Source organism: Tunturibacter psychrotolerans (assembly GCF_040359615.1).
GTDB lineage: Bacteria > Acidobacteriota > Terriglobia > Terriglobales > Acidobacteriaceae > Edaphobacter > Edaphobacter psychrotolerans.
The window spans coordinates 3,340,398-3,571,083 of record NZ_CP132942.1 but is presented as its reverse complement, the minus strand read 5'-3'; the positions used below and the strand labels follow the sequence as shown (position 1 = coordinate 3,571,083).

Below are 230,686 nucleotides of genomic sequence, written 5' to 3'. Positions count from 1 at the left end.
CGCAAAAGGCGGTATCGTCACTCGAAGATTTTTCGACGCCCGCATGGCCCAGCCCTTCTTGTTTCTCATCGCGATCAACGCCTTCGGAATCCTCTGCGCCATCCCCCGGTTCATCGAATTTCCCGGTGCAGGAACACCCTCGCCGTTGCATTTCATCGCCGACATGTACGACGGCGGCCATCCCGGCACCATCCTGATGAACCTCCTCTGGGCCTCGTTCAACATGGTGATTCTCGGCGTCGCCACCTCCGTAGCCTGGGAGAGCCGCCAGCGCCGTCAGGCCGTCCGTCTCCCCATGTCGGTTCCCGCCGACGTCGAACTTGCCAACGGGGCCGTCGTCCGCGGCGTCACCAGCGACATGTCCAGCGGCGGTCTTATGGTCCGCATCGAGCGTGCTTTCACCGCCACGACTGGCGACTCCGTCAAACTCACCCTTCCGGTTCTCGACGGCAAAGCAACTCTGCCTGCCACGCTCGTCGGCATCGAAGGCAATACACTCCGCGCTCAGTTCGACCCGCTGACCCTCCAGGAAGAAGAGGCTCTCACCATGGTCCTCTACTCTCGCGCCGATACCTGGCTTGGCTGGGGAGAGGCCCGCGAGGCGGACCAGCCACTCACCAGCCTCCGCCGCATCGTTCAACTCGCCGGCCAGGGATTTCTCCGAACCTTTCGCAGCGGATCGAAATCGAAGGAGATATCTCCCAACGGAAAGTTAACTACAAGCGTCGTGCCGCTTCTCGCATTGGCTGTCCTGTTCTGCTCTCCCGCTCTCTCGGCACAGATCCATCCGCTTCACTCCACACACTTGCTGATACAGAACGACGCTACTACCCCGCCTCCCGCCCAGGCCGCCCCTCCAGCTCAGGCTCCGACACCAGCTCCTGCCGCGACGCCAACCCCCAGCACTCCAGCAACCCAGAATGCAACTTCGGCCGAGAACCCGCAGCCACCTCAAACCCCGCCTGCAGTGAAGCCATTCCTCTCCTACAAGGCATATGCCGCTCGACTCGCCGCTGCACAAGCTGCCGCCGCCCTGCCACCCGACACATTCGACAACGTCATCCACCTCTCCGACCTTGGCGCGCCCCGAACCATCATCATGCAAGGTGTCGATGCCTTCAATACGCTTCACTTCTCCCTACCCCAGACGCAAGTCGCCAAGACCGCAACCCTGCATCTCCGCTACCACTTCTCTCCTGGCCTCATCCCATCGCAAAGTCATCTCAAGCTGAGCCTGAACGGAACTTACTTCGCAACGCTCTCAGCGGTGACCCACGACATCCCCCAGACACCCACATCAGCCAAGCCGGTGCCTGATCCCGGCAACGACCTCCTCGAATCAACCGTAACCCTCCCCGTCGATGCGCTCACCCGCGATAATAAGCTCACCATCGAGTTCGTAGGACACTACGCCGCGCAATGCGAAGACCCATCCCACTCCACCCTCTGGGCGCATATCGATAACGACTCGACCCTCGAGGTCGCGGGATCGCTGACTCCTCTGCACGATGATCTCAAGCTCCTCCCCGCGCCCTTCTACGAGCCTCAGATCAACCATTCCGTCATTCCCATCGTCTTCCTTGGCCAGCCTTCGCAGAAAGCTCTTCAAGCAGCCGGCATCGTAGCCTCATGGTTCGGCATCCTCGCAGACTCACGCCCCATACGCTTCCCAATCTCAATCGGCACTATCCCTTCCGGCAACGCCATCGTCATCGGTCAAAGTGGAGCTTCATTTCCCGCCGCCCTTCAGATCAACTCCATCGCCGGCCCCACCATCGTCATGCGAACCAACCCGTCGGATCCCTACTCGAAGGTTCTCGTCCTGACAGGCGAAACCGACGCCGACGTCCTCAATGCAGCCCTGGCACTCGTTCTCCAACGCAATCTCCTCACCGGTGATCGCGTTCGCATACCCGAAATCAAACTACCCGCCGCTCGCGAAGCCGATGACGCGCCACGTTGGCTCAGCACCGACAGGAACATCCCGATCGGCGACCTCCTCCAAACCGCAAATCTTCAGACCGACGGCACCGATCCCATCGCCCTCTACCTTCGCCTGCCGCCCGACCTCTTCTACGGTACCCGGCAGAACCTGGGATTTCACGTCGCCTACCGCTACAACGGCGTTCCACTCTCCGACGACAGCTCTCTTCAGGTCTACCTCAACGACGCCTACGTCAACTCAACCCCTCTCTCGCACAACGACAAGCCCACTCCCGAGCGCATCGTCCCGTTCCCGGTCTCTGACCTGCGTCCCTTCTCGAACTCCGTTCTGTTGCGCTTTTTCTTCCAACTCGTCAGAAAGCCCGACTGCCCCGAAGTCGGCCTCACCAACCTTCAGGGTTCCATCCTCAAAGACTCCTACCTCGACCTCAAGGACATCCCTCACTTAGCCGTCCTGCCGAACCTCGAGATCTTTGCCAACGCCGGCTATCCCTTCACCCGCAAGGCCGACCTCTCCGACACCGCAGTCGTGCTGCCCGACACTCCGAGCACCGATGAAATCGAACTCTTCCTCACCCTGATGTCTCACTTCGGAGCGCAAACCGGCTATCCCGTCCTCAACGTCACCGTCACCAACCCCGAAGGCATGAAGCCCGACGCCCATAAGGACTACCTTGTCCTCGGCACGGTCGACGACCAGAACGCCATCAACCGTCTCAACCCCTCGCTCCCCGTCAGCGTCGATGGCAGCGGCCTTCACATCCAGGACACCCAGGACTTCTTCACACAACTCCAGCACGCCTGGTGGAAGGTCCGCAGCTCCGACCACGTCCAGTCCGGCCAGCTCGAAACCGCAGGCGGCATCCCCGACGCGCTCATCGAAGGAGTCGAGTGGCCCAGCGGATCCAAGCAGTCGGTCGTCGTCATCGCGCTCCGCGACAAGAGCGTCGTTCCGAACTTCCTCTCCACCTTCCTACAGACCTCGCAGTCCTCCGACATCTCGCAATCCGTAAGTGTCCTCCACGGCTCGCACTTCTCCTCTTATCGCATTGGCAACGACGTCTACCGCGTCGGCTCGCTCTCACTCTGGCTCCAACTCAACATGCTCTTCTCCGACTACCAGTGGCTCATGGTGATCTCCACCCTGGTCGTCTGTTTCCTTCTCGCCGTCATTCTTCGTTCTGCTCTTCGCCGACGCGCACGCGCCCGACTACAGGGAACCAGTTACACCCACTCCGCCTGACCCCTCATACTCCACGACCCCAATGCGACAGCGGGAATATCCCCCATTCGACGTACCGTGCCCACCACTGAATTCCCTTGAACTGCCCGTCGCCCCCACGTATAACTCTCAAACGTACACAAATCCTGTCACGCAGCCCGGCGTCTGTTCTTCGACGGTGGGGCCGATAGTGTATCGAAGACCATGAACCTACGAACGAACCCGCAAGCCGAGCAAGTGCGCAAATCATCCCTGTATCTCTCAGTCACCCTTCTCCTGATCAGCGCTCTACCCGCACTCGCCTCCAAACCCGACAGTGTTCCCGACTGGGTCCGCACTGCCGCGCAGCAGAAACTTCCACAGTACCCGCCCAACACCAACGCAGTAGTCCTTCTCGAAGACACTACCTACACCGTGGCTCCCGATGGCAGCGCCACCGAGCACTTCCGCAGCGTCGTCAAAATCCTGCGCCCGCAAGGCCGTGACGAGGGCATCATCGGCGTCCCCTTCGACAAGGACACCAAGATTCTCTCGATGCATGTCTGGAGCATCGGCCCCGATGGACACGAGTACGCCGTCAAAGACAACGAGATGGTCGAGCTCGGCTACCCGAACCAGGGCAGTCTCTTCGAAGACCTCAAAATCAAGGCAGCCAACGCACCCGCCCGTGACCCCGGCGGCGTCGTAGCCTACGAGTACGAGCAGCGCACCCATCCTTACCTCACCGAAAAGACCTGGTTCTTCCAAAGCGAGCTCCCTCGACTCAATCAGAGCTTCACCCTCGAACTGCCTCCCGGCTTCACTCACGGCACGGTCTGGGCTCATAGCAAAGAGACCGCAGCCATCGACCTCGAACATCAGCGCTGGCGTTGGGAGATGAAAGACACTCCCCCCATTGATCTCGAACAAGTCGAACTGCGCCCATCGGAGTTCTCTCTCGAGGGCCGTATGACAGTCCACTATGCCGGACCAACTCTCCCCGCGCCCACTGAGGGCACCTGGCAGAGCATCGGCGAGTGGTATCAGACCCTGGCAAAAGACCGCCTCACCGCCACACCCGAGATCGCGACCAAAGCGAAGGAACTTGCGGGCGACAAAACCGATTTCTACGACAAGACGGAAGCTATCGCCGAGTTCGTTCAGAAACAGGTCCGCTACTTCGTCATCGAGATGGGCATCGGTGGTTACCAACCGCACTACGCCGCCGACATCTTCCGCAACCGCTACGGCGACTGCAAAGACAAAGCCACCCTGCTCGTCTCGATGCTCTCTACGATAGGGGTCCACGGCGCTCTCGTCATGGTCGACGACCGCCGCGGAGTCGTCGATCCCGACGCCCCTTCAATCGTCGGCGACCACATGATCTCCGCTATCGAAATCCCGAAGGACTACAACTCGCCGAAGCTTCGCAGCGTAGTTACCTCAAAGTCCGGTCGCCGTTATCTCATCTTCGACCCCACCTGGGACAAGACCGCCTTCGGTCAACTTGAGAACAACCTTCAGGGTGGCTACGGAGTCCTGATGGAGGGCCACGACAGCCAGATCATCGGCTTTCCTGTTCTTCCTCCCGATCTCAACACAGTCCGCCGTACCGCCGTCTTCCAGTTGCAACCTGACGGCTCGCTCAAAGGCACTGTCATCGAGAAGCGCTTCGGCGACCTCTCTGAACACCGCCGCGACCTGTATACCAGCGGAGATGCCAAAGAGCAGACGAAGTACCTCGACCATCTTCTCGGCCAGGACTTCACCACCTTCAGCGTCTCCGACTTCAAGGTCCAGAACGCCGAGGCTCTCAACAAAGACCTCACAACCTCCTACTCCCTCACCGTCGACCGCTTCGGAAAACCCATGGGCCCTCTGATCATGGTCCGTCCCCGCGTCCTCGGCAGCGATCAGCTCTACGCCGATCGCAAAGAACGAAACAACATCCCCATCAACCTCAACGAAACGATGCAAGAGCAGGACGACTACACCATCGAACTCCCCACAGGATACGTCGTCGACGAGATACCCGATCCCATCAAGCTCGACCTCGGCTTTGCCTCTTACGAAAGCTCTAGCGTTGTTAAAGACCACACTCTCCACTACACCCGCACCTACACCGTCCGCGAGGTCACTCTGCCCGCTGACAAATATCCCGATGTCCAGCAACTCTCCGGCGTCATAGCAGCCGACGAACAAAGCAAAGCGGTTCTCAAAAAGCAGTAAATCCAGTTCAACAAAAACCAACAAAGAAAACATTAGCTCCGGTACAAGAAGCAAAACGAACAAGGAATAAACCATGAACGAAACTTCACGCTGTCGTCTATGCTGCTTTTCTCTTTTCTCTGCCTTGGCTCTCTTCGCTACACCCCTCACCCACGCTCAATGGACCGTCCCCACCCCTGAAGAGCTCTCGATGACCTCTCAGCCTGAGGTGCCTGGTGCCCCAGCGGTCTATCTCTTCCGCGAAGAGACTACCGAAGATAAGCTGCATATGTTCAGCACCTACGTCCGGCTCAAGGTCCTCACCGAACGCGGCAAAGAGAATGCCAACGTCGAGCTCAATTACATGCACTATAGCGAAGGCAGCTCCATCGTCATCGACAACATCGAAGGCAGAACCATCCACTCCGACGGAACCATCATCCCCTTCACCGGCAAACCCTACGACAAACTCGTCCAAAAGACCCAAGGTCTGCGGGTGATGTCCAAGGTCTTCACCCTGCCTGACGTCGAGGTGGGCAGCATCATCGAATACCGCTACAAGCTTCGGCTCGACGACAACTGGTTCATGGCGCCGAAGTGGTTCATCCAGTCCTCCCTCTACACCCGCAAGGCCCACTACGCCTGGAGACCCACCGACCAGCAGTTGATCTCGGACGAAGACGGTGCACCCTCCACCTCCATCTCCTGGACCAAAATCCTTCCTGCCGGCGCGCAACTGAAACAGACCCAACTTCCCGCAACGGGCCTCTCAAATGGCCAGTACATCTTCGATCTCGACGTGCATGATGTCCCCCCCGCTCCCGAGGAGGACTACATGCCACCCACCTCCAGCTTTACCTACCGCGTCCTCTTCTACTACTCCGCTTATCGCTCCCCGGATGATTTTTGGAAGAACGCAGGCAAGCATTGGGCGAAGCTGCAGGACAAGTTCATCGGGCCTTGCCCTGCAGTCTCCGCCGCCGTTCGCGACCTCGTCCTCCCGACGGACACGCAGGATCAGAAGCTTCGCAAGATCTACGCTGCTGTGATGAGGCTCGAAAACACCAACTACACACGCGAACACTCCACCGCAGAAGAGAAGTCGCAGGGCCTCAAAGAAGTTCGCAACACAGACGATATCTGGACTCGCAAGCGCGGCAACAACGACCAGATCACCGCTCTGTTCGTCGCCATGGCGCGCGCAGCCGGCATGAAGGCATATGTCGGCGTCGTCACCAATCGTGACCGAAGCCTCTTCTACCGCGCCTACCTCAGCATGTCGCAGCTCAACGACGACATTGCCATCGTCAACGTAGACGGCAAAGACGAGTTCTTCGACCCAGGCTCCCGCTACTGCCCCTACCAGCATCTCGAGTGGAAGCACAGCCAGACCAGCGGGCTTCGTCAGGTCGACGGCGGATCCGGTTCGCTCGAGACTCCCGGCGAGCCCTACACCTATTCAAAGATCCTTCGCGTGGCCGACCTGAGCATGGACGAGCACGGCGAAGTCTCCGGCATCGTAAAGATGACTTATATAGGCTCTCCAGCTGTTTATTGGCGACAGCGCGGCCTCGTCGGCGACGACGAAAGTCTGAAACGCGAACTCCGCACCCTCGTCGAAAGCCTCATGCCTGCCGGAGCCGACGTCAAGGTCACCTCCATCGACAAGCTCCAGGACTATGACCAGCCCCTCGTCGTGAACTTTCAGTTCAAAGGCGCGATCGGCTCCGCAACCGGCAAGCGCCTGCTCGTTCCTGCAGACGTCTTCGAAACCAATACCAAACCCACCTTCCCGCATGAGAAACGAGATATCCCTGTCTACTTTTCCTACGCCCTCATCAATCAGGATGCTGTCCGCATCAAGTTCCCACCCAACTTCTCCGTAGAATCTCTTCCCACGAGCGACAAGATGACCTTTCAGAAGTTTGCTGTCTATTCTCTGAACTCCGAGTCCACTCCGAACAGCTTCACCATCCGTCGCGACTACTTCCTGGGAGAGATCTACTACAAGACCGAGGAGTATCCCGAGCTTCGCGGCTTCTACTCAAAAATGGAGACCAAAGATCAGGAGACCGTCATCCTCACCACCACACCCGCCGCCAACAAACCAACCCCGGCAGGGAACTGAAGCCAGTGGCCGCCTGTCCCTCAAGGTAGGCGGCACACCTTAACCGCATCATTTTCGTAAGCGCAACCAAACCCCGTCGCAGCCTTTCGCTCCAAAACGACCCACGTCGCGCCAATCGATTTCAACGCAGCAAATCGTCCGGCATCTGACTCCCTCCCAAGCCCTGTCTGCAGTGAAATCCCCTGCGACCACTCCTCCGTGAGTGCGGGCTTGTTCGAAGCGGTTCCACCATCCTTCGAGTAATCCGGAAGAGAACTCCGTTCCGCAATCGCGCGAAAGCCCTGTGCATCTTCGCCGTCAATAACCGAGTAGTTCGCGTCCATCGCAAACACCGCATCCTTCGGGGTGTTCTTTCTGATCCAGAGAAACGCCGTCTCCCAGCGATTCCCTCCGTCGCCTGCGTTCCAGGTCAACGAGTCCGGAAGTTCAAGATGCTTCGAAGCAGGGAATGTCGCACGGTTGATCAGCAGCGTCACAACCGCCAACATAGAAAACGCTGCCACCCAACGCCACGCCGGTCGTCGCAACACTCGTTCCCCCAACGCCGCTCCCACAAACAGAATCATCACCACATAGACCAGTTGAAAGTTCCGTAAAGGCTGCAGCCGTGCCACCTGGTGCACCGCGGCGCCTTCCCGTGCAAACAGCGTCGCCACCACAATCGCCGTCACTCCGGACACCATCGCAACACGTGCCAGGCCAACCCGTGCCGCGTCGACGCCACGCCCTCGTCCCCGGGCCACAACCCCAAGAATCATCAGGGGTGCCACCAACCCAACCAACTCGTACCAATGCCATTGGCTAAGAAACCAGTAACTCCGCGTCAGCATCACCCTCTGATACTCCGCGCTCTCCACTGGCGACGCCAACTGGACCCCCGCCGCCGCCGCCACTGCAGTCAACCCGAGCCCCACGGTCCACCACACACGCACCAGCCGGTTCGTCGATAGAACCGCGCACAGCAGCAACACCGATCCCACCGCATAAGCACCCATTAGAGGATGCATAAGCCCTGCCCCAACCAACGCTCCGCAACAAAGAGCTAACCCTCGCCGCCGCTCTCCCGGCTCTCCTTCCATCTCAGAACGCGGCAACAAAAACTGCAACGCACCCACCAGCGCCAACAGCGCACAAGGAGTCGAAATACTTCGCGCCGTCACATATGGATCCATCAGCATCAGCGACGTTCCCGCAATTGGAATCGTCAACCACACCGCCAGCAGTGCCACCGCCCCGCCTCTCGCCTCTCGCGACGTATAGCAACGGGCCGCCAGCAACCACGCAGCAAACAACGTCACCCAGAAGCTTGCCAAATGGACCAGCAGCAGTACCACCTCCAGGTTCAAACGCGATTCGCGGACCAGTCCGGCCATCAGCGACGCAAACACGGAGTACCGCAGGTGCCCCACCACAAACTCTGCCCCAAACGAATACAGCCCTGGATCGAGTAGCCGCTTTATTTCAGGAAGATAAATGCCGCCATCTTCGGCATAGGGATGGTAGCCATGGATCAGGAACGCAAAAAACGTCAGCGCAGTCACCAGCGCAGCCGCAAAACCTCGCTCCCGTCGGTACTGCTCAAGTTCCAGCTCTACCAAAGAGAGCTGTGATCCTATTGATGTAGCCAAATACCTGTTACTCCCGACGCGGGTTTATCTCCGCCGCATGCTTTCCGTCTTGAGTGCCTGCAAATCTAAACACATACAAGCGCACTTTGTTTCGAGGTTAAATGCCACACGACTTCCGAACTTGGAATAGCACGCAGATTTAGACGTCCAAATACCCAATGAGCCTACATCCTGCTCTAAATTAAAAGAAAAAATCGTACGAGCCCGCATTCTAAGAGCGCTCTCATCTCATTGTGCCGTGAGTTGGTACTCCGATTGCCCTACAAGGGCACAGTTGGTCAAACGAAACGAAGGGAACAATTCAAGGAGAGAGCGCGCGTTATGCACATTCACGGCAACCCAGTCAGCCAGCCTGCCCCTGCTGCGACCCAATCCACCTTACAGGCAATCGAGGCCAGAAAAGCCGCCGCCGAAGTGCGTCGAAAGCTCACCAGTTTTGCCGCCACCGACGACGGTGATGTAGTCTCCCGTGTCGAAACTCAAGCTGAAGCCGACCCTCAAAGCAGAAAAAATCCGCAGCAGGACGAGGAGGCCTTCCGCAGCGTCTTCTTGTCCGTCTCCGCTTAGCCTGTCAGTCCAGCCACCCTGCGAGATGCTTGCAACGATGTAAGAGACCGGCAACATACAGACGATACAATCGAAGCTGCATGCTTCATCGTCCCTTACATTTCCTGGTCTCTCGCGAAACGACACATCGCCCGCTGTCCACCCGGTTGCCCGCATGAGCGCCGCCGCCAATAGCCGCAACCTGCTGAAGACCATTCCTGGCCTGCTCATCAGCGCCTTCTTCCTCTGGTACACCTTCCACAACATCCATCTTGACGAGTTCCGTGCTCTCCGCGCAGCTCATCCTGTATGGATCCTCGGAGTCCTCGGCTTCACTATCGCCAGCTACACCCTGCGTTGCGTTCGCTGGAGCCAGATGATGCCGCGCAACGGTCGTTCCCTCCGCGACCACTTCGCCGTCTGCGCCCGAGTCCTCATGACTTCGCTCGCCGCCAACAATATCCTGCCTCTTCGGATTGGCGACATCATGCGCATCTTCACCTACGCCGACGACCTCGGCACCTCTCCCTCCATCATCCTCAGCACCGTCATCCTCGAAAAGCTCCTCGACATCTTCGTCCTCGTGCTCATGTTCGTCGCAACTGTAGGCAACATCGCTACGCCGCACCTCCGCCTCATTGCAAACATCTCGCTCGCCGTCTCAGGCATCGGCCTGCTCATCCTTCTCGTAGCGGCACGCAGCCTGCAGGCTCCGGTTCAACGCCTCTTCGCCCGTTTCCCCGCCGGGCCGCTGTTGAAAAAAATCGAACACTGGATCACGCTCGCGCTCGATGCTACAGGCCGCCTGGGTGTCACCGGGTCCCTCCTGCTGCTTCTTCAGTCGGTCATCATCTGGACCTGCGAGGGAATGATCTTCCTCTCCGCTCTCCGTCTCCTCGGCCTATCGGTCGACGACATCGCTGCATGGCTCTCGGTCTCCTTCGCCAACCTCTCCTACCTCATCCCCAGCTCTCCCGGAGCCATCGGCCCCTTCGAGCTCGCCGTTAAAACCTCACTCGTAAATCACGGTGCTTCCATCTCTCAAGCTGCAGTGTTTGGCCTGGCCATTCACGTTTGGATGCTCCTCGCGGTTACCGGAGCGGGTGGCGTTATCTTCCTCACTCACCGCATCCGTATCCACAACCACAAGCCCCTGCTCGAAGAGATTGAAGATCTACCGGTCGAAATGCCATAGCAGACGAGAGATCAAATAAAAGCCGAGCAACGCGAGGCCCCTCGCCAATCGTGCCACTCCGACCGGTACACACGCCACGAAGTTGCCGCCCCACGCGCAGTGGACCCGTCCGGCAGGACACATCTTCCCCAAGCCTCTAGTAAACTGAACCCATCTTCCAGAGTGGTGACCCCTAAGCATGTATCGCACAATCCAGCAGTCTTTGTTGGCCCAAATCCAGGCCATCCTTCTAGCGAAGTACGACGTCACCCTGACCAATCTCGTGGTCGAGCAGCCGCCCAGCATCGCCCTCGGCGAACTCGCCCTCCCCGTCGCCTTCGAACTCGCCAAGCGCCTCCGCAAAGCCCCCCGCGCCATCGCCACCGAACTCGCAGCCGAGCTCACCGCGGCCCTTCCATCGCTCGAAGGCATCGCGAGCGTAGAAGTAGCCGGCGCAGGCTACCTCAACATCCGTCTCGACCGCGCCGCCACCGTCCGCCGCATTGCCGCCGACCAGCACGCCGACATCGGCGGCCCCGGCTTCCGCCTCGTCGAGCACACCAGCATCAACCCCAACAAAGCCGCCCACATCGGCCACCTCCGCAACGCCATCCTCGGCGACACCTTCCAGCGCCTCCTCCGCCCCGACCGCTTCAAAACCGGCTACGAAGTAGGCGTTCAGAACTACATCGACAACACCGGCGTCCAGGTCGCAGACGTAGTCGTAGGCCTCGTCTACCTCGAAGGCAAAACCCTCTCCAGTACCCGCGAACTCCTCACCGAACTTATCGAAACCAACCAGCGCATCGACTTCTACTGCTGGGACCTCTACGCCCGCGTCTCCCAGTGGTACACCGCCGACGCCGATCATCTCGACGCCCGCAAGCAGATCCGTCTCGACACCCTCCACGCGCTCGAGATGGGAAAAAACGACACCGCCGACATAGCCGACCTCATCTCCACCGCCGTCCTTCGCCGCCATCTCGAAACCATGCAGCGCCTCAACATCGAATACGACTTCCTCCCCCGCGAAAGCGAGATCCTCTCCCTCCACTTCTGGGACGCGGCCCGCACGCTCATGCTCGAAAAAGGTGTCCTCTATCTCGAAACCGCCGGCAAAAACAAAGGTTGTTACGTCATGCGCCGGGCAGGTTCCGCTGAAGAAATCGCAACCGAAGACTCCAGCCTCCCCGACGAAGACGCCAAGGTCATCGTCCGCTCCAACGGCACCGTCACTTATGTCGGCAAGGACATCGCCTACCACCTCTGGAAGTTCGGCCTCCTCTCCGGCAAGGACTTCGGCCATCTAAAATTCAATCAGTATCCCGATCGCTGCTGCTGGATCTCCGCAGTCCACGGCGAAACCCCACACCCAAGCTTCGGCCACGCCGACGCCATCTACAACGTCATCGACTCCCGCCAGAACGACCCCCAGAACAACGTTATCGCGGCGCTCCGCGGCATGGGCTACACCGAAGCCGCCGACCGCTACACCCACTTCAGCTACGAGATGGTCGCCCTTACCCCCCGCTGCGCCGTCGAACTCGGCTACGCCATCAGCGAAGAAGATCAGAAAAAATCCTACATCGAAGTCAGCGGCCGCAAAGGCTTCGGCGTCAAAGCCGACGACCTCCTCGACCGCCTCATCGCCGCCGCAAAATCCGAAGTCGATACCCGCCACCCCGAGATCGAACCAGCCGAGCGCCTCACCATCGCGACCCAAATCGCAGTAGGCGCTCTCCGCTACTTCATGCTCCGCTTCACCCGCAACACCGTCATCGCCTTCGACTTCAAAGACGCCCTCAGCTTCGAAGGCGAAACCGGCCCCTACGTCCAGTACGCCATCGTTCGCGCGGCCAACATCTTCCGCAAAGCGAACACGACCGCAGCCGCATCCCTCGCAGTCATTGCCACACTAGACCTCTCCAACATCCTCGACACCGAAGAGGGAAGCAGCCTCTGGGAGACCTGGCTCCTCGCCTCAAAACTTACCCTGCTAATCGAGCAGTGCATCGCCACTGCCGAGCCAGCCTATCTCGCCAAGTACGCCTTCCAGTTGGCCCAACAGTTCAACAACTTCTACCACCGCCACCACGTCCTCAACGAGACCGACCCCACCCGCAAATCCCTCCTCCTGGCCACTGCCGCAGTAGCCCAACGCGAGATGACCCGCGCCCTCGACTACCTAGGCATCGAAGCCCCCCCAGTTATGTAACCAAACCGCGCACGTACTTCGCGGTCAATCAGCGGCTGAGCGCAGACTCTTTCGAAGAAATACCGTCGCCTGCGGATTATCGTTGTACCGCGCGCACGGTTGATAGCCTCTCCGGACGTAAATCCGAAGAGCATCTTTCAGATCATCCTTACTATCCAGATACACCCAATTGGCAGCCTTCTCGAGTGCGTACTCCTCCATCGCATCCAGCAAGGCTTCTGCGATCCCGCGTCCCCTAAATTGCGGTCGAACATAAAGCCGCTTGCACTCCGTCGCTGCCTCGATCGTCGGTAGCGGCCGAAGCACAACGCAGCCTGCAGGCAACTCATTCACGAATGCGATCCAAAGCCCCGAGGATTCATCCGACAGATAGCCGGCAATCGCCGCAGGCGTATCTCTCTTCATCACGTCCACAGCTTCGTAGTATTCATTCAGCAAAAGCTCCGCCTCGATCCTCTGAGACGGAGTTGCACGAATGATCTTCATTGAAGGGTCCGCCAAGGCTAAGCCGCGTAAGCCCGCACCCACTCCAGAATCGACCGCACCGCAATCCCACTCGGCCCATTCGCAAGCCAGGGCTTATTCTCATCATTCCAGGCACATCCAGCGATATCCAGATGCACCCACGGCGTCTCACCCACAAACTCCTTCAAGAACATCGCCGCCGAGATCGCCCCACCCCAACGATTCGCGCCCGTATTCCTCATATCCGCGATATGGCTCTTGATCTGATCCTTGTAGTCATCGGTGCAGGGAAGTCTCCAGAACTTCTCGCCCGAGATCTTCGCGGCGTCCGTAAACTTCTGCCATGTCGCTTCATCATTCGAGAACAACCCAACATTCACGATTCCCAAAGCCACAACACAAGCTCCCGTCAACGTCGCCGCATCGATCAGATGCGTACAACCCAGCGTCTTCGCGTAATGCAACCCATCCGCCAGCACCAGCCTGCCCTCAGCGTCGGTGTTAATTACCTCAATCGTCTTACCCGACATCGCCGTAACCACATCGCCGGGCCGATATGCCTTTCCATCCGGCATATTTTCCGCCGAGCACACAATGCCGATCACCTTCACCTTCGGCTTCAACTGTGCAATCGCCCGCATCGCGCCGATCATCGCCGCCGCCCCAGCCATGTCGTACTTCATCTTCTCCATGCCGTCGCCAGGCTTGATCGAGATCCCACCCGTATCGAACGTGATTCCTTTGCCCACCAGCCCAAGCACCGGCGAGTCCGCACCAAACGACTCGCCCTTACCCAGCTTCGGCTCATACGTCATGACAATCAATGCCGGCGGCTGTTCCGAGCCCTGCGCCACCGCGGCAAATGCACCCATCTTCAGCTCCTGCAGCTTCGCGGTCGAGTGCACCTCGCACTTCAAGCCCACCTCTGCACACATCGCCGCGGCGCGCTTGCCCAGCTCTGTCGGAGTCAAAACATTTCCCGGCTCATTCACCAGCGTTCGCGTAAAGTTCTGCGCCGCTGCAACAATCAAGCCTGCATCAAAGCCTTCCTGTATCTCTGCCCTCGTAGACTTCTCCGCTTCCTTCGCGATCACAGAAAGCGCTCGTACCGATCGGTCTTTCCGTTCACTCCGGTACGTATCCCAGTCCAGCTCCGCCACCTCCGCGCCTTCCACCAGCACACGCGATAGCAGCATGCAGGGCAGCGTCTCCAGATGTTCGTCATCCAACGCATGGTCTTCAGGAAACGCAATCGCCAGCTCTCTTACTCCAAGAGGTTTGGCCGCACGCACCGCGGTCCCGGCACCCTTCCGAACTTCATCGACTGACAGCCCCTTCGCCTTCCCCAGCCCGACCACCAGCAACCGCTCCGTCTTCAACCCGTTCGGAGCATGCAATAGCAACGTCTCGCCTGCCGCCGCCTTGAACTCGCCAGACGCCAACACCTTCGCCGCAGCACCCGCCACCGCATCCGAGGTCGTCAGCAAAGCCACCACAGGCTCGGCATCTTTGCCTACAGCAATATCCACGGCAAACACAGCCAGCATTGGCGTCTGAAAACTGGCAGCATCCTGAAAAAGTAGCTTCGTGTCCATGCATCTATCGTAACCCGACTGCATGTTGATCACTTTGCAACTAGAACTACAACGAAAGTAGAGCTACCCTCGTTGGCTCCTCGCTACCGCTGCTTTCGCCTCGTTATCGGCCTCGCGCTTGCGTTCGGTTGCGCGCTTGTCGTACTCCTGCTTGCCCTTGGCCAACGCAATCTCGCACTTCACACGCCCATTGCGAAAATAAAGCCGTGTCGGGATCAGCGTAAATCCCTTCTGCTTCGTCATACCTTCCAGCTTCCGCACCTCGTTCTTATGCAGCAGCAGCTTCCGAGTACGCAGCGAATCATGGTTCATCGCATTCCCATGAGAGAACGGTCCGATGTGCGCGTTCAGCAGAAAACATTCGCCGTCCTTCAGCAGCCCATAGGCGTCCTTCAGATTGGCTTTACCCTCGCGGATCGATTTCACCTCGGTCCCACGCAACGCCACCCCGGCTTCAAACTTATCGGTCAAAAAATAGTTAAAACTCGCCGACCGGTTGAACGCAGCGTCTCTCTTACCCGCCGCCACCGGGTCGCGGTCTTTCTCCTTCACCACCGGCTTTGGCTGGTGGGCGGCTGTCGTGTTGGACATAGAGCGTGGCATGCAATCTCTTACTTTAACATGCCTGCAACTTTCGTTTCACCGGGCGGACGCGAAACGCGTCTAACCACAACCCTGGTTCGTCAGTCATACCTGACGTCATGAGTCACTAAAATCTCTGCCACCGTGAGCCGTGCTTTCAAAACGACCGTAGACATTCACGGTTCCTACAAACTTTTTTGACGAGGTCGACTTTGGAGCGAATGCTATACTCACCCGAGCGCGACAGCCTGGCAGGCACGGCCCCCACAGGCAGCGCCGAAGCCGGAAAAATCTTCCCGGCGGGCGTTATCTCCGGCAAACGCCACAATCTTTACGGTGTAAAGGACGAAAACGGAAGCAGCATGGGTCGCCTGTACAAATCAATCAGCAAACTATCGACATCGCTTCGTCGCGTCCTCCCTGCTTTGCTCCTTTGCGGCATCGCGGGCCTAAGCACAGCGCGTGCCCACGCCCAGTCAGCTTCCACATGGGACAAGCGCGGTCAGGACGCTGAGGCGCGCCAGGACTTTGACGCCGCCTACGAGGACTATCACAACGCCGTCCTCAAAAAGCCCAAAGACCTTCGCTTCAGAGAGCACTTCGATCACATGCGGTTTCAAGCCGCCGTCTCTCACGTCGATCGCGGTCGCGTCCTTCGCCAAAGCGGTGATCTCAACGGCGCACTCACGCAGTTCACCCGAGCCCAACAGATCGATCCCGGCAACCAGGCAGCCGCGCAGGAGATCGATGCGATCCAGAAACAGCAGCAGATCGATCGCGACAATACTCCTCAAGCCAAAGAGCAGATGTCGCAACAGAACGAGACCCTCAGCACTATCGGATCCATCTCCGGCCCCGTAGAACTCAAGCCCGTCTCGAACGATCCCATCACGCTTCACATGGTCGAAGACGTCAAGGTTATCTATGAGGCCATCGGCAAAGCAGCCGGCCTCAACGTCCTCTTCGATCCCGACTACAGCTCCAAGCGCATCCCCGTCGACCTCACCAACGTCACCCTCTCAGACGCCCTCCGCATCGTCGGCACCATCTCCGGCACCTTCTACAAGGCCATCACGCCGAACACCATCTTCGTCGCTACCAACTCGCGCACCAAGCGCACCGACCTCGACGAGCAGGCCGTCCAAACCTTCTATCTCACTAACGCGAGCCAGCAGAACGACGCGAATGAAGTCGTCATCGCCATCCGCAACCTGCTTGATCCGAGCGTCAAGATCTATCTCGTTCCCAGTCAGAACGCCATCGTCATGCGCGCCACGCCCGATCAGCTTCTCCTGGCGCAGAAACTGCTGAACGATCTCGACCGCGCCCGTCCCGAAGTCGTCGTCGACGTCGCCGTCCTCGAAGTCAACAAGAACGTCGAGCACAACCTCGGCATCACTCTCCCCCAATCCATCACTCTCACCCCACAAGCCAATCCGAACTCCACTACGAGCAGCAGCAGTAGTACGGGCACCAGTACAGGCTCCACCACCACCTCCGACTTCACCCTCAACACCCTCGCCCACCTCAACGCGAACAACTTCGCCGTAAGCATCGGCGGTGGCACCCTCAACGCGCTGCTCAGTGACGCCGACACCCGTGTCCTCCAGAACCCCAGCATCCGCGCCACCGACGGTCAGCGCGCGACCATGAAGATTGGATCGAAGATCCCCGTCGCCACCGGCTCCTACAACGCCGGCGTCTCCACCGGTGTCGCCAGCATCGGCGTGCAGACCCAGTTCACCTACATCGACATCGGCGTCAATATCGACATGACCCCCACGGTCCACTACGACCGCGAGGTCACCCTCAAGATGAAGATCGAGGTGCTCTCCCAGATCAACACCGTGACCATCAGCGGAGTCTCCGAACCCGTCATCGGTCAGCGCACCTCGGAGCAGGTCATCACCCTCAAGGATGGCGAGCCCAGCCTCCTCGCCGGCATCATCACCAAATCCGACTCCCTCAACATCAACGGCACTCCCGGCGTCGGCGAGATTCCCATCCTCAAGTACTTCTTCACCTCTCGCGACAAGATCAACGACAAGACTGAAATCGTCTTCATCATCATCCCCCACATCGTTCGCGAATCGGTCCTGACGCGCGTCAACGTTCGCCCCATCGACACCGGCACCGGCCAGTCGATCGAGCTGCGTCGTGATGTCTCTGCCAACGACCACAACTCCGAGCCGGTATACGCTAATGGACCGCGCTCCGCCAGCAGTCCAACCAGCGCCGCCAACGCTGCCAGCGCCATGGTCCAGCAGCTTAGCCAACAGGCCCAGCCCGCCGGTCCGCCAGCCTCCTACGTCCCCGGTGCGCAGACTCCAGAGACACCGCCCGCAAGCCAGCCTCCTGCCAACCAGACTCCCGCTCCAGCAGCAGTCCCAGGCGCCGGCCCGCCCATTAGCTTCACGGTCGTCCCGCCCGACTCCACCCAGGCCGTCGGAAGCACCTTCCAGGTCGCCGTCATGCTCGGCAACGGACACGACGTGTTCTCCGTTCCGCTCCAGCTTCAGTTCAACCCTGCACTCCTGCAGCTCGTCAACGTCGACGCCGGAACCTTCCTCGGCAAGGACGGGCAGGCAGTCTCGCTCGTTCACCGCGAAGACAAAGGGCTAGTCGCTATCTCTTCCATCCGTCCGCCCAACACCGCCGGAGTCAGCGGAACAGGCAGCCTCTGCACCCTCACCTTCAAGGCCATAGCTGCCGGCGACTCCTCACTCTCACTCGTCAAAGTCGGCGCTCTCAACAGCGCGCAGGCCAATCTTCCGGCCGTCGGTTCGCAGGCCGTGGTGCATGTCAAGTGACGCTTTGTACCAACCCGTGTGCCTCACGGCCCACCGAGAGCTTGCAGAAGGATTCAAGCTCACGGGCGCGGGGCACGCGGCCGATTCGTTCGCAACCACTTAGCCCCGAGTCCGGCCTCACCCTCGTTGAACTCATTATCTGCGTCGCCATCGTCGCTTTATTGGCCTCCGCAGCCATCCCCATCGCCCGCTTCCAGGTCAAACGTACCAAGGAGCGCGAACTCCGCCGCGACTTATGGCAGATGCGCGACGCCATCGACCACTACAAGGACGCCGCCGACAAGGGAGCCTTCCAGATCAAGGCCGACTCCCTCGGCTACCCGCCCGACCTCCAAACCCTCGTCGACGGAGTCGAGGTCACCGCAGCTCAGGGGAAAAAGGTAAAATTTCTACGAAAGATCCCCGTCGACCCCTTCACCAACAACACCGATTGGGGCCTGCGCTCCAACCAGGACGACACGGACTCCGACTCCTTCGGCGGCCAGAACGTCTTTGACGTCCACAGCAAGAGCACCGGAACCGCACTCGACGGAACGAAGTACAACACATGGTAGCCACCCCCAAAATCCGCTCCAGCCACTCTTCCCGGCTCCCATCCCGTTCGTCATGGGCCCGCATTTGGTTGTCATTCCGTAGCGCAGCGGAGGAATCTGCTTCTCTTCCACAGAGCTCCACCCGGACAGCCGAGCAAGGCTTCACCCTGCTCGAACTCATGATCGTGATGGTCGTCATCGGCCTGCTCGCCGCCATCGCCATCCCCGCCTACACCAGCAACATCCGCAACGCCAAAGAGGCTGTCCTCAAAGAAGATCTTCACACCATGCGCCAGGCCATCGACTCCTACACCGTCGACAAAGCCAAGGCCCCCCAGTCCCTCGACGACCTCGTCCAGGCCGGCTACCTCAAAGCTATGCCGGTCGACCCCTTCACCCATCGCTCCGACACCTGGATGCCCGTCCAGGACGACACCCTCTCCAGCATCGACCAGACTGACTCCGGCATCGACGACGTCCACAGCGGCGCCCAGCAAACCGCCTCCGACGGCACCTCCTACTCCACCTGGTAGTTCGCTGAACCCCAGTCTCAAAAGAATGAAGCACGCGCTATCATCGCCTCGTGCCCAACTCCTCCGCGCCAGCTCTCAACCTATGGAAGCGCCATCTCGGTGTCGTCCCAGACTACGTCTGGCAGCAGACTGACCTCGAGACCCTGATCCTCGCCGACAACGAGCTCTCCGAAATCTCCCCAAAAATCGGAAACCTCAAAAACCTTCGCACCCTCGACCTCGGCCACAATCAACTCACAAACCTCCCCGACATCCTCGGCGACCTAGTCAACCTCACCGACTTCCTCTACCTCCACGACAACCACCTGACCTCCTTACCGCCTTCCGTCGGAAAACTCAAAAACCTCCGCTACCTCAACCTGAGCGAAAATGCCTTCCCGCTCCTCCCCGACTGCCTCTCCTGCCTATCCAGCCTGGTCGAACTCCGCTCGACTGACAACCTCCTCACCGAACTCCCCGACTCCATCGGCAGCCTCTCCAATCTCCGCGAGCTACATCTCAGAAACAACCACCTCACAACCCTCACCGCCTCAATCGCCAACCTCAGCGAACTCCGCCAGCTCGATCTGCGAGGCAATCCCCTCGAAACCCTCCCCGAATCCCTGGCCCATCTGCCAAAACTTGAAAAACTAGACCTCCGCTGGGTCACAACCCTCACCCCACCAACCTGGTTCAAAGATCTCGAAGCCCGAGGCTGTCTCGTGTACCTCTAACCGTCGCTTCCGCTCACGAAAAGGCGCATACTATGGTCTAAGACACGTCGAGCTGCGTCCGTCCAGCAGGGAAGCGGCCCACCAGGAGACCTCACATGCGTTCCGTCACGCAAATTGGCCTAACCGCCTTCCTCACACTCTCCGTTGCGGCGTACTCCCAGACTCCGACGAATTCCCCCAGCAGTTCCCAAACCACCCCACCGGCGCAAACGCCCTCCACCACCACGCCCCAAAACGATCCCCAGGCGACCACCCCCGTCAACGCCACCATCCCCTCCGACGTCCCCGTCGAGAAGCCCATCCCCGGCCACCCCACCGCCACGCCAAAAGAGAGCAAAGACGCCGCCGCCACCGTCAAGGCCGAAAACAAAACCGACCGCCTCCCGTCCCCCGGCGAGGACATGAAGACCAACATCAAGCCCGGCAGCGAAGACGACGTCAACGCCGTAGGCACCCGCAACATCGGCGGCCGCGGCATGGGCAACTGGTACTCCACCGACTGGGAGATCCGCACCGGCAAGCAGTACTCCATGGAGATTGAAAAATCCGCTCACATGGTCAACGACCCCGTCATCGTCGAGTACGTCAACCGCGTCGGCCAGAACATCGTCAAGAACTCCGACTGCAAGGTCCCCTTCACCATCAAGGTCATCGACTCTGACGAGATCAACGCCATGGCCCTTCCCGGCGGATTCTTCTACGTCAACTCCGGCCTCATCCTAGCCGCCGACGAAGAAGCAGAGCTCGCCGGCGTCATGGCCCACGAGACCGCCCACGTTTGCGCCCACCACGCCGCCCGACAGATGACCAAGATGAACTACGCGCAGATCGGTTCGATCCCGCTCATCATCTTCACCCAGGGTAGCTGGACCGGCTACGGCATCTACGAGGCCGTTCAGCTCGCCGTCCCTCTCAGCTTCCTGCAGTTCTCCCGCATGGATGAGGCTGAAGCCGACTGGCTCGGCGTCCAGTACATGTACAAGTCCGGCTACGATCCCCAGGCCTTCATCCAATTCTTCGAAAAGCTCGACGCCCTCGAAAAGCACAAACCCGGCACTCTGGCCAAGGTCTTCGCCGACCACCCCCAAACCCCCGACCGGATCCTTCACTCTGAGGAAGAGATCGCCACCATCCTGCCCTCCCGCCCTGACTACATGGTCACCACGTCCGAGTTCGACGACGTCAAGGCCCGCCTCGCGCGGCTCGAGAACAAGCGCAAGATTAACGACGGCAAGGGTGGCAACAAGCCCACGCTCCGCCGAACCGCCAGCGGCAACGGCAACAACGACCCCAACAACCCGAACAACCCATCCACCAGCACCGACGACCGTCCAACCCTGGGCCGCAGAGATTAGCACAAGCGGCAGACACAGACGCGACCAACGGGAGCGAAGAAGGATATACCCGCCACGAAGTGGTCGCGCTCCGCGCAGGAGGCCCGTCCGGCAGGACTGCACGCGCACCAACAACAGCGCGCAAGAAATAACCTACGGTAATCTCACCATTTAGAATTGCCCAACACACGCGGCAAGCAATTAACCCCAGTTTGGTGAGGTAGTTGATGAAGCTCTCAAGAAGACAGTTCACCCAGGCGATCGGTGCGGTCGCAGCTACAGCCGCCTGCTCACGCAAGAGCTTCGGCTTTGCAGAAAACGGACCCAAGCTCGGACTGAACACCTGGAGCCTGCGAGCTCTCTCCCAACAGGAAGCAATCCCCATCATCATCCAAACGATGAAGCAGGCGAGACTGCAAGACGCTCAGATCCTGTTCACCCACATAGAACCCGCGAAGTTCAACCCCGTCTTTCCCGTCGGCGTCTTCAACCCTCCAAAATCATCTCCAACGCCGCAGCAACAGGAACAACAGAAGGCGACCGAGGCCGCGCTGACGCAATGGCGCCTCTCGGTTCCCATGAGCTACTTCGAAAACATCCGGTCTACTTTTGGAAAACAGGGCCTCAGAATAAAAGCCTATTCGATCAGATTCGGCAGCTCTGACGCAGAGATCGACCGCCAGTTCCTGATGGCAAAAGCTCTGGGAGCGGACTCAATCGTCACCCGCCTCCCCGCAGCCTCCACCGGCGTCGTCGCAGCCGCAACGGACAAGCATCAAATGATCGTCAGCCTTCAAGTCGCCGATCTGGACGAGGTGAAGAAACAGCTCGCCGCCTCTCAATACTTCCGCATGGACCCCGACATAGGCGACCTGACGAAAGCAAAGATCGACGCCTTGCAGTTTGTCGAAACCAACTACACGTCCATGTCTGCGTTCGACCTCAAGGACGCGATGCCCGGAGGTCCAAGTGTTCCGCTTGGCGAAGGCGAGGCTCGCGTGAAAGCAGTCCTGCAGTTCTTCAAGGATAAGCAGGTTCCGATCACAGCATACGTAGACTGCGACTACGCCGGAACCGGTCGATCGCCAGAAGAAGTAGAGAAGTGTGCGTCCTATGCCAGAGGCATCATCGGCCAGGTATAGCGGTGGCCGCCGAATCGGGGCCCACAAACAAGTCTTCGTTTGTGCAGGAGGACCGCATCACGCAAGCGAACATCATGCCCGTCGGTCCTGAAACTCAGACGTCGCAGCATCTCAAAACGTCGACACAACGCTAAACCGTCAACACAATCTTCCCCTGCGCATGTCCTTCCGCCAGGTAGCTGAGAGCTTCCGCCGCCTCGCTCAACCGATAACGTCTATCAATCACCGGAACAACTTTGCCGCTCTCCAGAAGTTCCTTCAGAAAGTCCAGGTCCTTCCGAGTCACCTTCGCCAGAAAAAACACCATCTTCTTCCGCCCCATTCGCGACAGCACTGGCCCCAGCGTAAACGTCTCGAAAATCTGGACCAGACCACCACCCGCCGCGACATAAACTCCATCCGCGACGAGCAAACGCCTGTAGTCAAAGATCGAATGATGACCATTCGCAGCCAGGATCAGATCGTATCGTTGGCCACTCCGAGTGAAATCCTCTTTGCTGTAATCGATGACGCAATCCGCACCCATCGACCACGCCTGATGCACATTCCTCGTACTGCACACGGCGGTCACTTCAGCCCCAAACGCTTTCGCGATCTGCACCGCAAACGTGCCCACGCCGCCGGAAGCCCCTTCCACCAGAACCTTCTGCCCTGGCCGAATCCTTCCCTTATCGCGAAGCCCCTGCAACGCTGTAATCGCCGCAACTGGCACAGCCGCCGCTTGCTCAAACGTCAGGTTCACCGGCTTCGGCGCCAATCTCTCCTCAGCGACACAGACATATTCGGCAAATCCGTTCCCTTTGAAACCCGTAACCCCGAACACCTCGTCCCCAGCCCGAAACTGCGTTACCTCTCTGCCCACAGCCTCCACGCGGCCCGCAACATCGCAGCCGAGCACCATCGGCTTTGGCTTCTTCATCCCCGGAATCCGATCCCACGGCGCACCTTTCATCAAATACAGGTCCAGCGGATTCACCGACGCCGCACCAAGCCTGATCATCACCTCATTGCCCGCAGGCACAGGTGTCGCGACCTCCGCAAACTGCAACAACTCTGGTGGCCCGTACTGTGTGCGCACAATCGCCTTCATCGGGCCCTTCCAACAGCTTCCCCCGCACCTGCGGCTGCAACCGCCAAGCGGTTTAGCGGAAGTATAGGACTAACTGCGGCTACATCGGTAGAAATCTCCCCTTTGTCTCTCTAGGCATCTGTGATCCTCAGGCTTCTTCATCGCGATAGAATTCAGATTTGCCAAACATCGGCAACATCTCTTAAGGAGACTCGACATGAGCAATCTCGACGATCTGTTACAACGCAACAAAGACTATGCTGCTAAGCAGTCTGCAGCGGGCACACTCATGCCCTCGCTTCCTCGAGCGACGCCGAATCTAAAGGCAACCATCATCGGTTGCGCTGATATGCGGGTTGACCCCGCTCATCTGCTTGGACTTAAACCAGGCGAAGCCCTCGTGATACGTAACATTGGGGGTCGAATTACCCCACCAGTGTTGGAGGAGTTGGGCCTTCTCGGACGAATCGGCGAGGTTGCCAGAGTAGTCCCCGCTGGCGGAGGGGAGTTTCACCTCATCGTGCTTCAGCACACCGACTGCGGAATCACTCGCCTCGCAGGCGATCCCGATAAGCTGGCGCACTACTTTCAAATACCGGAAGGGGAAGTCAAATCAAAATCCGTAACCGATCCCCGCGCCGCGGTTGCCGGCGATGTTGCGTTTCTCAAAACGATTCCCGCGCTGCCCGCCCAGTGGTTCATCTCGGGCCTCGTCTACGACGTAGCGACGGGACTCGTTGAGGTCGTAGTACCACCAGCGCCGATTCGTTCTGCTTAAATTGTCAGGCCAGCTGCATCGCCACGCCTCATGTGAGGTGCAGTAAAGCCATCCACTAGTACCGGGAAAACAAAAGATCTACCTCACTTAATTGGAAGGCCGTCCCAACGCCGACTCACGCTCAGTCAACCACCCAAACCCCAACCCCAGCGTCCCCCAAAGCACCGCCTGAATCTCGAGCGCCGCCACGCGAAACTTCCACATCAGCGTCACCGGAAACCCAGCCGGAACCTCATCCACCACCGGCAAAAAGTGCGCCACCGCACACACGACCACCACAAACGAAGCCGCCGCCAGCAGGGAACCGTTCCACTCTCCAAACCTCTTCGCAAACCCGCGTCTCATTTGAAGCGACAACACCATCGCCGCAATCGAAACCGCAATAAGCAAAAAGTATGCCCCAGTCCGCGCTCCAATCGTATCGGGACTCCCCACCGCCGGAGGGTTCGCCGGATACTTCAAATTCGGCACCAGCACCACGGCCACATATCCCAGCACGCCGAGCACAGCCGCCAGAGCCCGCGGCCCCAACTCCCCAATCCGCCCATAAGCAAACGCGAACACCAGCCCGAACAATCCACCGATTGCCGCGCCATACACAACGGTGCCAGTCAGCAGGCCAACACTCTTCTGCACACGACGGCTCACCATCTCCGGCTCAGGAGCCTCGCCCCGCGCCTGAGCCGCGGCGGTCTCAAACGCAATCGCGCGCTCTACCTGCGGCTCGCCGATCCATCGTGCAAACGCGAAGACGAGCAGGCCCGCAACAACGCCCACCAGCATCCCGCGAAGGAGCAGAGTTCGAGTCATCAAAATTTTCTACTTAGTGGCAGGGAAAGCCGAGAAGATGCCGGCCGTCGTGCAAAAACTCATGCACCATCGTCCCGCGAAACATCGAGGTAGCGCCCTGCTCCGCGCCGACAAAATAAATCGCCAGCAGCAACAGCAGCCCACCGAAAATCGCATACGGCAGAATCTCACGCACCGGAACAACAGGAATTGAAACCGGCTGTGCAACAGAACTAAAAGCGGATTGAGCCATCGTAAAACCTCCAGGGATCATGCGTCCCACGCATTGCTATTCGAACAAGGAAAGAACGTCTGGCTCTCAACCCGAACTACAGGTCAATCACAGTGGCGCGACCGCACCGGACTCTCACCGGCTTCTTCCATCCTCATCAAAATCTATCTCAACCCTATGTCCCACAATCATCAAAGTCAAGCTCCCGAGTAATTTGGCGGTGCGTCAACTTCGAGTCGAACCTTTCTGGCGAGAGCGGGACCGCCTTTACTCTTTTTTGCCAATCAAACCCTCCAGGTGAGGAAAGTCGGTGACAATTGGGTGGGACTTTGCCACAACGGAGGATTCATGAAGAAGTCGGTCAAGATCGTTCTGGCTGCAGCTATAGCACTACCAGTAGTCGTAGCTGCAGCCATCCCCTTCTTCGTGAACGCCAACACGTTTCGCCCTAAGATCGAGAGCCGACTCAGCACAGCCCTCTCCCGCAAGGTCACCCTCGGCAATTTGAGTCTCTCCCTCACGAAGGGCAGACTGGAGGCGGACGATCTCACCATCGCCGAAGATCCTAAGTTCGGTCAGACTCCATTCTTCACGGCGAAACTACTGCACATCGGCGTTCAGATGAAGCCTCTGATCTTCCACCACGAACTCCTTATTCGAAGTTTCGAGGTCGATGCTCCCCAAATCCATCTGATCCGCGCCGAGGATGGAACCTGGAACTTCTCCACCCTGAGTCACGGCACCGACCGTCTGGACACCACCCGACCGACCTCGTTACCTGATCTCCCGGTCGACCGAATCATCATCAAAGATGGCAACGCAACGATCGAAACTCTGCCCTCGCAGAAAAACCCCCAGGTCTACGACCATCTCAACGTCACAGTGGAGCACTTCTCCTTAGCCCAACCCTTTCCCTTTAGGGTGAGTGCCTCACTTCCCGGCGACGGCAAGGTAGATGTCTCCGGAACCGTCGGGCCTATCAATCCTCAAGACGCCGCCTCCACCGCCTTCGACACACAGGTCAAAATTCAACACCTCGACCCTGTCACCGCCGGCTACGTTGACCCAGCCGCCGGAGTCTCAACGATCGCGGGCCTCGATGCGCACTTCGTCTCAGACGGCACGAATGTCACCAGTAACGGCAAAGTCCACGCTGAGCATCTCATCATCCTCAAAGGAGGAAAGGCTGCTCCGCTCCCTCTTGATCTCAGCTATCAGATCGTCCACTCCCTCAAAAGCAACAGTGGCCAGGTCTCCGATCTCGTCTTTCAAACCGGCGCCATCGCAATTCACATCAAGGGCAACTATCAACTCACCGCAAACGTTCCAGTCTTAGACCTCAAGCTGCTGGCTCAAAGTGTCCCCCTCAACGACCTGCAGGCCCTCATGCCAGCCGTCGGCGTAAAGCTCCCCAACAATGCCACGCTCAAGGGCGGAACGCTGTCCGCCGACTTCACCATCAAAGGCTCGCCAACAGACAACGTCATCGTCGGCTCCTACGAAATCAAAAATACAACGTTGGTAGGCTACGACATCGGCTCCAAAATCGCTGGTATCGCCGCTTTGGGCGGCATCAAAACTGGCGATACCGCTGTCATCGATGTCTCCCGGGCCAACGTGCGCATTACCAAATCAGGCAGCGAAAGCACGAAGATCTATTCAGTCCTGCCTGCACTTGGTGTGTCTACCGGCAGCGGCACTGTGTCGCCCTCCGGACAGCTCAACTTCCACTTGATCTCCAAGGTCACGAACGCGAAAGGTCTAAATAAGGTCGGGATAAACCTTCTCACAAAGATGAACAGCACCTCTGACGCCGCCAAACCTTCGAATGCCAGCGGTATCCCCATCACCATCACCGGCACAGCAGAAGAACCTGTCATCACCGCTGATGTCAACGGCCTGATGAAAGGCAACGCCGCAACAATAAAGAAGAAACTTTCTAAACTCTTTGGCAAGAAAGAATAGTTCTGCATAACTAACCCGACAAAAGCGTTGAATAGTTTCACCCAGGTTTTTGAGGACTAACTTGCTGCAAAATCGACTCTTCGACAATTGATCAAAAACCCGAACGCGCCCTTACCCACACGTCACGGAGAATCGACAAACGTGCCAACCCGCCTCACTCTCATCAGCCACGCCTCCACCTCCGCGCAACGCCTCTCCGCCTTTCCCGCAGACGAACCCATCGAAGAATCCGCCCTCACCAAACTAGCCGCAATCAACTGGCAATCACCACGCGCCCAACACATCCTCACCGCCCCGGAACTCCGCACCCAACAAACCGCCGAAGCCCTCAACCTCACCGCAACCCCAACCAACGAACTCCGAGACATCGCATACGGCATCTGGCAAGGCCGCACGCTCAACGACCTCTATGCTGAAGACCCCGCACCCATCGCCCAATGGCTCTCCGACCCCAACTCCACCCCACACAACGGCGAATCCATCGCCCACCTAATCACCCGCGTGACGAACTGGCTGGCGACACTCCCACCCGAGACACCAGACACGCACTCCCACACCATAGCCATCACTCACCCCGCCGTCATCCGCGCCGCTATCCTTCACACCCTCAACGCCCCACCCCAATCCTTCTGGCGTATCGACATAGCCCCCCTCACCCTGACCGACCTCCGCCACAACGGCCGCACCTGGACCCTCCGTTCCACGGCCCTTCCACTCTCCCCTTCGTACCAGGAACCGTGATCTGCTCTCCCTCCTAAACTTTTCATCCTGAGCGAAGCCTCTTGCAGCTTCATCGCAGAGGCGTAGTCGAAGGACCTGCATTGATCTCACAGTGCTACTAATCTCTCCTGCTTTCAGGCACAGCCTCGTCTCAGGACTACATTCAGTAGCAAACGTTCTCGCGCTGCCCGCATCATCGCAAGAAAACAAAAAGGGTTAGCATAGGTGAACCGTCCCACCCAGGCCCAAACCCAACAAAACCCGCGCCAAACAAGCTAAAATAGACGTATGAGCACCGCAGTCCTTCCAAACCCGCACACCACCGGCTACACCGACGACCACGCCAAAGCCGGCCTCGACGTCACCTTCCCCGCCATCGAAACCTGGCAGAACCAGTTCAAGGCCTACGAGATCCTCGTCGACGATCCCGAGTTCACCAGCGTCTGCCCCAAGACGGGCCTACCCGATTTCGGCCGCCTCACCATCCGCTACATGCCCCGCGAGAGCTGCCTCGAGCTCAAGTCCCTCAAGGAATACCTCTTCACCTACCGCAACCTCGGCATCTTCCAGGAAAACATCGTCAACCAGGTCCTCGACGACGTAGTCAAAGCCTGCAATCCAGTCTGGGCAGTCATCGTAGGCGACTTCCGCCCCCGAGGCGGCATCTCCACCGTCGTAACCGCCACCTACCCCCGCACGGAAACGCCCCCGCAAAAATAAATCTCAAAAAACTGGCGCATTTTTCATCCCCGAAAAAGCGCCAGCCAAAACGCCACGTCGACCACACAAACCACCACGTTCTCACCACCAAAACACCACAACAAAACAATCAAAAATCTCAATATCCCCAAACAAAACCACCCTCCCACCACCCCAATAAAAAAAACCCAAACCCCACCTGCTATCCTTCCATCGAGATGGCCTCCTCGACCACGCAGAAGCCCAAACCCACAGCCTCCGTCGCCGGAGCCACCACCGCCCTCGTCCTCCTCACCGCCCTCAACTTCGTCAACTACATCGACCGCTACATCCTCCCCGGCGTCCAGGAGCAGGTAAAAGCTGAGTTCCACCTCTCCGACGAACACATCGGCACCCTAACCTTCTGGTTCATGATCGCCTACATGTTCACCTCGCCCATCACCGGGTGGCTAGGCGACCGCTTTCCCCGCAAGCCCATGATCGTCATCGCCGCCCTCTTCTGGGCCGCGATCAACTTCCTCACCGCCACCGTTCACTCCTACGACTCGCTCAACATCCGCCACGCCGCACTAGGCGTAGGCGAAGCCAGCTTCGGCATCTTCGCCCCCTCTCTCCTCGCAGATTATTACGAGCCAGACCAGCGCAACCGCGTCCTCACCATCTTCAACGTAGCCATCCCCGTAGGCGCTGCCCTCGGCTACCTCGTCGGTGGCACCGTAGGCGAACACTACGGCTGGCGTATGTCCTTCATCGTCTCCGCCATCCCCGCCGCGCTCCTCGCCATCCTCATAGCCATCTTCATGAAGGAGCCCGCACGCGGCGCAAGCCAGCACGAAAAAGCAAAAGTAGAGAAGGGAACCATCCTCTCCCTCATCAAAAACCCCGCCTACCTCTGCTCTATCCTCGGTTACGCAGCCGTCACCTTTTCGCTCGGCGGCATCTCCTGGTGGATGCCCTCGTTCCTCCAACGCATCGACGGTCGCAGCCAATCCTCCGCCGCCTACATCATGGGCGCAATCACCGTAGTCGCCGGCCTCGGTGGCACTATCACCGGCGGCACCATCGCGCAGAAGTGGTCCCGCACCAACTCCAAAGCCCTCTACCTAGTCCCCGCCATCAGCGCCGCCATCGCCGTTCCACCCGCGCTCCTATGTTTCTTCGGCCCACACAACCTCACCCTCTACGGCCTCGGCGTCGCCATCTTCCTCATCTTCCTCGGCACCGGCCCTGTCAACGCCGCCACCCTCAACGCCGTCCGCCCCGAGATCCGCGCCACCGCCATGGCTGGCCAGCTCTTCATCATCCACGCCCTCGGCGACGCCATCTCCCCCCGCATCATCGGAGCCGTCAGCGACCGCTCCACCCTCAACCTCGGCCTCGGCTCCACTCTCATCACCATGCTTCTCGCAGCCGTCATCTTCTTCATCGGCTCCCGCTACGCCCCGCCCCTCCACGCCGATCAACCCGACATCGCCTGACCGCCCATCTCATCCGAAAAGGATCAGCCCATGCCCACCAGCTTCCCCGGAGAATCCCCCGAATATCGCGCCGCCCGCAATCACCTCCTCGAGCAAGAGATCAGCCTCCGTCGCGCCATGGAATCCGTAGCCGCCGCCCGCCGCAGCCTGCCACCCGGCGGCCTCATCCCCGAGGACTACGTCTTCGACACCATCGGCCCCAACGGCAAGCACATAAAGGTGAAGCTCTCCCAACTCTTCACCCCTGAACAAAACTCCCTGGTCATCTACAACTTCATGTTCCCGCGCTGGAGCAAAGACAGTCGCCCCGGCCCGGTCAGAGGCGCAACCTCCGAGCTGAAGCTAGAAGACTCACCCTGCCCCTCCTGCACCGCCTTACTCGACGCGCTCGACCCCACCGCTATCCACTTCGCCTCTTCCGGCCTAAACTTCGTCGTCGTAGCCAAAGCCCCCATCGAACGCATCTCCACGTACGCACGCGAGCGCGGCTGGAAAAACCTACGTCTCCTCTCCTCCGCCAACAACAACTTCAAACGAGACTACCAAGCCGAAGACCCCAACGGCGATCAGCTTCCTCTCATGACCGTCTTCCATCGCGACGGAGACCAGATCCGCCACTTCTGGAGCTCCGAGCTGATGTTCACTCCCACCGACCCCGGCCAGGATCCACGCCATCTCGGCACCATCGACACTATCTGGAACATCTTCGACATGACCCCCGAAGGTCGTCCAGCGACCTGGAACGAGCAGATCGACTACGACTGCTGCCATCCCAACAACCATTGATCCCGCTGTCTATTATCATGAGGATTTATTGCACTCTGCCGTTCATTTCATTCTCACTTTGCTTGCGTGGCTCATCGCCCTGGCCTGGCTCTGGAAAGCAATCACCGCCGCCGCCTTCCTCCGCCGCGTTCCCGATCTCACCTCACCAGCGCACAATCTAACCCCACCCAACAACCCATCCCTCACGGTCATCATCCCCGCACGCAACGAAGCCGCCCACATCGCCGCCTGCCTCCAATCTCTTCTCAACCAGCAACACCCCAACCTCCACCTCATCGCCATCGACGATCGCTCCATTGACTCGACCGGTGCGATTATGGACGCTCTCGCCGCGCAGCACTCAGACAAACTCACCGCACTCCACATCACCGAACTCCCCACCGGCTGGCTCGGTAAAACCCATGCCATGGCCTTCGCCGCGCGCCACGCCATCTCTCTCCACCGCCCCGACTATCTCCTCTTCACCGACGCCGACATCTACTTCCACCCCGACGCTCTCCGCCTCTCCCTGGCCCACACCGTCGCCACCGAAGCCGATCACTTCGTCATCCTCCCTACCGCCCTCGTTCGCACCATAGGTGAAGGCATGCTCCTCAGCTATCTCCAGATCATGGGCCTCTGGGCCGTCCGTCCCTGGCGCATCTCCGACCCCAAGGCTCTCCGCGACGCCGTCGGCGTAGGCGCCTTCAACCTCCTCCGCACCTCCGCCTATCAGCAGATCGGCGGCTACGAAGCTCTTCGCATGGAGATCGTCGAAGACCTCGCCCTCGGCAGGCGCATCAAGAGAGCCCACCTCCGCCAACGCATCGCCACCGGTCCCGACCTCGTCAGCGTTCACTGGGCCAGCGGCGTCAACGGAATCCTCAACGGCCTCATGAAAAACCTCTTCGCCATCTTCCGCTACAACCCAATCGTCGCTCTACTCTCCTGCGTCTGGTTCACGCTCTTCTGCATCGTCCCCGTGGCCTTTCTCGCGCTCCCGCAGACTCGCACACCGGCAATCCTCACCTTCGCCTCCGTCGCCTTCCTCTACATCCTCTCGAGCCGACAAAGCAAAGTCTCACCCTGGTATGCGGTCATCTTTCCCCTCAGCGCCACCCTCATCGTCTATTCCATCGTCCGCTCGATGATCACAACGCTGAAGAACGGCGGCGTCACCTGGCGAGGCACCTTCTACCCACTATCTGAACTACGCAAGAAGCCGAACCCGAGCTAATCTACACGGTTCTGTTTGGTGTACTGGCAGCTCAGGCAAACCAGAAACTACCCCATCGTGAAAACCACTCGTGGTTTACCGGGAGCATCATCCCAGGTGGACTCAATCTCCGAAAGCGGCACAGTCTTTATCGCAATCTTGAGATTCGCTGTAGCGACAGCGTCAAACACATTCCTGATCGCATCCTTTAATGCCGACATAGGAACACTCTTCAGCCCACTCCCCATTAACGTAATTGCCGACGAACGCAGCGCTGCTCCCGGCAGTTCGATATTCTCCTCACGACTAGCTCCGCCCACATGAACAAAGCGAACTGGCGTCGCGTCGTCCACAGCCTTCGCAATGGCGACGATTATCGTCTTCGCACTCTCTCCCCACAGATAATCGATGACGACATCGATGCCATTTGCGAACTCCTTCACAAGCGCTTCCTCATATTTTTTCGTTCCCATCGGATGCAAAGCGCCCAGCGAGAAGGGAATCACACTGTCCGCTCCGAGCGTCTTTACCTCCTCAAGGTCCACCGCGTTGCGACCAGTCACAATCACTTTGCCCGCCCCAAGATGCTTCGCAAGCTGTACGGCAAGCCTCCCCGCCGTCCCCGTTGCACCGTTCACCAAGACAGTCTCTCCGGGCTGCAGACGAGCACGTTCGACAAGCGCAGCCCACGCCGACATCCCAGGATTCGCAATCGCCGCTGCAGTGATGTCGTCGAGCACATCCGGAATCGGCACGCATCGTTCAGACCGCACGAGGGACTTCTCAGCCAAGGCTCCATACGGTGCCTCCGGTGCAACGAAGTAGACACGCCGGCCATCGGCCGTACGTCCAACACCCTCAGCTCCAGCGGCTGCAGGAAAAACTCCCTCCGAACTGTAGTGTGAGCCTGACGAACGCGACTTGCTGAACTGACTCAGCGCGGATGCGCTAGGACACGCGCTCACCGGATGGTTCACCCTGGACGTGTATGGCGGTCAACCTGAATGGGGTCGGAATCTTGAGGCTGCGCAGCAAGTCGGTGCGGAGCTTGAGAGAGCCGTCAACGAAGCCGTAGCAAAGCTGAAAGAAGAAGAGAATGCAGATGTTGTTGTCGGCTTGTCTCCTATCAAAGAAAAAGGCTCGGGAGTCGACATCTCCTAAGCCTTTGAATATCAGTAAGTTCTTTGGTTGCGGGGGTAGGATTTGAACCTACGACCTTTGGGTTATGAGCCCAACGAGCTACCGGGCTGCTCCACCCCGCTCTTTGAATATAACGTTACTTTCGGCTAAGGTCAATCAACTCCGGAACAGAGGCACGAGCACCTTTCTTGCCTGTGTTGAGTCGGGGCGAGCGTAACTTTTTTCTGAAAACCGAGTCTGCATCCATAGAGTATTAGCGTGGCGGATGGAGTGCCACGTCAGAGGGGGAGCGGAGGGGTGTATGTACCGAAGGTGGAAGTGCATGTCTTTTTCGAAGTTTGCGGTTGCGACATTTTTGATGACATGTCTGGTGTTGGCGGGCGGTGCAGGGCTTGCGCAGTCCAAGCCAGCAACCATGCCCGACGCCCAGATTGAAGCGAGTGTTTTGAAGGCTTTGGCTGGTGCCCCGGAGTTGGCCGATCAGGCGATCACCTCCACTACCGTGTATGGTGTGGTGACGCTGAGTGGGACTGTGCGGGATGAGCCGTTGCGTGATCTGGCGGATCACCTGGTTTCGAATACCGCTGGGGTTGTGAAGGTTGTTGATCAATTGGTCGTCGGCTCTGTGCCGCCTGTCACCAACAACGAACCTTCGCAACAGCAGGACGCAACGCAAGGGACGAATCCGAATCTTCAATCTGATGGTTCGATTGCTCCTCCTCAAACTCAGAATCCAGCCGCGCCAAATAGCGCCCCGAGTATTCCGTCCGCGACAAATACACCGCAGGGGGCCGGCGGTCAGTACCCGCCTCCGTATCAGGGGCAGCAGGCTGGGCAGTATCCGCCAGCCTATGGGACTCCTCAGCAAGGTGGCCAATATCCGCCGCCTTATCAGGGGCAGCAGCAGGGACAGTATCCGGCGTATGGTCAGCCTTACCCGCCACAGTATCCTCCGCCTCGGCCTTATGTGGCGCAGAAGGGTGGAGACGCTGTGGTTGTGCCGGTTGGAACGAACCTTCGGGTTCGTATCAACCAGGGGATGAACAGCAAGAGCACCACGGTTGGGACCGCGTTCGACGGAGTGGTTCTGAATGACGTGGTTGCTGGTGGTGCGATCGCGATTCCTCGAGGTGCTTCCATTCAGGGAACCGTGGTTGCGGTGCATACTGCAGGCGAGTTGAAGGGCAAAGGGGAGTTAAAGTTGCAACTAAATTCTGTTTCGCTAGCTGGCAGGGTTTATCCGATTGCTACTGATTTCTGGTGGCACCAGGGGGCCGATAAGACTGGGAGTACGGTCGCGAACACGGTTGGTTTGGGTGCAGTTGGCGCTTTGATTGGCGGTGTGGCTGGCGGCGGTGTTGGCGCCGCGGTTGGAGCTGGTATCGGCGGCGTCGCCGGTTTGGGTGTGTCCGCCGCCTCCGGTCGTGGCGAAGCTTCGTTACCTCCTGAAGCGATCCTGGTGTTCCATCTGACTCAGTCGGCGGATATAACCACTGTGTCGCAGGCTGAGTTGAACCGGTTGGGCGCGGGCGTTCCGGTGGGAGCGGATCCGCAGTTCCGTCGCAGGTATCCTCCTCCTCCGCCACCCGGTTATTACTACGGTCCGGGCTACTACCGGCCTTACTAAGTTGTCGTTGGGGAGAGGGCTGAGGTATGGCTCTCTCCTTTTTTGTCCGGATTCAATAGCGCCCGTGAAGCAGCTTCGGCTGGTTTACGGGCGTCTTTTGCTTGCGGTCATTTGTGGTGAATATGTGGTGTGAAGCGTGGTTGTTGTGGTGCATTGCGTGGCTCCTTGGGGTTATTTTGGAATGATTTTGGCGTGAGTTCGTTATTCTGGGCGGAAACTTGCGTCGGCAAGTCTCTCGCAAATTCGTCTTCCTGAGCAAGGAAACGGCCCAGGAAAAGCTCGAGGAAAGCGGCACCTAAAGGTGCGAAAGCAGCGCGTGTAGTTCGGGTGCCGAAGAGCAACAGGGTAGAAAGGTCCAGGCAATGATTTACTTCTCAAAATGACAACCTTTTTACTTGAACGGACGAGTGATTTGCGCGCAACACCTGCGCAACTACCGGAAAGTCTGATTCTAGGTAGTTATGGCGACATGTTGCGCACATAAGCTATTGATAAAGAACGACATCAACCTTTATTCATGAGATGGCGGCTTTTGTTGCATCGATTTTGCCACTGTCACGCAACACCCACCCCGCGCGAGTCGATGATTTTGCGTGAATCATCCGACAGCTAGATAGCTAGGAGCCAGTCAATTTCTCGATAGGCTTGAAGTGATTCGAGCTCCAATGAGGGACCGCTTCGTCCCATAGTCTGGATCCCAGTCGGCCTTCATCGTAAGTGTGTGGTCTGGGCCGTTCTTATGAAGGGTGTCAGAGTTACTCTGTTTGCACGATTCTCAACTCGGCAGGCGAGCGCTCCGATGGAGCAACTTCTGGTCCGCGACCCGTTGCAACAGCCGCAGGATCGAGAAGGTTCTCAGGTGGACGCCGATATGGGCGCTTACTATACGTGGATCAATCAATTGCGGCTCGTCGGAGCAGAGCAGTCTCGTTTTCTCGTCTGGTTTGAGGGCCATCGGATCGCGCGCGCAATTGCTTCCACTCTGCCGAGAGGAACGGCGGTGCGGTCGAAGTGCCCGCTGGCTCCGAAACGCTGCCCACACGTCGAACCGGCGTGCATTAGTCATGCAGGATGTCAATATACATAATATGTGTTATCAGACCTTCCGGTACTTTTTGCCTTGTTGCTTTGAGGTAGGATTAAGTGCCATTAGGACTGCAACACCGCCTTGTCCTTGTCTTCAGCTTTGTGTAAATGACTAGTAGTCGTCGGGGCTGGGGGAAAGTGGGAATCCCGCGCACTATGCGGGATTTCCAAGTTTGGTGGGAAAGTCCGTCTTTGCACCTTGGACTTTTCCACCAAATGTCTTTTCCACAGCCCCCACGCCGGCGCATGGCGTCAAACGCTGTGTTCAAACCTTCGCCAACGTCTTTGTTGGGAGCGTTCGGGAACTTATTGATTAGACGAACCAGGCTTCCGTTTCTAGCGAATCGTTCATCGAGGATGTTTTCGACTGTAATGTGAGCAGGAAGAGTTCCTGGGCTTTGCACCTCTACACGGTTGTCGAAAATTCTGACGTGGACGTCATCTGCAATGCTGTAATCACGATGCAAGACCGCGTTTGTAATGATTTCGTGCAGTGCTTCGTGTGGATAAGCTGTAGTTTCAAGCCCGACGGCTCCAAGCGTGCTAATGCCTTCAATGACTTCGACCGTGCGTTGGACCGCGTCATGGATCTGATCGTACGCACTTCCGTCTATCGTAATAGGGTCAAACGCGAGAGTGTCCCGCGTTCCTGCGGCATCTTTGGTCTTGTACCGGTAGATTTTTATTCCACAACGTTTGGGTAAAACGGCCTGTGGTTCGTCACAGAATAGAATCAGACCTGCCACGGTCGGCTTGTCGTTTAGGATTAGCCGTTGTTTGCGGAGCCATTGGCTTGGATCGGCAGTCGGTACAATCTCGAGCATAAATTTTATTACGGTCACTGAATTCATGATGAGGTCCAGTTCTGCTTGAACCAACTCATTCTCAAACGACGCAATTCCTTTATTGAATCGCAGTCTCGACAACTCCTCTTCTGTAATCAGCGGCAAGTTCTGGGCGCCTCGTCTCACATAGACTCTTCCTCCACTCGCGGCCTTGATTTGTGTGGTTTTGTGGACGACAACTTGAAGGACCACGCCGGGATTGTCTCGCGCGGCCAAGAAGGTGTACTCAAAATCGGACCCGAGCGGAAACAAGCTCTCGAGCGCTTGGATGTGTCCATTTGCTTCTTCAGCTGAAGCAAATCCCCGCCAAAGGCGACGGCCTTCCGTTTTTATCTCATCGACGCCGACATATAGTTCGCCTCCGTCAGCATTGGCAAAAGCAGCCATCGTTTTCGTTAGCTTCGCTGGTTGAATATCCTTAGACTTTAGGTCTGCGAAATGGCCTTCAGTCGTGTTAAGGATTTTTAGCACCTGTAAATCGCTGATTGGTCGGAGGTCTATCGGCATTGCAATCATTCTAGATCAGCAAGTTACGAGAGGAATACCTGGGTCAACAGAACGGCTTTGCCTCTTGAGGATCTAATTTTGCAAGCCTACTTAGATCCTGGGGTCGCCGGCGAGGTTTCACAAGTCATTCCGAACCGCCGTCGGGGAGCGAATGTGCAAACCATTTGAAGAGCAGGGTGGCTGCGAAAGCCCCCGCGACTTGGGCCGCGATGAATCCGGTTTTATCAGCGGGCCTGATTCCTGCGAAGGTATTTGACATGGATCGGGCAAGCGTCACGGCGGGGCTAGCGAATGACATGGACGCCGTGAACCAATACGCACCGGTGATGTAGGCACCCACGGCAAAGGGGACTGCGGATGGGCGGCTTCGGACACATCCCCAGATGACAGCGAGGAGTCCGAATGTGGCCACGAACTCGCTGAAGAGTTGCGCCGGGCCACTGCGGACGTGGGTTGAGGCTGAGACAGTGGAGAGGCTGAACATGAAATGGGCTGCGATCACCCCGGCGAATGCCCCTGCGATCTGAGCGAGGATGTAAGCCCGGGTCTCGCGCCACGCGATCCCACCTGCCATGCATCAGCAAGCGTTACAGCGGGGTTAAGGTGCGCCCCTGAGATGGGGCCAAAGGCGAGGATAATCGCGACCAACGCAGCGCCGGTTGCGATAGTGTTCGCAAGTAGCGCGAGAGCGACGTTGCCCGCTGCTAACTTCTCTCCCATAATCCCAGAACCTACAACGGCTGCGAGTAAGAGAAGCGTACCGGTGAACTCAGCAACGATGCGACGTGAGAGTGTGGGCTTCATTGCTTGCCGATGCTGTCGAGTTCTCTTTGAATTGCAAGGTTCTCCAGTGTAGAGAGTGGCAGGGATAGAAAGAGACTGATTCGGCGGTCTAAGACTGTGAAGGCGTCACAGAATGCGCGTGCCTTCTCTTCGGGCGTACCCTGTACGGCTGCCGGATCAGTAATACCCCAGTGAGCGGTCATCGGATGGCCCGGCCAAACGGGGCAGACCTCGTTCGCCGCGTTATCGCAAACGGTGAAGATGAAATTTATATGCGGCGCGTTGGGCACGGCAAACTCATCCCACGACTTGCTACGCAGCCCTTCAGTAGATAGACCGGCGGCTTCGATCTGCTGTAACGCCTCTGGCCGGATTGCCCCAGACGGATGACTACCCGCGCTATACGAAGAGAACGCGCCTTTTCCCTTTTGCTTCAAAATGGCCTCAGCCATAATCGAGCGGGCCGAGTTGCCAGTGCATAGAAAAAGAACGTTATAAGGAGCTGTCATACGATATTCCGGGCACTAGCTACAGGTTCACGGCCTCCTGGAGCGGCTGGCTTCGTTGCGCGAATGAACGCACTGAGGAATTTGCCCTCGACTTTTGGGGCGATCTCGTCCACAGCGATACCTGCCTCAGTGAGAAACACGCGGGCGTCTTCGATTTCATACATGCGGGTTGGCTCAAAGTCCACGTTCTCGAATCCGGCGTCTTTCAGCTTCGCTCGATAGTCCGCCTCTTCCAACGCCCCGGCGATGCAACCAACCCAAAGCAACATGCTTTTACGAACCGCATCCGGCACCTCGCCCCGCACTAAAACGTCAGACACAGCGAAACGCCCGCCTGGACGGAGTACGCGAAAGGCTTCCTTGAGGACACGGGATTTGTCAGCGGAGAGGTTGATTACGCAGTTTGAGATGATGACATCGACGGAGCTATCAGGGAGCGGAATGTTTTCTATCTCACCCTTCAGAAACTCTACGTTGGTGGCTCCGGCCTGACGCTGATTTTCTCGTGCAAGTGTAAGCATGTCATCCGTCATATCGAGACCGTAGGCTTTGCCGGCCGACCCTACACGCTTCGCCGACAGTAATACGTCGATACCGCCACCTGAGCCAAGGTCAAGCACTGTTTCCCCAGCCTTCAGTTCTGTGAGAGCGCTTGGATTTCCGCATCCGAGAGAGGCGAGGACGGCCTTTTCTGGTAAGCCCTCCGTCTCCAGAGCGCCATACAGGTCTTTGGTGATTGGATCGCAGCATCGCATTGCAGGATCGCAGCAAGCGGTCGCACCGGTGTCTAAGACGTTTCTGGCGATAGCGCCGTACTTGTTGCGAATGTCGGTTTGGGTTGCCATAGTCGGACGTCCTCGTATACGCCAAGACGAATGTATGTTGTGGTGAACATATCTGTCAAGGCGTATGCTTTAGTTTATGGGACGCACTGCTAAATCTGATCTGGTTACATTGTTCGCGGCTCTCACAGACCCGACACGTTTACGCTTGCTGAATCTGATGGATGGACGTGAGGTGTGCGTTTGCTACTTTGTGGAGATTTTGAAGCAAGGACAGCCGAAGATATCCCGTCATCTCGCGTATCTACGGCGTGCGGGAATTGTTGAGGCCCGGCGCGATGGGAAGTGGATGCATTATCGAATCGAGCGGCCCGATGATCCGAAGGTGGCTTCAATTTTGGATGCGACGTTGCACTCGTTCAAAGGTGACAGGGATATGCAAGCTGATCTTGCAAGGTTGGAAAAAGCATGTTGCGAACCTCAGCGGTTCGTCACCCTGCAAGGCGTACCAATGCCTTTGACCGTCTAGTTCGCACTGAGACGATAGAGTTCATTGGTGTTCAAAGCACTTCGCCAAGTCAAAGGGTAACGCTGCGGTAACGATAGAACCGAAAACAGTTGCAAACCGAGCCAAAGAGAGCCGCGCGAAAGGACATTACAAAGCCGCGCCAGTCATGGACGAATGCACGTTTTGGATAATCTAAGCAAACACTGACAAAGAGCCTGAAACGCCCTTTCACGGCGATAACATGAGTTCGAATCTCATTGGGCCCACCAAACTGGACGAATCGCTGCTAATTGCTTCTAAGCCCATGAACAGTAGCCCAGTTAATCAAGCTGCTCTCGCACTCGTTGCATACGCAATGGATGATCCTCAATCTTTTCGGCTTGATGAAATCGGCTTATACGCTGAGGCTGAACGGGTGGAAACGGCATCACCGCACAGTCGAGTTCTGCTCGAGTCATTGCGAGACCGAATGCGCTCCTTCGCCGGGACGCCGCGATTAACGCCACCTGACTTGGCGCGGCAGATGGGAAGAGATTGCGTCGGTGTGCAGAGTGACCTCGGGCTTCGACTAAACGCCTTTAGCAAGCGACCTGAAGAAGAACGAGTCGATCACTACGCGCTTCAAGAGTTGCAGTTCTTGATGGCAAACTGCACGGTCAGTGGGGAAACCCTCACTCAAATTGCAGCGTACGGGGTTTCGACCCGTAGTCTGAGCAGTCGCTATTCAGCAGTTAAAATCCTTAACCATTCGATCGGAACTTCACTTGACCCGTACCAATCAAAACCACTTGAGGACTGGATCAAAACTCAGAAGACGGCTAACTAATCTTCCTGATCCTACTTTCGACTCGCATGTTTATTTCACTTCGTTCAACCGCGCCCGGAGTACATCCCCGATAGCTATCTTTCGCAACCACGACTCCGTAAGCAAGCCGTTGACCACGCTACTCGCGTGATGGTCTTGCCCTGTAGCTTCAAGAAAAATTCTAATCATCTCGTGTGCGTCGTAAAACTGCACCAATGGCTTTGGGCCACCTAACCGAAGTATTTGTTTTAATGCCCACCGCATGCCGTTTTCCGGCTTCGTTAGTATGTTCTGGAACTCCTTGACCAGTTCATACGCGAAGAGGTCAGCCGCCTGAAGCGGGAGACAACTCTTGGGTGAATCGGTCGAGAACCTTCCCATCCATTGACCATAAACCGTCAACTTTTTCATTGCAGACCACAATTCATTTGCCGCACCCTTCTTGAGGTTCGGCTTGGAATCTCTTGGCTTGGTCGCTCCGAACTCGCGCTGTTCAGCGTAGACCATCGAAACGGTCTCGAGCTTCGGCGGCCACTCCTTAGGCAATGCTTGCAATGATGCTCCCCTCGTTACGTGTTGAAACGCCATGAAATAGGGTTCTTTGTAGAACTTCTGTAATAGCTCAGGCGCAGCATTGTAGTCATCTAACGACACTACGCATCCGACCGGGATCGCCTTCGCATTTACGATGGCATCGATCAGTCTAGCCATCAATTCCCGTCGCTTCAACTCCGTCCAACCTTGGAATGGACCTCGACTGTGAGCAAAATGGCGCATGTGTAGCTCGCCGTCATGAATCCCGGCATCGGCGAGAGCACTCGACCAATCTGATGTGAATCTCTCCCAATCAGCTGAGTCTGCTATCAGCCCACCCATGCCAGCGAAATGGGACTTGGGATCGCGAGAATGGCCGGACTCGTCGATGTATGCAATTAACATGGCCCCTCACAAGCAATTTAGCTGATGCCCTGAGGCAGGTTACACCGTAGGGATCACCAGACCCTTAGAGATCGGTGGCAACAGCAATCCGCACTCAAGTGAGCATAGTGTGCTTTTGGATGTCTGGCACACTGTTACCAGTAAAGCCCTAGTTCTATACCTAGTAGGGATATACAAAGAGATGACCTAAATGGGCCGAATGTGCCTCAAAGGCAGAGGCAGTCACGAATATGTATAAAGTTTCCGCAGTGATTCAAGGGTTTTAAGGCAGTCGAGGACTTGGTTCCAAATCGGCATGGCTTGGGACGCCAAGAAATTCGCGGTTTTGGAATCCCCGTCATAGAGACCTATGGCGACCAAGTGAATTTCGTTCGTGATCCTCGAGAAGGTCCACAAGTACTTTCGCACCGCTGTCGGGGAGCGAAGGTGTCAACCATTTGAAGAGCAGGGTGGCTGCGAAAGCGCCCGCGACTTTGGATACGATGACTCCGGTCGTATCAGCGGGCCTAATCCTGCGAAGGTATTCATAAAGAAAATTGTCTACTGCATGGGCTTATGACCTACCGTAGGAAACGAGGCATCCCAAGTTGATTGGTCGTCAGGAAGAGTTTGATAAAGGCCCTGGGTAATCTCTTCTTCTGCTTGAGAATCATACAGATCCACCAGCGAGGATCCTTCTACGGCGAGCACATGCTTCGGTGGCGTAGGGGTCTGTAATTGAGTCCCTTTTGGAGATTCATGGATATCGATAACGCCCTTGAAGAACGCGTCCTCCTCAATACATATCCGGCTAGCACTCACCTCTCCGATAAGACTTCCACCATTCCGAAGGTCAACTTTATTCGACACATCAACATTGCCAACCACGCTCCCGTGTATCACTAATGTCTCTGCTTTGATGGTTGCATTCGCCGTACCGCCGTACAAGATAACTAATGTGCCGCCGCATCGGATCGAACCTTCGACTAAGCCACCTATTGCCAGATCGGCATCTGCAAACGCATCGCCGCGCAGGGTAATGCCTGGCGCGATGGTGGACGGCGCGTCGGAATATCGTGCTCGAGTCATAGACAATAAATTCGCCACGCATTAATGTCGAATGGGAACAATCATACGCTTTCGTCGGCCGACAGGATGATTGCCGAATACAGGCCAATGAACACGTTAAAGTCGGTTCGAGCCTCGCCAGAACTGACCAGCTCTATTGACCGCCTCCAATTTTGCCTATGCCGATTCCAATTAGGTAAGTTACGAGACCTTCAACAGCGCCAACAATCGTCATTTCAAGACCGCTACTCCACCAGGAGCGAATGGTAATCAGAGACTTCGCGGCCCCTACGGCGAAATGTGCGATCAGTGACACGATCGCGGCAACAATCACTGCCGGGATCCCTGCCATGAAGAAGAATGGAACAATCGGAATCAACGCTCCTACTGCAGTGGAGAGCGCTCCTGAGACAGCAGAGACCAGCGGTTTGCTGAGTCCTTCTTCGGTTGTATTCAGACGCTCACGCGCAAGCGCCTTGATGAGTTGCTCCTTGTTCTTCGCTAAATGCTCGACAAAGCGTTCTGCATCTTCTTCCGGGAGTCCCCGAATTTGATAGTTGAGAGAAAGCACCTCGCGAGCCTCCGCTTCGTTGTCCTCAACGGCCTCCCGCTCTCTTGCAAACTCTGCTTCGAAGATCTCCCGCTCGCTCTTCGCGGCAAGGTACGCGCCAGATCCCATGGAGAGCGCACTAGCCACCATTCCGGCCAAGCCGGCAATTAGAACAAAGTGGCTGTTACCAAGTGTCGCTCCGGAGACGCCGGAGACGATCCCGAAGATAGAGCCAAGCCCATCGTTCACGCCGTAGATGGCATCGCCAACCCAGCCTGCCGCTTGCGGATGGCCTTCTTTCCGGGCGTTGAGGAGACTATCGAGCTCTTCCTGCGCCTGCTCAGGAGACATTGCAGGCAGAGGGCGTCGTGAGCGGATGAGATTTCCCAAGGTTTGATAGTGCTCTCGTTCATCGGCGATCACTTCCTTGAGAATCGCGATGCTTGGTTCGTCGCCGAGCGCCTTCAGCTGCTTTCCATACTTGGCAATATCACGACCCTCGTCGATCTCCAGGCGGCGCAAGGCGAGATCCGCTCCACCTATCCGCGTTGCCAACGATTCGGCCTGTCCAGATGCACTCCCCGTGTACTGGGGCACTTGTCCACCGAGTTCCAGAATCCGTCCAGCCCAAAGGCCGCCATGATGCTTTTCTGCAGAGGCCAGACCTCGTAAAGCGTTCCGCCGCTGTGGATCAGTCTCTCCTTTGGCCAGCGCCGAATAGGTGTAGTGGCCTTCCATCTCCGCCTGCCAGTTGGCCTCCAGTGCTGCGAGTAGTCTCTTATTGTCCGAATCGGTCATCGTCTCTCCTTCGGGCCTGAGCAAATATCAATATTTAACTACCTATTCGATCGCTGATTTTCTTCCCCAATCGAAACGTCTGCCGAGGATCCCCTTCACAATGAGATGGTCGGTACTTGCGGTGGATCCGACTCCTACCCCGATGTTTATCTCCCACTTCGGCGAAGTATTCAGGTCGGTGACAACGAAGATTTGCTGTTGCTGATAATGCAATGAGTCGAATGCTCCGAGGCGTCCATAGTCGGCGTAGTATTCAACGCCGCAGCTCACTACTCGTGTGAAGTCATAGCTCACCTTTGCGGCCGGAGAAAAGCCGAGCCCTTGATTCACGTCGGGGCCGTGCAAGGTGCGTTCCAGTGCCGGATTCACTGCGAAATACCACCGTCCCGCGGTCTTATCAATGATGGGCCGTATCTCCCATGTCCATGTGTCCGGGGAATAGACGGCGCGCTGGTAACCGATTTCGGTAGATAGACTAAGACCCACCGGAAGATGCCAGCTATCGGGTGCGCGGACGCGCGGGCGTATGTGATCGCCAACCCACTGCACACCGTGACCATCCTGTTCGCTGGTGAAGACATAGAAGCCGATCTCCGACCAGTTCGTAATGCCTTCTGTAAGTTCGAGCGTTTCATGCTGCTGATGATTGGTCGGAATGACGCCATTGATGTAGTACTTCTGACCTTCCGGGGTGAAGTTGGAGTGCAATTCAGTCATCAATGTCTTCGGGGCAACGGTGTCTGCCCCGTAAACCTGGATCTCATAGTTTCCTTGTGCCACACCAGATCGCTCGCAGCAGATGAGCGAGATCGCGAGGACCGCGAAGGCAGCCAGCTTGATGGGTGAGCTACGCATAGTCGAACACCATCATGAATCCTCGGTCCATGTGATCTTGCTGGTGGCAGTGAAAAAGTGTCTTGCCCGGATTGTCGGCCACAAACTCTACCCCGACGGTTCCACCGGCGCGCACCAGCACCACATCCTTTCTCACACCCGCGATCTCAGGGCTGTCCTCGATACGGCGCACCTCAAACGTGTGCCGGTGTAGATGCATGGGATGGTCGTCCATGCTTTTGTTCTTCATGACCAGACGGTATCGCTGTCCGGTCTGCAGAATGGGTGAGTTGGCAGGTGTCGAGTTCTGAGGATAGCCAAGACCGTCAATACGCCAGAGCTCTTCGTTACCGTGGCCCTGGAACTTGGAATCAAAAACCAGCTCGATCTGTTTTGCGTCTTGATGTTGTGCGGCATCGCCCGCCGCTGCGAACTGGCGATAGTTCCACACAAGACCCTCCGGTTGCGTCCACACGGGCTTGCCGGAAGAGTTGGCGTATTCGATGACAACGCCCATTCCGCTGGCTTGAACATGCTTACGGACTTCACCCAGGACCCATACGCCAGGATTGTTCATCTCCACTATGGCAGAGACGCGCTCCGCGGGCGCGAGCCGAAGCACGGAAACTGTCTGAGCCTGGGCTACCGGATTTCCATCCAGCGCCACCACCTTGAAGCTGTGCCCCGAGAACGAAATCCAGTGAACCTCGGTCGGGCTGCTATTAAGGATGTGCATCATGACGCGCTCGCCTTGTTTTACCTTTACTGGATCTCCAGAGCCGAGCATCTTACCGTTGATCGTTGCCACGTCGTAGACCGGGTTCATATAACCGTCGTCACTGCTCAGAAATTGCCCATTCCAGTCATGGAGTCCAAGGAAGATCTCTCGATCATAGGCAGCAGGGTTGTCACGCGGTTCGATCAGCAGGAAACCGTGCAGTCCACCGTATTGCGCCTTGGTGAGGTTCTTCCCCGCGAACGTGTGCGTGTGATACCAGCGGAAACCTGCTGGCCTGGGCGTCATCGTATAGCGCGTAGAGGCACCAGGCGCAATCATCGGCGTGCCCTCCTCCATTGCTCCGTCGATATCCGGCGGCAAGTAAAGGCCGTGCCAGTGAACAACCTCCGAATCTTTCGTCAGGTTCCGAATCTCAACAGACTGCGCTTCTCCCTCACGCATCCGGAACAACGGTCCGGGAATCTGGCTGTTGTAAGCCACGGTCCGGATGTGATGCTTCGGCGAAGCTTCCAGGGTGTACGGAGCAATCTCAAGCGTCACGTCTGGCGCCTCCGCGGCGCGGGCCGAGGCTGACAATGCGAGTGAGCCGACCGCCATCCCAGAAAGTTGAGTAAAACGTCTGCGTGTCAGCATAGGGCGACACCCGGAATTGGGCACAGTTCTTTGTAGCTCCGATTGTTTCAATGAAAAGCGAGTGCAGTTAGGACAAATGGTCCTATTGCAGCGTGCAAACAGCATGGTTAGTTAGAAACCTGGCCAACGAGATTGAGATCAATCGCAACGTCATTCTCAGCTTTCCAGAACATGAAGCTTGGGTTCTTGAGACCCCACTGAACATAGGGAACGACGAATTGAGCCCTCACCGTTGCCTTCGATCCATCTATGTGAATCTGCATTGGAGTCGTCAGGTCGTGGGGAGTACCAAGTAAGGTGAATACTCCGCTCACCTGAATGGTTGAGTCGCCAGAGGGTGCGATTTTCCCGGTGTAGGTTTTGGGCGCAAAGGAGACGGTTGTGTACTGATCTACTTTGAGAATGTCCTTATTCATCTTCTTATCGCGGCTGTCGTTACCGGTCTTTCCGCTGCCGGCCAGTACGGCCACCGATCCCGACATCTTAGGAGCGCTGCGGTCAAACTCAATCGATCCGGATTGAATGTGAAATGTGCCGTTGACGACCTCGTGAGTCGTGTTCAGCTTCATCTTGACCTCGCTGCTATCGGGGTTGACTGCGAACGACTGATGCTGGGCGAGTGCGGCTGGAGCGAATATGAGCGCGAGGGCTACGACTGCGACGGATTTCATGCTTCATCTCCCCCTAAAAGGTTTAACCGCCGAGAGTTGTTTTGGCGTGGCTCGATTTCAGTTGGCGAAAGCCTCTGGAGCAACAGCAGCGGGCTGGGTGACACGCGTGAGTCTAGCTGTTACGCGCATCGCGCCGGGCCAGACCCTGAGGCAAAACGGCAGTACAGCGCGCGCGAGTGCGTTGTTCAAGCCGTCGGCGGCGACCTCGGCAAGACGCATCTGGGGCAGCAGTGCGGAGCGCAGTTTTGGCTGAAAGACGGGCGCCGGCTCCGCAGCAAGATAGGCAGCGGCGGCACGGCGGGCAGTGTGCAGGGCGATGGATATGCCATCACCGGTAAACGAGGGGATTACGGCTGCCTGATCGCCGATACAGTAGAGCCCATCCTCGGTTGCGCGGCGGATGTAACCGTAGGGGATATGAGTGATGGTAATCGGTTTGTCGAGCAGTGGCTCCGCACCGTCAAGCCGCATCGCGAGGTGGGGACAGTCCTGCTGCATCTTCGCAAGGAGGCCTTCCCAGCGAAGACCCGCACGTGCAAAATACTGCCGTTGCACCACACAGCAGAAATTCGTAATGCCGTCTTCCACCGGTTGGATGCCACCGTAACCTCCGGAATAGAGCGTCAACTCGGAGGCGTCCGCCAGGTCAGCGGTCTGCGCGGCGGACAGTCGGTAATACATCTTGAAGGCGACCCATTGGTGAGGGTCCTTTGGGCGACCGTGGCCGCGCAGATCACGCTTTCCCGTGGCGAGAAAGGCGGTTGGAGCTTCGTAGGTGGTGCCGTCGTCGAGTGTAGCCTGCCAGAGGTTGGCGGTTGCGCGGCTGAGCGATTGCACACTGCAACCACGCTTAACGCGGACTCCCGCAGCGATGGCTGCGGCGATGAGCGCTGTATCCAGCGCTTTGCGCGTGAGCGAGGCCGCGGGAAAAGGCAACGGAGCCTCCGCGGCGCGTCTGGAGGCGGCAAGGCGAACGTAATAGATGGGCACAGCGCCAAGCGAGGCCACGTCGATGCCGAGCGCGTGCAGGTCCTCAAGGGCCTCACCGCTTAGAAACTCACCGCAGACCTTATGGCGCGGTGTGGGCTCGCGTTCAATCAGCGTGACGCTTCGTCCCCTTCGAGCGAGCGCGATCGAAGCCGCACAGCCTGCTACTCCACCACCGAGGATCAGTACTTCGTCTTGCAAACATTCCCTCCTAATTCACTGGATGTTCAATCAATTTGAGGCGGGATTCCATCTTTCTAGTAGACGTCCAAAAAACAGTTCGGCACTTCATTCTGTACAAATCGTCATTTTGAAGCCGGGAGAGCGCCGGCTGGACGGATGCACATGTCGAAGTGAAATGGTGCCGGGTTCGCGGGGTATCGGAAGGCGTCTAAGGTGTTAGGACGAGGTATTGATGAGGCGAAACGATTTCCTGGTAGCCGCTTTTTGGGCGATAACGATGGGCACCGCAGCGCCGGCTGAACCAATTTCAGTAAGACATATTCAACGCCCGATGCATCGGTTTATGGTGGCGCGCTCCGAGGCTGGAAAAATCATCGCCAGTGGTGAGTTTTCGCAGGTCGTGCAGGGTGATGAAGTGACGATGCGCCTGAGCTATCACTTTGTGGATGGATCGATTGACGACGAGACGACGACGTACAGGCAGCAGGGCACATTTCGGTTAGTACGCAACCATCACATTCAGAATGGGCCGTTCTTTGTGAAGCCGGTCGACTTTACAGTAGAAGCTGCTACCGGCATAGCAACCAGCCGCACGGAGGACAAGAGTGGGAAGATACACATCGAGAGCCACCACATCGACATGCCGGATGATCTGGCGAATGGATTCGTTGGAACCTTACTGCTGAATCTGCCACAAAATGCGGCGCCGTTTCGCGTGGGGATGCTGGCGCCAGTCGCCGGAGGGCGGTTGATTCAGCTCCTCATCTCTTCGGAGGGCGAGCAGCCGTTTCACACGACAGGACAAACACTCAAGGCGGCCGTGTTTCGCATCCATCCCGAGTTGGGCGGTATCGTGGGCGTGATCGCGCGGCTGATCGGCCTGCAGCCCAAAGATGTGATGGTATGGGTTTTGGAAGGCCAGGAGCCTGCCGTAATGAGGATAGTCGGACAACTAGGTGGTTACGGCCCTCCGGTCAGCTCGGATCTTGAAGGAATCAGCTTCGAGAAATAGGACATCTGCAAACCCAGTTCACGAGGGCCAGATGCGGATCGCTTGGCTTAATGACATTGCTAGATCCCATGGCCTCCTGGCCAACGATCAGTCACGTCGGGTGGTGAGTTCATGCCAGTTGAGCCCGAGGTCCATGATCAGCAGCGAGGCAAGTGTGAAGGCAATCACGCCGACTGCGGATAAGACGTCGCCCAAGTGACTCCAGTAACGCGGCCAGAGGTTGAGCACGCGACTGGAGACGAAGGTAAAGGTAACAGCATAGGAGCGCGCCATCCATTGGCGGTGCTGTGTGATTTGGCGGTTGCGCGCGGTGATGAAGGCCGCGGTGGTGCAGACCATCCAGGCGGCGGCTTGCATGGAAGTTCCGGGGAAACCCGGCCGGCCAGCTGCGAGTGCGATTCCCGTGAAGGAACCAACAAACACGGAGATGACGTAGATGCGGCCGAGGATGCGATGGAGTTGAAGGTGACGCTGGCGGATCCGGGAGGAGAAGTTGATGGGGCCGATCAGAAGAGCGAAGATTCCGGCGAGTGTATGCGGGATGAGGAGATGGCGGTCCGCAATGACCTGCAGACGGTAGGCGTGGTACATCGGATAGTCGGTGACGAGGAGAACTTCTGAGGTAATGAAGACGAAGAGTACGGTGAGACCAAGCGAGACCCAGAGAATCGTCTTGAATCTGGAACCGGCGGAGCTTGGCGCTAGCACAGTGGAAGTTGGCATTATTCGCCTCTCAGATGGTTAGACGTGATGAGGTGCGCCATGAGGGCGACGGAGGCGAGAGGCTTCATATCTCTTAGTTTCACGTGACGTTTTAGAATCACCGACCTCACTTCCACCGCCCCACGCACAACCGTCCCGGACGCCACTTCTCCACCGTCGCCGCCTCTCGCGGGACCTCAGCGACAGCCAGCAGCCGTACCCAATCCTCCTTCCGGAAAGCCCTCCGGAACGACACCGGTCCATCATGCCGCACAAGCCAGTGCCAACGCACCCACCCAAACATCCGACTACTCCACTCCGCCCGCTCCAAATCATTGATAAACCAACCCACCTGCACCGTCGCTTCCATCCACCTCAGCAGCGCGACGATCTCCTCGTCCTCCAGATGATGTGCCAGCAGCGAGCTCACGACGATATCGACCGGCTTCTTCGGTCGATACTCCAGAGCATCGCCGGTCACCCATTCGATTCCGAACTCCTTTGGCGTTGACTCCGCTGCTGCACGTGCCGCATAAGGATTCAAGTCGATCCCCGTTAACTGCACAGCAATGCCCCGTCTCCGTGACCAGCCTGCAATCTGCCGCAGTAGATCGCCGCCGCCACTGCCCACATCGACGATGTGTACCGGATCATGCAATCCATATGGCAACTGCTCCAGCCAAGCCAGTGTCGGCCGATAACCCAGCAGCCAGCGATTGACTGTTTCCAGACTGCGCAGGCAGTCACGGAAATCCTCATAACAACAGTCACCATCCATCAGCTCCGGCAATTCACGTGGAGAGACCCGCCGACTGAAGTCGATCTGTGCACTAGACCCCATGGAAGCGCATCGTCTCCGCCGTTAACCCCGGCCCAAAAGACATCGCACACCCACGCTGCCCCCGGCGTGCTTGCTGCATTATTCGCTGCAGCACAAACATCACCGTCGCCGACGACATGTTGCCGAAGCACGATAGCACTTCGCGCGACGCTGCCAGCGCATCCGTCGGCAGTTCCAGTCCCTTCTCCACCGCATCCAGAATCGACCGTCCGCCGGGATGCACCGCCCACAGGTCGATGCCGTCGCGCTCCGCCATCAGTTCGCCCTCATGCAGCGCGCGGCCCAGCTCTCCCGGCACCTGTCCTGAGAGCAGCATGTCAAACCCAAGATCGCGGATCTTCCAGGTAATCAGCCCACGTGTCTCCGGCACCATCACCGCCTTGAAGCTGTCCAACGCGAGACCCTGTTCGCGAGCAGTAATCAGGCTCGCCGCCGCACCATCGGCAAAGACCAGGAAAGAGAGCACCTGCTCCAGTTCCTGCGTCTCCTGGAAGTGCAGCGTACACAGCTCCAGGTTGACCATCAGAACACCCGCTTTCGGATCTGAGCGCACAATGTGCCGCGCCAGCTTCAGCGCATTGATCGCGGCATAGCATCCCATGAATCCAACCATCGTGCGCTCCACATCCGCCGAAAGCCCGAGGTGGTCGACGATCTCAAAGTCCAGCCCCGGCGCATAGAGCCCCGTGCAGCAGGTCACCAGTACATGCGTAATACCGGAGCGTTCCATCTCATTGAGCGCAAGCCGATCTACGGCCTTCTTCATCAGCACAGGAGCGCTCTGCTCAAACAGTTCCATACGCCGCGTCGTGTTGGGAAAGTTACCTAGCCGATAAAACTCATTCGCGTCATGCGGCGAGAATTGGCCGGAACCTTTCTGCGGATCGAGGAACGAATAGCGATGGGCGATGTCGGCGCGACTCACCATGCGGCGGAAGACCACACGTAGCCGAGGGTCGGCGAGCATCTTCTCTGCAAAGACGACGAAGGTGTCATGCACATCGTGCTCTGGTACGGCAGTAGCGATGCGGTTCAGGTAAGCCGTAGTCAAGCGGAATATGTCCTCAGCCCGGATAATCGAGATTAATGTCGCGTTTGTGTAGTGGGGAAGCTGGACCACGAAGAGACGACAACCCGGCGACGGTCGACTACTTGAGAGAACAGGCTCCGTATTCTCAATACAACGGCTACTCGTTGAGACGAGACCTTTATTCTTTTGATAGCACTTTGCAGGAAGGGATAGGATGACGATTTGTTCATAGAGGCCGCAATCACCGTAGCGCCCCCTGAAATTCGTCCGTCCACATGTAAAGTTGCGAAAGAGCAAGGCAAGATGCACGACCACGAGTGTTCTTCGGAATCGGCATTGGGCGCTCTGCCAGAGCTTTCAAATTGAGAGGTCGATACTCCGAAATGACATTTGCAGCATCGCTCCAATCCATCGCCTCATGCATCGATTCTTTGCCGCCACAGCACTTGCACTTGCGGTATCAACGCGCACGGACCTCATAACGGGTTGGAAGTGTGCGCGCCGGAAATCGATCGTCCTGGTCACCTTTACGTCAGGGTCGTTATTCCGACTATCCTGTTCTTTGTCTAGCCTTTCTCGATTCGTCCATCGATGAGTGGACGTAGATGACCGAATCGTCATCTTGCAGCCTCCTGAAGTGTGCGAATCGTGAATCAAAATGGCTTACCATCACTCCATGCAACTCCTGCTCGTGGAGGACGAACTCGAGATTCAGCGTTTCCTCAAGCAGTCGCTCACTGATGCGGGTTACGAGGTGGATGCCGCCAAAGATGGGCGAGCCGCCGCTCAACTTGCGTCTGGAAAGAAGTATGACGTTCTGATCGTCGACCTTGGCCTTCCGGATCAAGATGGCATTGACCTGATTCTTCAGCTTCGACAATCTGGCGTAAGCAGCCCTGTATTGATACTTTCGGCCAGAAGATCAGTCGACGACAGAGTCAAGGGACTGGAACTAGGTGGCGACGACTACCTGACCAAACCCTTTGCTCTCGCCGAATTGCTGGCTCGGCTGCGCAACCTCTTGAGACGAAACCTGGCTGCGAGCGAAGAAGCCTCACGTTTGCGTGTACTCGACCTGGAACTGGACTTCATCAGGCGTAGAGCCTCCCGTGGGGGCGAAGTCCTGAATCTAAGCCCACAGGAGTTTGTTCTCCTGGAATACCTTTGCCGCCATGCCGGGAGAGTTGTCACTCGATCCATGCTTCTCTCCGAGGTATGGGGAATGCGAATTCAGCCGGACACTAACGTTGTCGACGTCCATATCTACCGGTTGCGCGGCAAGGTGGATATTGAAGGCCGCGAGCCGCTGATCAAGACTTTACGAGGTATTGGTTATGTCCTCAAAGACCGCTAATCCGATCATGCGCAGTGCCGCATGGCGTATCTCCCTCTGGGCAACCCTAGTCTTTGCCATTGGAACAATGCTGGTTTTTGCGATGGTCCATCGCTTCGTAGCGAACGACATTCAACGCCGGAGCGACGCGTGGCTCACTGGAGAGGTGGCAGTACTCGGTGATGTAGCCGGGCGAACGCCAAAGGACCGCCTCTACAGTCGGGTAGTGAGAGAAGTCGCGGAACTTGCAAGTAGAGAAGTGCCAAACAAACTGCGCTCGAATGGCAATGAGAACGACTCGGTCTTCTTTCTTCAAGCCGGAGACGACGGTGATCTGAAACTTTGGGTTGGTGTCGGTGACGGGACACCGCACTTAACTGCCATTCGCGCACTCAAAATGGTTACCGATGTGCCTTACGACTTGAATGTCAAGGGATTCAAGCACCCCTTTCGAGTGGCGTCGGTGCGCATGGAGGATGGGAGCCACATCTATCTTGGCCTTTCGGAACGAGACGAATTGCGCGTACTCAGGAACCTCCGATTCCGCTTCCTCTGCCTTTGGCTACTCATCGTCTTGTTTGGCTTTGCGATCGTCTTCTACGCTACCCGACGCATGCTCAACTATGTCAGCGAGATCACTGAGGCCGCATCCAGAATTGGACAATCTGACTTGAGCAGTAGAGTTCCAACCAACAAGCGCAACGACGAAGTAGGGCATCTGGCGTTAACGCTCAACCACATGCTGGACCGGATAGAAAGTTCAATGCACCAGCTGCACACTATTACGGAGTCCCTCGCCCACGATCTTCGTAGCCCGTTGACGGCGATTCGGGGGAAACTGGAGATCGTTCTGTCGAGCGATCTAAAAGTCGAGCAGAGTGAGCCAATCGTCTCGGCCATCGATGAACTAGATCGACTAACGGAATTCCTGAATACTTCGCTCGATGTTGCGGAAGCAAGAGCTGATGCGCTGAGGTTGTCGCGCACGGAAGTCGATCTAGATGAACTGCTTCGAGTCATGCTCAATCTGTATGAGCCATGTATGTCGGAAAAAGGACTTCGGGTGGATCTGCGTAGCGCCGGTCCTGTCACGGTCCTGGCAGACGCTGCCCTTCTTCATCGAGTAATCGCAAACCTGCTCGATAACGAATGCAATCACTTGCCCGCCGCATGCACTGTTTCCATACGACTTGGAGCAAGTGAGAACACGGTGATCTTGACTGTCGAGGATGATGGCCCGGGATTTGCCTCGGAGATCGGCCTCCAGATGTTCGAGCAGCGGGTGAAAGGAAGAGATTCGAAGGGTCGTGGGTTGGGGCTTGCATTCGTTGAAGCGGTGGTGCGCGCTCATGGAGGAAGTGTAACGGCGTCGAATCCTCCACAGGGAGGGGCTCTGCTGACAATAAACTGGCCTCGCGCTGCAGGAGAGACGGTTAATGCTCCGCACTCTCTGACATTGGTCAACAGGTAGGTGCATGCGAGTTTGGCATAAGATATGGCTCTAGATGATCAAGTGGGAGCATTCGATCTTCGCGCCGCGCTTCGCTCTCACCGCCGCGATGTTGGCAGCCTGATGCTGACCTCACGTCTATCAGCCTTTCTGGATTGTTGTTAGAAGAACCTAACACGATGAGTTACCGACCTTCCGATATAAATTGTTCATTGAAGGATTCTTGTGTAGCTGAATCCTCGACAAGGCAAGCGGCCTAGGTTGTGAGTAGTTTCCAGAAACGCTTTTTTCCGTTGCACAATGACACCGAGAGCTGGCAATTACCAATACTGAAGGAAACCCTAAAAGTTAAGGGGGCTTCATGAGACGGCTAAGATCGATAGCACTAGTGGCGGCCTGTGTAACGATCGCTATCGCCATGTTAATCTTCGCTCACATCGTGCGCGGACAAAGCGAAGGAAGTGCAGTCGGGTCGGCAGCGACTTACAACCCGTACCCGCCGGGCATTCTACCGACTGATTTGAACTCCGAAATAACTCGCGTCCAACGAGAGGTGGACTTGGTTGAAAGCCGCGCGCTCGCGCGCTGGAAAGCCTTAGGCCATCCCGTTCTGACAGGTCAGCCGCCGGTGCTTCAGAATATCGGGACTGAAGCGATAGAAACGCTCGGTGAACTTATGCTCTACGACAGTACAATCTCGCCGCGCAAGAACCAGGCATGCGCGTCCTGCCACATGCCATATGCCGGCTTCAGCGGACCGATTCCCTCGGTCAACCTGACAATGATCGCGTTTCCGGGAGCGGTTCACTTTCGGGCCGGCAAGCGGACACCGCAACGACACCCATATTCACCGTTCTTCCCTGTTCTCCAATACAACCAGGAACAGGGTCTGTTCTTTGGCGGAAACTTCTGGGATTCGCGAGCAACTGGATATAAGCTGCGGATTCCCGACGCCGAACAGGCACAGGGACCTCCAGTCGATACTCAGGAAATGGGTTTCCCCGATACAGCTTGCATCGCGTTTCGGCTTTCCCAGGCGGCCTACAGGCCTCTGTTCGAAGAGGTATGGGGCGAAGGTTCATTCGATATCAAGTTCCCACGCGAGACTGCGCGCATCTGCGCAACCCCGGGAGGAGCCGCTGTGTTTGGCGGGAACACGACGCCGCTGCCTCTTAGTGCAGGCGATCGAACCCGCGCAAATATAGTTTATGACCGCTGGGCGCAGTCCATCGACTCATTCGAGCAGTCCGTGCAGGTGAGCCCATTCTCGTCGAAATTCGATGCCTTCTTAGCCGCCAAATACACGCTTACTTCAGATGAGATGTCTGGTTTCAAACTATTCAACGGCAAGGGCAACTGCAATTCGTGTCACCTCGACGGACGGGGCACCAGTCTGAAATCAGATCAGGCTGACACGAGCGCGGTCGCCATGGTGAACCCTCTGTTCACCTGTTTCGGCTCAGCGAATGAGGGGGTGCCGCTAAATCCCGGGAATGCCTTCTACTACCAGACCAAACCGGATTCCTACGGGTTCATTGCCAACCCTTACGGCTTCGGCTACAGGGATTTGGGACTCGGAAGCTTTCTCAGAAGTGCGTTCGGTTCTGGCCCAAACCCGAACTTGAAGTGGAAGCAGTACGCGCCCACTGTGGACGGCCAAATGCAGGTGTCCAGCGTTCGTGATGTTGCCTCGACACCGCCACAATGTCCCACCAGTGAAGCTCCCGGCCCCTATTTCCAGAAAGCGTTCTTTCACAATGGTTACTTCAAAAGCCTAAAGCAGGTTGTGCATTTCTACAATACGCGCGACAAGTATGCGTACCCGGTGACCTCCGGCCATTGCCCCAAGGGAACGACTGAAAAGGTAGACTGCTGGCCCCTGCCAGAGGTGCGGAACAATATTGACATGACTTCCGGTAATCTTGGCCTGACAGATGAGGAAGAGAACCAGCTCGTCGCCTTCCTGCAAACACTATCGGATGGTTTTACGAGGCCTTACCTCAACAGCGACATTTATACGGGTGCATGCATGAAAGGTGGTTCGGCTGCGACCCAAGGCAATGAGCACTTGATCGCAACTCCTCCCCTCCCGCCGTGCGCATCCGCGATCTGTAGCGTTGCGCCCGCCCCTAGCCCTTCTATTCCGTAGCGGACCGCTGAAAGGCCGAAATGCAGGACTATGATCTGTCTGTGGGTGAGGTGAGCATGAGCAGAGCCTTTGCCATATTAGCGATCTCGATTTTGAGCGGCAACCTCTTCGCTCAGGTAAGTCCCACCACTCCAGAAGCCTCGCAGGTGCGAATCATCGAGGGACCCAGGATTGAGTTGGTCAAGGAATATCTGACGATTATCAGCTGGACAACCAATAATCCCGGCGGATCCCCGGTGCATTTTGGAGTCGTGCACTATGGCGCCGATCCAAATCGCCTGATCGAGACTGCAAAATCTCCTATCCGGTTGAATCCGGATCATCCATCTACGATCTTCCGAGTACGTCTCGATAACCTCAAGCCGCAGACGACCTACTACTACACAGTCGACTCGATACAGGCCAGCGGCAAGAGCGATGGGGTGAAGAGTTCGGTGAACCACTTCACGACACCATAGAAAACATCCGTGGGGATGTCGTCAGCGAGGGGAGAATTTTGTTGCCCGCTCAAGCCTATCTGGCCGGATCCAGATCTCAAGAGGCCAAAGATGATGGCTCTGTTGACGCTGCCGCAAGCGGATCAGATCGCCTATCTTCTCTGCCGCCATTGCTCACGTTGCCAGAATCGCGATTCGCGATTTGGGAAGCTTCGGAGGCTGACTCTAAATCGTGTGGATGCCGTTATATCAACGGCGTAGCTTATACGTATGTGGCAAGGTGATTAGGTGGGCCCACCTCCTGAGCTCGAAGGCTTAAGAGCCGGGTCTAGATAGCGGCTGTGGCGGTGATGAGGTCTTCGACGCGGACGGGTAGATCGCGTACGCGGACTCCGGTGGCATGGTAGACGGCGGCCGTGATGGCTGGGGCCATTCCGGCGAGACCAATCTCGCCGATGCCACGGGCACCGTACTCTCCGATCATGGGGTCGGGGATGTCGAGAAAGGTCACGTCGATTTCCGGATGGTCGGCAGAGGTGGGGACGACGTAGTCGGCGAAGTTGTCATTGATGGGGTGACCGTTGCGGGGATCGTAGGTGGTGGACTCGAGCAGGCCCATACCGATGCCCATGACGACGGCTCCTGCCATTTGATTCCGGGCGGTCTTGTCGTTGATGATGCGGCCCGCATCGACGACACTGACGACGCGGCTGACGCGGAGGTGGCATATCCCTGGATCCCACTCGACCTCTACGAACTGCGCTCCGAAGGAGTGGCTGGAGAAGTTCTTGCCGTCGGTGTCGGAGCCGTAGCCTCCGGTCTTCCCTTCTCCGTTGGCGCTGGCGATGTTGGCTAGTTTGAGAATCTCCTGAAAGGGAACGCCGGACGCGGGTGTCTGGTCTTTGAGGTGAACGCGGCCTGAGGACATGGCAAGGTCGGTGGGCTGTTTGCCAAAGAAGGGTGAGCCCTTGGCAGAGCCTGCGCTGGTGAGGACGACTTTGATAGCGTTGACGGCAGCTTCGGCGACGGCGGGAATGATGGTGGCGGTGGCGGTTGAACCTCCAGAGGTAGGTCCGGGTGGAAGTGAGCTACTGCCGAGGACGGATTGTATGCGGCTGACGGAGATGCCGGTCTTGTCACTGACGATCTGAGCGATGACGGTGTAGGTGCCGGTGCCGGGGTCCTGGCTGCCGGAGCTGACGCGGGCTGAGCCGTCGACGTTGAGACGGACGGATGCTTCGGAGATGCCGCGACCGGCAGACCAAGAAGCGGCGGCGACACCCCATCCGAGGATGAGATCGCCTTTGCGCATGGAGCCTACGGCTGGGGTGCGCTTTTCCCAACCGAATTTCTTGGAGCCCACTTCGAGACACTCTTTGAGGTGACGGGATGAAAAGGGTTTGTTCTTCTCCTCGTCGGTGAGCGTGTCGAGAGAAAGGCGGAGCTGGACGGGATCTTTTTGAAGCATAATGGCTAGCTCGTCCATGGCTGATTCGAGAGCGAAGAGGCCGGGTACTGCTCCCGGGCCGCGCATGGGCGTGGGAGTGCCGATGTTGCGACGGACGAGAGCGGAGGATACTTGCAGGTTGGCGGTGCTGTAGAGGAATGGGGTGGCTTCGCCGCAGTTTTCGCGGATGTCGTCGTTGATGGAGGTGTGGTTGCGATAGTCCTGGCTGAGTGAGAGAAGCTTGCCGTCAGGAGTCGCGCCGAGACGCATGCGCTGTTGCGTGCGTGGACGATGACCGACGTTGGCAAACATCATCTTGCGTGAGAGCGTGAGCTTGACGGGTCGGTTGAGGCGGCGAGCGGCGACCGCTGCGAGTGCAGAGTGCGGCCAGGGGAAGAGCTTACCGCCGAAGCCAGAGCCGATAAAGCGGGAGATCACCTCGACATTTTCTTTGGGGACACCGAGGACCTGGCTCATGACGTTGAGGTGGTTCATCACGCCCTGGGAGCTTTCGTAGAGGGTGAACTTTTTGCCGTCGAAGACCGCGACGGTGGCGTGCATCTCCATTGGATTGTGGGTCTCGGCCGGTGTGGTGTAGGTGTAGTCGATCTTCACTGGCGCTGAGGCGAAGACGGCTTCGGGGTCACCGCGGTGGCTCAGTATCTTTGGGCCTCCGGGTTCGCCGATGGCGGGCATGGGGTCGCTGAGGTCGGTGGCGACGCTGAATGTGTCCGGCGTGTAGACGATTTTGACGGCGGCTGCGGCTGCTTGCGCCTGCGCGAAGGTTTCGGCTACAGCGAGTGCGACGTATTGGCCCCAGTAGTAGACAGAGTCATCTTCGAAGGGAGGGCGCTGCTCGCTGTTGCGTCCGCCGGAGGCGTTACGATAGACGTGGTCGAAGTTGCTTGGGTGAAGAATCGTGAGGACGCCAGGCATCTTCTCGGCGGCGGAGGTGTCGATGCTGCTTATCTTGCCCGAGGCGACGGTGGCTCCAATGGGGACGGCGTAGACCATTCCGGGAAAGTTGTAGTCTGATGCGTAGCGGGCTGAGCCAGTGGTCTTCAACGGGCCGTCGACGCGAGAGAGCGAAGCGCCGATCACTGCAGTGGGCTCGGCAGTGGAGGCCTGGATGTGGCCATTGGGACCGGCCTTGTCGGCTTGGATGAACTCGAGGAATTCACTGAATAGCATTGAGATTCTCCTGCGGTTGCGCAAACGGCTATTGCTTATGCGGACTTAGTAGACATGGTGAGGGCACGGACGATGCAGCGACGCGATAGCTCTACCTTGAACGCATTTTCGCTGGCGGGCTTGGCGTCTCTTAAAGCGGCGTCCGCTGCTTTTACGAACGTGGCACGATCCGGAGCATGGCCTTCGAGCACCTTTTCTGCTTCGAAGGAACGCCAGGGTTTTGTACCTACGCCTCCCAACGCGACGCGGATGTGTCGTATCTTTCCACCCGAGACCTGCATGACAATGGCGGCGGATGCTAGGGCGAACTCGTAGGCAGCGCGGTCGCGAAGCTTGAGGTAGGTGAAGTTAGCACCAGCTATCGGCGAAGGCAGCGTGACGCTGGTGATGATCTCACCAGGCTCTAAAACATTCTCGCGATTGGGCGTAGAGCCAGGAACCAGGTAAAAGTCGTGGATAGGAATGCTCCGCTTGTCCTTGGGACCCTGAATCTGGATGGTGGCTTTCAGCGCGGTGAGCGCGACGTTCTGGTCGGAGGGGTTGGTTGCGATGCAGTCCTTGCTAGTGCCGAGGATCGCAAGCATGCGGTTGTGGCCGCCGATGGCTGAACAACCAGTGCCGGGCTCTCGCTTATTGCAGGCATGGGCTGTGTCGCGGAAGTAGACGCAACGTGTACGTTGAAGAAGATTGCCGCCGGTAGTGGCCATGTTGCGCAACTGCGGCGAAGCGCCGGACAACAGGGCTTGCGAGAGAACCGGGTAGTCGCGAAGAACTGTCGGATGATGAGCGACATCGGAGTTGCGGGCGAGTGCGCCAATGATCAGACCGCCTTCGGGGCTGGACTCGACGCGATCGAGAGGAAGAATATTAATGTCAACAATCTCGCGTGGGCGCTCGACGTTGAGCTTCATGAGATCGACGAGCGTAGTACCTCCGGCGATGAAGCGGATCTGAGCGCCCTGTTGGGCTGTCACCGATTTGGCGGCAGCCTGTACAGCTTGATCGACGGTGGTGGGTTGCGTAAAGGTGAAGCTATCCATGGTTCGACTCCGGGTGGGTCCTACTGCGAGGCTTAGGAGCTATGGCGGACCTGTTGGACCGCGGCGACGATGTTCGAGTAGGCGCCGCAACGACAGATGTTGCCGTACATCGCCTGCTTGACGTCCGCATCCGTGGGTCCGACGTTCTCCTTGAGCACCGCGACTGCGGACATGATCTGGCCTGAGGTACAGTAGCCACACTGGTAGCCGTCATGCTCGATGAAGGCTACCTGCATGGGATGGAGATGATCGGGCTGACCAATACCTTCGATCGTTGTGATCTCGTCGTTCCGATGCATGACGGCGAAGGAGAGACAGGAGTTGACTCGGCGACCGTTAACGTGGACCGTGCATGCTCCGCATTGACCGTGGTCGCAGCCTTTCTTGGTGCCGGACAGCGCAAGGTTCTCGCGGAGGCAGTCGAGCAAAGTTGTACGGGGGTCAAGTTGGAGAGCGTGGGAATGCCCGTTCACCCTGAGATTGATGGCTACCGTGCCTTCAGTGAGAGCTTCTTCCGTCGCGACGGCAGGAGGAACTGTCGCAGTCGATGCTGATGCGAGCACTGGAGGCGCCGCAGCAGCTAGACCTGCGGCGCCAAGGTGTGAAAGGAAAGAACGTCGGCTGAGACGGTTGTTTGGAGTGGCCTCGGGGGTCGGAGCTACAGTAGCTGAATCGGGATAAGACTCCGAATCGACTGCTGACGGTACCTCAATTTCTGAATCGGTGGGACGCTTTGCCATAGGGCCTCTGAGAGGTCGAGAGTGAGATGCGGAGACTGTTGCTCTTCTAATGGACGGTTTGGGCTGGCATCAAGTTGCACATTTGCACCGGCGGCCCCTACGATGACGTTCAAAACCTATCGGAGAATCACTTCATGCCGGAGGTCGTTGTAACAAACTCATGTCAAAAACCTGCAACCCCGGAATTCGGTCTTGACCTCCAGCTCTTACGACCTTCCTAACTACGTTTCGAGGGTTGCTGCTGAAAGCTGAAATAGGGCGGAAGGTCTTCAGGCTAATCGCAAAGAACGTTCCCGAGAATGAGGTCGACGGAGGCGCCAGCCAAGCGCTTTAGCTCGGCGTCATTTACCTGCTTACCGACTCCCGCTAACAGACGGTATAAGATATCTCCCGTCAACGAGTCGTGAAGGATCACGGCGATCCGGTCAATTGGAATCGCCGTCTTCCGCAGCTCTTTGCGTCGACTTTCCAACAGAGATCGTATAAATGAGGCGGTTCTGGCGGGACCATGTGTGTACCATGCGTCACCTACTTCGGGACAGTTCGCGGCTTCGCCAATGGCGAGACGGTGAAGGTCTACGGACTGCTTTGCAGTGATGAGCTTCAGAATGTGAAAGGAGAGTTTCTTCAGACTCTCTTCAAGGTTCAATCCTGTGTAGTCAATCTTCGCTAGCGGCTCATTCGACTCGCGGCACAGGTTTTCGATACTGCTGATGAACAACCCACACTTCCCGCCGAATTCGCTATACACCGTACTCTTCGAACCGCCTGCCACCTCGACGATCTTGTCGATAGTGACGCCCTCATAGCCGCGTTTTAGAAACAGGTCTGCTGCTACTTTTTGAAGTTTTCCGTTTCGGATCTCTCCGCGCGACCGTTTGCTAGGCATTCATCTCTCCCATCTCTCAAGTCCTGAGTCCATCCAAAAACATGTAATGCAATCTCCAGCTTGAATCCCCTGTACTAGCACTATTTTATGCGACCTCCTACTTCAGACCACTCTGGCTGGCGAGTCTTATATGGGGTCGCAGACTATAATTATAGTGTAACGTAATGTACAGTACGGTAATTCATAATAAATAACAAGATTATTGGAGGATTCCTCATTGGATCGTCGCAGTTTTCTTTCTAGCTCTCTCGCTGCTTCAGCCCTCTCGCTTGCTACTGCTGGTAATTTACTTGCTCAGGCAGGCTCTACTGCGGACAACTCTGCGCCGGAGTACATGGATCTGCGCCGATATCATCTGGCGAGTGGACCAGGCGTAAAGATCACTAATGATTTTTTTGCGGATCCTTTAATTCCGGCACTGAACCGGCTTGGCATTGGTCCAGTCGGTGCGTTCTCTGTTTATTTCGGACCAGATAGTCCGTCCTATTACCTGCTGATGCCAAGCTCGAAGCTGGAGACACTAGTTACCGCTGACCTTGAGCTGGCGAAAGACGTTGTCTTCATGAAGGCGGCTGCGTCGTTCTGGGATGCTCCCGCCGCCACACCGCCTTACATTCGCATAGAGAGTTCCCTATTGAGGACGTTCCCGGGATATCCCAAGGTCACTCCGCCAGTCTCCGCTGCAACTAAGGGAAAACGCATCTATCACCTTCGTCAGTATCAGTCGCCGACAAACATGGATCACGTCCGAAAGGTGGAGATGTTTCACAACGGCGAGTTCGGCATTTTCGCTAAAGCTGGCGCTACGGGAGTTTTCTACGCCGATACACTGGTCGGGCCGAACCTCCCGAATCTTACCTATATGCTCAGCTTTCCTGATATGACTTCGCTTGAGGCCGATTGGGAGAAATTTTCCGCCGATCCCGATTGGAAGAAGCTCTCTGCCGACTCGCGGTTTAACTTAGATCCACCTACGGTATCAAATGTGACAAGCCTTGTGCTGCGTCCTCTAGCCTGTTCGCAAGTCTAGTGCGATTGCAGTAAACGACAAAAGAGTCCTCCTTCAACAGGAGGGCGCTTGAATGCACCTGCGCGGCCGCCGGCTACCTCGACAATCTTGTTAGTGGTGATGCCCTCGTAAACGTGGTTCAGAAATGAGCTTCGTCCGATTTTTCGAATTAATGGTGCGACGAAGTTGTTGCTGAGTGCATCTTATCTGTAATGTACTGTACAGTACCTTAGCTCGCCTAGGCAAGACCATGCCACCTGGAGACCACATGGGAAGCAAACTCAACGATTCGCTCACTTGCCCGATAACTGACCCGCTTGCTATGCAGAGGGGAGTCGCTATTCGGATGGGATCTCAGCCGAGATCAAATCCGATGATCAGCGTTGTGCACCCCGCTGGACTGAGCAGCGAAACACAGCAGACGCCAGGATCGGTGAGGATGTCCGCCATTGCAGCAATGAATGGCATTGTCTCCTCGCTTTGGGCAGGCATATTTGTGGTCGAGCCTTCGGGTAAGACAGACATCCACCACCACGGCGAACAGGACACCGTCGTTTACGTGCTTGAGGGAGAGGCCTGTGTGCGCTGGGGAGACACTGGGGAATACTCATTAACTGTTGGTGCGGGCGATTTTCTGCATGTGCCGAGTTGGTTGCCACATCAGGAACTCAATCCTTCGAAGGAACGTCCGTTTCGATGGGTGGTTGTGCGAAGTACGCCGGAGCCGATCGTTGTCAATTTGCCTGACGATTTCTGGACGTCTACTGACCCGACACCGCTAGAGAGGAAACGCCAATGAATACGAGAAGAGATTTCTTGAGCCGCAGCGTCAAAGGATCGGCCATGGTGGCTGCAGCAGCCATTTTAGGCTCTGCCTCAAGCGCATCGCAGTTGTTTGAAGTTGACAGCCTGGAGCAGGCTTTCAACAGCGACGATGATGGGCACTATAAGCCGGCCTTCAGGTTCGGGATCGGAGGTGTTCCGCTCGGGAATGAGTTTGCCGTTGTTACCGACGATGATGCGTATGCAACGATTGAGGCCGCGTGGAGCGCCGGGGTTCGCTACTACGACATGGCTCCGTGGTACGGACTCGGTTTGGCGGAGCGCAGATTCGGAAACTTTCTTCACAACAAGAGTCGAAAAGAATTTGTCGTTTCCTCGAAAGTTGGCAAACTGCTCAAAGCGTCGAAGACCGCGAAGAAAAACGGATATTTCCCCTTTTCCCCCTCCCCGAACGATGTGACTTACGATTACACGGCGTCTGGCGTGCGGCGTTCGATCGAGGACAGCCTGCAAAGGCTCGGGATTGACAGCCTGGATATTGCCTTCGTACATGACCTCTCGTCGGATAACAAATATCTTCCGACTCCGTGGCAGGAGCAGTTCGAAATCGCGCGAAAGGGTGCATTTCCTGAACTCACTCGTATGCGGGAAGAAGGTTTGATCAAAGGCTGGGGAATTGGCGTCAACACACCTGAGCCGATAATGCGACTCCTCGAAGTTGCAGATCCGGATGTATGTCTTTTGGCCTCGCAGTATTCTCTGATCGACCACAAGAACGCACTGGATCAATTGTTTCCAGCAGCCAAAGCTAAGAATGTGTCTTTCGTGATTGGGTCATCACTCAATGCAGGGTTTATATCGGGAAGTCCCCGTTACAACTATGGGAAAGAGTCATACCGGATTCCGTCGGCGTTTCTTGAAAAACGCACGAAGCTTCGCGATGTTGCTAGTAACCATGGAGTCGACCTCCGGACTGCCGCGCTTCAATTCTCTGCAGCGCCTGACATTGCTGCCGCCCTGGTTGTAGGCGCCAGCAGCGAGCAACAGATTCTTGCGGATTACACCTCCATGCAAACGAAGGTTCCTGCCGAGTTCTGGGCTGATCTAAAGGCTAAGAATCTGATCGAACAAAATGCGCCTGTGCCCGCCTGAGTGCAGGCATCAGGGCTTTCCAACCATTTCAAAGTCTCAACATAAAAGGAGCATTCATTATGAATAACCAACAGACCCTCACAGCCGCAGCAGCAGGCACGTTCACAATCGGTGGTGATCTTACGGTCAATCGGATGGGATATGGGGCGATGCGGATCACAGGAGCAGGCGTGTGGGGACCTCCCGTGGATAAGGCTGATGCGGTTGCGACCCTTCGGCGGGCGATTGAACTCGGAGTAGACCTGATCGACACGGCCGACTCCTACGGGCCTGGCACATCCGAAGAGTTGATCGCAGAAGCACTCTACCCATATTCAAATGGTTTGGTGATTGCAACCAAGGGTGGATGGGAGCGCCCCGGACCTGGCCAATGGACGCATAACGCCAGTCCAAAACATCTCACCGAGGCACTTGAGGGCAGTCTGAAGCGGCTGCGACTGGACCGGATCGACGTCTATCAACTGCACGCTCCCGATAATGCCGTGTCCTTCGAGGCGTCGATAGAAGCACTGGCCAGACTGCGCGAGCAAGGTAAGATTCGCCACGTTGCGCTCTCGAATGTGACGCGCGAACATGTAGAGAGAGCCCGCGTGATCGTACCGATTGTCTCTGTGCAGAATCGCTATAGCTTCGCTGATCGGGAGTCGGACTTTATTGTTGACTATTGCGAGCAGAACAAGATCGCTTTTCTTCCGTGGGCTCCGCTCGGTCAAGCGAAGGAGGCACATGACGCAATCAAGAAAGTTGCAAAGGATCTTGATGCAACTCCTTTGCAGATCGCATTGGCCTGGCTACTCAAACGGACGAAAGTGATCCTGCCGATCCCCGGAACCTCCTCGGTCAAGCATCTGGAAGAGAATATTGCTGCTGCTGGTGTTGAACTTCCTCAGGCCGCGTATGACAAGTTGGCTGCTGTAAGCCATCCTCCCGCGAGTCTACGTGGTTAGGGTGGTCCCAAGAGCGTTAGGGGCGACTTGCTAAACCGCTGCATGATCGACTGTAGCCAAAATACGGATCTGGAGATGAGAATTATGAGACCTTCACGCTTCGCAAAGTTCCACGCATTAGCCCCTATCGCCTTCACCGCCCTACTTCCTTCTGCGCTCCATGCCCAGCAGACGATCACCGGTCAGGCCGCGTTTGCCGACTACACGCAGCAGAAGCCAGGCATCCGGCGAAAGATCACAGTGGCGGACCTGCCAGAGCCGAAGCCGTCTGAGTCTGTAGACAACGGTCCCACTCTCGTTCAAAGGCCAGATGGCGCGTGGCCCATCGCCCCAACCGGTTTTACGGTCCAGCTGTATGCGGGCGGCGACGCAGCCACACCTATGCAGCGGTCCGAAAACAAGAAAGAGATACACTCGCCTACCTCTGGCACCTTCGTGATGCCTCGCATCATCCACGCTGCACCCAATGGCGATCTCTTCGTAGCGGACTCGCAGGCCGGCTCTGTTCTGGTGCTGCGCGGCGTTACGGAGGCAGGTAAGGCAGCCACTATCAGCACCTACGCTACGGGTCTCGATCATCCCTTTGGCATTGCGTTTTATCCCGCGGGCGCGAATCCCCAATGGATCTACATAGGAAACGCAACGACCGTGGTTCGATTCTCCTACAAGTCCGGCGATCTTAAGGCCGCCCACGCGCCCGAGACAATCGTGCCTGATCTTCCTGGCTACGCTCAACTTCGTGGTGGCGGCCATTGGACGCGAGACGTCGTCTTCTCTGCCGACGGAAAGCATATGCTGGTGTCTGTGGGAAGTGGATCGAATGCAGACGATCCCGACACCCATCCTGGAGAGTTCCATCGGGCGGATGTCCTTGAGTACACCCCTGAGGGAAAATTTGTCGAGGTGTACGCCTACGGTATTCGTAACTGTGTCGGTGAGGCGGTCAACTCTATTACGGGTCAGCTCTGGTGTTCGACAAATGAACGTGACGCCCTGGGGAACAATCTTGTTCCAGACTATGTGACTTCAGTCAAAGAAGGCGGCTTCTATGGCTGGCCCTGGTTCTATATGGGAGGGCATCAGGACCCACGACTTATGGGCACTCATCCTGAACTCAAATCCAAAGTCATTACGCCAGATGTACTGGTTCAACCTCATATGGCATCGCTAGGAATGACGTTTTACCCTACCAGTCAATCCATGTTCCCATCCCAATACGACGGTGACGGATTCGCATCTGAACACGGGTCGTGGAATCGTGCGAATCGCGGAGGCTACGAGGTGATCCGGATTCCCATGAAGGACGGCAGAGCCACCGGCGAATACGAGGATTTTCTTACCGGCTTTGTCACTGCGGATGGGCAGGTCTGGGGCCGGCCGGTGGGAGTCGCCGTGGGGCATGATGGCGCTCTCTACGTTACAGATGACGGCTCTCGCAGCGTTTGGCGCGTGTCTTATACCGGCAAATAGCGAGACCATGCTGAGTTTAGAACAGGCAATCCAGAGGGAGATGACCGACATGATTTCTAAATACCGCACCATTGGAATTACTGCCGTCACCATAGCATCGCTGACGGCCGTACTCGCTCAAACCGGCGCGAATAGTGTTGCAAGCGGTAAACGCGAGATCCTATTGCAAACGACCGAATCATGGAACGGCAAGCCGTACACACACTACCCGACGGGTCAGCCACAACTCACGACGATCAAGCTAACCATAGCACCACACACTGCCCTGCCATGGCACACGCATCCATTCCCAAATGTCGTTTACGTGCTTTCAGGCACGCTTACGCTGCATGACAAGGCGACCGGCAAGACGCTGGTTGTTCATCAGGGACAAGCGGTAGGCGAGTCAGTGGACGATGTGCATCGGGGCGAGTCGGGTGACGAACCCACCATTCTCCTCATCACCTATGCGGGCACCCCAGGCGTTCCAACCTCAGTCCCTGCAAAGGGCGAGAAGGCCGAATACTGAACAAGGGATCAGTCTTCGAGATAGAACTGGATGTCCAGGGTGCGCAGGTAGGAATGCAAACCGGCATCCTGGATTGGCATCACATAGGCGTCGGCACCAGACTCGTTGACGTGCTCATGCCAGTAGCCGGCTGGTGTTACGAACGCAGCACCCTTCACCCAGTCCACGCGGATAGCGTCTTTGATAGAGCCGTCCGGATTCAGTTCTGGTCCGATCAGGGTGTATACGCCGGGCTTGGCTTCTACCGCGAAATCGAGCGCAACGGACTGATGACGGTGCGGGAGCTGCCGCGTACCTGGAGGCACAATGCCGAACATGGACCATAACGTATGTGTGATGGTGAGCGTCTGGCCGAAGTTTTTGTTTGCCAGCAGCACGCTGACACGGCTGCGCTTGCCTGCGTTTGGATCGTTCTTGGCCCTCTCCAACTCGGTCATGATCATGACACGCGTGTACAGCGTCGGCTGGAAGCGGTTCCTTGACTTTTCCACACCAAGATACGCGAGCAGAGGAGAGTCGTTGACCATGTAGAAAGCAGTGTCCGCGTCAGCATGGTGCACTGCAGCAGCTACGCCGGGCAACGCAAAGATGTCGCCTTCGTTCCACTCGATGGCGCCCTGCTGGATTTCGGTATGGCCCTTGCCTTTGATGACGTAGAAGAACTCGCTGGTGGCATCAGCTGAAGTGGTGATCGACTCGCCAGACTTGATGCGAACGAAGCTTGCCAGCACACTAGGGCCCGTCACAGGATAGTCGGTCTTCAACTCTTCGCTCAGATCGAGTGGAACAACACGTGTCTCGCCGGAAGCATACAGTTCAGGCGAGAACGTCTTGACTGGGATGCGCGGCGTCGCTCCAGAAGAGATTGGGTCAGCTGCTTTACTGTACTCAAAGATCTCGGCACCCTCCGTGAGAGCAATAGTCGGGATCACCTTTTCGGTAGTTGCGTTGTTCATGTGTTCTCCTTTTGCACGAGGTGCAGTCGTTGATTACATCGGGCAATCTCAGATATAGTCTGGCTGCCGCCGAGTGATCCTGTATCTTTGATTTCCACGGGTCTTTTGGATTCTTTAGACTGGGATCATCCGGCGGGTTAGGAGCCGATCGAACGCGTGACACAGTTATCGCAGGAACGAATGATTCTGGTTGGAGCGAACGAACCGCTCCCCGAGGATCATTTTTGGTTTGATGGAGACGGCTTTAGCGTTTACGCGGCCAAACAGCCGCGCAGTACGTGGCAGGAGCATGTGCACGACTGCTTGCAGGTAACCGTAGGCCTTGAGCCTGCGCATATGCATGCGGAGTGGCGTGCAACGGGGATGCTTCGCCAAAGCAAGGAATTTATCGGGAACGCAGTCAGCGTGATCCCCGCGCGTATTCCGCACAAGACACTCTGGCAGCGGCGGGCAACGTTGATTCACATCTACATTCGTGAGGAGTTTCTGCTACGTCTTGCCTCAGATGTCTTGCAGCAGGACTCTTTGGAGCTTCAGCCTACCTATCTGGTCCGAGATTTGTTGATTGAGGAACTCGCTCGTTCGCTTTATCTCGAGTCAGTCGATGGTCATCTAAATGCTGCGGTGGCGAGCGCAGCAGTCACGACGCTCTGCGTGCGGATACTCCGTGCCTACAGCGTACGAGAGGGCGAGGCGGCTTATGCGACAGGAGGTTTGGGGCCCGCCCGCGAACATCGCGTGCGGGAGTACATCGAAGCGGACCTAGAACGCGATCTCTCCATTCAGTCGCTTGCAGACGTAGCTGGATTGAGCCCGCAACACTTCGCGGTCCTATTTCGCGAGTCCACCGGATTCACACCGCATCAATACGTCAATCATCGCCGCATCGCCTGCGCACAGGAACTTCTGAAGAAAGGTGATGTACCGCTCATTGAGGTATCGATGCAATGTGGCTTCTCAAGCCAGAGCCAGTTCATCACGACGTTTCGCAAGCTGGTAGGCATGACGCCAGGGCGCTTCCGGTCATCACTCACCGCTTCTCACTCGTAGTTCTTATACGCGGCCATCGTCCGTGGGAAGCGTTGCAAGTACACCTCAAGAATCCAGAATTACGCGCTTTTCGAGAAAGCTAAGCAGTCTCTGCTCGTCCAAACTGTTAATGAAGAACAGTGGAGGCGCTTATGCAATCAGATGAAAAACAAGGGTCGGTTAAGGCAAACGTATCTCGCAGATTTTTTCTGGCAGGCGGGTCAGCAGCGCTGAGCGCGGTTTCACTAACAGGAAATATGGAGGGGCAGATGGCACAGGCGAAGACAGAGCCTTGGGGACGCATTCTCAATGGCAGAGTGGCTGTAGTGACTGGAGCGGCACGCGGGATTGGACGCGCTGCGGCGGTAGCCTTGGCGCATAGCGGAGCTAACGTGGTTGGAATCGATATCTGTGCCGTTGTCGATCCGCGTTCGGGAGTGGAGCCAGCAAGTCGTGCTGAACTCGATCAGACTGGTGAAATGGTTAGGAGCGAAGGAGTTCAGTGGAGGAGCTTTGTGCTGGACCAGCGCGACCTTCCCGCACTGCGCATAGCCGCAGACAAGATCAACGCTGAGTTTGGCCACATTGACATCTTGTTCGCCAATGCTGGTATCCAGGCGTTCCGTCCGTTACTTCTGATGGAAGACGCCGATTGGCACATCCAGATCGATGTCAATCTGACGGGCACAGCCAATGCTCTTCGTGCCTTTGCGCCGTATATGGTGCAGCAGGCACACGGCCGGATCATCATGACTACATCAACTCAGGGGCGACATGGCACGTTGAACGGTTCCGCTTATTCGGCATCGAAATGGGGCATCATTGGCTTGATGAAGTCTGCAGCGATGGAACTGGGGCCGCATGGCGTCACCGTGAACTGCCTTGTGCCAGGACTCATCGATACGCCGCTCACGCGCCATGAGGAACGATATGAGCAAGCTTTGCAGGTGGCGGGGCGCACGCCATCGGGCGACAAAGCCTTGGATGAAGAAGCGGCTCGTAAGGTGCTGCAGAGCAAATCAATTCTGGGTGTGCCGTGGATCGATCCGTCAGAGATGGCCCCAGTCGTCGTGTTCCTTGCGTCTGACGCGGCGCGAATGGTTTCAGGCGCAACCTACGATGTAACCGGCGGTGACAGTGCCAACAACGTCTAGTCTCAGGCAGTTGACCGATAGAGTTGCATCCTGGCAATATGCCAATTTAGCCGGGCGTCCTCCGAGTGGCTGGCTTGCCGGGAACTACTTCATTCTTGGATTGCGCCGACAAACAGATTAGTTGAACCTCGCACTCGTAAGCCTCTAAAAATCGCGATTGTCTCGATATTTTATTGGTGCCCATTCATCGGCAATTTGGAAGATTGCCTTGTCCGAAGAACGCAATAGAGGCCGCTATCCTGCGGATCGGCGACACCACCGCAGCCGAGGCCAGCCAACACAGAACGCCCGTGGCACCGAGCACCAGAAAATAGTACGGTAGAAACGTCCAAATCTGCAGACGGCTAGGCTGGCCCACTGCTGCAAACCAATACCGGCCGTCCTCGGATCGTTGCGCTGCGATCGAATGGCCATTGGTCCGGATGCGCCATTTGGACGCTGGATAAGGCGGCAGCAGCTCTGCCTTACTACCGCCGCCTACGAGATCGATACCTATCTAATTAGTCTCTGCTTCTTAGAGCAAGCAGAGACACCCAATAAGCAAAAATTCAAGTAGGAATGGCCAGTCATGTTTCTTCATGTCATGATTTCTCGTCAGTCGGCTAAGTATGCTTTTTCTCGCTAACTACAGAATTTGTTCTGGAGATCAAAGTGTGAGTAGTCGGAGCCTTGGAGCTGTGAGCGTCTTCAGAGGCGCGTAGCTGCTCATTCGTAAGTAGCAGATCGGCAATGATGAGTTGCAGAGCTTCGGATTTCTGCCGCCAGAATGTGGTATCCGCTTCAGGCTCTGGAATTGCTGGGGGCTCGTGGGAGAGGACCTCCTGGTTGTGCGTTGCCAATTCAGCCGTCGCCAATTCAGCTGTTGCGCACGTCGATACAGAGGCAGTTGCTGAAGGTGAGGGATTGCGCTTCAGAAAGCGGTCTGCTGAAACATAGCCAGTACTCATCGCTACGATCAGGAGAGCACCCATGATCGCTTGAGGGGCCAGAGATGGAACTCCGGTCCACCTCGAAGCTGCACCGATAACGAATGCGACAATGAACGCGATCAGGATTCTCATCTACTCCTCCTCGAAGCACTACGTTTCGTTCAGAAAACCTTCTCCACCCTCAGTACGATCTTGTTCCCCTCAGGCCGATTCTTCACGTCGAACTCGTGATAACCGTTCGCATAGAAGGACCATCTACCTGAATTCCAGACCATGCCCGGGCCTATCGCCCCTACTTGCTCCGGAGAGTTTCGAAGCGAGACGCCATTATCACGGCCATCCGTGATCTGTCGGAGGTAGTAGGCGTTTGGTCCGATCCAGAGGTGTTTGCCAAAGTTGTACGCAGTCGTGGCATTGAAATGGATCGCCTGTCCTGCCTGTGTCGATTGAGCACCTGTTGCGAATGGTGGGCTGTCATTCGTCGAATTCCATAGATAGTGAACTCGCCAGCTAGTCTCGACACGCTTAGCTGGGAATGCGGTAATCGCGTAATACGGATGAACGGTGAATGTATTAGCGCCGATATTCACAGCGGAAGATTGTGTGTAAGCGCCGGTGGGTAGATCAAAGTCGAAGACGACCCGCTGATCGATAGGAATATTGCCGATCTTTTGCTCACTCCATTGAAGGATGAACGGAGAGACCGTGAACGCTCCCAAACCACCGGACTGTCCCGCGCTGCCGGCGTTAACGTGTGCGGCAGCCGCCACTACTTCGGTCCCGTACCAACCGCCCAGAATCGTCTTATGAGTAAGCCATGCAATGTGAGTCAGTTCGCTGATGTTGTTAACAGTGCCAGTTCCCGAAATCGGATTTCCGGAGCCGTCTACGATTGTTCCTTCATGTGCTCCGTCTCCAATCTCTTCAATGACCACACCCGGTCCGGCGACCCCGTCGAGGAAACTGGTATCACCCAGATTCACAGCCGGTTCAGCAACGTGCGTCTGTGCGACGAGCGAAGTTGAAGAGAGGAGGATCAATGAAAGAGCGCGTTGGAGCGGCTTGAGCATGATTTTTTCTTATGCGTAAACGAGACGACGACTCAGAATTTCTTCACGAAGCCTATCGAGCGAGCGCAGCATGAAGGCCAGCCCGTTCTCGTCCTGATACACATCCTCAGCGAGCATCGCGTGCACACCACCGACAACGACCTCTGGTCCCATCACGAGGTGCGCATGCATGGAGATCAGCGCCTCTCGCAGCTGGTACTGGGCCCGGACGCCACCCGTGAATGCCTTGGACGAACTAATGATCGAAACGGGCTTGTTCTTGAAGCACGACTCGAAGACCGGACGTGAGGCCCAGTCAAGTGCATTCTTCAGAACACCGGGCACGCCGTGGTTATATTCAGGCGTTGCGATCAGGACGCCGTCGTTCTCCGCGATGACTTTCTTGAACGCGGCAACCGAGGGAATCTCGGGATTCTGATCAAGATCCTCGTTATAGAGAGGAATGTCTTCCAAAGTCACCACTCGAATATCGATGGAAGGCGCTGCCCTCTTCGCCAGTATCTTCAGCAATGACGTGCTGAAAGATGCTTTGCGGAGGCTTCCCGAAATACCAACAACTCGAACTGTTTCTTCCGTGCTGACCATGTCGTTCTCCTCATCTGTGGTCGCATCAAAGCGCCCACATTTACGAGGCTAGGCCTCTTTTTTTCATGTGTGTAACGAAAGATTCGCATAACATATATCTTCGATTATGATGAATTGACGGAGATCATAATGGAGATACGACACCTGCGACACTTCATTGCTTTGGCGGAAGAAGGTAAGTTTACGTCTGCCGCTCAGCGCATGAACATTGTTCAATCGGGGCTGTCCGTCTCCATTAAAGAGCTCGAACAGGAACTCGGAAGCCAACTGTTTACGCGCACGACTCGCAAAGTCTCATTGACAGCAGCTGGGGAACTCTTTCTAGAGCATGCGCGTGGTTGTCTCGCTTTGCTGAATGATGGAGTCCAGGCAGTTCGGTCGCAGGATGGTGTCGTCAGAGGCCGTCTGCATCTCGGCATTCTGCAAAGTCTGACACCTTACGTGCCGCTTGCCACGTTGCTGCAACGATTCCACTCGTCGTTCCCACAAGTCGAATTCGGAGTTCGCGCTCTCTCTACAGAGACAGCTCCTGCCCTGGTGCGTTCAGCGTATGTCGATCTGAGTTTCCAGGCGATCATCGGCAAAGAGCGATGGCCCGGAGTCCAGGTCATTCCTTACGCGCAAGACTCGCTCGTTGCGATCTGCTCGAGCAAGCATGTGTTAGCAAAGAGTAGCAGCGTTCGACTCGAAATGCTCCGCCATGAGAGCTTCGTGGATCTCACGCCCGAGAGGGCTCTGCGGAAGCTGGTTGACCAGGTTTTCACCCAGCACCATTTAATGAGATCGAGCGTATATCAAGTAAGCGACATTGAGACGCAACTTCATTTCGTTGCGCATGGTCTTGGCGTCGCAATAGTACCGTCAGCACTTGCTCGTTCAGCCACTGCATCACATCATCTTCATACGCTGCGAATCCTGAGTCCGACTCCAAAACTTCCTAAATGGCGAATCGCGATTTTGACACGGCCAAAGCGGAACGACTTTCCTCGGAAGACAACGGTTGAACTCTTTCTGGATACCCTTGCAGAACTTTCACGGATGCCGAAGCCCACTGACGATACATAAGGGTTGTGTCAACCGAATTGAGCGGGCGAGGATACGTGAGATGCCAGGCAAGAGCATCGACGGCAAGCTTGGCTTCGATTCGCGAGCGGTGTTGCGGTCCAGTGAAAAATCGACGCAACAACAACCGCCATTTCAGCGACGCAACACTTATCTCGATAATAAGACACTCTGGTAATTTTGGCTTTGTTGCTTTTGGGCGGGATTGTCGGAAACCGAAGCCATTGAGAATACACAGGAAGCGCTGCGAAGTGGTCCGACGCAAACTTGCTAAAAAAGACGACATTTCGGGCGATGAGGCAGGCGGGGCGACCACCACCAATAATAGCTTCGGTGTCTTCAAGGACTTTGATTCCACTCCGAGGACGTGTTCGAATCCCCCCATGCCGCCCCCTAGTGAAACCGAGAGCAATATGTGGGCGCAAGAACAGAAAGACCACGACCGCGCAATGCGTAAGCATAACGACGCCATGATGCGTCGGTTCACATTCTTCGGTCTCATCTTAACCGGTCTCACCATCACCATCTCAATATGGGCCGTTGTGGACAGTGGAAAGAACGCAGAGAAAACAATTGCCGCTCAGGTTCAGGCCATGCAGCTTGATGAACGCCCTTACATCCGCACCGAATTTGATGGCATGGGAGAGGAAACTCTCCGTCAAAACGGGACCTCAAGTCAGTCCGGTCGATGGGTTTATCGACGTCACTCCGCATGTCCGTCTTAAACCATTTGGCCGCTCACCTGCCGTTAGTATCGACGTCGTCGTGAAGTGCGTTATTGATTCCATGCCGCCACCGCTACCCGCCCCGTCCGATGATGATGTCCGGCTCGCATTTTTGACGGCAGGAGATGACGCTTTTGTCTATTGCAGAGGCCATTTGCTCGATGATGGCGCCAATCACATAATTTCGATTACCGGCTTGATTATCTACCACGACTACGCAAAGAACGAGTACCGTCCTCCGTTTTGCTACTACTACAGTTACGACCCGCGCGCTAAGGAAGCCTTTGAGAAGAAGCGAGTAGGTGGTTGCCCTTTGAGAGCCGATTTCAAATAGCCTTGAGAACTCATCCCAAAACAAGAACAATTCGTTTCGTTCCTGCAAAACGGGGTTTTGAGCAGTTCGAAAATCCGCATCACGCGTGATGCGACGATCAGCTCTAAGAACCAGGAAAGGCGCTAGACGGTAGTGACGCCCTTGAGCAACAAACGAAAGTGCGGCAACGCGAGACTTATGTCCCCCTCGTCCAGAACGATGCTCAAATCATGTGCTGCGATGCAGTTCCCGCTCTGTGTCGAGAGCATGTGGATTGAACAATGTTCTCCCCGATCCGTGTCCTACCCTCCCCAACCTTCGCCCGAAGGTTTCCTCCCTTGTTCGGCTGGTTCACAGGTACTACGGCACAGTCCGACTTCTCCAGCACGTGCATGTCCGCCGTTCAGTTTATGGCCATCCTTCATGACCTCCGCCGAACTGCCGCACTGAACCTCCGCCGTGCCGGAATCTCCGAAACAGTAATTATGAAAATCGGCGACTGGCGCACTCGGAGCGTATTGGAGCGCTATGCAATCGTGAGCCGGGGTGACATCGTAGACGCCATGCAGGAACTTCAAATCAACCAGCAAGAATCACAGATAAGACACGAAATTGGTTACGCTGCCCAAGCGAATCACATTGACACCGCACCCAAGAGCATCAATTAAACTAGTGGTTTCTATGGTGCCAGAAGTGGGACGTAACCCCCACGTCCGATTAAGGTCTGCGGATTTCAATTCCCGCTTCAACCGATTGGCATGGAAACGCAATGCGAAGCGCCGCGGCCTAGGATGAACGCATCCAGGAGACCTCGAAAGCGAAATTTCGCGGCGCGGTTTCGTTCCGGTGGCGACAGAACGAGCCGAAAGCAGGTAGCTCGGCCTCACGAGCATCTGTGGGGCCGACCACACATGAACGTCTCCGCCACCGCGATGAATCTTAAGAATTCTTAAGGAAATTGTCTGGCTTGTCTCGCGGCGGGTACTATGGCTGTCTATGAAACCCCACCCCACTGTCGCAAAGTCTTCCCCGACGCTGCATGGACGAAATCGAGGCGCGTTTCAGCGCAAGCTGCTGGCCGGTTGCACAACAATCAGTATGATCTTTCCGTCTACAATTCTGCAGCGGGGCTTCGCTCAGGAGGCGAAAAACACGAAGCCTTCGGTCCAGGATGCGGCGGTGAGACAACGTGCGGATGCTCTGCTTCAACAGATGACTCCAGAGGAGAAAGCTGGCCAGTTGAGTCAACTATTTCTCTTCACGAAGCCTGACGCGACGATGGAGAGCCGGATCGCAAAGGGTCAAGTCGGTTCCCTGCTGTTTGTGACAGACCCGAGTGTGATCAATCATCTGCAGCACGTTGCAGTGGAGCAGAGCCGTCTTCATATTCCTTTGATCTTCGGCTTCGATGTCATTCATGGCCTCCAAACTATTTTTCCCGTCCCGATCGCTATGGCAGCGTCGTGGGATCCGGACACCATAGAACGGGCGCAGGCTGCAGCGGCAAAGGAAGCGCGCGCTGTGGGGATTGACTGGGCGTTCGCACCGATGGTGGACATAGCGCGAGATCCGAGATGGGGTCGCATTGTCGAGGGCGCGGGAGCGGATCCTTACCTGGGGAGCGCCGTCGCTGCGGCTCAAGTTCGGGGCTTTCAGGGAGCGTACATCGGAGCCCCGGACCACATCGTGGCTTGCGCAAAGCATTTTGCGGGGTATGGGGCTGCAGAGGGAGGCCGCGACTACGACTCTGTTGACCTTTCCGACGCACAGCTTCGCAATGTCTATCTGCCCCCCTTTAAGAGCGCCGTGGACGCCGGTGTCGGCACGATCATGAGCGCTTACATGGACCTGAACGGCGTTCCGGCAACTGGAAATCGCTGGCTACTGCACGACGTTCTACGGGACGAATGGAAGTTTGGCGGCTTCGTCGTAAGTGACGCGGACGCGGTGAACAACTTACAGACCCATGGGTTTGCTGCAGACAAAGCAGATGCCGCAATGCGTGCATTCACGGCAGGCGTAAATATGGAGATGGCGTTGAACAAGGACGCCTATGACAATCTGCCAGCGGCGTACAAGGCAGGCAAGATCAACAGCGAACAACTAGACGCCGCTGTCCGCCCCATTCTCGAAACGAAGATCCGTCTTGGCTTGTTCGAAAACCCCTACGTAGATGAGGCCAGGGCCGCGCAGGTTCTCGGTGCCACGGAGCAAAAACAAGAGTCGCTTCGGGCGGCTGAACGTTCTGCCGTTCTTTTGCGAAACGAGCACGCGCTCTTGCCGTTGCAGGGTTCCGGTAACAGAAATATCGCCGTCATAGGTCCACTGGCTGACTCAAAGCGGGATATCACCGGCCCATGGGTGTTCGTGAACAAGGAACAGGAGAGTGTTTCAGTCCTGGAAGGTCTGAAGCAGATCGCTCCACAGGGGACGCAGTTCACCTATTCCCAAGGTGTGCAGATTTCGCGCAAGTTCCCTTCCATGTTTGATGCGATCTTTGGTGGAGATAAGACCCCAGTATGGACAGAAGCTGAGCAGAAGCAGGAGTTCGACAAAGCAGTTCAAACGGCGCGCAGCGCTGACGTAGTGGTGATGGTTCTGGGTGAGAGGCAGAACATGGATGGTGAAGCGGCCTCTCGCTCATCGCTCGAACTACCGGGGCGTCAGCAGGAGCTACTGGAAGCGGTCGCTGCCACGGGTAAGCCGGTCGTGTTGGTTATGATGAGCGCACGTCCTCTGGAACTGAGGTGGGCGAGCAAGAATATTCCTGCCATCCTTGACGTATGGTATCCCGGAACGGAGGGTGGCATTGCGATCGCCAATCTACTGTATGGCAAGGCTGTTCCGGCTGGGAAGCTGCCATACGATTGGCCGCGCGATGTCGGGCAGGTGCCCATCTTCTATTCGCATGACGTCACTCATCAACCAGAGAAACAAGGCACTCGGTACTGGAATGAGGAAAGCACACCACTGTTCCCCTTCGGCTATGGGCTGAGCTATACGAACTTCCAGTTCTCTAACCTGCATATCAACCATGACCAAATTCACAGAGGCGAGGGTCTGGACGTTGCGGTCGATGTACGGAACAGCGGTACTGTCACGGCCGATGAGGTTGCACAGTTGTACTTACATCAGCAATCAGGAACCAGTTCCCGCCCAGTCCGTGAGCTGAAGGGCTTCCATCGGGTCACGGTTGCTCCGGGAGAGACACAGACCGTGCACTTCAACTTAGACACAGCCGACCTTACATACTGGAGCGCCGCCACTCGTTCGTGGGTGCAGGACGATACCCGCTTTGACCTATGGGTGGGAGATGACTCTAACGCATCGTTACATAGCGGTTTCACCGTGGCTCCGTAGATTGGCCACAGCTACAAGGGCCGGCATGCCTTCACTCCATTTGGTTGATGAGAGATGCACCGACGCACTCCGTGCACCTCTCATCTAAATGGCTCCGCAAACAGGAGAGTATTTCAGATTTGTCTGCTCGGGGAATCCATATTGAAAGCCGGGCCGTGAAGAGCCTTAGCTGAACGATTAATTGCTTTGCCGCCTCTCTCAGGCATCACCAAAGGCTGGAAAGGGTTCCGATGTATTTGTTTAATCTCAAGTTCGCAGCGATATTGCTCTATTTTGGCTGTACAACCGTTCAAAGTGTTTACGGCCAAACAAGCACTCCCGCTGATGCGCAAGTGCAAGCAAGAGCGAACTCGCTCCTGCAACAGATGTCACTGGACGAGAAGCTTCAGTTCATCGCGTCGAAGTACCCTTCAAACGCGAGTCCTGGCGGCGGTGCCGGATTTATACCCGGTATCCCAAGGCTCGGCATTCCAGACCTGAACATGGTTGATTCGGCAACGGGCTCCGGAAGCACCACACAGGCGAGTTCAACGTTTCCCGCAACGATCGCCCTTGCCGCGAGCTGGGAACCACAACTCTCTTACGACTACGGCGTTCAGGTCGCCAAACAGCTACGTGCTCAAGGGTTTGGAATGGGCCTTGGCGGCGGGGTCAATCTTACGCGTGAACCCAGGGCCGGTCGGACTTTTGAATATCTCGGAGAGGATCCCATCCTTGCTGGTGAACTGCTCGCTGCGCGGACGAACGGCACACAGAGCCAAAGGGTGATCGCGACAGCTAAGCACTTCGCCGGCAACGAACAAGAAACCAACCGAATGGGAGGCAACAGTCAGATTGATGAACGCACTCTGCGAGAACTCTACCTGTTGCCCTTCGAAATCGCGCTGGAGAAAAGCCACCCTCTCAGCTTCATGTGTGCTTATACCCGCCTGAACGGCGACTACGCTTGCGAGAACAAATTTATTCTCACCTCCGTCCTCAAAAACGAGTGGAAGTTCCAGGGAGAGGTCCAATCCGATTGGGGTGCCACGCATAGCACAGTAAAGGCGATTAATGCTGGCTTGGATGAGGAAGAAGGCAGCGACGCTGGCCCGGCTTTCCTTGCCCCTGTCCCGGTGAGATCCGTCTTGGTCAGCCGCGCCGTGTCGCAGGATCGTCTAGACGACATGGTCCGTCGGAAGCTCTATGTGCTGATCGCATCCGGAGTCATGGATGACGCTCCGAAAGGTGGAGGAACGATCGACTTTGTGGGAGCGAACTCCTTCGCACAATCAGTTGAGGAACAGTCAATTGTCTTGCTTCGTAATCAGAGCAACCAGCTTCCACTAAAGATCAACGCCCCGAAGCGGATTGCCGTAATTGGCGCGCATGCAGATGCCGCTGTAATGACTGGTGGCGGCTCGGCGGATACATTCCACCCTGTCACCGGCGCCTTTGCCGGTTGCGGTGGTCTTCGTTTCGCAAAGACAGATGGATGCGGCTGGTGGCGTAGTCCTTGGCTGAAGGTGGACGCTCCTTTGACCAAAGCGCTTCAGCAACTGTCACCGGCCTCGATTGTTTCCTTTGCGGGAAACAGAGATGAGAACGTGCCTTTTCGTGATTACACGCCAGACGAGATACGCGATGCGGTCACCCTCGCGCGTAACGCAGATGTTGCCATCGTTGTCGTGGCGCAACCAGCCGGAGAGGATTTCGGAGATCTCCAAAGTCTTAACCTTGCAAATCCATCGAATCAAAACCAGCTAGTAGAGGCAGTCGCGGATGTAAATCCGCACACAGTCGTTGTGATCGAAAGCGGCAACCCTGTTCTGATGCCTTGGAAGGAAAAGGTATCGGCTATTGTCGAAGCCTGGTATCCAGGCGAAGCTGGCGGCAAGGCGATTGCGAACGTGCTCTTTGGCAAGGTGAACCCGTCCGGCAAGCTCCCTATTAGCTTTCCAACGCATGATCAGAATTCGCCCACATGGGGCACAGATGGAGCCTTCGCCACTGACCCAATCTATACAGAGAAACTCGACATCGGCTACCGCTGGTACGACGTCCACAATATCAAGCCACTGTACGAGTTCGGTTATGGGCTCTCATACACACACTTTAGCTATTCCAATCTGTCCGTTGAGAAGACTGACGGACATGACATGGTAGCAAGGTTCTCAGTGAGCAATGACGGGCATGTCGCTGGAGCGGAAGTTGCTCAGGTCTACCTCGACATTAGCAGTCCGGGTGAACCGCCACGACGACTGGCGGGATGGTCAAAGGTCAGTCTGACACCAGGCGAAAAAAGAGAGGTGCGGGTTGTTATTCCGCCAAAGGCTTTGCGGGTCTGGAGCCTTGATGGCGACCGATGGGAGTTCGTAGTGCCCAGCAAAGTTGAGGTGGGTTCCTCTTCGCGTGACATCCGGCTTTCGTCTCAATAGCTCCGCAACAAACGACTAACGCTCTAAACAAAGTGAGAGGCCCTATGAAACAGTTCCCCATCTCAATCGTCCGCTTTCTCGGCAAAAGCGGCGCAACCCTGATGTTAGTGGGACTGCTGCTTGCCCGATTCGTGGCGCATGGACAGCAACTCATATCCCCTGACCACAGTCTGGCACTGACCTTCAGTCTCACGAGTCAGGGCGCGCCTATGTACGCTCTCACTTACAAGAGCAAAACTGTTCTGAAACCAAGCCTCATGGGCTTCGAGTTGGTGCAGGAAAAGCCACTCAATTCAGGGTTCTCGCTTCTGAAAGAGGACACCCGGAGCTTCGACGAAACCTGGACGCCTGTTTGGGCCGACGTCAGCCACATCCGTAACAACTATAACGAGTTCACCGTCACGTTACACCAGGCGGACACAGACCGCACGATGCTCATTCGGTTTAGGCTCTTCAACGATGGTCTCGGCTTTCGGTACGAGTTCCCAGAGCAGGCAAACCTGAAATACTTCGTCCTCAAGGACGAGGACACACAGTTTGCACTTGCAGGAGATCACAAAGCTTTCTGGTTGCCTGGTGATCTCGATACGGAAGAATACAGCACCGTCACTTCGAATTTATCGGAGGTCCGCGGCAAGATGAAGGAGGCGATCACGCCAAATGCCTCCCAGCATCCGATTGGACCGACAGCTCTTCAGACTCCGCTGATGATGAAGTCCAAAGACGGACTCTACATCAACATCCACGAGGCAGCACTGATCAACTACGCGGCGATGAGCGTCGTTTTGGACGACTCTAACTTCGTTTTGACCACCTATCTTACTCCGGACGCCCAAGGCAACAAGGGCCATCTACAGGTGCCGACGCAGACACCGTGGCGCACCATTCTCGTCAGTGACAAGGCTGGAGACATCCTCCTCTCGCACACCATTCTCAATCTGAACGACCCCACAAAGTTTCAGGACACAAGCTGGATCAAGCCGACCAAGTTTGTTGGGGTCTGGTGGGAAATGATCACTGGCAAGAGCACCTGGGCCTACTCCGACACAGACAACGTCCAACTCGGCGTGACCGACTACACCAAGTTGAAGCCCAATGGCCGGCATGGTGCAAATACTCAGAATGTTAAAAGATACATCGACTTCGCCGCTGCGAACGGGATTGGTGCCGTCCTGGCCGAAGGCTGGAACGTGGGCTGGGAAGACTGGTTTGGACATGAAAAAGACTATGTTTTCGATTTCCTCACGCCCTATCCGGATTTCGACGTGAAAGGCTTGCACGAGTACGCGGCATCAAAGGGCGTGAAGCTCATCATGCATCACGAGACCTCCGGTTCCACCCGGAACTACGAACGCTTCATGAATCCGGCATATCAGTTCATGGTCGATAACGGCTACGACACGGTGAAGAGCGGCTATGTGGGGAACATTCTGCCGCGAGGCGAGTTTCACTACGGACAGTGGACGGTAAATCATTTCCTCTATGCTGTGTCTACCGCCGCCAAGTATCACATCATGGTGGATGCTCACGAGTCAGTCCACATGACTGGTCTGTCTCGTACGTTTCCAAACCTGATGGCAGAGGAAGCGGCGCGAGGCACAGAGTACGAGGCCTTCGGAGGAAATAACCCAGACCACACGACAATACTTCCTTTTACGCGCTTGATGGGTGGTCCGATGGACTACACACCCGGCATCTTCGAGATGAAGGTCGAGAAGATAAATCCTAAGAATCACTCTTACGTTCACAGCACGCTGGCGAGGCAACTCGCTCTTTACGTGACAATGTACAGCCCGTTGCAGATGGTCGCCGATCTTCCCGAGAACTATGAGAAGCACATAGATGCTTTCCAGTTCATCAAGGATGTTCCGGTGCAATGGGATGACACGAAGGTCCTTGAAGCAGAGCCCGGTGATTACATCACCTACGCCCGCAAGGCAAAAGGGAGCGACAACTGGTTCGTCGGGAGGACCAACGATGAACTTGCTCGCGAATCGAGAATTTCTTTCGATTTCCTGGATCCTGGGAGGAAGTACATTGCAACCATATATGCAGATGCACCGGACGCAAACTACGAAACTAACCCTCAGGCGTACGTGATTCGCAAGTTGAACGTTACGAACACATCAACGCTAACTCAGAAATGCGCACCGGGTGGAGGTTACGCAATCAGCGTTGTCGCACAATAGCCAGTCGCGGGAGCAAGGCAAATTCTTGCTTTCGCGCCTTATTCGTAGCGCAACAAAACCCGCTAAAAGAGAGGGGGCAGAACTGTTTCAGGTTTCTCCGCCCATAACTACATTTAGAATTATGCGCATAACGTAACGCAAACATCCGGGAGCACCCACAATCAAACTTGTGGGCTCTTTGAGTTGTTGCATCGAACTCACTATCACAGGAACCATCGCAAAGATCAGGAGACTCCCATCGAAGCCAGGAACGTCGGTGCATCAGAAACGATGGAGTACCTTCCGCTCCGCGCGGCCGACGAGTGCCGGTGGGATCTTCTCTCTCTCGGTGAGGTCATGCTCCGCTTCGATCCCGGCGAAGGTCGCATCGTTGGCGCAAGAAGCTTTCGCGTCTGGGAGGGCGGCGGCGAATACAACGTGGCTCGCGGTTTGCGTCGCTGCTTTGGCATGCGCACTACCGTCGCCACCGCGCTTGTCGATAACCCCATCGGCCGTCTCGTCGAAGACCTGATCTTTCAAGGGGGCGTCGACACCTCCCATATCCGTTGGGACGCCTTCGACGGCGTCGGCTCCGCGTCGCGCAACGGCATTTACTTCCTTGAGCGCGGCTTTGGGGTTCGCCCGGGCACCGGCGTCATGGACCGGGGCCACACGGCCGTCTCCCAGCTACGGCCTGGACAGATCGACTGGGATGCCATCTTCGGCCACGAAGGTGTGCGCTGGTTTCACACCGGTGGCATCATGGCCGCGCTTAGCGAATCGTCCACCGAGGTTGTACGCGAAGCCATGGTTGCAGCCCGCCGGCACCACACCATCGTCAGCTTCGACGGCAACTACCGTCCGTCCCTCTGGAGATCGCGCGGCGGCCGCCAGGCTTCGATCGATGTGAATCGCTCTCTCCTCCCCCTGGTTGACGTCCTCTTCGGCCACGAGGGCGACATCGCCTCAGCCGTCGAAGAACACGCCCACCGTCCGGCATGGCACACCGTTGAAAGTTTTTATGCAATGTCCCAGCGCATCATCGCTGAGTTCCCTACCCTGAGGGTTGTCGCCACCACCGTCCGACACACCACCTCTGCAAACCGCAACGGGTGGAGCGCCTTCGCCTTCGCCCAAGATCACGTCGACCATGGATTGCGCTTCGATGACCTCGAGATACTGGACCGCGTCGGTGGAGGAGACTCCTTCGCTGCGGGCTTCATCTACGGCCTCCTCCAGCGCAAGAGCCTCACCTGGTCACTGAACTGCGGTATCGCTCACGGCGCCATTGCCATGACCACTCCCGGAGACTCCTCCATGTCCACACTTTCCGAGGTCGAAGCTCTGATGAGCGGAAAGCTCAAAGGCACGATCCGCTAGTATCGTCACGGAGCCCGCTATGTCACGAACCAAATTTCAGGTGCTTCAACTGATGCGTGCCGGCGGCCTCATCCCCGTCTTGCGCGCCTCCTCTGCAGAAGACGCCTTCGAGCTCTCGCTTGCCATCGCGGATGCCGGCATTCACGTTCTGGAGATAACCATGACCGTTCCCAACGCGCTCTTGGTCATCAGCCGCCTCAAAAAGGAGCGGCCCGAGCTTCTCGTCGGCGCGGGCACTGTACTCGACGCAGACACCGCGCAGAGTTCCATCGATAGCGGCGCCGAGTTCATCGTGAGTCCCGCGCTCGATCTCCCCACGATCTCCCTCTGCAGACGCCTCTCTATCGCCGTCCTGCCCGGCGCCCTCACCCCCACCGAGATCCTTACGGCCTGGAGCGCCGGCGCTGACGTCGTCAAAGTCTTTCCCGCCGATTCCATGGGCGGCGCCAAATATCTTCGCAGTCTCAAAGCTCCGCTTCCCCATATAGACATGATCCCCACCGGCGGCGTCTCTCATGCCACCGCGCGGGATTTCCTAGAATCCGGTGCATTCGCCCTTGGCGTCGGTGCAGACCTTGTCGATACCCACGCTATACGCGAGGGCCGTCGCAAAGAGATCACTCACAAAGCTGCCGAATATCTTCGCATCGTCCGGGGTTTCCAGCAAGACGCGGCTGTTAAGGCTTCGCAGACTGATTAGAAGAAGGTATGAATGATGTCGACAACCTGATACTTGGCATCCAGAACCGGTAACAGACGCCATTTATCAAAAGTTAGGCAAGGGTGCGAGATATCGAAGCCGATCATGTCGCCTACGCGAAGATCATCCTGCCCGGTGATTTGCAGGTATGCGTGCTGATCCATCATTTTGGTAAGTGACCAGTGGGCGGGAGCCATTTTAGGTGCTGTATCCCCTGGCCTGAAGTGTAATGCAGGCGTTGGAAGACCGGCATCAAAGGCGGCATCGCGCTTCCCCATACCGATGATCGCCATCTCGGCCTCTGGTATCGACTGCACGTAGGCCCACACCTGAAGTGCGGGCAAAAGGCTTGAACCCATCCGGTGCGCAATAGGATTGCGTTGGTCGATCTTCGCTTGCGCCTTGCGATACGCACCTACGTCGTGTGTGAGATAGCAACCCGGGCGCAGAACGATCTCGATGCTGTCTCCAAACCCTGCAGCAGAGAATTCTTCGGCGACCACATCGTACCAGGCAGAGCCGGCGCCTGAGAGCAGGATGGGTGATTGCTGAAAACGTCTCTGGCCAGCAAGCGTGCTCGTAATGTTGACCGCCCTTTGAAGAAATGCGCGTATGGAAGCCTCTTCCTCCAGAACGCCTTCATAGATCTCGACGCCGCTGAGAGCGATGGAACCGCTCCAACGGGAAAGAGCCTCTAGCACGGCCTGTAACTGCTGTTCGTCGCGGACGCCAGATCGACCTCCCATCACTCCTAACTCTAGCAATACGTTGAGACGCTGCTTCCCTTTCGAGAAAAACGCACCTAGCTGTTCGACCTGGGCCGCCGAATCGATCAGGCAGTAGTAAATAAAGTCCGGGTCCTCGAGCAGCCGTGCGACGATGGCCATATTTTCTTTGCCGATCAGTTGATTCGCCATGAGAACACGACGCACTCCGTGCCTGTGGGCGACCAACGTCTGGTGTGCGGTTGCAAGTGTGATTCCCCAGGCGCCACCCTGTAATTGCAACTCAAATAGTCTGGGAGCCATGGTGGTCTTGCCGTGGGGGGCAAGTTGGACACCATAGTGGTTTATGAACTGCTGCATCCAGTTCAGGTTGTGCAATATCCTGTCTTCATACAAAACGGCTGTGGGAAGGCTGAGATCTTCTCGCAGCAGGTTCCAGTCGAGTTTTGCAATCTCTTCGTGTTCGACCGCTCGCTCAAGAAAGCCCATCCCTTTGTTTAGGGGGGCAATCGCGGAAGGAGTGTATATGTGCGTCGAGCTTCGATTTTTCAACGAATGGATGTCCATAACAAAGAGTGCGGGACTGAAGGCCCGGATGAATATAGCCTATATCTTGAAGGAGCCAGGATGCCACGTTGCGACACGCTGATCCGTAATGCTCGGGTTCTGGACGGCACTGGTACGGAGTCTGACTCCCTGGATGTCGCTATTCGCGACGGCAGAATCTGCGAAATCGGCGCGTCAATTGATTACGATGCGCGAGAGTCGATGGATGCCGATGGTCTGGTGCTGGCACCCGGTTTCATTGATGTCCATACCCATGACGACACCGCCGTGATTCGCACACCAGCGATGCTGCCGAAGATTTCGCAGGGTGTTACCACGGTGATCGTTGGCAACTGCGGTATCAGCGCCACTCCAGTCGTGTTGCGCGGCGAGCCGCCTGACCCCATGAACCTGCTTGGCGAAGCGGAGGATTTTCGCTATCCAACCTTTGATTCGTATCTCAACGCCATCCGAGATGCGCAACCCGCTGTGAACGTTGGCGTGCTGATCGGTCACACGGCACTGCGGAATAACCATATGGACCGGCTTGATCGTGCTGCAACGGAGGCTGAAGTTGAAGCGATGCGAGAGCAATTGCAGGAAGCACTCGACGGCGGAGCACTAGGTCTGAGTTCTGGCCTGGCCTATCTCTCCGCTCACGCGGCGTCTACCGAAGAAGTGTTAGCGTTGGCAAAGCCGCTGGAGGCGGCAGGCGCGGTATACACAACGCACATGCGAACTGAGACAGACGACATCCTCGATGCGATGCGCGAGGCCTTCGAAGTCGGTCGTCTCAGCCATGTGCCGGTTATCGTCTCTCATTTGAAGTGTGCCGGCATCGCTAACTGGGGCCGCGGTGGTGAGGTGCTACATACGCTGGACGTAGCGCGAACGTCTCAAGCTGCTGGCTGCGATTGCTATCCCTATGCGGCCGGTTCAAGCACGCTCGATCTTCGCCAGGTGGATGAGCGGGTTCACATCACGATTACCTGGAGCACGCCACATCCGGAGGTGGCCGGGCAATCCCTGAGGCAGATTGCAGAGCACTGGCAGACAAGCCATTTGAAGGCGGCACAACAACTGCAACCGGCTGGCGCGATCTATCACAGCATCTCCGAAGACGACATGCGCCAGATCTTGCGCCACTCGGCGACTATGATCGGCTCCGACGGCCTGCCGAACGACCCGAGACCGCATCCTCGCCTCTGGGGCACTTTTCCGCGTGTTCTGGGACGATATAGTCGCGACGAAGGATTGTTCTCGCTCCCAGAGGCCGTCCACAAGATGACCGGACTACCGGCGCAAAGGTTCGGGCTAGCCAGGCGTGGAATGATACGCAAGGACTATCATGCCGATTTGGTGCTCTTCGATCCGGAGACGATCATTGACACGGCAACGTTTTCTGATCCGATACGTCCAGCCCAGGGCATCGCGGCTGTATGGGTGAACGGCGTTCTCTCCTATACCGCCGACGGAGCTACGGGAGCTCGCGGGGGGTGCTTTCTGCCTCGTGGCGACAGTTCATGGATTCAATGATTCAGTCAGTAGTTGAATAAATGATTTGGTATTTCAATCTTAAGGAGTTCGGGATGAGCATCAAGCGATACGGGGTAGAAGGCGGAAAGGGTACAGGTGGTCAGCACCTCCCCTTTGCGAGAGCGGTCGAAGCAGACGGATGGCTGTATGTATCAGGCCAGGTTCCGATGGTTCAAGGTGAGGTCATCGCGGGCAACATCGTTGCCCAGTCGCAACAGGCAATTCGCAACCTGCTATCGATTCTGAACGAAGCCGGGTATGGCCCGGAGCATGTGGTGCGCTGTGGAGTCTGGCTTGAAGATCCGCGCGACTTTTCCTCATTCAATGCCGTCTTCAAAGAACACTTCGGCGAAAATCCCCCAGCGCGCGCGTGCGTCGTATCGAGCATGGTTGTCGACTGCAAGGTGGAGATCGATTGCGTGGCCTACAAGGCTCGGGGGAATTGATCCACCGATGATCGATCACCACAGTATCTTTTTGCTGATCTCCGCGTTCGCATCGGTGATTTGCCTGATTCTGCTGATTGCAGTAGTAAAACTCAATCCAGTCATCACGCTCATTGTCGTTGCCTTATCTCTTGCCGTGGTTGCAGGAATGCCACTTGCGACGGTGATCCATTCTTTTGAGATGGGTGTCGGCTCGACGCTTGGGCACATCGCGATCGTGGTGGCTTTGGGCACAATGCTGGGGAAGATGATGGCAGAATCTGGTGGCGCAGACCAGATCGCCTATACCCTCATCCGGCTGTTTGGCGAAAAGAATATCCCGTGGGCCATGGTGGTCATCGGGTTCCTGGTAGGACTGCCTGCTTTCTTCGAGGTAGGCTTCGTTCTGTTGATTCCGATCGTGTTTACAGTGGTTCGGCGGACAGGAACTTCGCTTATCCTGGTCGGCTTGCCCATGCTGGCTGGGCTTTCCGTGGTCCACGGATTGGTGCCGCCACACCCTGCGGCGCTTCTGGCGGTAACAATTTACAAGGCGGATGTGGGTCGCACGATTCTCTATGCATTGATCGTTGGCGTTCCGACGGCGGTGGTCGCGGGGCCGGTTTTCGCCAAGCTGATTGCGCCGCATGTGCAGCTTGGGACAGAGAATCCGATCGCGAAGGATTTCGCTGATCACGATAAAGAACGGAGCCTACCAAGCTTCGGGCTCACCTTATTCAGCATCCTGCTGCCGGTCTTTCTGATGCTGATCGGGAGTTGGGCCGACGCTATTTCCGTGCGTGGAAGCGCTCTGAATGGTGGATTGCACCTGATCGGCAATGACGATCTGGCTCTCCTCATCGGTGTACTGTTCAGCTTTGTGACACTAGGCACGATGAGGGGTTTCTCACGAGAAACGATCCTCCGCTTCAGCAATGAATGCCTGGCCCCCACCGCAACTATTACCCTCCTGGTTGGCGCGGGCGGCGGCTTCGGGCGGATACTGCAGGATAGCGGTGTATCCAACGCGATTATTGTCCTCGCGATGCATAGTCACGTTCCTCTGCTCCTGCTAGCCTGGATTCTCGCCGCGCTGCTCCGCCTCGCAACCGGATCGGCGACCGTAGCCATGACGACAGCCGCCGGCATTGTGGCTCCAATCGCTTTGAATAGCCCAGGAGTTCATCCCGAATTGCTCGCCATCGCCACGGGCGCGGGTTCGCTAATCTTCTCTCATGTCAATGACGGCGGCTTCTGGCTGGTGAAGGAGTATTTCGGGATGAGCGTCATTCAAACTATCAAGACCTGGTCCGTTTGTGAAACGATCATCTCGGTGATGGCGCTAATTCTCACGATCGGTCTATCGCTCGTAGTCTAAAAGACGCAACCCGCGGATACTGCTGATCGAAGCAGCCATTTGCCACGCAACTCTCGGCGATTGCGGGGTAAAGGTAACGCATCATCTCGTCTTTTTCGTAATTGCGGCTGCCGCAGTGTCGTATGTTCAGGACGAGTGTGCCTCGACGTTGCCCTTCTACTACACTTTCCGCTGCTAATTCGCATAACTCCGTCCAATCAAAAATTGGGTCCCTGCTCCGCAAAACGACTTCACGATCACGCTGGCGGGGGTTCAATCAGCGCCCCTCGCCTCAGACACGCCTGCTGTCGCACGTCTGAACCGATGCCTGACTACGGTTCGGATGTTCTAGTTAGATCTCGAGAATTCTGAACTGCCCCTACACTAGAGTCGTGATGCGCGAGGCAGACGGGACAGCATTGGTGAACGTCATGCGAATTCCGTGCTTCGGCCGCAGGATCACCATCGGGCGAGCTTCGATCGTTTGACCGGGAGCCAGCTGGAAGTCGTATTTTCTGAGCAGATCGCTCAAGATCATGAGGATCTGCAGCATCGCATAATTTCCGCCGATACAACCTCGAGGGCCACCGCCGAAGGGAAGGTAAGTAAAAGGCGTACGCAGCTTATCGTTCGCTTTGACGAAACGCGCAGTGTCGAAAACCTCAGGATCTTGCCAGTGGCGCGGAGCATGGTGCGCACCGTACACATACACAATGACCATCGATCCGCGGGGTATGGCGACGTCGCCAACGCGGTCGTCTGCAACAGCCATGCGGTCAATCATCCAAAACGGCGGATAGAGGCGGAGTGCCTCCTGAATGACCTGAGTCGCAAACTCGAACTTTGGAACATGGCCATGGCTCAGGGGCTCTTCGCCGAGCACTGAATCAAACTCCTGCCGCACCTTTTCAAGACAATCCGGACGCGAGCTCAAAAGATAAAGAAGCCACGATAACGCATTCGACGATGTTTCATGGCCGGCAACCAGAAGTTGCATGCTCTCGCTCAGAATGAGCTCGTCTGGCATACCTTCGCCATCAGTGTAACGGGCATCCATCAGAGTCTGCAGCAGGTCGGGTCGGGGCGGTTCCTTGCGGCGCTTTTTGATGTATTCCATCAGGACGGCGTCGGCACGCGTCCGCATCTCTTCGTGCCGGCGCAGTTCGCCCGAGGCGGCGAACCATGGATTCAGGTAGGGCTGAAGGGTTTGGCGAACGATGAATTCCTGAACAGTGCAGATGGTGTGGCTGACCAGATCGATGTCTTCGTCCTTCAAGGACGCGCCAAACAATGATCTGGCGACCATCGCGAAGGTAATCTTCATTAGCTGGGGGTAGATGTCGACAGGGCCGTCCTGGATTTGTCTATCAAAATCACGGAGTGACTCCGCCAAGGAGTCTTGCATGATCGAGGACAGCGCATCGAGTTGCTTCCGATCAAAGCCCTTCTGGATGAGACGCCGCTGGGTACGCCAGGGCTCTCCGTGGGTCGTGAGAAGACCTTTCCCAAGGAAGTGGCCCATCCGTTTTACTTGAATTTCAGATTTTTGATAGTTCTCCGCATTGGTCTTCAACACATGCTGAATGATGGCGGGATCGATGGTAACGATCGCCTCCTTGAGACCACCCAAGTAAAACCGAAAGGTGTCGCCATAGGTTTCGTTGTATTTGGCCAAAACCGGCACAGGATTGCGAGCCATTGCGACAGAATCAGCAAAGCTGCGAAATCGGGAAACGGCTGGGATAAGCGTTGATGTCGTCATACCTGGCCTCCCTGGTACCTGCCTTGAATCGCGGGGAAATTCACGTCACTTGTAGGAAGGAATAGCGAGGCCATAGGTAAAAGATAAAACAGAATCAGTTTTCGTTCCCCAGTTGCTTCAAAAGTATTAGATGATGTCGGATTGCCCGGGTCATAGTGGGGTGCTGCCGATAGGGGACCCCGAACTCTTCGGCGGTCTGCTTCACGATCCTGGTCAGCGGAGCGTAGTGGGTATGGCAGACGAAAGGGCACAGGTGGTGGATGATGTGATGGTTGAGCCCTCCGGCGAGCCAACCGACGACCGGGTTTTCCGTTGCATAGTCAGCTGTTGTCGCGAAAATGTGATACACCCCGTTTTCGAACTCGCCACGATCCGCGGGAAAGTAAGTGCTGTCAATTGTGTGTGTCGTCTGGAATACTAGGGTCACGGACAGACCGACGACTAAATGGACCAGAAGGAACGCGCCGACGACCAGGAGAGGCGATTTTCCCAGCACCAGCACCGGCAGGATGAGCATGTACGTGAGGTAAAAGGCCTTGCCTGCGAAGAGGGTAACGTACTCGCGCATGGGGTGTTTGGCGCGTTTCAGGTATCCGTGGGTCGGGAGGAAAAAGTGCTGGAAGTCTCTGACGAACACATAGTCCAGAGAGAACATCGCGTACAGGAACAGCGCATAGATGTGCTGGAATCGGTGCCAGGGAGCCCGGGGCTCGTGGGGCGTAAAGCGAAGGATGCCGCGTCCTGAGAGCGCATCATCTTCGCCATGGAGATTGATGCAGGAGTGATGACCTCGATGATGAAGGAAACGCCACATGTACGAGCTGATTCCACACAGATCGAAGATATAGTTCAGGGATTTGTTGACGAGCGGCCGGGACGAGACGGCGTTGTGATTGCTGTCATGAGCGATGTTCAACAAAAGGAATGTCTGTGCGAAGCCGCCTAAAAGATAGAGAGCAACGAACTTCCAGGAACCGGGTCTGAACGTATACAGGGCGATCCAGGCACCAGCCAGGACTGCCAGGCCCACAGCGATCTTGACCCACATCATGGGGTCTGCTTTGGGAGAGATTTTCTGGTCGGCGAAAAAACTATCCAGTCGGCGGCGCAGAACCTTCGGAAAGGAGGATGAATTAGCCGGTTCGTTTGTTGGCGATGCTGAGGTTTCCGATTGTACGAGATCCACTGTATCCGGCTCTTGATCGATTACCGTATCGGATTCCAACCTCATCGGCGCCCCCGCGATCATGGTGATTCGGCCAGACGCGATTCCACGTCTGTGACCGTGACCCGCAGCGAAATTGCCACGCCGTCTACTCTTAGAACTATTCTAGTGCGAGCCATTAAGGACAATCAAGGAAATTCGGGAATGGACATGATCTGGGTGCCACTTCCCATACGTGGAAAATGATGACACTGGTATTGTTGCAATCCTTTGCTAACATATAACCACCAATGAACCGTAACGAACGGGACCTCAGCATAAGCACCAATGAAGTTTGGCGGTGCTCCGCATGTCTCTTTCGCGCCCTTTGCGGTAAGGAGGGGAACAGCCGTTCTCCAGCGAGTCGAGCGACGCTTATGCCGAGAAAAATTACGGGTATATTCTCACAGCCGGCTCCTATTTCAAGTTCGCGCTTCAAAGTTCAACCGTATTTCACCTGGTTCACTGGTAAGAGTTTTTTCGTTTACCGACTTTCGCCCTATTCAACTTTGGAGGATCGCTGATTGATGTTGGCTTCAATTTTAGACAACCTGGATAGGCTGGCGGATGAGCATCCGGACAAACTCCTCTATTCGTATCTCGATGTAAACGGCGATCCAATCGAAAGCTACACCTACGCGTCGTTCCTCCAACGAGCGCAGGCGATAGCCGGACATCTGCGGAAAGATGGCCGTTTTGCGGCTGGCGATCGGCTTCTGCTCGCGTACCCACCTGGACTTGAGATGATCTGCGCGTTCTTTGGTTGCGTGCGCGCCGGATTAATTCCGGTTCCGGTCTATCCCCCAAGTTCGCGCGGGTTCCAGAGCGCGCTCTACAAGATGGTCCACATCGCTAAGGATTGCCAGGCGGCTGGGATCTTGACGAGCAAGGACTACCACGCTTCCCTGAAGACGAATCTCGCCAGAAGCGGAGTCTCTGCGTCCGGCGTTGACGTGGATTACATCTCCAGCCTTCCATGGATCCCCACAGAGGATTTCGTGCATACCACTTCGGGCTGGGCGAATGCCGATCGTTCGAAGATCCTGTTTCTTCAGTACACCTCGGGCTCGACGATGGAGCCCAAGGGCGTGATCGTAACGCACGAAAACATCTTAAACACCTATTCGCTCGTGATCGACCATCCCTCTCCGGTCGTCGTTTCCTGGCTTCCGCAGTATCACGATATGGGACTGATCGGGTGCTACCTCTATCCAGCGCTGAAAGGCGGCACGACCTACGGGTTCGCGCCAATGGACTTTATTCAGCGGCCGATTCTGTGGTTCGATGCGATCACCACCTACCGTGCCACCGCGACCGCTGCCCCCAACTTCGCCTACGACTATTGCCTCCGCGCCGGGAGGCTTTCCAAGGACAGCTTGGAAGCTTGTGATCTCAGCTCGCTTCGCGTATTGATGTGCGCCGCCGAACCTGTAAAGGCGGATACCTACACCCGGTTTCTAGAGGCGTTTCAGTCTTATGGACTCAAGTCCGAGAGTTTCTACGTCGCCTATGGGCTGGCTGAGAATACTCTGGCGGTCACCCTCGGCGGTCGCAACATCGTCTCCGTCAACAAGCGTGCCCTTGCGCTGGGGAAGGCCCGCATGACGACCGAGGTCTCTGAAATTGACGGAGCCACACAAATTGTCAGTTGTGGAACCCCGCTCGCGGGTCTCGACGTGAAGATCGTGGATCCGGAGGGTCACTTCGCCCTTAAGCCGGACCGCATCGGCGAAATTTGGGTCGCCGGAAGCGGCAAGTGCCTGGGATATTGGAATAATCCGGAATTGACTCTGAAGCAGTTTCGAGCACGGCTTGTTGACGATACTCCCTACGACGACGGCTACCTCCGTACGGGGGACATAGGATTCTTCCACGATGGCGAGCTCTACGTCTGCAGCCGCATCAAGGACATGATCATTCTCCGCGGACAGAACTATTACCCGCATGACATTGAGAACGTCGTGGAGAAATCATCCGGTCTGATCCGGCACAACTGCGTCGCCGCCTTCCAGATTCAGGAAGACAGCGAGCCTGCGCTGGCAATCGTCGCCGAAGTCAAAAATCCCAGGTCCCTTCCTGAAGCACGAAAGATTGCCGCCGCGGTTCGGAACTACCTCAACGTAGAAGTGGCCGTCATCTCCCTCATCGCGCCACGCGCGATCCCGAGAACGAGTTCGGGTAAGATCATGCGCCACAAGACCAAGCAGATGTGGTTGCAAGGTGAGTTCACCGTTCTCTCCGACTTTTCGCGGGAGAAGGATGCCGGAAACTGCTCGTCCGAAACTTACGCAAACTCCTCTTTCGCCGAATTGAAGGCCAGGTACAACCTGACAGGTCAGGAATCGTACAACCTCGTCGAAGCCGGCCTCGATTCCCTGGATCTTGTTGTGTTCATGCATGAGCTCAAGGAGCTGCTGAAAGATAAAGGCGCCGAGATGCTGGCGCGGCAAGTAGATATCGGTGTCATTCAACGTGTCAGCGTAGCCGAGCTCTTTGGTCTGGCCGAGATGCTGGAGAACGCTCCCGAAGAGGCCATCGTTCATCTGCGTCATTCCCTTGCGGCCTTCCGCGAAGAGCAGAGCGCCGCCGAGAAGGAGATGATGACCAACGACCGTAAGCTCGTCTTCGAGCCTCCGGTGCCTGCGCCCGTGCCGGACACACCAATGCCGGGTCACGTGTTGCTCACGGGCGGGACCGGCTTCATTGGGCCATTCCTTATGAAGAGTCTGCTGGAACAGACACGGGCGAAGATCCATGTTCTTGTCCGGTCTTCCGACGAAAATCAGGGCAGGCAAAGGCTGAGAGCTGCGATGGAGTCAATGGGCCCATGCGAAGCAGAGCTTATGGAGATGTTCGAGGAACGCGTGATCCCCGTCTGCGGCGATCTCGGGCAGCCAAGTCTGGGCCTCACCCAGGACGTGTGGGATCTCCTCGCGAGTGAGATTGACACGGTGTTCCATAACGGTGCAACCGTAAACTACCTGTTTAACTACGACCTGATGCGCGACGCAAACGTGCTGGGAACCAATGAGGTCGTAAGATTGGCCTTCGAGGGACGCCCCAAAGAGTTCAATTACGTCTCGACTACCTTTGTATTCGGCTGGGCGGTCAAATCGGTCCTCTATGAAACCGACCATAACGAAGACATGGAGCTTCTCGATTTCGGCTACAGCCAATCGAAATGGGTAGCGGAACAGGTGGTCTTCGACGCCCGCAGACGGGGACTTTCTGCGCGTGTCTTCCGACCGGCTCTCGTCAGCCCCTCGGTCACAGGAGGAGGCAACAACTTCGATATCGCTGTTCGGTTGGTTGCTTTTATGGTCAACCACGGCATTGGCGTCGATACACTCAATCAGGTCAGCTTTGTTCCGGCCGACATCGTGGCGAACAACATCGTTGCGATCTCCACCACACCCGGCACAGCGAACAAGACATACCACATCGTGCGCGACGACTATTCCAACATGATGGATATCACTGGGCTGATTACCCAGGCGACTGGCCGGCAATTCGAAGCATACAGCCTTCCCGATTTCGTTCCCGAACTAATCCGGAGATGCCGCAAGGAAGATCTTCTCTTCCCGCTACTGGATTTTCTGGTCGGCTCTGTCGACAACATCTCAGCGATGGAGTTCAAACGCTATGACAACTCTTCTTATCAGATGGCCCGGGATGCCTCCGTGTGGGGCAAAGCGGATCCGTCGCTGGAAGATACGGTCAACGGCATTTTGAAATTCATGCATCGCAAGGGGATCATCTCGATCGCTCCTCGCGAGGCAGACGAGGTGCCACGGGGCAATCCAATTCTGGACTGCTCCGAAGCGTTACCAGATGCATTATCCGCTACTGCTTCTTAAACAAGAGCTTCTCAGTTACCCGCTGGCCCGTTTCTAACGTGCCAGCGGTGGATAGTGTCATCTGCTGCCCGTCTGCGGAAATTACCCACCTGTCCTTTTGAGTGACTTGGTTGTCCCGTCGGTAGATCGCGTCCACCGTGTGCGGATCGATAAGTTCAAGGGTCACGGTATCGTTGCGCGAGTTCTTCAGGTCGTATTGCTTTCCGTCAAAGCGGGCGGTATAGCTGAAATCGCCCAGAAAACGGATCCCGCCGCTTCCGTCCGGCTCGATTTTCAGCGCCGAACCCTGCCGCAAACGGGTCTTACTGAGATCTTGCGTCCACTCGCCTGCGAAGAGGTTATTGGCGACCTTCGCGCCTCCGCTTCGCGTCCACACCGTGATCTGATCGGCTTTGCCCGTAGCCGAAGTCGTGGTCGTTAGCTCATTTCCATCATTCGAGATTTTTTCCCGAACCGTCGCAACAGTAGTCCCATCTTTTTTTTCTTTGACCTCCGCCTGCCTCTTATCAATCCTGCGCAGCCCAATTTGATTGAACCCGAGATTGCCCGGTGCGGACGATTCGTGTCCATTCCAATTCGCAGTGAAATCGAGATGGGTTTCGCCAGACATGACTACATGCGCCCCGTCTTTGAGAGGTGTAATGGACAGCCGATTCGGAGGATCCAGACTGGACTGCGCGGAGATGAGCGTCCAGGAGCCAACGCGAGGGTCTGCCCCTCCAGGCTGGATACCGACAAGAAGTGCAAGCAACAGTAGGGTACGAATTGATCCTCCTAAGCTGACGGGGAAGAGTTTAGCAAATTCAGAAAGCTATCTTAGGCCCGTCCTGCGCAAGTGTATACAAACGATACCCGGAGCTTCAGTGACAACGATCTTGTATGACATGATCAATGCTATGCATGTGCGCCGTTTTTGGGTGTCGGGGATCGTTTTGGCAGCAGCCATTGCACTTCTTCCCTTCTCTTTTCACGCAGAGCGCCACCTGGAGACCGCAACCCGTGTCGAAGGGAGCCAGGCTGAGACGGTCCGGCAGGAGCTGGCCGATCGTTTTCGGTCGCCATTTGTGGACCGTGTGGTCCTGGTGATCCAGGGACTTCCACCAGCGGACACAGATGCAGGCGGGAAAGCGTTAGATGTCATCGCGGCAGGACTGAAAGATCAACCCGGCGTTTCAGGAGTAGTGTCCTACCTCGACCTGCGAGATCCGATCTTTCTGGGCCGGGGAGGGGGAACGTTTGTTCTGGTGGGCCTCACCTCGTCCGACGGCCCGGTGGAGTCGCTTGTCCCGAAACTTCACCAGCTGGCGAGCTCTCTAGAAAATCAACTGCGCGGCCGTTATCCGGCGGTGAAGCTCGAGCTTACAGGCGAAATTCCGCTGAATTTTGACATCCGCAAAGCCAGCGCCGCCGACGTGCAACGGGGCGAAAGGCTGGTGATCCCCGCGACGCTCGCACTTCTTCTATTGGCTTTTGGAAGCCTGATGGCCGCCTTCATTCCATTGGCGGTCGGCCAGCTTGCGATTGCGACCACACTGGCGATTACGGGTTTGCTGGCCCAGCGTTGGCACTTGTCCATTCTGGTTCAGAATTTAGCCACCATGCTTGGCCTGGGCCTGGGAATCGACTACGCGCTCCTCATGGTCAGCCGCTTTCGCGAAGCGATCTCCGCCGGGCACAGCGGACCCGAGGCATCGGTCATCGCGGCACGTCAGGCAGGTCACACGCTATTGATTTCAGCATCAACGGTAGCCATTGGATTTCTAGCCCTCCTGACGGTTCCGATCAGCGAAATCCGTTCCATCGGTATCGCGGGATTCCTGGTGGCAGGAATGAGTGTGTTGCTTACGAATACCCTCGTTCCGGCGGTCTTGGCCTTACTCGGTACCCGGATCAACCTTGGCCGATTACCCTTTACTCCAAAGCTGGATGCCGATCGGGCCGCGCGTACGGGAGACCGCTGGCGCCGCTGGGGGAAAGTGATCGTCGCGCATCCTTGGATTGCCCTCCTGGTGGCAGGAACTCCTTTGCTTTTGCTCGCCTGGCAGGCCAGACACCTGGATACCAGTCTCCCCAGAGGGGATTGGCTTCCGAAGACAGCGGAATCAGTCCATGCGCTCAACACCCTCGAACAGATGGATCGAGACGGCGTTGTTGAATCGCTGCGCGTCATCGTCGAACTTCCAACGGATTCCATCGCTCAAACCGACGCGGGGTGGAATGTGCTCGATCGTCTCACAAAGCGGCTCGCAAGCGACCCTCGCTGTGACCGGGTGATTTCTATCACTACGCTTGCGGAGGGCAACCAGTCTTCCCTTAATGGCCTCTCACGAGAGACGCGTCGAACGTTTCTGAGTAGTGACGGACGGGCGGCGCTGCTTGAGCTGATACCCAAGGGTTCGGTCTCCCTACGTGACCAGGTGACTTGGGTGCGGGAGCTTCGGAAGACCGGCGCGCCAGCTCTCACAGGCGTGCCTGGAGCGACCCTTCTCGTCGGGGGCATCCCGGCACTCAACGCCGATTATGAAACGATCATCAAAGACCGCTTTCCGTCGGTAACGGCGCTGGTAGTAGGGGGAACGCTCCTTGCATTGCTCTGTGGCTTTCGATCAATCTTCGCAGCCCTAAAGGCCATTGCACTCAACCTGCTGTCGGTCGCGGCCTCCTTCGGAGCATTAGTTTTCGTCTTCCAAGACGGACACGGAAGCAGGTTCCTGGGAGTTCCTGGGGGAACCGGTAGCGTGTTTCCACTTGTTCCGATCGTCGCCTTTGCCATCGTCTTCGGATTAAGCATGGACTATGAGGTATTTCTGGTCGCACGCGTTCTCGAAGCCAGAAGGAGCGGGCTCAGTGAAATGGATGCGATTCCAGAGGGCATGGCTAGAACCGCAGGCCTAATTACGAGCGCCGCCGCAATCATGATCGTGGTCTTTGCGGCCTTCACCATTGGAGATTTCCTGGTGGTCAAGATGATCGGATTTACGTTGGCGATTGCCGTGTTCATCGACGCGACACTTGTACGTATCGTGATAGGTCCCGCGCTCCTTCGTATCGCAGGCGATTGGAACTGGTGGCCGGGCGGCCTCGCCACGGCACGGAGAGAGCCCGTAACGACGAGTCGCGAATGATAGTTTCTAGGAAGCGGAGTGTCGTAGTTTCATTGCTAACCACGATGGAGGCGGCCCTAGCGGCCCGAAATCTCGAAGTCGCTCGTAGTCGTCCTTATTATCGATGTCGAGGAGAATCCCTACGTCGTTTACTTCTTCTTTGACTATCCTGTCCAAGTGATTCCCAAAGATCGCTCGGCAGCCGATATCTCCTCGAAGCGCCATAACCTCAAGGAAGACAGAACGATCCAAAAGAACAGGATTGCCGCGAAAACCCTGAAACATCGGGATCACGATCTGTGCATCGGATCGTCGATATTGATCGATAATTCGATCGAACGTTTTCGTCCGAACGAATGGCTGATCCGCCAGCACGATCAGCGCGGCTTTTATGTTCTTATCCAAGACGGCCAACCCAGCCCGTAGTGACGTTGCCATTCCCTGACCATAGTCGGGATTCACGAGTATTCTCAGTTGTCTCGTGGACGACTCTGCAAGCCGTTCGCGGATCGTCTCCGCCGAGGAGCCGAGTACAAGAACAATCTCATCGACGTTGGAGCCAATAAGATTTCCAAGCGTTCGCTCAAGTACGGTACTGTCGGCCAATGGGAGAAGCTGCTTTGCTTCTCCCATGCGGCTGGAACTGCCGGCAGCCAGAACAATAGCACCCACGCGCGATTCAATTCTTGTCTTCGTCGACATGCCTATACCTGAATGCCCCATCCTTTCACGGGCATCCTTATATTGGAAAGTGCAACTATGTTTAGAGAATCGCGCTAACCAATTCACGGCCAGCATACCAACGGTGACTGGCACCAAGCGTTAGGGTTCATATCTCTAGGTTGGCGAGAGTGGACACTCGCGAAAACTAGTCTCCTGCCACTGCCATCTCGTAGGAATTCCCTGCCTGAGTTCGAAGTGATTGTTCGAAGGCCGCAAGTTGAGCTTCGATACCCACTTCAGCTGTGCGTCGCTTAACGATGTCCTCGCGATAGCGACGTAGGAAGTAGTCGATTGTCTCCACACGGATGCGGATAGAACCGGAGGGTTTGTTTTCATCCAAATCCTTGAACGAGAAGTAGGGCGTGCCCGATTGTTCGATGATTCCTTCTATGACCCCGTAGATTGGAGCATCGTGGCCGCACTTGAAGCTCGAGACCTCGAGAGCAACAAGATTCGGGTGGCGTGCTGTGAACTTCGCCGCCCATACTTTGTGATTGGTGCTGGTCGAATAACGATTCTTCCATACATCGCTGATGTCAAGTGGATGTGTGATTAGACCAGCTCGAACTTCGTCACCGAAGAGACGGTCCAACAAATCTTCGTCGAGAGGCAACGTGCTCTGTGAGAATACGGGGTAACCCAGTTTTTGAAACTCCTCCATGATCTCGTGATTCAGGCCGGGGTCGTGATGGTAGACACGGCCAAGCATGACAATACCGATGCGGTCTTCGCGTTCGAGTTGATCGAGGGTCTCTCGCGCCTGTCGGCGAATTTCGGCTTCGCACTCCTGCAAAGATTTGAAGCCGACGGCGATGGCCCTCTCATTTTCCTCGCGGGCGAGGCCCAGAATGGGGCCCCAGGTCTTGAACATCTGATCGGCACAGAGCCTTTCATCCTGGAGGTTCAGGATCGGATCGATGTAGAGTACGTTGTTCTCGGCAAAGATATCGCTCTCTTTCATAAATGCAGCCTTGACCGTCTCAGGCGTTGCAGTCACAGTCGGACAAGCGTTTGAACCAGTGAGGTTTACAAGGTGCGAATGCAGGACGTCGTACATTGGGAACCAGATCGCATTAAGAGGTTTCTTCGCATGCTTGACCGCAAGCAGGTTGTAGACGTGTGCAATACCGATCTTTGACGGATAGCAGGGATCAATGGCACCCCGGCTAGCGCCCGCGCGATATAGCTCCGGTGTCGTGTAGTCAGAGTAAATAATGTTTTCTGACTTCAGTCCGAGGCTGGCAAAGTATGCGTTGAAGAACGGAGCGTAGGTGTATGTGTTTAAGAGACGCGGGATCCCCACACGAAAGTCTTTGCGTTGCGTCATCCGTGAGGCCCGCTCCTTCGTCGCTTTCGAGATGAAGAGACCCTTGGTAATTGGCAGGGCATCCGCAACGAGTTCGACCTCACGCTGACGGAAGACATCATGGGCCGCAATATCGACGAAGTTTGGATTGACGGCTTTGATCTCGTCGATATCAGCTTTGATGTCCTTCATCTCGTCGAGGTCTTCCACAGTTCCCTTTTCACAGGTCGCGATGATGAGGCGCTGTTCGCCTTTTCGGAGAGGAACCTTGGTCTTGCGGGGCTGGAATTCGACTGGCTTTGGCAGTTCGACAATCTTGTTTGATCCGGGCGTGAGCTGGATCTGAACGAGCGGCTCTATCTTTGCTTTGAACACGGATGGAGAGGTCTGACTCCCGCCCGTGCTGCAGGACCCGTGAGATTCGACGGGAGGAAGATTGGCTTGGATATGTTCGAGTGCAGGCAACGTGTTGAGTACTTGTGCAACCTCTGCGGGAGTAGCGGCACGATCTTCATCGACGGCGTGAATGTGCTTATGTTCAGAGTTTTGTTGCCCCGTCACATCGACATCGATGAAGGTGCGCAGACAATTGTTTTTGCAGAAGTAGCAGCGTGTGTCTTCGTTTCGTGTGGTGCGATAGCGTATGTTAGCGACTGCTTCGAGACCGACAAATGTGGTTTGCCGACCATTGCGCCATAGACGCAAAGCTTCCTGGGCCGCGCCGATCGCGCCGGACTCACCGCAGTGTTCGTGAACGATAATCTCCGGCTCTTTACCGTTAGCGCGGAAACTCGACTTGATGAAATCTACCTCGGCCTTGACCACGGCGAGATTATTCTGAGTGCCCCCCTGAAGCACGAAACGCGATCCGAGCGCCGCGAGATTGGGAATACTAGCGACATAGAGGAATACATTCTTGGGTAGCACATCTGCGAGACCCGCCAGGATCTCCTCCGATCGCCAACCTTGACGCTGAAAGTTAACGATGTCGGACTGCATGAAAACCGCGCATCCATATCCGAAGGATGGCATGGATTTAGCGGAGAAGGCGAGATCGGCGAACTCCTCCACCTTCAGGCCAAATCCTTCTACAGTCGACTGCAAGAAGTACCCATTTCCTGCCGAGCACTGTGTGTTCAGTTTGAAGTCTTTTACGCGACCGTCTTTGAGAACGATAAGCTTGATGTCCTGCCCACCAACATCGACGATGACGTGAGGGTCGTCGTAGAATTTCAGCGCAGACTCGGTGTGGGCGACGGTTTCAACGAGGGCCACATCGGCGTTCAACACATCCTTGATGATGTCCTTTGCATAGCCCGTCGAGCCAACGCCAAGCACCTCGAGAGTTGCACCTTTACTCTCGATCTGCTCTCGCAACTGCTCGAACATCTCGATCGTATCTTGAATCGGATTGCCGTTAGAGAGCTGGTAGGTTTTGCAAAGAATCTCTCCTTCTTTCCCCAGGACGACTGCCTTGGTGGAGGTGGATCCGCCGTCGATGCCGACAAAACCTGAGACGACTTGGCCAGGAAAGAACTCTGCAGGGAGGAATTTCTTTTTCTTGTAAGCGGACTTGAAGGCAACGAGCTCCGCGTCTTCGGCGACAAGTCCTTTGCCGCCAGAGATGGCCTTCTCCTCTGCACGGCCGTAATCAATGTAGTAGAGAAGTTTTTCGACACCAAGATAGTGCCCGACTTCCGGCTCTTCTTCCTTACCGAACTCCACCGATCCGAGCGCCGCAAAGTATTGAGCGTTGTCAGGAACTTTAATCAAGTCTTCTGGGGCCATGCCCTCGGGAATCTCGACCTTGCGCTCTTTCCACATGCGCGGGATGTTGGTCTGCCACGCCTCGCGCATGCCACGAATAAAGCCATTCGGGCCGCCGAGCAGTAGAACGTGAGGACGCAGCGTGTGTCCGCGGGTGAGGACACTGAGATTTTGCAACACGATAGCTTCGAAGAGCGAGGCCATCAATTCGTCGGGCGGCGTTCCGGTTTTCTGCAGACCATTGATGTCGGTCTCAGCAAAGACTCCGCACTTCCCTGCTACTTTATGGAGCTTGATATCGTGATATCCCTGGTTCGCGAGTTCTACAGCAGGAATTTTTAGCTTGGCGTTGATCTTGTCGATGACCGCTCCGGTTCCGCCGGCACACTTGTCGTTCATCGATGGGATCTTCTTCTTACGCCCCGTCTCTTCGTCGTCTTTAAAGACGATGATCTTCGCGTCCTGACCGCCTAATTCAATGACGGAGTACACCTCAGGGTGCAGCTTCTCGACCGCGAGCGAGACGGCGTGAACCTCCTGGACAAACTTTGCGCCGACCATCTCAGCGATTGTTCCACCGCCTGATCCCGTAATAAAGATACGTGTATTTGCGGGAGAGATGCCCGTGTCAGCTTCCATGCGGCGCAGAAATTCGAGAACTTTTTCTGGTTGGCGGGTCTCGTGACGTTGATAGTCCTGCCAGATGGTCTTGTCGGACGCGGCATCGACCACAATCGCCTTAACAGTTGTAGAACCTACATCCAGGCCTACCAGAAATTCCTGCATCCCGTTTCCTCCGCGACTTCCAGGTGGTGGACAAAAGCTGCAGCCGCCGACTACGCGACTCGCTGTAACCGTGCGGAGACCCGAGTTGAGCGACGATAGGCACCATCTTTGTCGATCAACTCGCTCACATGCCACGCGAACTGTGCAGCGGTCCCGGCAAGACCTTTCCGATGCGGTACCTTGTAAAGCGCTTGTTTGAGAGCCGGATGCTGATCGACGTAGTCTCGCAACTCTTCGAGAGACTTTCCTGTCTCCTGCAGTACACCGTCAAACTCTGCGCGCGCCTTCGCCTTCGCCTCTGCTAGCGCCATCTGGACCCGGCTATGCGCGTTCACTTCACCCTCGCCTGAGGTCTCAACCGGCAGGAAGATCATGTCTTTGTATTTGTTCACGACTCGGGACTGAACTCCGTCGGATTGCGTGGATGGCATGCAGCCGAAAGGCTTCAGAGCAAGAACCATGTGACACAGGTGATTCACGGTGTAATAGACGTTCTTGCCGACTTCCATATAACCCTCACCACCGCGGGCGAGTTGATGGTAGAAGGGATGCGCCAGACGGGAGAGCTCCTTCTGCGGAATTAGGTGGTGGGCTGTGTCTCCCATATGTTTGATCGTGCGGTGATAGAAGAAGTTCCACATGGCGCTACCGGCGCTCAGGCCTCCAGTCTTCTTGAAGACTTTGAAGTCGTTTGCAAGACGCTTCTTCAGCTCATACCACTTGGGATCGCGATAGGGAGCCTCCGCGTCCGCTCGGGCCTTCGCGCCTTCTTTGGCGACGTACATCATATAGGCGATCCAAGTAGCGATCGGTTCAACCAAGACTTGCGCACCTTCCTTCTCGAGGAAGGCAAACATGTTGAAGTTGCCGTCGCCTTCCGTTGTCTGCGCCCAGAATTCGCCTGTGATCTTGATGACCGGCTTGACACGTAGACGGTCCACTTCGATTGCATTGATACTGTCGCGACAAGTATGAAGTGCATCCAAATATTCCTTGCCGTATAGGTTGTGACCGATCTTCCCGAGTGTGCAGCTGATGCCTGCGAGCTTTCCACTCTTCTCGAGATAAGGTTTGGCCCACGTCGGTGCCGCATCCACAATGTGCCAGCGCTTGCGGTCGCGGAGCGTATCAGTCAACGTCTTCACGGAGTCGTGAATTACTCGATCGGTCTCTCCTTTGTTAACCTCAAACGGACGCACCTGGTATGCCAGCTCATTGATGACATCTCCGAGGTTGAGCGCATTCAGCATCCCCATGCCGAAGTCGACCGAAAACTTCAGGCCAGGCTCACCGCTCGCAGCCTTGATGCCATCCGTTTGCTGAAACAACAAAACGCGAAAACCGTCGAAGCCTGCGTTCTGGAGGGCAAATCGGTACTCTGCTTCATACATACCGAATCGGCACGGACCGCAGGAACCGGCCGTGAAGAAGACGTAGTTGTCGATAATTTGTTTACGAGTCTGGCCCTGCTGTTCGAGCATTTGAAGATGACGAACTAGATTGCCCACAGTAAAGTAGGTCGGGTTGCATTGGCCGTTGTTGCCGAACTCCTTCCCGGCCTGAAAATCGGCAACCACCGGCGTGGGAATGTTTTCACACCGATAGCCACTGCCGTGAAATACGGCTTTGATCATCTCCTCATGTTTCCATGTGAGGCCACCAAAGAGAATCGTGACATAGTCGCGCTCATTCGCAGTGAACGTTCGCTCAACCGGCTTCTTGAATTCGCGCATACGTGCCAAACCAGCTTCAGCGCGAAGACGTGCACGTTCGGCGTCGATACGAGCCTGAATCTCTACTTCGAAGGCTGTCTGAACGATCTCTTCGGTTCCCGGCATTTGCATCTCCTTATGCTTACTAGGTCGTTTTTTTTATCGTGTCGATGATTGGGAATCGCTCGGCGTTACATCTGGCCTTTCGCTCCCTGGAAGCCGTTCGCGAGCTGTTTGAAGAAATACTTGATGACCCGCTGGTCGTTGTAGCACCAGCCCAAGATATGGTTAAGCGTCGAAAAGCAGTGGGTCTGGCAAGTCTTTTTCTGGTGGTCGAGTTGCTTAGTCTCGAATTTGTGATTGCCGACCACGCCCCAGTCATAGCTTGCCGTATACATTGGGAAACACGGTGCTAAGGTTCCATCGACGCGAATAATCATTGAATTTTGCCCGGCGCGGCAGTTCCAGGGGAAGTGATTCCCTTTCATGAAATCAACCATCTGCCAAAGCCGTGCGTTTGAATTCACCATCTTGTATCCGGAGTCCTGCTTTTCGGTAAGCCACTGAATCGTCTCTTCCACAACTGGCCAATCGTCTTTCGTGATGTAGGTGACATTGTTGGCCGCGTGTTTGAAGTGCTCGTCTTGCTCGAGGAGGGGAGATTCGTTGATGTGATAATCCGTGGCTATACCGTTCTCATGCGCTATTTCGGTTAGCTGCCGAACGTCATCGAGGTTGTTTCGGCAGATATTGATGTTGAGGAACACGGAATAGCCGTAACCGTATTGCTTGCGCACCAGGTAGTCGAACTGCTTGCGTATTGGGACGAGCGCCTTCGGTAGACCTTCTTTCAAATCAACCGCGTCGACGGCGATGTTGAAGGTAGAGATGCCGGCGTCAGCCAACTTGTCGATGACATCGGTACGCAAGAGGCGGGCGTTCGTTGGGAGATAGATCCAGAAGTTCTTTTTGGCCGCGTAGTAGGTAATGCGCTGGATCAAATCAGGTCTGAGGAGAGGTTCGCCGCCCATATAGGCGAGCACCCTACATCCAGTGCCGTGAAGCCAATCGATCGATCGCTTGGCCGTATCCTCACTCATCCCCTTCACTTTATTGTCGAAAGCCCAGCAGTAGTGGCAGTCGAGATTGCATTTGAACTCGGTAAAAAGGTAGGAAATGAGCGGGTGAAAGTCGCCTTCTGTCACCCTTGAACGGATATAGGGGAAGAGCCACCCCTGCATCGCGTGGTAGATCTGTCCCGGTCTATATTTGCGCTTTTCCGGAGGAATCCAGGCATCATTCCAATCGATTGGCGCCATGAGTTCGGGATGTTGCGGAAACACGGGATCAGGAAAAGTCTGCGGCGTTCCGATGGGTTGTAACCCTGGCAGGCTTGGGGTGGGTTTGGTGAGTAGATCATGCAGCGGGACGTCGAGCCTGAAGCTCGCCGGTGGTTCGGTGTGTTCCTCCAGGTGCATCGAGCCCCCTAAATAAAGACACTGGTTAGTATGTGGAAAGGTTTGAAAAGCTAGCCGACGTTGCTCACCAACGCATAAGCAACCCTGTTGCCAGAAAACGCAGAAGTTATTGGTTCCGCAAGCATTTGATAATAAAGCGATAAATTCCTTGTTCATAAATAAGTGAGGTTGGAACGGAGATTCGCATGCCAGCGTATTGACTGCATGCCAAATTGTTGGCAGCGGCGTCTAACTAACCAACGAAACTTCCAATTCCACGCCAATGTCGTGACAGCTTGCCACCTTATCGCCCATATCTTCATCTATCAGAAATCGATGGAAGAAAAGGAGGTTATCAGCCAGGTATGAGGAGTTCACCTCTTCGCCGTGTTTCTTCGGAAGGTAGCACCTCGCACGTCGAAGAGATCGAGGTGCTCTTACGCTTTGCGCGGAACCTGGATGTTTATCGCGATCCAGGGCAACTCCTGCGTTCCCTCCCTGCAGAACTATCCTCCGTTGCAGGTTCAAATACCACCGCTTTGGTTCATGTGATTGGCGGCGATTCATCAGCGTATGCGGTCGACGCTGACGGCTTCACAATCAATCTCGAACCCGAGTTGCCACAATGGCGAGCTGAAATAGAGGAGTTTTTATCCGGACACCCGCAGCCAGTGCTCGTCACGTCGCTGGATCGGGAGGCTCGATTTCCTGGCGTCTTTCAATTCTTCCGTGCCCACGGAAACCATTCGCTTTGCGTCCTTCCTCTAAATGGATCATCCGGTGGACTGGGAGCTATCTGCTTTGCCAAGAAGCAAGACGACGGTTTTTCTGAGAAAGAGGTTAGCCTTCTCTTTTTCTTGGCGGATTATGTCGGGTTAGCAATTGATGACAGGCTAAATCTCGCGCACTCAGAGGCTGCCAGGGCTCAGCTACAGAGCGAACAAACGAAGCTCAATCTTTTTCTCGATCTCAGCAATAGCGTCGTGTCCAATCTGGAATTGGGTGAGATGCTCCGCTCAGTTTCGCCAAATATTCGCAAGACCATGCGACTGCAAGGCGTGGCGGTGATTCTGCCCGACGCAACAGCTGAGCATCTTCAACTTTACGCGGTGGATTTTCCAGATGGGAAAGGCGAGCTGCTACAGGATCTGTCGAAGCCGCTCGAAGGGTCGCTCGCTGGGCAGGTCTTTCGCTCCGGAAAGCCTTGGATTGGGGATCTTGAAGAATGGAGCCGATCGGGTTTTGACAACACCGTTCGCCACGGCGAGGACTCGATGAGTATCTGCTTGCTTCCGCTGCTTCGCTGCAGAAATGTGTTAGGCGTCCTGTGTTTAGTCAGGGCACAGAAGAACGCGTTCATGCGGGAGGATGTTGAGTTTCTCTCGCAGATCGCAGGTCAAGTAGCTATTGCTATCGACAATGCGTTTGCCTATCGACGCATTACTGAGCTTTCAGACAAACTCACGCAGGAGAAGCTCTACCTTGAAGATGAGATTCGCAGCGAGCTCAACTTCGAGGAGATAATTGGGAACAGCGCTGTGCTTCGACAGGTGCTGCGGCAAGTCGAAGCAGTTGCGCCTACCAATTCAACGGTTCTTATTGAGGGTGAGACGGGAAGCGGAAAGGAACTCATCGCTCGTGCTGTGCATAACCTCAGCCGCCGTCGCACCCATCCCTTTGTGAAGCTGAATTGCGCTGCGATTCCTACCGGTTTGCTGGAGAGCGAACTCTTTGGGCATGAAAAAGGAGCATTTACTGGCGCAATCGCTCAGAGAATGGGCCGATTCGAGTTGGCATCGCAAGGGACCATCTTTCTCGATGAAGTGAGTGAGATTCCACTGGATCTCCAGCCGAAGCTGCTTCGCGTCCTGCAGGAGCGAGAGTTCGAACGGTTGGGAAGCTCGCGCACCTTACGCACAGATGCACGTTTGATCGCAGCTACAAACCGCGATCTCAATGCGATGGTGGAAGAACAGATTTTTCGGTCCGACTTGTTTTATCGACTTAATGTGTTCCCCATTCATGTCCCGCCCCTTAGAGAGCGCAAGGAAGACATTCCCTTTCTGGTGAGACACTTCGCCCAACATTTTGCGCGCAACATGTCTAAAGAGATTGACACTATTTCAACCGAGACTATGAATTCAATGGTTGGCTATCCGTGGCCTGGAAATATTCGTGAGCTGCAAAATGTCATCGAGCGGGCGGTCATCTTATCGAAGGGCCCAGAACTTCAGGTGCCGCTGGACGGCCTAAAGGTGAAGAACGCCGAAATGGGCATCCAAACGAATGGAGCCACGACCCTGGAAGAGATCGAACGGAAGCATATCTTATCTATACTGGAGCAAACTAACTGGGTTTTTGCAGGCCCGAATGGCGCTGCAGCACGACTCGGATTAAAGCGTCCCACCTTGCAGTTTCGAATGCAGAAGTTAGGAATCTCGCGTCCCAGAAAACCCTGAAGAAAACCGCCGTATTTGTGCCAACGCTTTGGCATGCTGCCAACTTACCGGCATGCCTTCCGAGAGCATCGACGTTATGTGTCGATGTAAATAGCTCCTGCCACCAAAGATAGAGACTCATCGCATTTTAGGAATGCGGATTGCTAGCAGCAATGAATTACAGGATGGACGTTAGTGAAGCTTGGGGAGCAAACTGTGCCTCGGCCTTCGGTCTTCGCAATCCAGACCGGAGAAACCAGTCATGTAGTTTGCGACCGGAGAACACTCACCGACACATCAGTTTGTAAGGACGAGCAAGATGTTACGAATCACGATGACCGAGGATTCATCGGAGCAACGGTGGGTGCTTCAAGGCCGGATGACATCATCGTTTTTGAAGGATCTGACCGAAAGTTGGCGAGTCAGTCAAGATCGTCGGCCAGCACAGAATCGTGTCGTCGATCTTGACGAGGTTACGTGTATCGATAAAGACGGCGAACAGGTACTCCTGATGATGATGAAGGATGGAGCGAGGTTTGTAGCAAGCGGTTTGTATACGAAACATCTCCTGGAATCCCTGTCAAAGATCAATGCGAACTCTCTGACCGAATCTGAAAGAGGCTGACGAAACGGCAACTCCTGACCTTCTTCGTTCGAGTTTTGTGCATTTGGCTCCATCAACCAAAGTGATCAGCCAGAAATGTGGTGGAAGCATCATCATTCTCACTAATATGAGTTGAGAACGTCTTATTTCTGGCGAGGTGCCCCTTCGTGTCTCCACACCGAATCGTTTGCCGTTCCCCACGCGACGGTTCGATACCTGCCTTTCTAACTCTAGTTTGTATCTTGCTCGCTCTCCAGGCCACCTGCGGCGCCCAGACTAGTACAGGACCAGGCACATTGGTTGCGTCTTCGGGCGCGCCGGACTCGGTAATTGGTCGAGTGATCAATGCCGTCACGGACCAACCCGTTCGCAGAGCTCTGGTTCGACTCAATAACCGAGCTGTGTTGACCGATAGCGAGGGTAAGTTCAGGTTCGAGCAGAACACCGACACCAACGCGAATATCCTCGCAACAAAACCTGGGTTTTATGCCAGCCCAGAGTACGGTGATGCCGGTAATCTTTATCTACAATCCTCCCAACTGGCGATACCGCTTGAACTTCGCCTCTACCCGGAGGCGCTGCTCACCGGCGTAGTGTTGGCTCCCGACGGAACTCCACTTTCGGGTATTTCGGTGAGTGCGATGAGGAGTGTTTACGACGATTCCGCGCGTCGCTGGATGCCGGTGGGCCAGGGTCAAACGGACTCGCATGGAGGTTTTAGAATCCCCGTGCCAGCAGGCCAGTACCGCTTGCAAACCCGCTACATTCTGCGGGATCGCACTATTGGTGAAGCCGTGCTACCAGTCGCGGTTCCGAATATAAGCTCCGGTGATACGTCACAGCTAATCAGGATTCACAGTGGAGGGGAAGAAAACTTTGAGCTCCGGCCGACCGTGAACCCTACGCACACGGTCGGAATATCGCATTCCGGGTCCGATCGAGGCTTCATGAGAATCTCTGCCCGCGCCAGCAATGGAGGCACTTTACAGGTGAACTCTACCGCAGGCAACGGCGACGAGACGAAGATTCAACTACCTCAGGGAACGTATACGTTGACGGCGAGGTTGATGGCAAACGCAGATGCTGCCGAGATGGCCGAGACCACAATTACGGTTCCGGATCACGACATCTCCGGAGTGGTTTTAAGATTCTCTCCTGTGCCATCAATTCCGCTGGAGTTGGTGGTCGATGGCTCTTCGAATACGGATGGTACTCCACCGGGGCTGTCCCAGTTGGGACTTGTCCTGAACAGTGAACAGGCCGATTCAGATGGTGGGTACGCCGGAGTGGGGCTGTCGTCCAAGCCCAATCAGACTTTCTTCTTCCTGGCTCCGCCCGGCAACTATCGATTGGTAGGTCGCAACAGCGGCACCTGGTATATCAAGTCTGTCAGCTATGGTGACTCCGATTTACTAACGCAAAATCTCGTTGTCGCACCAGGAGCCTCAGGTATTCCGATTCGCATTACTGTCAGCAGTGAGACCGGCAGTCTGCAAGGAGCGGCAAAGCTCAACGGCAATCCCGTAGCAGCCTGGGTCTATTTGATTCCGAACGGGCCGAGCGCGCAAGCGAACTACAACACCCGCAGTAGCTCGACGGGGAGCTACAACTTTGCTCATCTCCCGCCGGGAAGCTATAAGGCGATCGCGTTTGAGCGGCAGCACGCGGTGGACTACCGCACTCCCGGTGGCCTGTCTCCATTCGACGATCGCGCAAGTTCCGTGACGATTAACGTCGGCGACAAGCCCACGTTAAACCTCGACGCTGTGCCGGCCGTCGAGGTGATCCCATGATACGGAGACTGGTATGCGCTGCTCTTCTGGTCTTTGCTGCTGCGTTGTGCGGAGGCGTCGGGCACACCCAAACTCGACCGCAGACGAAACCCGAGGCGAAACACAACCCTGTCGCACAGTATGGAATTACAGGTATCGTTGTCAGCAGTGTCGATGGGAGCCTGGTACCGCATTGCAGGCTAACGCCTAGTCCGGAGATGTCTGGAAACTTTGGCAACCGCCGCCGCGTTCCTCCGTCGACCGAAAGCTTCGAAGCCGATGACCATGGTCGTTTCTCGATAACGCTTCCTACGGCTGGAGCTTGGCATCTTAGAGCGAGCGCCCGGGGTTATGTCAGCCAGGCTTATGAGGAGCACGGTGCTTTTGCTTCCGCCGTTGTGCTGACAGCAGACTCGCCGACGCTCGATATCCAATTCACAATTAGCCCTGAAGCCAGCATCAAAGGTTTCGTTCTAGATGAAGCCGGGGACGCCGTCAGAGACGCGCAAGTCGCACTTCATTTTGTGCCGCCGCCGAGTCCGGGGGGTCCGCAGGCTGCGGCAAGCACGCGAGCGTTCGCCCAAACCGATGACCGTGGTGCGTATGAGTTAGCCAATCTGTCCCCGGGAAGCTATCGCGTTGCGGTGCAGGCGCACCCCTGGTACGCTCAGGCTGCGCAACAAGGCGGAGCCTCGGCAGCCGATCCTTCACTCGACTTCGCATATCCCTTGACATGGTTCCCAGGCAGCGACGATGCTGCGACATCTGAGACGGTTGTTCTGCATGCCGGAGACACCCGTCAGGCAGATTTTCATCTTATCCCCATCCCTTCTATCCATCTGAAAATTGTTCCGCCGTTCGGGGTGGCGGCGACAGTCGACGGCCGCCAGAGGCTGGCATTTCCTATGGTCGAAGAAATTGCTCCAGGTTCAGAAGGTCCCCGCCCAATTTCGATTACGACCCAACAGGACTCACAAGGGCAATTCGATGTTAGCGGTCTGACTCCCGGTCTGTATCAGGTGAGGCTGGCGACGCCGGGCCAGGAGCGGCACGCAACAATGGTCGAAGTGACAGCGAACTCGGTTCGAACACTTGATCTCGGCGCTCCGCCGACCAACATCGCCAGAATTACCATTCATATCGATGGATCTTCTGATGCAGCGGAAGAGTTCGGCGGCAGACGCGGCGGGGGCCTCAGCGTCAGCTTAGTCGATACCGATACCCAGCGTGGGACATTTTCTTCTATGAACGGCGAGGGTGGATTTGCTGGCCGCACCGAATCGAGAAACCCGACCGCAGATCGCATCATTGAGGCTCCTCCGGGACGTTACGAGGTCGTTTTGCAGGGACGACCGACCATCTATCTCACTGGACTAAGCGCCAAGGGAGCCCAGGCGTCGGGACGGTACGTTACGGTGTCAGCAGGTGAGACAACTCTGACAGTGCATGTTGCGAGTGGCCGCGCGAATCTCAGCGGAATCGCGACTCTTGAAGGAAGGGCTGTGGTCGGCGCAATGGTCCTGTTGGTCCCTATCACGATCGAAGAGCCCGACTCGATTGGTTTCTTACGGCAGGACCAGACCAATACAGACGGAAGTTTCGATATCGATAATGTAATTCCGGGACGATACATCTTGGTGGCCATCGATCATGGATGGCAGATCAACTGGGGAGATCGATCAACACTGCGTCGCTATTTAACGCATGGTGTACCGATCGAGTTAAGACCGTCCGTGGCGATGAAGCAGAACATAAATGCTCAGACACCATGAGGATCAAGACAGGTGTGAGGCAAAATACAAGCCTCGAATTGTGTTAGATTCAAAAAGGCTCACAAATGCTGCGGAGAGATGGCCGAGTGGCTGAAGGCGCACGCTTGGAAAGCGTGTATACCGCAAGGTATCCAGGGTTCGAATCCCTGTCTCTCCGCCACTGATTTACCTAAACCCCTACAGGTCAATAAAGTACAACAAAATTAGCGCTTTAGCCGAGACAATCGCTGTCTCGCTTTTCTCGCTAATACCCTGTTTTTGCGCCTTTTCTACATAAAAACAGTACCACGGGCAGAAAACAGTACCACGGAATTTCCCAATAGCATCCAAACGGGCTACTTGCATCGTTTGCAGATTGCCCCACTTCAGGCGCATAGGCCGTTACATACACAAGAGCTGCCACCTTGAAGTCGTCGCCCGCCTGGGTAATCACAGCACCGCCCCAGGAGTGGCCTACGAGAATCACAGGACCATCCTGTAGTGCGATAATTCTTTTTGTGAAAGCCACTTCGTCAGCCATCGAAGTCATTGGATTCTGTACTGCGACTGCTTTGTAGCCCAATTCTTGCAACAACGGAATGACCTTCGACCAACTAGAGCCATCCGCGAACGCGCCGTGAACAAGAACGATGTTCTTTACGACCGAAGACATAGCAATCTCCCAGTGCTTCCGATTCGCTTGACCTAACAAGATACCCTGACGTCTTGCTAGGGCTTAAATAGCTTTCTGTGCGATGTTCATCGACCAGCCCGAGACCTTCGCTAGTCCTTGCAGGATGGCAGGGCGCAACTGACCAATATCTGGCCGTTGGTCTTGCCTGTCATGCCGACAAGGTCTAATGTCGGCTCGGTACTCGGCGAACCAAAGGAAGAGATACCTCTAACTCGCCGAGCAATTTGCGTTTACGACTTTATGAATTCGAGAAGATCGGCATTGATCTGGTCGGCGTGCGTGGTCGGCATCCCGTGCGGCAGGCCCTGGTAGACCTTCAGTATGCCGTTCTTCAAGAGCTTGGCAGCCAGCGGACCTGCGTCGGCGAACGGCACGATCTGGTCGTCCTCGCTATGCATCACCAGCACCGGAACGGTGATCTTCTTGAGGTCTTCGGTGAGGTCGGTTTCCGACAGGGCCTTGATGCAGTCATATTGAGCCTTTGTCCCACCCATCATTCCCTGGCGCCACCAGTTATCGATCACTCCTTGCGAAACCTTCGCGCCGGGACGGTTGAAGCCGTAGAAGGGGCCTTCGGGGACATCGCGGTAGAACTGCGCGCGGTTGGCCATGCCGGCGCGAAAGCCGTCGAAGAATTCGATTGGCAGACCACCCGGATTCGACGCCGACTTGATCATCACCGGAGTGATGGCGCTGATGAGCACTGCCTTGGCGACGCGGCCGTTGCCTCCGTACTGGGCGACATAGCGGGCTACTTCGCCGCCGCCGGTCGAATGGCCGATGTGGATGGCGTTTTTGAGGTCGAGATGCTCCACCAGGGCGGCGCTATCGGCTGCATAGGTGTCCATGTCGTTGCCGAGATCGGTCTGGGTCGACCGTCCATGACCGCGGCGGTCATGCGCGATCACTCGGTATCCGCGCAGCAGGAAGAACAGCATCTGATTGTCCCAATCGTCTGCGCTCAGCGGCCAGCCGTGGTGGAACACGATCGGCTGACCTGTTCCCCAATCCTTGTAGTAGATCTCTGTACCGTCCTTCACTGTGATGCTGCTCATGAGTCGTTCTCCTGTCGGGTTGTCTGCTCTTGTTAGTTAACAGCCGGATCCATGACTCTTTACCGTCTCTATGGTGAACGCCGGGTGAGTTGACGATAACAGGGGCTGATGAAACCTGGGTTAGGATCCGATCTTCGGTTCAGTTCTCGGAAACGCGCTTCTCGTCACTTGACTCCCGGATGGTCGGCAACCCTTCCGTTACGCGCCCGAACGGCCAACGACGGGGTAAGGTGCGTGCGGGTTGCCCGTCATACAACCGGAATCCGGATTAGCCCTGGGTGCAGAGGTTCTGTGCAAAATCTCCTGGTTTTGTTGTCTGGCGTAACATTTCAGCAGCCTTCGGCGTCTCTCCGATAGACCAGGCTCCTTACAACAAGGAAGGGAAGATGAGTTCCATGAAGAACCCAGGCAGACTCGCAGGTCTGCTGTATGTACTCTTCTCAATACCGGGCGTCTTCGCCATGGTCTATGTTCCCAGCAAGCTAATCGTGCACGGAAACGCAGCGGCGACGGCCAACAACATTGCGGCCTCCGAGACGCTTTTTCGCCTCGGCATCGTGGCCCAACTCATCAGCCAGGCCGGTTTTATCTTCGTGGCTCTGGTGCTATACGACCTGCTCAAGGGGGTCAACCGGCGGTACGCCTCGCTCATGGTGATATTGGTTGTTGTCTCGATCCCGATAGCGTTTCTGAATGAGCTGAACTCAATCGCTGCCCTCGTTCTCGTGCGCGGGGCTGACTTCCTATCCCTATTTGAAAAGCCTCAGCGGGATGCTCTGGCTATGCTGTTCCTCAATCTTCATTTTCAAGGACTTTTTGTTGACGAGATATTTTTTGGTCTGTGGCTTTTACCGCTCGCGCTGCTCGTGTACGGGTCGCGATTGCTGCCGCGCTTCCTGGGCGTCTGGCTCGCCATCGATGGCTTGGCGTGGGTGTTCTTGAGCCTTACGGGCCTACTGTTGCCGCAATACTACGACAAGGTGTTTACCTACGCTCAGCCCGCCTCCTTCGGGGAGGTAGCGTTTATGCTGTGGCTTGTCATCAAAGGCGCCAGGGCGCCAACGCTGGACGCCACAGCCTTATCGTCGGCGCTTAGTTAGGATGCACTTCGCGGTTTGTCGGCAAACCGCACCTTACTCTCCCGAGCTCGGACCGGACATGGTCCTGATCGAACTGACCCCGCGGCCTCGCACGCCTTCGGCATTCTGGGAAAATGCGCTGATTAGGTGTTTGCGCAGGCGAGACAGTAAAGCGCTTACGCAAGAAGCTGCGAGGCCCTTCAGTTGATCCGCAACAGGTAGTCGTATGCTGCATGGTCCAGTTCGTGCTTGATGGAGACGGAGTAGGCACCAGCCCTCAGGCCAGTAATTCTCAGAACCTGAATCTGAACCATTGATAACAGGCCTTCGCAATCATTGAGCGACCCGGCGATTAATCACTTGTCGAGAACCGCCATCTGACCATAAATCACTTTCGTCTTATCGTTCATACAAGCCAACCCAAATCACCGCAATTCGCCCTGTCACGGCGGTACAGAGCTTGTACCTAATAGCGCATCTGACACCGATAAGCACTTCGTATCTAAGCTTTTCTCAGTCCCCTATAACTTCAGGCCGCGTGTCAGATTGCTTAGGCTTCGGGCCCTACCTTCGGCCGTCTTCGGACCGGTGCTCGCCCCACCGTGCCACTTGCAACGCCCGTTCGGATATATTTCCTGGCTTTGGCAAGGATGTCCAGACTGCCGCCCTCTGCCGCCACACACCATCCCCCGGCACTCTCGAGGAAAGTCTGGCCACGGAGACAGCGCCGGCAGAGGTGGCCAAAATCCGTGACTCACAAAGAAGGAGGCCCTACGTTGAGCTTCTTCTTCGTCGTTCATGATTCTCAGCCGCAACTCTTCAACGCGTGCGTGCTCCAGCCAATATTCTTTGAGCGAACGGCGGCGTCCCTCTTGCGCGTTCTTGCGTTCTAGGTCAGTTTCGTTGCCTCTGCTGCAGCCCATTCATTTTCTCCCACTACGGTTCTCAACTCGATCATTTACTGCAGCACTGCCTGACACAAGCACTCACAGATAACGGAACCTATGGAGCTCAATCTAATCACGACGATAGAAAATCAATTGTTCTTATGGATAATCGAAACTAGGCTCCGCGCCTTCCGCGCTTACACTGATAATCTCTACACCGGGCTACCCTTTGAACACGCCGGCATTACTTGTGAGAGCTGTCACGGTGACAGCCGGCAACATCTTGCATCGCGCGGACAAGCACCGGTCGTCAATCCTATGAAACTCTCTCAGGTTCGGAGAGACGGCATCTGCAACGTCTGTCATCTCGAAGGCGACACCAGCGTCGAACACCGAGATCGTTCCGTACTCGACTTCAAGCCAGGAGATGACCTCAACGATTTCATATCGTACTTCATCTATATCGGTGAGAACACCACTCGCCGCGCTGTCAGCGAGATCGAGCAGTTCAACTCCAGTCGCTGTAGGATCGCTAGCGGCCCAAGGATGTCGTGTATGAGTTGTCATGATCCTCACATCTCGCGAGTTGATTTCTTCCGAACGAAATGCCTCGTCTGTCACTCGCAGGTCAAATATGCGGCCCAACACTACCCATCCAATCCAGATTGCACCAACTGCCACATGCCGCGGACCGGGGCACAGAACATTCCTCATATCGCCTGGACCGATCACCGAATCCGCCAGCATCCCAACCAACCAGACCTTGCAGCAGTTCCCACTAAAACACGAGAGCTGGTCCCAATCTTGACCGAGAATAGCAGCCCACGCGATTTCGCTTTGGCTTACTACAATCTGGTGGTTGTTAAAGGGCTCACCGCCGAACGGCCGAGGGCATGGCAGATGCTCCTCGCCGCCGAGCGATCCGACCCCAATGATCTCGCAGTGCTAAGAGCGCTTGGAATTACAGCTGAGTTGAACAGGGACGACGCCCACGCAAGAAACTATTATGTGGCGGTCTTGAAGAAGAACCCGGACAACCTGGCGGCTGGCACGAATCTAGGAACGCTCCTAGCAAATTCAGGTGACCTCGAAGCTGCGGCGACTCTATGGAAACAGACCTTTCGTCAGAACGCCGACATCCCGGAGCTAGGCCAGAATCTAGCCAGAGCTCAATGCACGCTGGGGCAGAAAGATGCCGCTGAATAGACCCTCAAAATCGTGCTCACTTACAGCCCCGGTTTAAGTCAAGCACGTCATGCACTCATCGCGATGGAAGATGGCAGCCAGCCCTGCCTCAGGCGTCCAGCCAGCGAGAACAAATTAAAACGGATACGACAGGAGGCCGGCCTTCAAACCCTTTCGAACGAAATCTAAACAATCATTGACCGAATCGGTCGTCTCCGTGGAACAGACGGCAGTGGGGTAAAACTGTACCCACGGGTTCACAGCGCTGACGATACTTGTTACTGCGTGACTTTGTAGAACATGCTGGCATGCGGGGCTAACGAGAGATGTATGCCACTTCGGTCGGCCTCATCACCCGCCGCATCGCGTTGCTTCCATAGATTTCGCACGCTGGAAGCTTGGGCGACTAAACCAAGGCTCTGCCACGACAGCTGGACTGATTTAGTGGTATCCGCAATATTGAAGACTGCGACGTACCGTGCCGGAGACTCACTGCCCGACATGCTTCCTTCAGCGGTCCAGGAGATAACCCCATCCTTGCGGTACACCTCATGGCCGTGCGTGCTGGTTTGATTGACCGCGATTACATCGGCGTTGGTGAGAAGACCAAAGGTAAAGTCATCACTAGTTGGAAGGTCGCCACCAAACATGAGCGGCGAGCGGAAGATCGACCACAGGGTCATCAGGGTGATCTGTTCATCATGACTCAAGAGGCTACTACGATCATTGCCACGCTCGCCACGAATAGAGATGTGTCCGAGCGGCAGCATGTCAGCATCCGGCCAGCCACCAGGAGAAGAGTCGTTCTCCCACAGATGCGCACGATCAAACTGCTCTTTTACATCAGCCCATCTATCCCAGAAGTCATTGGAGATACGCCACATCTGTGCGTCTGTCTTAAGTTCACGATACTTATAGATAGGCGAAGGGCCTGGCGAAAGACTGAGTATGATTGGACGACCAGTTTTTTTCAGCGCGACACTTAGCGCACGAATTTCAGGTCCCCGAAACGGCCGGCTCATATCATCGGCTTTGACGAAGTCCACACCCCACGAAGCGTACAGCCGGGCGATCGAGTCATAATAGTCCTGTGAGCCCGGCTTGCTCATGTCGATGCCATAGGTATCCTCCATCTGCGGCCACTTGCAAACATTCACCTTATCGGCGATGTCGGCGGCGTGATATTTCGAGCCCTGGATCGGTAAATTTTTATCTACAGCCTCGCGAGGAATTCCGCGCATGATGTGGATTCCGAACTTCAAACCCTTGCTATGAACGTAATCGGCGAGCGGCTTAAAGCCCCCATCATTCACGGCAGAGGGAAAGCGATTGTACGACGGAATGAAGCGGCCGAATTGATCCATTGTGACTCTGCCCCGAGGTATGTAGCCATGGGCATGGGCATCGGGTTGATACCACTCGATGTCGACGACGATGTACTGCCATCCAAACTTTGCCAGTTTCGCCGCTAAAACATTCGTGTTCGCCTTGACCTCATCTTCGCGTACGGAGGGGCCAAACGAATCCCAGCTGTTCCAACCCATAGGCGGAGTAGGAGCGAGGAGTGAGCGGTTTGCGCTCTGCGTCTGCGATCGGGAGAAAATTGATGAGGCCAAAATGGCGAGAGTGGTGAGATGGCACAAGATGTAACGAAATTTCATTCCAATGGCCTTTGCAAAGCATCGTTGAAAAACAATTGTCAGACGAACTGGTAAGAGCGTCCGAGAATATGGGCAGGACCTGCGTAAGTGTGATAGCAGGAATTCTGCGAGAACGATCGATATTGACAGTTGTACGATTGGCACGACTAATTGCGACCTCATCGACCACGCCCGTTTGAAGCGATACTCAAAAATAAAATTCTATTTAGCTCTTGCCCATCGCTCAGTAAGCGTTTACTTTGACGAAAGCATGAATACCTGTATAGCTCATCAGTTGTCAAACAGAAATTTCTGGTTTCAAAACAAGCAAGAGGAAGCCATATGACCTCCGCAACGACACGCCGCCGCTTCTTGGGACTTCTCGGACTCACCTTCGCCTCTTCCAAGCTGCCCGCAAGCCATGGCTCCGCATTTGCGAAAGCCGCCTTCAATGAAGGACTGGCAGAAGGAACAGAATCTCTGCTTTGGTTTCAGCAACCCGCGGCCCAGTGGGCTGATGCGCTGCCGCTCGGGAACGGGCGGTTGGGTGCGATGGTCTTCGGGGGTAGTGAAACAGACGCCCAAGATGTGGGACAAGAACGAATCGCTCTCAATGAAGACACGCTTTGGTCGGGCAACCCCCGAGATTGGAATAATTCCGAGGCCAAAGCCCATCTGCCGGTAGTTCGCAAGCTCGTGTTGGAAGAGGCTGACTATCAAGCCGCGGACCAGGAGTGTCGCAAAATGCAGGGCCCTTACAATCAGGCCTTCGAGCCGGTGGGCGACCTCCTTATAAAACTCGATCATCAAGAGGCGGTGACCGGCTACCGTCGCGAGCTGGATCTTGATAGGGGCATAGCTACTGTACGTTACGCGCTGCCAACTTCACTCCCTTCGGCAAATGGAGTTGCAGAGATCTACACGCGAGAGGTATTTGTCTCCGCTCCCGCGCAGGTTATTGTGGTGCACCTGGCTTGCAGCCGAAAAGGCGGACTGAATTGCACCGTCAGCTTTGTGAGCCAGTTGCAATCAAAGATAGAGGCGATCGACGGCCAGACGCTGCACCTCACAGGGAAGGCACCAAGCGAGTCTGTGCCGTTCTATCTGAAGAGTGACAACCCCATTCAATACAGTAAAGAAGAGGGCAAGGGGATGCGTTTCGCAGCGGTGCTTAATGCACAGCTGCTGGGTTCACCTACCGGCACACGAACGATCGACGGCAGAATCGAGCGTACGGCAGATGGAAGTCTCAGAATAGAAAGTGCCACCGCGGCCTTGCTTCTGGTGGGTATTTCTACAGGCTACAGAGGCTACAACGTAGCGCCCGATATGCCTTTGGCGGAGATTATTGCTGCGGCCGAAAAACCGGTGGCCCGAGCAAAGGGTGAATCGTACGAGAAGCTCTACGCTGCGCACCTAATGGATCATCAGGCGCTCTATCGTCGCGTCGCGATCGATCTCGGTAAAGAGCCAGGTGATGTGTCTACGCCGACCGATAAGCGTGTGGTCGACTTCGACGGACAACCAGATCCGGCGTTACTCGCGCTTTACTTCAATTTCGGACGATACATGTTGATAGCCAGCTCACGACCTGGCACCCAACCCGCCAATTTACAGGGAATTTGGAGCAATGAGTTGCGGCCACCGTGGAGCGCCAATTGGACCTCAAATATCAACGTGCAAATGAACTACTGGCCAGTGGAAACCTGTAATCTCTCCGAATGCCATCTGCCTCTCGCTGAAATGATCACCGACCTTAGCCACAATGGTCACACTACTGCGCAGGTCAACTATGGGGCCGATGGTTGGGTTTCGCATCACAACATCGACCTTTGGCGACAATCTGGCCCCGTCGGCATGGGCATGCAATTCGCCGACCCGACGTGGGCCAACTTTGCCATGAGCGGCCCATGGCTTTGCGCACACTTGTGGGAGCACTACCTGTTCTGTGGTGAGGAGGCCTTTCTGCGCACCGTTTATCCGGTGATGCGAGGCTCAGCCGAGTTTTGCATGAGCTGGATGATTGAAGACGGAAATGACAAGCTGACCACCTGTCCATCCTTCTCTACTGAGAACAGTTTTTTTGCGCCGAACGGCAAACCTGCGAACGTCAGCGCGGGGTGCACGATGGATCTTGCGCTGATTCGAGAACTCTTCGGCAACGTTCAACAAGCGGCAGTAATTCTCAAGCTTGATCAGGACTTTTCAGCGAAACTTGCAGAGGCTGTCAAACGGCTGCCGCCGTATAAGATCGGCCGGTGGGGGCAGCTACAAGAGTGGTCAATCGACTTTGGGGAGAACCAGCCGGGGCAGCGCCATATGTCGCATCTCTATCCGGTATACCCAGGAGCCGAGATAACGCCTCGCAGCAACCCAAGACTGGCAGCGGCAGCTCGCAAATCGGTTGAGCGACGGCTCGCAAACGGCGGTGCTTACACGGGGTGGAGTCGCGCCTGGGTTATCGGGCTGTGGGCACGCTTGGGAGATGGCGACATGGCGTGGGAGTCTCTCAGAATGTTGATTCAGCACAGCACAGGGCCGAATCTTTTCGATACACATCCATCCTGGGACTCAATGAAGACTGCCGTTGCTAATAGTAGTGGAGTGAATCGCGCCGATGTAGGTCAGGCCCCAAAACCGCATAGCATCTTCCAGATTGACGGCAACTTCGGCACGACGGCCGCGATTGCCGAGATGCTGATGCATAGTCATGATGGAGAGATCGCCTTATTGCCCGCATTGCCTTCGGCGTGGAAGGACGGCTCAGTACGTGGTTTGCGCGCGCGCGGCGGACTCGAGGTTTCCTTGCAGTGGAAAGGCGCCAGGCTCATTGCGGCCGAGGTTCTTGCATTGCGTACAGGAACCCACCAATTTCGCGTCCAGAAAGGTTTACGCGTCGCCCATGCGGCCACTTCCGGAGTTGCCACGAAGCTCTCCGTCGGCATCGAACCTGAAACCGTTACCCTTTCAGTACGCAAAGGGAAGCGGTACCAACTGAATATCGCGACTATTTAGTGGCGGCAAGTCAAGAGCCGTCCATAACCACCAACCTGACCGAGGTTATCCATCTCAAGCTAATCGCTACCTGATCAGCGATGGCAACGCAGAGAAATCATATAATCCCGAGTACTGCCACATGCTAAAGCCCTCTGCCGCAGCCTCAGCGACGTCAGTCATCACCATAAGGATTCTGTGATCAAGACAGGCGTAATTAATCCGGCCATTCTATCTCTCCTCTGCCGCGTGAGGCATACGAACACCCTCGTCATTGCCGATCGCGGTTTTCCCTTCTGGCCACAGGTTGAGACCGTCGACATATCTCTCACCGATGATCAGCCCACCGTTCTACAAGTGCTGCAAGCAATCCTGCCGAACTTTCAAGTCGGTGGCGCCCGCATGGCCTCAGAGTTCAACAGTGAAAACCCAGATCCAGTCAAAACCGCTCTTCTCCAATTGCTCGGCTGCATATCATTGGAATTTCTTCCACACGTCGAGTTCAAGCTGCTCGTCCCATCAGCCATAGGTCTCATCCGCACCGGAGATGTCCGTCCCTACGCCAATATCATCCTTGAATCAGCATGATGAAAATACACCACCTCCATCCGCTCGAGAACTCTGCCAATCGGATATGACTGCGCTAAGATAGCCGCCCTGCACATACGTCACAACTTTTCCATGCTTGCGAAAGGTAATGACGATACGGCATCGCCCCGCGAATCCGGCAACTCCGTAAGAACTTCTTCGGCGAATTTATTCAATCTCGTAATGCAGACCTCGGATTCATGACACGCTCCCATCTTGTATATTGCTCGTTATGCCTGTAAGGATGAAAGACATCGCCGCAGATCTCGGCATCTCCGTCGTCACGATCTCAAAGGTCCTCCGCGACCATCCGGATATCGGAGAGGAGACCCGCCAACGGGTTTTGCAGCGTGTAAAAGAGCTTCATTATCGGCCAAATGTCACAGCCCGCAGTCTGGTGACTGGACGCAGCTACCTCATAGGTCTCGTCGTCCCAGACCTCCTTCATCCTTTTTTCGCAGAAGTGGCAAAATCTCTGGCTCGCGTCATCCGAACCCGTGGGTACTCGTTAATCATCGCATCGTCAGAGGAGGATCCCGAACTCGAAGAACAGGAGATCGAACACATGGTTGCGCGAGGTCCTGATGGCCTGGTCATCGCCGCATCGACCCTATCGTCCGCTATTCTTCAGAGACTCGACGAGCAGCAACAAGCTTATGTTCTGATTGATCGCAAATTTACCGGACTTTCGGCAAACTTCGTTGGTACCGATGATATCGCAGTTGGAGATCTCGCAACCACGCATCTCATCAACCGCGGCTGTAAGCGCATCGCGCATATTCGCGGGCGGGAGAACAGCACCGGCGCGAAACGCCTGGAAGGATACAAGCGTGCATTGGAGCGCGGCGGCCTGAATTTCTCCGACAAATACGTCATTCTACGGGAGACTGTGGACATCGAAAGCAGACTCCAGGGAAACTTTGCCATGCAGCGTCTTTTGGCGATGCATCCGAAGCCCGATGGAGTCTTTTGCTACAACGACCCTATGGCCATTGGAGCGATGGAAGCGATTCTAGCCGCTGGGCTCCGCATACCTAAAGATATCGCCATCATCGGATGTGGCAATCTGCACTACTCTGATCTCTTGCGGGTTCCGCTTTCCAGCATAGACCAGCAGAGCGCCCTGATTGGCGCGCGTGCGGGAAAGTTGATGCTCAGCATTGTCGAGTCTAAGGCAACGCCGCAACCGAAGAGTGTACTGCTTGAACCGCATCTGGTGGAACGCGCATCCACGGCTCGTACTTCGCGCCAGACCGCGAAAGAATAACTCTGCAATTCAGCTTCGAACGAAGTCAGCTTTTCCGGCCTTCGCCACCGCTGCTGAGAAGGAAAACGCAGCCACGCAAATATACGACACCAACGGAACGATATAAGCCAGCGCAACGCTATGCCACCACTCAGAGATCAATCCCATTAGTGGCGTCAACACGGCCCCCCCAACGATAGCCATTACCAGAAAAGAACCGCCAATCTTTGTATTCGGACCAAGCCCTTTCAACCCCAACGCAAAGATGGTAGGAAACATGATCGACATAAAGAAGCTGGTGAAGAACACAGCAAATAGCCCCACCCACCCCGGAAAAAATATCGCAACCGCAACGAGTGCAACGTTGACCAGACTGTAATAACCCATGAGCTTTTGCGGCGCGATCCTTCGCATCAGCCACGCCGAACCAAACCGTCCCAAAGCAAACGCGATCAGCGTTCCGGTCAGAACTAGCCCGGCTAGCTTCTCGGTCTGATGGACGTAGGTTTGTACATACTGAATAAAGTAGCTCCACGTTCCCACCTGAGCGCCCACATACATAAACTGAGCTGCCACCGCCATCAGAAAACGCGCGCTGCCCAATAAGTCAGAGATCCGTCCATATTTCTCCTCCGAGATCTTAGTGGCGTCTTCGTTTGAAATACTCGGGAATTTAGTACAAATCAGAATCACGGCCAGAACGATTGCAATCCAACCTAGTGCCAGGTAAGGCTTGACAACGCGCAAGGTCTCGTAACGCAAGTAAGCCTCATAGGTATGCTGCGCCTTACTTAGACTAATCGCCTCCGGAGACAACTCTACGCCAGAGAAGATAAAGATCGTGCCGATGAGCACCCCTGTGATCGCGCCAAGAGGGTTGAACGCCTGGGCCAAATTGAGTCGCTGCTCAGAGCCTGCAGAATCGCCCAACTGAGTAATAAAAGGATTCGAAGCCGTCTCCAGAAAGGCGAGACCGCTCGCGATTACAAATAGGGCAGCCAGAAAAAAACTGTACCGCCCCACCAGCGCTGCCGGCCAGAAAAGAAATGTGCCCAGACCAAAGAGCAGAAGTCCCACTATCATTCCTATTTTGTATCCCGCCTTTCGCATCAACACTGCCGCCGGCATCGCCAGTAGAAAATACCCCATATAAAACGCCGATTGCACGAGCCCAGCTTCGAAGCGGGTAATCGTAAATGACTTCATAAACTGACGAATCAAGACATCGTTCAGGTTGTTCGGGATACCCCACAGGAAAAATAGAGATGTCACCAGAACAAAAGGAACAGTATTGCCCTCTCTGATTAGTGTCTTGCGCGGCGAAGGATCCGGCGTCCGCCCTACGGCGGATTGTTCAACGGAAGGAGTCGGAACAGGAAGCATAGTGGTGTTCTCACGAGTACAGATAAGGTCAATCGAGACGAATCATAATCTTGGAGAATCGAGACGGATCGCCGCTCCATGCGGCAAGCGCCTCCGCCGCCTCCTCTAGGGGGACAACGATACTAACCGCTTCGTCTAAGGGGAAGAGCCCCTGCTCCAGCATCTGGATGACAGCGTGAAAATCCTCCGGCAGAGCATTCCTCGAGCCAAGGATATCCAATTCTTTTTGCACGAAGAGCTTCGTCTCGTAGGCCACAGGCTCCTTCGCGTAGCCGATGTAAACAACGCGTCCCGTAAACGCAACCTCTTCCACTGCCGCACGAAACGTGTCTGGAAGACCGATCGCCTCGATCACAACATCGGGACCGAGTCCGCCAGTCATCTCTACCAGACGTTCGTGCAATCCCTCCTGCCTGGTGTTGATCGTGTCCGTCGCACCAGACTTCCGTGCGATATTCAACTTTTCATCGTCGACATCGATCGCAATGGTTCTCGCTCCCCTACAGTTGGAAGCCGCCACGGCACCCAAGCCCACACCGCCGCAACCAATGATTGCCACGGTATCGGTCTCAGTGACGCGTCCGCGTGCAACGGCGTGGAATCCAATAGTCAACGGCTCAACCAGGCAAAGCTCTTTCAACGAAAGGTTAGCGGGATACAACTTCTCAGGCGGCAGTGCAATGTACTCCGTCAAAGCGCCGTCTCGTTGAACGCCGAGCGTCTGGTTGAACTGGCACGCGTTGGGCCGACCGCGTTTGCAGGAGGCGCAGTGCCCGCAGCTTGTATAAGGTGAAAGAGTCACGTTCGTCCCTGCGGATAGAGCGGGGTGTCCAGGCGTATCGTCCAACACCGTAGCCGCGACCTCATGTCCAACAACACGAGGAAATGAAACCATCGGATTCTTTCCCCGGTAACTGTTCAGATCGCTGCCGCATAGGCCCACTCTCTTCACTTGCAATCGAACCTCACCCTCCGGGCATACCAACGGAGGCACCTCTTCGATTGCCACCTCTCCCGGTCTCTTCAATATCAATGCCTGCATAGCAATCCCCTAACTCGAAGTTTCATCTCTCAATTCTTCGAATAAGAATCCAGTTCTGCGTCTAGTTGATAAACATTTGCTGCGACCACTCCAAAGATGAAGTCCTTTTCCGAAGCCGTAAGGGCCGAAAGCAGCAGGTCCAGTTGCAAACCAACGCTCATAACTTGAGGCCACCGTGCACACAGGACAGTCGGAACCGGCCATCAAACGTTGTGGGCCGAACGCCTCCAGGCTTAGGTCGAAATATGGTCTCAAATCATCAGCCGCCCATGTTTGCCAAGCCGCCTCAGTTACCAGGCCAGAGACCTTACAGTAGACGTGCTCCCGTTTCGCCAGTTCACGGATCTGGTTGCTCCATGGCTCCAGAGCTCCCGCAGCAATACTGGGCTTGGCCATATGGTCCAACACAAAAATCTGGTTAGGATGACGATCCACCATATCGATCACCTGCGGCAGCATGTGGTTTACAACCAGAACGTCATACACGAGACCTGCCCTGCCGACGGCGGCAATACCTTCATTGAAGGCATCACGCAGCATGTAGTCGTCCGGTTCGGCCTGTAGGACGTGGCGAAGCCCTTTCAGCAGGCGATGCCGTCGAAGCTCTTCCAATACCGCCGGAAATTTAGGTCTAGTAAGAGGCGCCCAACCAACCACGCCACAGATCCAGCGTTCTCCCTCCGGTTGTGCCTCGGCAAGTTCCAGCAGCCAGCGTGTCTCCTCGATGCTCTGTCGCGCTTGTACGCTTACCACGCCATCTATACCCACTTTTTCAACTCCAAAGCCAAATCCTCAGGAAGAAAGTCTTGTCGTAACGCACTCATCGAATTGTCAATCCATGCATATTGTTCGGCCGAGTAGCGCCAGAAGTGGTGATGAGCATCGATGCGTCTACGCGCGCGACCTTGGGCGGTCACCAACTGGTCCTTATTCCGATCAACCATAATTCTCTTCCCTGCCAGACGGCCACACGGCATTTTGATCTGGCACAATGACCGCTTGTATCTCTGCGATTAGCTCATCATCATCTACGGCGTTGAGTGCTCTCAAATTTTCATCTACCTGACGCTGTGTAGCCATACCGACGAGTGTGCTAGATACGTAAGGATGGGCAAGACAAAAACGAATCGCAAGCTCTGGCAGACTCACGCCTTTCGCCTTGCAAATAGCCTCCACTCGTCGACTTGCTGCATGGACTGCGGGCTCAGCGGGATGCCATTCAGGCGCCCCGTTCTCTGTAAGCATTCCCATGTGCAGCGGAGACGCATTGATCAGGCCAATTTCGTGTTGACGCGCGAACGGAACTAGGGCTACGTCCATGTCCGTGACCAACAGGTTATAGCGGCAGTAGCTCAACATGGCGTCTACCGGCAATTCGGCAGCCACACGAAGCAACGTCTTTAGGGAATATCCAGTAATGCCGATATAGCGAGCCTTCCCCTGTTTCTGTAGTTGCCTCAACGCCGGAAGAGTCTCGTTTATAACCTGTTCCGTGTCACCAAACTCTATGTCATGCACTTGTAGTAGGTCGACGTAGTCCGTGCGAAGTCGGCGCAGTGAGCCCTCCAGACCGCTGGTGACGCCCCTCGGGGAAAAATCAAATATATGGTCGCCGTAGCGACCGCACTTCGTCGCGAGAATAACGGAGTCACGTTTTCCTACAAGAGCGCTCCCGAGACGTTCTTCAGCCAAAGTTAGCCCGTAGTAAGGGGATACATCGAATAAATTCACGCCTTCATCGATAGCATGATGGACAGCCTGCGTCCCCTCCTCAGGATTCGTCCGAAAAAATACGTCCCCAAGGGGGGACGCCCCAAACCCCAACAAGGAGACATTCAATTCAGTCAGACCAAGCTTCCGGTAGCGCATCGCACAGACCCTTTCAAAAGTCTACAGTTCCCTCGGTCTGACTAGATGTTCCCAACGCTCGAGTCCCGCATTTGAAGTAACAGAGTTCTCGAAAGAAGCGCAGTGATTTCAGAATTGCCTCGTGCTGCCTTCTTTGTTAGCACCCTCGCCTGATCGTCTCTCTTGGAACGCTTCTTGAATTTCTGCGTTAAATGTAGAGATGAAATAAATTTGCATCGTTATAGTAAACGTTATAGTAAGCCGATTCCAAGTAAACTGTGGAACAAATGATGATTCGAATGCGAAAGTCAGGAATGAGCACAAATCCCTATACCCCGCTGCACCCAACATTCCTATCGATAGCAGCATGCTTTCTCGCCTTGAGTTCAGTGTGTCCACCACTGCACGCTCAAGGTGCTAAGGCGGATCACCCTACCGAAGGTCAAAGCGCAATCGCGATCGACGAAGCATGGCAGAAAGCCAGCTCTAAATACGACAAACAACGCGATGACATTCTTGCGACTGTTCAAAGAGTATCCGCCGCAGGGCCCTTCCGACCCGACTGGCAATCCCTTTCAACCTACGAAGTCCCCGAATGGTACAAGGACGCAAAGTTCGGCATCTTTATCCACTGGGGCCTATACTCGGTTCCGGCCTTCGGCAGTGAATGGTATCCCCGCGAGATGTACGTCAAAGGATCGGAGGTCAATAAACACCACTTGGCGAAATACGGCCCGGTGACCAGTTTTGGCTACAAGGAATTTATCCCCATGTTTAAGGCTGAAAAATTCGACCCCCAGGCATGGGCGAGACTCTTCAAAGAATCAGGTGCACGCTACGTCGTGCCGGTCTTTGAACACCACGATGGCTTTGCCATGTACGACAGCGATCTCTCTGACTGGACTTCAAAAAAGATGGGCCCCCACCGGGATGTGGATGGAGAACTCGCAGCAGCCATACGTGCCGAGGGCCTTCATCTGGGTGCCTCGTCACACCGCATTGAACACGATTGGTTCTTGGACGGAGGACGCAAACAGGATTCTGATGTCAACGAGCCCAAGTATGCAGATTTCTACGGCCCAGCTCATCCCAGAATCGATGCCAATCACGATGTATTGGCCGAAGACTGGACCTACCTAAGTCCCGCTTATGCCAGAGACTGGGTCGCGCGCAATGCTGAAATTGTGCAAAAGTATAACCCTGAGTTAATCTACTTCGACTGGTGGATCGGACAGCCATCGGTACGTCCATATCTCGCTCAGTTTGCAGCCTATTACTACAACGAGTCCTTGAGACACGGCACTATCGGCATCATCAACTACAAGCTCGTCGATATGGAAAAGCACTCCGCGGTTCTCGACATCGAGCGCGGCCAGACCTCCTCAATTCTGCCGGTCACTTGGCAAACCGACACCTCCGTAAGCAACAAATCGTGGGGATATATAGAAAATGACACCTTCAAGACACCCGCCGTCATCATTCAGCAGCTCGCCGATGTCGTCAGCAAGAACGGCAATTTGCTAATGAATATCGGTCCGCGCTCTGACGGTACAATCCCGGATGAAGTGCAGCACATCCTGCTCGACGTAGGGGGCTGGCTAAAGGTGAATGGCGACGCCATCTACGGGACTCGTCCCTGGTCCGTCTTCGGCGAAGGTCCCACAAAAGTAAAGGAAGGCTCGTTCCACGACACCGACACGGTCCCCTATACCCCGCAAGACTTTCGCTTCACCACAAAGGGGGGTGTTCTCTACGCCATTGAGATGGAATGGCCCGCAAACGCAGAGGCTGTAATACAAACCCTTGGCAGCGGCGAAACTGGTGCGAGGAGTGTCGGCAGTGTAAGTCTTCTGGGGCATGACGGCAACTTACCGTTCACGCAAGAGGCCGACGGTTTGCACATCCAGATTCCTTCCGTCAACCCCGGCAAGTACGCCTACGTTTACAAGATATCTTTTGAGTAATGGCGTTGCCAGTCGAATCGGACATCCGCGCGGCAACCGAGAGTCTTATTGCGCATAGCATAGTGGAAGTTTAAGGGCACCTGAATACAAGACTCGGGGCCCCAACCTTCATCGCGTAGGCGTTGAGTGCGATCCGTAGAGTTCCGCACTCCGTTGCAGTTCGTTCCGGCTCTTTTCCATTTCGCCGCTCCGTTTGTACGCCCGTCCCAGCAAGTAATGAAACCGCGGGTTCGACGGCTCCAGCGCAACGGCCGTCTCCAACGCTTTTTCCGCTTCAGGTAGTCGGTTCAAAACCACTAAGGCTTTACCCAATGCCTCATGGCACTGCGCACAAGTTGGCGCAATTACGGTGGCCCGCATCAGTTCCTCAGAGGCCTCCTGAGGCCGGTTCTGGTCGATCAGCAGTATCCCGAGGTTCAGCAGCGGTTGCTCACTCTGGGACGCCGTGTTATTTTGCAACGCCACAGCCTGGCGATACGCTTCCATCGCCCTCTCGGGCTGATTCTGAGCCGCAAGCGCCAGTCCGAGGTTGTTCTCCACCTTCATGCTTTGGCTATCGAAAACAAGTGCTCGCCGAAACGAAGACTCCGCACCCGAAAAGTCCCCATTACTGTACTGCGCACGTCCCAGGCTGTACCAAGTGTCAGCATTGTTCGGAGAAAGCTCGGCTGCACGCCTTAGCCAACGGATCGCATCGGCGTAATCCTCTAGGAGAATATAGTCCAGCCCGACGAGGCGCAGTTCTTCGCCCGTAGGACGGCGTTCAGCCGCAGCTTTCGTAAATATGCGTAGTGATTCCTTCGGTTGAGCTCTCCGCATTAGAACCTCGCCGAGAAGATAGAGACCGTCTGCGGAATTTGGCTCGTGTTCTACAAACTCTCGCAGGACCTCCTCTGCGTTTGCAAAGTCGGAGTTGTGCATGTCCTGCTTCGCGCGTCGCAACGGATCTTCTTTAGCTGCTTCCGTTCCGCCACTTGAAGCCATCTGGTCGGCAAATGGAGTGAAAGCACTGCTCAAACTATCCAAACTCTTGACCGGAGAAAACGACAAACCCATTAACGGAACCGTGAGCGGTCCAATGACACAAACAGCCATTGGCAGCAAATAAAGTCTCGCTCGCCAGATCCGAAATGCCGTCGAATTTCCTTTTGTTCGCATCATGCCCGTTCCGAGGTCATTCAGTGTAAACATTTTCTTAGACGATCTCGATACCACACGGAGTAACATGCAAATTCTACACAGCCGTGATCTTATTCGGGACAGAAACTCCCTCTTCTAAGAGGTCAAATTGCGTTGCCGGATCCTCAATAGACGATCAAGTAAACGATTTTGAACCAAACGGACCCAAAAAAGTAATACTTTTGATTGACATTTTCAATTGCGACCAAATAGGATCGTCGCGTTGAAAATCTTTGAGTAATCGTTTACTTGAAACGGAATTGTATACCTACGTCGAAGCTTTAAGAGCCAAGAACCGACTGCTGAATCGCTTAGAACGGGCTCCATCCAATCCTCTCTGTCCATGGATCAGGACGGGCCTACATTTTGGAGGTCTACCAATGCGATTTCTAATCAGATACACCTCTCTCCTCGGGCTGATGATCACATTTCTCCTGTCCTTCAGCAACTATGCCAACGCGCAGTCCAATCAGGGAGCGATCTCAGGGCTTGTCACAGACGCTAGCGGAGCAACCGTCGCCGGAGCTGCGGTGGTCGCGCTCAACGTCGCCACAGGCCAGACTGCAACAACCGTCAGCAGTTCCGCCGGAGACTACCACTTCCCGTCCCTCCAAATCGGCAGCTATACCGTCAGCGTTGCGGCCCGCGGCTTTCGCAAGATCGACAGGACGAACGTAGTCGTGCAGATCCAGTCCGTAACCACGCTCGATGTGAGCCTTTCCATCGGTTCCGAAACCGAAACTGTTACAGTCAACGTCGACGCGCCGCAGGTTCAGACCGAGAGCGCCGACGTCGGAACGGTCGTCTCGCCCAAGCAAGTGCTTGATCTTCCACTATCTACAAATGGTTCTGCCATCCGCAACTCGCAGGACTTCGTCTTCCTCACTCCCGCGACCTACGGCACTGGAACCAGCGGTGGCACCTTTGAGGGCGGCGTCTCCGGCGGGCAGGCCTTCGGCAGCGAAATCCTCTTCGACGGAGCCAGCCTTCAGGTAGAAAGCTTCGGCGACGGATTCGCCAACGAAATCCTTCCCTCCGTCGAAGCGACCGGTGAGTTCAAGGTCCTGATCGGCGGTATCCCGGCACAATATGGACGAACCACCGGCGGTATCCAGAGCTACGCGTCCAAATCCGGGACCAACGACTATCACGGCACAGCCTTCGAGATCTATCGCAACACAGATCTCGATGCCAACACCTGGTTCAACAATCTCGATCGCGGTCGCAACGGCCCTACCTCCAGCAACGGCACCCCGCCCGACAACAAAAATAACTATGGCGTTGCCCTGGGCGGACCCGTGCGCATTCCGCATCTGTACAACGGCAAGGACAAGACATTTTTCTTCTTCGCTTGGGAGCAATTCCGCCAAACCCAAGGCTACTCCAACCTCATCACTCTGCCAACGCCAGCCAACCTTAAGGGCGACTTCTCGGCCAACATCGGCGCACCGATCCTCGACTCAAATAACAAACAGATCATCAATCCCTGCGATGGAACTCCCATCCGCGCAGGCCAGGTCTTTGACCCCTCAACCACCCAGACCGTTAACGGCCAACAGTGTCGCACTGCCTATCTCAACAACATCATCAGCTCTCCGATCAGCCCGGTAGCCAAAGCCATCGTCGGCTACATTCCGCAGGCGTCCAATGCGCTCACCAACAACTTCACCTTTGCCGGAACCTACCCCATTATCAGTACTGCCGAATCCATTCGCATCGATCAGGCCTTCGGGCAGAACAACAGAGTGTTCGTCTCCTACAACGTCCGCGACAACGTCCGGAACAACAACAATCTTCCTCAATTCCAACTCCCCGTCACCTCGTTTCTAACATCCCAGGATCTTCCAACACACCTGGTCCGCGTTGGGTACGATCACATCTTCTCGCCAACCCTGCTGAACCACGCCTTGATTGCCTTCACTCGTGTGCTCAACAAGGAAGGCTTCATCACGCCATCACAGGGCAAAGACTACTCTCAAATTGTCGGACTTCCAGGCGGCAGCGGGTTCTACTTTCCCGGCATTCTCATCAATGGTCCTAACAACAATGAGAGCAGTAGGGTAAACTTCGGCGATTACGTTGATCCGAACAACAACGGGTTCAACTCAAAGATCTCCGACAACTCCTACTACATCAGCGACGCCATTTCCTTGACCAAGGGCCGTCACAACCTAACCATCGGTGGCGAATACCGTTACGCAGTCTCCATCTCCAGCTTCATCAGCGTGGATAGCGGTAGCACTGTCTTCGGCCGAGCACAGACAGCCGGAACCCCCACCACCACCGCCAACAGTGGAGACGGATTCGCGAGCTTCCTCCTCGGGCAGGTCGCACAGGCCACCGTCAAGCAGAACTTCGTCACCATTCGGAACGTCGGCCAATACAGTGCACTCTATGTTCAGGATGAGTTCAAACTCAACAAAGATCTCAACCTGTCCCTCGGACTTCGCTACGACGTCGATCTCCCGTTCAAGGAGTTCCACAACTTCGGGTCGCAGTTCAACCCCAACATCATCAACACCGGCGCGCAGGGCACGAATACCCCTGGAGCTTTGGAGTTCGCCGGCAACGGCGCAGGAAAGGACGGCTTCAGCTCCCGCTATTCCAACGTCTACTACAAGAACGTCGAGCCGCGCGTAGGCGTTACCTGGGCTCCGAGTTCGCTCGATCACAAGACCGTCTTCTCCGCTGCTTACAGTGGACTCAATGCTCCCATCCTCCAATGGCAGCAGATATATGGTGGAGTCCCTGCAGGCTACTCCTCCATCAGCCAGATCAATAACAACGCGAACCCCTTCACAGCCGGCGAACTACTCGATCCCGGCTCGCTCCATAGCCCCGGCATCGCCAATCCCGGAGAATTTGGCGTTCCAAACATTCCCACGAGCCCCAGCTTTGACCGCAGCCAGTTGAACGGCCAGAACGTCAACTACACTCGACGCGACTTCGGCAAACCGGGGTACGACCAGACCTGGACCGCCACCGTTCAACAACAGTTCGCGACCGACCTGATCCTTACCCTCGGATACCTCGGTGAGCGAGGCATTCACCTCGGCTCCAACCTGCTCTACCTCAACAATCTCCCTCAGCAAAACTTCAACCTCGGCTCCCAACTCAGCGATCCATTCGCGGGCACAGGTGCGCCGGTCGACGGAGTTCCCGAACCCTACGCTGGCTTCCAGGGAACCGTTGCGCAGGCCCTGAGGCCCTTCCCCCAATACCACACCGTCAACACCGGTGCCTACGGCGAAAACCACGGCCAGTTGTCCTACAACGCGCTGACGGCAAAGCTGGAACGCCGCTATCGCAACGGACTCAACCTCCTCGCCTCCTACACCTGGTCGAAGATCCTCACCGATACCGGCAACATCATCGGTGGCAGCCTCGGAGGCGCCTACACCGCCAGCATCCAGAACCCCCTCAACCTCAAAGCAGAAAAAGCCGTCTCCCCACAGGACACGCCGCAGATCTTCGTCATCAGCTACATCTATGACTTGCCCTTTGGTAAGAACAAGGCCTTCCTGAGCCAAGGCCGCGCCCTCAACTACATTGTCGGCGGATGGTCAGTCAGTGGCATCCAGAGATACCAGAGTGGCCAGCCCCTGAGCTTCGGCTGCGCAACTGCTATTCCCGGATACGACAACTGCATACGCTACAACTTCGTGCCTGGACAGAGCCTGCGTTCAGCTGCCAGAAGGAACGGATCGTTCAACCCTGCAGTCGCGGGATCGAACCTCTGGTACAACCCCGCTGGCGTTAGCGATCCCAACGCCAACATCACAAGAACAACCTCCTATGCCTTCGGCGACAAACCCGCCTATGAGGCCGACGACCGCGCCTTCGGCTACCTCGAAGAAGACTTCGGCTTGATCAAGCGGACTTTCATCACCGAACGCGTAGCTTTCCAGTTCCGTGCCGAAGCCTTCAACGCCTTCAACCGACACGTCTTCAATACTCCTGACAACAATCCCCACGACTCCGGCTTCGGTACCGTTGGGTCGACAGCCAATAGCCCACGTTCTCTCCAACTCACCTTCCGCGTGGAGTTCTAACCACAAAGAAGCAAACCGCGGGGCCAGAACAGTGTTCTGGCCCCGATCTCTTTAAGCACACTGATTTCGAACTCTAAGAAACAGTCCGTCGACTCCATGCCAGATGAGCGGTCACAAGCCCAGAAACACAGGCCGCATGTGCCGCTCAAATAGGTTGGCTGTCACGTTCCGCGAGATGACGGTCTCATGACTCTCCAACTCCTTGAGGTAGCGGTCTCCCAGCTTAGCCGCCACTTTGAACCCCACATGAAGCAGCTGCCGAAGGCTGCGATTGTACTTCCCGTTGTTCTGATCGTGCCGGAGCGCCGAGGTGAACTGCTCACTGCCCCATTCATTGACAGCCTCCGGCGTCGGCAGCAATCTCAACCGCCGCAAGAAGCTTGTGCGCCACGCCTTCCACAAACTGTCGGTCCGTTTTAAAAGGTAGCTCTACATTTGAAATATTCACCGTGCCGACCAATTCAGGATGACTTTGCACGAACCTTGCCACCTCTTTCGGATCGGCCGGCTTTCCGATCAGGTCTGCGACGTCCAACGTGAAGAAGTCGCACGGAGCAAGAAAGCGGCTCACAGTGTTCATGTTGATATGGTCAGCGTCAACAAAGTAGGGCTTGCTCCAGCCGAGCTCTCTTACGGCGGAATCTGCAGCTTTGCGAGTCGCATCCGGCTCTGATCTGATGATGAGATGTTCGCGGTTGGATTTGTTCCACACCGGCCTCTGACGGGGCCCTGCCAAGAATCGACCTCCTTTGTCGTCCAAGGACTCGAATAGGCGATCCAGCTTTAGGGGCTTAGAGGCTTCCCCTACGGCGTCAATATAGAGCTGCAACTCGTTGTTGGCCCAACTGACCGATCAGTAAAAAGATATCTCCTAAATCGGGTTCATATACAGCTTCTCCACCTATTGCAGAGGAATGTCGATAACTTCAATCGTATTTCCCGTCAGACTGTGTCTCCAGTTCTTCGGGGTGACCGTTACTTTTGAAAAGATCGGTTTGATAACATCCGGCCTGCTGATGGTGTTTGTATCCCACCATGTTGCAGCATGCAGCGAATTCATTGCCGCGGGACCATCCTTTGCTCCTGTCACATCCATCATGAGTTCCTGAGTCTTGTCCGAACCATTCACCAGTTTCAGGTGCAGCATCTTATCGTTTGTGGATACGGTTGCCGACCAGAAGAAGCGCGGATTCACCTGTTCCGCTTCCGACATCACAGTATGATCGCCAAGATGTTGCGCAAACAAGACCTGAGCCCAGTAGCTTGGTGATCCGTAACAGTGAAGCGCATCGTAGCCGATCAAATCCGTCGACCACTGCATACCGCCCGGATTCACATTTGTCAGCAGCGGAGCATAGCTAGCCATCACGATAAGGTCGCTGTTTCGCTCCATACTTGTCATCCACGCCGCATCGCCCAGTGCTGCACCGAAATTCGGCGTCGGAGAACCCATCCGCGTCGCCCACTCGCCCACAAAAATCTTTGGACCGTTTCGGTCCATCGTGTCGTACTTATGAACCAAATCGAAGAACTCCTGCGGAGTCAAATAGTAGTGATCGTCGATAACGTCCGGTATCGCGCTCTTCACTGGGGTCGTCGCAATCAACTTGTACTGCGGATACTTCGACCGGATCGCCTTGGCGAATCGCTCGAATCGCTCCTCGTAGCTCCCCGACTTATCGAACTCATCTTCATTGCCAATCTCAATGTAGTGCAATGCGAACGGCACCGGATGTCCATCCTTGACCCGCACTGCACCCCACTTTGTGCTGGCATCCCCCGTGACATATTCAATCTCATCCAACGCATCTTGAATGAACGGCTCGAGCTCCTTACCGCCCACATGCTGTCCTTTTAAGGAATATCCAGCGTAGACCGCCAGAACCGGATCCATCTTCAAGTCTTCGCACCACTCCAGAAACTCAAGCAGACCCATTCCGTCGGTAGACTGATAGTTCCAAGGGCTACGGTGCGTCGGACGGTCAATCAGAGGACCCACAGTTTCCTTCCAATTAAACCGCTCTTCAACAGTATCGCCCTCGAGGTAGTTGCCACCTGGCAATCGTAGAAAGTTCGGATGCATGGACGCGAGCATCTCCATCAGGTCCGGCCGGTTGCCATTTGGGCGATCGTGAAACGTCGGTGGAAACAGAGAGATCAGCTGGAAAGAAACGCTGCCCGGATGGGTGAAGGTGATCTCAAGATGGTTCTTCATGCCTGGTTTAACACCCGCCGCAGTCTTCAGGCTGTAGCTATACCGCCGCCAATCGCCATCCTTCACATCCACGGTAGTCTCGGCCAGCGTTGCCGCCGTCTCATCCGCGACTAACTTCGCACGAGCGGTACCCACCCCTTCCGCCTTCGCATAAAAAGATCCTCGATAGATCGTCGAAGGCCGCACTGCCATCCCCCAATAACCGGCGTTAGCCAAACCCGCCTCGTTCCCGGGAGAACTCTGTTTGATGGTCAACCTCAGGCTCTTGTGCAGCGCCTCGCTCGGCCCAGTCTCGTCCGCGTCGAACTTCTCTTGCGCGTTACCTTGCGTCACTGTCACCCAATGCTCGAAGCGCGGCCAGTGCGCATCGAAAGTTCTGTTCCGCACCATCTCGCCATAGAGCCCTCCGTCGTAGGAGAAGTTGATCTCCTCCGTCATCAACCCATACAGCGTGGGGCTGACCGGTGATGTGTTCACCGAAGCGTCTATCGTAAGTTTGGCGGTTTGAGCCGTCACACAAACCGAGCCGGCCAGAAGGGTGTAGGCAAGAAATCCGGAGACGCATTTCATAAAATAAAATTCCCTTAGTATTAGGTTTTTCGAGACGCGCCCGAGTATACGTTTCCCAGACACTCTGTGCGACGAATCCGTTCTCCTACCAACAGACAAAGCTTTGCTACATGGGAAATGCCTTCTCCCAGTCGACGCCTTATGACGACTTCCCCTGCCCGTACGTCGCGTCTCTTCCGTGCTTGCGAAAATAATGCCTGTCCAGCAGCGCCTGCGAAACCCCTATCGCATTTGCTTCAAGCGACACCGTCCGATAAGCCATGCGTGCCACCGCCTCCAGCACCACGGCATTGTGCGCGGCATCGTGCGGCGTCTTCCCCCACACAAACGGAGCGTGGCCGGCCACCAGGCACGCCGGCACTGCCATCGGATCAATCGCTTTCGAATCACCCTCCCCCTTAAAGCGCGCTACAATCGCCAATCCGGTCTCGTGAACATACCGGCCGCCGATCGCTTCATCCGAGAGCGGCAACGTCACCGGGACAGGCCCGTAAAAATAATCCGCATGCGTCGTGCCCAGCGCAGGGATTGGAAGTCTGGCCTGCGCAAAGCTCGTAGCAAACTCAGAGTGCGTATGCACCACTCCGCCGATTTCGGGGAACTCCCGGTACAACAGAGTATGCGTATCCAGATCTGACGATGGCCGCAGCTCACCCTCAACGATCTTTCCTTCAAGATCGGCGATGACCATATGCTCCGGCTTCATCTCATCGTAAGCAACGCCGGAAGGCTTGATCACGACAAGCCCCTGCTCCCGATCAACGCCCGAAGCATTTCCGAAGGTGTACAGAACGAGCCCCTGACGCACCAGCTCCAGGTTCGCCTCCAGCACCTCTTCCCTCAGCTTCTCCAGCAACATCGCTTCCTCGCTTCCCTTCTTCCAAGCTAAAAAACACACACGCTTATCGAAGTTGCCGGCGCAGCTCACGAAGCCGAGTCTCCGCATCAATAACGATCAGCTCGATCCCTCCGATCTCCGCAAAGTCCTCCATATGTTCCGTCGTCAAGGCCTGGCTGAAGCCCGTATGATGCGCTCCCCCGGCATAGATCCACGCAGCCGCAGCAACCTTCAGGCTCGGCTTTGGCAGCCACACAGCCCGCGCCACTGGCAGTTTCGGCAGAGGCTCATCCGGCTGAACCACATCCACTTCATTCACAATCAGCCGAAACCGATCTCCTATATCAATCATCGAAGCCACCACCGCCGGCCCGCTCGGGGCCGTAAAGACAAGCCTCACCGGATCGGCCTTCCCGCCAATCCCAAGAGGATGTACCTCAAGCGATGGCTTCCCTGCCGCAATCGATGGGCACACCTCCAGCATGTGCGATCCAAGAACCTTCGGAGTTCCGCTGAAATCGTACGTGTAATCCTCCATAAAGGACGTGCCACCCGGCAGCGCATGAGCCATCACCTTCATCGTGCGAACCAGGGCTGCGGTCTTCCAGTCTCCCTCACCGCCGAACCCATAACCGTCAGCCATCAGACGTTGTGTCGCAATTCCAGGAAGTTGTCCAATCCCATGCAGATCCTGGAAGGTATCGGTAAAGGCGCCAAAGTTACCGTCTTCGAGAAAAGCACGAAGACCTAACTCAATCCTGGCCGCCTCGCGCAACGCATCGATCCTGTCATGTTCCTTCGCTATCGAATAGGACTCACGGTACTCCGCGACCAGCCTGTCCACCTCAGCGTCTGTAACCTCGTTCATCCGCACAACGAGATCGCCCACGCCATACCCGTTCACGCTATACCCAAGTTGTACCTCCGCGGAGACCTTGTTGCCCTCTGTCACCGCAACCTCGCGCATATTGTCACCGAAGCGAGCCACCTTCAGATTCTGGGATTCGTGCCAGCCCGCAGCGGCCCGCGTCCATGCAGCGATCTCCGCGATCGTCTCCGGATCCTGCCAGAAGCCGACCACCACCTTGCGTGCCAGCCGTAGACGCGCAGTAATGAATCCGAACTCACGGTCTCCATGGGCCGCCTGATTCAGATTCATGAAGTCCATATCGATGGAGGACCAAGGAAGCTCACGGTTGAACTGTGTGTGAAAGTGCAGGATCGGTTTGACAAGCGAACTCAGGCCCGAGATCCACATCTTTGCCGGAGAAAAAGTGTGCATCCACAGAACGAGCCCAATGCATTTCTCCGCGTTATTCGCCTCTCGGCAGAGCCCGCGCACCTCCTCTGCCGTCGTGAGAACGGGTTTGAACACGACCTTGAACGGGATCGAATCTTCTGCGCTCAGAGACTCAGCAACCTTCTGCGAGTTCTCTGCTACCCGGGCCAGCGCTTCGGGACCATAAAGATGCTGGCTCCCAGTCACAAACCATATTTCAAGACCCTCAAAATTATTCATGTTTCTCTTTTCTAAGCAGCTCTAAGTTTTATTGATGTCACCCGTCCGCGGCCGGAAGCGAACGGTGTAAAAGCCGCCGAACAGAGTCAGCAGCAGGCCCCACCAGAACGTGGGATGAAGCTGATTGAGAACTGTCGGAGCTTCACGATGCGCAAGCCACTCCCAGGCCCCATACGGCAGCAGTACCAAACCGTAAAGAAGCGTTAGCCCGCCCACGAAGAACCAGATCGAGAGCATCTCGCCACGTCCTGTCCCCTCAGCCATCTCAACTACCTCCGCGCACCGTATGTGCTCTCAATAAACTAGAAAAAAACGATATTGAGAATGAAAAAGATCACGATAACCACGACCGCCCAGAAGGTCGGCTTCTGCCACAGACCCTCCGCACCGTCGTCTGGGAGAGTGGTAGCGCCATAAACCAGACCCGAGAGCTTAGCGACAGGTGTAGCTTCTGTGCAATAACTCACTGCCACCGTCACAACGACACAGATGATCCAGCTCCACAGAGCCCGATACAGATTTTCCGCCATGGGTCGAGCATCGACCGAGAGCGCGATACGGCTGAGCGCTGCCGCTCCGCCATAAGTCGTATAAAGCCACATTCCGATCGAACTGACGGTTCCGGCGAGCAGTCCCCAGAAGCCTCCGGCCCGAGTCGCCCCCTTCCACAGCATGCCCAGCACCACGGTGCCAAATAGAGGGGCGATGAAGAAGCTGAACAGCGCCTGAACGTAGTCCATGATCGATGCGGCGTTGGCAACCAGGTACGCGGTGCCGATCGAAATCAACATCCCAACCACCGTCGACCATCGGCCCATCGAAACATAGTGCTTGTCGGAAGCCCTCTTGTTGATAAAGGCGCCATAGATGTCATAGGTCCAGACCGTAGAGAAGGCGCTAACATTTCCGGCCATCCCGCTCATGAAACCCGCAATCAAAGCTGTGATTCCAAGCCCCAGCAGGCCAGGTCCACAGTAGCGGATCAGCATCAGAGGAAGCACCTCGTTATAACTGTAGGGGTGTTGTGCGTTGACTGCATTCTCCCCGACCAGGTGGAGGATTGAGCCGTCAGGGTTCTTGAGCACCGCCAGCGCAAGCAGGCCCGGTACGATCACGATTAAAGGAACAGCCATCTTGAACGCTGCTCCAATGATTGGAGCCATCTTGGCGGCGCGCAGGTTGTTGGCAGAAAGCACGCGTTGCACCACTAGAAAGTCAGTGGTCCAGTACCCGAAGCTGATCACAAATCCCAGGCCGAAGACGATACCGGTCCAGTGGACGCCCATCGGATTGTCTCGGAAGTGGCCCAGCGTGGTCCACAGGTGCGTGTAATCGGAAGATCCGACATTCTGCGCGATCTGGGCCTTCAGGTTTACCCATCCTCCAGCCTCGACCAGGCCGAGGATCGGAATCAGCGCCGCTCCCGCCCAGATCAGTACGAACTGAAGGACTTCATTGATGATCGCGGATCGCAGGCCGCCCAGCATAACGTAGACCGCGACCGTGACCGCGCCAACCCAGATCGAAAAGCTTATATTCCAGCCGAGAACAACCTTCATCACCAGGGCCATCGAATACATGTTGACCCCAGACATCAGAATGGTCATGAAACCGAAACTGATCGCGCTAAGCCCCCGAGAGCCCTCGCCAAAGCGAAGCTGCAGATACCCAGGCACGGAGTGTGTCTTGGAGATGTAATAAAAAGGCATCATCACGACGCCCAGAAAGAGCATGGCCGGGATCGCGCCTATCCAATACCAATGCATCGCCAGCATGCCGTACTGGTAGGCCGCGCCTGCCCAGCCCATCAACTCCAGCGAGCCGAGGTTGGCCGAAACGAAGCTTAGCCCGGCAATCCACGCCGTCATCTCACGGCCCGCGAGGAAGAACTCCTCACTGGTATTCGTAGACCCCTTCACATAAAAACCGATGAAGATCACGAGTACGAAGTACAGCGCGAGGATCAGAATGTCGATCGGCGCGAGATGCGTGAGCTGACGATTCATAAGGGTCATAGAGGCGATAAGAGCTATGTCCAAATTCATAATTGAAGCGTATTCTCCAGCGTACTTCTCGAACACAGCTCAGATGCTTTCATGTTCAGCCTGCAAGAAGGTGGGGCGGAATACCGACCGGGAATTCGCAGAGCTTCGACCTTGGGAAACGTTTTCTGAAGCCCCACGTTACAAGGTCAACTTCTTCCCTGTCAATAGAAAAGCATTGGAAACGCTCTGTCCGATCGCATAGGTTTCGGCGCCTATAACTTTGATCTCAGAAAGCAACGTCACTTCGCCCGTCTTTTCTAACTGCCCTCGGAAGACAGGTCGAAATTTTGGCCTCAGCGACTTCTCTCGACCTCGCCCGCGGGCCCAGACTCGGACGCCTACCTCGTAGCGCCTGCATCTGACCACAAAAATAAACCTTTAAACCCTGTCACTTTTTTCGACCCAGAAAATCGCACGTTTCCAGCCATACAAATCACCACAACTTCACCACATTTACCATGCAGAAACACCACGATTGCGCATCACTTTTTTGAAAATACCCCAGAAATCGCACGGAATCCCTACGTAAAAAAAATACTTGTGAACAGCGGGAAATCCGACCCAGATTAAAGCTCACATCAACGACAATTTTGGCTCAGAAGTCGCGATGCGCGCCTGCGCAGCAATGCGGCGCAACTCCGGCAGTACATGGCCCATCTCCGCAGCAGCGCTGCCAGGTCGGCCAAACGCAAAATAAACCTCTCGATAAAGCCGGAATAGCTCGTTATACCGCTCAACAGCTTCAGGACGCGGAGTGTAGGCCTTGAGCGGAAGGCACATCTTCTGCTGCGCCTCTTCAATGGAGGCAAACACGCCAGCCGCGACCAGCGCGAAGATCCCAGACCCCAGGCTTGTGGGAACTCCATCCGGCACCAGCACGGTCTTGCCGAGCACATCCGCGTATACCTGATTCAGCACAACATTACTCTGGGGGATTCCACCTGCGTTGATCACTCTTTCAACCGGAACACCATGCTCGGAGAGACGCTCCAAAATGATTCGCGTGTGAAATGCCGTGCCCTCAATGGCAGCGAAGAGCTCGTCCTTGGCAGTATGTATGAGGTTCCATCCAAGCGTCAGCCCCCCAAGATCGGGGTTCACCAGTACCGTGCGGTCCCCGTTATCCCAACTCACGCGCAGCAATCCCGTTTGTCCTGGCTTGTACTCCTCCAATCCTGCTGAGAGGGTACGAACGTCTGTGGCTGCCCGTCGGGCGATCGCATCAAAAATATCCCCCGTAGCAGACAGGCCAGCTTCAATACCAGTGAACTCCGGGTGCACGCTTCCTGGAACGACTCCGCAGACCCCCGGGACAAGCCGTGTCTCGCGGCTCATAGCAATGATGCACGTGGATGTGCCCACGACATTCACAACATCACCCTCACGACAACCGGCGCCGATCGCGTCCCAGTGAGCATCGAACGCCCCCACTGGAATTGGTATTCCGGATTTCAGCCCCATCTCTCTAGCCCAGTGATGGCTGAGATGGCCAGCAATGTAGTCCGATGTGCGGTAGATGCCATCCAGCTTGGCACGAATCCCTTCGAACAGAGGATCCAGACGCGAAAGAAACTCCTGCGGCGGCAGTCCGCCCCAGCGTGGATTCCACAGCCACTTATGCCCCATCGCACATATACTTCGTGACACCAACGCCGGCTCAGTAACGCCGATGAGGGTTGCTGCGACCATATCGCAGTGTTCTAGCGCCGTGGCGAAACGTTTTCGCTTCTCTGGGTTGTTGCGCAGCCAATAAAGCAGCTTCGCAAACCCCCATTCATGGGAGTAAAACCCCCCGCACCAATCGATCGCTTCGAGGCCTTCAGCATGGGCCAATGCAGTGATTTGCCGCGCTTCTTTGTGCGCACGGTGATCGCACCAAAGCAAATATTCATCAAGTGGTCGAAGCTGCGCGTCGACCGGAATTACGCTTGAGCCAGTAGTATCAAGTGCAAGTGCGACAACATCGGTACCGTTCACCACACTCTGCTGAAGCACGTCACGCATTGCCTGAACCAGGGCGTGCATCTGGTCTTCGTGAGACTGGGTTGCAAAGTCTGGGTCTTCCCGTTTTCGGTGTAACGGATAGTTCGCGGACGCGGTGCCCAACCTCCCACGTTCACTATCCAGAAGACTCACTCGCACACTTAACGTTCCAAAATCTACCCCGGCGGCGATTGTCATTTAAATCCTTGGTTGGAACTAAAAACGACGGCAACCTATTAATATTATGGCCGTCTTAGAATTCAGTAAACGTTTCCTAAGTGGGACAGTAGCGTTCTAAGGGCTTGGATGTCAAGCCTGAGTCTCTTCTCGCTTGTAACTGCATCACGCCTTATCCTTGTAGGATGTTTCAGGATCAAACACGATGAGACGTTCAGCAAAGATCCATGCCACACCCAAGATCGATATTCACGGCGTTGCCGCAAGAGCGCGCGTCTCCATCGCTACAGTATCGCGAACGATCAACCACGTACCCACGGTCGATTCACAGTTGGCCGAACGAGTCTGGAAGGCCGTAGCCGAGTTGGGATATTTTCCCAACACACAAGCACGAGCCCTGGTCTCAGGCAAAAGCAAACTCCTTGGCTTGATTGTCTCCGAAATCACCAACCCGTTTTTTCCGGAACTCATCCAAGAGTTCGAACAGGTAGCAGTAGAACATGGATACGAGATCCTAATCGGCTCAACCAACTATGAGACCACGAAAATGGAGCTGTGCGCGCGGCGGATGCTTGAGCGCAAGGTAGATGGTGTCGCCATTATGACCTTTGGCATCGAGGACTTCCTTCTCGATCGCTTCGCCGTCGACAACATACCCGTAGTCTTTATCGATCCTGCGCCCTCGCGCCCACTAAGCAGTGTTCTAGCAGTTGACTACCGTGCAGGCATCAATGAGGGCGTGCAGCATTTAGCCGTTCTAGGCCATCGCAAGATTGGATTCATTAGCGGCCCCCTTCGCTTGCGTTCCGCGGAAAGTCGAAAAGCGGCCTTTCTAAACTGCTTGAAGTCTGCGGGAATCAAAGTTGACCTCTCGTGGATGATCGAAGGAGATCATACGTTGGATGGGGGCCGGGATGCGATGCAGCAAATTCTCGCGCTAAAGCATTTACCCACTGCGATCATGTGTTCCAACGATATGACAGCCATCGGTGTGCAGCATGCTCTCTTTGAAGCGGGGTTCAAAGTCCCCGAAGACTTTTCACTGATTGGCTTCGATGACATCCACTTAGCTGAGTACACGATTCCACCGCTTACAACCGTCCGCATGTCCTGCAAAGACCTTGCACAAAATGCAGTGGGTGCCCTCTTGTCCAATCTAGATCCGGCAAACATAAAGCCAGGGGCTACTAACAAGATCAGTACGCGCCTGATAGTACGCCAGACCACTGGCCTCCCCAAGGATGCCCTTTCTGACCTTAATCCAAAGAGACGCCGTCGCTAAATTTCATCGCCCGTCGGGAACTGTTGGTTGAAGCATCTGCCTAATCAGCAGCACCTCGAATATTGGCCAAATTTGCGATTACCCATGTTGCACGCGTTGACTCAGTTGCTCGTCTCGCTCCGTCGTGCTAAAACACGGCGGGCGAGAACAACAGCTGCTTGTGGGAGAGGATCCCCCCGAACAATCAAGATGAGGACCTTCTGATCGCGTGCAAGGTTGCACCAGCACGGCCACAAGGCACTCCCGCTCTCCGAGACGCCAGAGTACATCCCCGAGATAACTCTGGTCAGCGCCCAATCCAGTGGCTCACAATCGTGAGTACGTATCTCCAGCGCCGCTCTGAACACGATAACCGCCTTCTCGAGCTCTGCCGTCCCATTCTCACGCTCCGCTAGTGCCCAGAGCGCGTTGCCCAAATTGTTCTGAGCTCTTGCCCACTCGAAAGGCACATGATCGCGCGTACGTTCCTCGAGTGCCGCCTCACAAACAGGCACGGCCTCTTCGAGCCGCTCATTCCCACTCTCACGCTCCCCGAGAACCTGGAGTGCGTTGCCCAAACTGTTCTGAGTTTTTGCCCACTCCGAGGGCGCAGGTTCGCGCGTGTACCGAGAGACCAACTCACGATATACATCGTCGCTTGCGCCAAAACGACATTGTCTCCCTTCTGGTCGCCATGGTCTTGAAACGCATCTGCGGACCGGGTCATATACTTGAACCGAAGCGATGGATCGCCTCCCCCACAAACTCCGCCGCTCCCTTGAAGTGCTTCGCCGCCCGCAGATAATCCAGCCGTGTGAGGCTCAATTCCGCCTGCTCCGCGCGGAAGTCGGCTTTGATCAGACGCGCCCGTCGGGCAGTGTCATATGCCTCGCGCTCCAACGCCTCAGCCCTAGCTTGTCCTGCGTCTCTTCCGCCTGGAAGATCAGATCGGCAGCGCGATCGTAGTCCGCAGAAGACCCTGCGTTGCGAATCACCTCCCGCGCTGCCTCGATCAGGCTCCGCGCTCCGTCATCCTCCGGATCAAGCGACCTCAAGCGGCTAAGTTGGTCGTTGTGCCGCTGGGCCACCAGGGCCAGCTTGTCCGCAAGTTGCTCCAGCGGGACCTCATCCTCCTTCAAAATCCTGAAGAACCCGAGGAGTGCCCTCCGGCTTACATCCATTTGCTTCGCCAGCTCATCAAGCTGCCTAACAAGCCCATCATTTTTAACTCGCAAAGCGGAGGTCGCAGATTCCAATAATATGGCTATCTCCTCAGCCACTACAATCTAAGCCTCCAAGAATCAACTAAATACCGCAAAAACAGCGGTTTAGCTGACCCACCCTTCAGTCCCCAGCCTGAAAGCTGGCAGAGAGCAGAAGAGTTTCCAGACACCGGGGGAGCCTTTCTCAGACGCTACGTTTCTTTCGAGTGTGTATAGATCAGGTGACTCGAGACCATATCTTTGGCGAGATAACTCAGCATACGGCGCTCCAATTCGGTGTCCGCTCGGGTAAGCCGCTCATGTTGACGCAGATGTTCCGCCCACGAATTCACCAACATTACCTCTAGATAGCGGTCCGCAACTTCGATGTCGTGAAAGACTCCCCAGCTATACGCACCGTCCCGACGTCGTATCCGACCATACTGATGGATCGCGACCACGAATTCCGCATTTCGTTCTGGAATAACAGAGTATTCGATCGTAACCAGCACGGGTCCCTGTTCAAAGTCATTGTCTCCAACTACAAGAGGCATACGCCAGTGGTTCCAGGGACTAAGGTCCGCGGGCGCGTCAGGAAACTTTGCGAAAAGCGCTAGCACCGTAGTAGCGATTGTTCCAATCCCGGCCGAGATGAGAGCAATCCCGACGCCCGCTCTCTGGGCGACAGCGCCCCAGACCACGCTCCCGAGAGCGAAACTTCCCTGAAAAACCAGTATGAAGACTGCAAGGACTCGCGCCCGTACCCACTCTGGCGCCAGATTCTGTACCAGGGTGTTGATCAGAGAAATAAAAAGTATCCATGCCGCACCGCCAATCAGCATGACGGGAGCGAGTGTGCTCAACCGGTGAAAACCACTGGTCATTGCAATCGCGGCCCCGAGAATCACCACTCCCAACGAAAGAATAGACTCCGTGGACCATCTGGCACGGGCCGGCTGCATAATCAATGCACCTAAGACTGCGCCCAACCCAAAGCATCCGAGCAAGAGTCCATAGCCTATTGCACTCTTATTGACGCTGTGAGCAACTGTTGGCAGTAACGCGAAAAGCGCGCTCGCAAAAAATGTGACCACGCCAGTCCGAACCACGACAGTGAGAATTGCGGGCGAGTAGCGTACATAGCGAATGGCGGCAACCGTGGCTCCTGTGAACGTCTCCGGTGGCGTGGTCAGCTTGCGAACTGGCCTCTTCCACTTCGCAACAACCAGGATGACCCCGAAAAACGCTACGAAGTTCGTCACAAATGCCGCAGCCACACCGGCGGCGGCTATCACGACACCGGCGAGCGCGGGTCCAACAGCTCGGGCAAGATTGAATTCGATCCCATTCAGTGCTGACGCTGCCGCTAGGTCCTCCTTAGGCACCAATTCGGGCAGGACTGCGCGCCACGATGGGGTTTCGAATGCCTCCCCCGCCGATAGCGCAAACGTCAATACCAGCAACAACCAAGGAGACATAAATCCGCCGATGGTTAGCACGCAGAGAAGGAGCGCTACGCCCGCCATCCACACTTCGGCGGCGAGAATCAGCTTGCGGCGGTCCACAATATCTCCAGCAGACCCGGCGGGGAGGGATAGCAGAAAATATGGCAGAGACGAAGCGGTTTGCGTGAGCGCGACGTAAATCGGCCCCGCATGAAGTGACACCATCAGCCACGCAGCGCCAACAGTCTGCATGAACGCGCCGATATCGGAGACGACATTCGCAGCCAACAGATTGCGGAAGGTAGGTACGCGCAACGGTCGCCACAAGCTCGACGCCCCCTGTGGGGCCGACCTCGGTTCAGCGGTATCTGTCAATTGGCTGTGCCCCGGTCTCTTGTTAGCCATCGGTCCTAGCCAGTCTGGCGACTCCAGCCTCAAGATGCAACTGGCTGCACGTAAGCGCATCAGACCATCTACATCTGAGCCCTCTTGCCACTTCTCCGTCTTTAGTTGATAGTTTGGTAGCGCCAACGGGGATCGAACCCGTACTCTCAGCCTTGAAAGGGCCGCGTGTTAACCAGTTACACCATGGCGCCAAAACACGAAATTGCAGAAAGCAAGGATTGGTAGCGTCAACGGGGATCGAACCCGTACTCTCCGCCTTGAGAGGGCGGCGTGTTAACCAGTTACACCATGACGCCAGAAACCAAACAGGAGAGGCACTTCTCCACTGCGATAAACAAATTATATCAGCTAATAGCGCCGCCGACCGCCTCGCGCCTCTCTGAAAAAGAAGCTCTTACAACCCGAGCTTCTTCACCTCATCGTTGTAGTACTTGCGGTACAGGATGTCCCACTCCTGCGACCCTTCCACGATGATCTTCCGCTGCGAAGAGATCTTCTGCCGAGCCGCCGCATCGATCTTCGTCTCATCCGTCAGCAACTTCTCGAGCGCCTTCCGAGCCTCCTGCCGAATCGTGTTCCGATCCTCCAGAAAATCAACCTCAGGAATCTCTGCCAGAGTATCGGCGACCGTATGAGCCAGCTTATTCAGTTTGTCGCGAGAGATTCTCACAGCACCGCCTTGTACTTGCGGGCGAGCTCGTTCTTCACCTTTTTGAACATCTCCGGATAGCTCGCGCCCGACTTGCGCATATCGTCCTGGAAGGCTTCGAGAATCACCCGAACTTCATCATTGATCCGGTCTTCCAGCGCCAGTTCATCCACCATCCCCACAGCGACGCGTTCGTTCACCAAGGCTGGCTTGTCGGTGTGGATCATCTTCTCCGCGACCAAATGTTTCACAGTCTGGCGCGCCAGGTATCCAACGTAATCTTTTGAAAAAATCATTTGACTTTCCTTCGAATATACCACGCAACTCGACGCATCCACCTTCTATTCATCACTTACGTCGGCGCTTTATCATTTACGCTCTCCCATCGGTTTATGCGGACAACGCTCCGTATTCAGGCACGTATCCGCCAGCCGCAACCGCTCCACCGGCCGCCCATGCACAAGATGTTCGTTCACAATCTCGTCCACATCTTTCACGTGAACAAACCCATACCAAACGGCATCCGGATAGACCACCACAACCGGCCCATGCTCGCACTGGTCCAGGCAACCCAATTCGTTAGCGCGGACCTGTCCCTTCAATCCAGCCTCCTTCACTGCCTCCTTGAAAGCCGACTTCAGCTTCCCACTGTGCTCCCGGCTGCAGCTTGGTCGCGCGGCGCTCTCGTCCCGCTCATTGGTACAAATAAAAACGTGATGCCTGAACTTTGCCAATCCTGAATTCCCTTTCTCTCACAACCCCTTCGCCAAGCGCGCACCCGCGTCTTTCCTGTGCGATGCACCGGCGTTTCTGAGACAATACTTATCGAATGCAACCTGACAATCTTATCTCGCTTAAAGACGACATGGTGGCCTTCATCGCCGGCCACGGCATGCGTCGCCTCAACGCTTACGTCACGGAAGACGTCCCCACCGTTATCTTCGAAGAAGAAAACCCCGATGGATGGAAGGACTTCGTCGAACACGCCAAGGCGGCAGGCTCCCCGTTTGTCACCATGAGCGAAGTCATCCTCGAGAAGGCCGACGTCGCCATCCTGCTCGATCAGCTTCGCGACCAGACCTTTCCCGACGACCACTCTGAAGAGATCGACGACGCCGAATACCTCGTCAACCACGTCGGCAAAGTCGGCTACCTTCAGCTCGGATTCGCCCATCAGGGCGTCATGTTCATCTTCGAAGTCGCAACCGACTGGTACGACAGCTTCCAGAACCTGATGGAGACCGTCACCGACCTCGGCGGCATCGTAGTCGACGACAGCGACGAGTAGATCAAGACAATGTCCACCGCCCAGATCGGGCCGCCGCAATGGATCACACGCTCAGCAGACGATGCCGCCGTCCAGCATCTCGCTGAGAATCTACGCTGCCCCAAAGCCATCGCCAGGCTTCTCGTCTCCCGTGGCATCGCAGATCCCGCAGCCGCCCACGCCTTCTTCAATCCTTCGCTCGACGACCTCATCGATCCGATGCTCATGCTCGGCATGGATATCGCCGTCGCTCGCATCCAGCAAGCAGTTCGCACCAGCGACCCAATCCTCATTTATGGCGACTACGATGTTGACGGCACCACCGCCACCGTTCTCCTCAAAACAGCCATCGAACGTATTGCCCCCAAAGAGACTCCCGCCAGGGTCACCTACCACGTCCCGCATCGAATCCGCGAGGGCTACGGCATGCAGACCGGCGTCCTCGGAGAAGCCGCTGCTTCAGGCATCCGCCTCGTCATTAGCGTCGATACCGGCATCCGCGCCTTCGCAGCAGCAGAAGAAGCCAAAGCCCTCGGCATGGACCTCATCGTCACGGATCATCATCTCCCCGACGGTGCCATCGGCGTCCCGGAGGCAGTTGCAGTCCTCAACCCAGCCCAGGAAAACTGCCCCTACCCGTTCAAATCTCTTTGCGGTGCCGCAGTTGCCTTCAAACTGGCACACGCGCTCTTGCTTGCCGCTGCGGAGACTGAAGAGCAGCGAGCAAAGTTAAAGCGTGGCCTGATTCCTTCCTTTCTAAAGCTCGTCGCCATCGCCACCATCGCTGACTCCGTTCCCCTCGAAGGCGAAAATCGCGTCATCGCCGCACTTGGTCTCAAAGAACTCCGCAATCCTGTCCAGCCTGGCCTCCGCGCCCTCATGCAAGTAGCACAGATCCCCATCAACCGCCCTCCGAGCGCCACTGAAGTAGGATTCCGACTCGCACCTCGCATCAACGCCGCCGGACGCATGGACATCGCTAGCGACGTCGTAGAGCTCTTCCTAACCAAGGATCCAGCCCGCGCCGCCGACCTCGCAGAAAAGCTCAACCGCCTCAACGACGACCGTCGCGCCACCGAAGCAAAAGCCCTCGAAGCCATCGAACTCCAACTGGCAGCTCTACGAGAAAACCTCGGAGACTTCCCCGCCGGATGCATCATCCTCGACGACCCCGAGTGGCATCGAGGCGTCCTCGGCATCCTCGCCTCCCGCGTAGTCGACCGCACCGGTAGGCCCGCAATCGTGATGACGCACGAAGACGGCCACGCCCACGGCTCCGGCCGATCCATCGCAGGATTCCACCTGCTGGAAGCTCTGAGCGCCGTCCACGAACCGGTCACCCCGTCAGACGCTCCCCTCTTCTCACGCTTCGGCGGCCACGCTCATGCAGTCGGCTTCTCCATGCCCTCCAACCAGACGCAGCTTCTGCGGGACCGAATGCAGCTCTACGGCTCATCAAGACTTACCGAAGAGATCATGACGCCTCCCCTTGAGTGCGATGCTGAACTTCTCTTCAGCGATCTGACTCAGGATTTTTTCGATTGGCTCACTCGTTGCGAACCCTTCGGTATCAGCAACCGCGAACCTGTCTTCCTCACCCGCAGGCTCACCCTCACCGCTCCCGTACGCTTCATCAAAGAAAAGCACATCTGCCTGCAGCTTCAGCCTCCCGGCGAAACCATTCGCTTCAGTGCACTTGGATGGAGTCGCACCACCGATTGGCCTGCCCGATGCGCTGAAATGGCCCTCAGCAACGGCTCCCTGATCGATGTCGCCTACAGATTGAAGGCCAAAACCAACCCCCAATTCCCCGGGCTGGAGCTGGAGCTTGTCGATTTTCGACTCTCGTGACTTGCCTCCATTGCGGGCGTTAACTACCTTATCCTCAAAAGTTTCTGGTCCGTTCTGACCTTGTGCAGCGTCTTATATACTGAACCTTCGACTGATGCCAACTACCGAGACAAGACGCCTGAATCCCGTAATGCTGTGGGGCATCTTCCTCGCAATCATCGCTATCGGTTTCATCATCGTGCGCTCATCCACACGCGACCTCGTCGCTGTTCGAGTTGCAGTCGTGAACCATCAAAACATCGTCACATCAGTATCGACCAGCGGCAAGGTTGAGCCCGTCGATGAGTTTCCCGCCTACGCACCCGCTCCCGGCGTCGTAGCAAAGGTGTACGTTGACGTTGGTCAGAAGGTAAAAGCAGGCGAGCTTCTTCTCAAATTGGATGACGCCGACGCGGTCGCCAAAATCGCTACAGCAAACGCCGCCGTACACTCTGCCCAAGCGACCCTTCACGACATCGAGCAGGGTGGATCGCAGGACGAGCGCAATGGTTTTTCAGGCGATCTCAGCCGAGCGCAACAGCAGCAACAACAAGCCGCAAAAGATCTCGCAGCTCTCCAGGCGCTTCAGCAAAAAGGAGCCGCCTCAGCCAGTGAAGTTGCTTCTGCCGAACAGCGGCTGCTCACCGATGAAAGCGCCGTCAAAGCTCTTCAGACACGCAGCACCCAGCGATACAGCACAACCGACCGCGCTCGTGCCGAAGCCCAGCTGGCCGATGCGCGCGCAGCCCTCGCCGCAGCGCAGGCTGCCTACGCCAACGACAACATCCGTGCGCCATTCGCTGGAACCGTGTACTCCATTCCCGTATCCAACTACGATTTCGTCCCCGCCGGCGAAAATCTGCTCGACATGGCCGACCTCAACAAGATTCAGGTTCGCGCTTACTTTGATGAGCCCGAGATCGGCAAACTCGCGGTTGGCCAGGCGGTCAAAATCGCCTGGGACGCAAAGCCCACCCAGGCCTGGCACGGTCACATCAGCCGCGCCCCCACCACCGTCATCACCTACGGCACACGCAACGTAGGCGAGTGCATCATCACCGTCGACGACGCTCGCGGCGACCTCCTGCCCAACACCAACGTCGTCGTCACCGTCACCATTTCACAGCGCTTCAACGTCCTCAGCGTCCCCCGCGAGGCCCTCCACACCGAAGGTGGAGACTTTGTCTTTCGCGTCGTCAACAATAGGCTCGTTCGCACTCCCGTTCAGGTCGGAGTTGGAGTGAATCTCACACGAGTCGAGATCCTCAGCGGCCTCAGCGAAAAAGACACCGTCGCGCTCAACGCTGTCAACAACCGTGAACTCACCAATGGACTCCCCGTCAAAGTAGTCGAGTAGCCATGTCCCTTTTTACCCACCCGTTTCGTCTTCGCCACGCGTTTCTATTCGCTCTACTCTCAACGACCCGTCTCCTCGTTGCCGACGAAACTCAGGCCAACGCCCTGCTCCAACAGGGACGCGTTGACGAGGCCGCAGCGGTGCTTCAAGAGCTACTCAGTGACGAACCCGCTAACGCTCAGGCCCATCAACTCTTCTGCCGTGTCTACTACGCGCAAAACAAGGCCGAGCCCGCCATCCATCAATGCGAACTCGCAGTCGCCAATGCGCCCAACGACAGCGACAATCACATGTGGCTCGCCCGCGCGTACGGATACAAAGCAGCCCACGCCAGCCCTTTTTCTGCGCTAAGCCTCGCCGTCAAAGTCCACAACGAATTCGAGCGCGCCGTCCAACTCGATCCGGAAAACTTTCACGCCATGAGCGACCTCGGCGAATACTACGTCGCAGCCCCGTCCTTGATCGGCGGCGGACTGGATCGAGCGCAGGCCCTTGCTGCCAGAATGCAACCCAAATTCCCCGCTCAATCGCACCGTCTCTTGGCCCTCATAGCCGAGAAGAAGAAAGACAGCGCAGCTGCGGAGGCCGAGTATCTCGCCGCCGTCGATGCGGGTAAAACACCCGAAGCCTACATCAACCTAGGCGACTTCTACAGGCGTCAGAATCAGCACGACAAGATGCTCGACGCCCTCCAATCCGCCGTAGCCGCCGACCGACGCGACGGTCCTCCTTTGGTCGATGCAGCAAGCACCCTCACAGAAGCCCACCACTCTCCTCAGCTCGCAATCAGTCTTCTTCGCACCTATCTGGGGTCTTCCGCAAAAACCGACGGCGCCCCCGCCTTCAAAGTTCATCTCCAGTTAGGTTGCCTCCTCGCACAGGACGGAGACGCCGCCGGGGCCCATCGCGAATACCTCGCAGCAACAACCCTCGCATCGAACTATGTACCGGCACTCAAAGCATTACAAGCATCGCAGACAAAAGGCGATACCATGAGTTCTAACCAGCACTAAGGAATCTCTCAGCAAGTATGATTCGTCTTCGTCGCCAATTGATCGCGTGCTCTGCCCTGGCCTGTGCGGTAACTCCCGCCGTCGCGCAGATTTCGTTTACCAGCGCGGTAACTCTGGCTCTGAAGAACAGCCCGAAGGTAAAAACTGCCCAGGCCGATGTAGACAAAGCGAGAGCGACCCTCGAAGAGTTGAAGGACGCCTACATCCCGAACGTTGTCGGCGCATCTTCCATCGGCCCACCCTCCTACGGATTCCCTCTTGGCCAGCCCTCCATCTACAATCTCAACTCACAATCTCTTGTCTTCAGTTATCCTCAACGCGACTACGTCCGCGCCGCGAAGGCATCGCTCGAAGCATCCACCCTCTCGCTGAAAGACGTTCGTGAGTCCGTCGCTGAAGACACCGCCATCACTTATCTCGCACTCAACCGCGACCTAGAGCGGCAGGCCGTCCTCCAGGAGCAACAGGGCTTTGCAGACCATCTCGTCACCATCGTCCAGGAACGTCTCTCCGCCGGCCAGGACACACCCATTGATCTGACCTCCGCCCGCCTCACCGCGGCACAGATCCATCTCGTCCGGCTGCGTATGAACGATGAAACCATCGCAGACCAGGCTCACCTCGCCCGTCTTCTCGGTCTCCCCTCGCAGGGCCTGGGCACCTCAGTCAGCAGTGTTCCACCCATTGCCCCCCCACAGGCCGCCAATCCGTCAACAACCATCATCTCGGCCACCAGTCCCGCCGTCGCGTCGGCCTACGCGCTCGCTGCTTCGAAGCGTGAGATTGCCTTCGCCGAAAACCGCTATCTCCTGCGTCCCCAGATCACCCTCGATGCGCAATACAGCCGCTTCGCAAAGTTCAACAACCTTCAGGACTACTACTTCCGCTTCCAGCAGAACAACGCCGCCATCGGCATACAAATCACGCTTCCCTTCTTCGATGCCGCTCGTAAAGCTAAAGCACGCGGTGCCGACGCGGACGCAGCCCACGCCGAACACGACGCCGACTCCGTTCGCGACCAGTTTTTAGATATCCGGCTCAAGGCTCAACACGCCACCGCTGAGCTTGCCGTCAGGGCCGAAATCGCCACCCTCGACCAGCAGCTCGCTCAACAAAACCTCGACGCCCTCACGGTTCAACTGAACTCAGGCAACGGAAACTCGGCCACAGCGCAGATGACCCCCAAAGACGAGCAGACCTCACGCATCGCCGAGCGGGAAAAGTTCCTCGCAGTTCTCAACGCCAACTTCGACTTACAACAGGCACAGATCAGTCTCATGAGAGAATCCGGCGACTTGGAGAGCTGGCTCTCCGCCGCCTTTCAGGCTCAGCCCGTAGCCCCTGCCAAACCCCAAGCGAAATAGGCCCCTAACTTTTTTGTAATGAATCGTCTGGCCTATTCGCGCATCGTCGGAGATACCCCACAGGAAACTCCAGAAAAGCCACTTAACCCCTTAACTGAATGGTAAAATCGAGTTATCATTATGCCGCTAAAAACGCTGTTTCTGAACCCGCCCTCCTTCGAAAAATTTGACGGTGGCGCCAGCTCCCGCTGGCCCGCAACCCGCGAGATCGAGTCCTACTGGTATCCCGTCTGGCTCACCTATCCGGCAGGCATGCTGGAAGGCTCCCGTCTCGTCGACGCCCCGCCCCACCACATCAAGTGGCAGGAAGTCGTCGAAATCCTCAAGGACTACGAATTCCTCGTGCTCTTCACCAGCACCATGGGCTGGGACGGCGACCAGAAAATGGCCGAGGTCATCAAGCAGACCTACTCCAGCATCAAGATCTCCTTCGTCGGCCCCCCGGTGACCACCTCCCCCGACAAGGCCCTCAACGAGTGCCCCGCCATCGACTTCATCTGCCGCCGCGAGTTCGACTTCTCCGTCGTCGAGTACGCCAACGGCAAGCCGCTCAACGAAATCCTCGGTGTCAGCTACAAGGACAAGGCCACCGGCAAGATCCTCCATAACCCCGATCGCGCCCAGGTCACCCCCGAGCAGCTCGACGAGATGCCTTGGGCCACCGAGATCTACCACCGCGACCTCGACGTCACCAAGTACAACGTGCCGTTTCTCCTGCATCCCTACGTCGCGCTCTACTCCACTCGTGGCTGCCCCGCCCAGTGCACCTTTTGCCTCTGGCCCCAGACCCTCAGCGGCCACGCATGGCGTAAGCGCTCCACCGACGACGTAGCCGCCGAGATGAAGCAGGCCAAAGAGCTCTTCCCGCACGTCAAAGAGTTCTTCTTCGACGACGACACCTTCAACATCCAGAAGGCCCGCACCATTGAGCTCTGCGAAAAGCTCAAGCCCCTCGGCCTCACCTGGTCCTGCACCTCGCGCGTCACCACCGACTACGACACCCTCAAAGCCATGAAAGAAGCCGGCTGCCGCCTCCTCATCGTCGGCTACGAGTCCGGCGACCCCCAGATCCTCAAGAACATCAAGAAGGGTGCCACCGTCCAGCGCGCGCTCGACTTCACTCGCGACTGCCACAAGCTCGGCCTCGTCATCCACGGCGACTTCATCCTCGGACTCCCCGGCGAGACCCGTGAGTCCATCCGCAACACCATCGACTTCGCCAAGCAGCTCGACTGCGAGACCATCCAGGTCTCCATCGCGCACGCCTTCCCCGGCACCGAGTTCTTCGACTACGCCAAAGACAACGGCTTCATCACCAACGAAGCCATGAACGACGACGGTGGCCACCAAATGGCGCACATCGAATACCCCGGCCTCCCCGTCGAGTACGTCATGGAGATGGTGCACAAGTTCTACGACGAGTACTACTTCCGCCCCAAGGCCGCCTTCCGCGTAGTCTGGCAGGCCATTGTCAATCGCGACGTACCCCGCCTCTACACCGAAGCCAAGTCCTTCATGGAGCTTCGTTCCAAGCGCAACAAAGCCGTTCGCGCCGTCAAGGAAGCCAACGCCGCCAAGGCGCAGGAATCCGTCAGCATGAACGCGTAACCATCCAGTTCGTAAAGCATCTAAAAGCGGTCAGCATGCAGATGCTGGCCGTTTTCACTTAGCCTTCACCACCTGAACGGATCGACAAGAATGCAACACACCCTCACCCCTCGCCGCTGGCTCGTCCTTATCGCCGTCATGCTCGGCGCCTCCATCGGCGACGCGCTCCTTGGCATCGGCATGAAGCAGCTAGGCCCCGTCTCCCTCCACCACCTCAGCGCACTATTCTTCGCCCTCAAAAGCCCCTGGATCATCTCCGGCATCATCGTCCTGCTTGGCTTCATGGCCTGCTACATGACCGCCCTCAGTTGGGCCGACATCACCTTCGTCCTCCCAGCCACCGCCTTCGGCAACGTCATCGTCACCATCCTCTCCCGCTTCTGGCTTCACGAGCACGTCTCGCCCTCCCGCTGGCTCGGAGTCGCCCTCATCGTCATCGGCGTAGGCTTCGTAGCCAACGGCCCCTCCCGCACTGAGTACGCCTCCGTAGAAGTCGAGGCACTCCCATGAACCACACCTCCCTCCACACCTGGGCCACCATCGCTGCCGTCGTCATCACCGCCACCGCCGGCGACATCCTCATCGCAGGCGGCATGCGCAAGCTAGGCGATCTCGACGACATTCGCGCAAAGTCCGGCCTCCTCGGCGCGATAAAAGCCGTCCTCTCCAGCGGCATGTTCCTCGCTGGCATCACCTGCATGGCTCTGAGTTTCTTCTCTCTCCTCTTCGCGCTCTCCGGAGCAGACCTCAGCCTCATCGCCCCCGCAACGGCCTCTCTCACCTTCATCACCACCGCCGCGGCCGCAAAGTTCTTCCTCAAAGAAAACGTAGACAGCCGCCGCTGGATCGCCGCGCTCTTCGTCTGCGCTGGCGTAGCCCTACTAGCAAAATAGCTTTCTAAAAGCGAGCAAAGTAGTACGCCTCATCCGACCAACGGGAGGACATCCAACTCTTTTTCGCCGAGAGATCAGGTATACAAGTCACGAAATGACCGCCCCACGCGAAGTGGGCCCGTCCGGCAGGACATCTCGTTGGCCCTTGACCCTCTAGAAGAACGCCTTACTCCCGACTTAGCCACCGCATCAATCCACTAGCCGGAGTCTCTGGCGCCATAAATCGCATCGCATCCCCCACCACGGCCCCCGCCGCCAGCCTTCCACTCCGAACCCCACCCTCCATCGTCGAAGGCCACTCTGTCGCAGTCCAATCCCCAGCAAGAAAAAGCCCCGGCCACTCGGTCGTCTGCTTCGGACGAAACTGATCTAGCCCCGTCGTCACAGAAAAGGTCGCTCGAGCCTCCTTCAACACGCCGCTCTTCACCAGCTTCGCTCGCCTGACTTCAGGAAAAAACATCTCCAGCTCCCGCAAAGCCGAAGAAAGAATCTCCTCCCGTGTCATACCCAACTGCGCCCTTGACCCCGCAATCACAACCTCAACGTAGCTACCCTTCTCCCGCGCATAGCGCCTGATTCGCGACTTATGAAAAAACCACTCAATCGTCGTATCCAGCAACCAAGCATGATCGAGGTCCGTAATCTCCCGGTCATACCAAAGCAGAATCGAGGTATAGGGAGAGTGGATCTGCCGCGCCATCTTCAACTCCAGATCGTCCTTGGCCTCCTCATATCCTCGCGCATACTCCTCGTTCATACGAACCGCAGGCAGCAGCTTTTGCGTCTGTTCAAACGGCAGCGCCAGAATAATCGCGTCTGCCATATAAGCTCCATCGGCAGTGTTTGCCCGCCACCGCCCATCCCTTTCTTGCACCAGCCCTTCCACACTCGAGCGAAGCCGCACCGTTCCCCCAAAGGCCTCGATCATCCGCGCCTCAGCCGCATAAAACTCACTCAGCGGCACGGTCGGTATCCCCAACCGCCCCCCAATTGAAGACTTCACGAACAGCTCATGAAACACCTTTCCCGCATACCGGGTGGAGCAGTGCGACAGACGGTCATTCAAGGTAGCCATCACAATCGGGCCCCAGAAGTGTCGAATCGAAAGCTCCGTCTGCTTTGTCCGCTTCAACCAGTGCTCGACACTCTCGGTATCTTCCGCCGGATATCCACGAAAGAAATCCATCAGCCCGCGCGCAAGCCCCACCTTATCCTTCCATCCCAGCATCGACATGCTCAAAAAGCTCGGAGCAAAGTGAAACGGCGCAGGCAGATCGCTCGTCACAATCGTGCTCGCGTTCCCATTCGGCTCAAGAAAAGTCTGCTCGTCGTACCATCGAATCTTCTTAGCGGTCCCAGCCTGCTCACACAGCTCAATCAGGTTCGTGCAACATCCCAGCAGCACATGCTGCGAGTCCACCGTCTCCCCCAGCGCAGGATGCTCATACGAATAAGCCCTCCCACCCACGTAAGGCTTACGTTCCAACACAGTGACAGACTTCCCCGCCCTCACCAGCGCACTCGCCGCAGCCAACCCTGCCGTACCCGCCCCCACAACAATCACATCGCTATGTTCTACGCCACTCACGAAACCATCCGGTTGCGCACAGCCATCCCCATCCCCTGCGCCAAAATCATCAGTTTCCTCGAGGTCGGCACACTCACGCGCTCAGAAAAAACATCATAGTTCTTCGCCATAATCCGTTCGAGAAGCCCGCGGTAGATCGTCACCAGAACCCACAGCGCCGCGCGGCTATCCTTATCGATCAGCGGCAGCAACTCCTCCGCCGCAGCATAGTACACAAGCGCCCGCGCCGCCTCCTGCGCCAACAAACTCCGCACAACCTTAGTCTCAGCCTCTCGCCGAACCACCTGCAACAACTGCTTCACTTCCACCCTACCGGCACTCAGATCCTGCAGTGGAAGATAGATCCGACCGCGCTCTGCATCCTCGCTCACGTCTCGCAGAATATTCGTCAACTGAAATGCAACGCCGGTCTTTTCCGCCAAATCTTCCGCCCGAGGGTCTGTATACCCAAAGATCCGGATACAAACCAGCCCCACCACCGAAGCGACGAGGTAACAGTACCGATATAACCCCTCGAAATCCTGGTACACCTGCAGCGTCTGCGTCTTATCTGCCACCGTTTCAGTTACAGAAACCATCCCCGCCTGGCTTCCCTCGATGTCCAGGTCCATCGTCGTGCCCCGCACCAGATCCTCCAGCAGAGCATCCGGAATCGCAAATTTCCTCTGCGTATCATTCAACGCCACAAAAACCGGGTCCTCCGACACTCCACTTCGCCGCGCCGCACGCCACGCCTCAAGCCAATCCCCCATCACCACCCGCCGCTGCGCTACCGGCAGCGCCTCATCATCGGAGATATCGTCCGCTCGCCGCATAAACGCATACACCGCGCACATCGCATTCCGCTTGTGCTCCGGTAGAACGCGAAACGAATAATAAAAATTTTTAGCTTCCCGCTGCGCAATCCCTGCGCACACGGCATAAGCTTCAGCATTCGTCACGAGGTCATCCCCGCGCGCACCTTGCCGGCCAGCGCCTCCATCAGCAACCCCACCTTTCGCGCCTTCGACACCACAGGCCTGCCACGAAGCACATCAAAGTCCTGCCTCGCGATGCCATTCAGAATCGCCTCGCCACCCTTGCGAAACAGGTCCAGCACCACCTTCAGCTCTTTATCCACATGCAGGCTGATCTCACCACCTTCAATCAGCATCGCCCGTGTCCGCACCACCAACTCCTGCATCATCCCGCGAAACTCCGGCGTAAACACCCGACCCTCGATCTGCCCTTCCTCCACCCCAAACCGCAGCATCGACTCTGCAGGAATATACCGCCTTCCCCGCTCCTTATCCTCCACCACATCCTGCCAGAAGTTCGCCAGTTGCAGCGCCGTACAAACCTTGTCCGACATCAACGCCCGTGTTTCATCCGTGTACCCGCACACCCAAAGCACCAGCCGTCCCACCGGATTCGCCGAGTAGTGCGAGTACTCCAGCAACTCCTCCCAACTCTCATACTCCGTCTTGTACTGATCCATCCGAAACGCATGCAGCAGATCCAGAAAAAGCTGTCGCGGCGGATCGCACTCTCGAATCGTCTCATGCAGTGCCACAAACACCGGATGCATCGATCGCTCGGGCGCGTCGTAACACTCCTCCAGCATTGATCCCCACGAATTCAGCAGCCGGGTCGCCACCCCGCGATCCTCTACCTCATCCCCCAGATCATCCGCCACACGGCAATAGGCGTAGATACTCTCGAAGTGGGGCCTCACCTTAGCCGGAAGGAAGAACGTCGCTACATGAAAGTTCTCATAGTGCGTCGTCGCAAGCTCTCTGCACCACGCCTGCGCCTCTGCAAGAGTCGGCCTCTCTAACGGCGTCAAATACTCCAGCGGGGCGCCCACCAGCGCATATTGCGTTGCAGTCGTCTCACTCATCGGGGCCCACCTTCTGGAAGCACCGCCGTCTTGATATCCCTCGCCCAACCATTATTCCTGTCCATCATGCCTGCAAAGATCGCCGGCACTTCATCGAGCCCCGCACGTCCCGTAATGTACTCAGCACACTTGAACCGTCCACTCGTCACCAACTCAAATGCTGTCCTGCAAGTCGCGGGGGTATGGTGAAAACTCGCCTTCAACGTAATGTCCCCGTAGTGCAACCGATTCGTATCGAGCTTCACTTTCGTCCCGCTCGGCGGCCCACCAAAGAAGTTCACCAGGCCGCCCTTCCGCACCATATCTACCGCCCACTCCCACGTCGCGGGGATCGCCACGGCTTCGATCACGATATCTGCTCCCCGTCCCTCATTCGTCAAGGCGCGCGTAGCCGCAACAACATCCTTCACCGCATCCACCAGAACCACCTCGCTCGCCCCAAACAGCTTTGCCGCGCCCACTTGGTTCTCGCGTTTCACCACAGCAATCACATCCAGGCCGGCAATCTCCGCCGCGTGCATGAACATCAACCCGATCGGTCCCGCTCCGATCACCACCATGGTGTCCCCGGCCCGAGCTCCACTCTCCTCCAGCCCCCGTACCACACAAGCCAGCGGTTCGGTCAGCGCCGCATACTCCAGCGGAATCCCATCCGGCACCAACAACGTATTCTTCTGGACGATCCGCGCCGGTATCCGAATAAACTCCGCGTAAGCCCCATTGTTGAAAAGCAGGTCCTCGCACAAGTTCTGCTGTCCATGCCTGCAGAAAAAACACGCATCACACGGCGCCGAATTCAATGCCACTACCCGGTCCCCCACCTTGAACGCCGTCACCCCGGCGCCAACCTCCTCCACCACCCCCGCCAATTCATGCCCAAACGGAATCGGCGGCTTCAGCATCATGGCGTGGTAGCCTCGCCGATAGACCTTCAAATCCGTCCCACATGTCAGCGCGGCGCCCACGCGAACCACCAACTCTCCGGCCTCGGCCTGCGGCACTGCCACGCGTTCCAGCCGCAGATCTTCCTTGCCGTACAACACCGCCGCCGTCATCTCAGCTTTCACTCTTCTATCTTCTCATCCCGACACCCTCGATGCACCTTCCATCGCCTCCTAACCCCCTAAAGAACCTGCAATCCTTGCCGCAACCTCCGCATCTGATAATCTGAGCCACATAAACATGCCCTTTGTCTCTCCAGAGATCTTCGCCAAGCAAAGACTTGCCTCGATCCAGGACTACTCCATCCTGTCCTGGCGCGCCGTCGCAAACCTCTTCACCCGCCCACGTTACATGGCGGATATCTACGCCCAGATGGACTACATCGGCGTCGGCTCCATGCCGATCGTCGTCCTCACTGGCTTCTTCACCGGCTGTGTGCTGGCCCTCCAGTCCGCCACTTCGCTTGAGGCCTTCGGCTCCGTCAGCCTCACCGGCAACCTCGTCGCCCTCTCCATGGTCAAGGAGCTGGGCCCCGTCCTCACCGGCCTCATGGTCTCCGGTCGCAACGCCTCCGGAATGGCCTCCGAGATCGGCTCTATGAAGGTCACCGAGCAGATCGACGCCATGCGAGCCCTCGGCACCGACCCCGTCCGCAAGCTCGTCACCCCACGCCTCTACGCCACCATCTTCATGCTCTTCTTCCTCACCATCATGTCCGACGCCTGCGGTATCGCCGGCGGCGCTCTGGTCAGCGTCGCGCTGCTCGGACTCAACGGCTCCTCCTACTTTCACAACTCCTACCGAGCCCTTCAGTACGGAGACATCGTCCAGGGCCTCACCAAGCCGCTCTTCTCCGGCTTCATCATCGCCACCGTCGGCTGTTACTTCGGCATGAACACCAAAGGCGGCACCCAGGGCGTCGGTAAAGCCACCACCCAGGCCGTAGTCGTCTCCTCGGTCTTTATCATCATCGTCGACCTCCTCGTCACTCGCGCCATGATCGGCGTCTTCGGCAGGTAAGAGGCCAGAATCCAATCATGACGGCAGACCTCGCCCAATCCGGAACCGCAACCCTCCAGCAGGAGCCAGACTCGCAGGAGCCCATTGTCGTCGTCGACGATGTCTCCATCATCTTCGACGTCAAACCCGTCCTCCAGAACATCTCCTTCACCGTCCAGCGTGGCGAAACCCGCATCATCCTCGGCCCCGCCGGCGGCGGCAAATCCGTCCTCATGAAGCTCGTCAACGGCCTCCTCAAGCCCGACACCGGCTCCATCCACGTCTTCGGCCACGACGTATCCGCCATGCGCGAGATCGATCTCTTCAAACTCCGCAACCGCATCGGCATGGTCTTTCAAGAGTCGGCCCTCTTCGACTCCCTCTCGGTCGGTGACAACGTCGCCTACCGCCTCCACGAAGATCATGTCCCCGAGGAAGAGGTTCACGGTCGCGTAGTCGAAGCGCTCCAGTTCGTGGCGCTCGAAAACACAATCCAAAAATTCCCCTCGGAACTCTCCGGAGGAATGCGCCGCCGCGTCTCCATCGCCCGCGCCATCATCACCAATCCCGACCTCATCCTCTACGACTCCCCCACCGGCGGCCTCGACCCCATCACCTCCACCACCATCATCGACCTCGTCATCAAGCAGCGCGACGTCACCCAAACCACCTCGCTCGTCATCACTCACCGCATTCAGGACGCCTACCTGCTCGCCCGCAGCCGCTTCAACAAGCAAACCGAAAAAGTCGAGCAGATCCCCAACAACGGCATCGACGACAGCACCAAATTCCTGGTCCTCAACGAAGGCAAAGTAGTCTTCGACGGCACCACCGAAGAGCTCGTCCACTCCAGCGACCCCTGGCTCAAGGAATACTTGTCCTGAATCTTCACATCAGCGAAGCCGACTTTCTTCCTTCATATCCTGTCATGCACTGAGTTTGCGCGATAATATTCTCAGGATCAGCTAGTCCGCTGCCTCGGAGTGTCTTATGAGCCGGGTCCTCGTTATTGGAAGTCACGCCAAAGTCAGCCAGGAGATCAGCAGTGCACTCACTGCTGCGGGTTTGCCTTTGGAGCATTCAGCCGGGCACGTCGACACCCTGCAACGATTGCGCAAGCGATCTTTCGGCGTTGTCATCACCAGTCCCGACAGTGCCCTCGACGAAGACCTGGCCCTGCTCGAGGAGATGCGCGCCATCAGGCCTGGCGTCAAGTGCATTGTCCTCGCCAGTCACGGCACTCCCGATGGTGTCATCGCCGCTCTCCGTGCTCGTGTGTTCGCCTGCTTCACACCCCCGTTTGACCCATACAACATCGCGAACCTGGCGCGTCGCGCGGCCTCTGACAGCCAATGGCGCGACGACATTCATGTTCTATCCGCTCGCCCCGGCTGGGTGTCAGTCCGTGTAAATTGCCGCGTTGTCAACGCTGAGCGCCTCATGACCTTTGCCAAAGAACTCAACGCACAGTTACCAGAGGACATACAGCTCGACATGATGCTGGCATTGCGAGAGATCCTGATGAACGCAATGGAGCACGGAGCAGCTTTTAATCCCGAGCAGGTCGTCGAAGTCACCAGCATTTGCACCGGAAGATCGATGGTGTTTTACCTGCGTGACCCCGGCGCCGGATTCCGCCGCGAATCCCTCAGCCACGCGGCCATTGCAAACCCGACCGATGATCCTACGAACCACATCATGCAGCGCGAGCAGGAAGGAATGCGTCCCGGTGGATATGGTCTTCTAGTGGCAGCCGGGACAGTGGACGAATTGATCTACAACGAAATCGGCAACGAAGTCGTTCTGATCAAGTACCTCGACTCCCCCCCGCACTTCAAAACAACATAACTCACCGATTCACCATAAGAGAACGTGTGCCAATCGCTCTCAGGCTTTGGCCTGCGCATCCTCCAGAGGAACGATGTGACCTGCGGCGCGAAGATAGCGGAAGAGATGATCCAACGGTGGCATCGGTAAAAAATCGTCCAGGGTCATCAGATCGCGGCCAGCCGACTCCCGCAAAAGACCCTCGGGAAAGCCGCCCAGCGCAGCGACCAACGCGTCCTTCTGCATGGGAGCGACGTAGACCGTAACGTCGGTGGAGAGCAAGCGACCGAAGCCTTCCAACACGGCGCCGGGCGAAGACTGAAACACCGTCTCTTCCATCAAATGAAGAAACATGGAGATCCAGAGAACCACCCGGATGGGCGCAGCCGTATAGCGGCGAAAGTAATTAACAGCCTGGTAGCCCTCCGGATAATTGCTGACCACAACGGTGCCTAAAGGAGCAAGCTGCTCGATCAGAGCCAGCAGCTCCGCACTATCAGAAGCCGCCGGGCCTTCGAGATTTTGAGCGTTCAGTTCGAGGACGGCTAGAGGTTCGCGATCGGTGGGGATCCCTTCAGCCAGTAACTTCTGTCGCGCTGCCTCAATCACTTGGGGAGCAGATGGACCAGGATGGCCGTGCAAGGTACGTTGCACGATGAGTGGACGCTTGCGAAGAGGAGTAGCTGGCTCGACCACCTTGGCCTCGGAATCGAAGACCAAAGCACGTGACATCCCCGCGCGGAGCAGATTCAGACACCACAGCCGCGAGTCTGCACCAGCGAACACAGGGCCACTTAGTTCCAGAACGTCAATCTCCAGCCGCTCAAGAGATAAATCATCAAACAGCCCAGCCAGAAAGGCGTCCGGCGAAGACCGCTGATGATAGGACGCATAAATCAGATTCACGCCAAGCGTGCCGATAGCCTGCTGCTGCAGCTGCGCAGTTGAATCCCCCAGATTGATGTGGAGGAGAATCTGATTCGGCTCACCACCGGCTTCGGCTTGAAAGCGGAAACCAAGCCAACCGTGCTGTTCATTGGTCCCCTGATAGTTTCGCGTGGCGACAGTATCCGCGAAAACGAAAAATCGTGTATGTGCGCCGCGGTCTTTACCAAGCCGAGTAAGCAGAATCTCATACTCGTGATCGAGCATTGCCAGCAGACGCTCCTTGGAAACGTAACGCGTGCCAGCACCGTAGATGTCGTCGCTAACGGTCTTGTCGTATGCCGAGATGGCTTGCGCGACCGTTCCCGAGGCAGCGCCAACGCTCAGAAACCAACGCGCCACCTCCTGACCGGCTCCAATCTCGGCAAACGTTCCATAGAAGGAAGCCTCCAGATTGATCGCCAGGGCTTTCGCATGAATGTCGGTTGATTGCTGGAGTGTTGAGTTGGGCACAAGCGTCTCCGTCTTGCGAAATTCAGGTTTTGGGGAATTCGGTTTTGCGGAATACACGATGGGCGCGAGTATATCGCAGAGTTCGCGGAGCTAACGCAGTTGCCCGAGTTACACCAGCCCGATGTATAGATACCCTAGCGCTTCCCTTTCTCCCACTCCTCAAAAGGAATTCGCGGAATATTCAAAAACGAATCCCGAGTCTTCACATAAGCGCCCAACCCATTCATTCTTCCAATCGCATGCAACTCTTCCGACAGAACATAAGGCCCCGCCGGATCGACAAATTTGTCCTCGATATAAATCGAAACTACTCGCCCCAACACAATCCGCGACCGGCCAATCTCCATCGTCGTAAACTCTTTGCACTCGAGCGCAGCATGCGCCTGCGCAATGCGGGGCACCTTCACCACATGCGACGGCGCAGTCGTAAATCCAGCCATCTCCAACTCGTCGAACTCCGCCGGAAAATCCGTAGCGCAGATATTCATCTGCTGCGCGATATCCTCGGTCACCACATTCACCACAAACTCCCCTGTCCGCCGAATATTCCGCGCCGTATCCTTCGGCACATGATCACTCGAAGGCCGATTCGTCACACCCATCCCGATAATCGGCGGATCTGTGCAGAGGTAGTTGTAAGAACTGAAAGGTGCAGCATTCATCCTGCCCTCATGATTCATACTCGTCACCAACGCAATCGGTCGAGGCGCAACCAACCCGATCAGCAGGTTATAGGTCTCACGCGCCTTTATCTTCTCAATATCAAAAATCATCTTGACTCCATGTACCCCTCAGCAGCCTAGCACCGACTCTTGCCGTCTGCCTTTGCTTACCCTTTGTCCGTTATCCCCTACTCAAGCGGAAGAGGTTCGCTACATCTTTTCTGTTGCCTACTCTCACTGGTTCTCGGTCTTCCCTTCACCCAAACACTCGTCATCCTGAGCGAAGTTGCTCACGGCACTTTATGAGCAACCCAGTTCGAAGGACCCCGGTATTTCGTCTTTGCCCTTGCTGCTTCCGCCCTTCCTCTCCTTGAGAACCAGAAATCGTCAGCGATCCAACCCTTTCAAACCTTGTCAAGCCCCCAAGCCGCAAAAACCCGCGTCAGATAATGAGAATCGCATGGCGTATCAGTTACCCAAACCAGATAAACTCAAAGTAACGGTTGAATAAACGTGACAGGCCAACGAGTAGCTAAGCTACTTCATATTCTTCGACCGTAAGTCATTCAAGAACAATATTTTGCACGTCTTTGTTAGCGATCGAGTGTAACCACCCTCTCAGCAGTAACTTACAAAGAAGAGTCCAGGAACGAGGCGTTCTGTGTAAAATGGCGGCCTGTGGCAGCAGGTGGAACCATCTTCGAATCGGAGCATGCGCTCGGCGATGATTTAGAACTCGAGCGTGCGGAACTGGACTGGCTTTTGACTTCTGGCGTCCTTGGCCGCTCGGCGAACATCGCGCGTGTGCTGAAGTACGTCTGCGAAGAGCGCTTTGGTGGCAGAGCCGACCAAATCAAGGAATACAACATCGCAGTAGAAGCATTGGGCCGCCGGCCGAGTTTCGACCCACAGACCGACACAATCGTGCGGGTCACGGTTCATTCGCTTAGAAAACGACTCAACGATATTTACCAGACAGCAGGTGCTTCGCGGCCATTCCGAGTCGTCATGCCTCCGGGACACTACGTACCGATCTTCGTTCCCGCAAAAACACCTGCCCCAGAAAACCACCCGCCAGAAGCGGAACATTTGGTTGAAAGCGTTCAATCACCGCCTGCGCAGTCCCCAATTTTCACCTCGCCGGTCGAGCTCGAATATCACCCGGGAAACCGCGGAAGGGTCGGCCTGTGGATTGGAGTGGCTCTCGTCGCCATCGTCTGCTTTACGATGTGGACCTTGCGCACGCGCCTCCCGAAAATGCAGGAGCCGGTCGTGGGTGCAGCAACCTCGGCACCTTCTGGCCCTCCGCCGGATCAGATCCGCGCCCTGATGGGAGTAGATCGAAAACCCTATACAGATCGCTCGGGCTTAACCTGGTCTTTTGCGCGGTACTGCGAGGGTGGAACAAACACCCAGTTGTCGAATCTGCGAGTTGGCGGCACCGAAGATCCGTACCTTTACCAGAGCGGAGTGCGTGGAATCGCGCATTGCATCTTCCCGGTCAAACAGGGCACGTATGAGATTCATCTTCATTTCGCCGAAGCTTCGGACCTTGAAGCGGCAACCCGGCCCGCCACTTTTTCGATCAATGCTGGACCGCACATCGGCTTCGACGTCGTGAGCGAAGCAGGTGGCGACGGCATCGCAACCTCCACTATCGTGACCGGGGTGACACCAGAGAATGACGGGGCGATCCATCTCGACTACATCAGTGAAGTGTCGCTCCTGAACGCAGTCGAAATCCTGCCTGAGTCTTCCGGCAAGCAGGTCCTGGTGCGGCTCTTGGCCGGCCCGGCCTCAATGCTTGATAGCAATAAACAGTTCTGGCTCTCCGATCGATACTTCAGTGGGGGACGGCGTGGACAGACTCCCCAACAGGCGCGGCTTGCGGATCTCGGAATGTACGCATTCGACCGCATCGGCCGATTCCGCTACAACATACCGGCGGTACCGTTCGCAAAATATCGACTACGGCTGTACTTCCGAGAGCCATGGTTTGGCCGCGAGAACGGCGGCATCGGCGGATTAGGCAGCAGAGTCTTCGACGTAGCGTGTAACGGAAGCATGCTGCTCAAAGACTTCGACATTCTCCGCGAAGGCGGCTCAGCGCCGGTCGTGAAGACTTTCGAAGGCATACAGGCGAGCGCTGACGGCAGGATCGAGCTATCCTTCCTGCCCGTTGTGAACTACGCGGTTGTCAACGCGATCGAAGTGATTCCCGAAGATTAGATCCGACGTCCCGGCCATCGTTTCAACCATTCGTCTGAATATACTCGTCGCATTCCCTCCCCCGTCACATGGCGTTTAGGGTGATACAACCCTGTCCGGCGCCGGTGATCGTGAGGACAGAGCCTGAAACTGTGGCCGGTCCGGCGGCGGTGAAGCTCACCGGCAGGGTTGCCGCTGACCGAGCCTCCGACGAAGACACAGACCTGGTTGGCTGAGACAGTGATGTTGCCACTGAAGCCTCAACGTGACCAACGGTACAGTCGAACTCGTGCAGACACGCCTTGGCGGAAACCTCCAGATCAGCGGCGGCACCTTCTCCATTACATCTGGCACTACCATCGGCGGCAATCTCCAGGTCCAGGGCACGCCGACGAACTCGGCCACCAGCCATCTCTGCGGCACCACGGTGAGGGGTGACCTCACCCTCCAGAATAACGGCGCCCCAGTGATGGTCGGCACTACGGACGGCTCCTGCCCGAGCAACACCGTACAGGGCAACGTCACTGTCCAGAGCAACACCGCCCTGGTCAGCGTGCTAAGCAACACCATCAGCGACAACCTCACCGTGCAATCCAACTCCGCCAGCACGGTCGTCAACGGTAACACCCTCCAGGGCAACCTCGTCGATCAGAACAACACTGCTGACACCCAGGTCTTCACCAACCAGGTTCGCGGCAACCTCCAATGCTCGGGCAACACGTCTATCAGTGGCGGCTCAAATGTCGCAGCTTCAAAGCGGGGTCAATGCGCCAACTTCTAGTTTTCGATTAGGTTGTAAGCGAATTGCCAATTCAGCTCTGTGCTGAGAGACTCCGCTGCCCAGAGTTGTCGAGACTCCTGCTCGTCTGCGGGACCGTGATCAGATGCCTCCTCACGTCTTTCTGTGCGCTTTATTGCGCTGAAGATGTTCAAAGTTTATGACAGGCTACATAAATATGTAGCGCTCTAGCGCGCATCGTTTCGGATGAATGGAGATCAAAATAATGTAGCGAAAAGGAGCAGTGCCAGTGTGGACAGTGATCACCGAAATCGCAATACTTCTTCTTGCGTGTGCCTGTGTCTGGAGTGACAGACCTCTCTAGTCGCACTCGTGAGTTAGTCAAGCTCGCCAGTCCGTCCGAGGCTTCTCCTGCTCTGATTTGGTGGTTGGCGATTCAGGCGCAAGAATGTTCAGCTTGGGGCGGTTTACGGGATTGAGTACCAGCTTGCTCGAAATGTTTGCAAGCGAGTTATCCTCTGAGGGTTTGAAACAGCCCGTCCTCATTCGCACAATTAACCGGCAACGATTTAGTTGAAGATACGTCGCGGCACATAACGGCACTTCAGAAAAGCAACTTCAACGAAAATTGAATCTGCCGTGAGGTTCCCGCGGTTTTGCTTATAACGCCAAAGCCAGACCCTCGAATGGTGTTGGCTGGCAGTCCCATATCCACGATATTGAACAAGTTGAAAAACTCCGAACGAAACTGTACATCGAAGAGTTCCCCGCCGCCCGCTCGTCTACCAACCGGCGTGTCTTTGATGAGTGAAAAGTCAAAATCATAAAACGCGGGTCCGCGAAAGGTATCTCTCCCAAGAGATCCGAAGAATCCCTCATTCGGTCCGCTGCCGCCAATTTGATTGATAGGGATCGAGAAAATGCTGGCATTGTTTGCACCTTGTCCGAAGTAATCTTCGCGCACCTTTCTCGCGGTGGAAAGATGTGCCTTAGCTATCTGATTCGGCCGGTCCACTCCATTGGAACCTGCGCCAGTCTGTTGCACGCCGGAATAAACCGTGAACGGAAGGCCGCTGCTGATAGTTGAGATACTCAACAACTCCCATCCGGCGGTCACCTTTCGATTGATCGACTGCAGCCATTCAACCTTCTCCAACTGCAGATCCTGAGCGAGACTCATCGTAAACCCATGGGTGACATCGAAGCTGGCGGGACCCTTTTCGGCATGGGTATCAAAGGGATTTTGTGGGTACGGACTGGAGATCGCACCGGTGGTATTTCCGTTTGCGGTTACGCCGCTCGTATCGTCGATGGCCTTCGACCACGTGTAGCTTATCTGCACGCCTGGGCCGCCCTGAAAAAGGGTGCCCGTGAGCGACGTCTGCAGCGAGTGATAGGTCGAGTGTGCCGTACCGGTGATGAGCTGCTCAGTCCCGAACCCTCCGACTGCGTTCCCGGTGCTATCGAATTGGGTATAAGGCGCAAACCCTGACGAAGCTCCCGAATAGCCATTCGTAAAAGTGGAACGTGGCAGTTTCACCGATGCGGTACCGACATAAGCCGCGTCTGCTGTAAGCTTTCCTATCTGGCGCTCTGCTCCGAGTGTCCACGTTTGGAGATACGCATTGCCGAAGTTACGATCAATACCCGTCAGGTTCAACGGCGTAAACTGAGAGCCGGGAGAAAGCGCGGCGAGATCCCGCTGATATCGCTCCACGTCGAGAACTGTGTTAGACGGAACGCTTTTAGGGTTGCCGCTGGCGAATACGTCCTGCCCTGATGGAGTGTAAAAGGTTGGAAGCTGTGCAGGAGTGATCTTGAAGCCATAAAGCAGTGGCGTCCCCACAGCCGCAGTGATGTGCGGGTAAATAACAAATGGGACAGCTCCAGTAAGAAAATTGTCTTGCCAGATGTTAGGTGGAATCGTCGTGAGGCCTCCTCCAGCATGAATGTGAAGCGTGTCTTTGACCTTCCAATCAAGCTGAACTCGAGGAGCAACTCCACCCCAATCGAATCGATATCCCGGCTGCGGGTTATCGAGATACTCCTGCTGAAGTCCGTTCGTCAGGAACCCCGAAGTGCGGTGCGCGCGTTCGGTGATAGGAGTGTAGAGTTCGTAGCGAATCCCATAGTCGAGAACAAATCGGTCGGAGATCTTGAAGGTATCTTGTGCGTAGATCGCTCCACCGTAGCGTGAGATGGCCGCGGGCCCAATGTGATCCCCTCCCGAGACATACGGAGCCGGAACCGCCGTTGTGTAGACAAAAGCGCTACCGGTAAGCAGAGCGCTCAGGGTATCTGGAAGAGGATCGCCAACATTAATGGTATGCATCCCACTTTGCGAAGTGACATTTACAGGTGAGTAAGAGGTCCCACCACCAAAATCGTACTCTCCATTAGGGCTCGTACCAAAGTAGGTCGTGTCGCGATTGGCGCGGAACTCGCCGCCAGCCTTGATAAGGTGGCGCCCCGCAGTCACGATAAAGTTCTGTCTTATCTGAAAGAGGTTGCCGTAAGCGGATGCGACCGATCCCGCCGCCGAGTTGAACGCTTCGAAGAGCCCGTCGTTGAACTTCACAGCCGGGTCAGTGTGATTCGAAGTAGCGAACTGCGGCGTAGTTCTAGTGAAGCTGATAGAACTTTCGAAGGCAAAGCGCGGAGACACAGTTTGGCTGTAGGTAAGAAGTCCGTTGCGCTGATGATCGACATACACAACACCAAAGCTGGGATCGACCGCAGTCTGGTCCGGATTTGTAGTTGGCCCAAACAGATTGTTAAAGTTGAACCTTGCAGTAAGGTGCGCTTTTGGAGAAAGAACCTGGTCGATGCGCACAGAAAACTGGTTCGCATTCGTGACCACCTTGGAAGACGCCGCATACGTATTGATGCCATAGGAGCCCGTTGGATTATTAGGCAACGGATAGCGCGCTAGGATCTTCGCGATCTCAGGCGTCGGTGTGATCTTCAGCGTATCCCCCGGAAACGCAGTCGTATCGAACCCGAGACGCTGTTCAGCGGTAGGCACCGGTAAAACCTGCGTAGTCCCCAGCACCTGGCGAAAGCCTTGATATTGTCCAAAGTAAAAGGTCTTCCCGCTCCCGTCATAGATATGCGGCAATATGATCGGTCCGCCGTTCGTAAAGCCAAACTCATTCCGCCGGAATGGTGGAATACGGCCCGGCTCTGCAATTGAGGGATGATCGAAGTAGTTCCGCGCATCAAGCGCAGAGTTCCGCAGGAACTCGAAGACAGAACCGTGAAATCCACCACTCCCGGAACGTGTCGTGATATTCGTAAAGCCTGCAGCACCGCGGCCGATCTCCGCTGGCATCCAGCCAGAAACCGACTTGATCTCTTCAACGGCATCGACGTTGAAGTTGCTGAACGTCGCGCCTCCCATCTCGGGATCGCTCGTGTCCGCGCCGTCCATTGCGAAGACAGCCTCAACGCCACGCTGCCCATTGATGGCGAACTGTTGGGTGAAATTTGTCTGACCATTCGAATCGGTCATGGTCCCAGCCGCGAGCAACAGCAGCTGACTAAAGTCGCGTTTGTTAAGGGGAATTGCGCTGACAGTCTGGCTCGAAAGCTTCTCCCCGCCCGTCTTCGCAGTTTCAGCCGGACGAAAGGCGACAGCAACAACGTTCTCCGAGGTGATGGTCACGACAGCAGGCAATGAATCCGCTTTGAGTTTTAGCGGCTCCGTGAACCGGCGGATATTTCCGTCGATCGTCATTTCCAGTCTGTACTCGCCCGGCGATAAATTGGGAAATTGAAAGTGCCCATCGGCCCCTGAAGTTGAGACGAGAGTGACATCTTTTCCGACCAGGCGAATGGTCGCGCCCTTGATCGCCTCTCCAACCTGATTCTGCAGTGTTCCTCTCCAATATCGAGTGACCAGCTCTTGAGCACAGAGCAAGGAAGACAGGACAAACACGGAGAGGAGTATTCGAATGTATCGCATGTAGGAGCCATTATAGGGAGAGCTTCATAGGATTGGCCCGATCAGGAACTTCTTCTTCGCTTTTTTCGTAGCTCGTTGCCAGCAGAGCACGCTTCCTCAACCTGATCGACGCAAACGCACGCGAGAGTCTGTTGTTGCGTGCGCTGCGCCGCCAGTCAAGTGCTAGCGGTCATTAACTCCGGCCAACGTGGTGATCAAGGAGTGAGTGACGGAACACCCTCCAAGTCTAAACTCAGGTCCTTGAGCTAAAGCCCCGCGTCCGACGGGCGGCTGACCCACTACGCCGCCTGCCCGAGAGTGCCTACTTGAACTCAGCATAGTTGAGTCGACCCATCAAACGGCATAGAGGATCGGGCAGTTCTAGCACCTTTGAAGCTGGTTATGGAAGTTCCACCCGATAATATGTTTTCGCTACGATGCGCCATTCTCGTTCCAGCTTAAGCAATGTGAGGTAGTCGCTAAAAACCGATTGATTGATCCGCATCTGGACCTTAACCATTGCTTGGGTCGGAGAAGAAAGATCTATTGCAACTAGATGCTCTTCCCGCGGCGCCCCCATTTGCGAAGGTGATTTCCTCCCTCTAAGAATCTCTCGATATTCTGCGACAGAGCGGAACAGTGGAGCACCACTCTCAATGGTGCAGAGTTGGCATCGCTCATGAAAGACCTGGTCTACCCGATCGGCATCGCCGGTGTAGAGCATGTCGAGATACACCTGGACGGCATCTGCGACTTCCTTGAATAGTTCGATTGAATTGGGAATAGGGCCAAACGTAAACGGTACTTGAGAATTCATTGTTATTCGTCCTTGACGCAGAAAATATTCTTGGTATCAGCCAAGGGTCTCTCGACAGCACTGCCAGTGTGACCAAAACTGCGCGATGCACTGTGTCCGAGAGCCTTTCGATTTGTTTTTAGATGCGGCCGATATAGGGTTCGATTCGTGGCGAGGGAATGGAGAAGCGAAGGCTCCGGTTCAGTCAACGATCCTTTATCGCGCAGAGGAAGTAATGTTTGGTTCAATCCCATCGGGAAGACTCTATACTTCCTTTGAAGCACAACCCGGAGGCTCGGCCCTGACGCAACGTAAGACCGCTATCTCTTCCCTCTCGCTCAAGCTGTCGATTGCGCGCCCCGCCTTCGCCGATCTTCCAATTGAGAACCATGTTTTTTGCTGTGATCGCAACTACATTCGGAAAGAAACCCCAGAGTCGAAGCCGCTGACTTTAAAGGTGGTCGGACTCTGTCGATGAAACGGAACGACTCGATCCAAATCCTCCGTGCGATTGCCGCCCTGCTGGTCGTTCACGTTCACTCCCTCTTCACTATCTCGGCACATGCGACTCCGCGCCAGACTCATTTTTTCAACCTCACTAACTTTGGAGCCTGCGGCGTCGACATATTCTTTGCCATCAGCGGATTTATCCTCTCCACTGTCGCTATGAACGTCAGACCAACTCATCCCAGCCTTCCTCACGGTGCAATCGACTTTCTCCTTCGCCGCTTCATTCGGATCTTTCCCATCTACTGGATACTCTCCTTCTTCTTTGTCCTGGTTCAGTTGAAGCAACACCATCTAACGAGTGCGTGGCTTGTAAACTCCTATCTTCTGCTTCCCTCGGTACGCTTCCCCATCCCAACCCCCCTCATCTTCGTCGGTTGGACATTAATCTTTGAAATGTTCTTCTACTACCTCCTCACGCTTAACCTTTTTTTCGGTGTCGTTCGTGTCGTCGAACGAACTATCCTCACCATTCTTTCCTTCATCGTTGTAGGTGGACTGTTCGGTTTCCACCGACCCTTGTTGATTCTGCTAGCCAACCCCCTCAACATCGAGTTCATCTTTGGCTGCCTCATTGGTCTGGCATACGCACGTTTCGGCAAACGTCATGCGCTAGGCACTGCCTTGCTCCCGGTCGGAACGCTTTGGCTTCTATCCACCCTCTTCTTTTTTGACCACAACCTCGGCAACGCGAAGTACGTTCTCGACGGTACTCTGAGTTGGTATCGCGTCTTCCTGTGGGGCATTCCCGCAGCCATGATTACGGCTGGGCTAGTCTTCCGTTCCACACAAATCACATCCCCATTCGGGCGTTTCGGTGTCTTCCTCGGCAACGCGTCCTATTCCATCTATTTGGTCACGCTCATCGTCTTCTATGGCTACGACCGCCTCTATCCTCGTCTCGCGCATTTAGGCCCGGACGCGAACGTAGTTCTGGGATTTCTGTCGGTCGCGGTCGTTGGCTCCCTCTGCTACCTCTACGTCGAAAAACCCCTGACGCATTTCCTCACCTCGAAATATCACCACCCCGCCCTTCAATCTGCCCCCTGACAGGTTACAGAAGCGAGGCGATGACCTTTTGTTACGATGAGCTTGAGGTCAATCGCCTTCCGGCGCTATGAGAATCGTCCAAACGGTCTTTGGGGTCTTTCACCACTTCGAACTTGCCCGCCAGCTTCACCGCCGTGGCCACCTCCAGCGCATCTACTCCACCTGGCCCTGGGCACGTCTAAAACGCGAAGGCCTACCCCACGAAGTCGTCGAAACCTTTCCCTGGATCCACACTCCGGAATTCCTCATGCAACGCTTTGGCATTCACCATCCATGGGTGTTGGATCAAATAAGTTACGCCAACGCGCTCTCCTTCGACGAGTGGACTCTCCGCCGAACCCGCACCGCCGAAACCCCCGACGCCGTCATTGCCATCTCCGGCTCCAGCCTTAAGACCGGCCGCGAAGTCCAGTCCCGCGGCGGCCTCCTCATCTGCGACCGCGGATCCTCTCATCAGCGCTACCAGGAAACCATCGTCTCCGAGGAATACCAACGCTGGAACGTCGACCGCCCTGTCACCGACATCCGCGACATCCTCCGCGAAGAAAAGATCTACGCCGCCTCCGACGCAATCACCGTCCCCTCCAGCTTCGCGGCCCGCTCCTTCATCGAGATGGGCCTGCCCGCCGACAAGCTGCACGTCATCCCCTACGGGGTTCGACTCGAAAAGTTCACCCGCACCGGAGAGCCCCCCACGGATCGCTTCGAAGTCCTCTTCGCCGGCTCGGTCACCCTCCGCAAAGGAGTTCCCTACCTCCTCGAGGCCTTCGCCAAGCTTCGTCACCCCGCGAAACGCCTGCGCCTCGCAGGCCCCCTTCACCCCGACATGAAGACCGTCCTCGACCGCCTCCCGCAACACCAGGTCGAGTTCCTCGGCCCACTCCCGCAAGAACAGCTGGCCCACCTCATGAGCACCAGTCACATCATGGTCCTCCCCAGCATTGAAGAGGGTCTCGCACTCGTCCAGGGCCAGGCCCTCGCCTGCGGCTGTCCCGTTCTCTGCTCCACTAACACCGGCGGCGAAGACCTTTTCACCAGTGGCGTCGAAGGCTTCGTGGTCCCCGTGCGCGATATCGAAGCGCTTACCGACCGCATGCAGCGGCTCGCCGACGATCCCGCCCTTCAATCAAAGATGAGCGAAGCCGCACTGCGTCGAGTCCGCCTTCTCGGCGGTTGGGACGACTATGGCGATCGCTGGGAGTACCTCCTAAAGCACCTCGTAGCGAACAAAACAGCGAACGAAGTAACCCCTCACACCCCGCCACCGACAAAATGAACTACCTCGAGCCGATCCCCTCCGGTCAAAACCGTCTGAGCCCAGCTCGAGCGTGGTGCAATCGCGCCATTATGTTCAATCGCCACCCTGTCGCCCTTCAGTCCAAGCTCGACCACAAGTTGTTCAAGGTTGGCGGACTCCGGAAGCGCTTCGAAGTCGCGGGACTGGCCGTTCACGATCAGAGTAAGTGCCATACTCTTCCAGCCTAGCAGCACTCTTGTTTAATCCAACAACTGCACCACCCGCTCGACAACCCAATTCCAAAAGCGACGAGTCCATGCCGGATGTTGGGCAAAGTCCTCAAACACCGTGCGGCTCAGCCCCATTAGGATGTGTATCGCCTCATCGTCCGATTTATTGTCAAACGCCTGAATGGAATAACGCCGCGAGTTCGCAAGATACTCGGCCGCATGTCCCAGCGTTAGCAGCGTACGACCATGATGTGTCCTGGTGATCCGATGAATCGTTAGGTCTGCATTCTTCGGCGCGGGGTTCCCCGGCGAAAGAGTTGGAACGCTCGAGGCGTTCCGGTTTACGAGTTCGGGCCGAAAGATCCCGGGAAACGGTACTGTGGACATGAACCAAATCCTCCGTCCTAATCCCTATCGGCGAACCTCCGCCTCGGCATTATCCGGAATATCCCCTCAACGCGAGTCAACACACGAACCCTCTGGGTTATCGAAACAGGCCAAACAGAGCCCTGCAATGACCCAATCGATGTAGATCCAACACTTAACTCGGCTGATTCATTCCACGACCCACCCGAAACCCGGCCCGCCCCCGCCGTTCCCAATTCAGCACGCCGCTGTGACGCGGCCTTTCTGCGCTACCTGCCCCGCAGCGGCAAAAGAAGATTCAAAGGCCCCAGACCCTTCCCCATCGGCTCGGCTGTCCGAATCGCCTCCGCCACATAACGCTTCGCCATCACCGCCGCGCCCAGCGGAGCATCCCCCAGCACCAACCGGCTCAGCAACGCACTCGAAAACGCGCATCCCGTGCCATGCGTCGACCGGCTCACAATCTGCTCCCCCGGCAGCCAGTCCATCTCCCCGCCCGCGCGCACCAACAGATCGTCCGGTGGCATCAGATGCCCCCCCGTCGCCACCACATTCAAGTCCTTCCCCATCGCCTGCAGATCCCGCGCCGCCTCCGGCAGATCCCCTCGCTGCATCACAATTCGCCCCGCCAGTATCCCCAACTCCTCCAGATTCGGCGTCACCCAATCCACCAGTGGTAGCAGTCTCTCCCGCAGCACACCCACTCCCTCCGCATCCAGCAGTTCCCTGCCCGAACTCGACCTGATCACCGGATCGAGCACCACTGGAACCCGCACCCCGTGTCCCCGCAACCCCTCCAGAAATCCCGCTACCGCAGCCACATTCCCCGCCGTAGCCAGCATTCCAATCTTGATCCCCTCCGCCGGCAGATCGCTCTCCAGGCAGTCGAGCGTAGCCCGCACCGTCTCCGCCGCCACCGGCGTACTCGCCTGCACCCCGACTGTCGACTGCACCGTCAGGCTAGTAATACACGAAGTCCCAAACAGCCCATGCGCTGCAAACACCATCAAATCCGCAGTCACACCAGCGCCCGAAGAGGGATCGAATCCGGCAATAGTCAAAACTGTCTGTATCATCGCTTCCCATCAGAATAAAGGAAGCGCCACCACACCCGTCATCCAACAACAAAGCGCTCCCGAACCATCCATCGATTCGGGAGCGCCCTCAGCAAATCGCCCTTACCGCATCCCGCCCGCAGTCTGCAGCAGCGAACCCGTAACCCATCCCGCATCGTCAGAAGCAAGGAACGCAACCACCGTGGCGACATCGTCCGGCTTGCCGATGCGGCCGAGCGGCGTGCTCTGCAGCATCGACTTCTCGAAGTCGCTTCCCTCAACGCCCGCCGACTTGAAGCCCTCAGTTACGACTGGGCCAGGATTCACCGCGTTGACCCGAATCTTCTTCGGCCCCAGTTCCTTGGCCAGCACACGAGTAATCGCATCCACAGCGCCCTTCGTGCCACTGTACGCAGCCGACATCGGCGGCGTCTGATCACTCGCGACCGATCCGATATTGATCACGTTGCCGCCCTCTGGTGGAAACAGAGCCACACCCGCCTTGGTGGCAAGCAACAGTCCCCTCACATTGATGCCAAACATCTTTTCGATCGATTCTTCGGTAATCCCTTCCAACGGAGCGAACTCATACACGCCGGCGTTGTTCACCAAAATATCCAACTTGCCATAAGCCTTCTTCGTCTCAGCAAAAAGCTTATCGATCTCTGCAGCCTTCGCAACGCTGCCGCCCACAGCGATCGCCTTGCCCCCGGCCTTGGTGATCTCGGCAACAACCTTGTCAGCGCCCTCTTTGCTCGACGCGTAGTTCACCACAACCGACGCCCCTTGCGCCGCCAACTCCTTCGCAATGGCTGCGCCAATTCCCTTCGACGCTCCGGTTACAACCGCTACCTTACCTGCAAGCTTTCCCATCTCGTAATCCTCATTTCGATATCTATCGAACTATTCAACAGCTACCAAGTAGATGCATCACCAGGCAGAGAGATTCTCCGATTCATCGAAAACTAAAGTGACGCGAGACGCCGTACATACGCATCGAAGACAGGTCGACACAAAAAGAGATTCGCCGACCGCCCCGACCGTCTTATCTCCACCAACCCCACCTCGTTTAACTCCTTCATATGATGGGACACAGTCGCCGGGCTGAGCTCCTCATGCACATGCAACGCGCTGCACTCCATCCCCTCCGAAGCCGCAACCTGCCGCACGATCGCAAGCCTCCGCGCATCGCCAAGCGCTCGCGCAATCGCATAAAACTGCTCTTCCGACAGGCTCACCGGTTTGCTTGTCGCCTTCTTCTTCATCGCCTTCCCAAAGATTCCTCTCCGACTATACGATGCAACGCAACGCAGCAACGAGTCGAAGAAAAAGCATCATTGGCGAACTACGAACCCATTGATGACGGTGCGAAACTTACTCAACAAGCTCGAGCTTGAGAAAGTCAGCGGCTGAGAGGACAGTTGCCCGCGACGGAAACAGCTTCTCTATGAGCGTGCTGTGCAGATCCGCGTCGAGATCGGCGCAACAGTCCTTGATGACGACGACCCGGAAATCGGCGTCGCACGCCTCAAGAAGCGTGGAGAGAACAACGCCACTGGTGGAAATGCCGAACAGGACAAGCGTGTCAAGATCGTTGGCGCGGAGAATCATGGCGAGGTCGGTGCCGGTGAAGGCGCTAACACGATGCTTGGTAATAACAATCTCGTCTTCGGGACCGAGCGCAGGATCGATGCTGCCCAGAGGCTCGTGAAAAAGTCTTTGATGTTGCGGAGAAGCCTTGACCGCGCCGAATAGCTGGTTTTTCGAACTGACCTCCGGAAGACCCGGTCGAAAGCCAACTTTAACGTGCATGACGGTGATGTGGGACGCGCGAGCGAACTGCAGGACACCAGCAGCACGCGCAAGAAATGCGGCCTGATCACCCTTTGTATACATGGAGACGATGCCGACCTGGCAATCCATGCTGAGGACAGCAGTGTGAGCGGAATCAATACGGAACGCAGCGGACATAAACTCTCCCGGGAAGCCGTCGAGGTTCGTAAACCTTTGGTTCATTAGACTCCAGCTCCGCTTCAAGTGTTCCTTTTGTTCTCGCTGGTCTCGTCGGTTACCACGGACAGTCTTGCATCGACACGGGAGGCTTGCGATCATGAAGGAATGCAAACCGTCTTCGAGGCTGCAGGTGGTACCGACGGTCTACACCGTCTAGCCGACGCCTGGCATCGTCGGGTGATGGCCGACGAGGTCGTCGCTCATGCGTTCAGCCACGGCTTCCACCCCCAGCATACGGAGCGACTCGCCGCCTACTGGGCCGAGGCACTCGGTGGCCCCACCACGTACTCCGACTCCTACGGTGACGAAACTACAGTCGTTAGGATGCACAGCGGGAACGGAGAACACGATGAAATGGATCGCCGCGCAATTGCCTGCTTCGACCAGGCTCTGGCCGATGTCGGACTAGCCAACAATGGTACTTTGCGGCAGGTGCTGCACGACTACTTCGCCTGGGCCACCACAACAACGATGTCCCGCTATCACCACTCCTCCGCCGACGTGCCGAACGGCCTCCGCATCCCACGCTGGTCATGGAACGGACTCCAACAGTAAGACCCACGCCCGTCTCGTCTTTGCTCTTGCTGTCTTCTTTTGCTCAAAGCAGTGAAGAAACCCCGCCATTTTTGCTTCTGTGGTTGCATTTGTCTTTCTTGTTGTCATCCCCGAAGGGGATCTGCTGTTGTCCTGGTCTCTGCCGTTGCCATCGCCTTTTTCCCCATACAACCCAAAACCCGGTCATCTGGCCAAAGTAGAGAGGGGCATTCGTCTTTGCTCTTACTTGCTCAGACAAAAAAGTCATCCTTCCGACCGAAACATGAGCACGGCAAAGGGATTGAAGCAACCCGTTGTTTGCAGGCCCGACGGCGGCCCCAGCCCATTCCCGGTCAGTAGACACACTAAAGACAGCCTGGATCCCCGGGATCGAAGACAAAGAAAACTCCGACTTTAGTGGAATAAAAATTGCTCCGCCCAGTTCTCAAGGTGTACACCACTGTGTCTCAGGGGCTGTCATGAGCAGAACATCAATGCAAAACGATCGAGTTCAATCACAATCCAACTCCCAGCAAAATTCGATCCGCCCCAATGGCATTGATCGTCGGCTCTCTTCGCTACATGGCCTAGGCTTCGCCGGAGGAATCTCCGTAGCTCGCCGATCCCGACTCTCTCGTCCCCGACAACGATATCGAATTTCACGTCCCAAAACCCGACGAGCGCGCTGCCATCATCCGATTTCTCAAAGCAGCCTCGGGCAAATAGAATGATCCTCACCACCACAAAGAGGGAGCAGGATGGAACCTGAGTTCTTCGAGCAGCTCGCAATGCCGCTGTTCGATCAGCTTTACAACCTCGCCCACTGGCTCACCGGCGACCGCGCAGACGCCGAAGATTTGGTGCAGGAGACCTATGCGAAATCACTCAAGGGATTCCGTTCTTTCCAGCAAGGCACCAATCTGAGAGCCTGGATGTATCGCATCCTGCGGAATACCTTCCACACCTCACGTACCGGATTGGCCGCACAAAACACATCTTCTATCGAAGAAGAGGAGGCGCAGGGCACGAGCGTAACGGCACACACCATCACTCCCGAGCTTCTTCTTCTTCAGCAGGAGGGTCAACAGACCGTCCTCGATGCCCTCGCCGCGCTCCCCGTCGCATATCGCGAGATCATCCTCCTCTCTGAGGTCGAGGAGTTCTCCTACCGCGAGATTGCCCAGATTCTGGACGTGCCCATCGGAACCGTGATGTCGCGTCTCTCGCGCGCTCGCACCGCCCTGCGGCGACCACAGAAAGCAAATATGCTGGAGAGGTCTATCGATGCCGATACCCTGTGATCAGAACCCCATTACCCTGGCCTCCTATCTCGACGGTGAACTCCCGCCCGATCAGATACCAGCAATGCACGAGCATATTGCAACTTGCCCGCAGTGCGCCTCCGAGATAGCCGAGCTAACGAGCTTGAAGAGCAGCCTTCGCGCAGCCCGGGGCCACCACACTCCCACCCTCGAGTTCAGAAAAAAACTGCAACAGCAAATCGCTCCACCCCGCCGCCCTCGTCCCAACATGCTTCGCTTCATCCCAGTGGCCCTCGCACTCGCAGCGATGCTTCTCCTCGCCTTCACCTGGACACAACACTCCCGCCGCCAGGATGCGTTCAGCGAAGTCGCCGACCTCCACGTCAACGCCCTCGCCAGCACCAATCCTCTCGACGTCATCTCGACCGACCGTCACACCGTAAAGCCATGGTTTCAGGGTCGAATCCCATTCTCCTTCAACGTGCCTGAGCTTACAGGCAGCGAATTCACCCTGTTAGGCGGCCGTGTCGTCTATCTGCATCAGCAGCCGGGCGCACAGCTAATCGTCGCCATGCGTCAGCACAAGATATCTGTTCTGATCTTCCAGGCATCGTCCGGCCAGGCTCTACCCTTCCCTGTTTCCACCGAAGCTAGCGGTCACAACGCCTTCACCGTCGAAACCTGGCAGTCCAACGGCCTGCGATTCCTGGTCATCGGCGACGTAGACGCAACCGAAATCGAAAGACTCGCACAATCTCTCAAGCAGGCAAACAGCTAAGAGCACTTCAGGAAATTAATATAGGTAACAGTGGCGGTTGCATATAGAAACAACCGCCACCCGAACCTAAACAGAAAGATTCAGCACGCGATTGAGCCGCTGCACAAACGCCGCAGGATCAGGAATTGCAACCCCCTCCATCAACAGAGCCTGGTCGAACAGCAACCACGCCGCATCCTGTGCCACCGCATCATCCGACCGTGCCAGCAGCTTCTTCACAATCTCGTGATCCGGATTAATCTCGAGCGTAGGCTTCAGCGCAGGAATATCCTTCTGCCCCATCGCCCGCATCATCTGCTGCATCTTCAACGACGGCTCTTCTTCATCCGAAACAATGCACGAAGGACTATCGGCAAGCCGTACCGACGCCCGCACATCTTTCACGCGATCGCCGAGCGTCTTCTTCAACATCTCCAGCAGCGGCTTCAGATCCTCAGCCTTCCCAGGCTCCTCTTCGCTCTTCAGATCCTCGCTAGTCGAAGATTTATTCACCGCCTTCAGATCGATCTCTCCATACTTCTCAACACCAGAGAAGATCACCTCATCGAAGTCATCATCGAGAATCAGAACCTCAATGCCCTTCTTCTTGTAAATCTCAAGCAAAGGTGAGGTCCGCAGCAGCGTCTCCGCTCCACCCGTGATGTAGTAGATACTCTTCTGGTCTTCCTTCATCCGCGACTTCACATCGGCAAGGCTCGTCAACCCTTCCACCTGCGTCGACTTGAACCGAACCAGATCCAGCAACGCCTCGCGATTCGTAAAGTCCCCGTAGATCCCTTCCTTCAACGGACGGTTATATTCCGCAATAAATTCCAGGTACTTCTCCGGTTGATTCGCAGCAACATTCTTCAACTCACCCAGAATCTTCTTCACGCTAGCCGTGCGAATACTCGTCAGCACCTTATTCTGCTGCAGAATCTCGCGGCTCACATTCAACGGAAGATCTTCGCTGTCGATAATCCCGCGCACAAACCGCAGATACTGCGGCAGCAACTCCTTCGCATCATCCATGATGAAGACGCGCTTCACATACAGCTTCACGCCGACTTTATATTCCGCGTGATAAAGATCCAGCGGAGCCTTCGCCGGAATGTAAAACAAGGTCGTGTACTCGAGACTCCCCTCAGCCTTGGTATGGAACCAGAACAGAGGATCATCCCATCCCCCCGAAACCGACTTGTAAAGCTCCTTGTAATCCTCATCCGTCAACTCGCTCTTCGGACGACGCCACAGCGCACTCGCAGCATTTACCTGCTCCGTAGTGCGAACTTTGTTCGACTTCTTCTCCGCCTCATTCCATTCACTCTTGTCGTAAGTCAGAAAGATCGGAAACGCGATGTGGTTGGAGTACTTCTTAACAATCTCCTGCAGCCTCCAGCTATTCGCGTACTGGTTCCCTTCCTCGTTGAAGTGAATCACGAGCGTGGTCCCCGCAACCTCCCGCTGTGCAGGCTCAATATCAAATCCAGACTTGCCATCGCTCACCCAACGCCACGCCTGCTCTTCTCCGGCCTTGCGCGAAACCACCTCAACCTTATCCGCGACCATGAACACGCTGTAGAACCCAACACCAAACTGCCCAATCAGGTTCGAATCTTTCTTCGCATCGCCAGAGAGCTGCGACAAGAAGTTCTTCGTTCCGGACCGCGCAATCGTACCGAGGTTCGAGGTCAGATCCTCCTCATTCATCCCGATACCGGTATCGCTGATCGTAAGAGTCTTCTTCTCCTCATCAAGCTCAAGATCAATACGCGGGTTGAACGGGAGCGCCTTATACGCGTCCTCGGTCAGCGTCAAATGACGCAGTTTATCCAGTGCGTCCGACGAGTTCGACACCAGTTCACGAAGAAAAATCTCCGGGTGAGAGTAAAGCGAGTGGATGATCAGTTGCAGCAGCTGACTAACTTCAGTTTGAAATTCACGTTTCGACATAGATCTCCATTATCGCCAAAATCAATCCCAAAGACGAACGCAGGCAGCCAAGTGGAGCCGTCGCTTATAGGACGCCCCGCAATATCAGATCGATTCCTGTTTGCTTGTCATTCGTAGAACGGCCGTCAGACGAGCACGGATTGAAGGGGACGGCGGGGACTAGCGTGAGCTGCCAGGGTTGGAAAGCCCATATAGAAAACAAACGTCGGCTGCCATTCTGAATCGCCAGTAATTTCATTGAGCAGGGCTGCACTGGAGGCCGGTCTGCCCTGCGCCCGTTCATGATCCACCATCTCTACGGCTTCGTTACAGGGACGTGCAGCGAGCCCACGAACCGTCGCTAAGAGATGCGCGCGCTCCCAGATTCGCCCCGCACGCAAACACTGCTCTTGATCGTAGCGGTCACGCACGGCGATAAACCCGACGAGCGGCGCGTCGAGCATCAGATTCACATAGCCATTCTTCTCGCTATGGGAGCTGGCCCATTGCACCATTCCCGGGGTCATCATTTTGACAACCGCGCCTTCGACGGGCCTCAGGCCGAAGGCGTCTATGGTCAAGCCATCCCGATGTTCTTCCAAGGAGTTCCATTGCATTCGCACCCAGCGTTCGCTGCCACGCCGGACCTCGGGATCGGAGTAGATCTCCGTGTTCGCGGCGGAACTTACTTCGGCGATTCTTCTCTGATCGGCTTCGGCGCTAAACAAAAACAGTTTTACCTCCGGATCGTCGCCAGGCAGACGGGCGAGCGCTTCGAAAAAATCCGACGGGACAGGCTTTTGCGGATCATAAGGACTACGGTTGGTGTGGCGCCGTGGAATGGCGTCGTACAGCTCACTCGCATCACGTCTCCCTGTCGCGAGATCCACGCGGGCAAGCAGCCGTGGCTTCGGATCGACGGGAATAGGCTCAAGCTTTCCAGGCTGAAGCGTCGCCGTGGCCACGTAGCCGTTCGCAGGCGCAGCGAGCATCAGGTTCTCCAGCGCGCAGCCAATGCCGATGTGTTCTTCACGCAGATAAGGATCGAGTGCACCGACGTTCTTAGTGGGATCGATGTACAGCTCGATAGAGGAGTTGGTGACCTTGAACATCCAGGGTTGGGTGTTGTGCGGACTGGCGGCAAGAATCGCCGCACGCACCAGGGCGAGAGGACCGTCGTTTGTAGCGCGCCAGTCTTTCCAAGGCTCATAGGCTGGTCCTTCACCGACACGAAAGACGCCCTGATCATAGGCGCGCCAGACGCCGCCACCTGCTACGACGACGGTAACCGCCCCTGCACACTTGAGAAACGATCTGCGCTTCACGGACCACACCTCGCCGAGGACTCTCCTGCGAGCCGCGGGTTGACAGTCCATACGTTGAATGTGGCTACAAAGTTGCCCCATTAAGCAATTGTGAGAAGCTGGGTGTTTTTAGCGCCAACGGATTAGTTCCGGCCTTTCACTCGTTCTTCACGCATCGGGCGAGAAAAAGTTAAACTGACCTCATGTCCGACCCCAAAAGCCGCCTCGCTGTAGCCCTCGACTACCCAGATGCCCATCAAACCATGAAGCTCGTCGACTCCCTCGGCCAAACCTGCCAATGGTTCAAAGTTGGGATGGAGCTCTATTACGCAGCCGGCAACGACATCGTCCGTCAACTGAGGGATCGCGGCTTCGACGTCTTCCTCGACCTGAAACTCCACGACATCCCCAACACCGTAGCCGGTGCCGTCCGCTCAGTCACCCAAACCGGAGCCGCCCTCCTGACCATCCACGCCAATGGCGGCGCCGCCATGATGACCGCTGCCGCTGAAGCCGCCAAAGCCCCTGGTTCACCTCGCCTCCTCGCTGTCACGGTCCTCACCAGCATGGACGCCGCCCAACTCGAAGGCACCGGCATCACCGCCTCCCCCGCCGATCAGGTCCTCCGCCTCGCAAAGCTGGCCAGACAATCCGGCATTGACGGCTTCGTCTGCTCTGCCGAAGAGGTCGCCTCCGTCCGCGCAGCCACCGGCCCCGACACCCTTCTTGTCATACCCGGAATCCGCCCCGCAGGCGCTGCCATTGGCGATCAGAAGCGTGTCGCCACCCCAGCCCAGGCCATCGCCCACGGAGCCTCCCTGCTGGTCGTAGGCCGCCCCATCACGCAGGCCGCAGACCCAGCCGCAGCCGCCGAGGCCATTCTCGACGAGATAGCCAAAGCCCATTCAATTTGAGCAGAACTAAGAAACCACCCGGGGCCATGTCTCGTTCTTGAGCTTTGCTTTTCTTGTTGTCATCCCCGAAGGGGATCTGCTGTTATCTTCCTTCTTTTTCACTCGCCGCCGAAGATTAGGCGGCGGTGAAAAAGCAGCGGAAAATAATCTGAAAAGTTGGCGTATTTTTACCGACCGAAAAAGACGCTGCTAAAACACCACGTCAGCCGCACAACCCACCACGATCTCACCACAGAAACACCACGCCAAAGACGGGTTTTCCCGCAAAACCCCTGCAAAAACGCTGTCCCACTACGCCAGAAAATAATTCCGCACAAAAATCAAAAACTATGTAGTCGACCCCGCCCCAACTGCCCCCAAAGCCAGCACCGAATCACTCAGGCGCAGCGCCAGCGACTTCGCCGACCCACCCCCTCGCTGAAACTCGCCGAGCGGCATCTCCGTTACGTCGAAACCACGCTCCATCAGCCGTTTAGCAAGATCCGTCTCCACGGCCCCCATCAAAATATCTCGGCCAACGTTGATCACATTGCAGCCAAACTGTGTAGCCTCTAACTCACTGACGGCAATCCTCTTATCGGCCCCGTAGGCCTCTTCGATCTTTTCCAGCGAAGCTGCATCAAACGCCCCAGGAAAGTACAGCAAATACCCCCCAGCCAGTGGCGCAAAGCACAAATCCAGGTGATAAAACCGCGGATCTACAAGGTGCAGCGAAGTCATGCTCGTATGCCAGGCATCAGCGACATGCTTATGGCTATAACGGCATGTCCTAACCCCATGTGCAGCCCATAGATGGCCGCCATTGGCGTCGAAAAGCGCATCGCCTTCGCCTTCGAAAGAAGTCTCCCGCGGCGTATCCCACAGCAGAAAACCCGCTTCCTGCAACCACTTCCGCAGATGCCGCTCCTCCGTCTGCCGCTGCGGATGAGTGAAGCTCGATACTGCCGCAACTCCGTGTTGCACCACCGCCGCATGCGCCACAAACACCATATCCGGCGACCCTTCCCGCGCATGCAAAAGCCGAACATCCGCCACCCGCTGCAACTGCCGGTACAGATTCTTCCACTGCATAAACGCAGCATCCCGGGACGGCTGATGCAGATTCCCCGCCATCCACGGGTTTATGACGTAATTCACGTCATAGAACTCAGGCGGACACATGAGAAATGTTGGGCGATTGAAATGTGGGAGAGGCGCAAAGGCAGAGGAGGTAAGTGCAGGCGAGCTCATCATAAAACGGGGTTCCTACTTTCCAGCGTCGAGTCTGCCCGTCTCAAGCAGCGATCGTCAAGTCCTTGCGAGTAAATTCTCGGTACAACTTTGGTGCAAAGCTCGCCACGATTTTTGGGCTACCCACAAGCCACACAAAATACGGACCCGGACGTGACAAGGAGCCCGCGTAGGGCTCCTCATCGTATACAACTCTGCCGAATCGCTCGCTTAGAGTTTCTCAAAGAAATCGCACGCCGAGCAGGAGATATACACTCCGCCAGGAGTACCACGTTCACGGTCCTTCACGCGCTTCACGATGCGCGTTGGTTTGGAGCACTTCGGGCAATCCGTGCTCTTGTTAGTATCCATGACCTTCTTACGGTCGCCGGTCTTGGCAATCTTCGCCATAATGCATGCTCTCCCTAATACGAACGTTACGAATATCTCGGCTCACGCGTCGAATGTTTCGTTTTGCTTTCCCCTAGCGGGCAAGCAAAACCTCATCATCCGGTACTTCTCGTAAAGATTGTCCGGGACGAACCACGGCGGGAATCGGAGGAGAAGAACTGCGATTAAAGCTCTCCTACAAGTCTACACGACGGAAGCCCTACAGTGGACGCTGCGCCAATGCAAGATTATTCGAAGGCGGCTGACCGGAGGAAGCTGGCCGCGACGATCCTCCCTTGTTGTCATCAGGGAACTGAACTTTATTGTTGGAACTGCCAGTTGACGCAGCCTCACCGGGTTTCAGCAAGGTGGGTGGCGCACTCGTCTTCTCCGTACCATCTGCAGCCTTATCTCCCATAGCAACTTCACGCGTTGCGTCCGGCGAGTTGTACCCACCCATCTCGTCCTTATCGTGAATCTCGACCGGCTTACCCAATGCAGCAATTTCGACAACGGTCACGCGATCTGCAACAAACCGCACAAATCGAATCGTCTGAGGAACGTGCCCATAGATCCACTCTTCATATCGGGCGCCGTTCGCATCGCCGCTGGGCTGTTCACGCACTTTGTTTTCGGGCGCGCCCAACGCCGCAAGCACCATCCGATGGTTCATTCCCACCAAAACTTCATGCGCAGCGATCGCTTCCTTCAATACAGGTGGCAGCGTGTCCGCATAGGCCTGCTCCGAGGTTTTCACTCCAAAATCGATCACCGGTTCCAACAGCGCTTTTACCTCAGGCGCAGAGATTTCGGGTACATGTCCTTCAAAGATCAGCGTAATTCGCGAGCCGGTAGCCGCCTGCCCGTTCGTCTGTGTGACGGGAGCGTCATTGATTTGCACATGGCTTAGAAAGCGGTGTTTCGCATACGGTCCGCCATTAAGATCGAGAATAATTCGATCCGGTTTGATCTCCAACGACGTAATAATTACGCGGTCGCCCAGTGCGGCAGCCTCACCCTTCTGGTAAATCAGCTTCCTGTAGTCGGCTCCACCGGGGCTAATCGGGCCATTCGCGCGAAGCGTCACGGCCGCGCTCACGGGCAGTGCACGGTGAGCAAATCCCTGTTCCGCCTCGAGGTTTCTAACCAATTCCCGGCGCCCACGTTCCGTCATCACGGTATCTGGAAGCGAGACATGCGTGGGGGAAAAATCCGTGGAGATGTCTGCAGTCGCAGTGCCCTCACCTACGACAAAAACCTGACTATGAGCCGTCTTCAACGACAACGCTAGGAGACCTATGAGGAGGGCCGATCTGTGTTGAAAGAGTGCCATTGAAGCACCTCAGATAACAACAGCTTGCGCCTTCTCTTCCCCTTTTGACAAGAGCTGCTTCACTAAATTTCGACCAGACCACTTGAAATCGGCAAAATTGTCCCGGAATGAAAGAGGGGCGATTTATCAGCTCTGGCTAAAGCTTCGGCTCATCCCCAGCCGAACGAGTCTGCGAGGTCATAGGCAGAATCTGGACCAACGAAGTTGGAGCGGCTGACGGCGCCTGTTGCTCCATCGCCACATGAGCCGGAGGTGGCTGAACCTCCAGCGCATATCCACGCGCAACAATCGGCTTATGCGTGTAATCCCATGCGTAATCGCGTGTGATGCGTACCAGGACCACAACTCCGACCAGTAGCGCAATCGCGGTGAATCCAGCGCCTTCGGGTCCGTAACCACCGCCAGTCAGCCAGAGAGGGCCAACCGCCCGCGTCTGCACAACACTTGCGAAGTCATTGATTCCGCTGATTGGAAGGCCAAACAGTATCCCAATGCTCGCATTCCAGGCAAAGTGCAACCCCCAGGGGAGCCACAGGCCGTGTGTCCGCAGCCACGCCACTGAGAGGAGCAGGCCAGCCAACATCGTCACGAAAACACTCGCCCAGGTTGCACCGGGATTCAGAGCGTGTCCGAGCCCAAACAGAAGCGACATCCCAATTGTTGCCGCGACCGGTCCAACCGCTTCAATCAAGCGACGGAAAGGGTAACCCCGAAATGCGATCTCCTCAGCCAGAGCTGCAATCGCGAGGGTTCCAAGATTCGAAAGTAACAGCCATACCGCTCGCGGCTGCATCCACAGCTGGACATCCAACTTTCCCATCAAGGCCATCGGAAGAACGGCCAACACTACGCAACCCCAACCCAGAGCAACCCCGAGAATCCACTCTCGCAGCGATGTTGCTCTCTTCGGCAGACCAAGAACGTCGCGGAGCTTCGAGTTTCGATGTGCAATCGCCTGTAGGATCGAGAACCCGACCGCCAGCAAAAAGATCAGAAAGAACGCTGCGAGCAATGGTCGTGCGGCGTCGATACTAAGCCGTCCCGAAATACCACGCGCTGCACGCCCTGCCAGCACATCCGAGGCGAGAAACCAGGTCGCAGATGTTACGAAGAGCGCCAGCTGCAAAGTGCGCTCAGAGCGGCCTGGATATGTCGAATTGATGGCTTGCAACGCTGGCTACTCCAGAAACGGTCGTACACCGCTAAGCGGTGGTGTAAAACTGCGCGATGTTGCGAAACTTGGTGTAGCGCTGCTCCAATAGCGTATCGAGCGGTAAATCACGAAGAGTTGCAAGATGGTCCCGCAGTCTTTGGTCGACTAGTACCATCGCAGCCTCGGGATCGTTCTGGGTCCCACCCCATGGCTCCGGCAGCACTTCATCGACACAGCCAAGAAGTTTGACGTCTACTGCCGTATATTTCAAAGCCGCAGCAGCCTGCTGCTTCTTGCTCGCGTCCTTCCACATGATCGACGCACAGGCTTCTGGTGAGATAACCGAATAAATCGCGTTCTCGAGCATCAGCACCCGATCGGCCACGGCCAACGCCAAAGCTCCGCCCGAGCCGCCTTCTCCGGTAATAGTCGCAATTGTGGGAACTCGCAGTCTGGACATCTCCAACAGGTTGCGTGCGATCGCTTCGGCTTGTCCACGCTCCTCTGCCCCAATCCCAGGATAGGCGCCCGCAAGGTCCATAAACGTAAAGACGGGCCGGCCAAACTTTTCCGCTATTTTCATTGCCCGCAGAGCCTTGCGGTATCCCTCAGGATCAGGACTGCCAAACTTTCGTGCGACCCGCTCCTTCAGGGTGCGGCCCTTCAGGTTCCCGATCACCATCACCGGTTCGTCGTGAAAACGCGCCATGCCACAGCTCATCGCCGCGTCGTCGCCAAAGGCACGGTCGCCATGGATCTCGCTGAAGTCGGTAAACAATGCTGCAATGAAGTCCATCGGGTAGGGGCGCTGGGGGTGCCGTGCCAGCTCCGTCTTTATCCACGCTTCGGGAGTTGGTGCGGATACTGCCTGGGAATGCGCTGTTCTTCCGGTCTCGTGTTCTGCCATTGTCTGGGTATGCTTCGCTGATTTCTATAACGATTGTATGGCATCGCCCGCTAGTCGATGATCCGAACCCCTCCGCGGCCAACTAGTTCCTCAACCTTATCTATAAAAAGTCGATCTGCGGCAACCAGGCAGTTGTGAGGCTCAAGCACCGCGCAAAACTCCCCTGGCTCCTCAAGATCAAGCAGAAGCTTCCCCTTACCCGGAGCACCAACCAGGATGGCATGCAATTTCTCCAGCAGCGCCACGTCCGGATTGTGCAGTGGCACCTTGATCCGCAACGAATCCGGCAGCTTGATCTTTACGTCCTCCAGCGCCTGAATGCTAGAAATGGCCAATTTCGGCGCAGAATCTTCTTCCCCGCGCAGCACGCCCCGGATAACTACCGGCACATCGATCTTCAGCTTCTCCGCCAACTTCTCGTACGACTGAGGAAATGCGATCAACTCGATCTTCCCGACCGTATCCTCGAGTGAAGCCTGCGCATACATCTCACCGGAGCGCTTGGACTTTGCCACCTTCAGGCCCGTAATGACGCCTGCGATAGAAATCTCGTTCTGTGGTTCCTCACTACGTCCACGGCGAAACACCTGTGGCTCAGGTTTCATCTCACAAGCCGTTGCTGTATCGACCACCTTCATGTTCCGTAACTTCTCCCGGTATTTATCCATCGGGTGTCCCGAGACAAAGAATCCCAACACCTCTTTTTCATTCTGCAAACGAGTATGTTCATCCCACTCCGCCACGCTCGGCAGCGCGTCTTCCCCGTTATTCGAGGAAGACGGATGCAGGTCAGCGTCGAAGATTCCAAACAATCCATGCTGACCAGCCGCCTCATCTCTCTGCGACTTCTGTGCCCTCTCCATCGCTTTATCGAGAGCAGCGCACAATGCAGCCCGGCCGCCAAACGCATCCATCGCGCCAGCTTTGATCAGTGACTCGAGTACCCGTTTATTCAGCAACCGCAGATCAACCTTCTCGCAGAACTCCCACAGGCTCGAGAAGCCCTTCTTCCCTGCTGCCTGCAGTGCCGTACGAGCCGCAATGATTGACTCAATTGCGTTATGCCCCACGTTCTTGATCGCCGCAAGCCCAAACCCGATCGCCCCATTGATCGGCGTAAAGTTCGCATCCGAAACCTGCACATTCGGGGGCACCACTGAGATGTTCATCTCGCGGCACTCCGAGATGTACTTCACGACATTCTCCGGCTTTGACGTTTCGCTCGTCAGCAGCGCCGCCATAAACTCCACCGGGTAATGCGTCTTCAACCAGGCGGTGTGGTATGCCAGCAGCGCGTAAGCTGCTGAGTGCGATTTGTTGAATCCATATCCGGCGAACTGCGCCATTAGGTCGAAGATCTTCCCAGCGGTATCCTTCGGATGCTTATTCGCTGCCGCGCCGCTCATAAACCGGTCGCGCTGCTTTGCCATCTCCGCAGGATCTTTCTTCCCCATCGCACGCCGCAACAAATCCGAATCGCCAAGCGAATAACCCGCCAGCACATTCGAGATCTGCATGACCTGCTCCTGGTACACGATGACCCCAAGCGTCTCCTTCAGAATCGTCTCAAGCTCGGGCAACTCGTAGCTCACAGGCCGCCGGCCCCACTTACGTTCGATGAAGTCATCGATCATGCCACCTTGAATAGGCCCCGGGCGATAGAGCGCATTCAACGCCGTCAGATCCTCCACCGTGTTCGGCTTATACCGCCGCAGCACATCTCGCATCCCACCCGACTCAAACTGAAAAACGCCCGACGTCAGTGCGCGGTGATAGATCTGCTCATAGGTCGTCACATCGTCAAGCGGCACTGTCGACATGTCGACATCCTTGCCGGTCGTCGATTTGATCAGCTTCAGCGCATCGTCGATCACCGTCAGCGTCGTCAATCCGAGGAAGTCCATCTTGAGAAGTCCCATCTTCTCGACGGCCTTCATGTCATACGCTGTAACGATATCGTCGTTCTTTGCCCGCGTCACCGGAACCAGCTCCGTCAGCGGCTTCGGCGCAATCACCACACCCGCAGCATGCACGCCCGCACCACGCACCAGCCCTTCCAGTCGCAGCGCGGCATCGATCAACTCTTTAATCTTCGGATCGCCTTCATACGCGCCCGCCAGCGTGGGCGAATCCTTCAGAGCCTGATCAATCGTGATGCCGATCGTAGGCGGTATCATCTTCGCAATCCGGTCGACTTCACCATACGGCATATCCAGGGCCCGTCCAACGTCCTTGATCGCCGCCTTCGCCGCCATTGTGTTGAACGTGATGATCTGCGCAACCTGATCACGACCGTACTTCCGATTGACGTACTCAATCACTTCGCCGCGCCGGTTCATACAGAAGTCAATATCGATATCCGGCATCGATACACGTTCCGGATTCAAAAAACGCTCAAACAGAAGTTCGTTCTGCAGTGGGTCTATATCCGTAATCTGCATCACATAAGCAACCAGCGAGCCCGCAGCCGATCCACGGCCAGGCCCTACAGGAATATTTTGCTCGCGTGCATATTTGATAAAGTCCCAAACAATCATGAAATAGCCGGAAAACTTCATCTGTTTGATGATGTTTAGTTCGCGATCCAATCGCGCGTGGTACTCCGGAATCGTCTTCTTCAGGAGACCCCGGTCACGAAGATGCGCCACTGCCGTTTCAAGCCGCATCTCCAAACCCTTCCGGCACACCTGCTCGAAATAGCTGTCCAGCGTCTCACCTTCGGGCACCACAAAGTCCGGAAACGGATTATCGACCTTCACCATCTTCACGTTGCAGCGCTCGATAAACTGCATCGTTCGCGTGCAAACCTCTGGGTTTTGTGAGAAGGTGCGCAGCATCTCCTCCGCACTCTTGATGTAAAACTCCTGCGTGTCGAACTTGAAGCGCTTCGGGTCATTCATGCTGCCCGCGGTCTGAACGCAGAGCAGAATCTCATGTGCACGTGAATCATCAGCAGCAACATAGTGGCTGTCGTTGGTCGCGATCAGCGGAATATCAAGCTCCCGTTCCATCTTGAACAACGCATCGCAAACAGCCTTGTCCGGCGCCAGCCCGTGATCCTGAATCTCGAGAAAGTAATTCCCCTTCCCAAAAAGGTCCTGATAGAAACCGGCCGTACGTTTCGCCTCATCGTACTTGTCATCCATCAGGAATTGGTTCACTTCACCCGCAAGACAGCCAGAGAAACCGATCAGCCCCTCGGAGTGCCGAGCAAGGAAATCCTTGGACACCCGCGGCTTCCGATAGAACCCATGGAGTGCCGCCTCGCTCGTCAATCGAACCAGATTGCGATAGCCTTCCTGGTTTTCCGCCAGCACAAGCAAGTGGTTATACTTGTCGCCCTCAGGTGCAGCGCGATGATCATCGTTCTTGCAGATATAAAGTTCACACCCGAGAATCGGCTTGATTCCCTTCTTCTGCATTGCGTCAAAGAAGTGCACCGCGCCAAAGATATTTCCATGGTCGGTCATCGCAGCTGCGGTCTGGCCAATTTTGCTCAAATGCGCGGCGAGTTTATCTACGTCACACGCGCCATCGAGAAGGGAGTAATCAGTATGAAGATGAAGGTGGGTGAACTCTGCTGCCATTCCTCTAGTTTAGAACCCTCCACCCCATAGGAAAACGCGGTCCCAAATCGCCGCATCAGAATGCATAACCAATGGCCAGCATCTTCCTCATCGAAGCAATCAGCCGGCGAATTCGCCGCCGAAAACGCGAGAAGAAGCTACACTTCGCCACTCAATGGCCAAACACTCAGGCCGAAATCAACCATTGGAAGGTTCTGAACGCCGAGCAGGAGGTAGCCACGACGGGGGCTCCCTATCAAATCGAAGCTGGCTTCCATTTCAAACTTGATGGCGAATACTATGGCGGCTACCTTCGCAGCATCGCGCTCACCCACCATGAGGCAGAGTCCAAGGCCACCGGTAGCCCCCGCGTAAACATTCGCTACAACCCTACAAATCCAGACGAAACCGTAGTATTCGCCGAAGACAACCCAGACAATCTTCCCTTCCGCATCATCTCCGGCTGACTATCGCCAAGCCGCGGTTAGGCTGGTTGCGGCAGAAAGCGCGAAGCTGGAAAGCCGAAGATCCGCAGTCTCAGGCAATATTCCGCCTCGACCGCAAAGTGCAACATCTTCTGCAGCGTCGAGTACTCTGGGGGCCATGGCGCTCCAGAGGTTCGCCACGCAAAGGAGTAGTGCGCAAGGATTAGCCCAGCACGAGGAAGGTGGCTCGGCGAACTGATGACCTCCGCACTCTTCCAATGATGAGCCTCCATAATTTGCTCGCTATAGTAAATATTCTGAATCGTATTTTGCGCCTGGTCTTCTACCGTAATGTCACTAGTCGGCACCCCCTGCGCAACCGCCAAAGTCTTCATTACGTCGGCCTCGGTAAACCGATTGTGCGCAGCGCCGCCGGTAAAGATCAGGTGAGGAGCAACGCCCGCTTTATATTCCCGTGCCCCTTCCATAGTGCGCTCCCGCTGCTCCGGCGAAGGTGTTCCATCTGCTTCGGCAGGATTTCCCAGAACGATGAGAGTGTCGAAGTGAGTAAGGTCGGTATTATGGTGCGGTATATTTCGATACACAAATGCGGTGCCGATAACTACCACTAAAACCACCACCAGTGCGCTGATCAAAACCTTCCGAAGTGACTGCATTTGGCCTCAAACTCTCCGTTCTGAACAAGACTAGTGGCGAGTTCCACATAATGATCGACTGCCTCAAGGAGCTCTCGTTTCGAAATCTTTTCCCGGGGTGTATGCGCTACATGAATCGAGCCCGGTCCCAACAGGAACGGTTCACCCCACGCCGTCAGCTTAGGAATGTCGGTCGTAAACTTTGCGATCATCGTCGGGAGACTCCCCACCTTCCTCATTCTTACGAACGGCAAATCAAGACTGAACTCAACATCCGCCCGATCGCCCACCGCCGCGACAATCGACCTCCTCACCTCATCCGACGGCCCCACCAGGCGAACCAGGATATGCGCCTCAGCTTTGTCCGCGATCACATTCGGAGCACGCCCACCATCGATCAATCCGATGTTCAAAGTGGAAGGGCCAATCTCCGGCTCGACTGGCAATTGCAGCGCCAGAACATCATGGAGTGCTTCGATCAATTTATCGATTGCGGACTCGCCCAACTCTGGATAAGCAGAGTGCGCCATGCGGCCCTTCGCCCTGAGTTCAACCCGCAACGCGCCCTTCGACGCCAGGGCCAGACGATTGTCCGTCGGTTCCCCATTGATCAAAAAACGCGACCCCTTAGGAGACAAGTTAGCGGCGGCAGCGCCAGCCGAATCTCGTTCCTCTCCCACTACGAACAGCAGTCCAACCTTAACTCCTCCCTCACGCAACCGATCCGCAGCCGCAACTTGCGCGGCGATAATTCCCTTCGCGTCGCAGGTTCCTCGGCCATACAAAAACTCATCATCCTCGGAGCAGCCGAAGAACGGAGGGACAGTATCCATGTGGGTGGATAGCACTACATCCGGAGTAATTCCGGGCATCGCTGCGTACACGTTGAAACGCTCTCCGCTGCCTGCTCCCGGCGTGCTTGCGCCGTCCGGCTGTTCGACCTCCGTCCGCTCGACAGAGTAACGCTGCTCCCCAAGATATTCGTAAAGAAATGCACCGGCATGACCCTCGTGATACGTAGTGGATTCAATGTTTACGAGCTTTTTAGTGAGTTCAATCGGGTCAATCGCCATGTCCTCCAGCATACGGCATCGTTCATAAAGAACGGATAACGCGCGCACCCGATAAACTGAAGAAGATGACGCAAACCACTACCTCCCAGATACGATCGATCGACGATCTTCGCGGCCCCGCTGGCCGCCTCGAGGCCCTCCTCAACACCGGTCTTGATGCCGCCCCTTACGCTGCCCTGGTCTGCCATCCACACCCAGCCGGCGGCGGCACAATGCACAACAAAGTCGTTTACCACGCTATGAAGGCCTTTTCTTCCTTCGGCCTTCCCGTCCTTCGTTTCAACTTCCGCGGGGTGGGCCTTAGTGAGGGCGCTCACGACGACGGCCACGGCGAGCAGGACGACGTTCGCGCAGCTCTGGACTGGATCCAGCACAACCTCAACCGCCCGACTCTCTTCGCCGGGTTCTCCTTCGGCTCGAACGTCGGGCTGCGCGCCTGCTGTGGAGATCCGCGAGTCAAGGGTCTCATCGGCCTCGGCGTTCCAGTCCGTGCGGAAGGTCGCGACTACACCTATAAGTTTTTGCCTGAGTGCACGCAGCCGAAGCTATTCATCAGTGGAGACCACGATCAATACGGCCCCAGCGCAATCCTCGAAGGCGTCTTTGACAGAGCGCCCGAACCAAAGCGTCTCGTCTGGGTCGCAGGCGCAGACCATTTCTTTCAGGGAACAACGGAGTCGCCCAACCCGAAGCTCGATCGCATGCAACAGGAGATCCGTCTCTGGTTACAAAGCGTATTCAGCTTGAGCTAAAGAGCTAAGCCGCGCCTCGTTCGGCTAAACGGTCTCCGAATGCCACCGGTTCCGAATGACGCCCTACGGTTACGCGCGCTTCAGACGCCAAAGGCTTCGACAGCCAGTCCCGCATTGCCTCATTGCAGATCTCAGGTGTCTCTTCAAAAGCGATGTGCCCCACACCGGGAAGCACCATAAGGCTAGACTGCGGAAGGATCCGCTGTAGTTCTCTCGCAGAACTCAACCCAACCGCTCTGTCGCGATCTCCCCATATCAGCAGCGTAGGTTTGGCCACCAGATGCTCAAGGGCAGAACGCAGCAACCCCATGTCCACAAACCAACGCTGAACTATCTGCAGGACGTGATCCATCGTGCCTGGAATATGCAGCCCCTCTATATACCCCTCCAGAGCTCCGACCGAAACGCGAGAAGGGTCACCATACATTCGGCTGAGCGCGGTCGCTTTCAACATCCTCGGAAAAGAAGGAATCTGTTGCGCGAACCACATTCCAAACCTTGTTTGATAGAACCGAATCAACTGGTGCCCCAGGTCGCAGAACGGGTTTGCTGGAGCAAACAAGATGAGTCTGCGCACTCGATTAGGATGTCGAGCCGCAAACATCATGGCCACTGCTCCACCGTGTGAATGGGCGGCTATATCGGCCTCATCCAGTCCCAGCGCATCCATATAGGCAGCCAATCGGTCCGCAGTCGCTTCAAGCCCCGCGTCCAGCCCCGGGACCCGCTCCGACTCGCCCATATTGAACAAATCGATCGCGTAAACGTCAGAATCTTGCGAGAGAAAGTCGATGTTGCGGCGCCAGTTTTTCGCCGACCCCACAAGACCATGAAGCAGCAGAAGTGGCCGCCCGGACCCCGCGCGCTGATAATGGACCTTCATCCCGCCAACTACAACGAAACCGTCAGTAATCAGACCACTCTCTTTTCGTGTCACTGTTCTACGGCCTCATCGAAGCGCGAGTGCTAGCCGGCGCATAACTTTTCTATATTACAAGAATGTTAATTGTTTCCAAGTGGTAACTTTCACAACCAAGAACGTATTCCTTAGGTTGCAGTCAATCCGGGAATAGATCCCTCTTGTAAGCAAAAAATGAACGCGAACATTTTCTCTACGGCAGCGTAGTCTATACAGCAACCTCGACTATTACGGAATAGGTTATGATTTTTTGTAGGCTCTGAGACAGCGAATGCCTCCCTTGTTGTGCATCGAGGCCTAAATCGTTTGGTCATTGATGTGCTGATAATGTTCCAGATCGTCGGTTTTTTTCATGAACAACGCCTCCCAAACCCGGATTCTGGCAGTCGTACTCGCAGTAGCAACCGTCGCCGCCTGCGTCCTTGCGGCCATGAACTTCGACCGGGAGAGCGGGCTCGACGTTCCAACCGACGGAATTTGGTGGGTCGAGGCTGCCACCGGACTTCGCGCAGAGCGAGTTCCTGTCCTCTCCCCGGGGCACCGCGCTGGTATCCGAACCGGCGACATCCTTCTCAGTGTTGACGACCAGCCGACCCCACGGGTCGCCCCTCTGGTTCGCGAGATGTTTCGCAGCGGTATCTGGGCCCACGCCACCTACTCCATACTCCGCCCGGTTCCCCAGTCGATTGATCTAAATGGCGCCACCAGACTCGACATTCAGGTCATTCTCGAACCCAAAGACCGCTCCATCAATCAGGGCCTTCGCTTCATCGCCCTGGTCTATCTTTGTATCGGAATCTACGTTCTCTTCCGCCGCTGGACCGCGCCAAAGTCCGTCCATTTTTACGTCTTCTGCCTTGCTTCCTTCGTCCTCTACAGCTTCCGATCCACCGGCGAACCGGGCACCTTTGATTGGTTCATCTATTGGGGAAACATGGCTGCGCAGGCACTCCAGCCAGCACTCTTCCTTCACTTCGCCGTGAGCTTCTCCGACAACTTCGCCTCTGACCAGCGCAACCGTCTGGGCCGCCGTATCGGTTGTGTGCTGCTCTACCTTCCCGGGGTATTCCTTATAGCCCTGCAATACACGGCAATCCGTTTCTGGTCTGCGACCGAGGTCCTTCTTCATCGACTCGATCAAATCGCGCTCGGATACCTCGCCCTCTACTACGTCATCGCCGCCGTCGTCTTCCGCTTCCGCTATCGTTGGGCCGAGTCTGCTTTGGAGCGCCAGCAACTCAAGTGGCTCACCCGCGGCACCCTCATCGCCGTCACGCCGTTTACCCTCCTCTACGTCATTCCCTACTTGGCGGACTGGTCGGTCAACAGCCAGATCGCAAAGGCCGCCGGTCTCTCTCTCGTCGTTCTTCCCCTTACCTTCAGCTGGGCGATCGTCCGCTATAGGCTCATGGACGTCGACCTCATCTTCAAACGTGGCGTCACCTACACCCTCGCCACCGCGTCGCTCGTCGGAGTCTACTTCGGCATCATTGCGCTGACCGGCGAGATCGTCCACACCCGCCTCTCCAACCTGGGCGTCTGGGGACTGCTCGCCGCTATCATCATCGCCGGAATCGTCTTCGATCCTCTCAAACGCGCCATTCAGGCACGAGTGGACCGAGTTTTTGATCAGAAACGCTTCGACTATCGCGAGACCCTTGTCGAGTTTGGTCGCGGCATCAACGCCCAGACCGACCTTCGCGCCCTGCTCGACTCCATCGTGGAGCGCCTCCCCCAAACCCTCCTCGTCACCCGTGTAGCTGTCTTCCTCGCCTCCGAGAGCGAAGGTAGCTTCACGCCAAGACATTTCGATCTGGCTGCCTCTCATGGTCTCACAAACCTCCACTCTGCCGAACTCCATAGCCTCGATGTCCGCTTCCTTGACTTCGATCGCCCAGGCGCCAACAATCACATCTTCCTCGAGAACCCGCAGCAAGTTCTTCGTCTTCCCGAAGCGCAGCGTCAAAGCGCGGGCCGCCTCGACCTCAACTACTACCTCCCCTGCCGCGTCGCCAACCGCGAAGGCGCGGGCACTCGCACCGTAGCCGTCATTGGCCTCGGACGCACGGACGACGGGGACTTTCTCTCCAGTGAAGATATGGAGCTGCTTGAATCCCTGGCGGGTTACATTGGCATCGCCATTCAGAATGCGCAGCTCTATCGCCGTCTCGAACAGAAGATCACCGAGTTTGAAAGCCTCAAAGAATTCCACGAAAATATCGTGGAATCCATCAACATCGGCGTCTTTGCCGTCGACCTCGAAGACCGCATTGAAAGCTGGAACACCCAGATGGAGGGCATGTACTCGAAGTCCCGCACCGAAGTCCTCCGACAACCAATCTCAGACGTCCTTCCGCCGGACTTCGTTGCCCGCTTCAACAGTGTGCGTGACGAGCATGGCACACACACTCTTTATAAGTTCCGCCTCATGCTTCCCAACGGGAACGTGCGCGTCGCCAACATCGCCATCGCCCCTCTGGTCACACGAAACTTCGTCGCCGTCGGCCGGATTATTCTGGTTGACGACATCACTGACCGCATCCAGCTCGAGGCGCAGCTCACCCAGGCTGAAAAGCTCTCCTCCATCGGCCTCCTCGCTGCGGGAGTCGCACATGAGGTCAACACGCCGCTCGCTGTCATCTCCAGCTACACACAGATGCTCAGCAAGCACATGCGCGATGATGAACGGCTCGCCCCTGTACTCGAAAAGATTACCCAGCAAACCTTCCGTGCCTCCGAGATCGTCAACGGTCTACTCAACTTCTCTCGCACCAGCGGAGCAGAGTTTGCCAGCCTCAATCTAAACGAACTCCTCCGCGATACGGTCACCTTGCTTGAGCATCAGTTCAAGACCGCGCAGATTCGAGTCGAAACCAACTTTGACCCACACCTCGCCCGCATCCACGGCAACCAGGGCAAGTTGCAACAGGTGATCCTGAACCTCATGTTGAACGCGAAAGACGCAATGTTTGGAACCACCAATGCAACGCTCAAGATAGCAACCTTCAACGGCGCAGGTCGAGTCATGGTCCGCATTCAGGACTCCGGTAATGGCATCGAAAAGGAACACCTCCACCGCATCTACGATCCCTTCTTCACCACCAAGACTAAGCCGCAGGAGGGCGAGCACAAAGGCACCGGGCTTGGCCTCGCCGTCAGCTACGGCATCATGCAGGAACACGCCGGCAAGATCCATGTCGAAAGCGAAATCGGCATCGGCACTGCCTTCCAGTTGGAGTTCCCTTCCTCAGGAACACGTCCCGCTGCCATCGCCGAGACCCCAAGGAGCGAGTCCGAGGTTGCTGAGAGAAAGGCGATGCATGTCTGAAACTACAGAGCTCGCCGCCGAAACCCTTCACCTGCAACGCACCGCTCGAATCGTCGGGGATCCCCGCATTCTCATCATCGATGACGAAGCTGCCATCCGCGAATCGCTCGATACCCTACTGACGCTGGAAGGCTTCACCGTCAGCGCAGCGAGCGACGGCCCATCCGGCCTCGAACTTCTCTCACGCAACGAATACGATCTGCTTCTTCTCGACCTCGCACTCCCCGGCGAAAGTGGACTCGATCTCCTCCCTCGCATCGTCGAAATGCAGCCGAACCTTCCCGTCATCATGATCACGGCTTACGGTACCGTAGGCAACGTTGTCGACGCCATTCGTGCTGGAGCGGAAAACTTTGTCCAGAAGCCGTGGGACAACGAGAAGCTGCTCGCCGACATCCGCGCCGCAGTAGCTCGTCATCGCGCTGAAGAAGAAGTCGTTCAACTCAAGCGCACCCTTAAGCAGCGTTATAACTTTGAAAACATCGTCGGCAAAAGCGAGCCGATGCTTCGCCTCTTCGATCTCATCGCGCAGGTCTCCCCCAGCCGCTCCACCGTCCTTATTCAAGGCGAAAGCGGCACCGGCAAAGAGCTCATCGCGAAGGCTATCCATGCCAACTCGCCGCGCAAGGATCGCCCCTTCGTGCCGGTCAACACGGGCGCCGTGCCATCCGAACTCCTCGAGTCGACCCTTTTTGGCCACGTCAAAGGAGCTTTCACCTCTGCGGTCACAGCGAAAAAAGGTCTCTTCGAAGTCGCCAACGGCGGCACGCTCTTCCTCGACGAGATTGGCACCATGGGAATGGACATGCAGGCCAAGATACTTCGTGTCCTGCAGGACCGCCGCTTCATGCACCTTGGCGGCGTACAGGAGATTCAGGTCGACGTCCGCATCATCGCAGCAACCAACGTCAATCTGCACGATGCCGTCCGCGCAGGCCGCTTCCGCGAAGACCTCTTCTACCGTCTCAATGTCATCAGCCTCGAACTCCCCCCACTGCGCTCCCGCCGCGAAGACATTCCTCTGCTCGCCGCCCACTTCCTCAAGTTTTACGCGGACGAAAACGGCACCGAAATTCGCTCCCTCTCTCCCGAGGCGATGCGCATCATCATGGACTACGAGTGGCCCGGCAACGTTCGCGAGCTCGAAAATGCCATGGAGCGCGGCGTTGTTCTCTCCACCTCCCGCACAATCAGCCCGGACCTGCTGCCTACCCAACTCACCGGCAGCACTTATTCAGCCAGCCTTCTCGATCACCAGCCCAACGCCAGCCTCTTCGACCTTATGGAGGAGATCGAGCGTCGAATCATCTCGGATCGTCTCGAACGCTGCCACTGGAACCAGACCGAAGCCGCCGAATACTTCAAGATTCCGCTCTCTACTCTCAACCAGAAGATCAAGCGCCTCAACGTAGAGGTCAAGAAGCGAACCCGAGACTAGCTAGGTTGAATAACGATCTTCATTGAATCAGCCTGAGGATGCGAAGCCAGATCAATCGCAGCAACAGCATCTTCAAGCGAAAATCGGTGCGAGATCAAATTCGTCAGATCAAACCCATTGCGATAGCCGTCGAACACCATTCGCGTCACATCGTCCTGTATCGCCACCGACGCGCTGTAAGACCCCATCAACGTCTTCTCATCCATACAAACGGCCGCAGGATCGAACGGCGCCTCCCCGTGCTGCGTCGATGCAAACAACATCACCCGCCCCCCTGGTCGAATCGCCTCCATGGCGACCTTGATCAGCGCATCACTGCCAACCGCCAGCAGCGCCACATCCGCTCCACGCCCTTCGGTAGCCGCCTTCGCCGCCGCAACTACGTCTCCCCGTGCATCGATGGGCCGATCCAACCCAAACTTTGCCGCAACAGAATGCCGCTCCGCATAAAGATCACTCGTCACCACGGTGGCTCCCGTTCGCCGAGCCAATGCCGCCAGTAAAATTCCGATCGGACCCTGCCCAATCACCAGCACCGTCTCATCCGCCTGTAAATCAAGCAACTGAATCGCCTTATAACAAGTGTTGACTGGCTCCAGAAACGCGGCCTGTTCAAACGGAACATCATCCGGAATCTTCACCAGTCCCCTGCGCACAATCCAGTCCATCACACGAATGTATTCAGCGAACCCACCGCCCGCGGGTGCAAAGCCTGCCGTACAACCGACCTTCTTATAAACCTCACACTGAGCAAACGTCTTCTTCCTACAGTAGTAGCATTCCCCACAGGGAATATGGTGGTACGCCATAACTCGATCGCCAACAGCAAACCCTTCAACCCCTGTGCCTATTCGCACAATCGTCCCTGCCATCTCGTGCCCGAAGACACGCGGCGCGTCATGAGACCCAGTATGAATCTTCTTCAAATCCGTCCCGCAAATCCCGCAGGTGTGGATCTTCACCAACACCTCGCCCTCACCGATCTCGGGCACAGCAATCGTTTCAACTCGAACATCATTTACGCCGCGATAAACCGCAGCACGCATCGTCTCTGGAACTATTTGTGACATGACCCGATCCTTACCTATCTCTTTTCTCAGTGTAATCGCCATTAGATCTGCGCACGGAACCACTCGGGTCCAGCCATTCATAAAGCGCCTCAGCGAGGTTCTTTGCCGCGGCAGAACTATGTTTCCCCAGCTTCATCAAACCCGACCAGGAGGTTGGCCGCACCGCAACATGTGCGAGAAACGGTAGCATCTTCAATCGCCCACGCTCGGCAATAAAACGATTCAGGTCCGGTAGTTGCGCCTGAGCGTCGTCCGATACTGCCTTGAAGCAGTAGAACGGAATCCCCTTCCCCAGCGCGATCCGTGCAATTGCCGCTGCTTCCATATCCACCAGCCCAGCTCCATAACTCGCAGCTAGCCGTTGCTTGTCTCGTTCATCAGCAACCCGCGCCGTAGTTGCCAGTACAGGCCACTGAGGTCTCGAGTTCGCCGGTCGAAATCGCTCTCCTGTCTTCGTATCGATCACCAGAGAAACGCTCGAAACCGACTCCGCCCTGATCGCCTCATCGAGTGCGCCCGCCCATCCTACTGAGCAAACTGCATCAATCGCAGCAACTTTCTCAGCCTCAGCGAAGGCTAATGCAACCCTTACTCCACCCATGCCAGCACACGCGGCTATCCAACACCCATCCGCGTGGCGATACTCCCACAACGAACATCCTTCAGGCGACTGTCTTCGCTTCCATTTCCTGGCGCCCGGTCCCTCAACGAATGGCTTCAGTTCACCTTCCAGCGCAGCAATAATCGCAATGTTTCCCTTCATGCAGCGTGTCCATCAAGGGGAGGCGCATAACCATGGGCGACAAACCACTCGATCGCCGCTCTCAAGGCGTTATAGATAGGCACCACTTGAAATCCCAGTTCTCTCTCTGCCTTTGCCGAAGAAGCAAACATCATCTTCTTTCCCATTCGCACTGCCTCTACAGTCGCACGCGGTTCTTTGCCTCTCAACTTGCCGGTAAAATTTTCATCAAAAAAGGCAAACGCCATCGCAACAGCATGCGGCACTTTCATCGTCGGAGAAGGAAGTCCCGTAATGGTGGACATGCGATCCAGAATCTGTTTCAGGGTAAGATTCTCGCCACCCAGAATGTATCTCTCTCCAGGCGTCCCATGTTCAAGCGCAACCACGTGCATGCGAGCCACCTCAGCAACATCCACCAGATTAAGTCCCGTATCCACATACGCGGGAAAGTTCTTGTTTAGAAAGTCGACGATAATCCTTCCGGTCGGGGTAGGCTTCCAATCACCCGGTCCAATCGGTGTCGTTGGATTCAGGATCATGACATGCTGTCCAGCCTTCGCGGCTTTAATCGCTTCCAACTCCCCAAGAAACTTCGATCGCTTGTAATGGCCGATCATCTCTTCCAAAGAAACTGGCGTCTCTTCGTTCACTATCGTGCCGTCGCTCTTGAAGCCCATCGTGGCCACACTTGAGGTATACACAACCCGCCGCACCCCAACCTCACATGCCAGCTTTAGAAGCTCGCGGGTACCGGTCACGTTCGCGGCATACATCTGGTCAGGATCCCGCACCCATAAACGATAATCAGCCGCCACATGCACCAAAGCATCGCAACCGACTAACGCAGAACGCAACTTTTCCGGTTCACGCAGATCCCCAGTCACCATCTCTGCATGAATGTCATCAAGCGAGTCCAATCGACTCGTCTTTCGAGTCAGCAAACGAAGGCTCGCACCCTCTGCCGCATAACTCCTGGCCACATGGCCTCCGACGAAGCCCGTCGCTCCCGTAATGAATACGCGCACTCTCGCTCTTTCCAGCCAACTGGCAGACAATTCTGGAAGCACCGACTACTACCCGGCAAACTTTACGCCCGACAGCAGTCTTAGTCCAGCTTCTCTGGCTCGATCTGGATATTCCGTTCGCCGGCTGCCTTCTTGTCCCAGTACTTCTTCACCCACGCTTCGAAGGTCTTGCCCGCCGCCGTATCGCGACCGCTGAATGCAAGCGCCGCAATCTCCGAATAGGCAATGTTGACCCGTGTCTTTTCATTCGACGGAATCACGCGAACAAATGAGTCCGCAAGAGAGTCTCCGCGTCTACGATCGAAGAGATAGCCCACCACCTGTAAGCCATCTTTTTTCGTGATTGTGATATCGCCCCGGTAATCAAATGCCTTCTCGAGCGCCTCCCGAATCTCAGCTTCGGTTGCCAACGCAGGAATCCAGCCCTCAAGCTGTTCCCGCTCGCGTCCCGCTGCTACTTCGATCTCATCTGGATTCTCGTGCGCCAATTGCGTCAGCTTTGCGGATTCCTGTGTCTCGGTCGCCATCGTTAGTCTCCTGAGACCTCTTGAAGTTCAGTAGCGCTCTTAGCGACAGGCGAACCAATCTGTACCAATGGTCCATGGCTCGTAGGCTTCCACTCATTCAGCAGCTTCATCGCCCCTTCATCTTCGTACTTGCTGAAGAAGATTCCCTTCGCAGTCTGCAAAAGGCCCTTCAGCGAGCTGAAGGTATAGTTCACACCGCTGGCCTCATAGCCAGAGTGCACCATGCAGTTCGCGCACTGTGGGTTACCGCTTTCGGTCCCATAGTTCGACCACTGCACCGTCTCCATCAGTTCCTTGAAACTGTCCGCATATCCGTCCTGCAGCAGGTAGCACGGCTTCTGCCAGCCGAAGATGCTAAACGTCGGCATTCCCCACGGAGTGCAGGTCAGATCCTTCTTACCCATCAGGAATTCCATAAAGATAGGCGAAGCATTGAAGCGCCAGGTCTTCTTGCGATTCGAGAGGATCGACCGAAACAACTTCTTCGACCGCGCACGCCCAAGAAAATGCTTCTGGTCGGGAGCCTTGTCATAGGTATATCCCGGCGAAACCATCATGCTCTCGACGCCCGCCACCATCAACTCATCGAAGTGCGCCCGAACGCTATTAGGATCAGCCCCGTCAAACAACGTGGTGTTCGTGGTAACGCGGAAGCCTGCTTCGACTGCAACTCGGACTCCCTCCATCGCGATGTCGTACCCGCCTTCACGGCAGACTGAAAAGTCGTGATGCTCCCTCTGCCCATCCACGTGAACCGAAAACGAAAGATACTTGCTCGGTTTGAACAGGTGCAGCTTTTCCTTCAGCAACAGAGCATTGGTGCACATGTAAACGTACTTCTTACGCGCCACCAGACCAGCAACAATCTCCGGCATCTGTGGGTGCAATAGCGGCTCCCCACCAGGGATCGCAACCATCGGAGTTCCACACTCCTCGACCGCCCTAAAACACTCCTCAGGCGACAACTCCGCCTTCAGGATGTGCGCGGGATATTGGATCTTTCCACACCCGGCACAGGCCAGGTTGCAGCGAAACAGCGGCTCCAGCATAAGCACCAGCGGATACTTCTTCCGGCCCATCAGCTTCTGCTTCAAAACATAAGTTGCAACCGTCCAGGCTTGCGAGACTGGCACTGCCATTGAGTGTCTCCTCCAGAGAAATTCTTGACGCGCGGTTTAGTGCGACGCTCCGCTCTTCATTGCACGCTCGTAAGTCGTCAACGCCAGCAGCGGGAAGTACTGTTTGTAAAGGTGGTATCCGAGATAGAAAACACGCGGAAACCCTGTGCCGGTGTAATAGCTCTCACCATTGCGGCCGGGAACAAGTTCATCCCAGCTTCCATCCTCATGCTGACGATCCACCAGCCAGCGAATCCCCTTCGCTACCGAGTCGGAGCGCGTATCCCCGGCCGCTAGCAATCCAAGCACAGCCCACGCCGTCTGTGATGGCGTACTCGGTCCAATGCCACGCTGATTCGGATCGTCGTAAGTGCCGCAGGTCTCGCCCCATCCGCCGTCCGCGTTCTGCACCATCCGAATCCACTCGGCTGCCTGCTGCACAGCTGGTTCGTGGTTCCAGAAGCCCATCGCCTCAAGGCCACGTAGAACCAGAAACGTCCCATACAGATAGTTAACGCCCCAGCGTCCGAACCAGCTTCCGTCAGGCTCCTGCTCTTTCAGGATGAACTGAATAGCTTTCTCAACGCGCGGATCGCTTCTCGTCACGCCATAGAGTGCCAGCATCTCCAACATGCGTCCCGTAATGTCGACAGTCGGCGGATCGAGCATCGCGTTATGGTCAGCAAACGGAATGTACTGGAAGATCATCTTGGTGTTGTCGCGGTCAAAGCTCGCCCAACCACCGTTTTTGCACTGCATCGCCCAAATCCAGTTCAGAGCACGCTGGCAGGCGTCGTATTGATACCGCTCGCGTGGATTATCCACACAATTCAACGCAAGAAGAACCTGCCCCGTATCATCGACATCTGGGTAAAACTCATTGTTGAACTCGAAGTACCAACCGCCCGGTTCGACGTTCTTGACCTTCTCCGCCCAGTCGCCCTTCTGACGAACTTCTTTGGACAAAATCCAGTCCGCAGCCTTCAACATTCGAGGATCATCTTTACGAACTCCCGCTTCGCCCAGCGCGTACATCGCCTGCGCCGTATCCCACACTGGCGGAAAGCAAGGCTGCATGCGGAACGTCGGCGTCGAATAGTCTTCCGTTCCATCAGGACAATCGATACCAAGCTTTTCAAACTCATCCAGCGCGCGGATCAGCTGAGGATCGTCCACCGAACGGCCAAGGCAACGGAGAGCCACGATAGAGTTCAACATCGCCGGATATATCGCACCCAGGCCATCTGATTTCTCAAACCGCTCCAGCATCCACGCCTCAGCGCGTTTCAATGCAATCTTACGCAATGGCCGAATGTGAACTCGTTCTGCCAAATGCATAATTCGGTCACATGCAAGAAAGAAGTTCCGCCAGCCCAACGGCTTCTTCTTATCCCATCGCAGATGCATATTTGCATTTTTGCGGCCGCCCACAAAAAGCTCCTCAATTCCCTGTTCGGGAGCGAGCTTCTTAAACGGCTTCTTCGCATAGATGATCGACAGCGGAACAAGAATCCCGCGCGACCACGAAGAGATCTCATAGATATTGAAGTAGCACCAGTTTGGAAAGAGAACGATCTCCGGCGGAATCGCAGGTACTGCGTCATAGTCATACTGACCAAGCGCGCACAGGTAGATCTTCGTAAACGTATTGCACTCTACAACGCCGCCATGAGCCAGCACCCACTCACGAGCTTTCACCAACACCGGATGATCTTTCGACCATCCCATCAGCTTCAGAGCAAGATAGGCCTTAACGCCATAACTGATATTGGACGGGCCACCTGGAAACAGTCCCCAGCCCCCATCCTCGTTCTGATGACGCAGAATCTCGTTGATCGCGCGTTCCATCCGCCCTGGCTCGCCGGTCCCCAGCAGCGTATGCATGAAGATGTAGTCCGACTCCAGCATGCTGTCGGCTTCGAGCTCGCCGCACCAGTATCCATCAGGGTGTTGCTGGTCGAACAACCAATCCTTCGCTCGCGCGATGCCCTGCGTAATACGTTCCAGGCCAACATCCATCCGGCCAAAGCGAGGCTGTGCCGGCTGATCGACGCCCTTCGGATTTCTTACAGTTATTCCCATGAAAAACAAACTCTCTGTTCTACGGCTCTCGTTACCGATTTACTGGTGGAGCAGATGCAATCGCCTGAACAATCTCTGGCGGCAGACCAAAGCGCACGTTCTCTGGCATCACTTCAACTTCATCGACCGAACCATAGCCCATCGACTGCAGATACTCGACTACATCCTTCACCAGAACCTCAGGAGCAGAAGCACCTGCCGTCACAGCAACCGTATCGACACCATTGAGCCACTCCGGACGAATAGCATCCGCCGTGTCGATGAGATACGAATTCGTATCCAGGTTCTTCGAAACTTCCACCAGGCGGTTGGAGTTAGAGCTATTCGTCGATCCGACGACCAGCACCAGATCCGCGCCATGAGCTACGTTCTTCACTGCAACCTGGCGATTCTCCGTCGCGTAGCAGATATCCTGCGAATGTGGTCCCACGATGTTCGGAAACTTGTTCTTGAGCGCCTGAATCATGTCCCTGGCCTCGTCGAGCGACAAGGTCGTCTGCGTCAGATACGCCACACGATTCGGATCCGGCACAACCAGATCGGCAACTTCCTGAACCGTCGACACTACCTGCGTCACATCGGGCGCCTCACCTTGAGTGCCCTCAATCTCATCATGATCGCGATGTCCGATCAGCACCAGCGAGTACCCCTGCTTGGCAAACTTGATCGCTTCTACGTGAACCTTTGTCACCAGCGGGCAAGTTGCATCGACGACCTTCAGACCGCGTTCCTTCGCCCGGTCACGAACAGCCGGCGAAACTCCATGAGCCGAGTAAATTACCCGCGCCCCCTCCGGCACCTCATCCAACTCGTTGACAAAGATTGCACCTTTCTTGGCGAGGTCGGTCACAACATAGCTGTTATGAACGATCTCTTTGCGAACGTAGATGGGAGCGCCAAAAGTCTCCAGCGCAATCTGAACGATATCGATCGCACGCACGACGCCGGCACAGAAGCCGCGCGGCTTGAGAAGGAGAACCCGTTTAGTTTTCGTTTCGGTGCCGCTTCCGGCTACAGCAGCGTGGTCAAGGGTGGTTGTAGTCACGTCTCCCAGTATACCGCGTTCAAACCCGTATCGGAACAGAATTGAACCATCCTAGGTGCAACATTCTAGGCTGAGAAAGACACAAATCTCGCACAATAGTGGAGTCTTTTTGTAACCTAAAGCATCCCGGAAACGCGCCCCTGCCCCCGGCAGACTAAAGTTTTTGAGCGGCGCAAGCTGGATGTCCACAGTCACATTGAAGCTTAGTCTCACCCTTCGCGGCCTCACAGTAGGCTGAACAAAACTTCTGACCATCGGCTACATTACAAAGGCAGCCCTTCATCGCGCACTTATTGGTGTTATTCGACATGTTCACATCTCCCAAAGACAGCTTCCTGCTGCAGCCTCTTCGGATGCCGATCTGCGCTTACAGGATGTGTGCTGGAGATCTATCGACTGCTCTCCAGCAGATGCTCCGCGTGCTTAAGGCTCGTCTCCGTCAACTTCGCCCCACTCAACATGCGCGCAATCTCCTGCGTTCTCTCAGAATCTTCCATGCGACGCACCTCAGTCTGCGTACGCCCCTTTCTTTCAGTCTTTTCAATCAGGAAGTGCTGATCTCCAAACGCCGCAATCTGAGGTAGATGCGTAATGCACAGCACCTGCTGACCTTTGGACAACGTCTTCAGCTTTCTCCCAACTGCCTCCGCAGCTCGTCCCCCGATGCCGATATCGATCTCATCAAAGACCAGCGTCCGCGGAAGCACCGTCTTCTTCTTGCGCCCACCAGACCCCGCTTCTTCTACGGTTACCTTCAGCGCCAGCATCACGCGCGACATCTCGCCACCCGAAGCGATCTCATGCAGAGGCTTCATCGGCTCTCCGGCATTGGTCGCAATCAAACACTCCACCTGATCCCACCCATGTGCTGTCCAACTCTCTGAAGCCTTCTCCGCCGTCACACGAACATGAAACCGCGTGCTCATAGCAAGGTCGTTAATCTGCGCCTCGGCCAATTTTTCAAGCCGCTTCGCCGCCTCCGCACGACCCCCCGTCAACTTCGCCGCTACATTTTTGTAGGCATCCGCATCCCGCTCCTGCTGCGCCTTTAGTTCAACCAGCAGAGCATCACGATTCTCAACCTCGGCCAACTGTCGCGCCGCCTCCGCCCCAAAGTCGATGACCTCCTTCAACGTCTGCCCGTACTTCCGCTTCAGCCGATCTAGCGCCGCCAGCCGATCTTCGATCTCTTCTAATCGTCCCGGCGCAGCGTGAACATTATCAGCAAAGTCCCTCACCTCAGCATCGACATCTTCAACAATCGCCTTTGCCGCGGCCAATTGTTGCGCAGGCTCCTGAAACCGCGCGTCATACCGCGCCAACTCCTCTACATGCTTCAACGCCGCGCCCAGCGCACTCTCCGCGGAGCTCTCCGACTCATACAACAGCTCATGCGCGCTCATCGCAGCTGTGTACAGCTTCTCCGCATTCCCCAACACCCGTTTCTCAGCCTCAAGCTGAGCATCTTCATCCTCCGCACTCAACCCGGCGGCGTCGATCTCCTTACTCTGAAATCGCCAAAGATCCGCCATCCTGAGACGATCCTGTTCGGCCGACTGCAATTCGGCTAACTTGTCAGTAGTCGCTCGCCAGGCAGCAAAAGCCTCCGCCACACCGTCGACATTCACTCCGCCAAAGCGATCCAGCAGAGTCCGCTGCTGTGTCTGGTCGAACGACCCCATCGTCTCCCCTTGCGAGTGAACCAGCGCAAGCTCAGGCGCGAGCTGCCGCAAAACCCCTACCGTTGCCGGCTGATTGTTAACAAACACCCGCCCTTTGCCGTTGGCCAATATCTCTCGCCGCAGCAAAAGATGATCCGACTCGGAATCGATCCCATTCGCCTCAAGAATCGCTGCCGCACCCGGCGTTAGCTCGAAGACGCACCCAACCACCGCCTTCTCTTCTCCGTGACGAACGAAGTCCGTCGACGCCTTCCCACCAAGCAGCAGCGCCAGAGCATCGATCAAAATCGACTTCCCTGCGCCAGTCTCGCCGGTCAGCAAATTAAGGCCGGTCCCGAACGTAGCGACCGCACGGTCGATCACAGCATAGTTTTCCGCGCGCAACTCCAGCAGCATAAAAATCCCCAGGCAACCAGTATCGCGAGAATAGCAAACCTCTCCGTGAACCATCACTTGCACGCAAAATGGGCCACAACGCCGCACCACAGCGGATGCCCCAGCCTGATTCCCTGCCTCATTTCCCCCAACCACGATTTACACTAACCTCTGGTGGACAACAACTATGGTTTGTACCCTCGCTTTTGCAACGTATTTCCTCCAGGAAGACCCCTCTGCCGCGCCCCCCGTGGCCGCCAACAGCAGCGCTCTCGTGGAGATGATTCACAACAGCGGCCCCGTCGCCTTCGCTGTCCTGATTATCCTGCTTCTAGCCAGCATCTTGTCCTGGACCATCATGTTCTCAAAATGGTCCAGCTTCAGCAGGGCTCATACTCAGAGCCAGCGCTTCCTCCGCGCCTTTCGCAAATCGACTCGCCTCAGCGAGATCGCGGCTGTAGCCGACCAGTTCAAACCCAGCCCGCTGGTCGCCGTCTTCACTGAGATTCACGATGAATACCAGCGTCAGAATGGCGGACGCGGACTTCCCCGCAACCCCGTTGCACTCGAACGCGCCGCGCAAACCGCCTCCAGCGAAGCCCTCACCTCCATGGAGAGCCGCATGACATGGCTCGCCACCATCGCCGCCATCGCCCCCTTCATCGGCCTCTTCGGCACCGTTATGGGCATCATCGACGCCTTCCACGGCCTCGGCACTGCAGGCGCAGCAACCCTCCGCGCCGTTGCCCCTGGTATCTCAGAAGCCCTGATCACCACTGCAGCTGGCCTCGTCGTCGCGATCCCGGCCGTAGTCGGCTACAACCAACTCACCGCACGCCTGCGCGAATTCGCCGCCCGCATGGACGACTTCGGCCGCGAACTTCTCAACGCCATCGAAAACGCTGCCATGGTCAGTCCGCCTAGCCCGTCGCAACAGCAGCAGCAACCGGAGGAAGTGCGTAGGAGGACCTTCTAAAAATGGCCTTCTCAACAAAAGGGCACACCCAGACCGCGCTCGCCGAGATCAACATCACTCCGCTGGTCGACGTCGTTCTCGTGCTCCTGCTCATCTTCATGCTCACCGCACCCGTCTTGCAGTCCGGGGTAGAAGTCGCGATTCCCAAAACGCGCTCTGTAAATCAACTCACCGAAGAGCGCATGGTCGTCACCATCGACCGCGAGCAGAACGTCTTCCTGCAGGACAAGCCCGTCAACGTCAATGAACTCCCCACGCTCCTGAGATCCACCGGCAAAGCCGAGCCCTCCAAGCGCATCATCTACCTGCGAGCCGACGAGCGTGTGCCCTTTGGCGCCTTCGCCTCCGTCATGGATGCCGTCAAGCAAGCCGGCATTACCAACATCAGCATCGTCACCCAGCCGATCCAAAAGTGAGGAGGGTGACATAGCCACGACTCTCACATTCGACCGCCACAGCGACAACGACGACAAGCTTGGCGCGAACTTCGTCGGCTCGATCGTGTTTCACGGTCTCATCGCCGCCGCAATCCTCGGCTGGGCCTTTCTCTTCCACACCAGGGGCCACGACTGGGGCGAGAACGCATCCAACGCCGGAGCCATTCAGGCCACCATGGTCTCCTCACTCCCTCTTCCGCCCACACAGCGCACGCTCGATACAGGCGTCCTCACATCCGAAGCTCCAAGTCCCGCTCCCGTCATCACCAAAGAACGAACCGAGCCTCCGCCAGCACCCAACGAAGTCGCGATCCCGGAAAAAATCACCAAGCCAATCAAGACAGCCGACAAGCCCACACCCGCGCCGCCCAAACACGTTCAGCCCGTCACCCCTCCACCGACGAAGGCAGTCACAGGAGAGACAGCAGGGGTTCGTATCGCTCAGTCAACCCTCGAGGTGAAAAACGGCACCGCCAGCGTCTCCGTGGAAGACCGCACCTTTGGTCAGCGCTTCGCCTACTACGTCAACATCGTCAACAGTAAGGTCGCCCAGAACTGGTACACCGCGGAGGCCGACCCGCGCACTTCCATCGGCAAGAGCACCACCATCATCTTCGACATCAACCGGGAAGGCGTCCCCTCAAACGCTCGTGTCGAAACCCCCAGCGGTTCTCCTACGCTCGATACCTCTGCCATGCGCGCCGTCCAGCGTGTCGACGGCTTCGGTCCGCTGCCGCAAGGCGATCACATCACCGTCGAATACACCTTTCACCTGCATCCCCAATGAAATATCTTCGTTTTTCGCTGAGTATTTTCCTTGATTCCCCTCTACATCTGCGACAAGACACCCCAGATAGCCCACTTTGCGTCTAACATGGAACAGAATGCTTAGACAGAAACGAACGAACTTCCTTTGGCGCGCTTACATTGGATGTCTTGAAACTCTTCTTCTCCTACTTGCCGGCGCCTCCGCTCTGCATGCGCAAGAAGGCTTTAAGACCGAGACGTCCAGCGGTGTCTCTAACATTCGCATAGCCGTCGCTGACTTCAAGCCCACATCCGCTGATCCCCAAACCACGGCCTTCAAACACACCTTCGACACGACCTTGTTCGCAGACCTCAGCAACGCAGGCATCTTCGACATCGTCTCCAAAAGTCTCCTGCCGCAAGCCATTCCAGGCGCCCCCGCAGAAATCAAAATTCAACAGTGGGCCGACGCGCCAACCTCCGCCGCGATGGTTGCCTTCGGCAACTTCAGCGTTCAGGGCAGCAAGATCATCTGCAACGGCTTCCTCTTCGACGCGAAAAATCTCCAATACCCGCAAGTACTCGCCAAGCAGTACAACGAAGACGCAAGCGACGATTCTGCCCGCCAGATCGCACACCGCTTTGCCGACGAGATTATCTTCCGTCTCAGCGGAGGCAGTCAGGGCATCGCCGAATCGAAGATCTTCTACGTCAAGCTCACAGGCGCGAACAAAGAGATCTGGCAGATGGACTACGACGGCGCCAACCAGCACGCTATCACTCATCTCGGTACAGTCTCCATCTCCCCTCGCATCTCGCCGGACAACTCACGCCTCGCATTCTCATCGCTCGGCCACGACGGCTTTCAGATCCGGATGTACTCCCTGGTCCTCAACCGCATGGTCAACTTCGCCTCTGTGGGTGGAACCAACCTCTCTCCCGCATGGTCGCCCAACGGCAAGGACATTGCTTACTCCTCTTCGCGCAGCGGTGATCCCGAGATCTGGATCTCTGACGCCAACGGCACCCTGCCACGCCGCATCACCAGCTTTCGCGGCCCCGATGTCTCACCCGTCTTCAATCCACGCACTGGATCGCAGATCGCCTGGATCAGTGGCCGCACCAATCTTCCTCAGCTCTACGTCATGGACATCGACGGCTCCAACGTCCAGCGTATGACCGACGGAGGTTACGCAACTTCACCCTCATGGTCTCCCAACGGACAGTTCCTCACCTTCGCCTGGGATCGTAAATACGGCCCGGGAGCTCCCGGCGGACAAGACATCTACGTCATGGAGATCGCCACGAAACGTTGGATCCAGCTCACCCACGATGGCGGCCGTTGCGACTTCCCCTCATGGTCCCCCGACGGGCGTCACATCGTCTATGCGAACTCACCCGATGGCAAAGCCGCTCACATGAAGATCATGACCATGCTCGCCGACGGCACACAGAAACATGAACTCACAGGCGCTGGAGCAGACATGCCCAACTGGAGTTGGAAATGAAAAGTTTATCGTCTCTGCGGAACCACTTCGCAGGCAACTAGATCTTTGAAACCTTACCGTTAGCAGGAGATATCAAAATGAACGCAATGCAAGCAGGAATTCGCAAGACCTTGGTAATCGCAGCAACTCTCATTTCCATTGGCGCCGTTACTGGCTGCCATAAGAAAGCCAGCGGCATCGATCCGAACGCGCTCGGTCCTGCCCCCGCTCCTCCGCCGCCCGCACCTACGGCCACAATTACTGCTGACCCGCTTACCATCGATCTCGGTCAATCCGTCGTCCTCAACTGGCGAACGCAAAACGCGACCTCTGCCACCATCGACGGTATCGGGGACGTGACCATCAACGGCACCCAGACGGTTGCGCCCTCCACCTCCACAAACTTCCATCTCACCGCCAAAGGCGATGGCGGAACCACCGAAGCCAATGTCCGCGTAACCGTGCGTGTTCCGGTTGCCCCCGCTCCCCCGCCCGCGGATAACGACATGGGCAGTGACGCCGCCTTCCACGAGAACGTTCAGGACGTCTTCTTCGACTACGACAGCTATGATCTCCGTCCCGACGCCGTAACCGCCACAACGAGGGCAGCTGCTTATCTCACGGTTCATCCCGCGATTAAGGTCGTTATTGGCGGCTACTGCGACGATCGTGGTTCGGCCGAGTACAACCTCGCCCTCGGCGAAAACCGCGCCAACGCCGCTCGCACCGCACTAGTCAATGCTGGCGTCCAGGCGAGCCGCCTACGCGTCATCAGCTATGGCAAAGAAAAACAGTTCTGCACCGAAGACAATGAAACCTGCTGGCAGCAAAATCGCCGCGGCCAATTCTCTCTCGACCGCTAACCCAACCGAAACGCAACCCGAGATCACCCTTCCCCTGTCCTGATTCAAGGACAGGGGTTTCTGCTAACCTGACCCAACTCTTTAGTCCTCGCGCAATCCAGCGCGAGGGTCGACGGAAGACAGAAAGCCGAGCGCTCTACCATGATCAAACCCGAGCAAACTCTTCACCGCAAGTTCGTCATACCGACGTTCCATCTTGCGTCTGCCGCTCTCCTTGTGGCCGTCAGCTTCTGCTCCGCGCCAGCAGCCTTTGCCGTCAGCAAAGACATGGTGCAACTGCAGACCCAGATCCAGGCCCTGCAGGACGCAGTAGCCCGTCTTCAACAGTCGAACGACGAGCGCATGGGAGTCATGAAAGACCTCATCCAACAGAGCGCCGACTCCATCAACAAGATGGGAGCAAACGTCGACGCGATGCGCAAGCAGCTACAGACCCAGCAGGACGCGCAAAGCGGAAAGGTCGATCAGGTCTCCGGTCAGATCCAGTCTCTCAACGACTCCGTCGACGAAATCAAGGCCCGCATCGCGACCCTCCAGAAGCTGATGCAGGATGTCCAGAGTCAACAGCAGTCCATGAGTGCCGGCATGCCGCAGCCGACTAGCTCAGCCACACTCCCACCCACTTCCCCGACCACAGCACCGCCTCCAACAACCGTGGCGCCTGCCACGAAAAAAGGTAAACCCTCAGCCGGCATCCCACAGGCAGCCGAAGCCCCCGGCCCCGCCGTCCCTCCCGCCGATGAGCTCTACAAGACCGCACTCGGCGATTACATGGCCGCCAAATATCCCCTCGCATCCTCTGAGTTCGGCGACGTCGTCAAGTACTATCCCGACAACCCCCTCTCCGGAAACTCCTTCTACTACCAGGCCGAGATCGAATTCAAGGACGGTCGATACCCCGCGGCCATCAAGGCCTACGACGCTGTTCTCGAGCAGTACCCGGACAGCAACAAGGTCCCCGTCTCCCATCTCCACAAGGGCATGGCGCTCTTCAGCTTAAAAGAAAACGAAGCCGGCACCCGCGAACTCCGCACCCTCATCCAGCGCTTCCCCAACTCGCCCGAAGCCATGCAGGCCCGCAGCAAACTCAGCGGCATGGGAATCCCCGTCACACCAAAACACTAAGTCTTAGTTCCGCATCCCCTGCATTAAAGCCTCAACCTCACCCCGTTCATCCCCACTAAGCGGCAACAATGGCAGACGCGGCATCCCTCCGTAGTACCCATTCAAATCACACCCAAATTTGATCCCCGCGACCCCCATCTGTCGCTCGATCCTCGCTGCCACCTCCCGCAGTCGCTCCTGCTTCTCCTGCGCCAACCCCTCGTCTCCATCCTTCCACGCCGCCAGCACCTCGTAGCAGGCCTGTGGAGCCGCCGCTGCAAACGCAGGCATCGCTCCCACTCCGCCGCCTCGCAACGATTCCAGCATCCCATCCGTCGTGCCGGCCAATATTTGGAATCCCACCACCTTCGTTCGTGTCTTCGCTACCGTCTTCGATGGCGTCGCCACAGCAGCTCCACTATCCGTCAACGCAGTCGCCAGAATCAGGTCTTTTGCCTCTGCGCCTTCGCTGCGGCTCAGCATCCTTCCGGTCACAGCAGAGAAAACCGATGTAACCGTTACATCACGTTTGAAATTTGCGGTGCCTCTTTTGATCGTCTCAATTCGCTCGCGGCCCTCTCCACCTTCCAGCATGCCGATAATCTTTGAATGCCCCGCAAGCTCGATCACAACCTCTGCGGGCAACATCGCGCCATCCTCCGCAGCCGAGCTATACAACAGGACCGGCAGTGCCGACCGATCAGCCACAGCCTGAAAGTAAGCAAGCAGCTCCTTCCTATGCTCCACTCGACCGTTATCCCGAAGTATCGAAGGTCGCTTCATCAGCATCACGTCATACCCAAACTCGGCAGCCGACTCCGCCAGTTCCAGCGTCCCCGCCACGCTATCGCGCGACACTCCGGCAATCAGCACCTTCTCCGCCGCAGCCGCTGCAGCGCAACTCCGCAATACATGCCGCGTCTCTTCCTCCGACAGCAGCGTCGGCTCTCCTGTCTCACCCAACGCGACCAGCCCAGCGGCCGGAGTCTTCGAGTAACGAGCTACGTTGTGTTCCAGCTTGTGTAGATTGAGGCGTCCGTCCGGATAAAACGGCGTAGTCAGCGGTAGTTGAAGCCCATCGAGAAGCATCTCTCTATTCTAAAAGCGAATCGCTCAACCATGCGATTAAGCCACCAATCACATCACCCGAAAGACGTAACAACAGGCCGTCTCATCACAACATCCGTTGAAGTAATCTAGCTTTTGGTACCCATGACGAACGGACGAGACATCTCGCAGGGCAAATCTCTCGGTGACCTCGGCCGCGAAGCCTTCTGGTTTCTCAGCCACACACTCATCGCCATCGTATTGCTCGTGGGCGTTATCGTAGCCGTCTCACTCAATCACCCGGATCCCGACTCAACGACGCCCAAGGTGCTCACGACATTTCTGGCCGCCCTCATTCCCATGCTTGGCGGTGCAATCATAGCTCGCGTTCAACGGAACGATATTGCACTTTACACCTGGATCTCGGGCCTGGTCATATTTTCCATCGTCTGCGTCTGGGTACTCGATCTGCCAACCGGCAAGGGCCTCTGCGAAAACTGCGGAGCGGTCGACAAACTCTGGCGCACCTTTTTTACCTTCCGTCACGGCAGCGGTCTCATGGGCGGGGACGGCCTCCTCATCGGCACCTGGCTCCCCCTCTCCACAATCGGCTACGCCATCGGCGCAAGGCTAGCCCACGACCCCTACTAGCATCCGGCTAGGCTAGCCGCCCACCTCTACTTCACTGCAGCAGCCGTTTTGACTTCACCCGCAATTCTGTTCGCATGAAGCGTCTGCAGCGCAACGACACTCAATGTACCCTTCTGCAGTGCGGAGATACCATCGGCCGCAGCGCGCGCAGCCGCCAACGTCGTAATCGTCGGAATCCTCGCCATCACCGCAGCCCTTCGGATTGCTTTCTCGTCAAAGAAAGTATCCTGCCCGTGCGGCGTATTCACGATCAGCTGAATTCTATCTCCCTTGATCAGATCGACGACGTTCGGGCGGCCCTCCTTCACCTTGTAGACGCGCTCCGGCTGCAGTCCAGCCTGCTCCAGCACAATCGCCGTCCCATGCGTCGCCACCACGTGGAAACCCATCTCCACAAACTCCCGTGCCAGCGAAACCGCGCCTTCTTTGTCATGATCGTTGACGCTCAGGAACACCGTTCCCTGCAGCGGAAGCACCTGCCCGGCCGCAATCTGTGCCTTCGCAAACGCCTCGCCAAAGTTATCAGCGACCCCCATCACCTCACCGGTAGACTTCATCTCCGGCCCAAGCACCGTATCGACTCCCGGAAACTTGCCCCACGGAAACACCGGCGACTTCACAAAGTAGTGAGAGCCAGTCTCCAGGTCTTTTCGGCTCGCTACTTGCTCTGGCAGCAACTCTTTCAGCTTCCGTCCCACCATGATCCGCGAAGCAACCTTCGCCAGAGGGATTCCTGTCGCCTTCGAAACATAAGGCACCGTCCGCGAAGCCCGAGGGTTTACTTCGATGACGTACACAGTGCCCCGTTGAATCGCAAACTGAATATTCACCAAGCCCCGCACGCCCAACGCCATCGCCAGCTTGCGCGTATCTTCCCGAATCGTACGCAGCACATCATCACTCAAATCAACCGCCGGCAGCACGCACGACGAGTCCCCAGAGTGAATTCCCGCCTCTTCGATGTGCTGCATGATCCCAGCGATCACCACATCATCGCCATCGCACAGCGCATCCACATCGCACTCGATAGCGTCTTCTAGAAAGTGGTCGATCAGCACCGGCCTCTCTTGCGAGTACTCAATCGCAGTCGACATGTACCGCACAATCGCATCATCGTCATAGGCAATGACCATCGCGCGTCCGCCCAGCACATACGAAGGCCGCACCAGCACCGGGTAACCAACACGATTCGCGCCAGCCACAGCCTCTTCGACGCTCGTCGCCATCGCGCCCTCAGGCTGCGGAATCTTCAACTCCTCAATCAATTTCCCAAATCGCTTGCGATCCTCCGCGAGATCGATCGACTCCGGAGATGTCCCAATAATCGGGACGCCTGCCTTCTTCAGCGGCAGCGACAAGTTCAGCGGAGTCTGTCCGCCAAACTGCACAATCATCCCAATCTCAGCACCCGAAGAAGCCTCATGCTCATACACCCCTAGCACGTCTTCCAGCGTCAGCGGCTCGAAGTACAGCCGGTCGCTCGTGTCATAGTCGGTCGACACCGTCTCCGGATTGCAGTTCACCATGATGGTCTCGTACCCATCTTCGCGCAAAGCAAACGCCGCATGGCAACAGCAGTAATCAAACTCAATTCCCTGCCCGATCCGGTTTGGCCCGCTCCCCAAAATCAGAATCTTCTTCTTCTTCGTCGGCGGCGCCTCATCCTCTTCGTCGTAGCAGCTGTACAGATACGGCGTATAGCTCTCGAACTCGCCCGCACACGTATCCACCATCTTGTACACCGGCATCACGTTCAGCTTCTTCCGCAACGCCCGCACCGCGGCTGTACCCTCCGCGCCAGTCAAACCCCAACTCGCCGCAAGCCTTTCATCCGAGATCCCCATCCGCTTCGCCGCACGCAGCTGCTCCGCCGTCACCTCAGACATCGGCACGCCACCAACAGCCTTGATCTCGTCCGTAATCTGCTTGATCTGATACAGAAACCACGGGTCCATCGACGTCATGCGCGCAACCTCACGCACCGTCATTCCTCGCTCAAACGCGTATCGGACGTAACTCAACCGTTCAGGATGTGGAGTCACTAGCCGCTGCGTCAATCGGCGCGGCTCAATGTCATCGGCCGTAGCCTTCTTGCCCGTCTCGAGCGATCGCACCGCCTTCATTATCGCTTCCTTGAAGGTCCTGCCAATCGCCATCACCTCGCCGACCGACTTCATCTGCGGCCCCAGAACCTCATCCGCACCAGGGAACTTCTCAAACTGCCACTTCGGAATCTTCACAACGACATAATCAATCGTCGGCTCAAAGCAGGCCGGCGTAGCCTTCGTGATGTCATTCTGAATCTCATCCAGCGTGTAGCCCACAGCCAACCGCGCCGCAATCTTCGCAATCGGAAAACCAGTAGCTTTACTCGCCAGAGCCGACGACCGCGAAACCCGCGGATTCATCTCGATCACGGTCATGCGCCCGTTTAGCGGATTCACCGCAAACTGCACATTGCTCCCGCCCGTCTCCACGCCAATCTCGCGAATCACACGAATCGCCGCATCCCGCATCGCCTGATACTCGCGATCGGTCAACGTCTGAGCAGGCGCCACCGTAATCGAGTCACCCGTATGCACGCCCATCGGGTCAAAGTTCTCAATCGAGCAGATGATGATGACGTTATCCTTTAGATCCCGCACTACCTCCAGCTCATACTCCTTCCAACCGAGCACGCTCTCTTCAAGCAAACACTCATGCACCGGAGAAAGATCGAGCCCGCGCGAAAGGATCTCCATCAACTCCTCGCGGTTGTAAGCAATGCCGCCACCCGAACCACCCAGCGTAAACGAAGGCCGAATCACCACCGGAAATCCAATCTTCGCTGCAAACTCCAACCCATCACGAAGGTTGTTGATCAGCGCAGACCGCGGCATATCAAGCCCGATCTTCGTCATCGCGTCCTTGAACAGCAGCCGGTCTTCTGCTTTTTTGATCGCTTCCAGCTTTGCCCCGATCAACTCGATCCCAAACTTATCCAGCACGCCCGAGTCCGCCAGATCCACCGCAAGGTTCAGCGCCGTCTGCCCGCCCACCGTAGGAAGCACCGCAAACTTACCCTTAGTGCCCAACCCATGCGGATCAAGCATCTCCTTCTCAACGCGGAGAATCTCCTCTAGGTAAGCCGCATTCAACGGCTCAATGTAAGTTCTATCCGCAACCTCAGGATCAGTCATGATCGACGCCGGGTTCGAGTTCACCAGCACTACCTCATACCCCTCGGCCTTCAGCGCCTTACAAGCCTGCGTCCCGGAGTAGTCAAACTCCGCCGACTGTCCAATCACAATCGGCCCCGAGCCGATCACCAAAATCTTCGCAATGTCATTCCTACGCGGCATCTCTTCTCTTCTTCCTCTAACTCAATCTCTTTGTGCCGAAAAAATGCGCGACCAAAGCCGCGCCATTTAATCTCTATTTTTTGAACTCTTCCATCATCTTCCGAAAATCCTTGAAGAGATAGTGCGAGTCATGCGGCCCAGGGCTAGCCTCAGGATGGTATTGCACGCTGAACATCGGATCAGTCTTATGCTTCAGGCCCGCCAGCGTCTGATCGTTCAAGTTCGTATGCGTCTTCTCCACATCGTCCGGGAGCGAATCAGGATCCACATTGAAGTTGTGATTCTGCGCAGTAATCTCAACCTTCCCCGTCTGATGATTCATGATCGGGTGATTTCCACCGTGGTGACCGAACTTCAACTTATAAGTCTTCCCGCCCAGCGCCAGCCCAAACAGCTGATGCCCCAGGCAAATTCCGAACATCGGAGTTTTTCCCTGCAACGCGCGAATATTCTCCTGCGCATATTCCAGCGGCTCCGGATCCCCCGGCCCATTCGAGAAGAACACGCCATCCGGCTCCATCGCCAGCACATCTTTCGCCGAGGTCTTCGCCGGAACCACCGTCACGCGGCAGTTCTCCCGCGTCAGCATTCGAAGAATATTTTCCTTGATCCCAAAGTCATACGCGACCACGTGCATCTGCTTCGCATCGCCCTCAACCGCAGGCGTCAGCAGCGTATCGCCCGTCTGATTCTTCGGCTCATTCGAATCCCACTCATAAGCAACCTTCGTACTCACGATGCTCGCGAGGTCAGTGCCTTCCATCTTCTTGATCGCCCGCGCCTTCGCCACCAGCGCATCCACGTCAAGATTTTCTGCCGATGCAATCACGCCACGCATCACGCCATTCGCCCGAAGATGCCGCACCACAGCTCGCGTATCGATCTCAGCGATCACCGGCACCCCATAGCGCTCAAGATACTCATCCGCCACCTGCGTCGAACGCCAGTTCGAGCTCATCGGCGAAAACTCACGCGTCACCAGGCCTTCAATAAACGGCTTCTTCGACTCCGCATCGCTTGGCGTCGTCCCATAGTTCCCAATATGTGGATTTGTCAAAACCACGATCTGACCCGCGTAAGAGGGATCGGTGAAGATCTCCTGATAGCCGGTTAGTGATGTATTGAAGACCACCTCGCCCGAGCGTTCCACTCGCGCGCCAAAACTCTTACCCCGAAAAACGCGCCCATCTTCTAGCGCCAGTATTGCCTGCATTGCCTCTCCTGCCTGGAGTGGATTTAATAGATTCTATCAGCATTTATGCTGCGAAACGCTGATCCCAGGCAAATCCCTTCGCACGCAAAAAAGCCCGGCACAATGGCCGAGCTCTTTCACATTCTATTCAAACGCTAG

Annotated in this window: 192 protein-coding genes and 4 tRNA genes (1 of these 196 running past the window's edge); 91 read left to right on the top strand and 105 right to left on the bottom strand. The window is 56.3% G+C overall.

Going from position 1 to position 230,686, the window contains the following annotated elements:
* The 3 genes from bcsA to RBB77_RS14795 form a co-directional block, all read left to right on the top strand.
* Positions 1-3,187, top strand: partial view of a UDP-forming cellulose synthase catalytic subunit gene (bcsA, locus tag RBB77_RS14805; protein WP_353062518.1) — the 3' portion only. It extends 1,493 nt beyond the left edge of the window; 3,187 of the gene's 4,680 nt are visible here — the last part of the coding sequence; its start codon lies off the left edge, out of view; the stop codon is at positions 3,185-3,187.
* Between the two features lie 183 nt (positions 3,188-3,370).
* Positions 3,371-5,374 carry a DUF3857 domain-containing transglutaminase family protein gene (locus RBB77_RS14800; protein ID WP_353062517.1) on the top strand — a complete coding sequence of 668 codons (2,004 nt, stop codon included), beginning with the start codon at positions 3,371-3,373 and terminating at the stop codon, positions 5,372-5,374.
* 73 nt (positions 5,375-5,447) lie between these two features.
* Positions 5,448-7,481 (top strand): DUF3857 domain-containing protein, encoded by a 2,034-nt coding sequence (locus RBB77_RS14795; protein ID WP_353062516.1) that lies wholly within the window; start codon positions 5,448-5,450, stop codon positions 7,479-7,481.
* 20 nt (positions 7,482-7,501) lie between these two features.
* On the opposite strand, the gene RBB77_RS14790 is transcribed toward RBB77_RS14795, so the two are convergent.
* On the bottom strand, positions 7,502-9,079 hold the full coding sequence (locus RBB77_RS14790; protein WP_353062515.1) for a hypothetical protein: 1,578 nt from the start codon (positions 9,077-9,079) through the stop codon (positions 7,502-7,504).
* A 408-nt stretch (positions 9,080-9,487) separates the two neighbouring features.
* Positions 9,488-9,832 carry a hypothetical protein gene (locus tag RBB77_RS14785; protein ID WP_353062514.1) on the bottom strand — a complete coding sequence of 115 codons (345 nt, stop codon included), beginning with the start codon at positions 9,830-9,832 and terminating at the stop codon, positions 9,488-9,490.
* Here RBB77_RS14785 and RBB77_RS14780 point away from each other — a divergent pair.
* Together RBB77_RS14780 and RBB77_RS14775 are read left to right on the top strand one after the other, a co-directional pair.
* Positions 9,831-10,850 carry a lysylphosphatidylglycerol synthase transmembrane domain-containing protein gene (locus RBB77_RS14780; RefSeq protein WP_353062513.1) on the top strand — a complete coding sequence of 340 codons (1,020 nt, stop codon included), beginning with the start codon at positions 9,831-9,833 and terminating at the stop codon, positions 10,848-10,850. The two genes, RBB77_RS14785 and RBB77_RS14780, sit on opposite strands and share 2 nt — an antisense overlap.
* Before the next feature lie 178 nt (positions 10,851-11,028).
* Positions 11,029-13,044 (top strand): arginine--tRNA ligase, encoded by a 2,016-nt coding sequence (locus RBB77_RS14775; RefSeq protein ID WP_353062512.1) that lies wholly within the window; start codon positions 11,029-11,031, stop codon positions 13,042-13,044.
* Between the two features lie 24 nt (positions 13,045-13,068).
* Here the strand turns inward: RBB77_RS14775 and RBB77_RS14770 are convergent, their stop codons facing one another.
* The 3 genes from RBB77_RS14770 to smpB form a co-directional block, all read right to left on the bottom strand.
* Positions 13,069-13,530 (bottom strand): GNAT family N-acetyltransferase, encoded by a 462-nt coding sequence (locus RBB77_RS14770; RefSeq protein WP_353062511.1) that lies wholly within the window; start codon positions 13,528-13,530, stop codon positions 13,069-13,071.
* 17 nt (positions 13,531-13,547) lie between these two features.
* Positions 13,548-15,104, bottom strand: coding sequence for a leucyl aminopeptidase (locus RBB77_RS14765; protein ID WP_353062510.1), 1,557 nt, complete (start codon positions 15,102-15,104; stop codon positions 13,548-13,550).
* Between the two features lie 63 nt (positions 15,105-15,167).
* A complete protein-coding gene (smpB, locus tag RBB77_RS14760) occupies positions 15,168-15,707 on the bottom strand; it encodes an SsrA-binding protein SmpB (RefSeq protein ID WP_353062509.1) in 540 nt (179 codons plus the stop codon).
* A gap of 200 nt (positions 15,708-15,907) precedes the next feature.
* Between smpB and RBB77_RS14755 the strand changes: the two genes are divergently transcribed.
* The 6 genes from RBB77_RS14755 (at position 15,908) to RBB77_RS14730 (ending at position 22,751) form a co-directional block, all read left to right on the top strand.
* Positions 15,908-18,496, top strand: a complete 2,589-nt coding sequence (locus tag RBB77_RS14755) for a cohesin domain-containing protein (protein WP_353062508.1) — start codon at positions 15,908-15,910, stop codon at positions 18,494-18,496.
* A gap of 83 nt (positions 18,497-18,579) precedes the next feature.
* Positions 18,580-19,050, top strand: coding sequence for a type II secretion system protein (locus RBB77_RS14750; protein ID WP_353067637.1), 471 nt, complete (start codon positions 18,580-18,582; stop codon positions 19,048-19,050).
* A gap of 68 nt (positions 19,051-19,118) precedes the next feature.
* Positions 19,119-19,562 carry a type II secretion system protein gene (locus RBB77_RS14745; protein ID WP_353062507.1) on the top strand — a complete coding sequence of 148 codons (444 nt, stop codon included), beginning with the start codon at positions 19,119-19,121 and terminating at the stop codon, positions 19,560-19,562.
* A 50-nt stretch (positions 19,563-19,612) separates the two neighbouring features.
* Positions 19,613-20,275 carry a leucine-rich repeat domain-containing protein gene (locus tag RBB77_RS14740; protein ID WP_353062506.1) on the top strand — a complete coding sequence of 221 codons (663 nt, stop codon included), beginning with the start codon at positions 19,613-19,615 and terminating at the stop codon, positions 20,273-20,275.
* Between the two features lie 95 nt (positions 20,276-20,370).
* The gene (locus RBB77_RS14735; protein ID WP_353062505.1) at positions 20,371-21,630 is read left to right on the top strand and encodes a M48 family metallopeptidase; all 1,260 of its coding nucleotides are present in this window, start codon (positions 20,371-20,373) and stop codon (positions 21,628-21,630) included.
* A gap of 206 nt (positions 21,631-21,836) precedes the next feature.
* Positions 21,837-22,751 (top strand): hypothetical protein, encoded by a 915-nt coding sequence (locus RBB77_RS14730; protein ID WP_353062504.1) that lies wholly within the window; start codon positions 21,837-21,839, stop codon positions 22,749-22,751.
* Positions 22,752-22,881: 130 nt separating this feature from the next.
* Here the strand turns inward: RBB77_RS14730 and RBB77_RS14725 are convergent, their stop codons facing one another.
* Positions 22,882-23,841 (bottom strand): NAD(P)-dependent alcohol dehydrogenase, encoded by a 960-nt coding sequence (locus RBB77_RS14725; RefSeq protein ID WP_353062503.1) that lies wholly within the window; start codon positions 23,839-23,841, stop codon positions 22,882-22,884.
* A gap of 196 nt (positions 23,842-24,037) precedes the next feature.
* Here RBB77_RS14725 and RBB77_RS14720 point away from each other — a divergent pair, with 196 nt between their 5' ends.
* Positions 24,038-24,598 (top strand): carbonic anhydrase, encoded by a 561-nt coding sequence (locus RBB77_RS14720; RefSeq protein ID WP_353062502.1) that lies wholly within the window; start codon positions 24,038-24,040, stop codon positions 24,596-24,598.
* 87 nt (positions 24,599-24,685) lie between these two features.
* On the opposite strand, the gene RBB77_RS14715 is transcribed toward RBB77_RS14720, so the two are convergent.
* Positions 24,686-25,408: a CbtA family protein gene (locus RBB77_RS14715; protein ID WP_353062501.1), complete on the bottom strand. Its 723-nt coding sequence runs from the start codon at positions 25,406-25,408 to the stop codon at positions 24,686-24,688.
* A gap of 13 nt (positions 25,409-25,421) precedes the next feature.
* Positions 25,422-25,640 (bottom strand): CbtB domain-containing protein, encoded by a 219-nt coding sequence (locus RBB77_RS14710; RefSeq protein ID WP_353062500.1) that lies wholly within the window; start codon positions 25,638-25,640, stop codon positions 25,422-25,424.
* Positions 25,641-25,967: 327 nt separating this feature from the next.
* Between RBB77_RS14710 and RBB77_RS14705 the strand changes: the two genes are divergently transcribed.
* From RBB77_RS14705 to RBB77_RS14680, 6 genes are all read left to right on the top strand, one after another.
* Entirely contained in the window at positions 25,968-27,584 is a 1,617-nt protein-coding gene (locus RBB77_RS14705) for an AsmA family protein (protein ID WP_353062498.1), read from the top strand.
* Positions 27,585-27,725: 141 nt separating this feature from the next.
* A complete protein-coding gene (locus RBB77_RS14700) occupies positions 27,726-28,325 on the top strand; it encodes a histidine phosphatase family protein (RefSeq protein ID WP_353062497.1) in 600 nt (199 codons plus the stop codon).
* Between the two features lie 267 nt (positions 28,326-28,592).
* Positions 28,593-29,024: a preQ(1) synthase gene (queF, locus tag RBB77_RS14695; RefSeq protein ID WP_353062496.1), complete on the top strand. Its 432-nt coding sequence runs from the start codon at positions 28,593-28,595 to the stop codon at positions 29,022-29,024.
* Between the two features lie 197 nt (positions 29,025-29,221).
* Positions 29,222-30,481, top strand: coding sequence for a spinster family MFS transporter (locus RBB77_RS14690; protein WP_353062495.1), 1,260 nt, complete (start codon positions 29,222-29,224; stop codon positions 30,479-30,481).
* Positions 30,482-30,511: 30 nt separating this feature from the next.
* Positions 30,512-31,267, top strand: a complete 756-nt coding sequence (locus RBB77_RS14685; RefSeq protein ID WP_353062494.1) for a DUF899 family protein — start codon at positions 30,512-30,514, stop codon at positions 31,265-31,267.
* Between the two features lie 28 nt (positions 31,268-31,295).
* Positions 31,296-32,483 (top strand): glycosyltransferase, encoded by a 1,188-nt coding sequence (locus tag RBB77_RS14680; RefSeq protein ID WP_353062493.1) that lies wholly within the window; start codon positions 31,296-31,298, stop codon positions 32,481-32,483.
* A gap of 47 nt (positions 32,484-32,530) precedes the next feature.
* Here RBB77_RS14680 and RBB77_RS14675 read toward each other — a convergent pair whose 3' ends face one another.
* Positions 32,531-33,427: a quinone oxidoreductase family protein gene (locus RBB77_RS14675; RefSeq protein ID WP_353062492.1), complete on the bottom strand. Its 897-nt coding sequence runs from the start codon at positions 33,425-33,427 to the stop codon at positions 32,531-32,533.
* A 19-nt stretch (positions 33,428-33,446) separates the two neighbouring features.
* Here RBB77_RS14675 and RBB77_RS14670 point away from each other — a divergent pair, with 19 nt between their 5' ends.
* Positions 33,447-33,623, top strand: a complete 177-nt coding sequence (locus tag RBB77_RS14670; protein ID WP_353062491.1) for a hypothetical protein — start codon at positions 33,447-33,449, stop codon at positions 33,621-33,623.
* Positions 33,624-33,647: 24 nt separating this feature from the next.
* On the opposite strand, the gene RBB77_RS14665 is transcribed toward RBB77_RS14670, so the two are convergent.
* Positions 33,648-33,724 (bottom strand) — tRNA-Met (locus RBB77_RS14665).
* A gap of 200 nt (positions 33,725-33,924) precedes the next feature.
* Here RBB77_RS14665 and RBB77_RS14660 point away from each other — a divergent pair.
* Positions 33,925-35,229 carry a BON domain-containing protein gene (locus RBB77_RS14660; protein WP_353062490.1) on the top strand — a complete coding sequence of 435 codons (1,305 nt, stop codon included), beginning with the start codon at positions 33,925-33,927 and terminating at the stop codon, positions 35,227-35,229.
* A 1,139-nt stretch (positions 35,230-36,368) separates the two neighbouring features.
* Here RBB77_RS14660 and RBB77_RS14655 read toward each other — a convergent pair.
* The 5 genes from RBB77_RS14655 to RBB77_RS14635 all read right to left on the bottom strand — a co-directional run bounded on the left by RBB77_RS14655 (position 36,369) and on the right by RBB77_RS14635 (position 39,804).
* A complete protein-coding gene (locus RBB77_RS14655) occupies positions 36,369-37,667 on the bottom strand; it encodes an ATP-binding protein (protein WP_353062489.1) in 1,299 nt (432 codons plus the stop codon).
* 124 nt (positions 37,668-37,791) lie between these two features.
* Entirely contained in the window at positions 37,792-38,169 is a 378-nt protein-coding gene (locus RBB77_RS14650; protein ID WP_353062488.1) for a hypothetical protein, read from the bottom strand.
* On the bottom strand, positions 38,166-38,471 hold the full coding sequence (locus RBB77_RS14645) for an aquaporin (protein ID WP_353062487.1): 306 nt from the start codon (positions 38,469-38,471) through the stop codon (positions 38,166-38,168). Before RBB77_RS14645 ends, RBB77_RS14650 begins: the two co-directional genes overlap by 4 nt.
* Positions 38,468-38,959 carry an arsenate reductase ArsC gene (locus RBB77_RS14640; RefSeq protein WP_353062486.1) on the bottom strand — a complete coding sequence of 164 codons (492 nt, stop codon included), beginning with the start codon at positions 38,957-38,959 and terminating at the stop codon, positions 38,468-38,470. Before RBB77_RS14640 ends, RBB77_RS14645 begins: the two co-directional genes overlap by 4 nt.
* Entirely contained in the window at positions 38,956-39,804 is an 849-nt protein-coding gene (locus RBB77_RS14635) for an arsenite methyltransferase (protein WP_353062485.1), read from the bottom strand. Before RBB77_RS14635 ends, RBB77_RS14640 begins: the two co-directional genes overlap by 4 nt.
* 76 nt (positions 39,805-39,880) lie before the next feature.
* Here RBB77_RS14635 and RBB77_RS14630 point away from each other — a divergent pair, with 76 nt between their 5' ends.
* Both RBB77_RS14630 and RBB77_RS14625 read left to right on the top strand, forming a co-directional pair.
* Positions 39,881-40,270: an ArsR/SmtB family transcription factor gene (locus RBB77_RS14630; protein WP_353062484.1), complete on the top strand. Its 390-nt coding sequence runs from the start codon at positions 39,881-39,883 to the stop codon at positions 40,268-40,270.
* 220 nt (positions 40,271-40,490) lie between these two features.
* Entirely contained in the window at positions 40,491-41,075 is a 585-nt protein-coding gene (locus RBB77_RS14625) for a hypothetical protein (protein ID WP_353062483.1), read from the top strand.
* Between the two features lie 30 nt (positions 41,076-41,105).
* On the opposite strand, the gene RBB77_RS14620 is transcribed toward RBB77_RS14625, so the two are convergent.
* The 7 genes from RBB77_RS14620 to RBB77_RS14590 all read right to left on the bottom strand — a co-directional run bounded on the left by RBB77_RS14620 (position 41,106) and on the right by RBB77_RS14590 (position 48,453).
* Positions 41,106-41,993: a DUF3800 domain-containing protein gene (locus tag RBB77_RS14620; RefSeq protein ID WP_353062482.1), complete on the bottom strand. Its 888-nt coding sequence runs from the start codon at positions 41,991-41,993 to the stop codon at positions 41,106-41,108.
* A 540-nt stretch (positions 41,994-42,533) separates the two neighbouring features.
* Entirely contained in the window at positions 42,534-43,061 is a 528-nt protein-coding gene (locus RBB77_RS14615) for a bactofilin family protein (RefSeq protein ID WP_353062481.1), read from the bottom strand.
* A gap of 133 nt (positions 43,062-43,194) precedes the next feature.
* The gene (locus tag RBB77_RS14610) at positions 43,195-44,388 is read right to left on the bottom strand and encodes a VIT1/CCC1 transporter family protein (RefSeq protein WP_353062480.1); all 1,194 of its coding nucleotides are present in this window, start codon (positions 44,386-44,388) and stop codon (positions 43,195-43,197) included.
* A gap of 42 nt (positions 44,389-44,430) precedes the next feature.
* A complete protein-coding gene (locus tag RBB77_RS14605; RefSeq protein WP_353062479.1) occupies positions 44,431-45,243 on the bottom strand; it encodes a hypothetical protein in 813 nt (270 codons plus the stop codon).
* Positions 45,236-46,501: a multicopper oxidase family protein gene (locus RBB77_RS14600; RefSeq protein ID WP_353062478.1), complete on the bottom strand. Its 1,266-nt coding sequence runs from the start codon at positions 46,499-46,501 to the stop codon at positions 45,236-45,238. The genes RBB77_RS14605 and RBB77_RS14600 overlap by 8 nt, the downstream gene beginning before the upstream one ends.
* Before the next feature lie 200 nt (positions 46,502-46,701).
* Positions 46,702-47,265, bottom strand: a complete 564-nt coding sequence (locus tag RBB77_RS14595; RefSeq protein ID WP_353062477.1) for a YceI family protein — start codon at positions 47,263-47,265, stop codon at positions 46,702-46,704.
* Between the two features lie 57 nt (positions 47,266-47,322).
* Positions 47,323-48,453, bottom strand: a complete 1,131-nt coding sequence (locus RBB77_RS14590) for an NAD(P)/FAD-dependent oxidoreductase (protein ID WP_353062476.1) — start codon at positions 48,451-48,453, stop codon at positions 47,323-47,325.
* Positions 48,454-48,667: 214 nt separating this feature from the next.
* Between RBB77_RS14590 and RBB77_RS14585 the strand changes: the two genes are divergently transcribed.
* Positions 48,668-49,447 (top strand): hypothetical protein, encoded by a 780-nt coding sequence (locus tag RBB77_RS14585; protein ID WP_353062475.1) that lies wholly within the window; start codon positions 48,668-48,670, stop codon positions 49,445-49,447.
* Between the two features lie 87 nt (positions 49,448-49,534).
* Here RBB77_RS14585 and RBB77_RS14580 read toward each other — a convergent pair whose 3' ends face one another.
* The 3 genes from RBB77_RS14580 to RBB77_RS14570 form a co-directional block, all read right to left on the bottom strand.
* The gene (locus RBB77_RS14580; RefSeq protein WP_353062474.1) at positions 49,535-50,170 is read right to left on the bottom strand and encodes a DUF2306 domain-containing protein; all 636 of its coding nucleotides are present in this window, start codon (positions 50,168-50,170) and stop codon (positions 49,535-49,537) included.
* Positions 50,171-50,276: 106 nt separating this feature from the next.
* Complete coding sequence (locus RBB77_RS14575) at positions 50,277-50,990, bottom strand: methyltransferase domain-containing protein (protein ID WP_353062473.1); 714 nt, start codon at positions 50,988-50,990, stop codon at positions 50,277-50,279.
* A complete protein-coding gene (locus tag RBB77_RS14570; protein ID WP_353062472.1) occupies positions 50,980-52,041 on the bottom strand; it encodes a type III polyketide synthase in 1,062 nt (353 codons plus the stop codon). Before RBB77_RS14570 ends, RBB77_RS14575 begins: the two co-directional genes overlap by 11 nt.
* Before the next feature lie 637 nt (positions 52,042-52,678).
* Between RBB77_RS14570 and RBB77_RS14565 the strand changes: the two genes are divergently transcribed.
* Positions 52,679-53,374: a response regulator gene (locus tag RBB77_RS14565; RefSeq protein ID WP_434557064.1), complete on the top strand. Its 696-nt coding sequence runs from the start codon at positions 52,679-52,681 to the stop codon at positions 53,372-53,374.
* Between the two features lie 46 nt (positions 53,375-53,420).
* On the opposite strand, the gene RBB77_RS14560 is transcribed toward RBB77_RS14565, so the two are convergent.
* Positions 53,421-53,726, bottom strand: a complete 306-nt coding sequence (locus RBB77_RS14560; RefSeq protein WP_353062471.1) for a hypothetical protein — start codon at positions 53,724-53,726, stop codon at positions 53,421-53,423.
* 144 nt (positions 53,727-53,870) lie between these two features.
* On the opposite strand from RBB77_RS14560, the gene RBB77_RS14555 reads away from it, so the two are divergent.
* The 3 genes from RBB77_RS14555 to RBB77_RS14545 all read left to right on the top strand — a co-directional run bounded on the left by RBB77_RS14555 (position 53,871) and on the right by RBB77_RS14545 (position 57,410).
* Entirely contained in the window at positions 53,871-54,824 is a 954-nt protein-coding gene (locus RBB77_RS14555; RefSeq protein ID WP_353062470.1) for a sensor histidine kinase, read from the top strand.
* 538 nt (positions 54,825-55,362) lie between these two features.
* Entirely contained in the window at positions 55,363-56,952 is a 1,590-nt protein-coding gene (locus RBB77_RS14550) for a cytochrome-c peroxidase (protein WP_353062469.1), read from the top strand.
* 56 nt (positions 56,953-57,008) lie between these two features.
* On the top strand, positions 57,009-57,410 hold the full coding sequence (locus RBB77_RS14545) for a fibronectin type III domain-containing protein (RefSeq protein ID WP_353062468.1): 402 nt from the start codon (positions 57,009-57,011) through the stop codon (positions 57,408-57,410).
* A gap of 307 nt (positions 57,411-57,717) precedes the next feature.
* Here the strand turns inward: RBB77_RS14545 and RBB77_RS14540 are convergent, their stop codons facing one another.
* The 4 genes from RBB77_RS14540 to RBB77_RS14525 all read right to left on the bottom strand — a co-directional run bounded on the left by RBB77_RS14540 (position 57,718) and on the right by RBB77_RS14525 (position 62,696).
* Positions 57,718-60,027 carry a xanthine dehydrogenase family protein molybdopterin-binding subunit gene (locus RBB77_RS14540; RefSeq protein WP_353062467.1) on the bottom strand — a complete coding sequence of 770 codons (2,310 nt, stop codon included), beginning with the start codon at positions 60,025-60,027 and terminating at the stop codon, positions 57,718-57,720.
* Between the two features lie 35 nt (positions 60,028-60,062).
* The gene (locus RBB77_RS14535) at positions 60,063-61,067 is read right to left on the bottom strand and encodes an FAD binding domain-containing protein (RefSeq protein ID WP_353062466.1); all 1,005 of its coding nucleotides are present in this window, start codon (positions 61,065-61,067) and stop codon (positions 60,063-60,065) included.
* A 32-nt stretch (positions 61,068-61,099) separates the two neighbouring features.
* A complete protein-coding gene (locus tag RBB77_RS14530) occupies positions 61,100-61,807 on the bottom strand; it encodes a (2Fe-2S)-binding protein (protein ID WP_353062465.1) in 708 nt (235 codons plus the stop codon).
* A 274-nt stretch (positions 61,808-62,081) separates the two neighbouring features.
* Entirely contained in the window at positions 62,082-62,696 is a 615-nt protein-coding gene (locus RBB77_RS14525) for a TetR/AcrR family transcriptional regulator (protein ID WP_353062464.1), read from the bottom strand.
* Between the two features lie 217 nt (positions 62,697-62,913).
* Here RBB77_RS14525 and RBB77_RS14520 point away from each other — a divergent pair, with 217 nt between their 5' ends.
* The 6 genes from RBB77_RS14520 to RBB77_RS14495 all read left to right on the top strand — a co-directional run bounded on the left by RBB77_RS14520 (position 62,914) and on the right by RBB77_RS14495 (position 68,565).
* Entirely contained in the window at positions 62,914-63,726 is an 813-nt protein-coding gene (locus RBB77_RS14520; RefSeq protein ID WP_353062463.1) for an NIPSNAP family protein, read from the top strand.
* A gap of 418 nt (positions 63,727-64,144) precedes the next feature.
* Positions 64,145-64,504, top strand: coding sequence for a cupin domain-containing protein (locus RBB77_RS14515; RefSeq protein ID WP_353062462.1), 360 nt, complete (start codon positions 64,145-64,147; stop codon positions 64,502-64,504).
* Complete coding sequence (locus RBB77_RS14510; RefSeq protein ID WP_353062461.1) at positions 64,501-65,640, top strand: aldo/keto reductase; 1,140 nt, start codon at positions 64,501-64,503, stop codon at positions 65,638-65,640. Before RBB77_RS14515 ends, RBB77_RS14510 begins: the two co-directional genes overlap by 4 nt.
* Positions 65,641-65,699: 59 nt before the next feature.
* Entirely contained in the window at positions 65,700-66,587 is an 888-nt protein-coding gene (locus RBB77_RS14505) for an aldo/keto reductase (protein WP_353062460.1), read from the top strand.
* An 84-nt stretch (positions 66,588-66,671) separates the two neighbouring features.
* Positions 66,672-68,057, top strand: coding sequence for a PQQ-dependent sugar dehydrogenase (locus RBB77_RS14500; RefSeq protein WP_353062459.1), 1,386 nt, complete (start codon positions 66,672-66,674; stop codon positions 68,055-68,057).
* A 49-nt stretch (positions 68,058-68,106) separates the two neighbouring features.
* Complete coding sequence (locus tag RBB77_RS14495; RefSeq protein ID WP_353062458.1) at positions 68,107-68,565, top strand: cupin domain-containing protein; 459 nt, start codon at positions 68,107-68,109, stop codon at positions 68,563-68,565.
* An 8-nt stretch (positions 68,566-68,573) separates the two neighbouring features.
* Here RBB77_RS14495 and RBB77_RS14490 read toward each other — a convergent pair whose 3' ends face one another.
* The gene (locus RBB77_RS14490; RefSeq protein WP_353062457.1) at positions 68,574-69,521 is read right to left on the bottom strand and encodes a cupin; all 948 of its coding nucleotides are present in this window, start codon (positions 69,519-69,521) and stop codon (positions 68,574-68,576) included.
* 156 nt (positions 69,522-69,677) lie between these two features.
* Between RBB77_RS14490 and RBB77_RS14485 the strand changes: the two genes are divergently transcribed.
* Positions 69,678-70,571, top strand: coding sequence for a helix-turn-helix transcriptional regulator (locus RBB77_RS14485; protein WP_353062456.1), 894 nt, complete (start codon positions 69,678-69,680; stop codon positions 70,569-70,571).
* Between the two features lie 131 nt (positions 70,572-70,702).
* Positions 70,703-71,704 carry an SDR family NAD(P)-dependent oxidoreductase gene (locus RBB77_RS14480; RefSeq protein ID WP_353062455.1) on the top strand — a complete coding sequence of 334 codons (1,002 nt, stop codon included), beginning with the start codon at positions 70,703-70,705 and terminating at the stop codon, positions 71,702-71,704.
* 602 nt (positions 71,705-72,306) lie between these two features.
* Here RBB77_RS14480 and RBB77_RS14475 read toward each other — a convergent pair.
* The 3 genes from RBB77_RS14475 to RBB77_RS14465 are packed head-to-tail and all read right to left on the bottom strand — an operon-like array spanning position 72,307 to position 74,288.
* Positions 72,307-72,765: a XapX domain-containing protein gene (locus RBB77_RS14475; protein ID WP_353062454.1), complete on the bottom strand. Its 459-nt coding sequence runs from the start codon at positions 72,763-72,765 to the stop codon at positions 72,307-72,309.
* Between the two features lie 29 nt (positions 72,766-72,794).
* Positions 72,795-73,703: a SphA family protein gene (locus tag RBB77_RS14470; RefSeq protein ID WP_353062453.1), complete on the bottom strand. Its 909-nt coding sequence runs from the start codon at positions 73,701-73,703 to the stop codon at positions 72,795-72,797.
* A gap of 9 nt (positions 73,704-73,712) precedes the next feature.
* Positions 73,713-74,288 (bottom strand): NADPH-dependent FMN reductase, encoded by a 576-nt coding sequence (locus RBB77_RS14465; protein WP_353062452.1) that lies wholly within the window; start codon positions 74,286-74,288, stop codon positions 73,713-73,715.
* Between the two features lie 129 nt (positions 74,289-74,417).
* Between RBB77_RS14465 and RBB77_RS14460 the strand changes: the two genes are divergently transcribed.
* From RBB77_RS14460 to RBB77_RS14420, 9 genes are all read left to right on the top strand, one after another.
* Positions 74,418-75,353, top strand: a complete 936-nt coding sequence (locus tag RBB77_RS14460) for a LysR family transcriptional regulator (protein ID WP_353062450.1) — start codon at positions 74,418-74,420, stop codon at positions 75,351-75,353.
* Positions 75,354-75,393: 40 nt separating this feature from the next.
* Positions 75,394-75,528 carry a hypothetical protein gene (locus tag RBB77_RS14455; RefSeq protein ID WP_353062449.1) on the top strand — a complete coding sequence of 45 codons (135 nt, stop codon included), beginning with the start codon at positions 75,394-75,396 and terminating at the stop codon, positions 75,526-75,528.
* Between the two features lie 425 nt (positions 75,529-75,953).
* Positions 75,954-76,409, top strand: a complete 456-nt coding sequence (locus RBB77_RS14450) for a hypothetical protein (protein ID WP_353062448.1) — start codon at positions 75,954-75,956, stop codon at positions 76,407-76,409.
* A 260-nt stretch (positions 76,410-76,669) separates the two neighbouring features.
* Positions 76,670-77,056, top strand: coding sequence for a hypothetical protein (locus RBB77_RS14445; RefSeq protein WP_353062447.1), 387 nt, complete (start codon positions 76,670-76,672; stop codon positions 77,054-77,056).
* A gap of 328 nt (positions 77,057-77,384) precedes the next feature.
* Entirely contained in the window at positions 77,385-79,748 is a 2,364-nt protein-coding gene (gene bglX / locus RBB77_RS14440; RefSeq protein ID WP_353062446.1) for a beta-glucosidase BglX, read from the top strand.
* Positions 79,749-79,978: 230 nt separating this feature from the next.
* Positions 79,979-82,165, top strand: a complete 2,187-nt coding sequence (locus tag RBB77_RS14435) for a beta-glucosidase family protein (protein WP_353062445.1) — start codon at positions 79,979-79,981, stop codon at positions 82,163-82,165.
* Between the two features lie 44 nt (positions 82,166-82,209).
* Complete coding sequence (locus RBB77_RS14430; RefSeq protein WP_353062444.1) at positions 82,210-84,354, top strand: glycoside hydrolase family 97 protein; 2,145 nt, start codon at positions 82,210-82,212, stop codon at positions 84,352-84,354.
* Between the two features lie 270 nt (positions 84,355-84,624).
* Positions 84,625-85,713, top strand: coding sequence for a sugar kinase (locus RBB77_RS14425; RefSeq protein WP_353062443.1), 1,089 nt, complete (start codon positions 84,625-84,627; stop codon positions 85,711-85,713).
* 19 nt (positions 85,714-85,732) lie between these two features.
* Positions 85,733-86,413: a bifunctional 4-hydroxy-2-oxoglutarate aldolase/2-dehydro-3-deoxy-phosphogluconate aldolase gene (locus RBB77_RS14420; protein ID WP_353062442.1), complete on the top strand. Its 681-nt coding sequence runs from the start codon at positions 85,733-85,735 to the stop codon at positions 86,411-86,413.
* Here the strand turns inward: RBB77_RS14420 and RBB77_RS14415 are convergent.
* The gene (locus RBB77_RS14415) at positions 86,410-87,516 is read right to left on the bottom strand and encodes an amino acid deaminase (RefSeq protein ID WP_353062441.1); all 1,107 of its coding nucleotides are present in this window, start codon (positions 87,514-87,516) and stop codon (positions 86,410-86,412) included. The two genes, RBB77_RS14420 and RBB77_RS14415, sit on opposite strands and share 4 nt — an antisense overlap.
* Before the next feature lie 249 nt (positions 87,517-87,765).
* Between RBB77_RS14415 and RBB77_RS14410 the strand changes: the two genes are divergently transcribed.
* The 3 genes from RBB77_RS14410 to RBB77_RS14400 are packed head-to-tail and all read left to right on the top strand — an operon-like array spanning position 87,766 to position 91,023.
* Complete coding sequence (locus tag RBB77_RS14410; protein WP_353062440.1) at positions 87,766-89,220, top strand: N-acyl-D-amino-acid deacylase family protein; 1,455 nt, start codon at positions 87,766-87,768, stop codon at positions 89,218-89,220.
* A 53-nt stretch (positions 89,221-89,273) separates the two neighbouring features.
* Positions 89,274-89,666, top strand: a complete 393-nt coding sequence (locus tag RBB77_RS14405; RefSeq protein WP_353062439.1) for a RidA family protein — start codon at positions 89,274-89,276, stop codon at positions 89,664-89,666.
* A gap of 7 nt (positions 89,667-89,673) precedes the next feature.
* The gene (locus RBB77_RS14400; protein ID WP_353062438.1) at positions 89,674-91,023 is read left to right on the top strand and encodes a gluconate:H+ symporter; all 1,350 of its coding nucleotides are present in this window, start codon (positions 89,674-89,676) and stop codon (positions 91,021-91,023) included.
* A gap of 358 nt (positions 91,024-91,381) precedes the next feature.
* Here RBB77_RS14400 and RBB77_RS14395 read toward each other — a convergent pair whose 3' ends face one another.
* Both RBB77_RS14395 and RBB77_RS14390 read right to left on the bottom strand, forming a co-directional pair.
* Positions 91,382-92,764: a cytochrome P450 gene (locus tag RBB77_RS14395; protein WP_353062437.1), complete on the bottom strand. Its 1,383-nt coding sequence runs from the start codon at positions 92,762-92,764 to the stop codon at positions 91,382-91,384.
* Between the two features lie 94 nt (positions 92,765-92,858).
* Positions 92,859-93,815: a fatty acid desaturase family protein gene (locus RBB77_RS14390; RefSeq protein ID WP_353062436.1), complete on the bottom strand. Its 957-nt coding sequence runs from the start codon at positions 93,813-93,815 to the stop codon at positions 92,859-92,861.
* 680 nt (positions 93,816-94,495) lie between these two features.
* On the opposite strand from RBB77_RS14390, the gene RBB77_RS14385 reads away from it, so the two are divergent.
* Complete coding sequence (locus RBB77_RS14385) at positions 94,496-97,825, top strand: fatty acyl-AMP ligase (protein WP_353062435.1); 3,330 nt, start codon at positions 94,496-94,498, stop codon at positions 97,823-97,825.
* Here RBB77_RS14385 and RBB77_RS14380 read toward each other — a convergent pair.
* Entirely contained in the window at positions 97,812-98,576 is a 765-nt protein-coding gene (locus RBB77_RS14380) for a hypothetical protein (RefSeq protein ID WP_353062434.1), read from the bottom strand. The genes RBB77_RS14385 and RBB77_RS14380 overlap by 14 nt on opposite strands.
* Positions 98,577-98,688: 112 nt before the next feature.
* Here RBB77_RS14380 and RBB77_RS14375 point away from each other — a divergent pair, with 112 nt between their 5' ends.
* Positions 98,689-100,950 (top strand): MMPL family transporter, encoded by a 2,262-nt coding sequence (locus RBB77_RS14375; RefSeq protein WP_353062433.1) that lies wholly within the window; start codon positions 98,689-98,691, stop codon positions 100,948-100,950.
* 6 nt (positions 100,951-100,956) lie between these two features.
* On the opposite strand, the gene RBB77_RS14370 is transcribed toward RBB77_RS14375, so the two are convergent.
* From RBB77_RS14370 to RBB77_RS14355, 4 genes are all read right to left on the bottom strand, one after another.
* Entirely contained in the window at positions 100,957-101,745 is a 789-nt protein-coding gene (locus RBB77_RS14370) for a nucleotidyltransferase family protein (protein ID WP_353067635.1), read from the bottom strand.
* Between the two features lie 52 nt (positions 101,746-101,797).
* Complete coding sequence (locus tag RBB77_RS14365) at positions 101,798-105,511, bottom strand: BadF/BadG/BcrA/BcrD ATPase family protein (protein ID WP_353062432.1); 3,714 nt, start codon at positions 105,509-105,511, stop codon at positions 101,798-101,800.
* 50 nt (positions 105,512-105,561) lie between these two features.
* Entirely contained in the window at positions 105,562-107,349 is a 1,788-nt protein-coding gene (locus RBB77_RS14360; RefSeq protein ID WP_353062431.1) for a hypothetical protein, read from the bottom strand.
* Between the two features lie 65 nt (positions 107,350-107,414).
* Positions 107,415-108,701, bottom strand: a complete 1,287-nt coding sequence (locus RBB77_RS14355) for a radical SAM protein (RefSeq protein WP_353062430.1) — start codon at positions 108,699-108,701, stop codon at positions 107,415-107,417.
* A 344-nt stretch (positions 108,702-109,045) separates the two neighbouring features.
* Here RBB77_RS14355 and RBB77_RS14350 point away from each other — a divergent pair, with 344 nt between their 5' ends.
* The 4 genes from RBB77_RS14350 to RBB77_RS14335 all read left to right on the top strand — a co-directional run bounded on the left by RBB77_RS14350 (position 109,046) and on the right by RBB77_RS14335 (position 115,426).
* On the top strand, positions 109,046-111,139 hold the full coding sequence (locus RBB77_RS14350) for a sigma 54-interacting transcriptional regulator (RefSeq protein ID WP_353062429.1): 2,094 nt from the start codon (positions 109,046-109,048) through the stop codon (positions 111,137-111,139).
* A gap of 987 nt (positions 111,140-112,126) precedes the next feature.
* Positions 112,127-113,515: a carboxypeptidase-like regulatory domain-containing protein gene (locus RBB77_RS14345; RefSeq protein ID WP_353062428.1), complete on the top strand. Its 1,389-nt coding sequence runs from the start codon at positions 112,127-112,129 to the stop codon at positions 113,513-113,515.
* Positions 113,512-115,266 (top strand): carboxypeptidase-like regulatory domain-containing protein, encoded by a 1,755-nt coding sequence (locus RBB77_RS14340; RefSeq protein WP_353062427.1) that lies wholly within the window; start codon positions 113,512-113,514, stop codon positions 115,264-115,266. The genes RBB77_RS14345 and RBB77_RS14340 overlap by 4 nt, the downstream gene beginning before the upstream one ends.
* 72 nt (positions 115,267-115,338) lie before the next feature.
* Positions 115,339-115,426: transfer RNA gene (locus RBB77_RS14335), tRNA-Ser, on the top strand.
* Positions 115,427-115,510: 84 nt separating this feature from the next.
* Here the strand turns inward: RBB77_RS14335 and RBB77_RS14330 are convergent.
* Positions 115,511-115,918, bottom strand: a complete 408-nt coding sequence (locus tag RBB77_RS14330) for an alpha/beta fold hydrolase (protein ID WP_353062426.1) — start codon at positions 115,916-115,918, stop codon at positions 115,511-115,513.
* Positions 115,919-116,169: 251 nt separating this feature from the next.
* The gene (locus tag RBB77_RS14325; RefSeq protein WP_353062425.1) at positions 116,170-116,994 is read right to left on the bottom strand and encodes an alpha/beta fold hydrolase; all 825 of its coding nucleotides are present in this window, start codon (positions 116,992-116,994) and stop codon (positions 116,170-116,172) included.
* 386 nt (positions 116,995-117,380) lie between these two features.
* Here RBB77_RS14325 and RBB77_RS14320 point away from each other — a divergent pair, with 386 nt between their 5' ends.
* A complete protein-coding gene (locus RBB77_RS14320; RefSeq protein WP_353062424.1) occupies positions 117,381-118,094 on the top strand; it encodes a DUF4386 domain-containing protein in 714 nt (237 codons plus the stop codon).
* Positions 118,095-118,594: 500 nt separating this feature from the next.
* Here the strand turns inward: RBB77_RS14320 and RBB77_RS14315 are convergent, their stop codons facing one another.
* Together RBB77_RS14315 and RBB77_RS14310 are read right to left on the bottom strand one after the other, a co-directional pair.
* Positions 118,595-118,759 carry an HGGxSTG domain-containing protein gene (locus RBB77_RS14315; protein ID WP_353067634.1) on the bottom strand — a complete coding sequence of 55 codons (165 nt, stop codon included), beginning with the start codon at positions 118,757-118,759 and terminating at the stop codon, positions 118,595-118,597.
* A 423-nt stretch (positions 118,760-119,182) separates the two neighbouring features.
* Entirely contained in the window at positions 119,183-119,527 is a 345-nt protein-coding gene (locus tag RBB77_RS14310) for a hypothetical protein (RefSeq protein WP_353062423.1), read from the bottom strand.
* On the opposite strand from RBB77_RS14310, the gene RBB77_RS14305 reads away from it, so the two are divergent.
* Positions 119,516-120,166, top strand: a complete 651-nt coding sequence (locus tag RBB77_RS14305; protein WP_353062422.1) for a tetratricopeptide repeat protein — start codon at positions 119,516-119,518, stop codon at positions 120,164-120,166. The genes RBB77_RS14310 and RBB77_RS14305 overlap by 12 nt on opposite strands.
* 257 nt (positions 120,167-120,423) lie before the next feature.
* Here the strand turns inward: RBB77_RS14305 and RBB77_RS14300 are convergent, their stop codons facing one another.
* Positions 120,424-121,689 carry a glycoside hydrolase family 27 protein gene (locus RBB77_RS14300; RefSeq protein ID WP_353062421.1) on the bottom strand — a complete coding sequence of 422 codons (1,266 nt, stop codon included), beginning with the start codon at positions 121,687-121,689 and terminating at the stop codon, positions 120,424-120,426.
* Positions 121,690-122,127: 438 nt separating this feature from the next.
* Between RBB77_RS14300 and RBB77_RS14295 the strand changes: the two genes are divergently transcribed.
* The 3 genes from RBB77_RS14295 to RBB77_RS14285 all read left to right on the top strand — a co-directional run bounded on the left by RBB77_RS14295 (position 122,128) and on the right by RBB77_RS14285 (position 126,634).
* Complete coding sequence (locus RBB77_RS14295) at positions 122,128-124,800, top strand: glycoside hydrolase family 95 protein (RefSeq protein ID WP_353062420.1); 2,673 nt, start codon at positions 122,128-122,130, stop codon at positions 124,798-124,800.
* 177 nt (positions 124,801-124,977) lie between these two features.
* The gene (rbsD, locus tag RBB77_RS14290) at positions 124,978-125,367 is read left to right on the top strand and encodes a D-ribose pyranase (protein ID WP_353062419.1); all 390 of its coding nucleotides are present in this window, start codon (positions 124,978-124,980) and stop codon (positions 125,365-125,367) included.
* A gap of 232 nt (positions 125,368-125,599) precedes the next feature.
* On the top strand, positions 125,600-126,634 hold the full coding sequence (locus RBB77_RS14285; RefSeq protein WP_353062418.1) for a LacI family DNA-binding transcriptional regulator: 1,035 nt from the start codon (positions 125,600-125,602) through the stop codon (positions 126,632-126,634).
* Positions 126,635-126,643: 9 nt separating this feature from the next.
* Here RBB77_RS14285 and fucP read toward each other — a convergent pair whose 3' ends face one another.
* From fucP to RBB77_RS14265, 4 genes are all read right to left on the bottom strand, one after another.
* Positions 126,644-127,996, bottom strand: coding sequence for an L-fucose:H+ symporter permease (fucP, locus tag RBB77_RS14280; RefSeq protein ID WP_353062417.1), 1,353 nt, complete (start codon positions 127,994-127,996; stop codon positions 126,644-126,646).
* A 28-nt stretch (positions 127,997-128,024) separates the two neighbouring features.
* The gene (locus tag RBB77_RS14275) at positions 128,025-129,038 is read right to left on the bottom strand and encodes a zinc-binding alcohol dehydrogenase family protein (protein ID WP_353062416.1); all 1,014 of its coding nucleotides are present in this window, start codon (positions 129,036-129,038) and stop codon (positions 128,025-128,027) included.
* A gap of 9 nt (positions 129,039-129,047) precedes the next feature.
* On the bottom strand, positions 129,048-129,806 hold the full coding sequence (locus RBB77_RS14270) for an amidohydrolase family protein (RefSeq protein ID WP_353062415.1): 759 nt from the start codon (positions 129,804-129,806) through the stop codon (positions 129,048-129,050).
* 168 nt (positions 129,807-129,974) lie between these two features.
* Positions 129,975-130,907 carry an aldo/keto reductase gene (locus RBB77_RS14265; RefSeq protein WP_353062414.1) on the bottom strand — a complete coding sequence of 311 codons (933 nt, stop codon included), beginning with the start codon at positions 130,905-130,907 and terminating at the stop codon, positions 129,975-129,977.
* A 293-nt stretch (positions 130,908-131,200) separates the two neighbouring features.
* Here RBB77_RS14265 and RBB77_RS14260 point away from each other — a divergent pair, with 293 nt between their 5' ends.
* Positions 131,201-132,850, top strand: a complete 1,650-nt coding sequence (locus RBB77_RS14260; RefSeq protein WP_353062413.1) for an alpha-L-fucosidase — start codon at positions 131,201-131,203, stop codon at positions 132,848-132,850.
* Between the two features lie 108 nt (positions 132,851-132,958).
* Here RBB77_RS14260 and RBB77_RS14255 read toward each other — a convergent pair whose 3' ends face one another.
* Positions 132,959-133,867: a tetratricopeptide repeat protein gene (locus tag RBB77_RS14255; protein ID WP_353062412.1), complete on the bottom strand. Its 909-nt coding sequence runs from the start codon at positions 133,865-133,867 to the stop codon at positions 132,959-132,961.
* A 542-nt stretch (positions 133,868-134,409) separates the two neighbouring features.
* On the opposite strand from RBB77_RS14255, the gene RBB77_RS14250 reads away from it, so the two are divergent.
* Positions 134,410-138,081, top strand: coding sequence for a TonB-dependent receptor (locus RBB77_RS14250; RefSeq protein WP_353062411.1), 3,672 nt, complete (start codon positions 134,410-134,412; stop codon positions 138,079-138,081).
* A 111-nt stretch (positions 138,082-138,192) separates the two neighbouring features.
* On the opposite strand, the gene RBB77_RS14245 is transcribed toward RBB77_RS14250, so the two are convergent.
* From RBB77_RS14245 to RBB77_RS14210, 8 genes are all read right to left on the bottom strand, one after another.
* The gene (locus tag RBB77_RS14245) at positions 138,193-138,441 is read right to left on the bottom strand and encodes a hypothetical protein (protein WP_353062410.1); all 249 of its coding nucleotides are present in this window, start codon (positions 138,439-138,441) and stop codon (positions 138,193-138,195) included.
* On the bottom strand, positions 138,413-138,817 hold the full coding sequence (locus tag RBB77_RS14240; RefSeq protein WP_353062409.1) for a hypothetical protein: 405 nt from the start codon (positions 138,815-138,817) through the stop codon (positions 138,413-138,415). Before RBB77_RS14240 ends, RBB77_RS14245 begins: the two co-directional genes overlap by 29 nt.
* A gap of 165 nt (positions 138,818-138,982) precedes the next feature.
* Entirely contained in the window at positions 138,983-140,866 is a 1,884-nt protein-coding gene (locus RBB77_RS14235) for an alpha-L-arabinofuranosidase C-terminal domain-containing protein (protein WP_353062408.1), read from the bottom strand.
* Positions 140,867-141,005: 139 nt separating this feature from the next.
* On the bottom strand, positions 141,006-141,725 hold the full coding sequence (locus tag RBB77_RS14230) for an L-ribulose-5-phosphate 4-epimerase (RefSeq protein ID WP_353067633.1): 720 nt from the start codon (positions 141,723-141,725) through the stop codon (positions 141,006-141,008).
* A 43-nt stretch (positions 141,726-141,768) separates the two neighbouring features.
* Positions 141,769-143,223 (bottom strand): L-arabinose isomerase, encoded by a 1,455-nt coding sequence (araA, locus tag RBB77_RS14225; protein WP_353062407.1) that lies wholly within the window; start codon positions 143,221-143,223, stop codon positions 141,769-141,771.
* Between the two features lie 21 nt (positions 143,224-143,244).
* Positions 143,245-143,487: a hypothetical protein gene (locus tag RBB77_RS14220; RefSeq protein ID WP_353062406.1), complete on the bottom strand. Its 243-nt coding sequence runs from the start codon at positions 143,485-143,487 to the stop codon at positions 143,245-143,247.
* Between the two features lie 38 nt (positions 143,488-143,525).
* Positions 143,526-145,268, bottom strand: a complete 1,743-nt coding sequence (locus RBB77_RS14215; protein WP_353062405.1) for a sodium:solute symporter family protein — start codon at positions 145,266-145,268, stop codon at positions 143,526-143,528.
* Positions 145,269-145,841: 573 nt separating this feature from the next.
* Positions 145,842-147,449 carry a ribulokinase gene (locus RBB77_RS14210; protein ID WP_353062404.1) on the bottom strand — a complete coding sequence of 536 codons (1,608 nt, stop codon included), beginning with the start codon at positions 147,447-147,449 and terminating at the stop codon, positions 145,842-145,844.
* A 184-nt stretch (positions 147,450-147,633) separates the two neighbouring features.
* Here RBB77_RS14210 and RBB77_RS14205 point away from each other — a divergent pair, with 184 nt between their 5' ends.
* A complete protein-coding gene (locus tag RBB77_RS14205) occupies positions 147,634-148,710 on the top strand; it encodes a LacI family DNA-binding transcriptional regulator (RefSeq protein ID WP_353062403.1) in 1,077 nt (358 codons plus the stop codon).
* A 101-nt stretch (positions 148,711-148,811) separates the two neighbouring features.
* Here RBB77_RS14205 and RBB77_RS14200 read toward each other — a convergent pair whose 3' ends face one another.
* From RBB77_RS14200 to RBB77_RS14165, 8 genes are all read right to left on the bottom strand, one after another.
* A complete protein-coding gene (locus RBB77_RS14200) occupies positions 148,812-149,327 on the bottom strand; it encodes a tetratricopeptide repeat protein (protein ID WP_353062402.1) in 516 nt (171 codons plus the stop codon).
* Between the two features lie 219 nt (positions 149,328-149,546).
* Positions 149,547-149,945, bottom strand: coding sequence for a hypothetical protein (locus RBB77_RS14195; RefSeq protein WP_353062401.1), 399 nt, complete (start codon positions 149,943-149,945; stop codon positions 149,547-149,549).
* Positions 149,946-150,103: 158 nt separating this feature from the next.
* Positions 150,104-151,663 (bottom strand): MFS transporter, encoded by a 1,560-nt coding sequence (locus tag RBB77_RS14190; protein WP_353062400.1) that lies wholly within the window; start codon positions 151,661-151,663, stop codon positions 150,104-150,106.
* 192 nt (positions 151,664-151,855) lie between these two features.
* Positions 151,856-151,932: transfer RNA gene (locus RBB77_RS14185), tRNA-Glu, on the bottom strand.
* A 28-nt stretch (positions 151,933-151,960) separates the two neighbouring features.
* Positions 151,961-152,037 (bottom strand) — tRNA-Glu (locus tag RBB77_RS14180).
* 98 nt (positions 152,038-152,135) lie between these two features.
* Entirely contained in the window at positions 152,136-152,411 is a 276-nt protein-coding gene (locus tag RBB77_RS14175; RefSeq protein WP_353062399.1) for a DUF507 family protein, read from the bottom strand.
* Positions 152,408-152,686: a DUF507 family protein gene (locus RBB77_RS14170; protein ID WP_353062398.1), complete on the bottom strand. Its 279-nt coding sequence runs from the start codon at positions 152,684-152,686 to the stop codon at positions 152,408-152,410. The genes RBB77_RS14175 and RBB77_RS14170 overlap by 4 nt, the downstream gene beginning before the upstream one ends.
* A gap of 72 nt (positions 152,687-152,758) precedes the next feature.
* Complete coding sequence (locus RBB77_RS14165) at positions 152,759-153,007, bottom strand: (2Fe-2S) ferredoxin domain-containing protein (RefSeq protein WP_353062397.1); 249 nt, start codon at positions 153,005-153,007, stop codon at positions 152,759-152,761.
* 212 nt (positions 153,008-153,219) lie between these two features.
* On the opposite strand from RBB77_RS14165, the gene RBB77_RS14160 reads away from it, so the two are divergent.
* From RBB77_RS14160 to RBB77_RS14125, 8 genes are all read left to right on the top strand, one after another.
* On the top strand, positions 153,220-153,678 hold the full coding sequence (locus RBB77_RS14160; RefSeq protein WP_353062396.1) for a hypothetical protein: 459 nt from the start codon (positions 153,220-153,222) through the stop codon (positions 153,676-153,678).
* Between the two features lie 9 nt (positions 153,679-153,687).
* On the top strand, positions 153,688-155,508 hold the full coding sequence (gene recJ / locus RBB77_RS14155) for a single-stranded-DNA-specific exonuclease RecJ (protein WP_353062395.1): 1,821 nt from the start codon (positions 153,688-153,690) through the stop codon (positions 155,506-155,508).
* Between the two features lie 94 nt (positions 155,509-155,602).
* Entirely contained in the window at positions 155,603-156,844 is a 1,242-nt protein-coding gene (locus RBB77_RS14150; protein ID WP_353062394.1) for an efflux RND transporter periplasmic adaptor subunit, read from the top strand.
* Between the two features lie 2 nt (positions 156,845-156,846).
* The gene (locus RBB77_RS14145) at positions 156,847-157,857 is read left to right on the top strand and encodes a tetratricopeptide repeat protein (RefSeq protein ID WP_353062393.1); all 1,011 of its coding nucleotides are present in this window, start codon (positions 156,847-156,849) and stop codon (positions 157,855-157,857) included.
* Positions 157,858-157,874: 17 nt separating this feature from the next.
* Positions 157,875-159,221, top strand: a complete 1,347-nt coding sequence (locus tag RBB77_RS14140; protein ID WP_353062392.1) for a TolC family protein — start codon at positions 157,875-157,877, stop codon at positions 159,219-159,221.
* Positions 159,222-159,341: 120 nt separating this feature from the next.
* Positions 159,342-160,829, top strand: coding sequence for a hopanoid biosynthesis associated radical SAM protein HpnJ (gene hpnJ, locus RBB77_RS14135; protein WP_353062391.1), 1,488 nt, complete (start codon positions 159,342-159,344; stop codon positions 160,827-160,829).
* A gap of 90 nt (positions 160,830-160,919) precedes the next feature.
* Positions 160,920-161,339, top strand: a complete 420-nt coding sequence (locus tag RBB77_RS14130; RefSeq protein ID WP_353062390.1) for an EamA family transporter — start codon at positions 160,920-160,922, stop codon at positions 161,337-161,339.
* Positions 161,336-161,722 carry a hypothetical protein gene (locus RBB77_RS14125; RefSeq protein WP_353062389.1) on the top strand — a complete coding sequence of 129 codons (387 nt, stop codon included), beginning with the start codon at positions 161,336-161,338 and terminating at the stop codon, positions 161,720-161,722. Before RBB77_RS14130 ends, RBB77_RS14125 begins: the two co-directional genes overlap by 4 nt.
* Before the next feature lie 166 nt (positions 161,723-161,888).
* Here RBB77_RS14125 and hpnE read toward each other — a convergent pair whose 3' ends face one another.
* Genes hpnE through RBB77_RS14105 form a run of 4 tightly spaced genes read right to left on the bottom strand, consistent with a single transcriptional unit; the run spans position 161,889 to position 166,244 of the window.
* Positions 161,889-163,310 (bottom strand): hydroxysqualene dehydroxylase HpnE, encoded by a 1,422-nt coding sequence (gene hpnE, locus RBB77_RS14120; RefSeq protein ID WP_353062388.1) that lies wholly within the window; start codon positions 163,308-163,310, stop codon positions 161,889-161,891.
* Positions 163,307-164,251: a phytoene/squalene synthase family protein gene (locus RBB77_RS14115; RefSeq protein WP_353062387.1), complete on the bottom strand. Its 945-nt coding sequence runs from the start codon at positions 164,249-164,251 to the stop codon at positions 163,307-163,309. Before RBB77_RS14115 ends, hpnE begins: the two co-directional genes overlap by 4 nt.
* Positions 164,248-165,189 (bottom strand): squalene synthase HpnC, encoded by a 942-nt coding sequence (gene hpnC, locus RBB77_RS14110; protein ID WP_353062386.1) that lies wholly within the window; start codon positions 165,187-165,189, stop codon positions 164,248-164,250. Before hpnC ends, RBB77_RS14115 begins: the two co-directional genes overlap by 4 nt.
* A complete protein-coding gene (locus RBB77_RS14105; protein WP_353067632.1) occupies positions 165,186-166,244 on the bottom strand; it encodes a zinc-dependent alcohol dehydrogenase in 1,059 nt (352 codons plus the stop codon). Before RBB77_RS14105 ends, hpnC begins: the two co-directional genes overlap by 4 nt.
* A 127-nt stretch (positions 166,245-166,371) precedes the next feature.
* Here RBB77_RS14105 and RBB77_RS14100 point away from each other — a divergent pair, with 127 nt between their 5' ends.
* The 3 genes from RBB77_RS14100 to RBB77_RS14090 all read left to right on the top strand — a co-directional run bounded on the left by RBB77_RS14100 (position 166,372) and on the right by RBB77_RS14090 (position 168,978).
* Positions 166,372-167,151 carry an MlaE family ABC transporter permease gene (locus RBB77_RS14100; protein ID WP_353062385.1) on the top strand — a complete coding sequence of 260 codons (780 nt, stop codon included), beginning with the start codon at positions 166,372-166,374 and terminating at the stop codon, positions 167,149-167,151.
* A gap of 17 nt (positions 167,152-167,168) precedes the next feature.
* Positions 167,169-168,014: an ABC transporter ATP-binding protein gene (locus RBB77_RS14095; RefSeq protein WP_353062384.1), complete on the top strand. Its 846-nt coding sequence runs from the start codon at positions 167,169-167,171 to the stop codon at positions 168,012-168,014.
* A gap of 106 nt (positions 168,015-168,120) precedes the next feature.
* Positions 168,121-168,978, top strand: a complete 858-nt coding sequence (locus RBB77_RS14090; protein ID WP_353062383.1) for an ATP-binding response regulator — start codon at positions 168,121-168,123, stop codon at positions 168,976-168,978.
* A gap of 39 nt (positions 168,979-169,017) precedes the next feature.
* Here RBB77_RS14090 and RBB77_RS14085 read toward each other — a convergent pair whose 3' ends face one another.
* Positions 169,018-170,355, bottom strand: coding sequence for a hypothetical protein (locus RBB77_RS14085; protein WP_353062382.1), 1,338 nt, complete (start codon positions 170,353-170,355; stop codon positions 169,018-169,020).
* A gap of 134 nt (positions 170,356-170,489) precedes the next feature.
* A complete protein-coding gene (locus tag RBB77_RS14080) occupies positions 170,490-171,128 on the bottom strand; it encodes a flavin reductase family protein (RefSeq protein ID WP_353062381.1) in 639 nt (212 codons plus the stop codon).
* Positions 171,129-171,695: 567 nt separating this feature from the next.
* Here RBB77_RS14080 and RBB77_RS14075 point away from each other — a divergent pair.
* Positions 171,696-173,246: a malectin domain-containing carbohydrate-binding protein gene (locus RBB77_RS14075; RefSeq protein WP_353062380.1), complete on the top strand. Its 1,551-nt coding sequence runs from the start codon at positions 171,696-171,698 to the stop codon at positions 173,244-173,246.
* 64 nt (positions 173,247-173,310) lie between these two features.
* Here the strand turns inward: RBB77_RS14075 and RBB77_RS14070 are convergent, their stop codons facing one another.
* The gene (locus RBB77_RS14070; RefSeq protein ID WP_353062379.1) at positions 173,311-173,478 is read right to left on the bottom strand and encodes a hypothetical protein; all 168 of its coding nucleotides are present in this window, start codon (positions 173,476-173,478) and stop codon (positions 173,311-173,313) included.
* 12 nt (positions 173,479-173,490) lie between these two features.
* Here RBB77_RS14070 and RBB77_RS14065 point away from each other — a divergent pair, with 12 nt between their 5' ends.
* Positions 173,491-174,006, top strand: coding sequence for a hypothetical protein (locus RBB77_RS14065; RefSeq protein ID WP_353062378.1), 516 nt, complete (start codon positions 173,491-173,493; stop codon positions 174,004-174,006).
* A 562-nt stretch (positions 174,007-174,568) separates the two neighbouring features.
* Here the strand turns inward: RBB77_RS14065 and RBB77_RS14060 are convergent.
* On the bottom strand, positions 174,569-177,928 hold the full coding sequence (locus RBB77_RS14060; protein WP_353062377.1) for a TonB-dependent receptor: 3,360 nt from the start codon (positions 177,926-177,928) through the stop codon (positions 174,569-174,571).
* Positions 177,929-178,307: 379 nt separating this feature from the next.
* Positions 178,308-178,724 carry a nuclear transport factor 2 family protein gene (locus tag RBB77_RS14055; RefSeq protein WP_353062376.1) on the bottom strand — a complete coding sequence of 139 codons (417 nt, stop codon included), beginning with the start codon at positions 178,722-178,724 and terminating at the stop codon, positions 178,308-178,310.
* A gap of 453 nt (positions 178,725-179,177) precedes the next feature.
* Here RBB77_RS14055 and RBB77_RS14050 point away from each other — a divergent pair, with 453 nt between their 5' ends.
* Positions 179,178-180,260: an acyltransferase family protein gene (locus RBB77_RS14050; RefSeq protein ID WP_353062375.1), complete on the top strand. Its 1,083-nt coding sequence runs from the start codon at positions 179,178-179,180 to the stop codon at positions 180,258-180,260.
* A 67-nt stretch (positions 180,261-180,327) separates the two neighbouring features.
* Complete coding sequence (locus tag RBB77_RS14045; RefSeq protein WP_353062374.1) at positions 180,328-181,536, top strand: glycosyltransferase family 4 protein; 1,209 nt, start codon at positions 180,328-180,330, stop codon at positions 181,534-181,536.
* On the opposite strand, the gene thiS is transcribed toward RBB77_RS14045, so the two are convergent.
* The 6 genes from thiS to RBB77_RS14015 form a co-directional block, all read right to left on the bottom strand.
* Positions 181,512-181,730: a sulfur carrier protein ThiS gene (thiS, locus tag RBB77_RS14040; RefSeq protein WP_353062373.1), complete on the bottom strand. Its 219-nt coding sequence runs from the start codon at positions 181,728-181,730 to the stop codon at positions 181,512-181,514. The genes RBB77_RS14045 and thiS overlap by 25 nt on opposite strands.
* Before the next feature lie 27 nt (positions 181,731-181,757).
* Entirely contained in the window at positions 181,758-182,114 is a 357-nt protein-coding gene (locus RBB77_RS14035) for a hypothetical protein (RefSeq protein ID WP_353062371.1), read from the bottom strand.
* Positions 182,115-182,362: 248 nt separating this feature from the next.
* Positions 182,363-183,169, bottom strand: a complete 807-nt coding sequence (gene thiD, locus RBB77_RS14030; RefSeq protein ID WP_353062370.1) for a bifunctional hydroxymethylpyrimidine kinase/phosphomethylpyrimidine kinase — start codon at positions 183,167-183,169, stop codon at positions 182,363-182,365.
* 102 nt (positions 183,170-183,271) lie between these two features.
* Positions 183,272-184,021 carry a glucose 1-dehydrogenase gene (locus RBB77_RS14025; RefSeq protein WP_353062369.1) on the bottom strand — a complete coding sequence of 250 codons (750 nt, stop codon included), beginning with the start codon at positions 184,019-184,021 and terminating at the stop codon, positions 183,272-183,274.
* 92 nt (positions 184,022-184,113) lie between these two features.
* Positions 184,114-184,413 (bottom strand): ArsR/SmtB family transcription factor, encoded by a 300-nt coding sequence (locus RBB77_RS14020; RefSeq protein ID WP_353062368.1) that lies wholly within the window; start codon positions 184,411-184,413, stop codon positions 184,114-184,116.
* Between the two features lie 109 nt (positions 184,414-184,522).
* Complete coding sequence (locus RBB77_RS14015) at positions 184,523-185,164, bottom strand: isochorismatase family cysteine hydrolase (protein ID WP_353062367.1); 642 nt, start codon at positions 185,162-185,164, stop codon at positions 184,523-184,525.
* Positions 185,165-185,266: 102 nt separating this feature from the next.
* On the opposite strand from RBB77_RS14015, the gene RBB77_RS14010 reads away from it, so the two are divergent.
* From RBB77_RS14010 to RBB77_RS14000, 3 genes are all read left to right on the top strand, one after another.
* A complete protein-coding gene (locus RBB77_RS14010; RefSeq protein WP_353062366.1) occupies positions 185,267-185,716 on the top strand; it encodes a group II truncated hemoglobin in 450 nt (149 codons plus the stop codon).
* A 737-nt stretch (positions 185,717-186,453) separates the two neighbouring features.
* Positions 186,454-186,996 carry a sigma-70 family RNA polymerase sigma factor gene (locus tag RBB77_RS14005; RefSeq protein ID WP_353062365.1) on the top strand — a complete coding sequence of 181 codons (543 nt, stop codon included), beginning with the start codon at positions 186,454-186,456 and terminating at the stop codon, positions 186,994-186,996.
* A complete protein-coding gene (locus RBB77_RS14000; protein ID WP_353062364.1) occupies positions 186,980-187,735 on the top strand; it encodes an anti-sigma factor family protein in 756 nt (251 codons plus the stop codon). The genes RBB77_RS14005 and RBB77_RS14000 overlap by 17 nt, the downstream gene beginning before the upstream one ends.
* Positions 187,736-187,801: 66 nt before the next feature.
* Here RBB77_RS14000 and htpG read toward each other — a convergent pair whose 3' ends face one another.
* Both htpG and RBB77_RS13990 read right to left on the bottom strand, forming a co-directional pair.
* Complete coding sequence (gene htpG, locus RBB77_RS13995; RefSeq protein ID WP_353062363.1) at positions 187,802-189,667, bottom strand: molecular chaperone HtpG; 1,866 nt, start codon at positions 189,665-189,667, stop codon at positions 187,802-187,804.
* 125 nt (positions 189,668-189,792) lie between these two features.
* Positions 189,793-190,971 (bottom strand): Acg family FMN-binding oxidoreductase, encoded by a 1,179-nt coding sequence (locus RBB77_RS13990; protein WP_353062362.1) that lies wholly within the window; start codon positions 190,969-190,971, stop codon positions 189,793-189,795.
* 182 nt (positions 190,972-191,153) lie between these two features.
* Between RBB77_RS13990 and pyrF the strand changes: the two genes are divergently transcribed.
* The gene (gene pyrF / locus RBB77_RS13985; protein WP_353062361.1) at positions 191,154-191,864 is read left to right on the top strand and encodes an orotidine-5'-phosphate decarboxylase; all 711 of its coding nucleotides are present in this window, start codon (positions 191,154-191,156) and stop codon (positions 191,862-191,864) included.
* A 327-nt stretch (positions 191,865-192,191) separates the two neighbouring features.
* Here the strand turns inward: pyrF and RBB77_RS13980 are convergent, their stop codons facing one another.
* The 6 genes from RBB77_RS13980 to dnaE all read right to left on the bottom strand — a co-directional run bounded on the left by RBB77_RS13980 (position 192,192) and on the right by dnaE (position 200,443).
* On the bottom strand, positions 192,192-193,097 hold the full coding sequence (locus RBB77_RS13980; protein WP_353062360.1) for a dimethylarginine dimethylaminohydrolase family protein: 906 nt from the start codon (positions 193,095-193,097) through the stop codon (positions 192,192-192,194).
* A gap of 207 nt (positions 193,098-193,304) precedes the next feature.
* Positions 193,305-193,484 carry a hypothetical protein gene (locus RBB77_RS13975; RefSeq protein ID WP_020713649.1) on the bottom strand — a complete coding sequence of 60 codons (180 nt, stop codon included), beginning with the start codon at positions 193,482-193,484 and terminating at the stop codon, positions 193,305-193,307.
* A gap of 199 nt (positions 193,485-193,683) precedes the next feature.
* On the bottom strand, positions 193,684-194,796 hold the full coding sequence (locus RBB77_RS13970; RefSeq protein ID WP_353062359.1) for a hypothetical protein: 1,113 nt from the start codon (positions 194,794-194,796) through the stop codon (positions 193,684-193,686).
* 136 nt (positions 194,797-194,932) lie between these two features.
* Positions 194,933-195,967, bottom strand: a complete 1,035-nt coding sequence (locus RBB77_RS13965) for a CPBP family intramembrane glutamic endopeptidase (protein ID WP_353062358.1) — start codon at positions 195,965-195,967, stop codon at positions 194,933-194,935.
* A 31-nt stretch (positions 195,968-195,998) separates the two neighbouring features.
* Positions 195,999-196,856, bottom strand: coding sequence for an acetyl-CoA carboxylase carboxyltransferase subunit alpha (locus RBB77_RS13960; RefSeq protein ID WP_353062357.1), 858 nt, complete (start codon positions 196,854-196,856; stop codon positions 195,999-196,001).
* Between the two features lie 50 nt (positions 196,857-196,906).
* The gene (gene dnaE, locus RBB77_RS13955; RefSeq protein ID WP_353062356.1) at positions 196,907-200,443 is read right to left on the bottom strand and encodes a DNA polymerase III subunit alpha; all 3,537 of its coding nucleotides are present in this window, start codon (positions 200,441-200,443) and stop codon (positions 196,907-196,909) included.
* Positions 200,444-200,514: 71 nt separating this feature from the next.
* On the opposite strand from dnaE, the gene RBB77_RS13950 reads away from it, so the two are divergent.
* A complete protein-coding gene (locus tag RBB77_RS13950; RefSeq protein ID WP_353062355.1) occupies positions 200,515-200,889 on the top strand; it encodes a DUF3592 domain-containing protein in 375 nt (124 codons plus the stop codon).
* 17 nt (positions 200,890-200,906) lie between these two features.
* Here the strand turns inward: RBB77_RS13950 and RBB77_RS13945 are convergent, their stop codons facing one another.
* Together RBB77_RS13945 and RBB77_RS13940 are read right to left on the bottom strand one after the other, a co-directional pair.
* Positions 200,907-201,524, bottom strand: a complete 618-nt coding sequence (locus RBB77_RS13945) for a YdcF family protein (protein ID WP_353062354.1) — start codon at positions 201,522-201,524, stop codon at positions 200,907-200,909.
* Positions 201,500-202,576, bottom strand: coding sequence for a M20/M25/M40 family metallo-hydrolase (locus tag RBB77_RS13940; RefSeq protein ID WP_353062353.1), 1,077 nt, complete (start codon positions 202,574-202,576; stop codon positions 201,500-201,502). Before RBB77_RS13940 ends, RBB77_RS13945 begins: the two co-directional genes overlap by 25 nt.
* A 65-nt stretch (positions 202,577-202,641) precedes the next feature.
* On the opposite strand from RBB77_RS13940, the gene RBB77_RS13935 reads away from it, so the two are divergent.
* On the top strand, positions 202,642-203,328 hold the full coding sequence (locus tag RBB77_RS13935) for an alpha/beta hydrolase (protein ID WP_353062352.1): 687 nt from the start codon (positions 202,642-202,644) through the stop codon (positions 203,326-203,328).
* A 4-nt stretch (positions 203,329-203,332) separates the two neighbouring features.
* Here the strand turns inward: RBB77_RS13935 and RBB77_RS13930 are convergent, their stop codons facing one another.
* Positions 203,333-204,265, bottom strand: coding sequence for an alpha/beta fold hydrolase (locus tag RBB77_RS13930; protein ID WP_353062351.1), 933 nt, complete (start codon positions 204,263-204,265; stop codon positions 203,333-203,335).
* A gap of 334 nt (positions 204,266-204,599) precedes the next feature.
* Between RBB77_RS13930 and RBB77_RS13925 the strand changes: the two genes are divergently transcribed.
* Entirely contained in the window at positions 204,600-207,575 is a 2,976-nt protein-coding gene (locus tag RBB77_RS13925; protein ID WP_353062350.1) for an ATP-binding protein, read from the top strand.
* Positions 207,568-209,013: a sigma-54-dependent transcriptional regulator gene (locus tag RBB77_RS13920; protein WP_353062349.1), complete on the top strand. Its 1,446-nt coding sequence runs from the start codon at positions 207,568-207,570 to the stop codon at positions 209,011-209,013. The genes RBB77_RS13925 and RBB77_RS13920 overlap by 8 nt, the downstream gene beginning before the upstream one ends.
* On the opposite strand, the gene RBB77_RS13915 is transcribed toward RBB77_RS13920, so the two are convergent.
* From RBB77_RS13915 to recN, 8 genes are all read right to left on the bottom strand, one after another.
* Positions 209,010-210,083, bottom strand: a complete 1,074-nt coding sequence (locus tag RBB77_RS13915; RefSeq protein WP_353062348.1) for a zinc-dependent dehydrogenase — start codon at positions 210,081-210,083, stop codon at positions 209,010-209,012. The two genes, RBB77_RS13920 and RBB77_RS13915, sit on opposite strands and share 4 nt — an antisense overlap.
* A 10-nt stretch (positions 210,084-210,093) precedes the next feature.
* Positions 210,094-210,846 carry a nucleoside phosphorylase gene (locus RBB77_RS13910; RefSeq protein ID WP_353062347.1) on the bottom strand — a complete coding sequence of 251 codons (753 nt, stop codon included), beginning with the start codon at positions 210,844-210,846 and terminating at the stop codon, positions 210,094-210,096.
* The gene (hpnA, locus tag RBB77_RS13905; protein WP_353062346.1) at positions 210,843-211,853 is read right to left on the bottom strand and encodes a hopanoid-associated sugar epimerase; all 1,011 of its coding nucleotides are present in this window, start codon (positions 211,851-211,853) and stop codon (positions 210,843-210,845) included. Before hpnA ends, RBB77_RS13910 begins: the two co-directional genes overlap by 4 nt.
* A gap of 80 nt (positions 211,854-211,933) precedes the next feature.
* Positions 211,934-212,380, bottom strand: a complete 447-nt coding sequence (locus tag RBB77_RS13900; protein WP_353062345.1) for a hypothetical protein — start codon at positions 212,378-212,380, stop codon at positions 211,934-211,936.
* Positions 212,381-212,382: 2 nt separating this feature from the next.
* The gene (gene hpnH, locus RBB77_RS13895) at positions 212,383-213,519 is read right to left on the bottom strand and encodes an adenosyl-hopene transferase HpnH (RefSeq protein ID WP_353062344.1); all 1,137 of its coding nucleotides are present in this window, start codon (positions 213,517-213,519) and stop codon (positions 212,383-212,385) included.
* Between the two features lie 36 nt (positions 213,520-213,555).
* Entirely contained in the window at positions 213,556-215,580 is a 2,025-nt protein-coding gene (gene shc / locus RBB77_RS13890; protein ID WP_353062343.1) for a squalene--hopene cyclase, read from the bottom strand.
* 31 nt (positions 215,581-215,611) lie between these two features.
* On the bottom strand, positions 215,612-216,625 hold the full coding sequence (locus RBB77_RS13885) for a 4-hydroxy-3-methylbut-2-enyl diphosphate reductase (RefSeq protein WP_353062342.1): 1,014 nt from the start codon (positions 216,623-216,625) through the stop codon (positions 215,612-215,614).
* Between the two features lie 389 nt (positions 216,626-217,014).
* Entirely contained in the window at positions 217,015-218,703 is a 1,689-nt protein-coding gene (gene recN / locus RBB77_RS13880) for a DNA repair protein RecN (RefSeq protein ID WP_353062341.1), read from the bottom strand.
* A 166-nt stretch (positions 218,704-218,869) separates the two neighbouring features.
* Here recN and RBB77_RS13875 point away from each other — a divergent pair, with 166 nt between their 5' ends.
* The 6 genes from RBB77_RS13875 to RBB77_RS13850 all read left to right on the top strand — a co-directional run bounded on the left by RBB77_RS13875 (position 218,870) and on the right by RBB77_RS13850 (position 224,317).
* The gene (locus RBB77_RS13875) at positions 218,870-219,658 is read left to right on the top strand and encodes a MotA/TolQ/ExbB proton channel family protein (protein WP_353062340.1); all 789 of its coding nucleotides are present in this window, start codon (positions 218,870-218,872) and stop codon (positions 219,656-219,658) included.
* 2 nt (positions 219,659-219,660) lie between these two features.
* A complete protein-coding gene (locus RBB77_RS13870) occupies positions 219,661-220,074 on the top strand; it encodes an ExbD/TolR family protein (protein WP_353062339.1) in 414 nt (137 codons plus the stop codon).
* Positions 220,013-220,882, top strand: a complete 870-nt coding sequence (locus RBB77_RS13865) for a TonB family protein (protein WP_353062338.1) — start codon at positions 220,013-220,015, stop codon at positions 220,880-220,882. The genes RBB77_RS13870 and RBB77_RS13865 overlap by 62 nt, the downstream gene beginning before the upstream one ends.
* 97 nt (positions 220,883-220,979) lie before the next feature.
* Positions 220,980-222,350 carry a translocation protein TolB gene (locus RBB77_RS13860; RefSeq protein ID WP_353062337.1) on the top strand — a complete coding sequence of 457 codons (1,371 nt, stop codon included), beginning with the start codon at positions 220,980-220,982 and terminating at the stop codon, positions 222,348-222,350.
* A gap of 86 nt (positions 222,351-222,436) precedes the next feature.
* Entirely contained in the window at positions 222,437-223,192 is a 756-nt protein-coding gene (locus RBB77_RS13855) for an OmpA family protein (RefSeq protein ID WP_434557118.1), read from the top strand.
* A gap of 141 nt (positions 223,193-223,333) precedes the next feature.
* Positions 223,334-224,317, top strand: coding sequence for a tetratricopeptide repeat protein (locus RBB77_RS13850; protein ID WP_353062335.1), 984 nt, complete (start codon positions 223,334-223,336; stop codon positions 224,315-224,317).
* Between the two features lie 3 nt (positions 224,318-224,320).
* Here RBB77_RS13850 and RBB77_RS13845 read toward each other — a convergent pair whose 3' ends face one another.
* A complete protein-coding gene (locus RBB77_RS13845; RefSeq protein ID WP_353062334.1) occupies positions 224,321-225,385 on the bottom strand; it encodes a dihydrodipicolinate synthase family protein in 1,065 nt (354 codons plus the stop codon).
* A gap of 123 nt (positions 225,386-225,508) precedes the next feature.
* On the opposite strand from RBB77_RS13845, the gene RBB77_RS13840 reads away from it, so the two are divergent.
* Positions 225,509-225,994, top strand: a complete 486-nt coding sequence (locus RBB77_RS13840) for a hypothetical protein (RefSeq protein ID WP_353062333.1) — start codon at positions 225,509-225,511, stop codon at positions 225,992-225,994.
* 26 nt (positions 225,995-226,020) lie between these two features.
* Here the strand turns inward: RBB77_RS13840 and carB are convergent, their stop codons facing one another.
* Positions 226,021-229,335: a carbamoyl-phosphate synthase large subunit gene (gene carB, locus RBB77_RS13835; RefSeq protein WP_353062332.1), complete on the bottom strand. Its 3,315-nt coding sequence runs from the start codon at positions 229,333-229,335 to the stop codon at positions 226,021-226,023.
* Between the two features lie 73 nt (positions 229,336-229,408).
* Positions 229,409-230,548, bottom strand: a complete 1,140-nt coding sequence (carA, locus tag RBB77_RS13830; protein WP_353062331.1) for a glutamine-hydrolyzing carbamoyl-phosphate synthase small subunit — start codon at positions 230,546-230,548, stop codon at positions 229,409-229,411.
* Positions 230,549-230,686 lie beyond the last annotated feature (138 nt).

What these genes read in the sequence shown, in the direction of transcription:
- RBB77_RS14295 (WP_353062420.1), top strand. Translation starts at nt 122,128, where the DNA reads ATGACCTCCGCAACGACACGCCGCCGCTTCTTGGGACTTCTCGGACTC.
- thiS (WP_353062373.1), bottom strand. Translation starts at nt 181,730, where the DNA reads ATGGCACTTACTCTGATCGTGAACGGCCAGTCCCGCGACTTCGAAGCG.
- RBB77_RS14730 (WP_353062504.1), top strand. Translation starts at nt 21,837, where the DNA reads ATGAAGCTCTCAAGAAGACAGTTCACCCAGGCGATCGGTGCGGTCGCA.
- RBB77_RS14235 (WP_353062408.1), bottom strand. Translation starts at nt 140,866, where the DNA reads ATGAAATGCGTCTCCGGATTTCTTGCCTACACCCTTCTGGCCGGCTCG.
- recJ (WP_353062395.1), top strand. Translation starts at nt 153,688, where the DNA reads ATGTCCACCGCCCAGATCGGGCCGCCGCAATGGATCACACGCTCAGCA.
- RBB77_RS14685 (WP_353062494.1), top strand. Translation starts at nt 30,512, where the DNA reads ATGCCCACCAGCTTCCCCGGAGAATCCCCCGAATATCGCGCCGCCCGC.
- RBB77_RS14505 (WP_353062460.1), top strand. Translation starts at nt 65,700, where the DNA reads ATGAATAACCAACAGACCCTCACAGCCGCAGCAGCAGGCACGTTCACA.
- RBB77_RS14785 (WP_353062514.1), bottom strand. Translation starts at nt 9,832, where the DNA reads ATGCGGGCAACCGGGTGGACAGCGGGCGATGTGTCGTTTCGCGAGAGA.
- RBB77_RS14625 (WP_353062483.1), top strand. Translation starts at nt 40,491, where the DNA reads ATGAGTTCGAATCTCATTGGGCCCACCAAACTGGACGAATCGCTGCTA.
- RBB77_RS14410 (WP_353062440.1), top strand. Translation starts at nt 87,766, where the DNA reads ATGCCACGTTGCGACACGCTGATCCGTAATGCTCGGGTTCTGGACGGC.
- carA (WP_353062331.1), bottom strand. Translation starts at nt 230,548, where the DNA reads ATGCAGGCAATACTGGCGCTAGAAGATGGGCGCGTTTTTCGGGGTAAG.
- araA (WP_353062407.1), bottom strand. Translation starts at nt 143,223, where the DNA reads ATGAATAATTTTGAGGGTCTTGAAATATGGTTTGTGACTGGGAGCCAG.
- RBB77_RS14445 (WP_353062447.1), top strand. Translation starts at nt 76,670, where the DNA reads ATGTTCTCCCCGATCCGTGTCCTACCCTCCCCAACCTTCGCCCGAAGG.
- RBB77_RS14595 (WP_353062477.1), bottom strand. Translation starts at nt 47,265, where the DNA reads ATGAAATCCGTCGCAGTCGTAGCCCTCGCGCTCATATTCGCTCCAGCC.
- RBB77_RS13850 (WP_353062335.1), top strand. Translation starts at nt 223,334, where the DNA reads ATGATCAAACCCGAGCAAACTCTTCACCGCAAGTTCGTCATACCGACG.
- RBB77_RS14615 (WP_353062481.1), bottom strand. Translation starts at nt 43,061, where the DNA reads ATGACTCGAGCACGATATTCCGACGCGCCGTCCACCATCGCGCCAGGC.
- RBB77_RS14340 (WP_353062427.1), top strand. Translation starts at nt 113,512, where the DNA reads ATGATACGGAGACTGGTATGCGCTGCTCTTCTGGTCTTTGCTGCTGCG.
- RBB77_RS14500 (WP_353062459.1), top strand. Translation starts at nt 66,672, where the DNA reads ATGAGACCTTCACGCTTCGCAAAGTTCCACGCATTAGCCCCTATCGCC.
- RBB77_RS14400 (WP_353062438.1), top strand. Translation starts at nt 89,674, where the DNA reads ATGATCGATCACCACAGTATCTTTTTGCTGATCTCCGCGTTCGCATCG.
- RBB77_RS14315 (WP_353067634.1), bottom strand. Translation starts at nt 118,759, where the DNA reads ATGGTGTGTGGCGGCAGAGGGCGGCAGTCTGGACATCCTTGCCAAAGC.
- RBB77_RS13945 (WP_353062354.1), bottom strand. Translation starts at nt 201,524, where the DNA reads ATGCAGTCACTTCGGAAGGTTTTGATCAGCGCACTGGTGGTGGTTTTA.
- hpnH (WP_353062344.1), bottom strand. Translation starts at nt 213,519, where the DNA reads ATGGCAGTGCCAGTCTCGCAAGCCTGGACGGTTGCAACTTATGTTTTG.
- RBB77_RS13900 (WP_353062345.1), bottom strand. Translation starts at nt 212,380, where the DNA reads ATGGCGACCGAGACACAGGAATCCGCAAAGCTGACGCAATTGGCGCAC.
- RBB77_RS14535 (WP_353062466.1), bottom strand. Translation starts at nt 61,067, where the DNA reads ATGGATAGCTTCACCTTTACGCAACCCACCACCGTCGATCAAGCTGTA.
- RBB77_RS14630 (WP_353062484.1), top strand. Translation starts at nt 39,881, where the DNA reads ATGGGACGCACTGCTAAATCTGATCTGGTTACATTGTTCGCGGCTCTC.
- RBB77_RS14565 (WP_434557064.1), top strand. Translation starts at nt 52,679, where the DNA reads ATGGCTTACCATCACTCCATGCAACTCCTGCTCGTGGAGGACGAACTC.
- RBB77_RS13875 (WP_353062340.1), top strand. Translation starts at nt 218,870, where the DNA reads ATGGTTTGTACCCTCGCTTTTGCAACGTATTTCCTCCAGGAAGACCCC.
- RBB77_RS14035 (WP_353062371.1), bottom strand. Translation starts at nt 182,114, where the DNA reads ATGTCCACAGTACCGTTTCCCGGGATCTTTCGGCCCGAACTCGTAAAC.
- RBB77_RS14705 (WP_353062498.1), top strand. Translation starts at nt 25,968, where the DNA reads ATGAAGAAGTCGGTCAAGATCGTTCTGGCTGCAGCTATAGCACTACCA.
- RBB77_RS14435 (WP_353062445.1), top strand. Translation starts at nt 79,979, where the DNA reads ATGTATTTGTTTAATCTCAAGTTCGCAGCGATATTGCTCTATTTTGGC.
- RBB77_RS13855 (WP_434557118.1), top strand. Translation starts at nt 222,437, where the DNA reads ATGCAAGCAGGAATTCGCAAGACCTTGGTAATCGCAGCAACTCTCATT.
- thiD (WP_353062370.1), bottom strand. Translation starts at nt 183,169, where the DNA reads ATGATACAGACAGTTTTGACTATTGCCGGATTCGATCCCTCTTCGGGC.
- RBB77_RS14005 (WP_353062365.1), top strand. Translation starts at nt 186,454, where the DNA reads ATGGAACCTGAGTTCTTCGAGCAGCTCGCAATGCCGCTGTTCGATCAG.
- RBB77_RS14365 (WP_353062432.1), bottom strand. Translation starts at nt 105,511, where the DNA reads ATGCAGGAATTTCTGGTAGGCCTGGATGTAGGTTCTACAACTGTTAAG.
- RBB77_RS14405 (WP_353062439.1), top strand. Translation starts at nt 89,274, where the DNA reads ATGAGCATCAAGCGATACGGGGTAGAAGGCGGAAAGGGTACAGGTGGT.
- RBB77_RS14080 (WP_353062381.1), bottom strand. Translation starts at nt 171,128, where the DNA reads ATGATTTTTGATATTGAGAAGATAAAGGCGCGTGAGACCTATAACCTG.
- RBB77_RS14125 (WP_353062389.1), top strand. Translation starts at nt 161,336, where the DNA reads ATGAACCACACCTCCCTCCACACCTGGGCCACCATCGCTGCCGTCGTC.
- RBB77_RS14525 (WP_353062464.1), bottom strand. Translation starts at nt 62,696, where the DNA reads ATGCCTAGCAAACGGTCGCGCGGAGAGATCCGAAACGGAAAACTTCAA.
- recN (WP_353062341.1), bottom strand. Translation starts at nt 218,703, where the DNA reads ATGCTGCTGGAGTTGCGCGCGGAAAACTATGCTGTGATCGACCGTGCG.
- RBB77_RS14800 (WP_353062517.1), top strand. Translation starts at nt 3,371, where the DNA reads ATGAACCTACGAACGAACCCGCAAGCCGAGCAAGTGCGCAAATCATCC.
- RBB77_RS14060 (WP_353062377.1), bottom strand. Translation starts at nt 177,928, where the DNA reads ATGCGATACATTCGAATACTCCTCTCCGTGTTTGTCCTGTCTTCCTTG.
- RBB77_RS14775 (WP_353062512.1), top strand. Translation starts at nt 11,029, where the DNA reads ATGTATCGCACAATCCAGCAGTCTTTGTTGGCCCAAATCCAGGCCATC.
- RBB77_RS14780 (WP_353062513.1), top strand. Translation starts at nt 9,831, where the DNA reads ATGAGCGCCGCCGCCAATAGCCGCAACCTGCTGAAGACCATTCCTGGC.
- RBB77_RS14620 (WP_353062482.1), bottom strand. Translation starts at nt 41,993, where the DNA reads ATGTTAATTGCATACATCGACGAGTCCGGCCATTCTCGCGATCCCAAG.
- RBB77_RS14205 (WP_353062403.1), top strand. Translation starts at nt 147,634, where the DNA reads ATGAGACGTTCAGCAAAGATCCATGCCACACCCAAGATCGATATTCAC.
- RBB77_RS14230 (WP_353067633.1), bottom strand. Translation starts at nt 141,725, where the DNA reads ATGTTGCTGGAGAAGCTGAGGGAAGAGGTGCTGGAGGCGAACCTGGAG.
- RBB77_RS13870 (WP_353062339.1), top strand. Translation starts at nt 219,661, where the DNA reads ATGGCCTTCTCAACAAAAGGGCACACCCAGACCGCGCTCGCCGAGATC.
- RBB77_RS14585 (WP_353062475.1), top strand. Translation starts at nt 48,668, where the DNA reads ATGAGGCGAAACGATTTCCTGGTAGCCGCTTTTTGGGCGATAACGATG.
- RBB77_RS14690 (WP_353062495.1), top strand. Translation starts at nt 29,222, where the DNA reads ATGGCCTCCTCGACCACGCAGAAGCCCAAACCCACAGCCTCCGTCGCC.
- queF (WP_353062496.1), top strand. Translation starts at nt 28,593, where the DNA reads ATGAGCACCGCAGTCCTTCCAAACCCGCACACCACCGGCTACACCGAC.
- RBB77_RS14755 (WP_353062508.1), top strand. Translation starts at nt 15,908, where the DNA reads ATGCTATACTCACCCGAGCGCGACAGCCTGGCAGGCACGGCCCCCACA.
- RBB77_RS14540 (WP_353062467.1), bottom strand. Translation starts at nt 60,027, where the DNA reads ATGCTATTCAGTGAATTCCTCGAGTTCATCCAAGCCGACAAGGCCGGT.
- RBB77_RS14395 (WP_353062437.1), bottom strand. Translation starts at nt 92,764, where the DNA reads ATGACGACATCAACGCTTATCCCAGCCGTTTCCCGATTTCGCAGCTTT.
- dnaE (WP_353062356.1), bottom strand. Translation starts at nt 200,443, where the DNA reads ATGGCAGCAGAGTTCACCCACCTTCATCTTCATACTGATTACTCCCTT.
- RBB77_RS14385 (WP_353062435.1), top strand. Translation starts at nt 94,496, where the DNA reads ATGTTGGCTTCAATTTTAGACAACCTGGATAGGCTGGCGGATGAGCAT.
- RBB77_RS14725 (WP_353062503.1), bottom strand. Translation starts at nt 23,841, where the DNA reads ATGAAGGCGATTGTGCGCACACAGTACGGGCCACCAGAGTTGTTGCAG.
- RBB77_RS14220 (WP_353062406.1), bottom strand. Translation starts at nt 143,487, where the DNA reads ATGGCTGAGGGGACAGGACGTGGCGAGATGCTCTCGATCTGGTTCTTC.
- RBB77_RS13920 (WP_353062349.1), top strand. Translation starts at nt 207,568, where the DNA reads ATGTCTGAAACTACAGAGCTCGCCGCCGAAACCCTTCACCTGCAACGC.
- RBB77_RS14310 (WP_353062423.1), bottom strand. Translation starts at nt 119,527, where the DNA reads ATGACAACTCATACACGACATCCTTGGGCCGCTAGCGATCCTACAGCG.
- RBB77_RS13925 (WP_353062350.1), top strand. Translation starts at nt 204,600, where the DNA reads ATGAACAACGCCTCCCAAACCCGGATTCTGGCAGTCGTACTCGCAGTA.
- hpnJ (WP_353062391.1), top strand. Translation starts at nt 159,342, where the DNA reads ATGCCGCTAAAAACGCTGTTTCTGAACCCGCCCTCCTTCGAAAAATTT.
- RBB77_RS14250 (WP_353062411.1), top strand. Translation starts at nt 134,410, where the DNA reads ATGCGATTTCTAATCAGATACACCTCTCTCCTCGGGCTGATGATCACA.
- RBB77_RS14455 (WP_353062449.1), top strand. Translation starts at nt 75,394, where the DNA reads ATGCCAGGCAAGAGCATCGACGGCAAGCTTGGCTTCGATTCGCGAGCG.
- RBB77_RS14420 (WP_353062442.1), top strand. Translation starts at nt 85,733, where the DNA reads ATGTCACGAACCAAATTTCAGGTGCTTCAACTGATGCGTGCCGGCGGC.
- RBB77_RS13950 (WP_353062355.1), top strand. Translation starts at nt 200,515, where the DNA reads ATGGCCAGCATCTTCCTCATCGAAGCAATCAGCCGGCGAATTCGCCGC.
- RBB77_RS14360 (WP_353062431.1), bottom strand. Translation starts at nt 107,349, where the DNA reads ATGCCGGGAACCGAAGAGATCGTTCAGACAGCCTTCGAAGTAGAGATT.
- RBB77_RS13915 (WP_353062348.1), bottom strand. Translation starts at nt 210,083, where the DNA reads ATGTCACAAATAGTTCCAGAGACGATGCGTGCTGCGGTTTATCGCGGC.
- RBB77_RS14130 (WP_353062390.1), top strand. Translation starts at nt 160,920, where the DNA reads ATGCAACACACCCTCACCCCTCGCCGCTGGCTCGTCCTTATCGCCGTC.
- RBB77_RS14475 (WP_353062454.1), bottom strand. Translation starts at nt 72,765, where the DNA reads ATGAGAATCCTGATCGCGTTCATTGTCGCATTCGTTATCGGTGCAGCT.
- RBB77_RS14090 (WP_353062383.1), top strand. Translation starts at nt 168,121, where the DNA reads ATGAGCCGGGTCCTCGTTATTGGAAGTCACGCCAAAGTCAGCCAGGAG.
- RBB77_RS14260 (WP_353062413.1), top strand. Translation starts at nt 131,201, where the DNA reads ATGAGCACAAATCCCTATACCCCGCTGCACCCAACATTCCTATCGATA.
- RBB77_RS14720 (WP_353062502.1), top strand. Translation starts at nt 24,038, where the DNA reads ATGAGCAATCTCGACGATCTGTTACAACGCAACAAAGACTATGCTGCT.
- hpnC (WP_353062386.1), bottom strand. Translation starts at nt 165,189, where the DNA reads ATGAGTGAGACGACTGCAACGCAATATGCGCTGGTGGGCGCCCCGCTG.
- RBB77_RS14010 (WP_353062366.1), top strand. Translation starts at nt 185,267, where the DNA reads ATGCAAACCGTCTTCGAGGCTGCAGGTGGTACCGACGGTCTACACCGT.
- RBB77_RS14635 (WP_353062485.1), bottom strand. Translation starts at nt 39,804, where the DNA reads ATGGCAACCCAAACCGACATTCGCAACAAGTACGGCGCTATCGCCAGA.
- RBB77_RS14465 (WP_353062452.1), bottom strand. Translation starts at nt 74,288, where the DNA reads ATGGTCAGCACGGAAGAAACAGTTCGAGTTGTTGGTATTTCGGGAAGC.
- RBB77_RS14325 (WP_353062425.1), bottom strand. Translation starts at nt 116,994, where the DNA reads ATGAGCAGCATCACAGTGAAGGACGGTACAGAGATCTACTACAAGGAT.
- RBB77_RS14470 (WP_353062453.1), bottom strand. Translation starts at nt 73,703, where the DNA reads ATGCTCAAGCCGCTCCAACGCGCTCTTTCATTGATCCTCCTCTCTTCA.
- RBB77_RS14545 (WP_353062468.1), top strand. Translation starts at nt 57,009, where the DNA reads ATGAGCAGAGCCTTTGCCATATTAGCGATCTCGATTTTGAGCGGCAAC.
- bglX (WP_353062446.1), top strand. Translation starts at nt 77,385, where the DNA reads ATGAAACCCCACCCCACTGTCGCAAAGTCTTCCCCGACGCTGCATGGA.
- RBB77_RS13980 (WP_353062360.1), bottom strand. Translation starts at nt 193,097, where the DNA reads ATGATGAGCTCGCCTGCACTTACCTCCTCTGCCTTTGCGCCTCTCCCA.
- RBB77_RS14050 (WP_353062375.1), top strand. Translation starts at nt 179,178, where the DNA reads ATGAAACGGAACGACTCGATCCAAATCCTCCGTGCGATTGCCGCCCTG.
- RBB77_RS14055 (WP_353062376.1), bottom strand. Translation starts at nt 178,724, where the DNA reads ATGAATTCTCAAGTACCGTTTACGTTTGGCCCTATTCCCAATTCAATC.
- RBB77_RS14150 (WP_353062394.1), top strand. Translation starts at nt 155,603, where the DNA reads ATGCCAACTACCGAGACAAGACGCCTGAATCCCGTAATGCTGTGGGGC.
- RBB77_RS14390 (WP_353062436.1), bottom strand. Translation starts at nt 93,815, where the DNA reads ATGATGTGGGTCAAGATCGCTGTGGGCCTGGCAGTCCTGGCTGGTGCC.
- RBB77_RS14770 (WP_353062511.1), bottom strand. Translation starts at nt 13,530, where the DNA reads ATGAAGATCATTCGTGCAACTCCGTCTCAGAGGATCGAGGCGGAGCTT.
- pyrF (WP_353062361.1), top strand. Translation starts at nt 191,154, where the DNA reads ATGTCCGACCCCAAAAGCCGCCTCGCTGTAGCCCTCGACTACCCAGAT.
- RBB77_RS13935 (WP_353062352.1), top strand. Translation starts at nt 202,642, where the DNA reads ATGACGCAAACCACTACCTCCCAGATACGATCGATCGACGATCTTCGC.
- htpG (WP_353062363.1), bottom strand. Translation starts at nt 189,667, where the DNA reads ATGTCGAAACGTGAATTTCAAACTGAAGTTAGTCAGCTGCTGCAACTG.
- RBB77_RS14640 (WP_353062486.1), bottom strand. Translation starts at nt 38,959, where the DNA reads ATGACAGCTCCTTATAACGTTCTTTTTCTATGCACTGGCAACTCGGCC.
- RBB77_RS14510 (WP_353062461.1), top strand. Translation starts at nt 64,501, where the DNA reads ATGAATACGAGAAGAGATTTCTTGAGCCGCAGCGTCAAAGGATCGGCC.
- fucP (WP_353062417.1), bottom strand. Translation starts at nt 127,996, where the DNA reads ATGCTTCCTGTTCCGACTCCTTCCGTTGAACAATCCGCCGTAGGGCGG.
- RBB77_RS14735 (WP_353062505.1), top strand. Translation starts at nt 20,371, where the DNA reads ATGCGTTCCGTCACGCAAATTGGCCTAACCGCCTTCCTCACACTCTCC.
- RBB77_RS14490 (WP_353062457.1), bottom strand. Translation starts at nt 69,521, where the DNA reads ATGAACAACGCAACTACCGAAAAGGTGATCCCGACTATTGCTCTCACG.
- smpB (WP_353062509.1), bottom strand. Translation starts at nt 15,707, where the DNA reads ATGCCACGCTCTATGTCCAACACGACAGCCGCCCACCAGCCAAAGCCG.
- RBB77_RS14015 (WP_353062367.1), bottom strand. Translation starts at nt 185,164, where the DNA reads ATGAACCAAAGGTTTACGAACCTCGACGGCTTCCCGGGAGAGTTTATG.
- RBB77_RS14170 (WP_353062398.1), bottom strand. Translation starts at nt 152,686, where the DNA reads ATGATTTTTTCAAAAGATTACGTTGGATACCTGGCGCGCCAGACTGTG.
- RBB77_RS14265 (WP_353062414.1), bottom strand. Translation starts at nt 130,907, where the DNA reads ATGCGCTACCGGAAGCTTGGTCTGACTGAATTGAATGTCTCCTTGTTG.
- RBB77_RS13940 (WP_353062353.1), bottom strand. Translation starts at nt 202,576, where the DNA reads ATGGCGATTGACCCGATTGAACTCACTAAAAAGCTCGTAAACATTGAA.
- RBB77_RS14160 (WP_353062396.1), top strand. Translation starts at nt 153,220, where the DNA reads ATGCAACCTGACAATCTTATCTCGCTTAAAGACGACATGGTGGCCTTC.
- RBB77_RS14710 (WP_353062500.1), bottom strand. Translation starts at nt 25,640, where the DNA reads ATGGCTCAATCCGCTTTTAGTTCTGTTGCACAGCCGGTTTCAATTCCT.
- RBB77_RS14145 (WP_353062393.1), top strand. Translation starts at nt 156,847, where the DNA reads ATGTCCCTTTTTACCCACCCGTTTCGTCTTCGCCACGCGTTTCTATTC.
- RBB77_RS14285 (WP_353062418.1), top strand. Translation starts at nt 125,600, where the DNA reads ATGCCTGTAAGGATGAAAGACATCGCCGCAGATCTCGGCATCTCCGTC.
- RBB77_RS14305 (WP_353062422.1), top strand. Translation starts at nt 119,516, where the DNA reads ATGAGTTGTCATGATCCTCACATCTCGCGAGTTGATTTCTTCCGAACG.
- RBB77_RS14480 (WP_353062455.1), top strand. Translation starts at nt 70,703, where the DNA reads ATGCAATCAGATGAAAAACAAGGGTCGGTTAAGGCAAACGTATCTCGC.
- RBB77_RS14515 (WP_353062462.1), top strand. Translation starts at nt 64,145, where the DNA reads ATGTCCGCCATTGCAGCAATGAATGGCATTGTCTCCTCGCTTTGGGCA.
- carB (WP_353062332.1), bottom strand. Translation starts at nt 229,335, where the DNA reads ATGCCGCGTAGGAATGACATTGCGAAGATTTTGGTGATCGGCTCGGGG.
- RBB77_RS14530 (WP_353062465.1), bottom strand. Translation starts at nt 61,807, where the DNA reads ATGGCAAAGCGTCCCACCGATTCAGAAATTGAGGTACCGTCAGCAGTC.
- RBB77_RS14275 (WP_353062416.1), bottom strand. Translation starts at nt 129,038, where the DNA reads ATGCAGGCATTGATATTGAAGAGACCGGGAGAGGTGGCAATCGAAGAG.
- RBB77_RS13910 (WP_353062347.1), bottom strand. Translation starts at nt 210,846, where the DNA reads ATGAAGGGAAACATTGCGATTATTGCTGCGCTGGAAGGTGAACTGAAG.
- RBB77_RS13970 (WP_353062359.1), bottom strand. Translation starts at nt 194,796, where the DNA reads ATGGCACTCTTTCAACACAGATCGGCCCTCCTCATAGGTCTCCTAGCG.
- RBB77_RS14495 (WP_353062458.1), top strand. Translation starts at nt 68,107, where the DNA reads ATGATTTCTAAATACCGCACCATTGGAATTACTGCCGTCACCATAGCA.
- RBB77_RS14300 (WP_353062421.1), bottom strand. Translation starts at nt 121,689, where the DNA reads ATGGGTTGGAACAGCTGGGATTCGTTTGGCCCCTCCGTACGCGAAGAT.
- shc (WP_353062343.1), bottom strand. Translation starts at nt 215,580, where the DNA reads ATGGGAATAACTGTAAGAAATCCGAAGGGCGTCGATCAGCCGGCACAG.
- RBB77_RS14000 (WP_353062364.1), top strand. Translation starts at nt 186,980, where the DNA reads ATGCCGATACCCTGTGATCAGAACCCCATTACCCTGGCCTCCTATCTC.
- RBB77_RS14020 (WP_353062368.1), bottom strand. Translation starts at nt 184,413, where the DNA reads ATGAAGAAGAAGGCGACAAGCAAACCGGTGAGCCTGTCGGAAGAGCAG.
- RBB77_RS14105 (WP_353067632.1), bottom strand. Translation starts at nt 166,244, where the DNA reads ATGACGGCGGCGGTGTTGTACGGCAAGGAAGATCTGCGGCTGGAACGC.
- RBB77_RS14045 (WP_353062374.1), top strand. Translation starts at nt 180,328, where the DNA reads ATGAGAATCGTCCAAACGGTCTTTGGGGTCTTTCACCACTTCGAACTT.
- RBB77_RS14350 (WP_353062429.1), top strand. Translation starts at nt 109,046, where the DNA reads ATGAGGAGTTCACCTCTTCGCCGTGTTTCTTCGGAAGGTAGCACCTCG.
- RBB77_RS14320 (WP_353062424.1), top strand. Translation starts at nt 117,381, where the DNA reads ATGAGTTCCATGAAGAACCCAGGCAGACTCGCAGGTCTGCTGTATGTA.
- RBB77_RS14580 (WP_353062474.1), bottom strand. Translation starts at nt 50,170, where the DNA reads ATGCCAACTTCCACTGTGCTAGCGCCAAGCTCCGCCGGTTCCAGATTC.
- RBB77_RS14765 (WP_353062510.1), bottom strand. Translation starts at nt 15,104, where the DNA reads ATGGACACGAAGCTACTTTTTCAGGATGCTGCCAGTTTTCAGACGCCA.
- RBB77_RS14140 (WP_353062392.1), top strand. Translation starts at nt 157,875, where the DNA reads ATGATTCGTCTTCGTCGCCAATTGATCGCGTGCTCTGCCCTGGCCTGT.
- RBB77_RS14450 (WP_353062448.1), top strand. Translation starts at nt 75,954, where the DNA reads ATGAACGCCCTTACATCCGCACCGAATTTGATGGCATGGGAGAGGAAA.
- RBB77_RS13960 (WP_353062357.1), bottom strand. Translation starts at nt 196,856, where the DNA reads ATGGCAGAACACGAGACCGGAAGAACAGCGCATTCCCAGGCAGTATCC.
- RBB77_RS14210 (WP_353062404.1), bottom strand. Translation starts at nt 147,449, where the DNA reads ATGACAATCGCCGCCGGGGTAGATTTTGGAACGTTAAGTGTGCGAGTG.
- RBB77_RS14355 (WP_353062430.1), bottom strand. Translation starts at nt 108,701, where the DNA reads ATGCACCTGGAGGAACACACCGAACCACCGGCGAGCTTCAGGCTCGAC.
- RBB77_RS14430 (WP_353062444.1), top strand. Translation starts at nt 82,210, where the DNA reads ATGAAACAGTTCCCCATCTCAATCGTCCGCTTTCTCGGCAAAAGCGGC.
- RBB77_RS14715 (WP_353062501.1), bottom strand. Translation starts at nt 25,408, where the DNA reads ATGACTCGAACTCTGCTCCTTCGCGGGATGCTGGTGGGCGTTGTTGCG.
- RBB77_RS14215 (WP_353062405.1), bottom strand. Translation starts at nt 145,268, where the DNA reads ATGAATTTGGACATAGCTCTTATCGCCTCTATGACCCTTATGAATCGT.
- RBB77_RS14025 (WP_353062369.1), bottom strand. Translation starts at nt 184,021, where the DNA reads ATGGGAAAGCTTGCAGGTAAGGTAGCGGTTGTAACCGGAGCGTCGAAG.
- RBB77_RS14425 (WP_353062443.1), top strand. Translation starts at nt 84,625, where the DNA reads ATGGAGTACCTTCCGCTCCGCGCGGCCGACGAGTGCCGGTGGGATCTT.
- RBB77_RS14460 (WP_353062450.1), top strand. Translation starts at nt 74,418, where the DNA reads ATGGAGATACGACACCTGCGACACTTCATTGCTTTGGCGGAAGAAGGT.
- RBB77_RS14100 (WP_353062385.1), top strand. Translation starts at nt 166,372, where the DNA reads ATGCCCTTTGTCTCTCCAGAGATCTTCGCCAAGCAAAGACTTGCCTCG.
- RBB77_RS14645 (WP_353062487.1), bottom strand. Translation starts at nt 38,471, where the DNA reads ATGAAGCCCACACTCTCACGTCGCATCGTTGCTGAGTTCACCGGTACG.
- RBB77_RS13975 (WP_020713649.1), bottom strand. Translation starts at nt 193,484, where the DNA reads ATGGCGAAGATTGCCAAGACCGGCGACCGTAAGAAGGTCATGGATACT.
- RBB77_RS14605 (WP_353062479.1), bottom strand. Translation starts at nt 45,243, where the DNA reads ATGCGTAGCTCACCCATCAAGCTGGCTGCCTTCGCGGTCCTCGCGATC.
- RBB77_RS14575 (WP_353062473.1), bottom strand. Translation starts at nt 50,990, where the DNA reads ATGGGGTCTAGTGCACAGATCGACTTCAGTCGGCGGGTCTCTCCACGT.
- RBB77_RS13860 (WP_353062337.1), top strand. Translation starts at nt 220,980, where the DNA reads ATGCTTAGACAGAAACGAACGAACTTCCTTTGGCGCGCTTACATTGGA.
- RBB77_RS14095 (WP_353062384.1), top strand. Translation starts at nt 167,169, where the DNA reads ATGACGGCAGACCTCGCCCAATCCGGAACCGCAACCCTCCAGCAGGAG.
- RBB77_RS13840 (WP_353062333.1), top strand. Translation starts at nt 225,509, where the DNA reads ATGACGAACGGACGAGACATCTCGCAGGGCAAATCTCTCGGTGACCTC.
- RBB77_RS14795 (WP_353062516.1), top strand. Translation starts at nt 5,448, where the DNA reads ATGAACGAAACTTCACGCTGTCGTCTATGCTGCTTTTCTCTTTTCTCT.
- RBB77_RS14655 (WP_353062489.1), bottom strand. Translation starts at nt 37,667, where the DNA reads ATGCCGATAGACCTCCGACCAATCAGCGATTTACAGGTGCTAAAAATC.
- RBB77_RS13865 (WP_353062338.1), top strand. Translation starts at nt 220,013, where the DNA reads ATGCCGTCAAGCAAGCCGGCATTACCAACATCAGCATCGTCACCCAGC.
- RBB77_RS13845 (WP_353062334.1), bottom strand. Translation starts at nt 225,385, where the DNA reads ATGCTTCTCGATGGGCTTCAACTACCGCTGACTACGCCGTTTTATCCG.
- RBB77_RS14660 (WP_353062490.1), top strand. Translation starts at nt 33,925, where the DNA reads ATGTCTTTTTCGAAGTTTGCGGTTGCGACATTTTTGATGACATGTCTG.
- RBB77_RS14610 (WP_353062480.1), bottom strand. Translation starts at nt 44,388, where the DNA reads ATGACCGATTCGGACAATAAGAGACTACTCGCAGCACTGGAGGCCAAC.
- RBB77_RS14330 (WP_353062426.1), bottom strand. Translation starts at nt 115,918, where the DNA reads ATGTCTTCGGTCGTAAAGAACATCGTTCTTGTTCACGGCGCGTTCGCG.